The following is a 226,039-nucleotide window of genomic DNA, read 5'->3' as shown; positions in this document are numbered from 1 at the left end:
CCGCCGCCGCACCGATGCCACATCGACTATGGCCTGTTGGGGAAGTCCCGGTTGGGCATGTCCGGCCTGTTGGGTACATCCGACCTGTGCGGCATGTCTCCGCGGTGGGACATGTCTCCACGGTGGGACATGCCGGGCATTCTCTTGCTGCCCACCGCCACCGCTCCCAGTCCGAGCAGGAGGATGACGACGCCGGTGACGACGTTGTTCCAGATGTTCCCCACCGTTGCCGAGCTGGTGGCCCAGGGGGCCACGATGGTCCAGATCCCGATGATCGGCACGATCCAACTGATCCCGTACGTCCGGCCGTAGGCGGACGCGAATCCCACGGCCAGAGCGGCGAGCGCGAGGCCGGTGATGAGGTTGCTCACGGTGAGCCTGGACAGGCCGTTGAAGCCGACCACCCATGGGGAGATCGCCAGATACAGTCCCGCCAGGAGCACCAGTCCGTCGATGACCTGCGCCACCGAGCTGGATCCCGCCCGTTCGTACCTCGCCCGCATCTCCATGAGATCGGGGTGTTGCTCCAGGCTTGCGGGTCTCATCATGACCCAGCCCCCTTCCGATTCCACGCGAAATTCGTTTTCCTGCGAAAGCGAATTTATACCGGTATACCCGACATAAGCTCCAAACAGCCCAAAGAATGACAAACCTAGACAATGAAATCCTTTGGACACGGCACCCGAAGGCGGCCCTGTTTCGCCGCGGCATCGCGGCATGGCCCCCGTCCGCATCCGCCGCTCACCCGTCGGGCGCCGACCCCGCCTTCCTCAGCCCGACCCGTGTGCCGAATCGGTCGGGTTGCCGGTCAAGACCTCACGCAGGCGGGCTGCGAAGGCGGTAAGGAGCGCCGCCGTCTCCTCATCCGGCAGGCGCCCGAGGTCTCTGAGCGGACCGCCGTCGTTCGCGCAACGACGATCAACGCCGCCCTCGCCGCCGATGATCCGCGGGAGGTCGAGGAGGTCGCCGCAGCCCTGGAGGCGCTCGCTCGGCGGCTCGGTCCGGACATGCTCACCCGCATGCGCTCCCGTCGAACAACCTTCCCCCGGCCTCCGTCGACGCCCTGCCGAACGAGCTCGCGCAGGCCCGTCAGGGCTGACACCTCCGCACGTTCATCGAAATGCTTCGGAGTTTCCGGACGGACTCTTCGTAGCGGCGATGCGGACCTGCCCCAGGTCCGATCCGCTCATGGGGCCGCCCGGCCGATTCGCCCCGGCGGTGAGGAACTCCGGTTCCGGGGGTCAGGCACCCGAGGCGGCGATCACCTCGGAGACCAGGCGCGAGGAGGTGACCAGGCGGCTGTACTCGGGCTGGCGCAGCTCCCCGCCCATGAACGGGTGGGGGTTGCGGTGGACGGCGGGGCTGGGCGCGTCGACCAGGGCGGCGAAGTGGATCTCGGTGGCTCCCGTCGCCTCGACCACGCGGTGCACGTTGCGGGGCGTGATGCCGCCGCCGGGCATGACGATCAGGTCGTCGCCCGCCCGCTCGACCAGGGACGCGATCAGCGGCGCGCCCTCCAGAGCGGTGACGTCCTGGCCGGAGGTGAGAATCCGGTCGATGCCCAGGGAAGCGAGGGTGTCCAGGGCGGCGAACGGGTCGGCGGTCATGTCGAAGGCCCGGTGGAAGGTGATCGAGAGGCCTCCGGCCGCACCGATGAGGCGCTTGGCCACCTCGACGTTCACTTCGCCCGACGGCGTCAGCGCCCCGATCACCACGCCCTGCGCGCCCGCGTCCCTGATCGCGGCCACGTCGCGCTCCATGGCCGCGACCTCGTGCTCGTCGTAGATGAAGTCGCCGCCCCGGGGGCGGATGATCACGTGGACCCGGATCGTCGAGACCGCCGCGAGGGTCGCCTCGACGGTGCCGAGGGTCGGGGTCAGGCCCCCTTCGAAGAGGGCCGAGCACAGCTCGACGCGGTGCGCCCCGGCCTGCTCGGCCGCGAGCGCGCCGGCGGTGCTGTCAATGCAGATTTCATAGCTAAGACTCATTTTTCCTCCAAAGCATGGATTTCACCGACTGGTAGGCCCCCGCCCAGCACCGGAACGCTCGCGAAGCCGGCCGCCGGCGCGACGTCCCCACCGGCCGCCCCGAGCGTGGCCAGCGCGATCGCGCTCGTGGCCCGCGGGCTCCCGTCGATGGCCTTCACGGCCGCCACGTGCCCGGTGGCGAGCGCGACGACGAGAACTCCCTCGGCCCCGCCCTTGGCCACCGCCCCCGGCAGCGCCCGCATCAGCGAGGTGTTCACATGCCCGGTCCCGCCGACGTACTCGGGGTGCTCGCGCATCGCGTCGGCGACCGCCCGCGGCGCGGTCCCCGGCTCGGCGACGACCAGAGCCCGTACGGCCCGGGCCAGTCCGGTCAGCGACAGCCCGAACAGCGGGGCGCCGCACCCGTCGACGGCGACGTGGGCCGCCTTCTCCCCGGACAGTTCCTCGGTCACGGCACGTACCCGCCGCTGTAAGGGGTGGTCGGTGTCGAGGTAGGAGGCGGTCTCCCAGCCGGACGCGACGGACGCGGCGAGCATCGCGGCGTGCTTGCCCGAGCAGTTCATCCGCTCGCGCGAGGCCGTCAGGCCCGCCCGGATCAGCGTGTGCCGGGTGGCCTCGTCCTCCGGCCAGTCCGCGGGACAGCCGAGGGCCTCGAAGCCGAGCCCGGCCCCGGCGAGCATCTCGGCGACCAGCCGTACGTGGAAGTCCTGGCCGGTGTGGCTGCCCGCGGCGATGGCCAGGCCGGGACCGCGCAGGTCCGCCCCGGACAGCAGGCAGGCCAGCGCCTGGAACGGCTTGGCCGAGGAGCGCGGCAGCACCGGCGCGCCGACCGCTCCCCTGGAGACGGCCACGGTGCCGTCGGGCGCGAGGGCGACGGCGCTGCCGAAGTGCACGCTCTCCACGAATCCGGAGCGCACCACCTCCGCGAGCGGGACGAGTTCAGGCACGGGCGGGTCTCTCTCTGAGTCGGCGGACCCCCGGGGTGTCACGGGCGTCGAGGGTACGGGCGAGCTTGGACAGCGAGGCGTTGACCACCAGGTAGATCAGCGCGACGACGATGTAGGTCTGGATGAGCAGGCCGTTGTAGGTCGCCAGGATCTTGCCGCTGTAGAGCAGTTCGGCATAGCTGACCACGAAGCCCAGCGAGGTGTCCTTCAGCAGGCCGACCGACTGGCTGACGATCGAGGGCAGCACCCGCCGGGCGGCCTGCGGCAGGATGATCAGGCGCATGGTCTGGCCCTGGGTGAGCCCGACCGCGAGCCCGGCCTCGCCCTGGCCGCGTTCCACGGACAGCACCCCGGCGCGGAAGATCTCCGCGAACGCCGCGGCGTTCGAGACCGCCAGCGGCACCACGAGCTTCCAGAACAGCGGCAGGTCCAGCCCGTAGCGGGGCAGCGCGAACAGCACGACGTAGACCAGCAGCAGCGCCGGGACGGTCCGCACGACCTCCACGTACGCCCCGGCGGACATGCGTACCCACCTGCGTCGCGACAGCCGCCCGAGGGCCAGCGCCAGTCCGGCGGCCATCGCCAGCGCGGCCGAGACGACGGCGGCGAGCGCGGTGGCCCACAGCCCGTTCAGCAGATAGCGCCACATCGGCCAGGTCGCGTACGGTGACCAGCGGTCGGCGTCGAGCTGGCCGCCTACGGCGAACTGGCGCACCGCCAGCGCCAGCAGGGCCAGCACCGCGACCGCCCCCACCGCGGTCGCGATCCGTATCCTGCGGCGGGCGCGCGGCCCCGGCTGGTCGAAGAGCAGGTTGCTCACCGGGCCACCGCCGGTTCGCCCGAGCCCGCGGCCTGAGCGGAGACCGGCCCGCCAGGGGCCCGGACACTCACCGCCCCGTCGGGAGAAGGCGCGCTCACCGGACCACCACCAGCCGTCGTTCGAGCCGTCCGGTGACGAACCCGGCGCAGGCGGCGATCAGCGCATAGGCCAGGCCTGCCCCGACGAAGATCGGGATGGGCTGCGCCTCCATGAGGTTCACCCGGTTGGCCGCGGCGGTCAGGTCGACCACGCCGACCGCGGCGGCGAGCGAGGTGTTCATCGTCAGCGCGATGAAGATGTTGCCGACCGGCTGGATCACCGTGCGCAGCGCCTGCGGCAGGACCACGTGGCGCAGGGACTGGCCGAAGGTCAGCCCGAGCGCGCGGGCCGCCTCGCCCTGCCCCGCGGAGACCGCGTTGACGCCGGAGCGCAGGGCCTCGGCGATGTAGGCGGCCTCGTAGAGCGCGATGACGATCATGGCCGTCACCAGCAGGTCGGCCTTGAGGCCGATCTCGGGCAGACCGAAGACGGCGAGCACCAGCAGCACCAGCAGCGGCAGGTTCTGGAAGGTCTCCACATAGGCCGTGCCGATCCCGCGCAGGACGCCGACCGGGCTGACCCGCATGGCGGTGATCACGAACCCCACGAGCGCGGCGCCGGCGAAGGACGCCGCGGTCAGCTGGAGGGTCACGACCAGCCCCTGCCAGAGTTCGGGCAGGTGATCCAGGAGGGCGGACATCAGGACCCCGGCACCGATCCGATCTGCGGCGGGGTGGGAGCCTCGCCCTGCACGACCGTGCCGAGAGACTGCTTCCAGGTCTTCTGCCAGAGGCCGTCGGCCTGGATCTTCTTCAGCCAGTCGTTGACGAACTTCTTGAACTGGTCGTCACCGTGCTTGAGGCCGATGCCGTACGGGTCGGTGGTGAACGGGCTGCCGACGACCTGGACCGAGGGGTCCTTCTGCGCGTTGGCGACCAGGAGCGTCTCATCCTGGACGTAGGCGTCGCCGCGTTCCTGCTTGAGGGCCTGCATACACTCGGGGTCGCTGCCGAACGTCACGATCTTGGCCTGCGGGGCGAGCTTCTTGATCGCCGGGATGGCCGGGGTGTTGGCTCCGGCGATGACGGTCTTGCCGTTCAGGTCCTCGGGCCTGGTGATGCCCGTGGTGCCCTTCCTGACCGCGAGGCTCAGTCCGGAGGAGTAGTACGGCCCGGCGAAGGAGACCTGCTCGGCCCGCTCCGGGGTGATCGTGTAGGTCTGGAAGACGACGTCCACGGTGCCGTTGCCGAGCAGCGCCTCGCGGGTCTCCGAGGCGGAGTTGACGATCTTCACCTTGGGCTCGCCGATGATGTACTTGGCGAGCGCCTTGCCCATGTCCGCGTCGAACCCCTCGACCTCGCCGGTCGTCGGGTTCTGCTGCGACAGCAGCGGCGCGTCGAGCGACCCGCCGACGATCAGCTCGCCGCGCTGCTTGATCTTCTCCATCGTGGAGCCGGGCAGGATGTCCGCGGCGGCCGCGACCGGCATCGAGGCGATCAGGTCGCCGCCCTTGACCTCACCCGGTACGGCCGGGCTTCCCGAGTCCGTACCGGCGCAGGCCGAGAGGCCGAGCACGGACACAGCGGCGACAGCGGCCAGCCGCTTCATGGACACCATCGGGCCCACCATCCTTTTCGATCAGTGCGTGAGAACTTTGGCCAGGAAGTCCCTGGCCCTGTCTGTCCGAGGAGCCTCGAAGAAGGCGCCGGGCTCGCCCGTCTCGACGATCTGGCCGGCGTCCATGAAGACCACGCGGTCGGCGGCCCTGCGGGCGAAGCCCATCTCGTGGGTGACGACGACCATGGTCATGCCGTCGGCGGCGAGACGGACCATCACGTCCAGCACCTCACCGACCATCTCCGGGTCGAGTGCGGAGGTGGGCTCGTCGAAGAGCATCACCTTGGGCCGCATGGCCAGCGCGCGGGCGATGGCGGCCCGCTGCTGCTGCCCACCGGACAGTTGTGCGGGCAGCTTTCCCGCCTGCTCGGCGATGCCGACGCGCGCCAGCAGCTCCCGCGCCGACGCCTCGGCCTCGGCGCGGGATTCGCCCCGGACCTTCATCGGCGCGAGCACGATGTTCTCCAGCACGGTCTTGTGCTGGAAGAGGTTGAACGACTGGAACACCATGCCGACGTCGGCCCGGAGCCTGGCCAGTTCCCGGCCCTCCACGGGGGCGGGTACGCCGTCGACGAGGATGTCTCCGGACCCGGCGGGCTCCAGCCTGTTGAGGCAGCGGCACAGCGTGGACTTGCCCGACCCCGAGGGGCCGACCACCACGACGACCTCGCCCCGCGCCACATCAAGGTCGATGTCGCGCAGCACGTGATGTTCACCGAACCACTTGTTCAACCCTTTGACCTGAATCATTGCCATCTTCCTTCGAAATCGAAGACAAAGCGGAAGGTAATAGATGATTCTTGTGGAAGTCAACACGTTGCCGTAGTAAGTACAGACGTGGTATTCCTCTAGTCCATGTCAGGCAAAGAGCGGCTGCCGGTGCGGGGAGCGCAGGGCGATCTTCTGCGTCTCGTCGCCACCGGCCATGCCGAGTCGCGCGCCCAGCTGGCCCGCATCTCCGGCCTGGCGGCGTCGAGCGTCTCCCTGCGGGTCGAGGAGTTGATCGACGCCGGGCTTCTCGTCGAGGAGGGCTCGGGCACCTCCAGGGGTGGGCGCCGGCCCCGGCGGCTGCGGGTCAGCCCGACCGCCGGCCTGCTCGCGGTGGCCGACCTCGGGGCGCACCACGCCCGCCTCGGCCTGCTCGACCTCAGCGGCGCCCCCCTCGTCGTCGAGGAGCGCGCCTGCGACATAGCGCTCGGCCCCGAGGCGACCCTCGACTGGATGGCCGCCTCGTTCGACGAGCTACTGCTGACCCACGGCCCGCCCGGCGTCCCGCTGCGCGGCGTCGGCACCGGCATGCCCGGCCCCGTCGATCCCGCCAGTGGTCGGGTGGTGTCCCCCTCGCGCATGCCCGGCTGGCACAACTTCCCCGTCGCCGAGCATCTCGGCGCGCACTATGACCTGCCGGTGCTCGTCGAGAACGACGCCAACCTGCTGGCCGTCGGCGAGGCCCGCTCGTGGCCCGGGTGCGACAACCTCATGGTGCTGAAGGCCGGCAGCGGCATAGGGTGCGGCGTGATCGTCGACGGCCGCCTGCACCGGGGCAGGGGGGCGGCCGGCGACATCAGCCACGTCCGGGTCAGGGCCGACTCCTCCACCATGTGCTCGTGCGGCCACTCCGACTGCCTGGAGGCCTACGCGAGCGGTGCCGCGCTCATGGGCGCTCTGTCCGAGTTCGGCATCGCGACGCGACGCCCGGGCGACGTCGTCGCCCTGGTCGAGGACGGCGTGCCCGAGGCCACCGCCCTGGTCAGGAACGCGGGCCGCCTCATCGGCGAGGTGCTCACCGTCCTGGTCAACTTCCTCAATCCCGACGCCATCGTCGTCGGCGGCAGCCTATCCACCGCCGAGCCGCTGATCTCCTCCATCCGCGCCGCCGTCTACGAGCGCTGCCTCCCGCTGGCCACCCGCGACCTGGAGATCGCCGTCACCCGCGGCGGCCCCGATACCGCCCTCCTCGGCGCGGGCTCCCTCCTGCTGGACGCCGTCCTCGGTTGAGGGGCGGTACCGGCGAGGTGCGGCAGACGTACGACCGGCCCTCTCGGCCGGGTCCGCGAACTCGGCTCCAGCCCTCGAACGCATCTCGCCGTGCCGTGCCGGCTCCAGGCGAACCGATCCGCGTTCGCGCGGATGAGCGTGGCGGGCAGGTGATCGGCGAGCACGGCGGGACCGTGCGCGTAGCGGCCGCCTCCCGGCGCGGTCGGCCCGTCACTCGTGTCCGAGGAGGGGCCTCGGCGACCGGCCCGGTGAACGCCCTGCCCGAAGGCTTCGGCACGCTCACCTCGGGGACCGGCCACCTCGGGTGAACCGGGCGCTCCGAAAGGTCAACCGGGCGCTCCGAAAGAAGCCGGTGCTATTGACCCCTGACTTCTCTTTTCATAGTGTCTGTCGTCACATCATCAGTTCCATGCCAAGAGGAGACCCGATGACCCCTCGAAGGCTCCATCCGCCGAGCCGTGTCGACCACTACACGCGGTCCGGGCTCTGGACCGACGACACCGTCGACGCGCTGCTGCGTGGTCAGGTGGCGGCGCGTCCGGACGCGCTCGCCGTCGTCGACGCGCCCAACAAAGCCGAGCTGACCGGTGGGAGACCACGCAGGCTCACCTGGCGCGAGCTCGACGCCGAGGTCGACCGGGTGGCGGCGGTGTTGCTGGAGCGGGGCCTTCGCCACGGCGATGTGCTGGCCGTCCAGATACCCAACACGGTCGAGTTGTGCGTCACCTTCTTCGCGGCCTTCCGGATCGGCGTCGTCGTCACGCCCTTCCCCGTCCAGTACCGCGAGTACGAGCTGTCCCAGCTGCTGCGGCTGGCCGGCGCCCGCGCCTTCGTCACCGCCACCCGCGTCGGCGACAGACCCAACGCCGAGATCGTCCGCGACATGGCCGCCGACCTCGACGGGCTGCACACGGTGGCCGCCTGGGGCGACGGCGTCGCCGACGGCCTGGTCCCGCTGGAGGAGGCGCGCGGCGACGCGGACGCGCTGGCGGCGTACCTCGCGGAGCTGACCGTCGACCCTGGCGAATGCCTGACGATCTGCTGGACCTCCGGTACCGAGGCCACCCCGAAGGGGGTGCCTCGCTGCCACCACGACTGGCTGGCCACCGCCCGGGTCTGCGCCGCCGCGCCGAAGCTCACCGACGACGACATCGTGCTCAACCCCTTCCCGATGGTGAACATGGCGGGCATCGCCGGGGTCCTCCTGCCCTGGCTGATCTCCGGTTGCACCCTGGTGCAGCACCAGCCGTTCGACCTGCCGGTCTTCCTCGGCCAGATCGCCGCGGAGAAGGTCACCTACACCCTGGTGCCGCCGGCGCTGCTGACCATGCTGCTGCAGCGCAAGGAGGTGCTGGCGGCCACCGACATCTCGTCGCTGACCCGCGTCGGCTCCGGCTCCGCGCCGCTCCCGCCGTCGATGGTGCAGGGCTGGCAGGAGCAGTACGGCATCGCCGTCATCAACTTCTTCGGCTCCAACGAGGGCGTCGCGATGCTGTCGGACCCGGTGTCGATCCCCGACCCGGTCGAGCGCGCCCGCTTCTTCCCGCGCCCCGGGCTGCCCGGCGTGGACTACCCCAGCCCGGTGCTCGCCGGGACCCGGACCCGGCTGGTCGACGTCGCCACCAGGGAGGAGATCACCGAGCTCGGCCGGCCCGGGGAACTGCTGATGCGCGGTCCGACGGTGTTCTCCGCCTACCTGGCCGGCACGGCCACCCGCGAGTCGGTCGACGAGGACGGCTGGCTGCACACCGGTGACGTGTTCGAACTGGCCGGGGACGCCGGGCAGTACCTGCGCTACGTGGACCGTGCCAAGGACGTGATCATCCGGGGCGGCATGAACATCGCGCCGGCCGAGATCGAGTCGCTGCTGGCCGGGCACCCCAAGGTGGCCGACGTCGCCTGTGTGGGCTACCCCGACGCGGTGCTCGGCGAGAAGGCCTGCGTGTTCGTCGTCCCCCGTCCGGGCAAGCAGGTCACCCTGGAGGAACTGGTGGACTACCTCAAGGAGCGCCGCATCGCCTCCTACAAGCTGCCCGAGCGGCTGGAGGTGGCCGAATCGCTGCCCCGCAACCCGGTCGGTAAGTTGCTCAAGCGCGACCTGCGCTCGGTCTGGGAGACGGCCTGATGACCGTCCACGTGCTCGGCGGACACCAGACCGACTTCGCCCGCAACTGGACGAAGGAGGGGCTCGGCGTCTACGACCTGCTGCGGGAGAGCGCGCTCGGCGCGCTGGCGGACACCGGGATCGACCCGGCGGAGGTCGAGGTGGCGCACGTCGGCAACCTCGCGGCCGAACTGTTCTGCGGTCAGGCGCAGCTCGGCGGCATGGTCGCCGCCATCGACCCGGCCTGGGCGATGCTGCCCACCTCCCGGCACGAGGCCGCGTGCGCCTCGGGCAGCGTGGCGGCCCTGGCCGCGATGGCCGACATCGAGGCGGGGCGCTACGACCTGGCCCTGGTGACCGGCGTGGAGCTGATGCGCGGTGTCGGCGCCCAGGAGGCGGCCCAGCACCTGGGCTCGGCCGCCTGGGTCGGGCGTGAGGCGGTCGGCGCCGCCTTCCCCTGGCCCAGCCTGTTCGCCGAGCTCGCCGACGTGGTCGCCGAACGGGACGGCCTCGACGACGAGCGCCTCGGCGCGAACCTCGCCCGCATCGCCGAGATCAACCACGGCAACGGCCTGCGCAACCCGCTGGCCCAGACCCGCGGCTGGTCCTTCCCCGACGGGTGCTTCGGCCCGGACGACGTGCTCAACCCCCCGGTGGAGGGCCGGCTGCGCAAGTACGACTGCGGCCGCATCACCGACGGCGCGGCGAGCGTGCTGCTCGCCTCGCCCCGGTACGCCAAGGAGTACGCGCGCCGCCATGGCCGGTCGGCGGACGACCTGCCGAAGATCACCGGTTGGGGGCACCGCAGCGCGCCCATGCTGCTGGCCGACAAGCTCGCACTCGCCGAAGGGCGGCCCTACCTCTTCCCGCACCTGCGGCAGGCGGCCCTCGACGCCTACCGGCGCGCGGGCGTCGCCGGCCCGGACGACCTCGACGTGATCGAGACGCACGACTGCTTCACGATCACCGAGTACGCGGCGCTGGACCATCTCGGGCTGACCCCGCCGGGCCAGGCACACCGGGCGATCGAGGAGGGCGTGATCGAGCGCGACGGGCCGCTGCCGGTCAACCCCTCCGGCGGGCTCATCGGCCTCGGACACCCCGTCGGCGCGACGGGCGCCCGCATGCTCCTGGACGCCGCCCACCAGGTCACCGGAGAGGCGGGGGAGTGCCAGGTGGAGGGGGCGCGCACCGCTCTCACCCTCAACATCGGCGGAAGCTGCACCACCGTCGCGATCTTCGTCGTCTCCCGCTGAGCCGCTGGGGCGCGGGCCGGCGGAACCCGGTACGGACCGGGCCCTCGCCGGAGGCGACCCGTGGGTCGCCTCCGGCGAGGGCCCGGTGTCTCACCGCTTCGCCGGCCGAGCGGATCAGCCTTCGGCCACCGGTGGCCGAAGGACCGCGAGGGTCTTCTCCCCGCCTGGATCGGCCTCGACACAGGCCGGCACCAGGGCCACCTCGTCCACGCCGGCGCGGCCGTAATCGGCGAGCCGGTCACGGACCGTCGCCTCGTCGCCCACCAGACCGACCGACTGGATCAGCTCGACGGGGACGGCGGCCAGCAGCTCCCTCGGGTGCGGCCTGGTGCGGGCGAACTCGACGACGTCGCCGAACCCGGCCTCGGTGAACATCTCGCCGTAGCCGGGGGCGGCCAGGTAGCCGACCACGGCGCGGCGCAGCTGCTCGACCGCGGCCTCGGTGGGGTTCACCGCGGCGCAGACCCAGGCGGCCACCCGGGGGGTCTCGCGCCCGGCCACGGCGGCGGCGTCACGCAGCCGCCGGACCAGGGCCGCCGCCGAGGCCGGGGTGATCAGGTTCAGCACCATCCGGTCGGCGAGGGCGGCGGCGACGCCGACGGCCGCCGGGCCGAACGCCGCCACGGTCAGCTCCGAGCGGGGGGCGTCCAGCCGCAGGTGGTAGCCGCGGGCATGGACGGTCTCCCCGTCGAAGGAGGGCTTGCGCCCGTCGAGCAGCTCCCGCAGCACCGTGGCCGACTCCCGCAGCCTGGTCGCCGGGCGGCTCCGGTCGCGGCCGTGCCATTCGGCCACGACCAGGGGGCTGGAGGTGCCGACCGCGACGCCGACCCGGCGCCCGGTCAGGTCGGCGACCGACGCCACGCCGCGGGCGATCGTCATCGGGTCTCGTACGGCCACCGCCAGCGGGCCCACGGTCAGCCCGATCCGCTCGGTCCGCAGGCCGATCGCCGAGGCGAGCGCGAAGGCGTCGTAGGTGGCCATCTCGCCCACCCACAGCTCCTCGTAGCCGAGCCGGTCGGCGGCGCGGGCGGTCAGCAGGGCCTCGCCGGGCGGCCGGTCCTGCCAGAACCCCAGTGACACCGCCGGCCGGGGGGTCCGCGGGAGCACGTCGCTTGATCGGGTCATGGCACGCGCTCCAGCACGGTGGCGCTCCCGGTTCCGGCGGCGCCGCTGACCGCGATCACGCCGTAGCGCCCACCGGTCCGCTCCAGCTCGTCCACGCAGGACGCCAGCAGGATCGGGCCGGTGGCGCCGAAGGCGTGCCCCATCGCGATCGTCCCCCCGTTGAGGTTGAGCTGCTCGTCGGTGACACCGAGGTCCCGCTGGAACTTCAGGCAGGTCGCCGCGAACGCCTCGGCGATCTCGAACACGTCGACGTCGCCGGGCGCCAGCCCCGCGCGCTTCAGGGCCTTCTCCGCGGCGGCCTGCCCGGCGGTGAGCATGATGACCGGGTCCACCGCGGCCGTGGCGGCGGCGACCACCCTGGCCCTCGGGCGGAGTCCGGACGCCGCCGCCGCGGCGGCGTCACCGAGCACGGCGATCCCGGCGCCGTCCGCGAGCGCGGGTGAGGACCCGGCGGTGTGCAGGTGCCGGATCTCGCCGACCTCGGGGCGCCTGCGCCGGACGAGGTCGTCCTGTCCCTTGGCGCCGAGCGCGGCGAAGGCGGGCTCCAGCGCGGCGAGGCTCTCGGCGGTGGTGCCCGGCCGGACGGTCTCGTCATGGTCGAGCACGACCTGGTCGCCGTGCCGTACGGGCAGCAGCGAGCCGGCGAACCTGCCCTGCTCCCAGGCGGCGGCGGCGCGGCGCTGGCTGCGCAGCGCGTAACCGTCGAGCTGCTCGCGCTCCAGCCCTTCGAGGGTGGCGATGAGGTCGGCGGCGATGCCCATCTGCACCGAGCCGACCCGCTCCACGACCTCCCGGTCGGACCAGATCGGCGCCTGGTCGGCGAACATCGGCACCCGGGACACCGACTCCACGCCGCCGGCGGCGATCAGACCCGCCGAGCCGAAGGCGATGTGCGCGGCGGCGGTGTTGATCGCGTCGACGCCGGAGGCGCAGAACCGGTTGAGGGTCATCCCGGAGGCGGACTCGCCCCAGCCGGCCAGCACGGCCGCGGTGCGGGCCAGGTCGCCGCCCTGCTCCCCGGTCTGGGTGGCCGATCCGACGATCAGGTCCTCGACCAGGCCGGGCAGCGCCGCGGCCCGGTCGCCGACGCCCGCCAGCAGCCGGGTCAGCAGCTCCAGCGGGGTGATCCCGGAAAGGCCGCCGCCCGGACGTCCCTTCCCGCGCGGGGTGCGCAGGGTGGCGAGCACGTAGACGTCGGTCATCGGGCGCCTCCCGCGGCGCGCAGCTGGTCGGCGCGGACCCAGGTGGCGTGGAACCCGATGGGAACGCGCCGGGGCAGCAGCACCCTGCCGACCGGCCCTGCCGTGACGTCGGCGGCGTCGAAGATCGCGACCTCGGCGCGCCCTGCTCGCTCGTCGTTGACGAAGCTGACCAGGTAGCCGTCGGTCTCGCCGGTGGAGCCGTCACGGGGGGCGAACGGTGCCTCCGAGCCCCACCGTCCGGGCCCGAACCTGTGCTCCTGCTTCTCACCGGTCGCCGAGTCGAACCGGACGAGCCCGTCGAACAGCAGGGTCTCCGCGGTGGCGAGGTGCATGTTGTAGGAGTAGCGGTGCGGCCGGCCCATGACGCGCGAGTCGACGCTGGGGAATTCAATGTTGTCGTCGTCCAGCGGGCCCTCGGACGTCCGCCCGGTGCGCAGGTTGAACCGGTAGCGGTAGATGTGCGCGTTGAGCCGCAGGTAGGCCAGCATCTGGGCGATCTTCGAGGTGTAGGTCGCCTGGTGCTGCGGGTTCTTCACCCGGCAGACGTCGAGGACGATCTCGTCGCCGTCCTCCCAGGAGTTGATGACGTGGTAGATGTAGCAGGGCTGGGCGTCGAACCATCGGATCGTGTCGCCGGCGCCGTACCGGGGGAGCACGCCGAACCTGGCGGGCAGCGAGCGCTCGAAGGAGATGCGGTACTTCCCGGCGGCGCGGGCCCGCTGGTCCTGGATCAGCGGCAGGTCCATCAGGATCGTGTGGTTCGGGGTGATGGCCATGTCGTGCGGCAGCCGGGGCCCCGGCAGGTCGATGTCGGTCACGTGGGTGACCGCGCCCTCCGGGCCGACGATGCCGTAGCGCATGTACGGCGGGCCGTCCGGGCCGTAGTCGAACCACAGCAGCTCACCGGTGGCCTCGTCGACCTTGGGGTGGGCCATCATGTCGCCGTTCAGGGTGCCGAGGAAGTTCTCCGCGCCCAGGGTCTCCAGCGACAGCGGGTCGATCGCGTAGGGGGTCCCGCACAGGTACCAGGTGGCCAGCACCTTTCCCCGGTGGTAGGTCACGTCGGTGTTGGCGGAGTCCTTGATGCCCAGGCCGTGCCCGTTGCCGAACGGGTTGCCCTTCGGATTCTCCATCACGCCGGTCCACAGCGCCTCGCCGGCCGCGGACTCCTGGTGGTAGGCGGCGGTGCGTACGTAGCGGTTGCGGTAGCGCGCCCGGCCGTTCTCGAAGTGCATCGCGTGGATCATGCCGTCGCCGTCGAACATGTGGTAGCGGCCGGGCGCCTCGAAGCGGCGGTTGGGCCCGTTGCGCAGGAAGACCCCGTTGAGGTCCGCGGGGATCTCGCCGACCACCTCCAGGTCCTCGGCGGTCAGTTCGTCCTGAACGGCGGCGAACACTCCCATCAGGTACGGGTTCGGCTCGTCGCCGTTCTCGGCGACCGCCCGGGCCACGGCGATCGGCTGCGGCTGCTGTGTCATCTCGACGCCCCTTTCGTGCGACGACCAAACACTTCTATAAGAGAAGTCAGAGGCCAAAGTAGCATGACCGTCTGACGACGGAAAGCACGGAAAGGCGGAACGGGTGGCGGAAGACCGACGGCCCAGCGCGATCGGGCAGGCGTTGCTGGCGATCAGCGACCAGTGGACGCTGCTGATCCTGCAGCGGGCCTTCCTGATGCGCACCCGCCGGTTCGCGGACTGGCGTGACGAGCTGGGCATGTCGGAGTCGGTACTGGCCAACCGGCTCAAGGAGCTCGTCGCCGGGGACCTGCTGCGCCCGGCCCCCTACCGCGAGCAGGGCCGCACCCGCACCGAGTACCTGCTGACCGAGCGCGCGCTGGAACTGTGGCCGCTGCTGGTGGAGATCTGGTCCTGGGAGCGCAGCTGGGTGCCCCGGCGCCGCGGGCTGCCGGAGCTGATCCACGACGCCTGCGGCAGGCACACCGACGTCGAACTCGGTTGCGCGGCCTGTGACCGGGCCCCGGTCACCGCCCGCGACACCGAGACCCTGCGGGGCTCGGCCACCTTCGCCCAGGTGGCGGTGCCGCGCCACCACCGCAGGACGGTCCGCGACGACGTCGAGCGCGACCCGCTGTCGTACTTCCCGGAGACGTTCGAGCTGCTCGGCGACCGATGGAGCACCGTGATGCTCGCGGCCACCTTCCTCGGGGTGCGCCGGTTCGCCGACTTCCAGTCCGAGCTCGGCATGGCCCCGTCCGTGCTGTCCGACCGGCTGCGGCGGTTCACCGAGCTCGGGGTGCTCAGCGCCGGGGAGGGCGACGGCGGGCGTCCCCGCTACCTGCTGACCGACAAGGGCCTGGCCTTCTTCGGGGTGTTCGCCTTCATCGTCGACTGGGCCCAGCGGTGGTACGCCGGCCCGCCGGGCACCGACCTGCTGATCACCCACCGCGCCTGCGGCCGGCCCTTCCGGCCGTACCTGCGCTGCCTGTCGTGCGGCACTCCGCTGAACCGTACCGAGGTGCGCTTCGCGCTCGGCGACGGGCAGGCCGCGACGACCGCCGCCTCCCACCCCCTGGCGAGTGGCGACGGCCGCCCCTGACGCGTCGACGACCGGCGGCTCGCTGCCCGCTAGTGACCGGTGACGGCCGGCCGTCGCGACTGGGTGACGCGGAACCGTCCGGTGACGAAGGAGTCGTCGGTGAGCGAGGCGTTGCCTGCCGGATTGAGACCGGTGACGTGGTAGTCGCTGTAGGCGGCGGAGAAGTTCAGCGGCATCGGTCCGGTGAGGTTGCAGGTCACCGCGGCGCCGGCGGTCGCGTAGCCGGCCTCCACCCGGTCCAGGTACGCCTCGTCCGTGGCGTAGGCGAACGCGGTGATCGCCCCCCGTTCCCGCGCGTCCCGGGTGGCCCGCTCCAGCGCCTGGTCGGCGTCGTCACAGTCGATCACGAACGCGACCGGTCCGAACCGCTCCTCCCCGTACAGGTCGTGGTCGGCGATGTCCACCTGCGCCAGCAGCGGTCCGCTGGTGCGCGCCTTCGGGTGGTCGGGATGCCGGTAGGGGCGCGGCTCGAGGACGATTCGGCCGCGCGCGGCCGCCCGGTCGTGCACCTCCTCCAGCAGCCGCAGGGTGTTCGGCGACTGGACGGTGGCGAGCACCGCGGCGGCCCGCCGGGGCACCGTGCTGATGGCCTGTACGGCCTCGGCGAGCCCGGCCGCGAAGTCCGCGGCACTCACCGTGCCTCCGGCGGTGGGCACGCCGCCGCGCGGCACGTAGATGTTCTGCGGGCTGGTGCACATCTGCGCGGAGAACAGGCACAGCGAGCCGGCCAGCGCGCGCAGCACCGGCTGCAGCTCCCCGACCGAGTGCACCAGCACCGAGTTCGCCCCCGAGGTCTCGGTGTAGGCGACGGCGGGGAAGGCGTTGGCCTCCACCCAGGAGCCGAAGGCGGCCGAGCCGGTGAAGTCCACGATCCGGGTCGCCGGATGCCGCACCAGGAGCTTGGTGACCGGCTCGGCCGCCGTGTCCACGGCCAGCCCCACCAGCTCGGGGGAGAAACCCGCCTCGGCGAGGACCTCACGGCAGACGCGCACCGCCAGCGCCATCTGCAGCACCGAGCCGGGATGCGGTTTGACGATCACCGGGTTTCCGGTGACCAGGCTCGCGAACAGCGCGGGGTAGACGTTCCAGGCGGGGAAGCTCGCACAGGCGATCACCACGGCGACCCCCTTGGGCATCAGCCGGTACCGCTTCGTCATCTCCACGGTGGTGCTGCCGAACGCGCGCGACCACCGCGCCGTGCCGGGCACCCGGGACATCGCCGCGTACGCCTGCGCGATCGCCTCGATGCCGCGGTCGAGCGCGTTGGTCCCGCTGCCGGCGTAGCTCATCCCGAAGCTCTGCCCGGCGGTGTGCATCGCCGCGTGCGAGAACTCGAAGGAGCGGAGGTAGATCCGCTCGCAGATCTCCAGGCACACCCCGGCCCTGGTCCGCTGGTCGGCCTCCCGCCAGCGCGGCCACGCCCGGGTGGCGGCGGCGAACAGCTCCTCGACGTCCGCCCGCGGGTAGCACACGCCCAGCGGCTCACCGGTGTAGGGGGAGACCTCGTCGGGCTGCGCCACCGGGGCGCCGGGCCCGCCGAGGTCGAAGGGGCGGCCCAGCAGCGCCTCGAACGCGGTCCTCCCCTCCGCCCGGGCCCGCTCCCCGCCGGGATGGTCGGCCGGCGACTCGCCGAACGCCGTCCAGCTCTCGCGGGAGCGGCACGCCTCGATCGCGCGGTCGAGGGTCGCCCGGTGCTTGTCGAACAGATCCGTTGTCATGTCGTCATTCCGTCCGGCTCGTGCGGGGGTCACCCCGGTCCCATCCATCTGGCTTCGTTTATAGTACTAATATTCCGCCGGCGAAACCCCGGAGGTGGTCGTGGTCATCGGCCTGCTCCCGCACCGGCCGGCCGCCCGATTCGGTGATCGGCCCGCACCGCCGAGCCCGGACGGGGCGTGCGGCTTTCCCCGAACGCCGAGAACCGTGACGACCTGGGCAAGGCGTTCGCCGGAGGCCGGCCGCGCACCGGGGACATCGGCCACCTCGGCGACGGCGGCCATGCCGACCGCACCTCTGCCCGGTGTGGCCGACCGGGCGATTCAGGGATGACTCGCCCCAGATCAGGTGTGAGGTGTGCTCTCGTCGGAGGTACCCGTACGGGAGAAGGTGCGGGAAACGAACTACAGGTACCTGGCGGTCGTCATATCAGGAGCATCTGGACTTCGGCGGTGGGGAGAAAGCATGCTCGTCGATCGTCACCTTGACTGGGACGGCTGTTACAACGTCCGGGACCTCGGCGGTTTCCGGACCGGGGAGGGGCGGGTGACCCGCCGGGGCGCCGTCGTCCGTTCGGACAGCCCTGACCGGCTCACCCCGGCGGGCTGGTCGGCGCTCGCCGCGTACGGCGTCCGCACGGTCGTCGATCTGCGCAACGACGAGGAACGCCAGGCGGTCGCCGAGGCTCGCCCGATCGGGGTCGACGTCGTACACGCCCCGCTGGACGACCTGGCCGACACCGAGTTCTGGGAGGTCTGGGGGCAGGGGCTGCAGGGTACGCCGCTCTACTACCGGCCCTTTCTCGACCGTTTCCCGGAGCGGTGCGCCGCGGCCGTCGCGGCCGTCGCCCATGCCAGGCCCGGCGGCGTTCTCATCCACTGCGCCGTGGGCCGTGACCGCACCGGGCTGATCACCCTGCTGCTGCTCGCCCTGGCGGGCGTCGCGCACGAGGAGATCGCCTCCGACTACGAGCTGAGCGCCGACCGCCTGAGGCCGCTTTTCGCGACGCTGGGCGTGGCCGACCAGGGGCCGATCGTCCGGGAAGTCCTGCTGCGGGAGAACACCTCCGTCCGCGCGGTCGTTCTCGCCACCTTGGAGTCGCTGGACGCCGACGCCTACCTGCGCGCGGCGGGCCTGGGCTCCGGTGATCTCGCGGCCGTCCGGGCCAGGCTCCTCACCGGATAGGAGCGCGGGTCCGGTGGGGGCCGGCGCCGTTTTCTGGGCGGACGCGGCCTCAAGGGTCGAGACGATGGAGAAGAGAGTGCCAGATATCGCCCGTAAGGTGGAACGAGGGCTTCAATCAGGCTTTTCCAGGTGAGAAGTGCCGGTGGCCTGAGCACGGATCAGGGGCGGCCGATCCCGGCCAGCAGGTTCCTGACGAGGGCCTCGGCGAACTCGTCGGTGAGGGGCTGGTCGGGGATGAGGAGGCGGTGGTAGCAGGCGCCCCAGAGCTGGTCGACGACCACCTCGGGATCGACGTCCTCGCGTAGCCGCCCGCGCTCCTTGGCGCGCTCCAGCGCCTCGACGGCGAGTGCTCTGCGCGGTGCCGAATAGCGTTCGCGAAGGAGCGCCGACAGCTCGGGATCGGTCTGGGCGTGGCCGATGAGCTCCGGCATCACGCGCCCGGCCCGGGTGTCGCGCATCAGGTGGACGAAGGCGCGCAGCTGCGCGGTGAGGTCGGCGGCGATGTCGCCGGTGTCGGGAAAGGCCAGGGTGGGGCCGACGGCGTCGAAGTAACCGTCGAGTGCCAGCGCCCCCTTGGACGGCCACCACTTGTAGAGCGTCACCCTGCTCGCGCCCGACAGGGCCGCGACCTTCTCGATGGTGAAGGCGGCCATTCCCTCGGTGAGCAGGAGCTCACCGGCCGCGCGCAGGACCTCGCGGCGCACCTCGGCGGCCGGGCGGCGTCCGCGTCCGCGACGGGCGGGTTCGGGGGCCTGCTGCGTCACCATCTACCTCCTGAAATATATGGACATTGTGTTTACATTCATATATATACTTAGTGTACACAAATTCCTGAGGGAGTCGTCGATCATGAGCAGCACAGCAGCCCGCGTCGCCATCGTCACCGGAGGCTCACGCGGCATCGGACGCCAGGTCGTGGCCCGGCTCGCCGCCGACGGATACGCGATCGTGGTCAACTACGCGAGCAACGACGCCGAGGGGCGGGCCGCCGTCGCGGAGGCCGTCGGCAGGGGTGGCCAGGCGATCGCCGTCCGGGCCGACGTCGGCGACCCCGAGGCGGTCGCCGCGCTCTTCGACGCCGCCGAACAGACCTTCGGCGGCGTCGACGTGGTGGTCCACGCCGCCGGGATCATGAACCCGCCGACCCCGCTCGCCGAGCTCGACCTGAACGTGCTGGACCGCGTGCTGCGCGTCAACGTACGTGGCACCTTCGCCGTCGCCCAGCAGGCCGCACGGCGGCTGCGCCGAGGGGGAGCCCTGATCACCTTCTCCACCTCGGCCATCGGGCTGGCCCTTCCCGGATACGGCGCCTACGCCGCGTCCAAGGGGGCCGTCGAGGGCCTGACCCTCATCCTGGCCCGCGAGCTGCGCGGCAGGGACGTCACCGTCAACACCGTCGCCCCCGGGCCCACCGCCACCGACCTCTTCCTGAAGGGCAAGGACGAGGAGACCGTCGCCAGGCTTGCCGCCCAGCCGCCACTGGAGCGGCTGGGCCTGCCCGCCGACATCGCCGAGGCGGTGGCCTTCCTGGCGGGCCCCGCCCGCTGGGTCAACGGCCAGGTGCTCCGGGTCAACGGCGGAATCGTCTGAACCCGGAACGGCTTACCCGAGGAAGACCGTCCTTCTCACCGGGGCGTTCGGCCAGGTCCGCCGCCGAGCGGTTCGACCGGCCCACGGGGCCCGAGCGGGTGGGCGACACTCTGTCACGGGGGCGCGCAGACGAGGCCGATGACGTTCTCACGCCTGGCCCCCCGCTCGAAGGCCGCGGTGTAGGCGCGCGTACCGAGTGCATGCCGCACCAGGTGGCCGGCCTCGGCGTGGGCGTCGTGAAACGGTCGCAGTCCGATGAGCGCCACCCCGGTCGTGCGCCGCAACCGGTGCGCGGCGCCGAGCAGTTCGGCGGCGTGGTCGTGCCGACCGGTGGCGGCGATGGCCCAGGCGAGCGCCTCAAGACCCCATACGGGCCCCCAGCGGTCGTCGATGTCGTACTGGCGGCGCAGCGAGTCGCGGAAAAGCGCGGCGGCCCGTACCGGGTCGCCGTGGCGCAGCTCCGCGAGACCGAGGCCCCACAGCGCCCAGGAGTAGGCCCAGGCCCCGCCGAGCGCCTCGGCGTCGGCCAGGTAGGCGTCACCGGCGGCGACGGCGGTGTCCCGGTCACCGAGGAAGGCGCAGGCCATGGCCCAGAGCATCGTCGCCATGTGGGCGTCACCGGTCGCGCCGTCCGCCAGGAACCGGTCCCTCGCCCGCGCCAGCAGCGGGATGGACCGCGGATCCCCGTGGATGAGCAGCACGTGGGCGCCCTCGACATAGGTGACGGTGGCGGGGGCGTCACCATCGGGGAACCGCGAGGTCAGACGGCGGCAGCGGGTCAGGAACTCCTCGGCGCCCCGCCTGTCGCCCTGGCAGAGGGCGATCCAGGCGGCCAGGGCCACCGCGCCGATCTGGAGCGGGTCCGGCGGGCGCGGAGAGAGCGCGAGCCCGCGCTCCAGCCAGTGGCGGCCCTCGCCGATGGTGCTGCTGAAGAACCAGAACCGGGTCCGGGTGAGGTTGGCGGTGATCTCCAGTCCACTACGGGCCTCGCCGGGTTCGGTGACGCAGAAGTCCAGTGCCGTCCGGAGGTTCGGCAGTTCCTGCCGCAGCCGCGACAGCCACTCGACCTCGCGGGGACCGCACCAGTCGGCCGCGGCCCGTGCGACGGTGCTCCGGTAGTGGTCACGGTGGCGTCGCCGCACCGCGGTCTCCTGACCGAGGTCGACCAGACGCTGCCTGCCGTACTGGCGGATGGTCTCCAGCAGGCTGTAACGCGTCCTGCCGCCCCGGGTGCTCACGACCAGGATCGACTTGTGCGCCAGGGACGCCAGAACGTCGATGACGTCGTGGCGGTCGATGCCCGCGCCGGAGCACACCGACTCGGCCGCCTCCAGGTCGAACCCGCCGGAGAAGACCGACAGCCGTGCCCAGAGCAGCCGCTCGTGCTCGGTGCACAGGTCGTGGCTCCAGCCGACGACGCCTCCCAGAGTCCGGTGATGGCGGGGCGTGTTCTGGGCGTCGTTGTCGGCCAGCAGCCGGAACCGGTCGTCGAGCCGGTCGAGGATCTCCTCCGCCGAGAGCGTCCCCAGCCGGACCGCCGCCAGCTCGATCGCCAGCGGGACACCGTCCAGCCGTCCGCACAGCTGTGCGACGACACCGCGGTTGTGTCGCGTGATCCGGAAGTCCGGGGCGGAGGCCGCGGCGCGGTCGGCCAGCAGGGTCACCGCCTCGTAGCGGGTCAGCGGCGGCTCGGTCTCCTCGCTCGGAGGGGTTACGGGCGGTACGGCGAGGGGTGGCACCGCCAGGACGTGCTCGCCCTGGACGCCGAGCCGCTGCCGGCTGGTGGCCAGCACCCGCAGGCCGGGCACCGCGCGCAGCAGCACGGTCACCAAGGTCGCGGCCGCCCTCACCATGTGCTCGCAGTTGTCCAGCACCAGCAACGTCCTGCTGTCACGCAGACGCTCGATCAGGATGTCCACGCAGGGGCGCGCGGACTGGTCGCGGATTCCGAGAGCCTGCGCCACCGTCCGGTCGAGCAGTCCGGGCTCGGTCAGCGGGGCGAGGTCGGCGATCCACACCCCGTCAGGGAAGGCGGGCGACACCTGCGCGGCCAGCCGCAGCGCCAGCCGGGTCTTGCCCACTCCGCCCACCCCGGTCAGCGTGACCAGGCGGCTGGTCTCCAGCCGCCGCCCGGCGTCGGCGAGCTGCCGTTCCCTGCCCACGAACGTCGTCATCTCACTGGGGAGATTGCCGGAGGGCCCCTTGGCGGTGAGTGCGGGATCGTTGTTGAGAATCCGCTGGTGCAGCTCCCGCAGTTCCGCGCCGGGATCGACGCCGAGTTCCTCGGCGAGGATCTCCCGGACGGAGTGGTGGCAGCGCAGGGCCTCGGCCTGGCGCCCCGACCGGTAAAGCGCCAGCATTCGCTGTGCCCAGAACCGCTCCCGGAGCGGATGCGCGGCGGTCAGCCTCCGCAGTTCGGGGAGCACCTCCTCGTGGCGGTCCAGCGCCAGGTCGGCCTCGATGCGGGACTGGAGCGCGTCCAGCCTGCGCTCGGCCAGCACCGGCGCGACCTCGCGTCGCAGCGTCTCCGACGGGATGTCCTGCAGCGGTTCCCCGCGCCACGATCGCAGCGCCTCTGCCAGCAGCGCCGACGCCGCCTTCATGGAGCCCGCCGCGGCCGCGGTCCTGGCGCGGCCGGTCAGGGTGTCGAAGCGGTGCAGGTCGAGTCGGTCGCCGTCCACCCTGAGCAGGTAGCCGCGCGGGCAGGTCAGCAGGGGACCGTCATCCCCGGCGCACCCCAGCAGGTGCCGGCAGCGCAGCACGTAGTTCTGCAGGGTGTTCCGGGCACCGCGGGGCGGGACCTCTCCCCACAGGTGGTCCATCAGCGTCTCGACGGGGACCGTCCTGTTGGCGTCGAGCAGCAGTGACACGAGCAACGTCCGCAGCTTGGCCGCCCGGATCGGCACGGGAACACCGTCTCGCAGCACCTCGAACGGCCCCAGAACCCTGAACTCGAAACCCGAGCCTGCCGTTTCCACCACCCAATGTAATCACAATGTTTCTCTCCGCGATCGGGTGTGTACGTCAAGTGCGCCCCGGATGCGCGGCGAGCGACCGGTGACGGGCGCCGAGGGGTGAGCGCGAGGTGACCGGCGAGTGAGTGGCCGGCGGCACGGTGTGCGGTGACGGCGGGGCGACGCGCCCGGCTGGTCTTCACCCGACAGGAAGGGCACCTCATGTTCAAGTGTGTAACCGGGATCGTGGCGGCGGTGATCGCGGCGGCGGTGATGCTCACCGCCGCCCCCGCTCCCGCCGGCGCGGCCTCGTTCTCCCGGGAGCTCGCGGCCGTGGCACAGGCCGCGGGCGTCTCGGAGGAGACCGCCTACTCCATGGCGGTGTCGCTGGTGAGCAGCGACCCGGAGGACGAGTACCGCTTCCCCGACGAGGAGTTCCAGGACGCCCCCCGCTCCTGGAGCGCGGTCCTGGCGTTCGTCAAGAGGTTCTGGCGTCAGATCGTCGACGCGGCCAAGGCCGCCGGTGAGTGGGCGTGGTGGAAGGCGGGCAAGTGCGCCACCGGCGCCGTGACCGAGGTCTGGAACAAGTTCGGCGGAGACCTGACCGATCCGGAGGCGGTACTGGCCGTGGCCGTCTACGGCTGCCTGAAGGGCCTGCGCGGCTGATCGTCTCGTCTGGCGGGTGGCGCCCCCGATCGACGGATCGGGGGCGCCACCCGTTGGTCTGCGCCCGGGGCGTTGGTGACGACGGGGAGCCGGTAGAAGGGAGTTCCGCGCCCACCGGGTGGCCGGGCCGGATGGGCTCGCCGCATACTCTGCGGCGTTCGAGCCGCCGAGATCTAGCTCGATATGTGTCGAAATTGTAGTGATCGAGACAGGGGACCCATCCATAGACATTTCGTACTTCCTGCCCATAACATCAAGCCTTCTTGGGGCAGTTTTTACTGTCCCTTGACCTTTGGTCGGGGCCTTTCCCGCCCCGCGCTGATCGTTCGGGAAGGTTTGTCGATGTCTGTAACACGCCTGGTGACGGGTTCTGGGGCGCCAACCGCCCTCCGCAGCCCGAGGTCGGCACGCCGCGGCGCCGCGGCGCTGGGTCTCGCCGCCACCATGACCTTCGCCGGGGTAGCGGCGACCTCGGCCCCCGTCAGCGCGGCCGCCGATCCCGCCGTCGGACCGGTCTTCACGGACGGCATGGCCCAGCCGGTGTTCTCGACGAACCGCAACGACTGGCTTCGCGAGGAAGTGTGGGTCGAGACCCCGATCGACAGTGACGGCGACGGACGGAACGACCGGGTGCACGCCGAGGTCACCCGCCTCCGGGAGACGGAGACGGCCGGTTTGAAGTCGCCCGTCGTGTACGAGGTCAGCCCCTACTACGCCGGCGGCAACTCGGTCGCGAACCACAACGTCGATCACGAGCTCCACGAGGCACTCCGTCCGGGCAAGGGCTGGATGAACCGCGGTGGTTCGACGAAGGACCCGGCGACCGACGAGCGGCTGGCCGCCGCCGGCGTGGCAGGCGTGGCCGAGGGGGACGAGGCCGTCACGGGCACCGGCCCGCAGCCCGCGATCAGCACCAGCCACGAGTCCAACTGGCTGCCTCGCGGTTTCGCGGTGGTCCACGCCGAGTCGCTGGGCAGCGGTAAGTCCGACGGCTGTCCCACCACCGGTGGACGCAACGAGACCATCGGCGCGAAAGCGGTCGTCGACTGGCTGAACGGTCGCGCGAAGGCCTACGACGCCACCGGTAGGGAGGTCAGCGCCACCTGGACGACCGGCAAGGTCGGCATGATCGGCACCTCGTACAACGGCACCCTGCCCAACGCGGTCGCGAGCACCGGCGTCGAGGGACTCGAGGCCATCGTGCCGATCTCGGCGATCTCCAGCTGGTACGACTACTACCGCGCGAACGGTGCCGTCGTCGCCCCGGGCGGCTACCAGGGCGAGGACGCCGACGTGCTCGCGGAGTACGTCTACACCCGCGCGGACAGGCAGATCTGCCGAAGCGTCATCGAAGATCTCGCCAAGGAGCAGGACCGGGTCACCGGCGACTACAGCGCCTTCTGGGACGAGCGCAACTACCTGAACGACGTCGACAAGGTCCGCGCCGCGACGCTGGTCGCGCACGGGCTCAACGACTGGAACGTCAAGACCAAGCACGCCGCGCAGTGGTACGAGGCGCTCAAGGCGCGGGGAGTGCCGCACAAGATCTATCTGCACCAGGGCGGGCACGGCGGTTCCCCGAGCGTCAACGTGCTCAACCGCTGGTTCACCCGCTACCTGTGGGACCAGCAGAACGGCGTGGAGAACGACCAGCGGGCGCTGATCCAGCGCGAGAACAGGACGCTGGTGGAATACCCCGAGTGGCCGGAACCGACCGCGGCGGACACCGAGCTCAACCTGGCGCCCGGCACGGACGGTGCCGCCGGTGTCCTCACCGGCGACAAGACCCGCCTGGGCAAGCCGGTGACCGAGACGATCGTCGACGACGCGTCGAAGCGGGCGCTGACCCTCGCCGACGCCGTGACGTCCCCCAACCGCCTGGCCTACAAGTCAGGGGCGCTGACCGACGCGGTCCGGCTCAGCGGCACGCCGCAGATATCACTGCGGATGTCCTTCGACCAGCCGGCCGCCAACGTCACGGCGCTGCTCGTCGACTACGACCAGAACGGCAAGGCGAAGATCATCACCCGGGGCTGGACGGACCCGCAGAACCGCACGTCGATCTCGAAGACCGAGCCGGTCAAGCCGGGCAGCCCCTACCGCCTCGACTTCGACATGCAGCCGCACGACTACGTGTTCGCGGCGGGACACCGCATCGGCATCGTGCTGCTGTCGAGCGACTACGAGTACACCATCCGGCCCACCCCCGGCGCGACGCTGCACCTCGACACGACGAAGAGCACGGTCACGCTGCCGCTCGTCGGCGGGGCGGCCGCGTTCACCGCGGCGAACGGCTGACCCGAATACCCGCGGAGCTGAGCGGGCCGCCAGGCGGCGGCCCGCTCAGCTCCGCGGGTACCGGAAACCCGGCCGGATCCTGACGTGAAGGTCGCTGGGATCACCTCACCGCCGGATCTCCGGCCTCATGAGACGGTGGGCGCCGACTGCTCGGGGGCGGGGCGGCGAATCGGGGTGAAGAGCGCGGTCGTCGCGATCAGCAGGCAGGCGGTGCCGGCCAGGAGGCAGATCACGGTGACGCCGTAGCCGCCCGCGCCCCAGGTCAGGACGGCCGCGCCCACCGGGCCGAGGGAGAAGTGGATCGTCCAGAACGCCGAGGTGACGCGGCCGAGCAGATGATCCGGGGTCACCTGCTGGCGCAGGGACATCGAGCAGATCCCGGCCACGCTGACGCCGCAGAGGTAGACGGCCATCAGGGCGGCGATCACCGGGACGCGCCCGGAGAGGCCGACGCCCGCCATGGCGAGCCCGCTGGTCGCGAGGGCGCCGATCCAGGTGACGCCGAAACCGAGCCTGCGGCGGACGGGCGCGACGAGCACGGCGCCGGCGATCGTGCCGGCCGCGGCGACCGCGAGGACCGTGCCGACGGTGCCGTCGGAGTGACCCAGGTCGTGTTTCAGGTGGTAGATCAGAACGTCGGTCATGCCGAGCGTGAAGAAGATGAAGAAGGAGAGCAGGATCGTCAGGGAGCGCAGCACCGGGTGCCGCCAGAGGAACCGGGCACCGGCCAGCAGTTCCTGCCAGGGCTTCTGGCGCGCCGGCGCGGGCGCGCCGGCCTCGGGCCGGTTGAACCGGACGAAGTACAGGCCCGCCGCCGACACCGCGAAGCTCGCCGCGTTGATGGCGATCGCCGCGGTCGGGCCGAACTGTCCGGAGACCACCCCGGCGAGCAACGGGCCGCCGACACCGGCCGCCGCCGCGGTCGCGTAGAGCCGCCCGTTCGCCTCGGTGATGCGGTCGCCCTCGACCAGGTTGCGCACCGCGGTCACGTAGGTGACCTGGAAGACCATCCCGATCGCCTCGCTGAGCGGCAGCACCACGTACAGCAGCCAGACCTGGGGGCCGAACGCCCAGACGAGCGGGATGAGCCCGTACAGCACCAGGCGGGCGAGGTCGCAGCAGATCAGCAGGGTCCGCCGGTCGAGCCGGTCGGCCAGGATCCCGGCGAAGATCCCGGCGCAGATCGACGCGGCACCGGCCACGCCCGTCAGCAGGCCCATCTGCGCGACCGACCCGGTCACGTTCAGCACCAGCAGCGGAATGGCGATGTAGGCGAACGAGTCCCCGGCGACGGAGAGCGTCTGGGAGACCCAGAAGACGTTGAAGTTCCGGTCCCGCCACAGCGGGCGCGCGCTTTCTGCTTCCTCTGGTTGCGGCATCAGGGGACTATCCCTCACCGTGGGGGATCTTTTCCAGCGGTTAACCCCGTTCTCCGCGTCGTCGCAGGTCGGGGACCATTGGTGATCATCCCAGGTCGATCGGGGGCACGTGCGGCGTACGGAGTCAATCGTCCAGGGCGAAGGACAGGTAGCGGTCGGCGGAGCGGCGGACGGCCTCGGCGCCGTCGGTGTGCACGATCCGCTTCCACCAGCCGCCGTAGACGCGGTCGAAGGCGTACGGCTCCAGCAGCGACAGGGCGCGGCGGATCGTGGCGGGGCGTTCGGGGATCAGGTTGGGGTAGCTGTACATGAAGCTGACCCAGCGGCGGTCGGCCACCACCTGGAGGATGTCGCCGGAGAACAGCGCGCCCCGGCCGTCCTCGGCGTCACGCCAGTGCATGACCTGGCCGCCGTCGAAGTGCACGCCCGCGTTGACCAGCGTCACTCCTTCGAGGATCTCGCAGGTGCCGCCCTCCCAGAAGACCACCGACTCGTCGGGGCGGGCCACCCAGTCGCGGTCGGCCGCGTGCAGGTGGATCGGCGCGTCGAAGGCGTGCGCCCACTCGACCATCGAGCCGTAGAAGTGCGGGTGGCTGATCGCGATGGCGTCGATCCCGCCGAGCTCGCCGACCTGCCTGATCAGCTCGTCGTCGAGGTGGGTGACCATGTCCCACAGCACGTTGCCGGCCGGGGTACGGACCAGCAGGGCACGCTGCCCGATGGCGGTGGCGGGGTCGGTGCCGATGCCGACCACCCCGGTGCCCTCCTCGGCGAGGTGCGCCCGGTGCCCGCTCTCGCGCAGCTGGTCGAGAGAGGTCCAACGCTGGCCCTCCCAGCCGACGTACTGCCGCTCGTCCTCACAGATCGGGCAGTCATCCCGCGCCGCGGCGTACTGGACCCCGCAGGTGACGCAGATGGGCAGATCGTTCACGACGTCCTCCGCTGATCGGCTGTTCGGGAATGCTACGGCGGCGGTGGGGCCGGACGGCCCGGGACCCGCGGGACCCGGGCCTCACTCTCGATCATCGACGCGAAGTCGCCTTCCCCCGGTTCGCACGCTCGCCGGCCTCGCCGTGGCTCAACCGGCGTCGCGCCCTGCGGCGGCTTGCGGCACAGACCGGGGGCGGCGTACGAACAGCGCCGTGACGAACACCAGCACACCGAGCACACCCGCGACGACAAAGGCCGTGTGCAGGCCTGCGGCGTCGGGGGCGCCGGACGCGTGGGTGGTGCCCAGGGACGCCACGGTGACGAACATGGCGGTACCGAACGCGCCCGCGACCTGCTGGAGCGTGGACAGGATCGCGCTGCCGTGCGAGTAGAGGTGTTCGGGCAGCGCGCCGAGCGACTCGGTCATCAGGGGGGTCATCATCGCCCCGAGCCCGGCCATGAGCAGCACATGGATGCCGATCACCAGGGCCAGCGGCGAATCCGGTCCGAGGGCGGTGAACAGCCACAGCGCCACCGCTGTGGCCAGTGCGCCGGGAATCACCAGCGGGCGGGCGCCGAAGCGGTCGAACAGTTGCCCCACCGGCCGTCCCAGCAGGCCGAGGACCAGCCCGCCGGGGAGCACGGCCAGCCCGCTGACAAACGTACTCGTGCGCAGGACGGTCTGGAGATACAGCGGCAGCAGGATCGCCGAGACCGCCAGCAGGCACATGAACAGCAGGGCGCTCAGGGTCAGCGCGACGACGAAGGCGCGGTGGGTCAGCGGGCGCAGGTCCAGCAGCGCCCGGTCCTGGCGCTGCAGCCGGAGTTGGCGTACCACGAACCCGGCGAGGGCGACGGCACCGACCGCGATGGGGATCCACGGCGCCACCAGGTGGCCGCCGCCGGACTCGCCGACGGAGGAGAGGCCGTACAGGATGCCGCCGAAACCGACGGCGGACAGCGGCACGGACAACACGTCCAGCGGCACCGTGCGCGTCTCGCCGCCCAGCCGCATCCGGACGGCGCCGAAGGCCAGTGCCAGCAGGGACAGCGGTAGTACGAGCCAGAACATCCAGCGCCAGCCCAGGGAGGACAGCACCGCGCCGCCGACCGTCGGCCCGATCGCGGGAGCCACGGCGATGACGATGGTGATCGTGCCCATGGTCGCGCCGCGTTTGGACACGGGGACCAGACGCATCACCGTGGTCATCAGCATCGGTAGCATGACCGCGGTGCCGCAGGCCTGCACGACGCGCCCGGCCAGCAGTACGGCGAACCCCGGGGCGAGCGCGCTGATCAGGGTGCCCGCGCTGAACAACGTCAGCGAGACCAGGAAGATCTGCCGAGGGGTGAATCGCTCGAGCAGGAAACCGGTGGTGGGGATGACCACGGCCATGGTCAGCAGGAAACCACTGGTCAGCCACTGCGCGGTCGTGGTGGCGACGCCGAGGTCGACGCTGAGGTCGCGCAGCGCGACGCTCAGGACCGTCTCGTTGAGGATCATCACGAAGGCCGATGCGACCAGCGTGGCGATCATCATCATGGCCCCCTTGGGAACCGCGGCGTCGCCGGTGCCCCGGGACTCGTCGACCGCAGTGTCGTTCACCGACTGGGGAAACGCGGAAATGATGTACCTCGCAAGCAGAAGGGGCCACCGACGGGAACTTGGGGGAGAGCCGGGCGTGGCGGAGCGGAACGGTCGGACAGCGGGCTGGGGGAATCTCCGCGCGGTCAGCGGAGGCGGGAGACAACGGGAATCTCACACAGACGACACCGTCATGAGGCGGACATCGCGTTGAACCGTCCCAGCAGCGCTCCCAGGGCGTTGGCGTCACCCGGGTCCCAGGAAGCGAAGAGCAACCATGACATTTTAGGTTATCGCCCGCAAATCATTTTTCCGGGCCGGGCTGCTCCGGGCCGTCAGCCCGGAGCAGCCTGGAGCAGCCCGCTGTCCTCGCTCGATGGAACCCCGCACGCCGAGACCGGTCGCGGGTCTCGTGAAGCCGCTCCCTCAGGGGAGCGGAGGAGCCACCGCCGTTGCCGTCGAGGGGGACGACCGCCGCGCTCCGTGTCGTTTCCGGGTCAGCGCCGGTAGACCTGCTCGCCGCCGACGAAGGTCATCGCGACCTTCGTCCGCCAGATGTCGGCCTGCGGCTCGGTGAACGGGTCGCGGTCCAGGACGACCAGGTCGGCGCGGTTGCCGGGGACGACGGTGCCGGCGTCGTCGTCGTGGTTGATCCGGGCCGAGCCGGCGGTGTAGGCGGTCAGCGCGGTGGCCAGGTCCAGACGCTGGCCGGGCAGGAACGGGGTCTGCGCCGTCGGGTAGTCCGCGTGCAGTGAGCCGCCGGGCTCGGTGCGGTTGACGGCCACGTGCATGCCCTGGAACGGGTCGGCGACCGAGACCGGCCAGTCGCTGCCCGCGCAGAAGCGGGTGCCCGAGCGCAGCAGGTCGGCGAACGGGTACTGCCACGAGGAGCGCTCCTCGCCCAGGAAGGGCAGGGTCAGCTCGTCCATCTGGGCGTGGTGGGTGGCCCAGAGCGGCTGCAGGTTGGCGGTCACGCCGAGCTCGGCGAAGCGCGGCACGTCCGACGGCTCGACGATCTGCAGGTGCGCGATGTGGTGCCGGTTGGCCGGGTCGGTCCCCTCGAAGCTGTCCAGCGCCTCGCGGACCGCCCGCTCACCGATGGCGTGGAAGTGGACCTGGAAGCCGTGCCGGTCCAGCTCGGCGACGTACTCCTTCAGCAGCGTGGGATCCACGTAGGACAGGCCGGTGCCGCCGCAGCGGCAGTAGGGCTCGATCACCGCGGCGGTGAAGTTCTCCGCGATGCCGTCCTGCATGATCTTCACCGAGGTGGCGCGGAACCGCTCCAGGCCCGTGGCCGACTCGCGCCGCTCCAGCAGTTCGGGGATCTGCTCGGCGCCGCGGGTCCGGTCCCACCACAGCGCGCCCACGACGCGGGCCCGCAGCGCGCCGGAGGCCGCCGCCGAGACGTACGTGGACAGCTGGTCGTCGTAGCCCGCGTAGGAGCCGACGATGGCGTCCTGCCAGCCGGTGATGCCGAGGGAGAACAGGTGGTCCTGGGCCGCCAGCAGCGCCTCGTGCAGGTCCGCGGCGCTGGGACGCGGGGTGAGCAGGCCGACCAGGTCCATCGCGCCCTCGTGCAGCACGCCGCTCGGCGTGCCGTCGGCGTCGCGCTCGATCCTGCCGTCGGCGGGGTCGGGGGTGTCGCGGGTGATCCCGGCCAGTTCCAGGGCCCGGCTGTTGACCCAGGCGGCATGGTGGTCGCGCTGGATCAGATAGACCGGGCGGGTGACGACGTCAAGATGGGAGCGGTGTGGGAGGCCGCCGGGAAAGGCCGACATGTCCCAGCCGCCGCCGTCGATCCACTCGTGGCCGGGGTGGGAGTCCGCGTAGGCGACGATTCTCTCCATGTACTCCGGCAGGCCGTAGACCTCGGACAGGTCGCACCTGGCCCGCTCCAGGCCCGCCTGCACCGGGTGGATGTGCGCGTCGGTGAACCCGGGGGTCAGCAGGCGGCCGTCCAGGTCGACGACCTCGTGGCCGGGGGCGGCCAGTCGTACGACGTCGGACTCCGCGCCGACGGCGGCGATCCGGCCGTCACGGACCAGCACCGCCTCGGCGAACGCGTCGGCGGCGAGGAAGACCCGGCCGCCCCGGAAGAGCAGGTCGCGCACTGTTGCACCATCCTTCTGTCGGTGGCCCGGAGGCCGCTGACGCTCCGGGGTGCCGCTTGATCACCTACACTGCACGCTGGACCGGCCGAGGTCCAGCGTGAGTTTCGCCGGGCGTCCGGCGCTCAGCGTCCGGTGATGGAGTCGGCGACGCGGGCCAGCACCGAGGTACGGCCGAGTCCCGCCTTCTCCCTGGCGTCGGCCCGCCGGTAGAGGTCGTACATGGTGTGCACGCCGATCCATCGCAGCGGTTCCACCTCCCAGCCCCGTACCTTGCGGTCCACCCAGGGCAGGGAGGCGAGCTCGGTGTCCTCGCGCAGGATCAGGTCGCGCAGGGTGCGGCCGGCGAGGTTGGTCGTGGTCACCCCGTGGCCGGTGTAGCCGCCCGCCCAGCCGATGCCGGTGGCGTGGTCGACGTGCACGGTGGCGCACCAGTCGCGCGGCACGCCGAGCACCCCGGACCAGGCGTGCGCCACCTTCGAGGCCCTGACCGCGGGGAACATCCCGGTCAGCAACTCCCAGAGCGCCTCGATCGTCCATTCGTGGGTGCGGCCCCGCTCGTCCACCCGGGAGCCGTAGAGGTAGGGCTTGCCACGCCCGCCGAACGCGATCCGGCCGTCGGCGGTGCGCTGGGCGTACATGTAGTAGTGCGCCATGTCGCCGAGCAGCTCGTGGCCCTCCCAGCCGATCTCGTCCCACAGCCCGCCCAGCGGCTCGGTGACGATCATCGAGCTGTTCATCGGCAGCCAGGCGCGGTGGTACTGCTTCAGTTCGGCGGTGAAACCCTCGGTGGCGCGGATGACGTAGTCGGCGCGGACCGTGCCGTGCGGCGTGCGGGCCTCGCGCGGGGCGATCTCGGTGACCGGGGTGTGCTCGAAGATCTTCACCCCGAGGTCCCGCACGGTCTGGGCCAGGCCGCGAGCCAGCTTGGCAGGCTGGATCCTGGCGCAGTGCGGGCTCCAGATCGCGCTGACCGCGCCGGCTACCCGCAGGCGCTCCTCCCGCTCCGCCGGATCGAGCAGCCGCACGTCGTCCTCGGTCCAGCCCCAGTGGCGCTCGTGGGCGAGCAACTGGTGCAGCCGCCGGTCCTGGGCGGCGTTGGTGGCGACCGTGGTGACGCCGCCCTTGACGATGTCCGCGTCGATGTTCTCGTCCTCGGCGATCGTGATGACCTCGTCGATCGCCTCGAACATCACCCGCTGCAGCCGCTTGGCCGCGTCCGCGCCGTGCGTCCTGGCGTAGCGCTCGGGGGTACCGGCCAGCTCGCCGACCAGCCAGCCGCCGTTGCGCCCTGAGGCGCCGTAGCCGGCGAACTCCTTCTCCAGCACCACGACCCGCAGGGCGGGGCTGGCCTTCTTCAGGTAGTAGGCGGTCCACAGGCCGGTGTAGCCGGCGCCGACGATGGCCACGTCGGCGTCGAGGTCGCCGCCGAGGGGAGTGCCGGCCGTGGGGATGCCCAGGGAGCGGTACCAGAAGGAGACGTCTCCGTTGACGAAATCCCCAGCCAGGGGAACACGCGTGCTCATGGCCTCATATCCTGCTATATCCGTCTATTGTGATGCGCCTGCCAACGGAAACCGTTGCAGAAAAGCAGTCCTGCCACGTAATGAGTGATCCGCCAGATGTAACGGCAGGCTCACTCATGTGTAGCAGTCCCGTAACAGGGTCAGGTAAGGCTATCCCTCAACAGAGGGAGCATTCTGATGGGGTTTCTGAGGATTCGTACTACCGTTGACGAGCGGCCGGGGCGTCTCGCCTCGCTGGCCGCCGCGCTCGCCGCCAAGGGCGGCAACATCCTGGGCCTGAGCGTCCAGACCGACGCGGACGGCACGGTCGACGAGTTCGTCACGGACATCCCCGCCGGTGCCGAGGCGGTGCGCGAGGCTCTGGAGGCGGCCGGCGGACGCGAGGTCCTGGTCGTCCCCGCCACCGCGCACGAGTTGACGGACGAGCCCACCCGCGTGCTCCTGCTCGCCTCCCGGCTGCGCACCACCCCCTGGCGGCTGCCCGAGCTGCTCGGGGAGTTGCTGCGCGCCGACGACTCCCGCTGGGTCTATGGTGCCGAGATGAGCGACCTCCCGGACCCCACGCTGCTCACCGTGCCCGTGGCCCCGCGCCGCGCGATCAGGGTGCGCCGGGCCGAGCTGCCCTTCACCCTGACCGAGGCCGCCCGCGCGGCCTCCTTCGTGCGGCTGGCGCAGCCCCCCGCCGAGCAGTCCGGCACCGACCGCGACATCACGCTCTCCGACGGCGTCGAGGTCCAGGTCCGCCCGCTCACCCGGCTCTACCGCGAGGCCGTACGCGACCTGCACGACCGCTGCTCACCCGAGGCCCGCAGGTTCCGCTACTTCACCGCGATGCCCGTGCTGCCGCCGAAGGTCTTCGACCGGCTCTGCGACCGCACGAAGGGCTACTCCATCGTCGCCGGGTACGACGGCCAGGTCGTCGGCCTCGCCAACCTGATGTTCACCCCCGATCCGGGCATCGCCGAGATGGCCTTCCTGGTCGAGGACCGCTGGCAGGGCAGGGGATTGGGCGCCGCACTGGCCCAGATGCTCGTCGGCCAGGCCCGGGACCTGGGCTTCGCCGAGGTCAGGGCCACCCTGCTCGCCGACAACGTGCGGATGCGCAGGCTCCTGGTCTCGCTTGGCGCGACCCTGAGCCAGACCGAGGACCCCGGCGTGGTGGAAGCCAGGCTGGCCGTGGGAGTGATGGCGACGGCATCCCCGAGTTGAACCCATCATTCGGCCTCCCCGTTTCGGGATCGCTCAGGGGTCCCGAAACGGGGAGGGCCCACTCCTGTGCTGATCCGGGTGTTCCCCCGGGTCCTCAGGGAGCCTGCTCCTTCGGGGGGCCCGACTCTCCGGGTGCGTCGGCGCCTTCGATGGCGTCCAGCCTGCGCTCGATCCGGTCCAGGCTCTCCTGGATGCGCTCCAGTCTGGCCGAGAGCGACGCGCCCATCACCGGAAAGCCCTCCTCGGCGGTCACCGCGAGGTCGGGGCCGCGCCGCCCGAGCAACGTGATCACCTGGGCGCGTACGGCGTCCAGGCGCGCCCCCCGCCCGGCCAGCACCCGGGCGGCCACGCCCTCGCTCTCGCGGATCAGACCGAGCAGGATGTGCTCGGTGCCGATGTAGGTGTGGTGCAGGCCGAGCGCCTCCCGCAGCGACAGTTCGAGCACCTTCTTGGCGTGCGGAGTGAAGGGGATGTGGCTGCCGGGGGTCTCGTCACCCCTGCCGATGATCTCCTCCACGTCGTTCCTGACCTGCTCGCCGTCGATGTCCAGGGCCCGCAGGGCGCGGCCGGCGACGCCGTCCCGCTCAAGGACCAGGCCGAGCAGGATGTGCTCGGTGCCGATGTGGTCGTGGCCGAGCCTGCGGGCCTCCTCCTGGGCCAAGACCACGACGCGGCGGGCACGGTCGGTGAAGCGCTCGAACACTGTGAGCCTCCGTGAGGGGTGTCGAGGTGCTTGCCCCCACTATGCGCCAGACGTCCGGTGCACGGGAGGAAAAGCTCCGGCGAAATTCTCGCGCTGTCCGACATTCGCCGTTTTAATCGTACATTTTAGTGTTAGATTTGCTGGAAATGGCTTTCGTGCCGGGGGAGGGGATGCGTAGGGTCCTCCGCATGACGATCGACGCGTTCATCGACGCCCTCCCCAAGGTCGAACTCCACGTCCACCTGATCGGCTCCGCCTCGCCCGCCACCGTGCTGGAACTCGCCCGCCGCCACCCCGGCGGGGGCGTTCCCACCGGCGAGGAGGAACTGCGCGCGTTCTACCGGTTCCGCGACTTCCCGCACTTCGCCGAGATCTACCAGGCGATCAACGCCCTGGTCCGCGAGCCCGAGGACGTGGCGACCCTGGTGCTCGGCCTGGCCGCGGACCTGGCCCGGCAGAACGGGCGCTACGTCGAGCTGACCGTCACCCCGTACGCGCACCACATCATGGGCATGCCGATGCGGGAGGTCACCGAGGCACTCGACCTGGCCTCCCGGCGCGCCCACGAGGAGCACGGCGTGCGGATGGCATACATCTTCGACATTCCCGGCGAGTACGGCGTCGAGGCGGCCCGGGTCACCCTGGACCACGCGCTCGAAGAACCTCCCCGGGCGCTGGTAGGTTTCGGGCTGGCCGGGATCGAGCAGGAGCGTCCGAAATATCGCGACGCCTTCCGGGACGCCTTTCGCGCGGCCACCGCCGCCGGGCTGCGCAGCCTGCCGCACGCGGGCGAGATGAGCGGCCCGGAGACCATCTGGGAGGTCCTCGACCACCTGGGCGCCGAGCGGATCGGCCACGGCATCGCCTGCGTGCAGGACCCCCGCCTGATCGCCCACCTGCGCGAGACGCAGATCCCGCTGGAGGTCTGCCCCACCTCCAACGTCTGCACCGGCCAGATCGCCCGCATCGAGGAGCACCCGCTGCCCCGCATGATCAAGGAGGGCCTGTTCGTCACCCTCAACAGCGACGACCCGCCCATGTTCGCCACCACCCTGAGCGACGAGTACCGCGTCGCCGCCGAACATCTGGGCCTGGACCGTGCCACCCTCACCACCCTGGCCCGCAACGCCGTCGAGGCCTCCTCCATGGACCCGGCGGGCAAGAAGGAGATCCTCGACGAGATCGACGCCCTCACCACCCAGCCCTCCGGGACGGCGCCCTGACAGCTCATGACGACCGTCTCGACTCGCGATAGGCGCGCCGTCGCAGCGCGGCCTCACGGAGCACGGGTGCCTCGTCCGGCCCGTCGAGCGAGGCGACCACGGCGGTCGACACGGGCCGGACCGAGGTGAAAGCGGGGACCGGGATCAGGGGGAGGAGATCCGGCCCAGGGAGGAGGGGATCTTGGAGGCGGCGGCCCGGTCCAAAAGGAAGAGGGTCCGCCGGCTACCCCGGGCACCGGCCGCGGGGACCTGCATCGTTCCCGAGTCCGACAGTGCCAGCCGTACCGCTCTCGCCTTCTCCTCACCGGCGGCGATCACCCACACCTCGCGGGAGCCCTGGATGACCGGCATCGTCAGCGAGACGCGGGTGGGCGGCGGCTTGGGCGAGCCGTGCACCGCCACCACCGGACGGGTGTCGTACAGGGCGGGCAGGCCGGGAAAGAGCGAGGCCACATGGCCGTCCGGGCCCATGCCGAGCATCATGAGGTCGAACGACGGCGCCGGGCCGTGGTCCTCGGGGCGCGAGGCCCGGCGGAGCTCCTCCGCGTAGGCGTCGGCCGACTCCTCGGCGGTCATGCCCGAGTCGGGGCCGCGCATCACGTGCACCCGCTCGGGGTCGAGGTCTATGTGGTCCAGCAGGGCCTTGCGGGCGCCGGTCTCGTTGCGCTCGGGGTCACCGGCCGGCAGGAAACGCTCGTCGCCCCACCAGATGTCCACCTTGCGCCAGTCGACGGCGTCCCTGGCCGGGGAGGCGGCGATCTCGGCGAGGGTGGCCAGGCCGACGGTGCCGCCGGTCAGGACCAGCTGGGCCGATCCCTTGGCCGCCTGGGCGTCGAGGGCACGGATGATCACCCGGGCGGCGACGGCCTTGGCGAGCACGTCGGCGTCGCGATGGATGATCACAGTGGGAACGCTCACGAACTTCTCTTTCGAAGAAAGGCACCCCGCGGCAGGCCGCGGGGCGCTTACGGCTCAGGACTTGCGGGCCCGGGCGAGCCGCTGGATCGCGGCCGCGTAGATCTCGTCGGGATCCAGCCGCCGCAGCTCCTCGGCGAGCAGGTCCGACGTCGGACGCCGGGCCAGCGCGACCCGGCGGTCCGGCTGGCCGGGACGAGAGAGCATGGCCAGGCGACCGTCGCCCCGGGTGATGGTGATGTCGCCGTCGCCCGAGACCAGCTTGACGGAGGTCAGGCCGGGACCGGGGGAGTCGGAGACCTTCACCGGCGCGCCGAGGCGCTCACCGAGCCAGGCCGCCAGCAGCAGGGCGCTGGCATGGCCGGGCACGGCCTCCACGGTGCCCCGCTTGATCTTGGCCACCGGCTGGTCGAACGCGGCGGCCAGCAGGCTCCGCCACGTCGTCAGCCGGGTCCAGGCCAGGTCGGTGTCGCCGGGCACGTACCCGCGGGCCCGGCCGGCGATCGCCTTGACCGAGTCGGGTGCGGAACGCGCGTCGACGATGCGGCGCTGGGCCAGCATGCCGATCGGATCCGCGGCCGGGACCTCGGGGCAGTCGCTGGGCCACCAGGCGACCACCGGGGTGTCGGTGAGCAGCAGCGGGCTGACCACCGAGTCGGCGTGCCTGGTCAGCTCTCCGTACAGACGGAGCAGTATCACCTCGCCCGGGGTCGACTCGCCGAACCGGATCTCGGCGTCGAGCCGGTTGGGCTCGTTCGGGTCGCGAGGGATGACGACCAGTATCCGGGAGGGGTGCTCCCTGGCCGCCTCGGTCGCCGCCCGGACCGCGTCGTACTGGTCGCTCTCGCCGCAGACCACCACCAGGGTCAGCACCATGCCGACCGCCGGCGTGCCCATCTGGTGGCGCAGGTGGGTGAGCTGAGAGGAGATCTTCGAGGCGGTCGTGCCGCTGAGCATGAAGCTGGTCATCTACAGCCGCCTCCAGACGCGTCCGTCGCGGGCCATCATCTCGTCGGCCGAGGCCGGTCCCCAGGTACCCGAGGGATACTCCTCCGGCGGGCCCTGGGTGCTCCAGAAGTCCTCGATCGGGTCGAGGATCTTCCAGGACAGCTCGACCTCGCGCTGGTGCGGGAAGAGCGGAGGGTCGCCGATCAGCACGTCGAGCAGCAGCCGCTCGTAGGCCTCGGGGGAGGACTCCATGAACGACTCGCCGTAGGCGAAGTCCATCGAGACGTCCCTGACCTCCATGGCGGTGCCCGGTACCTTGGAACCGAACCGCACCGTGATGCCCTCGTCCGGCTGCACCCGGATGACCAGGGCGTTCTGCCCGAGAATCTCGGTGTCGTCCTTGCTGAACGGAAGGTGCGGCGCGCGCTGGAACACCACGGCCACCTCGGTGACCCGGCGGCTGAGCCTCTTGCCGGTGCGCAGGTAGAACGGCACCCCCGCCCAACGCCGGTTGGCGATCTCCAGTTTGATGGCGGCGTAGGTCTCGGTGATCGAGTCGGGTGGGATGCCCTCCTCCTGCGTGTAGCCGATGACCGGCTCGCCGCCCTGCCAACCGGCCCCGTAACGGCCGCGCGCGGTGGTCAGCGACAGGTCCGACGGCAGCCGCACCGCCTTGAGGACCTTCTCCTTCTCCCTGCGCAGCGAGTCGGCTCCGAACGACGTCGGATCCTCCATGCCGACCAGGGCCAGCAGCTGCAGCAGGTGGTTCTGGATCACGTCGCGCGCCGCGCCGATGCCGTCGTAGTAGCCGGCCCGGCCGCCGATGCCGATGTCCTCGGCCATCGTGATCTGCACGTGGTCGACATAACCCCGGTTCCAGATCGGCTCGAACAGGTTGTTGGCGAACCGCAGCGCCAGGATGTTCTGGACGGTCTCCTTGCCCAGGTAGTGGTCTATGCGGAACACCGAGCTCTCCGGGAAGACCGCGCTGGTGATCGCGTTGAGCTCCTGGGCGCTCCGCAGGTCGTGCCCGAACGGCTTCTCGATCACCACCCGGCGCCAGGAGTCCCCGGGACCGTCCGCCAGGTCGGTCCGCTTCAGCTGCTGGACCACCACGGGGAAGAACTTCGGCGGCACCGACAGGTAGAAGCCGTAGTTGCCGCCGGTGCCCCGGGTCTCGTCGATCTCCTTGAGCATCATCGCCAGCGCGTCGAAGGCGCCGTCGTCGGTGAACTCGCCGCGGCAGAAGAAGATGCCCTCCGACAGCTGCTTCCAGACCTCCTCGCGGAACGGCGTGCGCGCGTGTTCCTTGACGGCGTCGTGGGTCAGCTGCGCGAAGTCCTGGTCCTCCCAGTCCCGGCGGGCGAAGCCGACCAGGGAGAAGCCCGGGGGCAGCAGCCCCCGGTTCGCCAGGTCGTAGATCGCCGGGAGCAGCTTCTTGCGTGCCAGGTCGCCGGTCACGCCGAACAGCACCAGCACGCACGGCCCCGCCACGCGCGGCAGGCGCTTGTCGCGCGGGTCGCGCAGCGGGTTGGACTCGATCAGGGCCTCGGTGATGCCGGCGGTCGAGGCGGCGGTGGCCGTGGTGACCGCTCCCTCGTGCGCGGTGCCCGTGGTGGTGAGCTCCTCGGCCCGAGGCCGGTCGGCCTGGGGCTGGGAGTTCTCCTTGCTCATTCGAACCTCCGGCGACCCATCAGACCTCCCGTGAGGCGGCGAGCAGGTGCGCGACACCGGCGGCGCGGTCGGTCAGGTGCAGTCGCACGGCGGGGCGGCCCCGGCTGGCCAGGGCGCCCAGGTCGCCCAGCGCCTGGGCGAGCTGGAGGCGGCCCAGGGTGTAAGGCTTGCCGGGAACCTCCAGGTCGTTCTCGACGGCCCCGGTGATCTGCAGGAACACCCCGTTCTGCGGGCCGCCCTTGTGGTACTGGCCGGTGGAGTGCAGGAAGCGGGGTCCCCACCCGAAGGTGACCGGCCGCTCGGTGCGGACCGCGAGCATCCCGCGGAGCGTGGCCGGGTCGGCCGCGCTCCACACGTCCGTCATCTCCTCGAACGAGGCGCCCTCGGGGTACGGGGCGTCGAAGGCCGCCTCCCTGTCGAGGTAGGCCATCACCGCGAGGTAGCCGTCGGAGGGGATCGCCTCCAGCAGCCCGGTGAGCACGTCGGACAGGTTCTTGGGGGCCTCCATGCCCGGCGGCAGCTCGCCGTGGACCTCCACCGGGCCGTCGACGAGGATCGGGGTGCCGACCGGCAGCTCGCTCCGGTCGAGCAGCTTGGCGGTGTTCTCCTTGGACTCGGCCACGTTCGGCTGGTTGAACGGGTCGATGCCCAGGACGCGCCCGGCGACGGCCGTGGCGTACTCCCAGACGAGGAACTGCGCGCCCAGCGGGCCGGCGACGGTCACCACACCGTCGGTGTCGATCCCGGCGAGCAGCTCGTCGTCGGCGTCGCCGGGGTCGGCGCCCACGACGGGCAGGATGCCCCTGCCGGACTTGCCGGTGGACTCGGCGATCAGCTGCTCGATCCAGTCGGGCAGGCCGCTGATCTCCGAAAGGCCGTCCTCGATCACGAGCTTGTCGCGCCCGGCCACCGCGGCGGCTCCCAGGGCGGCGCCCAGGTCGAGGCCGGGGTTGCCCTCCGAGCGCGACAGCAGCGGCAGCACCTCGGCGGCGTCGTCGAGCAGCCGCTCGACGTCGGCGCCCGCCAGCGCGCTGGGCACCAGCCCGAACGCCGTCAGGGCGCTGTAGCGGCCGCCCACGTTGGGGTCGGCCAGAACCACCCGGTAGCCCGCCTCGCGGGCGCTGAGCTCCAGCGGCGAGCCCGGGTCGGTGATGACGACGATCCTTCTCGCCGGGTCGATCCCGGCGTCTCGGAAGGCCTTCTCGTAGATCCGCCGGTGGCTGTCGGTCTCGACGGTGCCGCCGCTCTTGCTGGCGACGACCAGCAGCGTGCTCTCCAGCCGGTCCTCCAGCGCGCGGCGCACCTGGCCGGGGTCGGTGGTGTCGAGCACGGTCAGCGGTACGTCGGCGGAGCCGGTGATGACCTCGGGAGCGAGGGAGGAGCCGCCCATGCCCGCCAGGACCACGTGGTCCAGGCCCTCGGCACGGGCCCACTCCACCAGCTCGCCGATCTCACCGAGCAGCGGCCTGCTCGTCAGCGGGAGGTTGAGCCAGCCGAGCCGGACGGCCGCCTCGGGCGCGGCCTCCGGGCCCCACAGCGTGGGGTCGCCGGCGGCCAGGGACTGGGGGACCCCCTCGGAGACGAGCCGGCCGGCCGTCTCCGAGGCCTGTTCGGTGAGGTCGTCCTCACCGAACGTCACGGACACTGACATGTGTTCCCTCATGCCTTCTTCAGCTCGGCGGCGACGGTCGCCAGCAGCTCGGTCCAGGAGGCCTCGAACTTGTCCACGCCGTCCTCTTCCAGGAACCTCACGACGTCGTCGTAGTCGATGCCGATCTCCTTGAGCGCGGCCATGGTGTTCCAGGCCTCCTCGTAGGAGGGACGGACCGTGTCACCGGTGATCCTGCCATGGTCGGCCGTCGCCTCGAGGGTCTTCTCCGGCATCGTGTTGACGATGCCGGAGGTGACCAGCCCGTCGACGTAGAGGGTGTCCGGGTAGTCGGGGTTCTTGGTGCCGGTGGAGGCCCACAGGGGGCGCTGCGGCCGGGCTCCGGCCAGGGCCAGCGCCTGCCAGCGCGGGGAGTCGACGACCTCCTCGAAGGCGGCGAAGGCCAGCCGGGCGTTGGCGAGCGCGGCCTTGCCCTTCAGCGCCAGGGCCTCGGGGGTGCCGATCTTGTCCAGGCGCTTGTCGATCTCGCCGTCCAGCCGGCTGACGAAGAACGAGGCCACCGACTCGATGCCCGACAGGTCGAGGCCCTTGGCCTTGGCCTGCTCAAGGCCGCTCAGCCAGGCGTTCATCACGGCGCGGTAGCGCTCCAGGGAGAAGATCAGCGTGACGTTGACGCTGATGCCCTCGGAGATCGCCCGGGTGATCGCGGGCAGGCCCTCGACGGTGGCCGGGATCTTGATGAACAGGTTGGGCCGGTCGACCAGCCACCACAGCGCGCGCGCCTCGGCGACGGTCTTCTCCGTCTCCCGGGCCAGGCGCGGGTCGACCTCGATCGACACCCGGCCGTCCACGGTGCCGGTGGCGTCGTAGACGGGGCGCAGCACGTCGGCGGCCCAGCGGATGTCGTAGGTGGTGATGGAGCGCACCGCCTCCTCGACGTCGACGCCGCGGATCTTCAGGTCGTGCAGCTGGGTGTCGTAGGCGTCGCCCTTGCTCAGCGCGGAGGCGAAGATCGTCGGGTTGGAGGTGACGCCGACCACCTGCCGGTCGCGGATCAGCGACTGGAGATTGCCGGTGCGCAGGCGCTCGCGGCTGATGTCGTCCAGCCAGATGGAGACGCCCTGCGCGGAGAGTTTCCTCAGGATCTCACTCATGATCAGTTTCCCGTCGTCTCGCCCTTGTCGGCTCCGGTCTTGGCGAGGCTCGCCTTGGCTGCGGCGACCACGCGCTCGGCGGTCAGGCCGAACTGCTCGTAGAGGGTCTTGTAGGGGGCCGAGGCACCGAAGTGCTCCAGGCTGACCACTTCCCCCTCATCTCCCACGAACTCCCGCCAGCCCAGCGAGATTCCCGCCTCCACCGCCACGCGCGCGCGGACCGAGGAGGGCAGCACCGTCTGCCGGTAGGCCGTGTCCTGGGCGTGGAACCACTCCACACACGGCATCGACACGACCCGGGTGGCGATGCCCTCCGCCTCCAGGATCTCGCGGGCCTCGACGGCCAGCTCGACCTCGGAGCCGGTGCCGATCAGGACCACCGCGGGCTGCCCGTTGGAGGCCTCCCGCAGGATGTAGCCGCCGCGGGCGACCTTCGTCGCGTCGCGGGTGCCCTCGTAGACCGGCAGGTTCTGGCGGGTCAGCGCCAGCGCGGCCGGGCGGTCGTTGTGCTCGAGCACGACCTGCCAGGCGGCGGCGGTCTCGTTGGCGTCGGCGGGGCGGACCACGTCGAGGCCGGGGATGGCGCGCAGCGCCCACAGGTGCTCGACGGGCTGGTGCGTCGGGCCGTCCTCGCCCAGGCCGATGGAGTCGTGCGTCCACACGTAGGTGACCGGTAGCTTCATCAGCGCCGCCAGCCGCACGGCCGGGCGCATGTAGTCGCTGAAGACCAGGAACGTGCCGCCGTAGGGGCGGGTGCCGTTGTGCAGCGCGATGCCGTTGAGGATCGCCCCCATGCCGTGCTCGCGGATGCCGAAGTGCAGCGTGCGGCCGTAGGGGTTGCCGGGGAAGTCCCTGGTCTGGAACTCCTCGGGGATGAAGGACGGCTCGCCCTTCATCGTGGTGTTGTTGGACTCGGCCAGGTCGGCCGAGCCGCCCCACAGCTCGGGCAGCACCGGCGCGAGGCTGTTGAGCACCTCGCCGGAGGCCTTGCGGGTGGCGACGGAGGAGCCGACCTCGAAGACCGGCAGTGCCTCGCTCCAGCCGGCGGGGAGCTGCCGCACGGAGATGCGGTCGAACTCGGCGGCGCGCTCGGGGTTGGCCTCGCGCCAGCTCTGGTAGAGCTTGTCCCACTCGGTCCGCGCGGCGCGGCCGCGCTCGACGACCCCGCGGGCGTGCTCCAGGACCTCGGCGGGAACGTCGAAGCTCTTGGCCTCGTCAAGGCCCAGGACCTTCTTGGTGGCGGCGACCTCGTCGGCGCCCAGCGCCGAGCCGTGGATCTTGCCGGTGTTCTTCTTGTTGGGGGCGGGCCAGCCGATGATCGTGCGCAGCCGGATGAACGACGGCCTGCCGGTCTCGGCGCGGGCGGCCTCCAGCGCCTGGTGCAGCGCCTCGACGTCCTCGACGTAGTCGCCGGTCTGCGTCCAGTCGACGGTCTGGGTGTGCCAGCCGTACGCCTCGTAGCGCTTGACCACGTCCTCGCTCAGCGCGATCTGGGTGTCGTCCTCGATCGAGATGTGGTTGCTGTCGAAGACGACGGTCAGGTTGCCCAGCCTCTGGTGGCCCGCGAGGGCGCTGACCTCGTGGCTGACGCCCTCCTCGATGTCCCCCTCGGAGGCGATGCACCAGATGTGGTGGTCGAACGGGCTCGCGCCCCGCGCCGCGTCCGGGTCGAACAGGCCGCGCTCGCGGCGGGCGGCCATGGCCATGCCGACCGCGTTGCCCAGCCCCTGACCCAGCGGCCCCGTGGTGGTCTCGACGCCGACGGTGTGGCCGTGCTCGGGGTGGCCGGGGGTCAGGCTCTCCCACTGGCGCAGAGCCTTGAGGTCGTCCAGGCTCAGGCCGTAGCCCGACAGGTAGAGCTGGATGTAGAGGGTCAGGCTGGTGTGGCCGGCCGAAAGGACGAACCGGTCACGGCCCACCCAGGAGGGGTCTGACGGATCATGCCGCATCACCTGCTGGAACAGCAGGTACGCGGCGGGCGCCAGGCTCATCGCGGTGCCCGGGTGGCCCGAGCCCGCCTTCTCTACCGCATCCATGGCCAGGGCCCGCACGACATCGACCGCGCGGCGGTCCAGGTCGCTCCATTCAAGGGCTGGCACGAGTTCGCTGCTCAACTGCTCGGTCTCCGGATCTAATAGTGTGATGGTGGCGCCGGTCTGGTATTTCCCGCCCACATTGGACCCTAACGGTTTCGGCCGCGTTAGCTGAGTACGGGCCAGCGCTTCGAGCTTCGCGGTGGGGAAGGTTTGCGAGAAAGTGCCTGCCAGGGCGCAAGCGTGCCTTGCCCTTCCGTGTTTCGCTGTCGATCAGGGCGAAATCCAGTACAGTGCTCGGGTCGCCGCCGGGCGGGCGGAGACGTTGAACGCCTGCGGAGCTGAGAGAAGACCTGAACTCATCCAGGCGCTCGGCTGTGAAACAGGAACCCACCGAGATGTCGCGCAGGCGGTATGGCAGGGATCTTCGGCGTTCCTGCCGGAGAGGACGTCAACGTGGCGTAGGTCGGTCCGGGGCGGTTCCGTCGGATCGGCGATCGGCGCGTTTTCCCGGCACGGCGGGTGTCGCCTCGCGCCGCTTCCGCACCCCGTGCCGGGACCGGCCTCCCCTGCAACTACAGTGAGTCCTCAAGGCTGGCTGGTGCCCGCATTCACGGATCCGCTCTAATCAGAGGTTACGCGTTGACCCCGCACGTGCTGGAAGCGCCTTAGATGGTGCTCACCGACAAGCAATCGACGGTCCTGCCCGAGGCGGACACGACCGCAGGCGTCGTGCCTCGCTCCTTCGGCGACGTCGTGAAGGCCTATGTCGCCCTCACGAAGCCGCGGATCATCGAGCTGCTGCTGATCACGACGCTGCCGGTGATGTTCCTGGCGGCCAAGGGCCTGCCACCGCTGTGGATCGCCGTCAACACCCTGGTGTTCGGCACCCTGTCGGCGGGCAGTGCGAACGCCCTGAACTGCTACATCGACCGTGACATCGACGCGGCCATGCGCCGCACCCGGCGTCGCCCGCTCGCCCGCGACATGGTGCCGCCGACCAACGCGCTGATCTTCGGGGTCATTCTCGGGGCGCTGTCGACCCTCGGCCTCGGGCTGACCGTGAACTGGCTCGCCGCCGGACTGTCGCTGGCCGCGAACCTTTTCTACGTGCTCGTCTACTCGATGATCCTCAAGCGGCGGACCCCGCAGAACGTGGTGTGGGGGGGTATCGCGGGCTGCATGCCGGTGCTGATCGGCTGGGCCGGCGTCACCGGCAGCCTCGACTGGGCCCCCGTGGTGCTCTTCGGCGTGGTGTTCTTCTGGACGCCTCCGCACACCTGGACCCTCGCCATGCGCTACAAGGAGGACTACGCCGCGGCGAAGGTCCCCATGCTCCCGGTGGTCGCCACCGAGCGCCGGGTGGTGCTGGAGAGCATCGTCTACACCTGGGCGACGGTGCTCTGCTCGCTGCTGCTGTGGCCGGTGGCCGGGACCACCCTGCTCTACCCCGTCGTGGCCGCCGTCCTCGGTGCCGCCTGCCTGTGGGAGGTCCACCGCCTCCTCGGCCGGGTCAACGCGGGCAAGACCGGGGTCGATCTGCGCCCGATGCGCTTCTTCCACTGGTCCAACGCCTACCTGGCGCTGCTCTTCCTCGCCGTCGCCATCGACTCGATGTTCGTCTGAGCCCTCTCACAGGTACGCTCTCCTGCCACATGCCCGTTTCCGCGTCTCGTTCGAGGGGGAGACGTCTCCCGGGTGGGGAACACGTTTTCTTGGCCGGCCCGGGTCGGGCCTGGTCGTGGGGAGGGCAGCTCATGGTCGTCGGAAAACCTCGGGAGCCGGATCAGCGCTCCGGCCCCGGGATCGTTCCAGCGTTCGGTCTGGTCTCCGTATCCGGGGGGCGGGGCGCCGGCCGTCAGGCGCCGGCCGTGGACCTTCGCGCTGGGATATGCCGGTTTGATTCGTGGGGTGGAAGTCAACGGTTACGGTTACCTCATGGCCAGCCGTGACCCCCGGTGGGTGCTCAGGGACCGCCCGTCGCTCGCGCTGATCACCGGACTCGTCCTGACGGGACTGTGCGGCCTGGTGTCGCTCTCCTTCGACGTGCTGAACGGCGACCCCGTCTACTTCTTCATCGCCCTGATCCTCGCGCTGGCGCCCGTTCCCGTGCTGCTGGCCGCGGTGCTGGCGCTCGACCGGATCGAGCCCGAGCCGCGAGGCAACCTGATCTTCGCGTTCGCCTGGGGGGCGGGCGTGGCGGTCCTGGTCGCCGGGATCGTCAACTCCCTCGGCCTGGTCTACATCGAGAACGCCGCCGGGCTCGGCTACGACTACGCGCGCAACATCGCCGCCACGTTCGGCGCCCCGGTGGTCGAGGAGACGATGAAGGGCCTGGTGCTGCTGGGCCTGCTCAGGTTCAGGCGCGCGGAGCTCGACGGGCCGACCGACGGCATCATCTACGCCAGCATGGTCGGCCTCGGCTTCGCCATGAGCGAGAACGTCAGCTACTACGTGGCCGCGCTCGACGACATGGGCGCGCAGGGCCTGGCGGTGACCGTCGTGCTGCGCGGCGTCCTCTCGCCGTTCGCCCACCCGCTGTTCACCTCCATGATCGGTGTCGCGGTAGCCTACGCGGCGCAGCGCCGGGGGCCCGGCCGGATCTTCGTCATCGCCGCCGGGTGGATCGGCGCGATGCTGCTGCACGGCATCTGGAATGGCTTCGCCTCCTACGTCGGCTTCGCCGGCCTGGCCATCGCCTACCTGTTGCTGATGATCGTGCTGTTCGTGCTGATCTGGATCATCTTCCGCGACCGCAAGCGGATCATCGGGCTCATCCAGACCTACCTGCCCGCCTACTGGGCGACGGGGCTGGTCTCCTCGTACGACGTCGCGATGCTCTCCTCCCTGCCGGGGCGCCGCCACGCCAGGCAGTGGGCCAGGGACAACGGCGGCAGGACGGGCCTGCGGGCGATGAGCGACTACCAGCTCGCGGCCACCGAGCTGGGCCTGCTCCACGAGCGGGCCAGGGGGCACGTGATCGACGAGCGTACGTTCAACGAGGAGCAGCGGGCGCTGCTGGAGTGCATGGCCGCCTCCCGCGCCCAGTTTCCCCCGCAGCCGCCGCCACCGCCGCAGCCCCCCGGCGGCGGCAACGTCCCGCCGGGGTACGGGCCCGGGGCCCGGCCGTCTGGCGGCTCGCCGTATCCGTGGGGCGGTGCCCCCGGAACCCCGGGGCACCCCGGGGCCGCCCAGGGGCGTCCGTCCCCCGGGCGTGGCGCTCACCCCGACTGAAGCGCGGCCTCCAGGGAGGTCTCGCGCGGCCCGGGGAAGACGGGAGCGGAGTCGAGGACCACGGCGTCGAGGAGGCCCTTGGCGGCGGCGGCGAACTCGCGGGCCGCGTAGGCGTAGGTGGAGGCCCACCGCCGGGAGGAGTCGTCGCCCACGCCGAAGGTCTCCAGACCCGCCGTACGGCACAGGGTGACGGCCCTGGGCAGGTGGAAGAGCTGGGTGACCACGGTGAGGCGGGTGGCGCCGAACACGGCGCGGGCGCGCACGCACGAGTCCCAGGTGTCGAAACCGGCGTAGTCGAGGACGAGCGCCCTGGCCGGTATCCCACGGGCGAGCAGGTAGTCGCGCATCACGGTCGGCTCGTCGTACTCGATCCGCCCGTTGTCGCCCGACAGCAGGATCGCCCTGACCTTGCCGGCCCGGTACAGCTCGGCGGAGATGTCCAGCCGTCTGGCCAGCATCGGGGAAGGGGTGCCCCCGAAGGCGGCCGCCCCCAGCACCAGCGCCACCGGCGCCTCGGGAACCCCGGCCATCCAGCCGGGTGAGGAGTCCGCGACCACCCGGTGTCCGGAGCTGGCCAGCCAGGCCCAGGTCAGCGGTGCGACGGCCAGGACGCTCAGCAGCACCGCGCCCTGGTAGGAGAGCCGGAAGAACCTTCGCGACAGCGGCATCCGGCCATTGTCGCGGTCAGGTGCCGGCCGAGTCGAACGCGGCCGTCGCGGGCTTTTCCGGCGGGAGCGGGGCCGGCGGTCAGGCCGGGACCCGGTCGAGTTCGTCCGCGCTCTCGGCGGCCGTCGCGCCCGCCGGGCCGCACGAGCGCATCGTGAACACCACCCGCAGCGCGCAGACCCAGACCAGGGCCGAGCCGAGCACGTGGAGGTTGACCAGGGCCGCGGGCACGCCCAGGAAGTACTGGACGTATCCGATTCCGCCCTGGGCCGCCTCCACGCCGAGCAGCGTCCAGGCGGCCCGCCGGGCGTGCCCGGGCGCGTCGGTGATGTGCAGTGCGAACGCCAGCGCGAAGGTGAGGCCGACCACCACGTAGGCGACGTCGGCGTGGATCCTCGCCACGGTCTCGATGTCGAAGTCGAACCGGGAGGCCATCGCGTCCCCGGAGTGCGGCCCGGTGCCGGTCACCACCACGCCCACGACGAGCAGGACGAACACGGCGGCGACGAGCGCGAAACCGAGTGTGCGGATGTGCCGGTTGACCAGGAGGCGCGGCGGGCCCGCGCCCTCGCCGGCCCGGGCGTACAGCGCGTACGCCGCGGCGATCATGCCGATGGAGACCAGGAAGTGCACGCTCACGGTGACCGGGTTGAGCGCGCTGCGCACGACCAGGCCGCCCCAGAGTCCCTGCACGGCCACGCCGATCGGCTGCAGCCAGGCCAGCCTGACCAGATCGGGGCGGCGGGGCAGCAGCCGCAGGGCGGCGAGCAGGCAGGCCAGGCCGACGGCCAGCACCAGGAAGGTCAGCAGCCGGTTGCCGAACTCGATCGCCATGTTGATCGGCGAGATGTCGTCGTGGGCCACCGGGATGAAGCTGTCCGGCGTACACCTGGGCCAGGTGGGACAGCCCAGGCCGGAGCCGGTGACCCGCACCGCGGCACCCGTCACCGTGATCCCGACGTTGACCGCCACCGACGCCAGCGCCCAGCGGCGCAGGGTGCGGAAGGTCGGCGGCCCCACGATCCAGGTCAGTTTCGCGGTCTGCAGACGGGTCTGGTCAAGGAGGTGCTTCACGGCTCACATGCTAGGCGGCGAGGGGGGCGGTCCCGCCGCGGACCCCTGGCGCCGGGGCCGGTGCGGAGGCTTTCGCCCCGGTCGTTTCGCGTCTCCCCGGCGTCTCGGGCAGGGGGCCGCCGCCGGCTGCCGGTGTGGGACATCTCACCTCGGACGGCGTGCCCCACGGGTCTACGGGTAGGGGGGCTGAGCCGGTTGCCGGCCCGGGACGTCCGGTCCGATGCATTGATCCATAAAAAGGTATGTGACATATTACTGACGAGCCCGGGAGCGAGGTGAGTCATGCCGGACGTCGTGGTCGTCGGCGCCGGGGTCGTCGGCGCCGCCTGCGCCTACTACGCCGCCCGCGCGGGACTGGACGTGGTGGTCGTCGACCGGGGGGCGGTGGCGGGCGGTACGACGGGCGCGGGCGAGGGCAACGTGCTGGTCTCCGACAAGGGACCGGGCCCCGAACTCGACCTGGCGCTGCTCTCCAACCGGCTCTGGCGTGACCTGGCCGCCGACGGGCCCGCCGACGGGCCCGACGGTGGGCCCGACGGTGGGTTCGAGTTCGAGGCCAAGGGCGGCCTGGTGGTCGCCGAGACGGACGAGGTGCTTGAGGCGCTCACCGGCCTGGCGGGCGAGCAGGGCGTCGAGTGCGTCGCCGTCGCCGCCGGGGAGCTCGGTGACTACGAGCCCCACCTGGCGAAAGGGCTCGCCGGCGGCGTGTTCTACCCGCACGACGCCCAGGTGCAGCCGATGCTGGCGGCGGCCAGGCTCATCCGGCGGGGCGCGGAACGGTTCGGGCACGGCGCCCTGATGCTGCGCACCGGGGTCACGGTGACCGGCTTCCTGCGCGACGGCGACCGGGTCACCGGTGTCACCACCTCCTGCGGCGACATTCTCGCCGGAGCCGTCGTCAACGCTGCGGGCACCTGGGGCGGCGAGATCGCCGCGCTGGCCGGGGTGCGCGTGCCCATCCTGCCCAGGCGCGGTTTCATCCTGGTCACCGAGCCGCTCGCCGGGCCGCTCATCAGGCACAAGGTCTACACCGCCGGCTACGTCACCGCGGTGGCCAGCGACTCGGAGGGGCTGGAGACGTCCGCCGTCGTGGAGAGCACCCCGTCGGGGCCGGTGCTCATCGGCGCCAGCCGCGAGCGGGTCGGCTTCGACCGCACGATCTCCGTTCCGGTGCTCGAACGCCTCGCCCGCCAGGCCGTCGAGCTGTTCCCCGCCCTGGCGGCGTACCGGGTGATCCGGGCCTACTGCGGTTTCCGTCCCTACTGCCCCGACCACCTGCCGGTGATCGGCGAGGATCCCCGGGTCCCAGGGCTCTACCACGCCTGCGGCCACGAGGGTGCGGGCATCGGCCTGGCCCCGGCCACCGGCCACCTGATCGCCCGGCTGCTGGCCGGCCTCGACCCCGACCTGGACCTCGCCCCCTTCAGACCGGACCGTTTCCCGCAGGAGGCGCCATGACGCCAGGTGTCCGATGAGCGGGCCGTACCGCCTGGTGCGGGCACGGCCCGAGCCGGAGTTCGAGATCAGTGTGGACGGCGCTCCCGTCGCGGTGGTCCCCGGCCAGAGTGTCGGCGCCGCCATGCACGGTGCGGGCATCCGATCGTGGCGCACCACCAGGTTCGGCGGGCGCCCACGAGGGTTGTTCTGCGGCATCGGGGTCTGCTTCGACTGTCTGGTCACGGTGAACGGGGTCTCCTCCCTGCGGGCCTGCCTGACCGAGGCCCGCCCGGGAGACCTGGTCACCACCGGAGACGCTCCGGCGCGGGACGTTCCCGGTTCCGGAGGGGAGCGGTGAGCGGCCGATGACACGGATCCACGACCTGGCCGTCGTCGGCGCGGGTCCCGCCGGGGTCGCGGGCGCGCTCACCGCCGCCCTGGCCGGGCTGGACGTCGTGCTGGTCGACGGGTCCGGGCGACCGGGCGGCCAGTACTTCCGGCATCCCGCCGAGGGGTTCCACGCCGCCAGGCCCGGCGCGCTCCACCACGGCCTCGACCGGTTCACCCGCCAGTGGGAGACGCTCCGCGAGCGCGCCGAGGTGCTGCTGAGCACGCGGGTCTGGGCCGTCGAGCGCGCGGACGGGGTGATCACCGTGCGCTGCCTGGAGGGAGACCGCGAGGAACGGCCCCGTACGGTGACCGCGCGCGGGCTGCTGGTCGCCACCGGCGCCCACGACAGGCCGCTGCCGTTCCCCGGCTGGGACCTGCCGGGCGTGCTCACCGCGGGTGGTGCGCAGGCACTGCTCAAGGGTGATCTGGTCCTCGCGGGCCGCAGGGTCGTGGTCGCGGGCACCGGGCCCTTCCTGCTTCCGGTCGCCGCGGGCCTGGCGGACGCGGGGGCCCGGGTGCTCGGCGTGCACGAGGCCAACCGCAGGTTCGGGCTCGCCAGGCATCCGCTGCTCGCCGCCGGTCGGGCGGCGGAGGCCCTCGGGTACGTGGCGCGTCTGGCCCGCCACCGGGTGCCCTACCGCGGCCGCGAGGCGGTGATCGCCGCGCACGGTGAGACCGCGCTGACCCACGTCACCGTGGCGAGCCTGGACCCCGCCTGGCGGCCGCTCTCGACGAGAACCGTCGAGTGCGACACCCTCGCCTGCGGCTACGGTTTCGTCCCCCAGCTCGACCTGCCCCTCCAACTGGACTGCGCCACCCGCCGCGACCCCGACGGTGGTCCCGACGGTGGCCCGGTCGTCGCGGTGGACGCGGGCATGCGCACCAGCGTGCCCGGCGTCTACGCGGCGGGGGAGGCCACCGGTGTCGGCGGGGCCGCGCTCGCCGAGGTGGAGGGCCGGATCGCGGGCCGGGCCGCGGCCGCCGACCTGGGCCGCCCCACGCCGCCCGACCCCGCCCTGTCCCGGCGCAGGGACCGGCTCGCCGCCTTCGCGCGAGCGCTGCAGGGCGCCTACCCGCTACGGCCGGGCTGGCAGGACTGGCTCCGCGACGACACGCTGGTGTGCCGCTGCGAGGAGGTGCCCCTGTCGGCGATACGCGAGGCCCAGGCGATGGGCGCCGTCGACGCGCGCTCGGTCAAGCTGCTGGCGCGCCCGGGGATGGGGTGGTGCCAGGGCCGGATGTGCGGCCACGCGGTCGCCTGCCTCGTCGGTGAGGATCCGGCGCCGCCCCGGCGCCCGATCGCCCAGCCCGTCAGGCTCGGCGACCTCGCCGCGCGGACCCCGACCTTCCCGGACGGGCCGAAGCCCTCCGGCTCCGTACCCCCTCGAAAGGATGAAGCATGGCGACCCGGGTGAAACCCTGGCACGGCGTGACGGTGGCCACCGCGCTGCCCCTGCGCGCGGATCTCTCGGTCGATCTGGACGGCTACGCCGAGCACTGCCGGTGGCTGGTCGCCTCCGGCTGTGACGGCGTGGTGCCGAACGGGTCGCTGGGGGAGTACCAGACGCTGGACTCCCGGGAGCGGGCCTCGGTGGTGGAGACCGCGGTCGCGGCCGTCGGCGGCGACCGCGTCATGCCGGGCGTCGCGGCCTACGGCGCCCTGGAGGCCCGCCGCTGGGCCGAGCAGGCCGGTGAGGCCGGGTGCCGCGCGGTGATGCTGCTCCCGCCGAACGCCTACCGCGCCGACGACAGGACGGTGCTGGAGCACTACCGCGAGGTGGCCAGGGCCGGTCTGCCGGTGGTGGCCTACAACAACCCCTTCGACACCCGGGTCGACCTCACCCCACGCCTGCTGGCCGCCCTGCACTCCGAGGGCCTGATCGCGGGCGTCAAGGAGTTCAGCGGCGACGTCCGCCGGATCTACGAGATCGCCGAGCTGGCCCCGGGGCTGGACGTGCTGGCCGGAGCCGACGACGTGCTGCTCGAACTGGTCACCGCCGGAGCGGTCGGCTGGGTGGCCGGTTTCCCCAACGCGCTGCCCGCCTCGACGGTCGCCCTCTACCGGGCGGCCGCCGCCGGGGACACGGCCACCGCGCTGCCGCTCTACCGCGCGCTGCACCCGCTGCTCCGCTGGGACTCCAAACCGGTGTTCGTACAGGCCATCAAGCTCTCCATGGACCTGGCCGGACGCCACGGCGGCCCGTGCCGCCCGCCCAGGCTCGGGCTCCCCGGCGAGCAGGAGGCCGCGGTCCGCGCGGCCACCGAGAAGGCCCTGGCCGAGGGCCTGCGGTAGGCCGGTCCTGTTTTCCCTTTCTCGCGAGGAGAGTCGATGAGGACGAAGAGGGTCTTCCACGCGGTGGACTCCCACACCGAGGGCATGCCCACCCGGGTGATCACCGGGGGTGTGGGGGTGATCCCCGGCGCGACCATGGCCGAGCGGCGCGAGCACTTCCTGGCCGAGATGGACCACCTGCGGACCCTGCTCATGTACGAGCCCCGCGGCCACTCGGCGATGAGCGGGGCCATCCTGCAGCCGCCCACCCGGCCCGACGCCGACTACGGCGTGCTCTACATCGAGGTGTCGGGCTGCCTGCCCATGTGCGGGCACGGCACCATCGGCGTCGCCACGGTCCTCGTCGAGACCGGGATGGTGGAGGTCACCGAGCCGGTCACCACCATCAGGCTGGACACCCCGGCCGGGCTGGTCGTCGCCGAGGTCAGGGTCGAGGACGGGGCCGCCACCGAGGTGACCGTCACCAACGTGCCCTCCTTCAGCGCGGGGCTGGACCGTGTCGTCAAGGTGCCCGGCATCGGCGAGGTCGCCTACGACCTCGCCTACGGCGGTAACTACTACGCGATCCTGCCGATCGAGTCCGTGGGCCTGCCGTTCGAGCGCTCGCACGGCCAGCGGATCCTCGACGCGGGGCTGGCCGTCATGGGGGCGATCAACGAGCAGGACGAGCCGGTGCATCCGCTGGCCCCCGGTATCAGGGGCTGCCATCACGTGCAGTTCACGGCGCCGGGCTCCGACGCCAGGCACTCCCGGCACGCGATGGCGATCCATCCCGGCTGGTTCGACCGCTCGCCCTGCGGCACCGGCACCAGTGCCAGGATGGCCCAGCTGCACGCCAGGGGCGAGCTCCGGATGGACACCGATTTCGTGAACGAGTCGTTCATCGGCACCCGGTTCGTCGGGCGGCTCGTCGGGGAGACGGAGGTGGCGGGCCTGCCCGCGGTGGTCCCCGCCATCACCGGGCGGGCGTGGGTCACCGGCACCGCCCAGTACTTCCTCGACCCTCGTGACCCGTTCCCCGCCGGGTTCCTCATCTGACCCGCCACCCCGCCGGCCTGCTGACATCCGGGTCGACCGGGCCTGACCCGCCGCTCTCCGGCCGGTCGGCCCGCGGTCGACCCACAGTCGGCCGCACCCGGCCTGAACAGCGGAGACGTCGCCGTCCCCGGGTCCGGCGGCGATCCGTGCCCCGGCGGGTCGCAGCTTGCGGAAGAAGCGATGTCCTAACGCTAACGATCTTGTTTCGGGCCTTGACGCGTCCTTCGAAGTACACGTGCGATGTCACACATCGCCAGATGTGAGGAGCAGCACATGCGTGCCATCCCCCTGAAATCCTTCACGTCGCTGGCCGTTCTCGGCCTCCTGGTCACCGGGTGTGGCCAGGGACTGCTCGGCGGTGGTGACGGCGCCGGGCAGACCGCGGCCGGGAAGGACGGGCCGATCGTCCTCGGCATGCTGATCCCGCAGTCGGGCAGCGAGGCCGCCATCGGTCCCTACATGAGCAACGCGGCGCAGCTCGCGATCGACGAGATCAACGCCAAGGGCGGCGTGCTCGGCCGCCAGCTGGAACTGAAGACCGCCGACGACGCCTGTGACGCCCAGTCGGCCGCCGCCGGCGCCAACAAGCTGGTCACCGAGGGAGTCGACGTCTCCGTGGGCGGCTACTGCTCCGGTGCGACGCTCCCCACCCTGCCGATCTTCGGCAAGGCCGGCATTCCCATGATCATTCCGGCGGCCAACTCCCAGGAGCTGGTCGACCAGAAGCTCGAACACGTCTTCCTGATCAACGGCACCGGTTCCCAGCAGGCCGCGGCCGCGGAGAAGTGGATCACCAAGCAGGGTTCCAAGAGCGTCGCGCTGATGCACGACAACACCAGCTACTCCAAGGACATCGCGCTGCGCACCCAGAGCCTGCTGGAGGCCCCCGGCGGAGCCGAGGCCACGATCACCGAGGCGGTCACCCCGAAGGAGAGCGACTACAGCGCCAACATCACCAACGTGCTGGCCAAGAAGCCCGACTTCGTCTACTGGACCGGTTACTTCCAGGAGGGCGGCCTGATCGCGCGCCAGCTCCGGCAGGCCGGGTACAAGGGCTCCATCATGGTCGGCGACGGCTCGGTCTCTCCCAAGCTGGTCGAGATCGCCGGAGCCGAGGCCGCCGAGGGCCTCTACGCCACGATGACCCAGACCCCCGACACCCTGGAGGGCGCCGAGGGCTGGATCGACGCCTACCGGAAGAAGTACGGCGCCGAGCCGGGCCCGTACTCCAACCAGGCCTACGACGCGGTCCGGCTGGCCGCGGAGGCGGTCACCAAGGCGGGCGGCACCGACGGAACCAAGGTCATCGCGGCGCTTGAGGCGATCGACGGCTTCCCGATGTTCTCCGGGCCGCTGAAGTTCACCCCCGAACACACCCTGGCCAACGGAGGCTTCCAGATCCTCGTCGTCAAGAGCGACAAATTCGCCCTGCAGGACTCCCTGAAGTGACGCAACTCATCTGGAACGGGCTGTTCGTCGGCTCGTTCTACGCCCTGGTGGCCCTGGGTTACAGCATGGTCTACGGGATCATCAAGCTGCTCAACTTCGCCCACGGCGACCTGTACATGCTCGGTGCGTTCGCCGGCTTCGCCATCCTCGGCGCGGTCGGCGGCGTGTCCTCCGCCATGGCCCTGCCGCTGCTGCTCGCGGTGCTCCTGGCGACCATGGTCGTCACCGGCCTGGCGGGGGTGACGCTGGAGCGGATCGCCTACCGTCCGCTACGCCGCGCCCCGCGGCTGTCCCTGCTGATCACCGCCGTGGGCGCCTCCTTCGCCCTGGAGTACGGGATGCGCGCGGTGGCCGGGGCCGACCCCCGGGTCTACCCGGTGCGGCTGGGCGGCACCTCGTTCGAGGTCCTCGGCGCCAGGATCACCCCGCAGCAACTCGTCCTGATCGGCGTGGCGGTGCTGCTGATGGCCGGGCTCAACCTGCTGGTCACCCGGACCCGCGAGGGCAGGGCCATGCGGGCCATCGCGCTGGATCCGCGCACCAGCGCGCTGATGGGCATCGACGTCAACGCGGTGATCTCCCGCGCCTTCTTCGTCGGCTCGGCCCTGGCGGGGGCCGCGGGCGTGATGGCGGGGGCCTACTACGGGAAGATCGACTTCATGATGGGCTTCCTGATCGGCCTCAAGGCGTTCACGGCGGCGGTCATCGGCGGCATCGGCAACATCCCCGGCACCATGCTCGGCGGCCTGCTCCTCGGGCTGCTGGAGTCGTTCGGCACGTTCTGGCTGGGCGGCGAGTGGCGGGACGTGTTCGCCTTCGGGGTGCTGATCCTGTTCCTGACGGTACGGCCCACCGGCCTGCTCGGCGAGCGTGTGACGGAGCGGGTGTGAGCGCGACCAGGGTCCGCCGTCTCGGTACGGACTCACCGCCCAGCAGGGCCTCGAAGCTGCTGCAGAACCGCTGGGCCGGGCTCGCGGGGCTGCTGGTCGCGCTGCTGGCCCCCTTCGTCGACGCCACGCCGTACGCGCTGTCGGTCATGACCAGCGCGGCCATCGCGGTGATGCTCGCCGCCGGGCTGAACATCGTGGTCGGCTACTGCGGCCTGCTCGACCTGGGCTACGTCGCCTTCTTCGCGGTCGGCGCCTACACCAGCGGGGTGCTGGCCACCCGCCTGGAGTTGCCGCTGCTCGCCACGGTGCCCGCCGTGATCGTGGTCACGGTCGTCGCCGGGATCGTCATCGGCGCGCCGACGCTGCGGCTGCGCAGTGACTACCTCGCCATCGTGACGCTCGGCTTCGGGGAGATCATCCGGATCACCGCCAACAACCTGGACGTCACCGGCGGCCCCTCGGGCATCTACGGCATCCCGCACCTGGTCGAAGGTCCGGTGGCCTTCTACTACCTCACCGTGGTCGTCGTCTCGCTGGCCGTCCTCGGCGCGGCCAGGCTGGGCCGCTCCCGCCTGGGCCGGGCCTGGCGCTTCGTCCGCGAGGACGAGGACGCGGCCGAGGCGATGGGCGTGCACACCTACCGGGTCAAGCTCGCCGCCTACGTGGCCGGGGCGGTCTGGGGCGGCCTGGCCGGGGTGCTGTTCGCCGCGCACCTGTCGGCCATCTCGCCGGGCAGCTTCACCTTCCTGTCGTCGGCGCTGGTGCTGATGGCCGTGGTCCTCGGCGGCATGGGCTCGACGCCCGGCGTCGTCGTCGGGGCCGTCGTGATCAGCATCCTGCCGGAGATCCTGCGCGACCTCGCCGACTACCGGTTCTTCCTCTTCGGCGTCCTGCTCATCGCCTTCATGCTGCTGCGCCCCCAGGGGCTCTGGCCGGCCCGTTCCAAGGAGGTCCCTTGAGCCTGCTGAGCGTGGCCGACCTGCGCCTGTCCTTCGGCGGGCTGGTGGCCATCGACGGCCTGTCGTTCTCGGTGGGCGAGGCGGAGATCGTCTCCGTGATCGGGCCCAACGGGGCGGGCAAGACGTCGGCCTTCAACTGCGTCACCGGCTTCTACCGGCCCGCCTCCGGCCGGATCACCCTGCGCGGAAGGGACCTGTCCGGACTGCGGCCCTCGGCCATCGCGGGCCTGGGCGTCGCGCGGACCTTCCAGAACCTGCGCCTGTTCGGCGAGCTGTCGGTCCTGGACAACGTGCGCGCCGGATCGCACCTGTGGTTGCGCCAGAGCGTCCTGGACGCCCTGCTGCACACCCCGCGCTACCGGCGCTCCGAGCGCGAGTGCACCGAGCAGGCACACCACTGGCTGGACTTCGTCGGCCTGCGCGGCGACCGGTACGGGCAGGCCAGAGCCCTGCCCTACGGCGAGCAGCGCCGCACCGAGATCGCCCGTGCGCTGGCCCGCCGGCCCGACCTGCTGCTGCTCGACGAGCCCGCGGCCGGGCTCAACCACGGCGAGAAGGCCGAGATGCTCGACCTGATCCGGCGCATCCAGGCACTCGGCGTGGCCATCGTGCTCATCGAGCACGACATGGGGCTGGTCATGGAGGTCTCCGAGCGCGTGGTCGTGCTCAACTTCGGCAGGGAGATCGCCGACGGCCGCCCCGAGGACGTCCGGCGCGACCCGGCGGTCATCGAGGCATATCTCGGCGGCGATCCCGCCGTCCTGGAGGAGACCGCACCGGGGGAGACAGTGCCGGAGGAGAAGATCGCGGGGCAGGACAGCACGGGGCAGGGTGACCCGGGGAAAGCGGACTCGGCCGGGAGCGACGCGCATGCTTGACATCGACGGGCTGGACGTCCACTACGGCGGCGTGCACGCCCTGCGCGGCCTGTCCCTCGGCGTCGCCGAGGGTGAGATCGTCGCCCTGCTGGGCAACAACGGCGCGGGCAAGACCACCACGCTGGCCGCGGTCTCGGGGCTGCTGCGCCCCAGCGGCGGCAGGGTGCTCTTCGACGGCCACGAGATCACCGGCCGGAAGCCGCACAGGATCACCGCCCGCGGCCTGGTGCACGTCCCCGAGGGCCGCCGGATCTTCAGCACGCTCAGCGTCCATGAGAATCTCCAGCTGGGCGGCTACCTGGTCCGCGACCAGGCGGAGATCCGCAGGCGGATCGAGCACGTGTACGAGCTGCTGCCCCGCCTGGCCGAGCGGCGCGCCCAGCAGGGGGGCACGCTGTCGGGCGGCGAGCAGCAGATGCTCGCCATCGGCAGGGCGCTGGTCACCGGGCCCCGGCTGCTGCTGCTGGACGAGCCGTCCATGGGCCTGGCGCCGCTGGTCGTCGCCTCGGTCATGAAACTCATCGCGGGCATCAACGCCGAGGGCACCTCGGTGCTGCTCGTCGAGCAGAACGCGGTCGCCGCCCTCGGGATCGCCCACCGTGGTTACGTGATCGAGAACGGCGAGCGCGTCCTCGACGGGCCCGCCGCCGAGCTCCGCCGGGACCCCCGGGTGGTCGAGGCCTACCTCGGCGGGGCCGAGGAAGGCGGGTCCGCCGCTGGTGCCGTGCCTTCCTGATGAGGGCACCGGGTGTTCGGGAGTACGCGCACGGCCTGGGAGGATGTGAAGGTAACGGGCTCGGCCCACCAGGTGTGGACACGAGCGACACGAGAGGTTTGGGGATGGCTCCTAGGGCGGACGGCCGGCCCGACCTGCCGGCTGTGCGTGAGCGGCAGAGCCTGCGGGAGCAGGTGGCACACGCGCTCAGGGCGGCACTGATCACCGGTGAGATGAGACCCGGCATGGTCTACTCCGCCCCGGCCCTCGCCGCCCAGTTCGGCGTCTCGGCGACCCCGGTGCGCGAGGCGATGCTCGACCTGGCCAAGGAGGGCCTGGTGGAGGCGGTGCGCAACAAGGGCTTCCGGGTCACCGAGCTGTCCGAGCGCGACCTGGACGAGCTGACCGAGCTCCGCAGGCTGATCGAGGTGCCCACGGTGTCACAACTGGCCGGCAGACCGGCCGGCGCCGGGGACGCGCCGAGCTTCGAGGCGCTCCGCCCGCAGGCCAGGGCGATCGTCGACGCGGCCGAGCGCGGCGACCTGCTCGGTTACGTCGACGCCGACATCCGCTTTCACCTGGACCTGCTCGCTCTGGCGGGCAACTCCCACCTCGTGGAGGTGGTCCGCGACCTGCGCAACCGGGCCCGTCTGTACGGCCTGTCCGCCCTGCACCAAAGGGGGGGCCTGGTCGACTCCGCCCGCGAGCATCTCACGCTGCTCGACCTGCTCTCGGCGGGAGACGTGAGCGGTGCCGAGCGGCTGATGCGCGAGCACATCCGGCACGTACGCGGCATCTGGGCCAGCCGCCCCGAATAGCGGCGCGGGTCAGCGCGAGCCGCGGGTGGCGCCGACGCTGGCGATGACCACGCAGCCGATGGCGGCCCACTCGCGTACCTGGAGCACCTCGCCCAGTACCAGCAGGCCGACCAGCGCGGCCGCCGCGGGCTCCAGGCTCATCAGGATGCCGAAGACCCGCTTGGGCATCCTGCGCAGCGCCTCCAGCTCTATCGAGTAGGGGATGACCGACGACAGCAGGCCCACCCCGACACCGATCAGCAGCAGCTCGGGGCGGAGCAGGTCGGCGCCGCCCGAGGCGATCCCGAAGGGGGCGATCAGCACGAAGGAGACGATCATCGCCAGGGAGAGGCCGGTGGCCCCGGGGAAACGCCGGCCGACCGAGGCCGCCAGCAGGATGTAGCCGGCCCAGCAGGCCGCCGCGACCAGGGCGAAGGCGATTCCGGCCCAGCTGATCCTGGAGGCCGAGGTGCCCCACGGGGCCAGCAGCACCACGCCGGAGGCGGCGAGCACGACCCAGAGCAGGTCGAGGCGGCGGCGCGAGGCCGCCACCGCGACACCGAGCGGCCCGAGGAACTCGATCGCCACCGCGATGCCCATGGGCAGCCGGGCCAGCGCCTCGTAGAACGACAGGTTCATCAGGCCAAGCGTCAGGCCGAAGGCCGCGCCCGCCGCGAGGTCCGTCCGGGTCAGTCCCCTCAGCCTGGGCCTGGCGATCACTCCCATGATCAGCGCACCCGTCGCGATCCGCAGGAACACCACCGCGCTCGGTGGCAGCTGGGAGAACAGGTCCTTGGCGAAACCCGCGCCCACCTGTACCGACAGGATGGCCAGCAGCACCAGACCGGATGGCGGGATGGCGTCGGAGGCGGCCCTCAGCAGCGCTCCCGGTCTGCGGGGCTCGGCGGGCCCGGGCAGGGCTTCGGCGGTCACGACACTCCTTGTGCCAGGTGCGAATTAGTTAATGGCACCTTACTTGTCGGGAGGTCCTGTTCTCAGTGACGTCCGCGATGCGAGACGGGCTCAGGAAAGAGGCCGGCCGCCAGGGGACGGGCCACCACGACGTCATTCCCAGCGGAAGGTTCGCGAGGTCAGGAAGAGCGACACCGCGGCCCACGCCGCGAGGACCGCCAGCGCGGCGAGAGGCGGTCCCGCCCCCTCGCTCAGGACCGCGCGGAGCCCTCCGCTCAGCGCGGAGATCGGCAGTGACTCCAGCACCGGCCGCACCGACTCGGGGAACCTGGTCAGCGGGAAGGCGATCCCGCCGCAGGCGAGCAGGACCAGGTAGACGAGGTTCGCCGCGGCGAGCGTCGCCTCGGCGCGCAGCGTGCCGGCCATCAGCAGGCCGAGCCCGCTGAACGCGGCGGTGCCCAGCACGACCAGCAGCAGCACCGCGAGCGGCGAGCCCGCCGGGCGCCAGCCCAGGGCGAGCGCCACCCCGCAGATGACCGTGACCTGGATGACCTCCACGGCGATCACCGCGAGCGTCTTGGCCAGCATCAGCCCGGTCCGCGACAGCGGGGTCGCGCCCAGCCGCTTCAGCACGCCGTAGCGGCGCTCGAAGCCGGTCGCGATGGCCTGCCCGGTGAAGGCGGTGGACATCACGGCCAGCGCGAGCACTCCGGGGGCCATGAAGTCGATGCGGGAACCGCCGCCCACGTCGATGATCGGGGCGACCGAGAGGCCGACGAGCAGCAGCACCGGGATGATCATCGTGAGCAGCAGCTGCTCGCCGTTGCGGAGCATCGCCTGGATCTCCGCGCCCGTCTGGGCCGTCACCATCCGGCGCAGCGGCGCGGCTCCGGGGGCCGGGGTGAGATCCAGGGTGGTCAAGCGGCTCTCCTGTGGTCTGGCTCGGGCCGCGCCCGGATCCATGCGTGGTGAAGGTGTGGGGGCCGGGCGCGTCACCGGAGCTCGCGCCCGGTCAGCTCCAGGAAGACGTCTTCCAGGGTACGCCGCTCGATGCTGAGGTCTTCGGTGCTCACGCCCTCGGCGGCGCACCAGGTCGTCACGGTGGCCAGCAGGCCGGGCGCGACCTGACCCTCGATGATGTAGTGCCCCGCCGGTGACTCCTTGGCCGAGCTGCCGGCGGGCAGCGCGGCGAGCAACTCGTCCAGGCAGAGCCCGGGGCGGGCGCGGAAGCGCAGCTGACGCTCGGCGCCGGTGAGTGAGGAGGGGGTGCCCTCGGCGACCACCCGGCCGCGGTCGATGATCACGATCTGGTCGGAGAGCTTCTCCGCCTCGTCCATGTGGTGGGTGGTGAGCACCACCGAGACCCCGTTCGCGCGCAGATCGCGCACCAGCTCCCAGCAGGCGTGCCTGGCCTGTGGGTCCAGGCCCGCGGTCGGCTCGTCGAGGAAGACCAGCTCGGGACGGCCGATGACCGCTCCGGCCAGCGACACGCGCTGCTGCTGGCCGCCGGAGAGCCTCCGGTACGGGGTGCGGGCGTGCTCGGTCAGCCCCAGCCGTTCCAGCAGCGCCGCGGGATCGAGCGGGTGGGCGTGGAAGCGGGCCATCAGCCGCAGCCACTGCCCACAGCGGGTCGCCGGGGGAACGCCGCCCGCCTGGAGCATCACCCCGACCCTGGCCCGCAGCTCCGGCCTGGACGGGTCGAGCCCGAGCACCTTCACCTCGCCGCCGTCGGCACGGCGGAATCCCTCGCAGATCTCCAGCGTGGAGGTCTTGCCGGCCCCGTTGGGGCCCAGCACGGCGGTGACCGCGCCTCGGGCGGCGTTGAAGGTCAGGCCGTCGATAGCGGTTGTTCCGCCGTATCTCTTGACCAGGTCGACGATCTCGACGGCTGGGGATTCCATGGCCACGAGTTTAGGGACCGCGGCCGCCGGTCACGTTCCCGGACCACGCGTCCGGGCCGTTCCGTGCCGGCCGGGAGTTCCGGCCCTGAGGCGCCGGGCGCTCCCGAACGGCTTTTGCTGGTCAGTGCTTTGCCGCTCTTTCTAATAAATTTCCTAAATCTAGGAATTCGGATGACCTGTTGATGGTTGGGACGCTTCGGCCCCTGTGGGCCCATCGTGGCCTGCGATCAAAAGGGGAGTACGGGTATGACCGCGGTCGTCGGCGAGTCGGACGTGATGCCGGGCACGCGGCGCAGACTGTTGCTGATCATCCTGGGCGCGCTCTCCGCGATCGGCCCCCTGTCGATCGACATGTACCTGCCGGCCTTCCCCGCCATCGCCGCCGACCTGGGCGCCGGGCAGGCGCAGGTGCAGCTCACCCTCACCGCCTGTCTCATCGGGGTCTCCGTCGGACAGGTCGTCGCCGGCCCGCTCAGCGACGTACGCGGTCGGCGGGGGCCGCTGCTGTTCGGCATCTTCGCCTACGCCGTCGCCTCACTGCTGTGCGCCTTCTCGCCCTCGGTGTACGGGCTGGTCGGGTTCCGCCTGCTCCAGGGCATCGCGGGCGGCGCCGCGCTGGTGATCGTCCGCGCGGTCGTCCGGGACCTGTACGAGGGGGCGGCCATCGCCCGCATCTTCGCCACCCTCATGCTGGTGACCGGTCTCGCGCCGATCCTGGCCCCGCTCGCGGGCGCGCAGCTGCTCAACCACACCTCCTGGCGGGGCGTCTTCGTCGCGCTGAGCGTCGCCGGCCTGCTGTTGCTGGCCGCCGCGCTGTCCGGGGTGCGCGAGACGCTCCCCGCGGACCAGCGTGAGGGCGGGGGGCTGCGGCACACCCTCGTCACCTTCCGGCACCTGCTCGGCGATCGGTCCTTCATGGCCCCCGCCCTGGCCGGAGGGCTGGGCTTCGCGGGCATGTTCGCCTACATCTCCGGATCGCCCTTCGTGCTCCAGGAGGTCTACGACACCTCGGCGCAGACCTTCTCCCTGGTGTTCGGGCTGAACGCCCTGGGGCTGACCGTTACCGCGCAGATCGGCGGGCGCCTCGCGGGGCACCGGGTCGACCCGGCCCGGTTGATCCTGATCGGGCTGTTCACGAGCGTGGCCGGAGCCGTGACGTTGCTCGTCACGGCACTGCTCCAGCTGCCCCTGCCGCTGCTGGTCGCCGCACTGTTCGTGATCATGTGCGGTGCGGGTTTCGTCATGCCCGGCAGCGCCGCGCTCGCCCTGGCCGGCCAGCCCCCGCAGATCGCCGGGAGCGCCGCCGCCCTGACCGGTGTGCTGCAGTTCGCGCTCGGCGCGCTCGCCGCGCCGCTGGTGGGCCTGGGAGGTGAGGACTCCGCGCTGCCGATGGCCGTCGTGCTGGCCGGTTTCACCCTCGTCTCGCTCCTGGCCTTCACCGGGCTGCGAAGGGGCGTGCGGCGCGTTTCCGCAGGTTAGGTAAGCCTTACCTGCGTGACAAATCGCATTTGAGGCGACTGAACATTGGTTTGTAACTCGGGAAGCAATTACGGCACACTGATGTTGTGAAATACGTGACCGGGATGCAGGGCACCGAGGGAGCCGCCGTCGTGCGGCCTTCCGCCGTGTCCGCCGAGCGCAGCACGCGAGCGCGTGTCGCCCGGCTCATCCTGGAGCACGGGCCCGTCACCGCCGCCGCTCTCGGCGAGCGGCTGGGCCTCACCCCCGCCGCGGTCCGCAGACACCTGGACGCACTGCTGGCCGAGGGAATGGCCGAGACGCGCACCGCCAGGCCACGGGGCCAGCGCGGCCGCGGCCGGCCCGCCAAGCTGTTCGCCATAACGGACGCCGGCCGGAGCGCCTTCGAGCACGCCTACGACGGTCTCGCCGGGAGCGCGCTGCGTTTCCTGGCCGAGCGCATGGGCGAGGAGGCCGTGGCGGAGTTCGCCCGATCGCAGGTGGCCGGCCTGGTCGCCCGCCTGCGGCCGGAGATGCGCGAGGTCCCCGCGGACCAGCGGGTGCGCGTCCTGGCCGAGGCGCTGTCGGCCGACGGCTACGCCGCCTCGGCGAGCAGGGCCAGCCTCGGCGGTGAACAGCTGTGTCAGCACCATTGCCCGGTGGCGCACGTGGCCGCGGAGTTCCCGCAGCTGTGCGAGGCCGAGACGGAGGCGTTCGCGCGCATCCTCGACACTCCTGTGCAGCGGCTCGCGACCATCGCCCACGGCGACGGCGTGTGCACCACGCACGTGAGTCCCCACCGGGATTCCGGGCCGGGCGTGCAGGATCGCGTGACGAAGGCCCCGGCGTCCATGCCGGTGCAATCACCAGCAGCCCACGAAACGATCGACATATCGAGCAAGGAGACCGGAAGGTGACTGTCACCGACCGCCCGGAGCTGGAAGGCCTCGGGAATTACAAGTTCGGCTGGGCCGACTCGGACGCCGCGGGAGCGACGGCCCGGCGCGGCCTGTCCGAAGAGGTCGTCCGCAATATCTCCGCGCTGAAGAACGAGCCGGAGTGGATGCTGGACCTTCGTCTGAAGGGGCTGCGCCTGTTCGGCAAGAAGCCCATGCCGAACTGGGGCTCCGACCTCAGCGGGATCGACTTCGACAACATCAAGTACTTCGTACGCTCGACCGAGAAGCAGGCCGCCTCATGGGAGGACCTGCCCGACGACATCAAGAGCACCTACGACAAGCTCGGCATCCCCGAGGCGGAGAAGCAGCGCCTGGTCGCCGGCGTCGCCGCCCAGTACGAGTCCGAGGTGGTCTACCACAAGATCCGTGAGGACCTTGAGGAGAAGGGCGTCATCTTCGTCGACACCGACACCGCCCTCAAGGAGCACGAGGAGATCTTCAAGGAGTACTTCGGGACCGTGATCCCTGTCGGCGACAACAAGTTCGCCGCGCTGAACACGGCGACCTGGAGCGGCGGCAGCTTCATCTACGTGCCGCCGAACGTCAACGTGGAGATCCCGCTCCAGGCCTACTTCCGGATCAACACCGAGAACATGGGCCAGTTCGAGCGGACCCTGATCATCGTGGACGAGAACTCCTACGTCCACTACGTCGAGGGCTGCACCGCGCCGATCTACTCCTCGGACTCGCTGCACAGCGCGGTCGTGGAGATCGTCGTGAAGAAGGGCGCGCGCTGCCGCTACACGACCATCCAGAACTGGTCGAACAACGTCTACAACCTGGTCACCAAGCGCGCCGTGGCGTACGAGGGCGCGACCATGGAGTGGATCGACGGCAACATCGGCTCCAAGGTCACCATGAAGTACCCGGCCGTCTACCTCATGGGCGAGCACGCCAAGGGCGAGACCCTCAGCGTCGCCTTCGCCGGTGAGGGCCAGCACCAGGACGCCGGTTCCAAGATGGTGCACCTCGCACCGAACACCAGCTCCTCGGTGATCTCCAAGTCCGTCGCCAGGGGCGGCGGCCGCACCTCCTACCGCGGTCTGGTCCAGATCGAGGAGGGCGCGTACGGCAGCGCCAGCACCGTCAAGTGCGACGCGCTGCTCGTCGACCAGATCAGCCGCTCCGACACCTACCCCTACGTGGACGTGCGCGAGGACGACGTCTCCATGGGGCACGAGGCCACCGTCTCCAAGGTCTCCGACGACCAGCTCTTCTACCTGATGAGCCGCGGCATGGGCGAGGACGAGGCCATGGCGATGATCGTCCGGGGCTTCGTCGAGCCGATCGCCCGCGAGCTCCCGATGGAGTACGCCCTGGAGCTGAACCGCCTGATCGAACTGCAGATGGAAGGAGCCGTCGGCTGATGGGCCTCGACACCGCCAAACCCCTGTCGACGCTTCACGAGAAGGCCTCGTACGACGTGGCGGACTTCGCGGTCCCGACCGGCCGGGAGGAGGAGTGGCGCTTCACCCCGCTCTCCCGGCTCAAGGGCCTGCACGAGGGCGTCGCGGCCTCCGCGAACGTGGTCGTGCACGTCGACGCCGCCCCCGAGGTCACCGTGGAGACCGTCGGCCGTGACGACGCGCGGCTCGGCCGGGCCTACGTGCCCGCCGACCGGGTCAGCGCCCAGGCCTACGCCTCCTTCGAGAAGGCCACCGTGATCACGGTGGCGCGCGAGGCCGTCACCTCCACCCCGACCGTGGTCACCCTCACCGGGGCCGGCCGGGGCGCCGCCTACGGCCACACGGTCGTGAAGCTGGAGCCGATGGCCGAGGCCGTGGTCGTCCTCGACCACCAGGGCAGCGCGCTCTACGCCGACAACGTCGAGTTCGTCGTGGGCGAGGGCGCCACACTCAAGGTCATCAGCCTGCAGGACTGGGCGGACGACGCCGTGCACGTCTCCCACCACCACGCCCTGCTCGCCAAGGACGCGACCTTCCGCAGCTTCGTGGTCACCCTCGGAGGCGACCTGGTCCGGCTCTCCCCGTCGGTCTCCTACGAAGGGCCCGGCGGCGACGCCGAGTTGAACGGCCTCTACTTCGTCGACGCCGGCCAGCACCTGGAGCACCGCCTGCTCGTCGACCACTCCCGGCCCGGCTGCCGGAGCAACGTCGACTACCGCGGCGCGCTGCAGGGCACCGACGCCCACGCGGTCTGGATCGGCGACGTCATCATCCGGGTCGAGGCCGAGGGCACCGACACCTACGAGCTCAACCGCAACCTGCTGCTCACCGACGGCGCCCGCGCCGACTCGGTGCCCAACCTGGAGATCCTCACCGGAGAGGTCACCGGTGCCGGCCACGCCAGCACCTCCGGCCGCCTCGACGACGAGCACCTCTTCTACCTGCAGGCCCGCGGGATCCCCTACGAGGACGCGCGTCGCCTCGTCATCAGGGGCTTCTTCGCGCAACTGGTGGAGAAGATCGAGGTCTCCGAGCTTCGCGAGCGGGTGCTCGCCCGGGTCGAGGCGGAGCTTGAGAAGTGACGTTCGAGAAGGTCTGCAAGCTCGCCGACATCCCCGACGAGGGCGTGATCGGCGTTGAGGTGGGCGAGACCCCCGTCGCCCTGGTCCGCCGGGGCGAGGAGGTCTACGCGCTGCACGACGTGTGCTCCCACGCGGAGGTGAAACTCAGCGAGGGTGAGGTCTACGACGGCACCCTGGAGTGCTGGCTGCACGGTTCGTGCTTCGACCTGCGTTCGGGCAAGCCCACCGGTCCGCCCGCCATCAAGCCCGTCCCCGTCTACCGAGTCAAGATCGACGGCGATGACGTCCTCGTCTCGCTCTCGAAGGAGTCATAAAAGTGTCTGACACGAGCCGAGTTCCCTCGGGTTCCACCCTGGAGATCCGCGACCTGCACGTCAGTGTCGCCGACAAGGAGATCCTGCGCGGCGTCAACCTGACCGTGCGGGCCGGCGAGACCCACGCCATCATGGGCCCCAACGGCTCGGGCAAGTCCACGCTCGCGTACGCGATCGCGGGTCACCCCAAGTACACGGTCACCGGTGGCCAGGTCCTGCTCGACGGGGTCGACCTGCTGGAGCTGACCGTCGACGAGCGCGCCCGCGCCGGGCTGTTCCTCGCCATGCAGTACCCGGTCGAGGTCCCCGGTGTCAGCGTCTCCAACTTCCTGCGCACCGCGGTCACCTCCGTCCGCGGCGAGGCCCCCAAGCTCCGCCAGTTCGCCAAGGATCTCAAGTCCGGCATGGACGCCCTGTCCATCGACGCGGCCTTCGCCCAGCGCAACGTCAACGAGGGCTTCTCCGGCGGTGAGAAGAAGCGCCACGAGATCCTCCAGCTGGAGCTGCTCAAGCCGAAGATCGCGGTTCTCGACGAGACCGACTCCGGCCTCGACGTCGACGCGCTGCGCGTGGTCTCCGAGGGGATCAACCGCTTCCGTTCGAACGGCGAGACCGGTGTGCTGCTCATCACCCACTACACCCGCATCCTGCGTTATGTGAAGCCGGACTTCGTCCACGTCTTCTCCGCGGGACGGATCGTGGAGCAGGGCGGCCCCGAGCTCGCCGAGCGGCTTGAGAACGAGGGTTACGAGGCCTACACGAAGGCGTCGGCCTGATGGTGGACACCGGCCTTGACGTGGAGAGGATCAGGAAGGACTTCCCGGTCCTCTCCCGAGAGCTTCCCGGTGGCAGGCCGCTGATCTATCTCGACTCGGGCAACTCCGCGCAGAAACCGACCCAGGTGGTCGAGGCGATGCGCGAGCACATGGCGATGCACTACGCCAACGTCGGCCGCGCCATGCACGCGCTGGGCGCCGAGTCCACCGAGGCGTACGAGAACGCCAGGGACAAGGTCGCCGCCTTCGTCGGCGCGCCCGACCGCGACGAGATCGTCTTCACCAAGAACGCCTCCGAGGCGCTCAACCTGGTGGCGTACGCGTTCGGTAACCCCATCGGCGAGGACCCGCGCTTCCGGCTCGGCCCCGGAGACGAGATCGTCATCTCCGAGATGGAGCACCACTCCAACATCGTGCCGTGGCAGATGCTCGCGCAGCGCACGGGTGCGACGCTGCGCTGGTTCTCCGTCACCGACTCCGGTCGCCTGGACCTGTCGAACCTCGACGAACTCGTCACCGAGCGCACGAAGATCGTCTCGATCGTGCACCAGTCGAACGTGCTGGGCACGGTCAACCCGGTCGCCCCGGTGCTCGCCAGGGTCCGCGAGGTCGGCGCGCTGATGATGCTCGACGCCTCGCAGTCGGTGCCTCACCAGCAGGTGGACGTGGCCGCGCTGGGTGTCGACTTCCTGGCCTTCACCGGTCACAAGGTCGCCGGCCCCTCGGGGATCGGCGTGCTGTGGGCCCGCGGTGAGCTGCTTTCGGCCATGCCCCCGTTCCTGGGCGGCGGCGAGATGATCGAGGCGGTCTGGATGGACCGCTCGACCTACGCGCCCGCGCCGCACAAGTTCGAGGCGGGGACGCCGCCGATCGTCGAGGCGATCGGCCTCGGCGCCGCGGTCGACTACCTGTCCGAGGTCGGGATGGACGCCATCGTCCGGCACGAGCACGAGCTCACCGCCTACGCGCTCGGTGCGCTGGGAGAGATCCCGGGCCTGAAGGTGATCGGCCCGCTGGACCTCGCCGACCGTGGCGGCACCGTCTCGTTCACGCTGGAGGGGATTCACCCGCACGACGTCGGGCAGATCCTGGATGACAACTTCGGCGTGGCAGTGCGCGTGGGGCACCACTGCGCCCGTCCGCTCCATCTGCGATTCGGAATTCCCGCGACCACGCGGGCGTCCTTCTACCTGTACAACACAACGGCCGAGATCGACGCCCTGGTCCGCGGCCTCCACCACGTGCGGAAGGTGTTCGCCTAGTCATGCCCGAGCGGTCGAGCCGATGGGCGAGCGAACGGCGGGCGCCACACGCCCACGGCACGGCGCCCGGCGACGCGCGAGCGTACGGCGCAGCGAACGAGAAGGTGAGCACGACCCTATGATCGCCGAGTCCATGTACCAGGAGCTGATCCTGGAGCACTACAAACACCCGCAGGGGAGGGGTCTTCGCGACCCGTACGACGCCGAGGTCCACCATGTGAACCCGACGTGCGGCGACGAGATCACCATGCGGGTGAAACTGGGCGACGGCGGCAAGGTCGACGACGTCTCCTACGACGGGCAGGGCTGTTCCATCAGCCAGGCCGCGGCCTCGGTGCTGCACGAGCTGGCCACCGGCTCGACCGTCGACGACTCGCTCGGCGTCGTGGAGGAGTTCACCCGGCTCATGCAGGGCAGGGGAAAGATCGAGGCGGACGAGGACCTGCTGGGCGATGCCGTGGCCTTCGCCGGGGTCGCGAAGTTCCCCGCCCGGGTGAAGTGCGCGCTACTGGCCTGGATGGCCTACAAGGACGCGGTCGTGAGGAGCACGAAATGAGCAAGGCTGTTGAGACGCCGACCACGGCGTACGACGGGGACACCACCCATGACGAGGTCATGGAGGCCCTCAAGGACGTCGTGGACCCCGAGCTGGGCATCAACGTCGTCGACCTGGGCCTGATCTACGGGTTGCACCTCGACCCCGCGGAGGGGGGCGAGGGGGACGCCCGGCCGGTCGCCACCATCGACATGACGCTGACCAGTGCGGCCTGCCCGCTGACCGACGTCATCGAGGACCAGGCGCACTCGGCCCTGGACGGCATGGTCTCCGACGTGAAGATCAACTGGGTCTGGCTCCCGCCGTGGGGTCCGGACAAGATCACGGACGAGGGTCGCGAGCAGCTCCGGATGCTCGGCTTCAACGTCTGAGACGCGGTCGCCGGTACGGCCCGCACCCCCCGGGTTCGGGCCGTACCCGATTGTGTGAGAGGATCACGGAGGCCGGGAAGAAAAGCCCGGCCGGGAGTGTTGGCTCCAATCGACGGACAAGCGACCGGCTCACGCCGGACGCCCCGACCGAACTCGGCACTGCGAACACCGGGTATGCTTGATCGTGGTTTGACTGCGTGCGGGTAAGCTAGACCCGCCCCGTGCGGTGCGCCTCGACTTGCACCGCACCACCGCCCCCACGTGGGTGTTGATCGAGCGCGGCTTCAGGCCGCGCGTTCCAGGCTCGTCCTTTCGCAGAAGTGGCGTGCCCCGTTCTTCTATCGAAAGGCACGAGTCTTCGTGACCATGCTTGACGCTGTTCTGCCCGAAATCGCCGAAATCACCGAAATCTCCCAGGCCCCCGCAGGCACCTCCGAGTTCACCCTCCTCGGTCTGCCGAAGCCGCTGGTGACCGGCCTCTCCCGTGCGGGCATCGACAGTCCCTTCCCCATCCAGCGGGCCACGATCCCCGACATCCTGGCCGGCCACGACGTCCTCGGCCGCGGCCAGACCGGCTCGGGCAAGACGCTCGCCTTCGGCCTGCCCATGATGACCCGCATCGCCGGGGCCAAGGCGCGCCCCGGCCACCCGCTGGCCGTCGTGCTGGTGCCGACCCGCGAGCTCGCCATGCAGGTGACCGACGCGCTGGAGCCCCTCGGCCGCGGCCTGTCGCTGCGGATGAAGACCGTCGTCGGCGGCATGTCCATGGGCCGCCAGATCGAGGCGCTGCGCCGCGGTGTCGAGGTCGTCGTGGCCACCCCCGGCCGTCTGACCGACCTCATGCAGCAGGGTGAGTGCATGCTGGACGAGGTCCAGGTGACGATCCTCGACGAGGCCGACCACATGTGCGACCTCGGCTTCTTCCCGGTCGTCAGCGCGATCCTGCAGCAGACCCCGGCCGACAGCCAGCGTCTGCTCTTCTCCGCGACCCTCGACGGCGACGTGGACAAGCTCGTCCGCCGCTTCCTCACCAACCCGGTGACCCACTCCATGGCCCCGGCCGCCTCCTCGGTGGACACCATGGAGCACCACCTGCTGGAGGTGCACCGCGACGACAAGTTCCCGGTGACCGCCGAGATCGCCAACCGTGAGGGCCGGACCATCATCTTCGTGCGCACCCAGCACGGTGTGGACCGGCTGTGCAAGCAGCTCGCCCAGGTCGGCATCAAGGCCGGCGGCCTGCACGGCGGCAAGCGCCAGAACCAGCGCACCCGCATCCTGGCCGAGTTCAAGGAAGGCACGATCAACGTCCTGGTCTGCACGGACGTCGCGGCCCGCGGCATCCACGTCGACAACATCAGCCTCGTGCTGCACGTCGACCCGCCGCAGGACCACAAGAGCTACCTGCACCGCGGCGGCCGTACCGCCCGCGCCGGGGAGAAGGGCACCGTCATGACGCTGGTGCTCCCCAACGAGCGCCGCTCCACCGACGCGATGACCCGTCGTGCGGGCATCAAGCCGTTCCGCGCCAGGGTCACCCCGGGCCACCCGCGCCTGGAGGAGGTCGCCGGTGCGCGTACCCCCAGCGGCGAGCCGATCCCGGTCTGGGAGCCCTCGGCTCCGGCCAGCAGGCAGCGCCAGGGGCGTGGCGGCTTCGGCGGCAACGGCGGCGGGCGTGGCCCGCGCCGTTTCCGCTCCGAGCGTCCCGCCCACGGCGAGGGTCAGCAGCCCCGCGAGCGTTCCTTCGGTGACGACTCCCGTGGCGGCGGCCAGTACCGCTCCGAGCGCCCGGCCGGCGGCTTCCGTTCCGAGCGTCCCGCGGGCGGCGGCTACCGCTCCGACCGCGGTGAGCGCCCGGCCGGTGGCGGCTTCCGCTCCGAGCGCCCCGCGGGCGGCTACCGCGGTGGCGAGCGGCGCGAGCCGTTCCGCGCCGACCGTCCGGCCTCGGCCGGCGGTGGCTTCCGTTCCGAGCGTCCCGCGGGGGAGCGTGAGTCCTTCCGCGGTGACCGCCAGGGCGGCGGTTTCCGCGGCGGCGAGTTCCGCGCCGACGGCCGCGGCTCCGCCCCGCGCGGCGGTGGCCGCTACGGTCGCTGATCACCTGGTGGCACCCTGAAGGGCCGGTACGGCATCCGCCGTGCCGGCCCTTCGGCTGGAGCGGCCCGGTCCCATGGAAGGGCCGCCGTCACCGGACCTGCCCGGGTGGGGGAGCGGTGCTGCCTCTGGGGGTGAGGCGGGCGGCCTCCTCCTCGTGGGGGCCGGGGCTCGCACCGGAGACGAGGGCGAGGAGATGGCGGGCGGCGTGGGCCCCGTAGGCGGAGATGTCGCGGCTCAGGGCGGTGAGCGGGGGGCGGACGACCCGGGAGAGGGGTGAGTCGTCCCAGGCGACGATGGACAGGTCGCGGGGCACGTCCAGGCGCAGGTCCTGGGCGGCGGACAGCCCGGCGACGGCCATGATGTCGTTGTCGTAGACGATCGCGGTGGGCCGGGAGGGCGAGCTCAGCAGGCGCCGGGTGGCGCGGGCGCCCTCCTCGCCGGTGTAGTCGGTGTGCACGGTCACCTGCTCGGCGACGCCGTCGCAGGCCTCGGCGAAGGCGCGGTCGCGCAGCACGGTGTGAGCCAGACGCGGCAGCCCGGCGACCCTGGCGATCCTGCGGTGGCCGAGCGCGACGAGATACTCCACGGTCTCGTGGACGGCGCCGCCGTCGTCGGACCAGATGGGCAGCAGCGACCCGGTCTCCGACGGGTGGCCGATCACCACGGCCGGCAGGCCGAGTGACTCGAACTCGGGGATGCGGGGGTCGCCCACATGCAGGTCGACCAGGATGGCACCGTCGACGCGGCCCTCACCCCACCAGCGGCGGTAGACCGCGACCTCCTGCCCGTGGTCGGAGACCACCTGCAACATGAGCGCGTACGAGCGGGCCGAGAGCTCGCCCTCGATGCCGCTGATGAGCTCCATGAAGAACGGTTCCACGCCGAGCGTGCGCGCCGGGCGGCACATGGCCAGGCCCACGGTGTGGGACCGCGCGCCGTTCAGGGCGCGGGCCGCGCTGTTGGGGCGCCAGCCGATCTCCTCGGCGATCGCCAGGATCCTGGCCCGGGTGCTCTCCGACACGCCGGGTTGCCCGTTGAGCGCGTACGAGACGGCACCCTTGGACACCCCGGCCCGTCTGGCGACGTCCGCGATCGTCGGTCGTTTCATGATCCCCTCCGCGATTTCAGCTGAACCGGTCTAGTCGCCTATTGACAGTGCCGACATATGGACTTTACGGTCACGATACTTATCCGGCTCAGCAAACGCATGCGGTCGCGTTTAGTTATTTGGGAGCGCTCCCATGTTGGAGAGGAGAACATAGATGCGAATTCGAAGAAGGTTCGCGATCCTCGGGGCGGCGGCCTGCATGGTCGCGGCCGGGTGCACGGGAGGGTCGACGACACCGTCCGCTCCGAGCCAGGCGCCGCAGGGTTCGGGCGCCGCGGCCCCCTCGGCGGGAGCGGGGGCGGCGAACGCCGCGTTCCCCCGCAACGAGACCCTGTACACCAGCGGCACCCAGTGGGGCCCGCCGGCCAACTGGAATCCGCTGCGGACCTGGGACTCGGCCACCGGTACCAAGGGGCTCGTCTACGAGACGCTCTTCCTGTACGACCCCCAGACCGACAAGTTCACGCCCTGGCTGGCCGAGAGCGGCACCTGGACGGACGACAAGACCTACGACCTCAAGCTCAGGCAGGGGGTCACCTGGGCCGACGGCAAGCCCTTCACCGCCGACGACGTGGTCTTCACCGTCGAGCTCGGCAAGATGAAGACCATCCCCTACGCCAACCTGTGGGACTGGCTGGAGAAGGTCGAGGCGGTCGACCCGGGCACGGTCAGGTTCACCTTCTCCAAGGCCAACTACCAGCAGTGGGCCAACTGGGTCTACAGCAACGCGATCGTCCCCAAGCACATCTGGGAAGGTCGCTCTGAGGACGAGGTGCTGAACGGCGTCAACGAGAAGCCGGTCGGCACCGGGCCGTACACCTACCACAGCCACGACCAGGACCGCATGGCCTGGGTCAAGCGCGACGGCTGGTGGGCCACCGCGGCGCTGGGCAAGGAGGTCAAGCCCAAGTACGTCGTCGACATCGTCAACTCCAGCAACGAGGTGGCGATGGGCCTGCTGCTGCAGAAGGGCCTGGACCTCAGCAACAACTTCCTGCCCGGCGTGGCCAATCTGGTCCAGGGCGACTTCGGTATCAAGACCTACTACCCGGAGCCGCCGTACATGCTCTCGGCCAACACGGCCTTCCTGGTGCCCAACACCGCGAAGAAGCCGCTGGACGATCCCGCCTTCCGCAAGGCGATCGCCAACTCCATCGACACCAAGAAGATCGTCGAGGGGGTCTACGGCAACCTGGTCAAGGCGGCCGGCCCCACCGGGCTGCTGCCCCAGTGGGACAAGTACGTCGACCAGGCCGTGGTGAGCGAGAAGGGCTTCTCCTTCGACACCAAGAAGGCGAAGAAGCTGCTGGCCGACGCCGGATACAAGGACGGCGACGGCGACGGGTTCGTGGAGAACAAGGACGGCTCCAAGGCCTCGCTGAAGATCATCGTTCCGGCCGGGTGGACCGACTGGATGGAGGCGAGCCGGGTCATCGCCGAGGGGGCCAAGGCGGCCGGGATCGACCTCACCCCCGAGTTCCCCGACTACAACGCGCTGGTCGACCAGCGCGGGTCCGGCAAGTTCGACCTGCTGCTCAACAATGAACGGCAGCTGTCCAACACCCCCTGGATGTACTACGACTACATGTTCCGGCTGCCGATCAACAAGCAGCAGAACACCGTCAACTTCGGCCGCTACGAGAACAAGAAGGTCTGGGACCTGGTCCAGGATCTCGACGGCAAGAAGGCCGACGACGTCGAGGGCATGAAGCAGGTCGCCTCGGAGATCCAGAAGATCCAGCTCGACGATCTGCCGGTGATCCCGCTCTGGTACAACGGCCTGTGGGCGCAGACCAGCAACGCGGTCTGGACCAACTGGCCCACCTCCGACCCCGCGACGCCCAAGAGTCCGCCGACCATGTGGCGTAACTGGCTGGAGCTGGGCGGAGTGCTGACCCTGACCGAGCTGAAGCCCGTCGGCGGCTGATCCCCCGCGATTCTCGCCCCCTCCCCGCGCGCGGCGCGGGGAGGGGCTCATCTCGCCGATTCGGGAGGATCGCGTGCGACGCTATTTCGGCCGGAAGCTGCTCGTGTACGGGCTCACCTTCCTCGTGGCCGTCACGATCAACTGGATGATCCCGCGCTTCATGCCGGGAGACCCGGTCCAGAGCATGCTGGCCAGGGCCAACGTGTCACAGCCCGCCGCCGTCGAGGCGATGCGCGCCCACTACACGAGCCTGTTCGGGCTCGACCTGCCGCTCTGGGAGCAGTACGGCAACTTCTGGGCCGCGCTGTTCCGGGGTGATCTGGGGACCAGCATCTGGTTGTTCCCCACCCCGGTGACCGACGTCATCATCCGGGCGGTGCCGTACACGCTGGCACTGCTCATCCCGTCCATCCTGCTCAGCTGGTGGGCGGGCAACAGGTTCGGCGCCTTCGCCGCCAGGCGCAGGTGGCTGGACAACACCGCGCTGCCGATCGGGTACGTGCTCACCGCGACGCCCTACATGTGGCTGGCGATCCTGCTGGCCTGGGGGCTGGGCATCGTGGCGGGGATCTTCCCCGTCTCCGGCGGCTACAGCTTCGCCATGCGGCCCAACTGGTCGTGGGAGTTCGTCGGCAACCTGGCGCTGCACTGGTTCCTGCCGTTCGTCTCGCTCTTCCTCGTCGCGTTCGGGGGCTGGGCGATCGGCATGCGCAACATGATCATCTATGAGCTGGAGGCCGACTACTCCACCTACCTGTCCTCGCTGGGGGCCTCGCGGCGGCTCATCCGGCGCTACGCCTTCAGGAACGCGGTACTGCCGCAGATCACCGGCCTGGCCCTGCAACTCGGCGTGCTCGTGGCCGGAGCCCTGGTCACCGAGATCGTCTTCTCCTATCCGGGGCTCGGCCACCTGATCCTCCAGGCGATCCAGAACCAGGACTTCTTCCTGCTGCAGGGGACCTTCCTGTTCATCGTGGTGGGCGTGCTGGTCGCCAACTTCATCATCGACATCGTCTACGTCCTGGTCGACCCGCGCACCAGGACCGGGATAGGAGGGGAGGCCGCATGACCGGCATCTCCGCGAACCGGCCCGCGGCCGAAGGAGGCGGGGCGTCATGACGGTCGTGCCCACCGGGCGCAACGAGGCCCTGTACTTCGCGCTGCGCAACGGGAAGCTGCTGGCCGGACTGGTCGTGCTGGTCCCGCTGCTCGCCCTGGCCGTCGCCGCCCCGCTGATCGCGGGGGGCGACCCGAACGCCTACGTCGCCACCCCGGCCTCGCCCCCCTCGGCCGAGCACTGGTTCGGCACCACCATGTTCGGCCAGGACGTCTTCGCCCAGTTCGTCTACGGCCTGCGCGTCACCTTCACCGTGGGGGTGCTCGGCGGCGGGCTGGCCGCGATCATCGGGATGGCGATCGGCTTCACCGCCGGATACCGGGGCGGCCTGGTCGACGAGGTGCTGAACATGCTCACCAACATCGTCCTGGTCCTGCCCGCACTGGCGGTGCTGCTGATCGTCAACGCCTACCTAGGGGTCCGCAGCGTCGGCGTGCAGGCGCTCTTCATCGGGCTCACCTCCTGGCCGTGGGCGGCCAGGGCGATCAGGGCCCAGACGTTCTCGCTGCGCTCGCGCGACTTCGTGGACCTGGCCAAGCTCAGCGGCGTGCGCACCTGGAAGATCATCACCAGGGAGATCGCGCCCAACATGAGCTCGTATCTCTTCATGACCTTCATCCTGCTGTTCGGCGGGTCGATCCTGATCGCCGCCTCGCTGGACTTCATCGGGCTCGGCCCCAGCGAGGGCGTCTCGCTCGGCCTGATGCTCAACAACGCGGCCCGCTGGAGCGCCCTGCACCTGGGCATGTGGTGGTGGTTCATCCCGCCGGGAGCCGGGATCACCGCCATCGTCGGCGCCCTGTACGTGATGAACGTCGGCCTGGACGAGGTCTTCAACCCGAAACTGCGGGAGCTGTAGATGACTCTGCGTGTGGACGACCTGAGGGTCCACTACCGGACTCTGCGCGGCGAGGTGAAGGCGCTGGACGGCGTCAGCTTCGGCGTCGGCGACGGCGAGATCCTCGGCCTGGCCGGCGAGTCCGGCTGCGGCAAGACCACCCTCGGCAAGAGCCTGATCAGGATGGACGGCCGGATGCGGCTGGCCGGAGGCACCGTCTCGCTGGACGGCGCGGAGCTGCCCATCGGCGACGACCGGCGGATGAACCCCTTCCGCTTCAAGCGGGTGTCGCTCATCCCGCAGTACTCCATGAGCGCGATGAACCCCACCCGCAGGATCGGCAGGATGATCACCGAGCTGCTCGCATCCAGGGGCGAGAGCGTGGACACGGCCGAGCTGGAACGCCGGCTGGACCTGGTGGAGCTGCCCAGGGACATCCTGGGGCGCTACCCCATCGAACTGTCCGGCGGGATGAAGCAGCGGATGGTGATGGTCATCTCCACGCTGCTCGACCCCTCCCTGCTCATCGCCGACGAGATCACCTCCGCGCTGGACGTGTCGACCCAGAAGGCCGTGGCCAGGACCCTGGTGGAGTTCCGGGACCGGGGTTTCGTGCGCAGCATGATCTTCATCACCCACGACATCTCGCTGACCTACCAGATCGCCGACACGATCATGGTCATGTACGCGGGGAGGCTGGCCGAGAAGGCCCCCGCGAGCGTGATCGTCAGCGAGCCGCGTCACCCGTACACCCGAATGCTGATCTCCTCGCTGCCCGAGGTCGGGGTCCGCCACGCGGAGCGCAGGCTCTCCGGCATCCCCGGGCGGCCGCCCTCGCTGCTCGATCCGCCGCAGGGCTGCCGGTTCAGGGACCGCTGCCCGCTGGCCTTCGACAGGTGCGCCGAGGACCCCCCGCCCATCGAGGTCGCTCCCGGCCACCACGTCGCCTGTTGGAAGGCATGATGCTGAGTCTCGAAGGGGTCACCAAGACCTACCGGGTGGGTGCCTTCGGCGCCGCGACCCTCACCGCCGTCGACGACGTGAGCCTTGACCTCGCGCCGGGGGAGGTGGTCTCCCTCATCGGCGAGAGCGGCAGCGGCAAGACGACCCTCGGCAAGACGGTCCTCGGGCTGCTCGCCCCGACGCGGGGCAGGATCACCCTCGACGGGGCCCCCGCGCGGCCGGGAAAGGCGTACTACCGGCACGTGCAGGGCGTCTTCCAGGACCCGTTCAGCTGCTACAACCCGGTCTTCAAGGCCGACCGGGTGGTCAAGATGATCAAGGACGAGTACTTTCCCGGCGTCGCGGCCTCCGAGTGGGAGGGCAGGATCGAGAAGTCGCTCAAGGACGTCGGCCTCGACCCCGGGCAGGTCCTGGGCCGGTATCCGCACCAGCTCAGCGGTGGCCAGCTGCAGCGCCTGCTGATCGCCAGGGCGCTCCTGCTCGACCTCAGATACCTCGTCGCCGACGAGATCACCAGCATGCTCGACGCCTCCACCAGGATCGACGTGCTCAACCTGCTCGCCGACCTGAAGTCGCGCGGCCTCGGGGTGCTGTTCGTCACCCACGACCTGTCGCTGGGCAACTACATCAGCGAGCGGGCCGTGGTCCTGTACCGGGGGCAGGTGGTGGAGTCCGGTCCCACCGCCGCGGTGTTCGGCAACCCCCTCCACCCGTACACGATCAAGCTGCTGTCGTCGGTGCCGAGGCTCACCGCCCGGTGGGACGGCGGCGATCCCGCCGTCCCCGCCGAGGAGGTCTCAGCGGGACCCTCCACACTGCTGGAGGAGGAACCGGGGCACTTCGTCCGGCGAGGCGACACCACACCGACAAGGAGCGTGAGTTGACGACGGTTAGGGCGGTAAGGGCGCTACACGAGGGCTGGACCCTGCACCAGGTGGGGGGCGGGATCTCCCGCGTCCCCGCCACGGTGCCGGGGTGCGTGCACACCGATCTGCTGGCCGCCGGGCTGATCGAGGACCCGTACCTGGACGACAACGAGAACCGGCTGACCTGGATCGGCCGCTCCGAGTGGGACTACGAGACGGTCTTCACCTGGAGCGCGGACGGGTACGAGCGCGCCGACCTGGTCTGCGAGGGCCTCGACACGGTCGCCACGGTCGTCCTGAACGGTGTGCGGGTCGCGGCCACGGCCAACCAGCACCGTTCCTACCGCTTCGCGGTGCGGGAGCTGTTGCGCGAGGGCGAGAACACGCTGCGGGTCCGTTTCGCCTCCCCGCAGGCCTACGCCGAGGCGCGCCGGGCCGAGCTGGGGGAGCGGCCCGGCGCCTATGCGGCGCCCTACCAGTTCATCCGCAAGATGGCCTGCAACTTCGGCTGGGACTGGGGTCCGGCCGTGGTCACCTCCGGCATCTGGCGGCCGATCGGGCTGCACGCCTGGAGCGGGGCCAGGCTGGCCTCGGTACGGCCGCTGGTGAGCGGGGACGGGCGCGTCGAGGTGCACGTCGCGGTCGAGCGCGCCACCGACGCACCCCTCACGTTGACCGCGCAGGTGGCCGGAATCTCCGTGCAAACGGTGCTGGCCCCCGATGAGCACGAGGCCGTCCTCACCCTCGCCGTGCCCGAGCCCCGGCTGTGGTGGCCGCGTGGCTACGGCGCGCAGGACCGCTACGAGCTGGTGGTAGGCCTCGGGGAGGAGACCTGGAGGGGCCGGATCGGGTTTCGCGACGTGCGCCTGGACCGCACCGGCGAGGGATTCACCATCGTGGTCAACGACGTGCCGGTTTTCGCGCGCGGCGTCAACTGGATCCCCGACGACTGCTTCCCGGCCCGCATCACCCGCGAACGCCTGGCCGAACGCCTCGGCCAGGCCGTCGAGGCGAACGTCAACCTGCTGCGGGTCTGGGGCGGCGGCCTGTACGAGAGCGAGGACTTCTACGACCTGGCCGACGAGCTGGGCCTGCTCATCTGGCAGGACTTCCCGTTCGCCTGCGCCGCCTACCCCGAGGAGGAGCCGTTCGCGAGCGAGGTGGAGGCCGAGGCGCGCCAGAACGTCACCCGGCTGTCCTGGCGCCCTTCACTGGTGCTGTGGTGCGGCAACAACGAGAACCTCGAGGGCCACGCCGACTGGGGCTGGCGCGAGGAACTGGGGGAGAAAAGCTGGGGGGCGGGCTTCTACCACGACCTGCTGCCCTCGGTGGTGGCCGAGCTCGATCCCACCCGCCCCTACTGGCCGGGCAGCCCCTACTCCGGCGCCCCCGGCCTGGCGCCCAACGACCCCGCGCGCGGCACCGTGCACATCTGGGATGTGTGGAACCGCGAGGACTACACCCGCTACGGCGACTACCGCCCCCGCTTCGTCGCCGAGTTCGGCTTCCAGGGGCCGCCCGCCCACGCCACACTGCGCGGCTCGGTCTCCGACGATCCGCTCACTCCCACCTCACCCGGCGTACTGCACCACCAAAAAGCGCACGAGGGCGACGCCAAGCTGCTGCGCGGCCTGGGCGAGCACCTGCCCCGGCCGGAGGGCTTCGACGACTGGCACTACTGGACCCAGCTCAACCAGGCCAGGGCGATGGCCTTCGGTATCGAGCGTTTCCGGGCGCTGGCACCTTACTGCGCGGGCACGATCGTCTGGCAGCTCAACGACTGCTGGCCGGTCACCTCCTGGTCGGCCGTCGACGGCGCCGGCCGGCGCAAGCCGCTGTGGTACGCGCTGCGCCGCGCCTACGCCGACCGCCTGCTCACCGTCTGCGACGGCGCCGTGGCCGTGGTCAACGACGGCCCGCAGCCCTGGGCGGGCGAGCTGGAGCTGCTACGGCTCGGCCTGGCAGGAGAGCCGCTGGCCAAGGAGACGATCGTGGTCGAGGTGGCGGCGCGCTCGGTGGCCAGGGTCGGGCTCCCGGACTCGGTGGCCGTCCCCGGGGACCCGTCCGCCGAGCTGCTCTCGGTGCGGCTGGGCGAGCACCGGGTGCTGCGCTTCTTCGCCGAGGACCCGCGAGTGGCCTTCCCGGTGGCCGCCTACGACACCGAGGTCGTCCCCGTGGCCGGTGGCCTGGACGTCACCGTCACCGCCCGGACGCTGCTGCGTGAGCTGGCCCTGTTCCCCGACCGCCTCGATCCGGCCTCCTCGGTGGACGACATGCTGCTGACCCTGCTTCCCGGTGAGAGCGTCACCCTGCACGTGACGGGCTCGCCCGATCCGGCCGCCCTTGTCACCCGCCCGGTGCTGCGCTGCGTCAACGACCGAACGTACCCCGGGCCGCCCGGATGGGCGGCCCGGTCACGAGACGGTCAAACGGAGCGGTGACCTCCGGAGATCACCCGGCGGCTCGCGTCCGGTGAGGACGGGCCCGCACACGCCGCGGTCGGTGAGCCCGTTAGGCTTGACGCGCACATCCGACGACGCCGAGAGAGATCATGAAGACCTTCGAAGAGCTGTACGCCGAGCTGTCCGACAAGGCGCGCACCCGGCCCGCGGGCTCGGGCACCGTGGCCGCGCTGGACGCCGGAGTCCATGCCATCGGCAAGAAGGTCGTGGAGGAGGCCGCCGAGAGCTGGATGGCGGCCGAGCACGAGTCGAAGGAGCGGGCGGCCGAGGAGATCTCCCAGCTCCTCTACCACGTGCAGGTCCTCATGATCGCCAGGGGGATCGGACTGGACGAGGTCTACAAGCATCTGTGAGCCGGTGCGCCCGGCTCCCGGTTCGTAGGCAGATCCCGTCCACACGTAAGGAACCCAGCCATGCTCCGTATCGCCGTACCCAACAAGGGCGCCCTCACCGAGGCCGCCCAGACGATCCTCAAGGAAGCCGGATACCGCGCCCGCAAGGACAGCAAGGAGCTCGTGGTCGTCGACCCGGAGAACTCCTGTGAGCTGTTCTTCCTGCGGCCCAAGGACATCGCCGTCTACGTCGGCGAGGGCACCCTGGATGCGGGGATCACCGGCCGCGACATGCTCCACGACTCCGGGGCGCAGGTCGAGGAGATCATCCCGCTCGGCTTCGGCCGCTCCACCTTCCGCTTCGCCGCGAACCCGGGAGACTTCGTCTCCGTCGCCGATCTCAAGGGCAGGCGCATCGCCACCTCCTACGCGGGCCTGCTGGAGTCCTACCTGGCCGAACAGGGCGTCGACGCCCGGGTGATCAAGCTGGACGGTGCCGTCGAGACCGCCATCCGGCTGGGCGTGGCCGACGCCGTGGCCGACGTGGTGGAGACCGGCACCACGCTGCGCAACATCGGCCTGGAGGTGTTCGGCGAGCCGATCGCCCGCTCCGAGGGCGTGCTGATCAAGCGGATCGGCGCCGTGGAGACCCCGGGCCTGCAGCAGCTCGTCCGCCGTCTGCAGGGCGTGCTGATGGCACGTGACTACGTGATGATGGACTACGACATCCGCGCCGAGCGGATCGAGGAGGCCATCGCCCTCACCCCCGGAATGGAGGGCCCCACGGTCTCTCCGCTGCACCGGGAGGGCTGGGTCGCGGTCCGGGCCATGGTCCCGCGCAGGGGGCACCAGCAGGTCATGGACCAGCTCTGGGAGATCGGCGCCAAGGCCATCCTGGTGACCGCCATCTTCGCGTGCCGGATCTGACCCGCTTCCGCGCCAGGCTGTGTCCGCATATCTGACAAATGTCATCTCCAAACCCGGAGAAGCGGCACTAAGGATTCCCGCCGGGCACTCCTAGCGTTGGGGCATGGACGCCATCGCCCTCACAGACGTGAGCAAGAGCTACGGCAACGTGCTCGCCGTCGACGGCCTGAACCTCGCCGTCGAGGCGGGCCGGACCGTCGCCCTGCTCGGCCCCAACGGGGCCGGCAAGTCGACCTCGATCAACATGATGCTCGGCCTGATCCGCCCGGGTGGGGGCCGTGTCGAGATCCTGGGAGGCTCCCCCGAGGCGGCCGTCGCCCGGGGTGAGGTCGGGGCCATGCTGCAGAGCGGTGAGCTCATCGGTGAGCTCACGGTCAGGGAACTGGTCGACTTCGTCCGGCGGCTCTACCCGGAGCCGCTCGGTCTCGACGAGATCCTGCGGGTGGCCGACCTCACGGAACTGGCGCGGCGGCGTGCCGACAAGCTGTCCGGCGGGCAGGCGCAGCGGGTCAGGTTCGCCCTGGCCATCGCGGGCGCGCCCAAACTGCTGGTGCTGGACGAGCCCACCGCGGCCATGGACGTGGAGTCGCGGCTGCGGTTCTGGAAGAGCATTCGCGAGTACGCCGCCGAGGGCCGGACGGTCCTGTTCGCCACCCACTACCTGGAGGAGGCCGACGAGAACTCCGACAGGGTCATCGTGATCACCCGGGGGCGGGTCGTGGCCGACGGCACCGCCGCCCAGATCAAGGCGGGGATCGGCGACCACGTCGTCCGCTTCACCCTGGGCGGGCAGCCGGTCGCGGGGCTGGACGGCCTGCCGGGCGTCTCCGCCGCGGAGATCTCCCAGGACGTCGCCACGCTGCGCACCGCCGACCCCGACGCCACCGTGGCGGCCCTGTACCGGGGCACCTCGCTGGAGATCCGCGACCTCAGGATCATCGGCGCCGACCTCGAAGACGCCTTTCTCGCCCTCACCCGGGAGCCCTGATGCCGAACTACGTCAAGATCGAGATCCTGAGGATGCTGCGCAACAGGCGCTACATCATCTTCGTGGTGGGCTTTCCCGTGGTGTTCTACCTGATCTTCTCCGGCATCTGGGGCGCCCAGACGGATTCCGGCGGGGTACGGGCCGCCGTCGTCCTCATGGTCTCCATGGCCGCGTACGGGGCGATCGCGGCCTGTCTGATGAGCACCGCCGTGCCGTGGGCGCAGGAGCGGCAGTCCGGCTGGCTCCGCCAGCTTCAGGTCACCCCGCTGCCCGGCTGGGCGATCATCGTCACCAAGCTGATCGCCTCGCTGCTGCTGGTGCTGCCGTCCATGGTGCTGGTCTGCCTGGCCGCGGTCCTCACCCAGGGCGTCCGGCTGCCGGTGGGGGAGTGGCTCGTGCTGATTCCGGCCCTGTGGATCGGCGCCGTGCCGTTCGCCGCGCTCGGCCTGCTGCTCGGTTCGCTGCTGCCCGCGGACGCCGCCCAGTCGGCCGCGATGATCAGCACGTTCGGGCTGGCGATCCTGGGCGGGCTGTGGTTCCCTGTGGAGATCATGCCCGAGGCCATGCAGAGCGTCGTGCACGCGATGCCCTCCTTCTCCTACGCCGACATCGGCCAGCACCTCGTCGCCGGCGGCGCGGCGCCGCCGTCCGCCGTGCTGACCGTCGTGGCCTGGGCCGCGGTACTCGGCACCGCCGCGGTGTTCGCCTACCGCAGGGCACTCGCGCGCGCATGATGCGCGTCTCCGCGCTCACCTTCGGCGGGGCGGGTGAGCGCCCGTCCCGCCTCCGGCGGCTGTCGGGGATCTCCATCGGCCTGGTCTATCTGTGCTTCCCGGTCCTGGAGATCATCACCGGCGAGGTGTCCGGGGTCAGGGCCGTCTGGGGAGGCGCCGGCCTGGCCGCCTTCGTCGCCTGCTACATCGCCACGGTGCTGAGCCCGAGGAACTTCGGTGACCCGACCCGCCTGACGTACTGGCTGCTGGGGGTGACCACGCTCCTGGGGATCGGTCTGGCGGTGGCCTTCGGCGGAGGCTGGCTGACCCTGCCGATCTACCTGGCCGTGGTCTACGGCATGGCGCTGCGTCCCCGGCTCTCGGTGGCCGGTGTTCTCGCGATGGGCCTCGCCGTCGCGCTGATCGGCCTGCTGAAGGAGCACGACCCCGGCACCACCCTGGTGCTGGTCTTCCAGGTCATCACGCTCGGTGTCCTGTTCATGGGGGTGCGCAACACCCGGATGCTGGTGGCGAGGCTCCGCCAGGCGCAGGAGGAGGTGGCGCGGCTGGCCGCGAGCGAGGAGCGGCTGCGCATCGCCAGGGACCTGCACGACCTGCTCGGCCACAGCCTGTCACTGATCGTGCTGAAGAGCGAGCTGGCCGGGCGGTTGGCGGAGAGCGGCTCGGAGCGGACCGTGGCCGAGATCCGCGACATCGAGTCGGTGGCCAGGCAGGCGCTGGTCGAGGTGCGCGACGCCGTCACCGGCTACCGCCAGCGTGGCCTCTCCGGCGAGCTGGACGGTGCCCGCGCCGCCCTGGAGGCCGCCGGGACGAGGCTGACGATCCGGCTCGCGGGCACCCCGCTGCCGGACGCGCTGGACGAACTGCTGGGCTGGGCGGTGCGGGAGGGCGTTACCAACGTCGTCCGGCACGCGCGGGCGACCCGGTGCGAGATCGAGGTGACCATGGACGAGGAGGCCGCGGCCCTGAAGATCGTGGACGACGGACGCGGCGCGGCCTCGTACGGGCCGGGCAGCGGGCTGACCGGGCTCACCGAGCGGGTGCGGGCGGCCGGCGGCACGATGTCCGCCGGGCCGCAGCCGACCGGCTTCGCCCTCAGGGTCACGGTGCCGCACGCCGAGACCTCCCGCCCGCCGACGAGAGGGGTTCGATGATCCGGGTGCTGCTGGTGGAGGACCAGGCGATGGTGCGGGGCGCCCTGGCCTCGCTCCTCGGCCTGGAGCCCGACATCGAGGTGGTGGGAGAGGCCGCCGACGCCGGGGAGGCGCTCGCGGTGGCCCTGCGGACCCGGCCGGACGTCGCGCTGCTCGACGTCGAGATGCCCGGCGACGACGGCATCACCGCCGCCTCGCGGATCCGCGAGGCGCTGCCCGGCTGCCGGATCATGATCCTGACCACCTTCGGCCGCCCCGGCTATCTGCGCAGGGCGATGGAGGCGGGCGCGATGGCCTTCCTGGTCAAGGACAGCCCGGCCCGGGAACTGGCCGCCGCCGTCCGGCGGGTCCGCGGCGGCGAGCGCGTCATCGACCCCGGCCTGGCCGCCGCCGCGCTCAGTGCCGGCCCCAACCCGCTGTCGCCCCGCGAGCGTGACGTCCTGGTCGCCGCCTCGGGCGGTGCCAGCATCGCCGACATCGCCGCGCACCTGCACCTGTCGGAGGGTACGGTCCGCAACTACCTCTCCTCGGCCATCCGCAAGACGCACGCCCGCAACCGCATCGAGGCCGTCGAGCGCGCCCGCACCCAGGGCTGGCTCTGAGCCGGGTTCACGAGGAGAGCGCCGCGGCCTCCTCGGCCTCGATCTGCTCGTTCCACTCGCGCTTGGTGGAGCGCCAGGCCTCGTCGTCGCGGCCCAGGCGCCAGTAGCCCGAGATGGACAGCCGAGCCAGCGGGACGCCGCGCTCGGTGCGCAGGTGGCGCCTGAGCTCGCGGACGAAGCCCGCCTCGCCGTGCACGAAGGCGTGTACGGTGCCGTCGGGGAAGTCCAGCTCGCGGACCGCCCGGACGAGCCGCTCACCGACCGGGCCCCCCTTGCGGTGCAGCCAGACGATCTTCACGTCGCCCGGCGAGTCGAGGAGCTGCTCCTCCCGGGCGTCCTCGACCTCGATGAAGGCCCAGGCCCGCGCCCCGGCGGGGAGGCGTTCCAGGGAGGCGGCGATGGCCGGCAGCGCGCTCTCGTCCCCCGCGAACAGGTGCCAGTCGGCCTCCGGGTCGGGGGCGTAGGCCCCGCCGGGGCCGAAGAAACAGATCTCCTCACCCGGCTGGACCCGGTCGGCCCACGGTCCGGCGAGGCCGCTGTCACCGTGGTGGACGAAGTCGATCGTCAGCTCGCCCGCGTCGGCGTCCCAGCGGCGGACGGTGTAGGTGCGGGTGGTGGGCCACTGCTCGCGGGGCAGGTCGCGGCGGATCGCCTCCATGTCGAACGGCTGCGGGTAGCTCACTCCCGCCGGGGCGAACAGCAGCTTCAGGTAGTGGTCCGTGTACTCGTCCGCGCGGAAACCGGCGAGCCCCGGGCCGCCGAGCACCACCCGGATCATGTGGGGGGTGAGCCGCTCGACCCGCTGGACCCGGCCGCTCGTCACCTTGCGCGCGGTTCTCTCGTCTGCCATATGTCACTCCGGGGAAGTCGAAGTTAGGTGAACCTAACTCGTACCATACGTCACCAAAGGGGAGTGATGGGGGCCGCCACCCGATCTGCCCCTTCCGGGGCGGCGATGATCTCACGGTCCGCCGTCGCGGAGCCGGCGGCCGCTGTTATGAATCTACATCGTAAAGGCGCTGGCGCCGGTGCGGAGACCCCTGCTCCGGGTGCCCGTGCCTCAGTGCCGCATGGACGCGACCTGGCGGATCAGGTCGGAGACCCGCACGATGCCCATGCAGCGGCCGACCTCGTCGGTGACCACCAGGTCGTCGTAGACGCGCTCGGCGTCGCGGCCCGCGACCTGCATGGCCGCGATGGCGGTGGTCGTCCTGGGGACCGCGCGGGCGGGGTCGGCCAGCCGCCCGGCGGGTTTCCTGCCGTGCAGGGCGTGGCCGAACCGGCCTGAGATCGACAGCAGGAAACGGCTGCGGTCGAGGCTGCCCCTGGGGCGCTGGTACTCGTCGACGAGGACCACGCTGGTGATGGACGGCTCGCCGCCGAAGGCGTCGATCGCGGCTTCGGCGGTGGCCTCGTAGGGGAGGGTCACCGCGGGCAGCAGGAACTCCTGGACGCGCGGACCGGGGGTGAAGCGGGACGGCTCCTGTTCGACGAGCGGGAGTGGTACGTGCACCCGGCCGGACGGGCCGGGGGCCAGCAGCGGACCCTGTGCGAGCCGGACCCCCCAGCCGCGGAGCGCGGAGAGCTGTGCCTCGTCGCGCACGCCGGGGGCCAGCACGTGCGCGCCCGCTTCCCTGGCGAGCCGGGCCAGCCCCTCGCCGATGGCGGTGCGGCGCGGGTCGCGGGGCACCTGGGCGATCAGGTCCGGGGAGATCACCGCGAGGTACGGCGCCGCGTCGGCGAGAAGGTCCAGCGGGATGTGCCCGGTGCCCAGGTCGCCCACCGCGAGGAGGTAGCCGATGGCGCGCAGGCCGTCCAGGCCGACGATCAGGGAGCGGCGCTCGAACTGGGCGAAGTCACCCCGTACGGTGAGGATCACCTCGCGGGGACGCCGCCCGGACGCGCGGAGGGCCTCGTGGAGCGGCGCGAGCGCGGCCGTGCCGCCGATCACCGCGGCCGTCGGCAGGGTCAGCACCAGCGGGAGCAGGGTCTCGCCGGCGGCGGCGGCGTCGTGCACGGTCTGGATCGTGGTGGAGATGTTCCCCCGCCCCGCGCCTCCCGCCTGGAGCGCGATGACGCCTCCGGTGTCGAGGTCGACGACAGGCGTGAGGCTCGTGGGGGCCGCTGTGGAGTCCTGCGGGTTGACGTGCGCTCTGGTCGTCACGTTCAAAGGATGGGGGTTCCTTTGGCGCTGCAGAAGCAACGCGCAGCGATGTTCACTGATATTTCGCCATCCGTTGGACTTGTCCAGCGCGATCGTGTGTTCCGTGAGGTCAGCCGGTAGTGTCGCGTTTCATGACGTCGCGACCGGCCAAGGGGGGAGGCCGCTGGGTCTCGGTGGCACCCGACCGCCTGAACCGCTGGATCGACGGTTTCGTCGACAGGCACGGGCCGCCGCGGGTGACCGCCTCGGCCTCCGAGGTACGCCTTGAGGGTGCGGACGGCGCGGTCGCCGAGTGCCGGGTGCCGTTTCCGCCGCTCGTCCAGGCCGGGGGCGGCCCGCTGGCGCGTCTGGTCACCCACGTGCGCACCGAGCGCAGGGTCGGGGTGCTGCTGGTGCGGCTGGGTGGACACGCGGCGGGGATCTTCCAGGGAGCGGAGCTGCTCTCCTCCAAGGTCGGCTCGCGGCCGGTGCACGGGCGCAGCGCGGCGGGCGGCTGGTCACAGCGGCGCTTCGCCCGGCGCAGGGAGAAGCAGGTGGACCAGGCGCACGAGGCGGCGGCCGAGGTGGCGCTGCGCGTCCTGGGGCCGCGGGTGGAGGAGTTGGAGGCGGTCGTGCTCGGCGGTGACCGGCGCGCGGTCGACGCGCTGCGCTCGGACCGCAGGCTCGCCCCGGTCTTCGCGCTGGAGGCCGAGCCCTTCCTGACGGTTCCCGATCCGAGGCTGGTGGTCCTGCGGGACACCCCCGCGCAGTTCCGCGCGGTCCGTATCAGGGTGAGCGATCCCACGTAATCCAGGAGAGCCGGGTCGTCGCCGCGCCGTACACTGATCGGTATGCGCACTCCCGATTGACCGTCGTCCCGATGAAGGCGAGACGGCCGAGCCGAGAGCCGGGAGACACAGGGCGCGGCGGGTTCGGCCACAGTGAAGTGAGCCTGTGTATTTCCTGCTGGGAGTGTTCTCCAACCATGATCGTAGCTTCTGACATCGAACTGCGGGCCGGGGCCCGCCTGCTCATCGAGGGCGCGTCGTTCCGGGTGAACCCCGGCGACAAGATCGGGCTCGTCGGCCGCAACGGGGCCGGGAAGACCACGCTGACCCGGGTGCTCGCGGGAGAGGGGGCGGCGGCCTCGGGCACGGTCTCCATCAGCGGGGAGGTCGGTTACCTGCCGCAGGACCCGCGCACCGGTGATCTGCACGTGCTCGCCCGCGACCGCATCCTGTCGGCCCGCGGGCTGGACGAGGTGCTGCGTGAGCTGCGCGAGGCCGAGTTGGGCATGTCCTCGGCGGACGATCGCACCAGAGACCGTGCCGTGCGCGCCTACGGGCGCCTGGAGGACCGGCTGCACGTGCTGGGCGGGTACGCCGCCGAGTCGGAGGCCGCCTCCATCGCCTCCAGTCTGGGGTTGCCGGACCGGGTGCTCGGCCAGCCGTTGGAGACGCTCTCCGGGGGGCAGCGCAGGCGGGTGGAGCTGGCTCGAATTCTCTTCAGCGGGGCTGAGACTCTCCTTCTTGACGAGCCGACAAACCACCTAGATGCTGACTCAATCGGGTGGCTTCGTGATTTTTTACGATCTCACCAGGGCGGCTTGATCATTATTAGCCACGACGTGGGGCTTCTTGAAGCGACGGTAAACCGCGTCCTGCACCTCGACGCCAACCGCGCGGTGATCGACACCTACAACGTCGGCTGGAAGGCCTATCTGGCCCAGCGGGAGACCGACGAGAAGCGCAGGAGGCGCGAGCGCGCCAACGCCGAGAAGCAGGCCTCCGCCCTGATGTCGCAGGCCGACAAGATGCGGGCCAAGGCGACCAAGGCCAAGGCCGCGCAGGACATGCAGCGCCGTGCCGAGCGCCTGCTCTCCGGCCTGGAGGTGGAGCGGCGCGGCGACAAGGTCGCCAAGCTGCGCTTCCCCCAGCCGGCTCCGTGCGGGCGTACCCCGATCATGGCGGAGGGGCTGTCGAAGTCGTACGGCTCCCTGGAGGTCTTCACGGACGTCGACGCCGCCGTGGACAGGGGGAGCAGGGTCGTGATCCTGGGGCTGAACGGCGCGGGGAAGACCACCCTGCTGCGCATTCTGGGGGGTGTCGAGGAGCCCGACACCGGGGCGGTCAAGGCCGGCCACGGGCTCAAGCTGGGCTACTACGCGCAGGAGCACGAGACGATCGACCCCGGCCGCAGCGTGCTGGAGAACATGCGCTCTGCCGGGGGAGAACTCCCCGATGTGGAGTTGCGCAAGGTTCTGGGCTCGTTCCTGTTCACCGGCGACGACGTGGACAAGCCCGCGGGGGTGCTGTCGGGCGGCGAGAAGACGCGGCTGGCGCTGGCCACGCTGGTGCTGTCGGCGGCCAATGTCCTCCTCCTCGACGAGCCCACGAACAACCTCGATCCGGCCAGCCGGGAACAGGTTCTTTCGGCACTGAAGTCCTATTCTGGGGCGATTGTGCTCGTCACGCATGATGAGGGTGCTGTAGAGGCTCTACGACCCGATAGGGTGATCTTGCTACCTGACGGAGTTGAAGACGCATGGAGCGACGAATTTTCCGATCTTGTGGCACTTGCCTGATCTTAATTTGAGCGGGTACGGATCTTTTCCCGTGGAGTAGGTAGCCGATCTCGCTGAAATGACTGATCATGGCGTGTGTAACGCTGCGGAAGTCTGGCACTACAGGAGGTACTCGTGGCCGAGACTCTCAAGAAGGGCACCCGGGTTACCGGGGCCGACCGTGAAAAACTGGCCTCCGATCTCAAGAAGCGCTACAGCGCGGGTGAAAGCATCCGTGCTCTGGCCGCTTCGACCGGCAGGTCGTACGGGTTCATCCACCGCATCCTGAGCGAGTCCGGTGTGACTCTGCGCGGGCGCGGTGGCGCCACCCGGGGTAAGTCCAAGCGCTGACTCCGCCTCGGAACGCGCGACCGCAGCCGCTCGTCCCCCACACGCCGAAGCCGTTCCCGCCCGGGCCTATAGAACCTCATTCTGGAGAGTCGATAGGCTCGGGCGAGGCGGAGACGGAAGGTGGGAGAACGGGCGATGGTGGAAGTGGCGTTCGGGGGGAGTGCGGAGGAGATCTCTCTGAAGGAGGTCGGTCTGCGCTACGAGGTGGACGGCGAGATCGCGACGATCACGCTGGACCGTCCGGAGAAGCGGAACGCTCAGACGTTCGCTACCTGGTCGGCTCTGGCTCATATCGGTGACAACCTGCCGCAGCAGGTGAGGGTCGTCGTGATCAGAGGTGAGGGGCCGTCCTTCTCGGCGGGGATCGATCTGAGGATGTTCACCCCGGAGGGGGTGCCAGGGCAAGGGGCGTTCACGTCCCTGGCGACACTCGACGAGACGACTTTCGTCGATCGGGTGGCGGCTGCCCAGCGGGGTTTTCTCTGGCTGAGACGTCCCGACATCGTCTCCGTGGCGGCCGTGCAGGGCCACGCGGTCGGTGCGGGGTTCCAGCTGGCGCTCGCCTGTGACCTGCGGGTCCTGGCGGACGACGCCAAACTGTGCATGAAGGAGCCGGCCCTCGGGCTGGTTCCCGACCTGACCGGCACCAAGCCGCTGGTCGAGCTGGTGGGCCTGTCCCGGGCCATCGAGATCTGTCTGACCGCCCGCGTCGTGGGGGCGCAGGAGGCGGCCAGGATCGGCCTGGCCGAACTGGTCGTCGCACCGGGGGAGCTGACGGAGGCCGTGCGCGACCTGACCGCCGCGCTGCTGGCGACCAACCGTGACGCCGCGACGGCGACCAAGCGGCTGCTCCAGGGGGCTTCGGGGCGCACGCTGGAGGAGCAGGCCGCGGCCGAGGCGCGCGAACAGGAGGCGCGCATCAAGGCGCTTTTCGGGTAGGTCATCGAGCTTCCAGGCGGCCCGTCATGTTCGGCGAGGAGACCGCCGGGCGGGTGAGTCGCCGCCCCGTCGCGGCTCCCGGCTGCGAAACGGCCGGGGCCCGGCCGCCGCCTGTGTCGGCGGGGAGAGGCGGGAAGCCGCCCTTGTCTCGGGCGGGCCGGCGATGTTCGCCTCAAGCTGACGAGGGAATGGGCGCGCCTCTCCCGGTGCTCGCATCGGGAGAGGAGGCCAGATGGCGATGATGGGTGGGGGCTTCGGTCCCCAGATGATGCGTTCGCTCCGGCGGGACAGCTCGGTGACCAAGGAGCGTCTGACACCGGGCACGATCCGGCGCATCGCCCGCTACGCCAGACCCTTCTCGCGGCATATCGCCGCCTTCCTCGCGCTGGTCGTGGTCGGCTCGGTCATCGTGATCGCCAACCCGCTGCTGATGAAGGCGATCATCGACGACGGCATCGCCGCCAGGCGTCAGGGGGTGGTGATCGCCCTCGCGCTGGTCATCGCGGGCCTGGCGGTCGCGGACGCGGTGCTCACCCTGGCCCAGCGCTGGTTCTCCGCGCGGATCGGCGAGGGTCTCATCTACAACCTGCGCACCGAGGTCTTCGACCACGTCCAGCGGATGCCGGTGGCCTTCTTCACCCGCACCCAGACCGGTGCCCTGGTCTCCCGGCTCAACACCGACGTCATCGGCGCCCAGCGCGCCCTGACCAGCACGCTGTCGTCGGTCGTGGCCAACGTGGTCATGCTGGTGCTGGTTCTCGGCGCCATGCTGGTGCTCTCCTGGCAGATCACCCTCGTCGCCCTCGTGCTGTTGCCGATCTTCGTCTTCCCCGCCAAGTGGGTCGGCAGGAAGATGTCCGGGCTCACCCGTGAGCAGATGCAGCTCGACGCCGAGATGAGCTCCATGATGACCGAGCGGTTCAACGTCGCCGGTGCGATGGTCGCCAAGCTGTACGGCCGCCCGGCCGACGAGGCCGCCTCCTTCGGTGGCAAGGCGGGGCGGGTGCGCGACGTCGGCGTCACCGTGGGCATGTACGGGACGGTCTTTCGGGTCGCGCTCGGCCTGGTGGCGGCGCTGGCCACCGCCCTGGTGTACGGCCTGGGCGGCCTGCTGGCCGTCTCCGGCGTCTTCGAACTCGGCACCCTGGTGGCCCTCGCCGCCCTCCTGATGCGCCTGTACGGCCCGCTGACGAGCCTGTCGAACGTGCACGTGGACGTGATGACCGCGCTGGTCAGCTTCGACCGGGTCTTCGAGGTGCTCGACCTGCGGCCCATGGTCGCCGAGCGGCCCGACGCCGAGCCCCTTCCCGAGGGGCCGGTCTCGGTGGAGTTCGACGACGTCCGGTTCAGGTACCCCACGGCCTCGGAGGTGTCGCTGGCCTCGCTGGAGGCGGTGGCCCGCCCCGACACCGGGCCGGGCCACGAGGTGCTGCGCGGCGTCACCTTCACCGCCCGCCCCGGCCAGATGGTCGCCCTGGTCGGCCCCTCGGGAGCGGGAAAGACCACCATCACGGGCCTGGTCTCGCGCCTCTACGACGTCAGCGAGGGCGCGGTGCGGATCAACGGCCTGGACGTGCGCGAGGCCACCCTGGCCTCGCTGCGCGACACCGTGGGGGTCGTCATGCAGGACGCCCACCTGTTCCACGACACCATCGGGGCCAACCTCCGCTACGCCAGGCCCGGGGCGAGCGAGGAGGAGATCTGGGAGGCGCTGCGGGCCGCCCAGATCGCCGAGTTGGTGCTGGACCTGCCCGAGGGGCTGGAGACCGTGGTGGGCGACCGGGGCCACCGGCTGTCCGGTGGTGAGAAGCAGCGGCTGGCCCTGGCGAGGTTGCTGCTCAAGGCGCCCCGGGTGGTCGTCCTCGACGAGGCCACCGCGCATCTGGACTCCGAGTCCGAGGCCGCCGTCCAGCAGGCGCTGAAGATCGCGCTGGCCGGGCGCACCTCGCTGGTCATCGCCCACCGGTTGTCCACGATCCGCGAGGCCGACCAGATCCTGGTGGTCCAGGACGGCCAGATCGTCGAGCGGGGCCGGCACGAGGAACTGCTGAGCAGGGGGGCGGTCTACGCCGAGCTCTACCGGACTCAGTTCAGTCAGGCGTCCTGACTTCGTCCGCGGCGCCGGCGGCGCGCCTTCGAGTGGCTCTTCCAGCGTGAATGGTGTAGATCATGGGGGCGTGGAAGACCGGCTTAGACGTGATGACCTGACCGACGACGAGTGGACACGGCTGGCGCCGTTACTGCCCGCTCACGCCAGGCAGGGGAACCGGTGGGCCGATCACCGCACGATCATCGACGGAGTGTTCTTCCGGACCAGGACCGGCTGCCCCTGGCGGAAGCTGCCCGAGGCCTACGGCAAGTGGAAGACGGTCTACAACCGGCACCGCCGCTGGTGCCAGGACGGCACCTGGGAGACGATCCTGGAGGCGCTGCCGGGCGCCCCCGTCCGGCGGCCGGCCCCGCCCGGGGACATCCGTCCGGGTGCGAGGTTCGAGGTCGCCAACTGGTGAGCGGTTGACGGAGGAGAACGCGGGCCGGCGTCAGGACGAGGGGAGGTAGCCCAGGCGGGTGAGCTCCTCGCGGGCCACCTTGGCCACCAGTTCGGCGTCCTGGCCGCGCAGGCGGGTACGCCAGACGCCGACCTTCGGCATGTTCCGGCCCAGCAGGGCGATCCTGGGGACCCGCGTCTCCAGGAAGCGGGAGAGCTCGCCGGTGGCCTCGGCCGGGGAGGAGACCAGGTCCTCGTAGCGCAGGGTCAGCAACTGCTCGCGGGGCAGCTCCTGGCGGAGCGAGGCGGCGAGCCGGACCGCGCTGCGCCAGCGCAACGCGCACTTTCCCGCGGTGGGCATCGCCTTCCAGCGTTCGCGGTGCTCGCCGGAGCTGACGCCGAGGAAGGGGTTGGGAAACTCCGTCTCGTCGCTCAGCATGGCCGGTTTGAACCAGGTCAGGGAGGCGGGGTCGGCCAGCATGTCGGCGGCCACATCCCGGCCGTCCCTGATCAACTGGACGAAACGGGCGTCCGGAAAGGCCTGCAACAGCACCGAGGCGCTGTAGAGCAGGTCGGGGCTGGCATCGCCGAAGCGGGCCACCGAACCCGGGGTCGCGCAGGGGCCCGCTCCGGTCACGCCGCCCGCTTCCCGGCACGGGGCCGGGCACTCCTCGCAGGCGCCGGGGACGATCTGCCAGGACTCGGCCAGGGCGTCGCGAAGCACGCGGGTCGCGCCCATGCCCCGCCCCGCGATCGAGGGGCGCCGGGCGAAGGCGTAGACCACGTGCGCCACCGCCGCCCGTCCCATGGTGACGTGGAACCCGGGGGAGCGTTTCAGGGCACGGGCCAGCAGGTCCGCGCCAGAGTGCGGGGCGGCGAGCACGAACACCGGGTGGCGGACCTTGATGCCGTTGACCACCAGGATGTGAGGTGGAGGTCGCATATGAAAGCCCAGTGTGGCACCGTTTGGGGAGTGAACGAACCTGCTGCCGCCATCCCGGTTCCGCCCTCGCCGCGCCCGGGTGACACCGTGGCGGTGGTCGCCCCGTCAGGGCCTCCCGATCTCGGAAGGCTGGCGCGCGGCGTCCGCGTCCTGGAGGGGCTCGGCCTGAAGGTCGTCATCGGGGCCCATGTCCTCGACCGGGACCGTTACCTGGCGGGCTCCGACGCCGATCGCGCCCGTGACCTGCAGGACGCCTGGTGCGACCCCGCGGTGAGCGCGGTGTTCTGCGCCCGCGGCGGCTACGGTGCCACCCGGACCCTCGGCCTGCTGGACTGGGACGCGATGCGGGCCGCCGACCCCAAGGCGCTCGTCGGCTCCAGCGACGTCACCGCGCTGCACCGCGCGTTCGCCGTGGAGCTGGGCGTCGCCTCCTGGTTCGGGCCGATGCCGGCCTGTTCCACGATCAGCGACCCGGAAGGGCCCGAGCCGCGCACCTTCGAGAACTTCACGGCCGCCCTCGCCGGGACGCCGCCGCCGGTCACCGGTGACCGGGTGATCGTTCCCGGCGAGGTCACGGCGCCGGTCACCGGCGGTAACCTCAGTCTGCTGGCCGCGCTCTGCGGCACGCCGTACGCGCTGTCGGCCCGGGGGCGGATCGTCCTGCTGGAGGACGTCGACGAGGCGCCGTACCGGATCGACAGGATGCTCACCCAGCTGCTGCAGGCGGGGGCGCTCGACGGAGCGGCCGGGTTCGTCCTGGGCTCCTGGGTCGACTGCGGCGCCCCCTACCCGGTGCTGGAGGAGCTGCTCGCGCCGTTCGGGGTACCCGTCATCGCGGGGCTGCCGATAGGGCATGGAGCGCCACAATTTTCGGTATTGCTTGGGGCACTTGGTGCTATTGATGCAAAATCGTGCTCTCTGACCTACTCAACAGGGGGCGTCGACAAGGCACTCTAGGTGCGAACCTAGGAGGAAACCGGCAGAGGGGGCGCACGCGTGAGACTGTTCCGGCGGCACCGTGACCGGCGAACCGAGGCGCTGCCGCGCCCGATCGAAGAGGTCGATCTCGACTCCTTGCTCGCCCTGGTCGCGGACAGTCTCGGCTACGCCTGCGCCTTCGACCCCGGTGGCGGCGCGCTGACGCTCACCGGCCCGCGCCGGGTCGTGGTGCGACTGGCGGGGCTGCGCGCCGAGGCGCTGAGGCGCTCCCGCGAGGACTGGCCGGTGCTCGTCTCCGAGCACCTGGCCCACGTCCTGGCCACCGCCGACGAACCGCTCGACGCCTGCGACCTGGACCAGGTGCGCCCGATGCTGCGGACCCGCATCCAGCTCGACGACGACCTCGACCCGGCCCGCGTGGTCGGCCGCCACCTCACCGCCGACCTGGTCGAGGTGCTCACCATCGGCTACGGCCCCGCCGGTCGCCCGGTCCGCCCCGAGGAGGTCGGCTGCTGGCCGATCACCGCGGCCCAGGCGCTCGATGTGGCCCTGGAGAACGCCCGCCAGGACGAGCGGCTCTCGGTGACGGAGGGCGACCTCGGCGGCGTGGCGGTGCGCAGGCTGACCGGACCCACCGCCGGCGCGGCCGCCCACCTGCGCAGGCTGGGTGACTACCTGCCCGTCCCCTCCGACGGGGTCCTCGTCGCGCTGCCCGACCCGGCGACGCTGATCGTCCATCCGGTCGAGGGCATCGGCGTGGTCCGCGCGATCGAGCGGCTCCGGCTGTTCGCCCAGCGGGAGTTCGATCTGCGTGCCGAGGCGCTCAGCCCGCAGGTCTACTGGTGGCACGGTGGCCGCCTCTCCCTGATCAGGGCCGACCTGGTCAGCCAGGACGGACAGACCCGGCTGGTGGTCGCGCCCCCGCCGGACTTCGCGCGCGTCCTGGCGGCCATGGCGGCCCGTCCGGAGAGCCGTCCCGACGGTGAGTCCGGCGACGGCTGATACGCCGCCCACCCGAGGCCGAGGCGGCGTGAGCGCGCCTCGGCACCGTTTGCGGTGCGGGGACGATGTCGGCCGCCGGCCGTTCGCCAGGGCGACCGCGAACGCGAGAGGATGTGTCCCGCCCCTCCACGCCCACCTCGGTGGCCGCCGCTCCCTTCCCGGATCGGCCCGTGCCCCCGCCCGCGCCCTGACCGTGGTCGCGAGATGGGGCATGATGAGGTCTGGATCTACGAGGAGTGGGACATGGCGCAGTGGTGCCTCGGTGTCGATCTGGGGACGAGTTTCTCCGCCGGGGTGATAGCGGCCGAAGGGCGCTTCGACGTCCTGGAGGTCGAGGGAGAGCGGCGTATCCCCTCCGCCGTCATGCTGGACGAGCGGGGGACGCTCGTGGCGGGCAGGATCGCCCAGCGGGGCATCGCGATCAGCCCCGAGCGGGTCGAGCGTAACCCCAAGCGCTACGTCGGCCGGGGCCGGATGCTGCTCGGCGGTGTCCCGGTGGACGTCGCCGACACCATGGCGGCGCTGCTGGAGCTGTTCGTCAGCGAGGGACGGCGGCGCTTCGACGGCGCCGATCCCGACTGCATCGCGCTGACCCATCCGGTGGCCTGGGACGCCGACCGTAAGGCGGTGCTGCTGGCGGCGGCCAGGAAGGTCGTCAGCGGCGTGCGGATCGTGCTCATCGACGAGCCCGTCGCCTCGGCCCGCTACTTCGCCTCCGCCGGGCGGGCGGACGGCGGATCGCGGCTGGCCGTCTACGACCTCGGCGGCGGCACGTTCGACGCCGCGGTGCTCACCGTGGACGGCGGTGACTTCGCGGTCGTCGGCGAGCCGGGCGGCAGCGACGAGATCGGCGGCGAGGGGTTCGACGAACAGGTCTTCGCGTTCCTCGGAGCCCAGATCGAGCGGCTCGACGCCGACTGGTGGCAGCAGGTGACCACCAACCCCGAGCGCCGCTACGTCAGCTACGCCGCGGACCTGCTCAAGATGGCCAGGGAGGCCAAGGAGACGCTGTCGAAGTTCGACACCTCCTCGCACTACGTGGTCGGCATCAACGAGGACGTGCACATCACCAGGGCCGACCTGGAGGACCTCATCGGTGAGGAGATCGTCAGGACGGTCGACATCCTGGACGAGACGATCCGCGGCGCGGGGGTCGAGGCCGGCGAACTGGCCGCGGTGTTCATGACCGGCGGCCCCAGCCGGATGCCGCTGGTGCAGAAGGCGGTACGCGAGCGCTTCGGCGACCGGGTGCGGACCTACGACGACCCGAAGATCGTGGTCGCCTACGGCGCCGCGCAGCTGGCCTGGAAGCTCAAGGTCGAGCACCACGAGCCCGGCGCGGCGGGCCTTTCCGGCCCGGGACAGGCGTCCGGTGCTCCCGGTGCTCCCGGCGTCGCCGGCACGGGGCAGCGGGCCTTCACCGGCCCGGTGGCGGGCCCGGTGGCGGCCGCAGCGGCCGTGGGTCACCACACGCCCGGTGCGCCGGCGGTCGTTCCGACCGGTGGACACCGGGCCTTCACCGGTCCCGAGGGCGGTGCCACCGGAGGCCACCGGGTGCTCACCGGTCCCGAGGGCGGTGCCACCGGAGGGCACCGGGGGCCCGGCGGCCGGTCCGCGGGCCGCGGGGGCGCGGCGGGCGGCGACGGGCCCAGCGTCCAGGGGATCGAGAAGGTGATGGACGGCGTGCTGGAGGCGCGCGTCGAGACGGGTCAGGTCTTCGTCCACCAGGCCTTCGAGCAGGGCCACCTGCTGCGCAGGCTGGACGGGATCGAGGGCCGCTACGACCGGGAGCTCGGCTTCGGCAGGCTTGTGGAGTGGGCCGCCTCCAGTGAGGGGGTCGTGGCGGTGGAGCAGGTCGGGCCCGCGCAGGTGCTGGTCCGCGCGCTCACCCGCGACCTCGCCATCCGCGCCACCCACCCGCTGCAGATGTGGGGAAACCCCACGGTGATCGCCCACGGCCGTACGGCGTGGGTCTTCTTCCACTCCCGCCAGGTCGTCGGTGTCGACGCCTCGATGGGCCTGCCCTGGGGGGAGACCGGCCAGCTGGCCATGATCGAGCTCGACCTGGGCGGCGGTTTCGCCTTCCAGGCCCCCCAGCCGCGCGAGCTGGGCCCCTACGCCCAGTGGTTCCTGAACGAGGACAACAGGCTGCGCCGGCTGCTCGATCAGGAGGCGCCCAGCGGCACCGAGCCGTCCTCCTCGGTGGGCGCGCCGGGCTGCACCGTGGTGCTCGGGCAGTTCAGCAGCAACAAGCCGATGTTCCAGAATCGGCACCAGGACTTTCGGCCGTGGCAGGTGCTGTGCCTGGTCGACCCCGGCGGCGTGGTGCGCCCGACGGTGCGCGAGCCGGGGCGCGGCTGGCTGCACCAGGTGGTCCTGCACCGGGGCAGGTGGTTCACCTCCGGCTCGGCGGGGCTGGAGGCCGACACGGCGGACGGCAGGACCAGGCTGGTCATGCCGCGTCCCCGGGGCGGCGCGCTGCGCTGGTTCTCCGCGGGCAACGAGATCTACGCGGTCGGCACCGACCAGGTGAGTCCCGCCAGGGGCTGGTCGGTCGGGATCTTCGACCAGCGTTCCCAGACGCTGGAGTTCCTGATGGGCAAGCAGTCGGCGACCCTGGCGGGCCACCTCACCTCCCGCCACCGCTGGGAGCGGCCGAGGCTGGTCGCCGACGGCGACTCGATGTGGATGACCATGCAGGACGCGGGCCGCAGCAGGCTGCTGCACATCACCCCGGGCGGAGCGCGGGAGGTGCATCGCACGCCGGGGATGTTCGAACCGGTCGCCCGGGTCGCCACGGGCCTGCTCTGCCTGCACCGCCCCGACGACGCCACCGGCGCCGCCCGCGACCGGCCCGCGACCCTGGTGCACCTGCCGCTCTGACCCGTTCTCGCCCCTGGCCTCGGCCAGGGGCGAGAACGGACATGAGAGTGCCGGCTCGGAGTGACCGGCGCCGCCGTCCGGTCAGGTTCCCGCCGGGACCGGCTGCTCGGTGCCCAGGGCGGCCACCGCACCGGCCAGTTCCTTGCGGAGTTCGTGGCCGCGCGTGGTGAGGGTGCCGATCGCGGCGATCCGCTCCTGGCCCGACTTGCGGGCCTTGAGGCGGTCGGCGGCCGAGCGGGCGGAGGCGGACTTCAGCTCGGCGCGCCTGGTCTCCAGCTCCCTGCGCCGCCGGGCCAGGGTGTCGTCGGCGGCCTGCTCGACGCTCACCCGCCAGGTGGCCACCATCCGCTCCAGGTCGAGTGTCATCTCCCTGGTGACCACGGCGAACTGGTCGCGCAGCGCCCCTCTGATCGCCGCCTGGCTGCGCTGCACCTTCTCCATCGAGCGCCGCCCCATGAAGATGGCCGCGCCGATGGCCGGGGCGACCAGGATGAAGCCCACCGGGCCGAGCAGGGCCGTGGCGAAGCCGCCCAGGGACAGCCCGATCGAGGCCGAGGGCAGCACGTCCCGGATGATGTCCACGCTTTCCGGGGCCTCGGCGGCCATGTCGCCTTTGACCTGGACCTGCGACAGGTTGGGCATGGCCTGCCTGTCGGCGGTCAGCTCGACCGGGTCGAGGCCGAGATCGCGGGCGAAGGCGTCCAGCGTGGTCCTGGCCAGCCTCTCCACGTCGTAGACGATCTGCGACCAGGCGGCCTCCAGGGAACGCTGGACGCTCACCGGCAGCTCCGCCATGTACTGGTCGATCTGGGCCTGCTTCTTCAGCGTGGCGATCGTGTTCTCGTACGGCTGGCGGATCTCGGCCACCCGCGCGCCCACGATGCCCCCCACCTCGCGTCCGATGAAGGTGTTGGCCACCATGCCCGCTCTGCGCCGCGCGGACAGTTCGGCCAGGGCCGCCAGGTCGGCGTCCACCTCGGCGAGCCGGGCGGCGACGTCGCCGTCGTCGTCGGAGCCCGCGGCGACGTCGTCCTTGGCGCTGGTCGTCAGCGAGCCCAGCACCGACAGGGCGGCGGCGACCACCGTGGCGCCCCGCGCCGACTCCCTGCCCTCGGCGAAGGCGCGCAGGTGCCGCTCCAGCGCGTCCATGCCGCTGCGCGCCCGCAGCGTGTTCGCCCGCTCCTCGCGTCCCTCGCGCCTTTTGGCCTCGGCGGCCTCGGCGAGCTTGGCGCTCACCGGGATCCACGGTGCCTCCAGGAGCGGGGCCAGTGTCGCGGCCCTGGCGGGGTCGGCGGCGATCGCCTCGGTGACGAACGTCCTCAGGCGGCTCTTGTTCTCCTCCTGGAGGTTTCGCCAGTTGGTCGAATCCTCCACCTTGGTCAGCACGAACACGATCGCCTGGACCCGCTCGGCGGCCTCCGCGAGGAACTCCAGCTCGTGCCTGAGCACCGGCTGGTCCTGCGCGCTGAGCGCGAACAGCAGCGCGTCGGCCCGCTGGAGCATGGCCACGGTCACCTGCCGGTGCCCCACCGTCAGGCTGTCCACGCCGGGGGTGTCGAGCAGCCGCAACCCGTCGAGCAGGGGATTGTCGAGGGTGATGTCCACACTCACCACGTCGCGGCGCTTGCCCGCGTCACCGCGCATCGAGGCGTAGTCGGGGATCGACTCGATGGTGATCGGTGTCTGCAGCGGCCCCGAGTCGGTGCTGCGGTGGACGACGGCGGCCAGCCGGGGGCCGCGCCGCAGCGACAGAAAGCAGTTGGTGGCGACGTCGGCGTCGACCGGGAGCAGGTCGGGGTGGCCCACCAGTGTGTTGAGCAGACGGCTTTTGCCGCGTTTCTGCGCCCCGGCGACGACGATGTCGGTGCACTCGTCCTTCCAGCGGCCCGCGCACGCGGCCAGCACCTCCGCGAGGTCCTGCCTGCCGCACTGCCCGGCCAGCGCGTGGACCTCGTTGGCGTAGCGCAGCAGCCTGGCCACGGGGCCGGTCGGGTCGGGGGTCGTCATGTTCCTTTTCTCCTGTCGGGGATGGATGGGGATGGGCCGGTGCCGCTCTGCCGGCGGTATCCCGCCTCAGGAACCGTCCGCGTGGTGCGACCAGATGGTCTCGTAGGCCTCGCAGAGGGTCTCGGCCGCCCGTCGCTGCCGCAGGGGGAGCGGCCGGTGGGTGAGGGTGCGGAACCGGGCGCTCAGGGCGGCGGCGTAGCCGGCGATCTCGGCGCGCGGGGTCCCGGGGGGCGCCCCGAGCTGGGTGGCCAGCTCGGCTCCGGAGAGCAGCAGCTCCAGCGCCCGCCGGTCGTCGGCCGGGACCATGGGGGAGGCCCGCAGCGTCTCGATCGCGGCGGGGTCCACGCGGACCGGCGGGAGCTTCTCGCCGCCCCCGTCGCCGCCGGGGGGCGCCTGTTCCTCCAGCGCCGCCGAGACGAGGTCCTCCAGGACGGTCAGCACGTCCCTGGCCCGGTGCCCGCCGGCGCGTCCCTCGCTCATCATGGCGAGCGTGCGCCAGCGCATCGACGCCGCGGTGGCGGCGGCGGCGATCTGCTCCGGGGAGGCCGTCGCGGGCAGGCCGAGCTGCTCGGCGGGCCCGTCGTGGCGGGCCAGGCGCAGCAGCTCGGCGGTCATCTCCTCGTTCAGGACCAGTGTTCCGCGGCCGAGCGCCTCGGCGGCGGTGAAGATCCGCAGGCCGCCCAGGGAGGTCGCGATCGGCCGGTTCTCGTCGAGCTGGGCCGCCAGCGCGTCCAGGGTGGCGCGGTCGGCCCCCATCGTCGGCGTCCTGGCGAGCGCGCGGAGCCGGGTCAGCGCGTCGAGTGCCTTCAGCTGGTCGGCGCGGCGGGCGAAGTGGGCGATGCCCGCGGCCACGGAGCCGGTGGCGGCCCGCCCCGCCGAGGAGTAGCCGGAGCGTTCCAGCAGGTGGGAGGTGAGCGCCTCGGGGGAGAGGGGGCCGGCCGCGCGCACCGCCTCGACCGCGCTGGTGATGCCGTAGCGGTGCAGCCGCTCCACCAGCCGGTGGCGCACCTCGGCCGGCACGGGTATCTCGGGCGCGGAGCGGAAGTCGTCCAGGTCCAGGAGGTAGTCCTCCAGGTCGTCCTCGTCGAGTCCGGCCAGCGTCTCCAGGGCCGCCACCTCCTCGCCGCCCAGCGGGAGGGCACGCGCGGTCTCGGCCAGCAGGCCGATCACCGGGACCACGTCGAAGACGGAGGTGCGCAGGTCCTCGTACCCCTTGGCGGCCAGCCGCCTGGCGGTCGGCCACGGGTCGCCCTCGTCGCCGCGCCGGTCGACCTGGCCGAGCACGGCGAGGGTGTTGACGCAGCTCATGCCGCAGGCATCGGTCAGCCCGCGAAACTCCGCGAGGGTGGTGTCGTCGAATTTCTGGACGTAGCGCAGCACGTAGATCATCGCTTGCGCGCGGTCGTCCTCGTCGCCGGAACCGAACAGCATGCTCCTGGCCGCCCGCTCGTTGGCGGCCGTCACCGTGTTCATGCCGGGGGTGTCGATGATGGTGATGGTGCGCAGCGACGGCAGGTCCAGAGAGACCCGCAGGCGCCGGATCCGGGCCACGTCGACGCCGAGCTCCGAGGGGAGCCGGTGGCCGGGCAACAGCCGGGAGTGGGCCACGCCGCCGTCAAGGAGCTCGATCGTGATGCGGCCGTCGTCCTCGCCGTACTCGTACTGGGTGACGACGAAGGTGCACTCACCGGCGTCCACCGGGGCGACGGGCAGGCCGAGCAGCGCGTTCACCAGCGTCGACTTGCCGCTGCTGACCGCGCCCGCCACGGCGACCCGCAGTGGTGCGTCGAGGCCGGCGCGCACCTGCGCCACCCGTTCGCGCAGCTCCGCGCCGGAAAGCCTGGCCGAGGTGGTGTCGCACAGGTGGCGCAGCAGGTCCGCGGGTCCGGTGCTCACGCGTCACCGCCCTGGACGTCCGGTACGTTCTCGCGACCCGCCGCGCTGCTTCCGCCGGGTGCCGAGCCGCTCACCGCTCCGCCCCGGAGTCCGGTGAGGCGTGGCGGTAGACGACGACCTGCGGTACGCGGATCACCTGTCCGCCGTCGGCGTACCCTCGCCTGACGGTCTCGGCGACGACGTCGTGCAGTTCGGGGTTGTCGGCCGGCGCGGTGCCGAACGCCTCGTGCAGGCGCGGGTCGAAGCGCTGCCCGTCCGCGACGATCTCCTGGACGCCGGCCCGGTTCAGCGCCTCCAGCAGTGTCCCGGCCAGCCGGGGGTGGCGTTCCGCGAGCTGGTCCCGGTAGCCCACGCAGGCCCCGACCAGGGCCTCACGCCCGGGATGGCCCTCGGCGAAGAGCCTTTCCACCTGCTGGGTGAGCGCCGGGCTGATCCCGCTCCCGGAGACCTGGGCCAGTGCCTCGGACAGCGGGTCGTCCGAGGGGCCGGCGGGTGGATCCGCCGGTGGGACGGCATGGTCGGCGGCGGGTCGCTCCGGCACCGGGCCCTCCTGGCCCGCGGGGAACGGAGGCTGTGTCACCGGTGGCCGCGTTCCCTGCCACGGTGTCCCGTACGAGGCCGTCTGCCAGGTGCCCGGCACGGGCGCCCGGGCGGGGCGGCGGTTGCGGTGCCACAGGTAAAGGCCCGTGGCCGCCGCGGCCAGGGTGACCGCCGCCGCCGCGAGCACCAGGGGCAGCGGGAGGAACCCGATCGGTGTTCCCACCGTGATGGATCCCGTCTCCTCAGGGCGCAGGGAGCCGACACGGTCGCCTCGCAGGGATGCCGAGGGCGTGCCGACGGTCTCCCCTCGGAGTCCCGCCACCGCGCCGCAGCCGGTCAGTGCCGGCCAGGCCAGCAACAGCAGGTGAAGGAACACGCGTCGGTCCCTCATCGATCGCCTTTCTCGTCGGCGGCCCTTGTGACCTGGATCCGGGTCCCCCTCCCGGTGAGGTCACGCGGGCTCACGCCGGCTCTTTCCGTCAGACGGTCGGGAAGGGACCCGAGTACTCGGTGTAGTCGGCGACCCCGTCGCCGTTCAGGTCGACCCGGGTCTCGTCGATGTAGCCGTCACCGTCGTGGTCGAGGTAGACGACGTCGGTGACGCCGTCGCCGTCGGTGTCGTAGCGCTCCTCGTCGGCGAGGCCGTCACCGTCGGTGTCGATCAGCTGGGCGTCGGTCCCTCCGTCGCCGTCGTAGTCGACCAGGTCCGTGGTGGTCACGTCGAAATCGCTCATTGGTTCGTTCCTTTCCGGTGGTGTTACAGCGGATGAGAGTCACGCTCGCACCGGATTGTTGCAGCCGAATCCCAGATTTCTTGATGTTTTTTAAGAAATTTGTCGGCTTGGCCGCTCTATAGGGACTAAAGGGCACAAAACGGACGGTTTGGTGCCGTTGTCTCAGCTGAGCGCGCGGGCGGTGTGGATCAGCGGCACGTGACTGAAGGCCTGTGGGAAGTTGCCGACCATCCGGCCGTAGCGGGGGTCGTACTCCTCGGCGAGCAGGCCGACGTCGTTGCGGAGCGACAGCAGGTGCTCGAACAGCTCGACCGCCTCGTCCTTGCGGCCGATCATCGCCAGGACCTCGGCCAGCCAGAAGCTGCACGCCAGGAACGCCCCTTCGCCGCCGGGCAGGCCGTCCACCTCGTTGTCGGCCGAGACCGGATAGCGCAGCACGAAGCCGTCGGCCATCAGTTCGCGCTGGATCGCCTCCACCGTCCCGATCACGCGCGGGTCCTCCGGCGGCAGGAAGCCGACGATCGGGATCAGCAGCAGGGCCGCGTCCAGTTCGGGCGAGCCGTAGGACTGGGTGAAGGTGCCGCGCACCGGGTCGAAGCCCTTGTCGCAGACCTCGGCGTGGACGCGGTCGCGCAGTTCCCTCCAGCGTGCCAGCGGGCCGGGCTTGCCGAAGGTCTCCATGTGCTTGATGGCCCGGTCGAGGGCGACCCAGCACATGACCTTGGAGTGCACGAAGTGCCGGCGTGGGCCACGGACCTCCCACAGTCCCTCGTCCGGCTCGTCCCAGTGCTCCTCGACGTAGGAGATCAGCTCGAACTGGATGGTCCAGGCCCGATGGTCGGACTCCAGGCCCGAGACGCGAGACAGGTACAGGGAGTTCAGGACCTCGCCGTAGACGTCCAGCTGGAGCTGGTCGACGGCGCCGTTGCCGATCCTGACCGGGCGGGAGTCCTCGTAGCCGGGCAGCCAGTCGAGCTCGAGCTCGGTGAGCCGGCGCTCCCCGGCGACGCCGTACATGATCTGCAGGTCCTGACCGCGGCCCGCGATGGCCCGCAGCAGCCAGGACCGCCACGCGCGGGCCTCGTCCAGGTAGCCGGAGCCGATGAGGGCGTCCAGGGTCATGGTGGCGTCGCGCAGCCAGCAGTAGCGGTAGTCCCAGTTGCGCACGCCACCGAGGTCCTCGGGCAGTGAGGTGGTGGGGGCGGCGACGATGCCGCCGGTGGGGGCGTAGGTGAGCGCCTTGAGCGTGATGAGCGAGCGGACCACGGCCTCGCGCCACGGTCCCTGGTAGCCGCACCGCTCGACCCACTCGGCCCACAGCTCCTCGGTCGCGGCCAGCTGCTCGTACGGGTCGATCTCCTCGGGCCGGGGCTCGTGTGAGGGGTGCCAGGTGAAGATGAACGCCATGCTGTCTCCCGCGGAGACCTCGAACGTCGCCTTGTGGGCGTAGTCGCCGCCCTGGAGCGGGACGGGGGAGTGCAGCCACACGGAGTCGGGTCCGCCGACCGCCTGCAGGAGGCCGTCGCTGCGGCGTACCCAGGGCACGATCCGGCCGTAGTCGAAGCGGATGCGGATCTCGGTGGCCATCTCCACCGTCCCCGACACGCCCTCCACGATCCTCACCAGGTCGGGGTTGGTGTGTCGGGTGGGCATGTAGTCGGTCACCCGGACCGTGCCGCCGGGGGTGTCCCACTCGCTCTCCAGGATGAGGGTCTCGCCCCGGTAGCGGCGCCGGGTGGCGTGGGGCCGCCCGGCGTCCGCGGGGCCGATCCACCAGTGGCCGTTCCCGGGAGTGCCGAGCAGTGCCGCGAAGCACGAGGGCGAGTCGAAGCGCGGCAGGCAGAGCCAGTCGATGGAGCCGTCCCTGCCGATCAGGGCCGCTGACTGCATGTCGCCGATGAGAGCGTAGTCCTCGATCCACATGCCTTGAAGCTAACGCTTCGGCGCGCTCTCCGGGGGCTGAGAGCGCAACCGCGCTCCCGGACGGGTCCGCGGCATGAAGAACTGGGTCAGCGGACCGATGGCGAGGGCGAACACCAGCGTTCCCACTCCCACGGTCCCGCCGAGCAGCCAGCCCGCGGCCAGCACGGTGACCTCGATGACGGTGCGGGCCGAGCGGATGGACAGGCCCAGCCGGTTCAGGCCGGTCATCAGGCCGTCGCGCGGTCCGGGGCCGAGACCGGCGCCGATGTAGAGGCCGGTGGCCGCCGCGGTGGCGACGACGCCGAGCAGCAGGTACGCCCAGCGCGCGGTGAGCGCGTCCGGGGTCGGGGCCAGCCATATGGCCGCGTCGGCGAACAGCCCGAGCAGGACGACGTTGCTGAGGGTGCCCAGCCCCGGCTTCTGCCGCAGCGGAATCCACAGCAGCATGACCAGGGCGCCCACGATGATGATCCAGCTGCCGACCGACAGGCCCAGGTGGAGGGAGAGTCCCTGGTGGAACACGTCCCAGGGGCTGCCGCCCAGCTGGGATTCGATCTGCAGGCCGACGCCGACGCCGTAGAGAGCCAGGCCCGCGTACAGACGGGTGAGCCGGTTGGGAAGGGAGCCGAGAGTGGGCAGGGAGAGTTCGCTCATGATGGTCCCAATCGTCGGGGCCACCACTTCCGGACAAAAGGGCCAATCGTGGAAAGTGGCCTTATGGTGGTTGGGGTGGATCGATATCTCAGTGGCCCCCAGCTCGCCCGTCTCCTGGCGATCGGCCCCGGCGCCAGGCCGTACTACCGGGTGCTGGCCCAGAGCGTGCGGTCGCTGGTCCTCGACGGGCGGCTGCCGGTGCGGGTACGGATGCCCGCCGAGCGCCACCTGGCCGAGGCGCTGGGCGTCAGCCGCACCACCGTGACCGCGGCCTACGACCTCCTTCGCGAGCAGGGGTACCTGGAGAGCAGGCAGGGGGCGGGGAGCTGGACGGCGCTGCCCGACGCGGGCTCGCTGGGCGCGGACAACCCGTGGATCGCCGCCGAGGACGACGGGCTGCTGCCGATGCACACCGCGGCCCCGAGCGCGATCTCGACACTGCCCGAGGCGATCACCGCCGTCACCGGCCAGTACCCTCGCTACACGCTCGGGACGGGCTACGACCCGCTCGGGATCGCCCCGCTGCGCCAGGCGATCGCCGCCCGCTACAGCGCGCGGGGGGTGGCCACCCGGCCGGAGCAGATCCTGGTGACCACCGGAGCCCAGCAGGCCATCCACCTGGTGACCACGATGCTGCTCTCGCGCGGGGACCCGGTGCTGCTGGAGTCGCCCACCTACCCGCACGCCATCGACCTGGCCAGGATGCGCGGGGCCAGGATCGTCGGAGTCGGCATTCCCGACGAGGGCTGGCGCCACCTGGACCTGCTGACCTCTGCGATGCGCCAGTCGGCCGCCCGCCTCGCGTACGTGATCCCCGACTTCCAGAACCCGACGGGGCACCTGATGGACGACGCGGCGCGAGCGGCCCTGGCCGGTGCGGCGCGGCGCCACGGCACGGTTCTGGTGGTCGACGAGAGCTGGTGTGAGCTGGCGCTCGACGAGGAGGCCCGGGCCACGCCGCTGGCGGCCTTCGACATCGACGGGAGGGTGATCACCATCGGCTCGGCGTCCAAGTTGTGGTGGGGCGGGCTGCGCATCGGCTGGATCCGTACCACCGCCGCCAGGGTCCGCCGCCTTGCCGTGCTCCGCGCCTCCATCGACATCGCCAGCCCGCTCTTCGAACAGCTGGTGGTGGCCAGGTTGTTCGAGGACATCGAGGGGGCCAGGGCCGAGCGCGCCCGTCTCCTCGGCGCCTCCAGGGACGCCCTGGTGGCCGAGCTGGCGGCGCGGATGCCCGACTGGAGCTTCGTTCCGCCCAGGGGCGGCGGCTCGCTCTGGGTGCGGCTGCCGGACCCCTCGGCCACCTCGCTGGCCGACGCGGCGGCCTGCCAGGGGGTCCGGCTGGCCCCCGGACAGTGGTTCGGCGTGGACGGCACGCTGGAGGGGCGGCTGCGCCTGCCCTTCACCCAGCCGCCCCGGGTCCTCGCCGAGGCGGTGCGGCGCATCGCCGAGGCCAGGCTCAGGGGGGTGTACGGCACCCGGCCCGCCGAGCCTCTCACCCCCGCCCTCTGAGTCCGCTCCGGGAGGGCTTACTCGGAGGTGACGCCCCTGGCCAGCGGGGCCCGCAGTTTCAGCCGCATGGCCACGATGCGCAGCCCGAAGGCCAGCAGGGCGGCGGCCAGCGTGGCCGGCCAGCCGTGCAGGTTCAGGGTGTAGAGCAGCGCCATGACCGCCGAGCCGAGCATGGCGGGCACCGCGTACAGCTGGCGGTCGTACAGCAGGGTGGGGATCTGCCCGGCGAGGACGTCGCGCAGGATGCCGCCGCCGACCGCGGTGATGATCCCGAGCAGGGCCGCGTGCAGGGGGGTGAGGCCGAAGTACATCGCCTTCTCGGTGCCGACCGCGCAGAACAGGCCGAGGCCCGCGGCGTCCAGCACGTTCACCGCGGGCATCACCCGCTCCACCTGCGGGTGCCAGAAGAACACGATCACCGTGGCCAGTACCGGCACGACCACGTAGCCGATGCTGGAGAAGGCGGCGGGCCGCACGTTCAGGATCAGGTCGCGTGCGATTCCGCCGCCCAGCGCGGTCATCTCGGCCAGCACGGCCATGCCCACCACGTCGAGTCGCCTGCGCACGCCCACCAGGGCACCGGAGAGAGCGAAGACGAAGATCCCGATGAGATCGAGGACATTATTCACAGATAAATCATCCCATGACCGGATATATAGGATTTCCGTTAGGGGGGCGGGGCGGTGTTCGGCGGCCGGTGCTCGCGCATCATCGTATGGAGCCTGCCGGCGAACGCGAGCAGCACCAGCGACGCCACGACGGCGATCAGCGCGAGGGTCAGGAAGTACGCGGGCTCCGACATGTGGTTCCTCAGCCGCCCCGTCTGCCCGCCCACGGCATCGCCCACCGAGATGGAGATGAACCACAGTCCCAGCATCTGGCTCTTGAACGCCTCGGGGGCGAGCTTGGTGGTGACCGAGAGGCCGACCGGGCTCAGCGACAGCTCGCCGAAGACCTGGACGAGGTAGACCAGCACCAGCCACCAGACCGTGATCCTCCCGCTCTCGGCCAGCTTGGCGGCCAGGGCCATGATCATGAAGCTCAGGCCGTTGATGAACAGTCCCACCGAGAACTTGTGCGGAGCGGTCACCCGGTTGCCCAGCCTGACCCAGAGCGCCGCGAAGAGCGGCACGAAGATCATGATGAACAGCGGGTTGAACGACTGCGTGGTGGCCGGGGTGATCCGGATGCCGAACAGTGACAAATCCGTCTTGTTCTGGGCGAAGAACAGCAGCACGGTCGGCGCCAGGTCGTAGATCATCCAGAAGATGGCGGCGGCGATGAACAGCCAGATGTAGGCCTTCATCCGGGAGTGCTCGTCATCGGTCAGGTTGTGGCTGCCCAGCAGGATGTAGCCGAAGTAGAACACCGGCACGGCCACGATGAACAGCGTCATCACGAGTGCGAAGGTGTCGAGGTCGAAGGTGCCCGACGCCGTCCAGACGGCCAGGCCGCCACAGGTCACGAGGGCGGCGACGGCCGCCGCGAGGCCGAAGTGCCTGCGCTCGCGCGGGGTCAGCCGGTGTCCCGGCCGCTCGCCCACCCCCTTCAGGTGCCGCCTGCCCAGCACGTACTGGGCGAGGCCCAGGGCCATGCCGACCGCCGCCGCGCCGAAGCCCAGGTGCCAGCGGTTGCCCGAGGCGAGCCAGCCGACGACGAGGGGGGCGATGAAGGCGCCTATGTTGATGCTCATGTAGAAGATCGAGAACCCGGCGTCCCTGCGCGCGTCGTCGTCCTGCGGGTAGAGCTTGCCGACCATCGTGGAGATGTTCGGCTTCATCAGCCCGGTCCCGGCGATGATGAGGAGCAGTCCGAGCGCGACGAAGGCGCCGGTCTCGACGGGGACGGCCATGCTGATGTGGCCGCACATGATGACGGAGGCGCCCCACAACACCGCCCTGCGGGCGCCGAGCACCCGGTCGGCGATCCAGCCGCCGGGCAGGGCGACGAGATAGATGAGCGCGCCGTAGATGCCGACGACCGCCTGGGCGGTCTGCTGGCTCAGGCCCAGGCCGCCGATGGCGGGGGAGGCGGCCATGAAGGTGGCGAGGATGGCCCGCAGGCCGTACCAGCTGAAGCGCTCCCATATCTCGGTGCCGAACAGTGTCGCCAGGCCGCGCGGGTGCCCGAAGAAGGTCTTCTCGCGGGCACGTCTCCCCGATGGCATGCGCCCCCCAGAATGTCACAGTGTGATCAAGTGACAACTCTACGTGTGCTCTCCGTGGGGATGCCGAAGGCAACTGCGCATTGTGATGTTTCTTCTCCCTTTCAGGGTCTTGTCCGGGAGGAACGGCGTGTGGTGCGATGCATGCCACTCGTGCAAGTAAGCACTTTCAGGAGGCTCTGTATGACCGGTGTGCTTGAGGAGCGGGCGGCCATCGAGAGGGAGATCGCGGGCCGTACGGTCTGTGGTCAGCTGAAGGAGGCGGCCGAGGGCGACCCCGACGCCCCGGCGTACTCCGACCCGGTCGAGGGGGGCTGGTCCACCCTGACCTACTCCGAGGCCCGGCAGCGAGTTCTGGAGATCGCCGCCGGGTTCGCCGCCTTCGGGCTGGAACCCGGCGAGGCGGTCGCGCTCATGATGGTGAACCGCAGTGAGCACGTGCTGGCGGACCTGGGCGCGGTGCACGCCGGCGCGGTGTCGTGCTCGGTCTACTCGACCTTCACCCCCGAGCAGGTGGCCTTCGTCGCCGGCGACGTCAAGGCGAAGATCGCGGTGCTCGGCGGACCTGCGGAGCTGGCCAGGTGGGAGCCGGTCCTTGACGACCTTCCCGAGTTGCGCAAGGTGATCGTGCTGGAGGGGGCCCCGGCCGGTGACCGGTTCGTCTCCTGGGACGACTTCCTGGCCCTCGGCCGCGACCGGCTCGCGGCCGACCCCGCCGCCGTCGACGCCCGCTGGCAGGCGGTGACCGCCGACGACGTCCTCACGGTCTTGTACACCTCGGGCACCACCGGCAACCCCAAGGGTGTGCCGCTGACCCACTCCAACGTGTTCTTCGAGGTCGTGGCCACCAACCGGATGGCCGACCTGCCCAGCAAGGGCACCCAGATCTCCTACCTCACCTACGCGCACATCGCCGAGCGGGTGCTCAGCCTCTACCTGCCGCTCTTCAAGCTCTCCCACACCCACTTCTGCACCGACCTCGCCCAGCTCGGCGCGACCCTCGGCCAGGTCAAGCCGGTGCTGTTCTTCGGCGTCCCGCGCGTGTGGGAGAAGATGATGGCCCGCCTGCAGGCGCTGCTGGCCACCCAGCCCGAGGAGCAGCAGGAGGGCGTGCGCAACGCGATGGCCGCCGGGCTCGCCTACATCGAGGCCAACCAGTACGGGCGTACCCCCTCGCCCGAGGTCCTGGCCGCCTACGAGCAGGCCGACGCGGCGCTGCTGTCGATCATCCGGTCGATGATCGGCTTCGACAACGCGGGCTGGCTCGCCACCGCTGCCGCGCCCATGCCGCTGGAGGTCCAGCGCTTCTTCGCCGGTCTCGGCCTGCGGGTCCTGGACGTGTACGGGATGACCGAGACGACCGGCGCCTTCACCGCCAACGCCCCCGACAGCTTCAAGCTCGGCACCGTCGGCCAGGCGGGTCCCGGCGTCGAGGTCCGCATCGCCGAGGACGGCGAGATCATCACCCGCAGCCCGGCCAACACCCACGGCTACCTGGGGCGGCCGGAGGCCACCGCCGAGCTGATCGACGCCGACGGCTGGCTGCACACCGGCGACGTGGGCTCCATCGACGCCGACGGCTTCGTCAGCATCCTCGACCGCAAGAAGGAGCTCATCATCACCGCGGGAGGCGAGAACATCTCCCCGGCCAACATCGAGAACTACCTCAAGGAGCACCCGCTCATCGGCCAGGCCCTCGCCTACGGCGACCGCAGGCCCTACCCGGTGGCGATCCTCACCCTCGACGGCGAGGTGGCCCCCGGCTGGGCGCAGGCCAACGGCATCACATTCACCACCCTGGCGGACCTCGCCGAGCACCCCGACGTCCTCAAGGCCGTCGAGGGCGCCATCGCCGCCGCCAACGAGAAACTGGCCCGTGTCCAGCAGGTCAAGCGCTGGCGTCTGCTGCCGGTGGAGTGGACCGCCGAGACCGCGGAGCTCACCCCGAGCCTGAAGCTCAAGCGCCGCATCATCCACGCCAAGTACGCCGAGATCATCGACGGCATGTACGAGGACTGACCGCCCGCCGGCGCCGGATCCGGACCTCGGTCTCCGGCGCCGGCGGGTGGGCGCCGCTTTGCCCAACGGGGCGTGTGTCCTCTACCTGCCTGTTACCGGTGGACTCCTAGCCTCCTGGTCATGACGTTGAGAGTCCTTCTCGCATCCCTGGCGGCGGGGACCGTGGCCCTGCCGGTACCGGCAGGAGCTCCGGCGGCCGCCGCCGAGGACCTGACGATCCGCTCGGTGACCCTGCGTCCCGCGAATCCCGTGGTCGGGCCCGCGGACACGGTACGCATGGTGATAGAGGTGGTGGCCCGAGGCGTCACCGGCCCCGCGGGGGTGACGATCAAGGTCGAGCCGGGGGCGATCCCCGCTTCGAAGGGAACGTCCTTCCCCGTCACCGCGTCCCGCCCGGGCGGCGGTCCCGGCAGGGGCCCCGCCCTCGCGCCCGGCCCCGTCCCCGGCCCGACCGTGTCCGCCCGTCTCGCCCCGGGCACGGCGGGGATGACCTGGTTCCGTCCGGGGGAGGGGTGGGAGACCTGGCGGTTCGCGCCGGAGAGGAGCCTGAGCCGCTGGTATCCGGCCGGCCCCTGGACCGTCTCGGTGACCGCGAGGGGCGCCGACGGCGCCGAGGTCACCGGACATACGGGTTTCCTGCTGAAGCGGCTGACCAGGTTCGGCGGAGTCCAGGTGGCACCGGGAGGCTCGGGGGTGCGCGTGACGGGCGCGCTGAACCGGGTCGACCCTCAGGGGCACCTCGACTACGCCCCCTTCCCCGGCCAGCCCGTCGCGATCATGCACCGGGCCGGTAAGGGTGCCGACTGGACGAAGGCGGCCGGTGCCACGACCGACTCCCACGGACGCTTCACCAGGGTGGTGGAGGGGCGCACCGGCGGTGAGTGGCGGCTCAGGTTCGAGGGCACCACGCACTACGCCCCCAGGCTGGGGGTCGTTCACAAGGTCTCGCCACGCTGATGTGAGGTCACCTGCCGCCCCGACGGCCGCGCGTCCGCGGCGTCCGTCCATGGCCTCCGCCCGGGAACGGAGCGGTGTGGAGCCCGCCGGCCGGGTCAGGCCAGGGCATGCACCGCCGCGCCGAACAGGGCGGGCAGCCGCCGGGCGGCCGGGACGATCAACCGCCCCGCCGCCCGGTAACGGCGGCTGCCCACCAGCGCCCCGGTGAGCAGCCGGTGCCGTCGCGACAGCCGCAGCCAGGCGGCCTCGTACGCCCCGGGGACGCCGGCCCTCAGGCAGTCGACCAGCAACCGCGCGGACGTCAGCGCGAGCGACACCCCCTCCCCGGTGAGCGCGTCGACGTAGCCGGCCGCGTCGCCGACCAGCAGCACCCGCCCCGCCACCCGGGCGCGGACCCGCTGGCGCAGTGGCCCCGCCCCGCGCACCGGGGTCGCGGCGGGCCCCTCCAGCCGCTCCAGGAGCGAGGGGAAGTCCGCCAGGTGCTCCGGATAGCCGCGCCGCCGAGAGCTCAGCACGGCGACGCCCACCAGGTTCTCGCCCACCGGCGTCACGTACGCCTCGCCGTCCGCCGCCCAGTGGACCTCGACGAAGTCCGTCCACGGCGCGACCGGGTAGTGCCGCCGAAGCCCGTACCTGCGCGGCCCGCGGCAGGGCAGTTCCAGTCCGAGCAGGGCGCGCAGCGGGGAGTGCAGGCCGTCCGCGGCCACCAGCCAGCGGGCTCGCAACCCCGCCGCCTCGACGAGACGGCAGTCCTGCCGCACGCCGTCCACCTTGCCGGGAACGATCCGCACGCCCAGTTCCCGCGCCCGCAGGGACAGCGCGGTGTGCAGCGCGGTCCGCCGCACGCCCAGGCCCGATCCGTCGCGGAACGCCGCCTCCGCCTCGTGACGGCCGTCCAGGTAGCGGATGCCGCGCAGCGGCCTGCCCTCGGCCCGTACCCCCAGCGACCGCAGGGCCGCGACCCCGGTGGGCATCAGCCCCTCGCCGCACGCCTTGTCCACCGGTACGGCCCTGGGCTCGACGACGACGGCCTCCATCCCGGCCAGGGCGGCGTGGATGGCGGTGGCCAGCCCGGCGGGCCCCCCGCCCGCGATCAGGATGTCGATCATGTCGGCGCCCGCCCGGTGGCGGGCGGCGCGCCGGCCGGTGCCGTCGCGGAGAGCGAGGCCAGAGCGTCCTCCTCACAGCGGATCCGCACCCTCATCAGCGCGGCGTTGAGCACCGTGAACGTCAGCGCGGTGACCCACCCGCCGTACACCAGCGGCAACGCCGCCCCCTCGACGGCCACCGCCACGTAGTTGGGGTGGCGGAGCGGCCGCAGCCGGTAGGGCCCCCGCTCCACCAGCGGCAGGCCCGGCACCACGATCACCTGGGTGTTCCACTGAGGGCCCAGCGAGACCACGCACCACCAGCGCAGACCCTGCGCGGCGACCACCAGGGCGAGCATCGGCCAGCCGAGCGCGGGCACGAAGGGCCGGCCGGCCAGACCCGCCTCCAGCAGGCACCCGGCCAGCAGAGCGGTGTGCAGGGCGACCATCCACGGGTAGTGGCCCCGCCCGTACGTCACCCCGCCGCGCGCCGTGCTCCAGCGCGCGTTACGGCGGGCGACGATCAGTTCGGCGACCCGCTCAAGGCCGACGAGCAGCACCAGCAGCAGGTACCAGGACGACAGATGCCAGGACATCGGGCTCCTACCAGCGCAGCAGTACGAGTTCGGAGCAGAAGCCCGGCCCCATCGCCAGGAGCACCCCCGGAGTGCCGGGCGGCGGCGGCCGCAGGGCGAGCGTGTCCCGCAGGACGTGCAGGACCGAGGAGGAGGAGAGGTTTCCGATCGCGGCGAGCGAGCGCCAGGTGAGGTCCAGCGCGTCCTCGGGAAGCCGCAGCGTCTCGGCCACCGCCTCCAGGACCTTGGGACCGCCCGGGTGGCAGACCCACGCCGTCACCTCCTCGCTGCTCAGGTCGTGGTCGGCGAGGAAGTCGCGCACGTCGTCGGCCAGGTAGGTGCGCACCACCTCGGGAACACTCGCGTCGAGCACCACGCGGAAACCGGTGTCGCCGACCTGCCAGCCCATCACGTGCTCGGAGCCGGGATACAGATGGCTGCGCGAGGCCACCACCGCCGGAGCCGCCCGTCCGCAGGGCCGGTGGGAGGCCGGCTCGCCGCCGGAGGGGGAGGAGCCGGCGGGACCCGCGGGCCAGGCGGCCGCGGGAGCGCTCGCCGCAGGGGAGGACCCCGCGGGTCCCACGGGCCGTGTCGTCGCGGCGGCGCCGCTCACCGCGCCGGCCCTGGAGGTCACGGGCGAGCCGGTACACCGGGGCCGCCACTCGTCACCGCAGGCCACCACGGCCGTCGCCCCGTCACCGAACAGGGCGCTCGCCACCATGTTGGCGACGGAGGCGTCGCCGCGCTGCAGGGTGAGGGAGCACAGTTCGACCGAGAGCAGCACCGCCAGCTGCTCGGGCCAGCCGTGCAGGTAGTCGTGGAGCCGGGCGATGCCGGCCGCCCCCGCGACACAGCCCAGTCCGAAGACGGGGATCCGCTTGACGTCCGGGCGTAGCCCCAGCCGCCCGGCCACCCTGGCGTCCACCGAGGGGGCCGCGACGCCGGTCACCGAGGTGAAGAGGATCATGTCCACCTCCTCGGGGAGGACCCCGGCCTCCTCCAGCGCGCCGCCCAGCGCCTCGGTGCCCAGTTCCACGGCCGTCTCCACGAAGATGTCGTTGGCCGCCCCGAAGCCGTCCAGTTTGGCGTACTGCTCGAGCGGTAGCGTCAGGTGCCGTGACTCCACCCGCGCGGAGGTGTGCAGCCGGTCGAGCAGCCGGCGGTTGGCCCCCTCGGGCAGGCACACCCGCGCGAACGCCTCGGTGATCTCTGCCTGGGGGTGCCGGTTCGGCGGGAGCGCGCCGCGGACAGCGACGATTCGCGTCATAAAACAGACCCCCGGCTCGCGAACAGCGGACATCTGCCTTTTGCCCAGCTGGATCTGTGACATGCGTCGCGACAGCCTCGGTGTCCGTTTCCCGGAGCATCCCGCCTCGTAAAGTTGTCTGCTTCCTGGAGTGATGTCCGCTTTTTTGGGATGTTCGCTACCCGTTTCCCCGGACCTCTCGGCCTACGATCGATCCGTGACGACGAGCCGGCCGATGTGCCCGGGGACAGGGGCGGCGCCGGCCGTGCGGGGGCTGCTGCTGGCCTGCCACCCCGGGCCGAGCATGGCGGTCACCGTCCTGGTGACCGTGCTGGCCGCGCTGAGCGGGCGTGGCGCGGCCGGGTGCGTCCTGGTGGCCGCGGCGGTGCTGACCGGACAGCTCTCGATCGGCTGGTGCAACGACGCGGTGGACGCGGCGCGGGACGCCGCCGCGGGTCGTACCGGCAAGCCCGTCGCCGGCGGCGCGGTGAACGTCCGCACGGTGTGGGTCGCCGCGATCGCGGCCCTGGCGCTCTGCGTGCCGCTCTCCCTGGCCTCGGGGCCGGCGGCAGGCGCGGTCCACCTCGTCGGTGTCGCCGCGGCCTGGGCCTACGACCTCGGACTCAAGGCGACCGTGCTCTCCTGGCTGCCGTACCTGGTGGGCTTCGGCGCGCTTCCCGGGTTCGTGACCCTGGGCCTGCCGGGACATCCGTGGCCCGCCTGGTGGGCGGTCCTGGCCGCGGCGCTGCTCGGCTGCGGAGCGCACCTGGCCAACGTGATCCCCGACATCCCCGCGGACCTCGCCGGTGGGGTCCGGGGCTGGCCGCAGCGGCTCGGTGTCGCCCGCGTCCGCGTCCTGATCCCGCTGCCGCTGCTGGCCGCGACCGCCCTGCTCGTCTTCGGCCCCACCGGGTCGCCGGGCACGGGGGGTTGGACGGCGCTGGCGGTGGCCGGAGCCCTCACCGCCTGCGGGGTGGCGCTGGGCCGTAACTCGCCGCGCGCCCCCTTCGCCGTGGCCGTGGCCGTCGCCGCGGTCGCCGTCGTCCTGCTGCTGGCCCGCGGAACCGCCATCACCGCGTCCTGACCCTGCCGGTCGTCTGCCGGTCGTCTGCCGGTCGTCTGCCGGTCGCCCGCCGGTCAGCCGGACGCCGCGGACGCCGGCTCGTTCCAGGAGATCCGGTGGTCGTACATCCAGGCCAGCGCGTTCCTCCTGTCCAGCCGCCGCATGATCACCGGTAGTGCGAGATCGCGGAAGAAGGCGCCGACGGCTCCCTGCGCCTTGCCGCTCCCGTTACGTCTGCCCTGCTCCACGATCCGCTCCACCCGCTTTCGCCGTGCCGCCTCGAAGGCGGCGAACGCGTCGCGGGTGCCGGGGACGTCTCGCAGGCATTTGGCCAGCACCACGGCGTCCTCGATCGCCATGGACGCCCCCTGGCCGGAGGAGGGCGAGGTCGCGTGCGCGGCGTCCCCCAGGATCACCATGCGCTCGTTGAACCACTTCGGCACGGTCGGGAAGTCGTAGGTGTTCCAGCCGGGCATGATGTGGTCGGTCGCGCCGATGATGTCGAGCATCGGTCCGGTGTCGTCGCCGAACAGTTCCATCAGCCTGGCGCGCCACCGCGCCGGGGTGATCGCCGCGAGTTCCTCCGGCGTCGGCTCCCTGGGACTCGGCGGGTTGGCGAACCACCACACCTCGCCGTCCGGATGGATCAGGTAGCCGAAGAAGCATCTCCTGCCGAAGACGAAGTGGCTCGTTCCCGGCTCGCCGGGCACCTCGACGCCGCGCGCGAAACCGCCGGTGTTCAGCAGGCCGACGTGCCGGGCGCGAGGTGCCCCGGCGTCGATGATCGCGCGAGTGCGCGAGTGGAGCCCGTCGGCGCCGATCAGCAGATCGCCTTCAGCCGTGCTGCCGTCGGCGAAGGCCGCGCGCACCCCGGTCTCGGTGATCGAGGCGTCGGTGAGGCGCCTGCCGTAGTGGATCCGCACGCCGCGCCGTACGGCCTCGTCGCGCAGCACCCGATAGAGATCGGCGCGCTTCAGCGTCCGGCTGGGCTGCCGGGTGGCGGCGAGTGGCCTGCCGCGCCCGTTGAGCATCAGCATCCGTGAGGAGTCCATGCCCAGGTCGCCGACGAGATCGTGCAGGTCGAGGGGGCGCAGGGCCTCCAGCCCGTTGACCGCGAGCGTGAGGAAGGCGCCCACGCCATCGGAACCTCGGTCGTACGCCTCGAAAACCTCGCTGTCGATGCCGGCGCGCCGCAGGGCCATCGCCGTCACCGGGCCGGCGATGCCTCCGCCGGCTATCAGAGCTTTTTTAGTCATAAAATGACTATACATAGAATAACTATCGCTGGGTAGGCCGTTACGATGTGCCCATGTCTACGAGGCGATCCCCCCTGGCCATGGCGCTGCTCTCGCTGGTCTGTGAGGCGCCGATGCACGCGTACCAGATGCAACGGATGATCAAGGAGCGGCACAAGGACGACGTCGTCAACGTCGCGCAGCGCAACAGCGTCTACCAGACCATCGACAGGCTGCTCCGCGACGGGCTCATCGCGGTCCGCGAGACCTCGCGAGAGGAGAACCGGCCCGAGCGGACCGTCTACGAGCCCACCGACGCGGGCCGTGACACGCTGCGGCGGTGGATGCGGACGATGCTCTCCGTGCGGGCCCGCGAGTTCCCGGAGTTTCCCGCCGCGCTCGCCTTCATGCCCGTGCTGCCGCCCGACGAGGTCCGTGCGGCGCTCGACGAGCGGCTGGTCTCCCTGGAGGCGCGACTGTCGGAGGTGGACCGCGACCTGACCGAGGGGGCGAAGTTCCTTCCCCGCCTCTTCCTGGTGGAGGCCGAGTACCAGCGGGCCGTGCTCAACACCGAACTCGCCTATGTCCGAGGCCTCGCCGACGACCTGCGCGCGGGCCTGATCGACTGGGACTTCCGCCTCTGACGCCGGCTCGGTGAACGCCGGGGGATGACCGCATGGCCCGAAAAGCCTTTCGGATGAGTGGCGGGTATTGATCCGGCTGTGTGGAAAATGCTGCGACATCATCGCCGTCACTCGAAAAGTTTTTTCCCGAACACAGGTAAGGTATCGGCCGAAACCGGGATGTCGAACGCCGGGCGGGAGCGGAAATGGGAAATGTCTCCGCTTGGCGGTGACATTCATTCCCGGTTTTCGAGTTTTATTATAGGTTTTGTGGGTTTTTCTGTTCCGGGGTCGATTAGTCATTATTGGTCTCATGGCATTCTCCCCCATTGACACCCTCCGGACATTTAGGGAACATTCAAAAGGTTTTCCTTGGCCGACAATGTGATCAATAAGCCCCTCGGACTCACCGGGCTGACCCTCGGGAGAATCGACCTCCCGTAGTTTCCCGGCCCACCAACAGCGCCGTTTCCGGTTCGCTCCAGCCCCGTGGCCGCAGCGGGGAGCGACGGACAAGTTTCACCGCCGACACCTTCGACGCCGCCACCACCGCGCCGGTGGTGGCGATTACGCCTGCCCGGAGAACATCGACGAGAAAAGCAGCCAGCCAGTAACAAGGAGCTCGACGGTGAACAGAAACAAGGAGGGTCCGGTGCCGGTCCGGCCGTTGCCGGAGACCGGACAGACCGAGGACGGGCGGCTCGCCGTGAACGGCGGTGACCCCGTCCGGTGCACCCCCTGGCCGACCTACGACAAGGGGGCCGTCTTCGTCCATTCCGAGGACGAGGAAGCGGCGTTACGCGCCATCCGCAGCCATCTCTACTTCCGCTACGACTACCGATCCCAGCAGGACACCGAATGCGGCAGGTTCGAGGAGGAACTGTGCCGCTATTTCGGCAGCAAGCACGCGCTGGCCGTGTCCAGCGGCACCACCGCGCTCGCGCTCGCCATCATGGCGGCGGGGATCCCGCCGGGCTCGCTGATCGCCTGTCCCGGCTTCACCTTCGTGGCCACCCCCAGCGCCATCGTGCTCGCCGGATGCACGCCCATCCTGGTGGAGGTGGACGAGAACCTGCACATGGATGTCGACGATCTCCGGCGCCGCTGGACACCCGAGATCAAGGGAATCCTGGTGGTCCACATGCGCGGCTTCGCCGCCGACATGGAGGCGGTGACGCGCTTCGCCGCCGACGTGGGCGTGCCGGTGTTCGAGGACGCGGTCCCGGCTCTCGGCGCGGAACTGAAAGGCAGAAAACTCGGTACCTTCGGCCTCGCGGGCGCCTTCAGCACCCAGTCCGACAAGTCGCTCAACTGCGGCGAGGGCGGTTTCCTGGCCACCGACGACAGCGTGCTCTTCGCCCGCGCCGTCGTGCTCTCCGGCGCCTACGAGGGACGCTTCCGGCGGCATTTCCCGGACGGCGAGACACCGATCGCCACCGATCTCGACCTGCCGCTGTTCAGTTTCCGCATGGACGAGATCCGCGCGGCCCTGCTGCGTGCCGAGATGACCCGGCTGCCGATGCGCCTGGAACGCTTCCGTGGCAACTACGCCTACGTGGCCGCCGCCCTTTCCGACCTCCCCCAGATCGCGATCCGCCAGCCCGTGGCCCCCGGCGCCTATCTAGGAGAGGCGTTCATCTTCCGCGTTCCCGGCGTGGACGCGAAATGGTTCGCCCGCGCGCTCTGCTGCGAGGGCGTCGACGCGCGCAACCTCGGCTCCGACGAGGACACCAACGTGCGGGTCTTCTGGAACTGGCGGTTCATGTTCGGCGCCAGGGGCGTCGAGGAGATCAAGGCGTTGCTGCCGAACACCACGCGATACCTGGAGCAGGCGGTGGACATCCCGCTGTCCTCCAACCTCTCGGCACAGGACTGCGATCACCTGATCAGGGCGGTCCGCAAGGTGGCGGCGGCCGTCGCGTCGGCCCGCGACCCGCGGACCCCCCTGGCCGGCGGGTACGCCTCCGCCGACCAGGACTCCGCCCGGCCGGCGGATCCGGTCACCGGGCTGGCCGACACCGCGCCCGTCGGGCAGTAGCGATGGAAGCCTCCACGGAGAAGAGCACGATGCCCCGCCTCGCCCTCGCCGGGGTCTTCGGAGGGCTCTTCTGCGGTTACCTGGGCCTCACCGCGGCGATCCCGGTGCTGCCGGGTTTCGTCAGGGAGAGCTTCGGCGCCGGCGATTTCGCCGTCGGGCTGGTGGTCATGGCGACGGCGCTCACGGCCCTGCTGGTGAGACCCGTCTCCGGCCACCTGGCCGACCGGTACGGCCATCGCCTCGTCATGCGGGCAGGCGCGCTGGTCATCGCCGTCGGCGGCCTGCTCTACTTCCTGCCGCTCGGCCTGAGCGGCCTGGTCGCCGTCCGCCTGCTGGCCGGCGTCGGCGAGGCGTCGCTCTTCACCGCCGGCGCCGTCTGGGTCGTCTCGCTCGCGCCGCACGACCGCCGCGGGCAGTTGATCGGGCTCTACGGCGTCAGCATGTGGGGCGGGATCTCGGTGGGGACCTTCCTGGGCGCGCTGTTGCTGAACTTCGGCTACGGCGCGGTGTGGGGCTTCAGTGCCGCCGCCGCGCTGGTCGCCCTCCTACTGATCAGCGTGGTTCCCGCCCCCGCACGCGCGGGGCAGCCGGGCGAGGTGCGGCAGAGCGGTGGGCACACCCTGCTGCCACGCCCGGTGCTGCTGCCGGGGCTGGCCCTCGGACTCGCCGCCGCGGGGTACGCGGGCCTCGCCGCCTTCGTCGTCCTGCACCTCCAGGCCCGCGGCGTCCAGTCGGGTGTCGTGGTGCTCAGCGGCTTCAGCGCCGTCTACGCCGGCACCAGGTTGTTCATCGGCCATCTACCGGACCGGCTCGGACCGCGCAGGGTCGCCATCTGGTCCGGCATCGGCGAGGCCACCGGTCTTGCGATCATCGCCCTGGCGCCGAACCTGCCCGTCGCCGTGTTCGGCAGCCTGGTCATGGGCGCCGGGTTCTCGCTGCTGCACCCGTCGCTCGCCCTGATGGTGATGAACCGCACCGACCCGTCGAGGCAGGGGGCCGCGATCGGCGCCTACACCTCCTTCTGGGACCTGGGCCTGGCCGTCTGGGGGCCGCTGATCGGAATGGTCGCCGCCGGTTTCGGCTACCCCGCGGTGTTCGTCGTCGGCGCCGTCTGCGCGATGTCGGCCGTGGCCGTGGCGCTCTGTGTCCGCGGGCAGGACGCGCAGCCGGCGGCCGTGAGTTGAGTCAGGAGCACGTCATCAACGGATCGAACCTCTCGAAGACACCTCTCAAGATCCTCTGTATCACCGGATGGTGCCGCAACGGCAGCACCATCATCGGCAACATCCTCAACGAGATCCCGGAGGTCTTCCACGTCGGGGAACTGCACTTCCTGTGGAAGAACGCGGCGGGCAGGGGAGCGAACAGCTCGTGCGGCTGCGGCAGGCCGCTGACCGAATGCCACATCTGGTCGAGGATCCTCCCGCTCGGGCGGCCGGCCGGGGTCTCCGCGCAGGCCCACGCGGACGCCGTCATCCGCCGCCAGCTGGCCTGCGTACGGACGAGGCACACCTGGCGCGTGCTCGACCGCGGGCTGCACTCCGAGGAGATCCGCGAGCACGCCGCCCTGATGACGCGGACCTACCACGCCGTCGCCGAACTGACCGGCGCCCGCGTCCTCGTGGACACCACCAAGATCCCCGGTGAGGCGGCCCTGCTGCCGCACCTCGACGGGGTGACGCCGTACTACGTCCATCTCGTACGCGACCCCAGGGCGGTCGCCCAGTCGTGGAGCCGGGAGAAGCAGTACTGCTACGTCATGTCGTCCAGGAAGAGCACCGCCTACTGGCACGGTTTCAACGTGGCCTCGCAGGCGATCGTCCGCCGCCATCGGGACCGGTCGATGTTCCTGCGCTACGAGGAGTTCATCGCCGACCCGGTGAGAACGATCGGCGCGCTGCTGCGGCTCTGCGGCGAGGACCCGGCCGCCAACCCGATGCGGGGCCAGACGATCGAGCTCCGTACCAACCACACGGTCACCGGCAATCCCGACCGTTTCCACACCGGCACCACCGTCATCAGGGACCGGGACGACTCCTGGCGGACCGATCTGCCGCTGCCCGCCAGGCTGGCCGCGGCGACGCTGTCATGGCCGCTGTTCCGGCGCTATGGCTACCGCTACGGCGGCACGCCTCCCACCGGTTCACGGCGGGCCGGCACCGCGCCGCCGCGGGCGACCGGGGAGCGCTAGGGGCCGGATGCCGAACAGCCCGTACGGCAAGGAGGAGGACGTTTGGAACTGGGGCTTGAGAACAAGGTCGCGCTCGTCGCCGGCGGATCCAGCGGCCTCGGCCTCGCCACCGCCATGGAGCTGGCCAGGGAAGGCGCGCACGTCGCGATCGGCGCACGCGACCGCGACCGGCTCGCGGAGGCCGAACGCGGCCTCAAGGAGGTGGCGCGCGGCCGGGTCCACGCCACGAGCGTCGACATCACGGACGGGGAGGCGGCGCGCCGCTGGGTCGACGAGGTCGCCGCCGACTTCGGCGTCCTTCACATCGTGCTCGTCGGCGGTGGCAGCCCGCCGATCGGCACCGCCTCGCAGTTCGAGCAGGCCGAATACCAGGCGGCCATCGACAAGGTGCTCTCCCCGGCGCTGACCCTGGCCCTCGCGGCGCTGCCGCACCTGAGGGCCGCCCGGTGGGGCCGGTTGCTCTTCGTGGCCTCGGAGACGGCGAGCGTCCCGATAGCCCAGCTGGCGCTCTCCGGGGTGACCCGCGCCGCCATCGTGCGCTTCGCCCAGTCCCTCGCCTCCGAGGTCGGCCGCGACGGCATCACCGTCAACGTGCTGGCACCCGGCACGACCCGTACCCCGCCGGTGGAGCGGGCGGCGGCGAAGCTGGCCGAGGACGGCGACGTCGAAGCCCGGCTGCGTGCCATGGGCCGGCACAACGCCCTGGGCCGCGTCGGGGACCCGGCCGAGTTCGCCGCCGTCGCGGCCTTCCTCGCCGGAGAGCGGGCCTCGTTCGTCACCGGCGCGCTCCACCTGATCGACGGCGGCGCCAGCGTGGTGGGGCCGGAGCCGGAGCACCTCACGTCCGCGCGCAAGGACACCTACACATGACGACCCAGGCCATCTCAGCCGAAGGAAGGACCCCGTGATGTCAACGACCGGCCACGTCTACACCGAGAGGGACGTCAGTGACTTCTTCGACCAAACCCTTCAGACCTACCTGAGTTTCTGGGACGGTGACGGAGTCCTGCACACCGGCTACTTCGCGGGCGACGCCGACGACGACTACCGTGCCGCCGCCGAGCGGACGTCCGACATCCTGGCGGCGGACGCCGGAATCGACGGCTCGTCGTTCGTGCTCGACGTCGGCTGCGGCTGCGGCAACTTCCCGATCCACCTCGCCAGGAGGTTCGGCTGCCGCTGCGGGGGACTCGACCTGAGCGCCGAGCGCATCAGGTTCGCGCGGGAGGCCCTGACCGCCGAGAACGGGCTCGACATCGAGTTCCGCCAGGGATCGGTCACCCGGATGCCGTACGAGACCGGCACCTTCAGCCACGTCGTCAGCCAGGACGCGCTCTGCCTCGTACCGGATAAGCCGCGCAGTCACCTCGAAATCCACCGCGTCCTGCGCCCCGGGGGCGTCTTCGCCTTCTCCGACTTCCTCCAGCCCAAGAAGGAGATCGGCGAGCGCGCCCGCAAACACGTCTACGACCGGGTGAGATGGAACGGCGGCTACTCCTTCGTCGGCTACCAGGCCGCTCTGGAAGAGGCCGGATTCGAGATCCTCCTCGCCCGCAACCTGGAGAGCCACATCCGGCAGACCTACCGCGTGCTGGGCAGGATCGCCCGCGAGCGCGCCGAGGCGACGCCGGACGCCTCGGCGCGCGACTGGATGCTGGCCTTCTCCGAGTCCTGCGCGGAGATCCAGATCGCCATCGACGACGGCGAGTTCGGCTGGGGGATGTTCGTCACCCGCAAGCCCGGCAACGCCACGCCCTAGCGCCGGACCACCAGTAGCGAGGAAGCCATGCAACGCACAGAAGGCATGAAGTCGACGATGGCGGAAGTCGTCGCCGAGCGGAGGAAGCAGATGTCGCCGGGCCGGCTGTTCGTCGAGGCCTGCGCCGCCAAGGGACTCGAAGCCTCCGTGGAGTACGACGTGACGATCACCGACTCGCTGACGAGTTCGCGGCGCAAACCGCGCTACCCGGCGCGCAACATGCTCAAGGTCGTCGACCTCTCCAGGGATCCCCGGCGGTTCTACTGGCATGAGAGCCCGCCCCTTCCCGGCGACCCTCAGGTCACCGAGGCCGACCTGAGGCGCGAGGCGGCCAACCGCTTCCACCGGTCGCCGATCCCCGAGCTCTATCCCACCACCGCGTGGGTACAGGTCCCACCGGACCTGTGGGAGGACCCCGAGACCTTCGAGTCGTTCATCAACTACCGGCTGATCGTCCGTCTCGGCACGGCCGAGAACCACACGATCATCCGAGGCAGGGGCGGGTTGCTGAACATCCCGGGGGTCATCCGCATGACCTCGAAGGGGCCGTTCGGCTCGACGATCCTCGCGGCGTGCAACGAGGCGGAGCAGATGGGAGGCACCGCCGACGGCCTCATCATCAATCCCGTCGACTACTACAGGTTCATGGGGCAGGGCCGCCTGATGGACGATCTGGAGCAGAACGGCGTCTTCATCGTGCGGACGCGCCTGGTCGATCCGGGAACCGCCATCGTCGGCGACTTCGGGCACGGCGCCCAGCTGTTCGACGCGGGGCGCTCGGTGATCCGCTTCGCCGAGCCGCCCCCGGGAACCTTCGCCGAGCCCGGCATCGCGCTCATGGCCGAGATCTACGAGCGGGTCGTGATCAACCTGCTGACCAACTTCTTCATCGTGACCCTGTAGTCGCGCCCCGTGATCGCGCCGCCGTAAAGGACAGCAGATGCCGACGATGCCCTCCCCGAACCCGGCCCCCCTCCGGTACGACCCTGACGTCCTCGTCATCGGCGGCGGCGTCGTCGGCCTGTTCTGCGCCTACTACCTGCGTCGCGCGGGCAACAGCGTGACCGTCGTGGAACGCGGGCCGGTCGGCGGCCTCCAGTCCTGTTCGTATGGAAACACCGGCTTCGTCGGCACGCAGGGCGCGCTTCCCCTCGCCGAGCCCGGCGTGATGGCCCAGGGACTGCGCTGGCTGCTGAACCCGGAAAGTCCCTTCTACATCAGACCGCGCCCGGACCCCGAGCTGATGTCGTGGCTCTGGCACTTTCGCCGCGCCTGCAACGAGCGCGACGCGAAGGCCGGTTTCCGGGTGCTGGTCGACATGAAGAAGCGGAGCCTCGGGATCCTCCGCGAGCTCTGCGCGTCGGATGGCCTGGCCTCCACCTTCACGGCCCAGGGCATGCTGCTCGCGTACCGGACACGGCAGGGATTCGAGAAGGCCTGCCGGGCGGTGCCGGGAACGGTCGCGAGCGGCGTGCCGCTGCGCGTCCTCGGCCCGGGGGAGCTGCGCGCGCTCGAACCGGACGCCGAGTTCGACATCCACGGCGCCCTGTACAACGAGGAGGGCGCCTACCTGCGTGTCCCCGACTTCGTCACCGGTCTCGCCCGGAGGCTCGGCGACATGGGCGTGGAGATACACGAGCACACCGGGGTCGTCGGTTTCGAGGTCGCGGGAGCCGAGGTCAGGCGGGTCAGGACGGTCCACGGGGACTTCAGCCCTCGCGAGACGGTCATCGCCGCCGGGACCTGGTCGGCGGAATGCGCCCGCGGGCTGGACATCGGGCTCAAGCTCCAGCCCGCCAAGGGCTACTCCGTCACGGTCAGGGCACCGGGCAACGCGCCCCGGCTGCCGGTCCTGCTGGGCGAGGGCAAGGTCGCGCTCGTACCGCTCGGTGACCGCCTCCGCTTCGGCGGAACCCTGGAGCTGTCAGGCATGGACACCGCGATCTCCCGCAGCCGGGTGGACGGCATCCTGCGAACCGTCCAGGTGTACCTCCCGAAGATGGAGAGCACCGAGACTCTCGAGACCTGGAGTGGGTTTCGTCCCTGCAGCCCGGACGGTCTCCCCTTCCTGGGGCGTGCCGCCCCCTACCGCAACCTCTCCGTCGCGTGCGGTCACGGCCACATCGGCATGGGCCTCGCACCGGTCAGCGGAAGGCTGATCGCCCAGCTCGTCGCCGGGGAGCGACCCGAGATGGACCTCACCCCGCTGCGCCCCGGCCGCTATGGTGGCGGGCCCTCGCGCCGCCGCCCGCGCCCCGGGCGATGAGAGGTGTCCCCGCCCTTCACGCCGGGGCGCGTCCCGCCCCCCGTTCGCGGCGACGGGACACCGGACCTCGCGCCGTGACCGGCCCGGGCCCCGCCGCCAGACGACACGACCGCGACATACGACGGGAGAGAACCGCCATGGCCACCGGAGCGGAAACGGAGCATGACGTCGCGATCGGCGTCCTGTGCTGCGACACCAACTTCACCAAGGTCCCGGGGCACATCCGCAACCGGGCCACCTTCGACTTCCCCGTCATCTACCGGGTCGTGGACGGCGCGACCGCCGAACGCGTGGTGACCCAGGCCGACCCGCGCCTGCTCGACCCGTTCATCCAGGCCGCTCAGGAGCTCGAAGCGCGGGGCGCGGCCGCCATCACCGGTGCCTGCGGCTTTCTCGTCATCTTCCAGAGGCAGCTGGCCGACGCGGTCAACGTCCCGCTGCACGCCTCAAGCCTGATCCAACTGCCCATGGTGCACCGCATGATCCGCTCGGATCAGAAGGTCGGGCTGCTGGTCGCCAAGAAGCCCTCTCTCACCCGGCGTCACCTGGCGGCCGTCGGCGCCGAGCACGTCCCGGTCTGCGTCGCCGGCCTGGAGGACCAGCCGGAGTTCCGCGAGGTCATGCTCGAAGCCCGGCGCCCGGACCTCGACGCAGACCGCCTGGGCCGCGAGGTGCTGGGCCAGGTCGAACAGCTGGCGAAGGAGAACCCCGACATGGGGGCGCTCGTCATCGAATGCACCGACGTGGTGCCCTATGCCCACCAGATCCAGGAACACCTCGGCATACCGGTCTTCGACATCGTGACCCTCACCGAAATGGTCCACCGGAGCCTGACCCGCCGCCCCTTCGGCGCCTCCGGCACGGTCTAGTGCCCCGTCCCCCTCGGCCACGGCGAGGGCGCCGGCACGGGGGCTCGCCTACCGCGCCTTGTCGGCTGCGAGGTTGTCGGGCTTCTTGCGGGGCCGTCCCGGACCTGGCTGCGGGACGCGGATCTTCTCCAGTACGGGTTCGAGCTGGGTACGGTCCGCCCGTTGTCCCGGCGTGACAACCAGGGACAGCGGGCGACAGCGTCCGTCCGCGCTCAGGTGGAGCTTGGTGGTGAACCCGCCCCGTGAGCGGCCCGCTGGAGCGGACGCTCCCACGTCCCGTCCACGGCCAGCCCGAGCATGACCGCCAGCATGGGGGCTGCGATCGCGACCCTGATCGGAGCAAGGGGCGCCCCCGACCGCGCGCGGCGTCCTGGCCCTACCGTCCGCTCCGGGCCTTCTTTAGTAGAACATGTTCTATTATGCTCCTCGCATGCGGTTCACCTATGCCGAGGCCATGACCGACCCGTCGTACTATCTCCCGCTGGCCCGGGCCGCCGAGGCGGCGGGCTACGCGAGCTTCAGCGTCGCGGACTCCCTCGTGTATCCGAAGGAGTCCGACGCGAGCTACCCGTACACCGCGGACGGCGACCGCGCCTTCCTCGAGGACAAGAGCTTCATCGAGACGTTCGTCCTGGTCGCGGCCATGGGGGCGGTGACGTCGGCGATCCGGTTCACGCCGTTCGTGCTCAAGCTGCCGGTCCGCCCGCCGGTGCTGGTCGCCAAGCAGGCGAGCTCGATCGCCTACCTCACCGGCAACCGGCTCGGCCTCGGCGTCGGGCTCAGCCCGTGGCCCGAGGACTTCGCGGTCATGGGGGTGCCGTGGGCGCAGCGCGGAAAGCGGATGGACGAGGCCATCGAGGTGTTCCGCGGCCTGACGGGCGGTGGCTACTTCGAGTATCACGGCGAGTTCTACGACCTGCCGCCGGTGAAGATGTCACCGGCCCCCACCGAGCCGATCCCCGTCCTGGTGGGCGGGCACAGCGACGCGGCGCTGCGCCGGGCCGCCCACCTCGGTGACGGCTGGATGCACGGCGGGGGCGACGCCGGCGAGCTGGACATGCTGCTCGCCAGGCTGGCCGCCCTGCGCGCCGAGGAGGGCACGGCCGACCGGCCCTTCGAGGTGCACGTGATCTCCCACGACGCCTACACCGTGGACGGGGTGCGGCGACTGGCCGACAAGGGCGTCACCGACCTGATCGTCGGATTCCGGATGCCGTACATCAAGGGGCCGGACACGGAGCCGCTCAGCGAGAAGATCGAGCACCTGGAGCGGTTCGCCGAGTCGGTGATCTCCAAAGTCACCCCTTAACCAGCGAACAAGAACGGGTTACAGTTCCGGTGTGACCGATTCCATCGCCGTCACCTGGGACGCGCCGGACGGCGACCACGCCGCGCGGCCCAGGCGTCCATGGCCGCGGTCGTCGCCGGGCGCAGATCCGACTGGCTGAGCCTGTTCGGCCCGGACGCCCTCCTGAGGATCCCGTCGGCCCCTCGATGCTCGACCCCGAGGGCAAGGGGCACCGTGGCCGCCACGAGATCGGCACGTTCTGGGACTCCTACATCGGCTCGGTGCGCGCGTTCCGCTTCCAGGTCAGTGACTCCTTCGCCAACGGGCCGTGCTGCGCCAACGTCGCCGTCATCACCATGACCATGGACGGCGGTACGACCATGACGGTCGACTGTGTGATCGTCTACACGGTCGGCGACGCCGGTCTGATCACGTCCATCCGCGCCCGCTGGGAGCCCGGTCGCGCGATGGCCACCCTGACCGGCCCGGACCCCGGATAGGCCACGCCGCAGGGACACCCCCGCCTCGGCCCGGTCAGGAGCCAGGCCACATGCCGCGCGACGCCGCTCAGGGGCGCCCGCCGTCCGTGCCGAGGGCGGCACCGGCGCGGAGGGCCGCCCGGAAGCCGGACGCGGCGGCGAGTTCCATGTTGCCGAGGTCGCCGAAGTAGTCACCGCAGAAGTGGACGCCGACGTCGGTGCGACGGCTGTGGCGGAGCATCGGCTCGAAGGAGAAACCGGGCCGGTGGTAGGGGATGCCGTGTTCCCAGCGCTGGATCCTGATCTCGCCGATGTTGCCGCGCAGCTGTGGGTACACACCGACGAGGTCGTCGGCGTAGCGCGACTCCACGCCGCTGTCCTCCAGGTCCAGCATCCTGCGGGCTCCGTCGCCTCCGGCGTACACCATGAGGCTGCCGCCGGGACGCCGGGTGCGGCCGGTGCGCAGCGGGTTGGCGTGGTTGAACATCATGTCGAAGGACTGCTCCGTGGCGGTGAGCGCGTAGATGTGGTCCCACGGCATGCGGCCACGCTCGGTGGTGATGACGCCGGCGCTGACGAAGGGGCCGTACTTGACGTCGGCCAGCACGTCGGCGACGTCGCCGGGCAGGCCCTCGACCACGCGGTGCGAGACGTACGCCGGCGTGGCCATGATCACCTGGCGGGCGCGCAGCGTCTTCTCCTCGCCGTGCTCGCGCAGGGTGACCGTGACGTGGCCGTTCTCCTCACGGACCCTGGTCACGGCGGCGCCGTAGCGCACCAGGTGCCCGAGCTCGGCGTCCATCGCCTCACCGAGCCGGCCGGAGCCGCCGTTGAGGTTGTACGACAGCAGGCTCTTGCGCCCTGCCCACACCCCGCCGAACAGGGCGCCGCCGGTGCTGACGCTCTGGTCCTCCAGCTCGGAGGCGGCGCGGTGCCCGGCCGCGCGGAAGATGCCGTCGACCCGGGCCGGCGGGCGGCCGATCAGGTCACGGAACGACCGGTTGGCCAGGTAGCCGCCGAAGCGGGCGGCCGCCCAGCCGGGCTGCTCCCGCTGGGTGTCCTGCCACACCTTGACCGTGCCCACCGCGCGCAGGCCGATGTTGGCCAGGGCGACCCGCTCGCGCAGGGACATGGGAAGGGTGAACGGGTAGGTCTCGATGCGCTTGTTGGCGTACACCTTGCCGGCGAAGGTCAGCGCGAACTTGGCGCCCGGGATGCCGATGGTCTCCAGCCCGAGGGCCGACGTCATCCGCTCGACGTGCGAGCCCGCGCCCGGGAACAGGTGCGCGCCGAGGTTCATCCAGTAGTCGCCGCGCGGCAGCGACATCAGCCGGCCGCCCAGCCGCTCATCGGCCTCCAGCAGCACCACGTCGCGGTGCCGCAGCTGCCAGAGCGCCGAAAGCCCGGCGACTCCCCCGCCGACGATGACGACGTCGTGGTTCTCGGCATTCATGATGTTTCCGCACTCCTTGGAGGTCAGGCGGTACTGCCTTCGAATTTCGTGTGTTCGGCCAGGAACTTCCTGGTCAGCTGCTCCTGTGGGTTCTTGGCGATCTGCGCCGGGGAGCCCCGCTCGATGACCTTGCCGTCGGCGATCATCAGGATGGTGTCGGCCACGTCGAGGGCGAACTTCACCTCGTGCGTGACGATGATCATCGTCATGCCCTCGGCGCTGAGGTCCTTCATGACGTTGAGCACGTCCATGGTGGACTCGGGGTCGAGCGCCGAGGTCGGCTCGTCGAACAGCAGGGCCAGCGGGTTCATCGCCAGCGCGCGGGCCAGCGCGACCCGCTGCAACTGGCCACCGGACAGCTGGCCGGGCATCGCCAGGGCCTTCTCCATCAGACCGACCTTGCCCAGCAACTGGATCGCGGTGTCCACCGCCTCCTCGTGGCCGGTGCGCAGGCTCCGCACCATGGGCAGGGCGACGTTCTCCACCACCGAGAGGTGCGGGAACACGTTCAGTCCCTGGAACAGCATGCCGACCTTCCGGCGCAGCGCGACCAGGTCACGGCCCTTCGCCGCCTTGCGGTCGGCGAACGCGGCCATCCCGCCCACGGTGATGGTGCCGCTGGTGGGGGTCTCCAGGAGGTTCACGCAGCGCAGCATGGTGCTCTTGCCGCTGCCGCTGCGGCCCAGCACGGCGACGACCTCACCCGGCTGGACGTCGAGGTCGACGCCGCGCAGCACCTCCAGGCCGCCGAACGACTTGTGCAGGTCTCTGATCTGGATCGTCGGTTGGTTCATCAGCCGACCTTCCCCCCTGTGGTCGCGGTGGCGCCCTGCGCGAGCTTCGCCCTGGTGATCCTGCGCAGCTTGCGGTTGGTCGGCGACATCGCCGTGCCTTCACGCAGGTGGGATTCGAGGTAGCCGGCCAGCCGGGCCAGCGGCCAGCTCATCGCCACGTAGATCAGGCCGATCACGATGTAGACCTCCAGCGGCTGGAAGGTCTCCGACGTGATGATCGTCGCCTGGGTCATCAGCTCGCCGCCGCCGATGGTGACCAGCAGCGCGGTCCCCTTCAGCAGGTCCACCAGCATGGTGGCGGTGGCCGGCAGCGCCAGCCGTACGGCCTGTGGCAGCTGCACCGTCAGCAGCACCCGGGCCGGAGCCAGGCCGAGGGCGCGAGCCGCCTCGGTCTGACCCCGCGAGACGCCCTGCAGTCCGCCGCGGAAGATCTCCGCCAGGTAGGCGCCGTAGAACAGCGACAGGGCGAGCCAGCCGGCGGTGAAGGCGTCCAGGACGAGCCCGATGCCGGTCAGGCCGAAGTAGATGATGAAGATGCCGGTGATGATCGGCAGGTTCTTGAACAGCTCGGTGTAGAGGTAGCCGGCCGCCCTGATCACGCGGTTCTGCGACATCCGCAGCACCGCCACGACGAACCCGACCAGGCAGGCGCCGACGAACCCGATCGCGGTGAGCTCTACGGACTTGACCAGCCCGTCGACCAGGACGGGAACGTAACCGCCCCAGTCGACGGAGAGCAAGCTCACTGACCCTCTCCGGCGGTGGGCGCCGTCCACGTGTCGGGCCGGTCGACGCCCTTGCGGATCGTGGTCATCTCCGGGGTGGCGGTCAGGAAGTCGGTGGCGTTGACGCCCCACTTCGTGAGCACGTCACTGGAGGCCTTCGAGGAGAACCAGCCGTTGGTGACCCCGTCCAGCTTGGCGCACAGCTTCTCGGCCTTCTTCGAGCAGTACCAGACCACCTGGTACGGCCGGAAGCCCTGCAGGCCGGGGTTGGCCGCCACCTCCTCGTCGGTGGGTGGCGTCATCGTCTGGACCTCCAGGTTCTTCAGGTCCGGACGGGTGTCGCGCAGGTAGACGGCGGTCAGCGGGTCGATGTTGATCGCGTCCAGCCGGCCCGCGGCCAGGTCGGAGATGGCCTGGGCCCAGGCGGGATAGGTGCGGGCCTTGACGCCCGGGGTGGCGCGGACCGCCTCGTCGTTGATCGACCCGGTGACGGCGCCGACGTTGAGGCCCTTGAGCTCGGCGACCGAGGTCGCCTTGACCCCGGCGCGGGTCAGCATCAGGGCGGGGCTGTAGTAGACGGGATCGCTCATCACGCCCACCTGGGAGCGGTCCTTGGTCCAGGAGATGCCGCCGATGCCGATGTCGTAGCGGCCTGCCTGGACACCGGCGATCATCGCCGAGAACTCCATGCCCTGCGCCTGCACCTCAAGGCCGAGATCCTTGGCGGCGAGCGTGAACAGTTCGCCCTCGACGCCGGTCAGGGCGCCCTTCTCAAGGCCGACGTACGGCATCAGGCCGTTCATGAAACCGACCGACACCTGACCGGCCTTGTTCACTCCGAGGTCCTCGGCAGCGGAGGTGCCCGAGCCTGCGTCGGCGGCTGGGCCGGAGCCGGCGTCGGAGCCGCAGGCGGCGAGTCCCAATGTGGTGGCGAGCGTCAGGCACGCGGCCGCGACGAGTTTGCGGGGTCTCGCGGCGTTCGGGGTGCGCGTCATTTTCGGTACCTCGTGTCCTTTGTCAACGGAACCAGCTGCCTCAGGTGCGGGGCACCGTCCACCACCGTCCGCCGGGCTCGCGGTGGTCGTAGGCATACGTGGGTCGCCGGCTTGTTCCTGGGGGCGGGGCGATCACGATGTTCACGCGCCCGATCAAGGCCCGTTTCAGCCCGATCTTGTTGTGGTAATTCGAGGGATTCTGCCCGCGAACATGTCGGTAACGTAGGAATCCGTGGGAATTTTGTCAAGGTGACCAGCGTCACAATGGACCGCAAACAGCTGGCAAATCGGAAAAAAGACGCGGGTGACCAGGGTGAACATATGAGGCTCAGGGGCTTCAAGTCTGCCCGCATTGACAGCAACACACCGCATAACCCACAATATCGGTCATGATCGGTCAAAGATTCCTCCGTCCAACGCGGAGGTGGTCCGGGTGCTAGCGGCGGAACGCCACGACCGGATCCTCACCCTCCTGGCCCCCACCGGACACGCCCGCACGGAAGAGCTGGCCCGCTCGCTCGGCGTCTCGGACGAGACCATCCGGCGAGACCTGTCCGCGCTGGAGCGGCAGGGTGTGCTGGTGCGTGTGCACGGCGGGGCGACCCTGCGCGCACCGATAGCCGGCGAGGAGGCGTCCTTCCTTGACCGCGCGACCCTGGCCACGGAGGAGAAGGTGGCCATCGGCCGCAGCGCGGCCTCGCTGGTGCGCCCCGGGATGACGGTGATGATCGACGTCGGCACCACCTCGCTGGAGGTCGCCCGATCGCTGCCGAACGACTACCACGGCACCGTCGTCACCTGCTCGCTCCTGGTCGCCTCCGAGCTCGCCGGACGGGCCCGGATCGAGGTGCTGGTCTCGGGTGGCCGGGTCCGTGCCGGTGACCTGGCGCTGTCCAACTCGACGACGCTCGGCTTCTTCCAGGACCTGCGGCCCGACATCGCCTTCCTCGGCTCCGGCGGGGTGAGCACCGACGCCGGCCTGACCGACTTCCACGTGGACGAGGTCGCGACCAAGCGCGCCGTGCTCGCCACCTCGGCCCGCTCCTACGTGCTGGCCGACTCCACCAAACACGGCCGGGTCGCCGCGTTCCGCGTCTGCGACCTCGACGGTTTCACCGGGCTGATCGCCGGCGCGATGACCGACGAGGCGCTGGCCGAGGCGCTGCGGAACGCCGGCTGTCACGTGGTGACCGGCAACGACCTGTCCGCCCGGCCATGACCGCGATTCTGGCCGTCGACCAGGGCACCTCCGGCACGAAGGCCCTGGTGCACGACGGTGAGCGCACGCTGTCGGTGGTGGAGGTCCCGGTGCGGCCCGCCTACCTGGACGGCGGGCGCGTCGAGGTGGACCCGCTGGACCTGCTCGCATCCGTGCGGCAGGCCGGGACCCGCGCGCTGCGCGAAGCCGGAGACCCGCCGCTGGCCGCCGTCTCGCTGGCCAACCAGGGAGAGTCGGTGCTCGCCTGGGATCCCGCGACGGGCCGCCCGCTGTCGACCGTGCTGGTCTGGCAGGACGGCCGCGCCCAGGACATCTGCGCCGACCTCGGCGAGCACGGCGAGCTCGTCCGGCGGCGCACCGGGCTCATGCTCGACCCCTACTTCTCGGCCCCGAAGATGGCCTGGCTGCGCCGGCACGCCACCCGCGAGGGCGTCGTCACCACCACCGACTCGTGGCTGGTCCACCAGCTCACCGGAGCGTTCGTCACCGACGCGACGACCGCCAGCCGGTCGCTGCTGCTGGACCTCGACGAGGTCGCCTGGGATCCCGAACTGCTGGCCCTGTTCGGCCTCGACGACGAGGCGCTGCCCCGCGTGGTGCGCTGCGACGAGGTGGTGGGCGGCACGTCGATGTTCGGCAGGTCCGGCGCGGAGATCCCGGTCGCCGGGCTGGTCGTGGACCAGCAGGCCGCGCTGGTCGCCGAACGGTGCCTCGACCCCGGCATGGTGAAGTGCACGTATGGCACGGGCGCCTTCCTGCTCGGCGCCATGGGCGAGCGGGCGGTGCGGTCCACGCGTGGGCTCACCTCGTCGCTCGCCTGGTCGCTGCGGAAATCCACCGGCTACTGCCTCGACGGCCAGGTCTACACCGCCGGCTCCGCCGTACGGTGGCTGGTCGACCTGGGCCTGCTGTCCGCGCCGGACGCGCTCGACGCCGAGTCGGCCGGCGACTCCGGCGGGGCCTGCTTCGTACCCGGCCTGGCCGGGCTGGCGCAGCCGTGGTGGAACCCGAAGCCGTGCGGCGCGTTCACCGGCCTCGGCCTGGCCACCACGCGGGGCCGGCTGGTCCGCGCTGTGGTCGAGGGCCTGGCGGCGCAGGTCGCCACCCTGGCCCAGGCGATGAGCGCCGACGTCGGCGTGCCACTGACCCGGCTGCGGGTGGACGGCGGGCTGACCCGTTCGCATGCCCTGATGCAGGCCCAGGCCGACCTGCTGCAGGTCCCCGTGGACGTCTACCCGTCGCCCCACGCCACCGCGCTCGGCACCGCGGCTCTCGCCCGGCTGGCGCTCGACGACGAGCTGTCCCTGCCGGCCGCGATCGACGAGTGGTCGCCTGCCATGTCCTTCGAACCGATCTGGACCGAGCAGAGGGCCTCCGAGGCGATGGCGCGCTGGGAGCAGGCCGCTCGTTGCGCGGCGGCCCGAAAGGACAACGCGTGAAGATCCATGATGTCGCGATCATCGGGGCCGGGGTGGTCGGCTGCGCGGTGGCCCGTGAGCTGGCCGCGTTCGAGCTGGACGTGGTGCTGGTCGAGGCCCGTGACGACGTGGGCGACGCCACCAGCAAGGCGAACACCGCGATCCTGCACACCGGCTTCGACGCCACCCCCGGCACGCTGGAGTCCCGGCTGGTGCCGCGTGGCTACGCGCTGCTGTCGCGGTACGCGGACGAGACGGGCATCTCGGTCGAGCCGACTGGAGCCGTCCTGGTCGCCTGGGACGACGATCAACTCGCCGCGCTGCCGGGGCTGCGGGACAAGGCCGTCGCCAACGGCTACCACGCCGCCGAGATCGTCGGCCGGGACACCGTCTACGAGACCGTCCCCGCTCTTGGACCGGGCGCCCTCGGCGGGATGACCGTGCCCGGCGAGTCGATCATCGATCCGTGGTCCACCACGCTCGCCTTCGCCTACGACGCGCTGGCCCGGGGCATCGACCTGCGGCTGGGCACCCGGGTCGAGTCGGTGGAGGCCGGGCCGGAGCTGACCACGCTGCGCACCTCGGGGGCCGATATCGCGGCGCGGTGGGTGGTCAACGCGGCCGGGCTCGGCGCGGACGTCATCGACGCCCTCTTCGGCCACCGGCGGTTCTCCGTGACGGCCCGGCGAGGTGAGCTGATCGTGTTCGACACGGCCGCCCGGCCGCTGGCGCCGAAGATCGTGCTGCCGGTGCCGACCTCGCGCGGCAAGGGGGTGCTGATCAGCCCGACCGTGTTCGGCAACGTGATGCTCGGCCCCACCTCCGAAGACCTGCCGGACCGCACCGACACCTCCACCTCCGAGGCCGGCATCGCATCGCTGCTGGAGAAGGGCCGCCGGATCATGCCGTCACTCCTGGAGGAAGAGATCACCACTTCCTACGCCGGGCTCCGCGCCGCCACCGAGCACGGCGACTACGTCGTCGACGTGGACGCCGGGCAGCGCTACGCGTGCCTCGGCGGGATCCGCTCCACCGGGCTGACCGCGAGCATGAGCATCGCCGAGCACCTGCGTGACCTACTCGACGAGGCCGGGCTGCCGCTCAAGCCGCGCTCCTACCTGCCACCGCCGGTGCGGGTGCCGGTGCTCGGCGAGGCGTTCGCCCGGCCGTACCAGAGCGATGAGCTGATCAGGGCGGACGCCGAGTACGGGCGGATCGTGTGCTTCTGCGAGAAGGTGACGAGGGGCGAAATCCGCGACGCGTTCGCCGCTCCGATCCCGCCACGCGACCTGAACGGACTGCGCCGCCGCACCCGCGCGACGCTGGGCCGCTGCCAGGGGTTCTTCTGCGGCGCCGAAGTCGGCCGGCTGTTCGGCGAGGCCACCGGAACGAGGGACTGAGGAATGGAGACGATGAGGCCCGCGGTGGCCGTCGTCGGCGCGGGGCCCGCCGGGCTGACCGCCGCCGCCGAGCTGGCCGGCCTGGTCGACGGCGAGATCCTGGTGCTGGAGCGCGAACGTGTACCGGGAGGCATCCCCCGGCACAGCGACCACACCGGCTACGGCCTGCGCGACCTGCGCCGGGTGATGAGCGGGCCGGGATACGCCCGGCTGCTGCACCGCCGCGCCGAGCGAGCCGGGGCGCGCATCCTCACCGAGGCCACGGTCACCCAAGTGTCCGGCGACCGCGAGCTGGAGGTGACCACCCCGTCCGGGCTGCTGCGCGTCGAGCCCCGCGCGCTCGTGCTGGCCACCGGCGCCCGCGAACGTCCCAGGCCGGCCCGGCTGATCACCGGTGACCGGGGCGCCGGGGTCTACACCACCGGGCACCTGCAGAACCTGGTCCACCTCCATCACGGGCGGCCCGGCAAGCGGGCGGTCATCGTCGGGGCCGAGCTGGTGAGCTGGTCGGCGGTGCTGACCCTGCGTGAGGCCGGCTGCCGCACGGTGCTGATGACCACGTCGCAGCCGGTCCCCGAGTCCTACGCCGCCTTCCACCTGCCGGGCCGGGCGCTGCTCCGGGTGCCCGTGGCCACCGGCACCCGCCTGGTCTCCGTTGAGGGCGACGCCGGCCGGGTGAGCGCCGTGGTCGTCGAGCACGTCGGCACCGGGCGGCGGCGCCGGGTCGAGTGCGACACCGTGGTGCTGACCGGCGACTGGATTCCCGACCACGAGCTCGCCCGGGGCACCGGGCTCCACCTCGACCCGCGCAGCCGCGGCCCCGTCGTGGACACCGCGCTGCGCACCAGCCGCCCGGGCGTCTTCGCCGCCGGCAACCTGATCCACCCGGTCGACACCGCCGACATCGCCGCCCTGGACGGCCGGCACGTGGCCGCCGCCGTCCACCGCTGGCTGGCCGACGAGCGGCTGGGCGAGGTCGCCTTCGACATCGAGGTGGACGCCCCGCTGCGCTGGGTGGCCCCGTCGGTGGTTCGCCGCGGCGACCCGCCCCCCTCCCGGGGCCGCCTGCTGCTGTGGACCGACACCCTGGTCCGCTCCCCCGTCGTATGGGTCCACCAGGCCGGCCGGCCGCTCGCCCGCCGCCGTCTCCCGTGGCCCGCGTCCCCCGGCCGGGTGTTCCGGGTGCCCTGGTCGCTGCTCGCGCGGGCGGAGCCGGACGCCGGGCCGATACGGCTCTCGCTAGAGGGATGACCCATGCACGACTTGTCGTACACACCTTCATGTATTGGACAGATCAATGAGCAGTAAGGTTGACGCCGAAGTATGAGCGCTCTCTCGTCGGTCACCGTCATCGGCGGTGGCGCGGTCGGCCTGGCCACCGCCTACTACCTGCGGAAAGCCGACCTCGACGTCACGGTCATCGAGTCCGGCCGGCCCGGCCGGTCGACCTCGTGGGGCAACGGCGGCTGGCTCAGCCCGGTGCTGAGCATCCCGACGCCCGGGCCGGGCATGCCGAGGATGGGCATCGTCGAGTCGTTCCAGCGTGACTCCGCCGTGGCGGTCCGGCCGCACGCCGCACCGAGCATGATCCCGTGGCTGCTGCGGTTCGCCCGCCACTGCACCCGATCCGCCTTCGAGAGCGGCTCGGCCCGGCTGGGCGCGCTGTCCCGGGAGATGTTCGACGGCTTCGACGAGCTTGACGACCTCGGTGTGCCGGTCGAGGTGCCGCGCCAGGGCAACCTGCGCGCCTGCCTGACCGAGGCCGAGGCCCGCCACCAGCTCGCCGGGCTTGCCCCGATGCGCGCCGCCGGCTACGCCGTGCCCGACCGGATCATGTACGCCGAGGAGATCCACGAGCTGGAGCCGGAGCTGTCCGACGACGTGCGCTCCGGATTCAACCTGCCCGAGGAGCGGCACGTTGACCCGGGGGCGTTCTGCGACACGCTGGCCGAGTACCTGGTCGAGCAAGGCGTGCGCCTGCTCGCCGACACCCGGGTGACCGGGGTGCGCGCCTCCGGCGGCCGGGTCACCGCCGTCGAGACCACCGTCGGGCAGGTCCGGACCGACGCGCTGGTGGTCGCCGCCGGGCTGGACACCCGTCTGATCGCCGGCTGGCTCGGCGCCCGGCTACCGATCCGGGGCGGCAAGGGATACAGCTTCTTCGTACCGTCCGAGTACTCCCCTTCCCACCCCCTCTACCTGTCGCACACCAAGGTCGGGGTGACCCCGCTCAAGGGTGGTTACCGGGTGCTGGGCGGCATGGAGCTGGCCGACGAGACGCTGCGGATCAATCCGCGGATGATCCGGGGCATGATCCGCGTCGCCCGCCGCTACCTGCGGCACATGCCCGCGACCGAGTCGCTTGCGGAGCTGCCCGACCTCTGGGCGGGCCTGCGCCCGATGACTCCCGACGGCCTCCCGGTCATCGACCGCCTCCCCGACCTGTCCAACGCCTATGTCAACTCCGGCCACGGCATGCTCGGCGTCGGCCTGTGCATGGTCTCCGGCGCCGCGCTGACGGACTTCATGGTGAACGGCCGCCGCCCCGACGTCCTGGCCCCCTTCGGCGCGACCCGCTTCTGACATCCTTCAGCCGCCTGGACGCCTGGGCCGGGACGTGGCGCGTGCCCCATGTGCCCGGGACACCGGGCGGGCGAGGCTTCGGGTGTTCGAAGAGCCGGGATCACCGGCTCGGAAACCCCGAGGAGGGGAAACACTCATGAAGCGCATGCTCGCCGCCGCAGGGTTCGTGATCGCCCTGGCCGGCTTCGCCCAAACCGCCGCCGCGGAGACCGCCGCGGCCCGGCAGCCAGGCACGGTGGCGTCGGCCGCCTCGCCCGCCGACCTGCCCGTGCACCGGGGCAAGTTCTGGTTCCACAGCGACTGCATCACGGCCGGTCAGCAGGCGGTCGATCGCGGGCACTGGTCGCAGTACCAGTGCGCGGAGGGCTGGATGTGGAACCTGTGGACCGATCGCTGACGGCCGGATGACGGGAACTCGGGATCTCCCCCTCCGGTCACCCCGAGCCCAGCCCCGCGTCACGGGCCCTGACGATCGCCGCAGCCCGGTCGGGCACCCGCAGCTTGGCGAAGATCGAGCCGACGTGGTTGCGCACGGTCTTGTCCGCGCCGAAGCCGGTGCCGTCGTCGGTGACGGTGACGGTGAGCGCGCCGGGGCACGCGGTGAAGGTCACCTCGACGCCGCGCGCCCCGGCATGACGTACGGGGTTGGTCACGGTTGGGTGATCTTCTGATCGAGGGCGGCGATGTCGGTGTTGATCGCATCGACTCGGGCCAGCATCGTGGCCAGCAGGAACGCGTGCTGGTCGGAGAAGCGGCCGGTGAAGGCCTCCTCCAACGCGGGGATCTTGCCGCGCAGGCTGGAGCGCGCCAGCTGCGCCAGCGTCTTCGGGCTGCGCTCTCCTCTGATAAGGGCAGCCATCATGGCGCGGCCAGAGACACCGAAGATGTCGGAGGCCACTACGCTCAGCTTGATCTGCGCGTCCTCCAGGAGCTTTTCCACCCGCTGCTTCTCGGCGGTGCGGGCCTCCACCAGGTCCACCCGGTAGCGGGTCAGATCGCGCAGCAGCCGGATCGCCGGCGGCGGCACGAAGCTGGGCCGCAGCATCTGGCGTTCGGCGACCTTGGCCTGCCAGACCGTGTCCAGTTTGTCGGTCTTCGGGCGGCCGGGTAGGTGCTTGACGTCGCGGGCGTTGACCGGCCAGACCTCGAACCCTTGGCCTCAAGCAGGTAGAACACGGGTTTCCAGTAGTCGGAGGTGGCCTCCATCACCACGCGGGTGACGCCCAGGCAGTGCAGCCGATCGCTCATCGACAGCAGCGACCGCGTCATCGTCGCGCCCGCCCGCGCGCATCAGGGCCCGCGGGTCGGGATCGATCGGGGCGTCAACGTCGCCCTGGCCCTGTCGGACGGGACGATGCGTGAGCACGGCTCCTGGCTGACCGGCGGCGAGCGCGAGCACCTGCGCCGGTTGGAGAAGACGTCGGCCCGCCGGCGCGCGTCCCGGCCGACGAAGGCCCGCCCCTCGGGGCGGGAGCGGCGTACCTACGACCAGATCGCCCGGCTGCGCGCGAAAGCCAAGCGCAGGACCGTCGACTGGCAGCACCAGACCACCACCGAACTCGCCGACACCTTCAGCGTGATCAAGGTGGAGAAACTCACGATCCTCAACATGGTCCGCTCGGCCAAAGGCACGATCGAGGCCCCGGGCAGGAACGTCGCTCAAAAGGCGGGCCTGAACCGGTCGATCAGTGGCGAGGCGTGGGGCCGGACCGTCACCCTGCTCGAATACAAGAGCACCGACCGGGGCGGACAGGTCATCAAGGTCCCCGCTCCGGGCACCTTACAGACCTGCCACCGGTGCGGTCACCACGACCCGGCCAACCGTAACGGAACCGTGTTCGCCTGCGTCAATCCCGCGTGTGGATGGGTCGGCCACGCCGACACCAACGCCGCGATCAACATCAACAACGCCGACGGATCAGCGGTGTCAGGACGTGGAGACCTCGGGGTCACCCGGTCTGCGAAGCGTCAACCCCCGCGCGCCGCTTAACCGCGACGCGACGGGAGAATCCCAGGCCTGCCGGGGAGGAGGTCAAACGCCAGTAGTCGACGATCGCGTCTTTGAGTGCGGGTGTGACGTGGAACTGATCGACTCGGACACGGCCCTTTCCCGTTGCCGCGCGCACAGGGCCCCGCCACGTGTGATTGGCGACGGGGCGCAGAAGGTGCAGATTCAGCCCTTGTAATTGAACACCTGACGCAGCGTGTGCTGGATCGCGACCAGGTCCTTTTGGTCTGCCATCACCTGGTCGATCGACTTGTACGCCCGCGGGTGCTCGTCCACCAGAGCGGCGGCGCGGTTCGCGTTCCAGGTGCGGCCGCGCATCGCCTCGGTCAGGGACGCGGCCGTCAGCTCACGCTTTGCCCGGGTGCGCGACATCCTGCGGCCGGCTCCGTGGGAGCAGGAGTTGTACGACATCGGGTTACCGAGCCCGCGCACGATGTACGAGCGCGTCCCCATCGAGCCCGGGATCACACCTTCGTCGCTGGTGTCGGCCTTGATGGCTCCCTTACGGGTGATCCACAGGTCCTTGCCGTCGTACGTCTCCTGCTGCGTGAAGTTGTGATGGCAATTGATCGTCCGAAGCCGCTGACCCTTACCGACGACCTGGAACAGGGCGTTGCTCAGCACCTTGTCCATCTGGGCGCGCGAGGCCATGGCGTAGTGCTGCGACCACAACATGTCCTCGATGTAGGCGGTGAACTCCGGCGTGTCCTGCACCAGGTAGGCCAGGTCCGGGTCCTCCAGGCCGATGGCCTGCTTCTTCATCATCTTCTTGGCGTCAACGATGTGCTTGGTGGCGAGCAGGTTGCCGATGCCGCGCGAGCCTGAGTGCAGCACTGTCCAGACCCGGTCACGCTCGTCGAGGCAGACCTCGACGAAGTGGTTGCCGGACCCGAGGGTGCCGAACTGCAGGGACACCTTCTTCTCCTGATGAGGGGTCAGGTCGGTGTGCGGGCGGCCGAGGTCGCTCATCGCGCGGTCCATGAACGGGTCGTCGTGGCCTTTGCCGACGCCGGCGGGAATTCGCTTCTCCACCAGCGGCATCAGGGCGTCGAGGGTGTCCGGGAGGTCGGCGGCGGTGAGCGTCGTCTCGGTCGCGACCATGCCGCAGCCGATGTCGACGCCGACGGCGGCCGGGATGATCGCTCCTTCGGTGGGGATCACCGAGCCGACCGTCGCGCCGATGCCGATGTGCGCGTCGGGCATGAGAGCGACGTGTCCGGAGACGATGGGCAGGCGTGCGGCGCGTGCGGCCTGCATGATCGTACCCTCGTCGATCTCGCTGGCCCACGACACCAGGTTCGGTGCGGGCTGGTTCGGCATTACGATCTCCTTCGTTGCGAGATCCAGTTTGCCCATGTCCAACGTGATATCCCACTGGTTTTCGGGCGGGCGAAGCGCACCATGGCTGCTTGCCATTCTCCTCCGGCCCGCTGCGCCGTTATTCGTGGCCCCGGGTCGGCACTAATTCCGTCTGTGCGGGTTGCATAGGGAAACGGTGCACGTCGTGGGTAGACGCACACGCGAAGACGAGGGTGACACCTCGGTCAGGCCATACCAGCGACAGCACTCCGTACAGGGCTCTGTCTCTCCTTCGGCAGCCGGGGTCCGACTGTTCCCGTTCCCGGGCCATCCGGCGAGCGGTGGTGATGCGCTGCCGGGCGAGTTCGGCCCAGAAGGGTTCGCCGTGCCGGTGGCCGCTTCCGCCGTAGTGCCACTCCGAGACCGTGAGCGTCTCGCCCTCGATAGGGTCCGGCAGGTTCCCGGCTCGCAGGACGCGGAGCATCTGCTCGAACTCGTCGCGCACCACGCCGTCCTTGGCGGCCGACTTGTCGTTGTCCGTGAACGACCGCACGAACTGCCAGCCGAGTCGCTCGGCGGTTCTCCGGTTCACCTTGCGCTGATCAGCGACGGTGTGTTCATTCTTGGCCTTGTCCGCACTCGCCCGTTCCTAGCCGACCACCGGGACGAGATCCATGCGCGCCTCCCAGAAGCTCATGCCTAGAGCGATGTTGTACCACCACAACTAGGTGGCGCAGGAACGCTGCAACGGTGTGGACGTGCTCGTCACCTGCAAGGGGGCGATCCGCGCCGGATCGGGTGAGTTCGGCATCATCCCCGGTTCGATGGCGACCGGGACCTACATCGTGAAAGGGCTGGGCAACGCCGACGCGTTCAACACGGTCTAGCCAGGAATCCCGGCCTTTCAGGACTCTGTTGCCCGATTCATTTTCGATCTTCGCGACCTGTGTGTCCCGCATCGGGTGACGACATCGGACACCGACCGATGGCAATCAGGCAACAAAGTCCTTCAGGGCCGAGAAGCTGACCTCGGCCTCGCACGGCGCGGGTCGCCGGATGAGCCGGACCAAGGCGAAGAAGACCTTCACCCTGGAGGACTTCAAGGCGCAGACCGCCGGCGTCGAGTGCCGCAAGGACAGCGGGGTGATCGACGAGATCCCCGGCGCCTACAAGGACATCCAGTCGGTCATGGCCGCGCAGACCGACCTGGTCGAGGTGGTCGCGCACCTGCGGCAGCTGGTCTGTATCAAGGGCTGAGCGGTCGGTCCGCGACCAGGATGTGCGCCGTTTCGAAGGACGCGAGGACATGGGGACCTCAGGGACCGGATCGTCCGGACAGACCCGGCAACACCCCAAGGAATCAACCCTCTCGTGGTGATGTTGGAGTGGTCGAGGCCCGTTTAGGGTCGGATGGGGGGCCGGCCATAGGCTGGCCCCCTGTTCGACAAGTGACCGACTGGGAGGTGGCGCCCCGTGTTGCAGGATTCGTTCGGTCGTGTGGCGACCGATCTGCGGGTGTCCCTCACGGACCGCTGCAACCTGCGCTGTTCCTACTGCATGCCGCCCGAGGGCCTGGAATGGTTGCCCAACCCCGAACTGCTGACCGCCGACGAGATCGTCCGGTTGGTCACCATCGGGGTGGAGCGGCTGGGCATCACCGAGGTCCGCTACACCGGGGGCGAGCCCCTGCTCCGTCGCGAACTGGTCGACATCGTGACCCGCACCACCGCGCTCGGCCCCACCCCGCAGGTCTCGCTGACCACCAACGGGATCGGGCTGAGCCGGCTGGCCGCCTCCCTGGCCGCCGCCGGCCTGCACCGGGTCAACGTCTCCCTCGACACCCTCGACCGCGAGACCTTCAAGAAGCTCGCCCACCGTGACCGGCTGGCCGACGTCCTTGCGGGCCTGGAGGCGGCTCACGCCTCCGGCCTGCGCCCCGTCAAGGTCAACGCCGTGCTGATGCGCGGGATCAACGACCACGAGGCCGTGCCGCTGCTGCGCTACTGCCTGGAGCGGGAGTACGAGCTGCGGTTCATCGAGCAGATGCCGCTGGACGCCCAGCACGGCTGGCGCCGGGAGAACATGATCACGGCTGACGAGATCCTCGTCCGGCTCCAGGCCGCCTTCGACCTGACCGACGCCGACCCGGTGGAACGCGGTAGCGCTCCCGCGGAACTGTTCCTCGTCGAGGGGGGCCCGGCCAGGGTCGGCGTCATCGGCTCGGTCACCCGCCCGTTCTGCGGTGCCTGCGACCGGGTGCGGCTCACCGCCGACGGCCAGATCCGCAACTGCCTGTTCGCCACCGACGAGTCCGACCTGAGGAGCGCGATGCGCTCGGGGGCGAGCGACGACGAGATCGTCGAGCGCTGGCGGTCCGCGGTCCGGATCAAGAAGGCCGGTCACGGCATCGACGACCCGACCTTCCTGCAGCCGTCCCGCCCGATGTCCGCCATCGGCGGATGACCGCCCGCCACGACGCCTGCGTCCTGGCGGGCGGTCTCGCGAGACGGCTCGGCGGCCGGGACAAGCCCGCCCTGCACGTCTCGGGCCGCCCGCTGGTCGAGTCGGTGGCGGCCGCCGTACCCGGCGCCGGCAGGCTGGTCGTCGTCGGGCCGCCCCGCCCCGGGTTGCCACACGCGATCTTCCGCCGTGAGGATCCGCCCGGAGGCGGTCCCGTTCCGGCGCTGCGGGCGGGGCTGGCCGAGGTGACCGCGCCGTGGGTGGTGCTGCTGGCCGCCGACCTCCCGTTCCTGACCGCCGAGCACGTGTCCGCGCTGCTGGACGCGGCAGGCGCGGGAACGGGGACGATGGCGTACCTGGAGGGGACGCGGGCGGGAGCGGTGCTCGTCGACGACGGTGGTCGCGAGCAGTGGCTCGCCGGGGCCTGGCATACGGCGAGCCTGGTGCGGGCGCTCGCCCGTTACGAGGGGCGGTCGCTGCACGGGCTGCTGGCCCCGCTCGACCCGGCCACGCTTCGTCTCGCCGGGCAGCCGTGGTTCGATTGCGACACCATGGACGATCTACAGCGGGCGCGGGCGCAGGCCCAGGACGGGCGCTACCGCTGAGAAGGAGTGAGAGTTGAACGTGCTGACGGAGTGGACCGCGCTGGTCTGCCGGGAGTTGGGCATCGATCCCGCGACGGTCGACCGTGACGAGGTGCTCGACCTGACGAAGGAGGTCGCGCACGGAGTGGCCCGGCCGGCCGCGCCGCTGACGGCCTATCTGCTCGGCGTGGCGTTGGGGGCGGGCACGGCGCCGCCGGATGCCGTGGAAAGGCTGACCGCGCTGGCGCGTAACTGGGAGCGGACAACCGATACACAGGGTGAGAAATAATGCCAGGGAAAAGGTGAGAGCAAGTAAAAGTCATAAGAAAAGGGCGACGCCGGGTGGTTACGGGGGCAAACCACCCGGCGTCGCTTCATCGGCGTTCCGACGGGGGCCCGGAACGCCGGCACCAGTGCCCCGACGGGGGACCAGGGCACTTGGCTAAAGCGTACACCTACAACCCTTAGAGTGCGTCAAGACTTAGTCACGACCCGATCTCGCGTCGGTGGCGTGGAATCTCGCTCTGTCCGGAATCTTCCACGTCAGGGGCTCCCGTCGTCCCACGTGGCGGCGCGTTGGCCCCGATCACGGCAATGTATGGTAAAAAGATCGCACCGGCGAAGAGCAGTAGTCGGACGGGTAGCGGAGCGGGCACGGTGAAGGCGAGGATCAGGCAGATCAGCCGGATCCCCATCTTGATGAAGTAGCTCTTCTCGCGCTTGCCGATGTCGGCACTCAGGGAGGGCCGGGCATCCGTCACCTGATGAACCACCGGGCGCTTGTGCCATCCCTTCACGATTCCCAATCTAGGCCCCATATCGGCTGATGGCGAACGGTCATGTAATCATCGCTTTCCGGGAAGAAGCATGAGATGACAGATCGAACGTACCGGGTGACCGAGATAGTCGGCACTTCGGGGGAGAGCATCGAGGCGGCCGTGCGCAACGGAGTCCGCCGTGCCTCCCAGACCCTGCGTCACCTCGACTGGTTCGAGGTGACCGAGATCAGAGGGCACATCGAGGAGGGGGAGGTCGGCCACTTCCAGGTCGGGATGAAGGTCGGATTCCGGCTGGAGGACGACTGAGCCCGCCCGCGGCGGGCCTCCGGCGAAGGCCCCCTCCTCGGCACGGCACGATCAGCCGGGCAGGGCCTAGCTGGCCTGGCTGACCGTCGACATGTTGAAATCGGGCACCCGGATCGCCGGCATGATCGCGCGGTTGAAGTAGTCGCTCCACTCGCGCGGCAGGGTCTGCTCGGAGGCGCCGATCTCGGTGAGGCGGCGGAGCAGGTCCACCGGGCTCTCGTTGAAACGGAAGTTGTTCACCTCGCCCACGACCTCGCCGTTCTCCACCAGGTAGACGCCGTCGCGGGTCAGGCCGGTCAGCAGCAACGTCTGCGGGTCGACCTCGCGGATGTACCACAGGCAGGTGAGCAGCAGGCCGCGCTCGGTGGAGGCGATCATCTCCTCCAGCGACCGGCCGCCTTCGGGGCCTCGCATGATCAGGTTGTCGATGGCCGGGGTCACCGGCAGCCCGGTCAGCTCGGCGGAGTGCCGGGTCTGCAGCAGGTTGGCCAGCCTGCCGTCGGAGATCCAGTCGGTGGCCGCCAGCGGCAGCCCGTTGTCGAACACCGAGCTCTCCCGGCTGGAGGTGTGCGCCACCACGAACGGCGGGCACTCGACGCCCGGCGCGGCGGGGTCGGCGTACAGGCGGATCGGCGACTCGGAGAGGACCTCGCCGACGCGGGTGCCGCCGCCGGGCCTGGAGAAGACGGTGCGCCCCTCCAGGGCGTCGCGGGCTCCGGCCGTCCAGTACAGGTAGATCATCAGATCGGCCACGGCCGTCGGCGGCAGCAGCGTCTCGTACCGGCCCGCGGGCAGGTCGACGCGGTTCTTCGCCCACTCAAGCCGCCGGGCCAGCACGGCGTCCAGGGCCGCCACGTCGACGTCGGAGAAGTCGCGGGTGGACACGCCCGTCCACGCCGAGCGCTTCATGTCCAAGGACTTGGCGTTGAGCTCCAGGCGGCCGGTGGGCTGGGTGTGCCGCAACCTGGTGCCGGTGGAGGTGCCCACGAAGGTCGTCGTGACCGTGTGCTCGGCGAATCCGTACAGCCTGCGCCCGCTCGCCTCGGCCGCGACGAAGGCCTCGCCCAGGGCGGGGGCGAAGGCGCCGAAGACCCCTATCGAGGTCGGTTCGGCCGGGTCGTCCCAGCCGTCGGACCGGGTGCCCTCCAGCAGCGGCCGGGCGTCCTCGGACGGCTGGGCGTCCTCCGCGGCGTGGTCGGCGGCCGCCACGACGTCGTCGAGTTGCTCGGGGCGGACCGCCGCCCGTGACACCACGCCCACCCCCCGGCCCACGATCGAGATCACGGTGAGCTGCGCGGAGCGGGACACGCCGTTGGTGGTGAGGGTGTTGCCCGCGAAACGCAGGTTGGCGCTCGACTCCTCGTCCACGATCACAACGACCTCGTCGGCCGTGGAGAGCTCAAGAGCCTTCTCGATCATCTCCTGGGGGCTCATGCCGCTCCTCTCCTGCCGGCCTGCCCGGCCGCCGCCTTCATCCGCCCGCTCGCCGTACGCGCTCAACTGCCACTCTCCTGGGCGGTGTTGAGGACGCGCACGCCGCGGAAGAGCGCCGACGGGCAGCCGTGGCTGACCGGGGCGACCTGGCCCGGTTGCCCCTTGCCGCAGTTGAACGCCCCGCCGAGCACGTACGTCTGCGGCCCGCCGACCGCCGCCATCGACCGCCAGAAGTCGGTGGTGGTGGCCTGGTAGGCGACGTCGCGCAACTGTCCGGCGAGCCTGCCGTTCTTGATCAGGTAAAACCGCTGACCGGTGAACTGGAAGTTGTAACGCTGCATGTCGATGGACCAGCTCTTGTCGCCCACCACGTAGATGCCCCGATCGACGCCGGAGATCAGCTCCTCGGTGGTGGGGCCGTCGGGCGCCGGTCGCAGCGACACGTTCGCCATGCGCTGGATCGGGGTGTTGCCGGGGGAGTCGGCGAAGGCACAGCCGTTGGAGGCGCCCAGGCCCTTCAGCAGCGCCATCCGCCGGTCGAGCTGGTAGCCGACCAGTACGCCGCCGGAGACGATGTCGAACTCCCTGGTCGCCACGCCCTCGTCGTCGTAGCCGATCGTGGCCAGGCCGTGCTCGACGGTGCGGTCGCCGACCACGTTCATCACCTGCGAGCCGTACACCAGCTTGCCGAGCTGGTCGAAGGTGGCGAAGCTCGTCCCTGCGTACGCCGCCTCGTAGCCGAGGGCGCGGTCGAGTTCGGTGGCGTGCCCGACCGACTCGTGGATCGTCAGCCACAGGTTCGACGGGTCGATCACCAGGTCGTAGGGGCCCGCCTCGACGGAGGGGGCCTTGAGCTTCTCTTCAAGGAGTTCGGGAACGCGCGCCAGCTCACCGGGGAAGTCCCAGCCGGTGCCGGTGAGGTACTCGTACCCCCGGCCCGCGGGTGGGGCGAGCGTCCGCATCGAGTCGAAGCGGCCGTCCAGCACCCGCGTCGCCTCCAGCTGGGGGTGGACGCGCACCCGCTGCTGCGTGGTGGAGGTCCCGGCCGTGTCGGCGTAGAACTTCTGCTCCTTGACCTGCATCAGCGACGCCTGGACGTGGTCCACCCTGGGATCCGCCAGCAGGCCGCGCGACCAGTCGGCGAGCAGCTCCGCCTTGTCGCGCATCGGCACCTCGAACGGGTCGAGTTCGTAGGAGGAGACCCAGGTGGCGTCGGAGTGAACCGGCTCGGGCGCCAGCTCGACGGGCTCACGGTTGATCGCCGCCGAGACGAGCGCGACCTCCACCGCCTGTTCGGCGACGCGGACGGCCGCCTCGGGGGTGAGCTCGACGCCCCCGGCGAAGCCCCAGGTGCCGTTCTTGACGACCCGTACGGCATAGCCGAGGGTGTCGGCGTCGATGGAGCCCTCAAGCGCGGCGTCGGACAGGCGTACGGTCTCTCCGCGGATGCGTTCCAGCCGGAAGTCGGCGTGCTCGGCGCCCAGGTCCCGGGCGCGCCGCAGGGCCGCGTCCGCCAGCCGCCGCAGCGGCAGGGCGAGAAAGTCGGAGTCGATCTGGCGCATGTCAACGATCCTAACCCCGTGATCTTGTCCTTCCCGGACAAGAGGGTTACCCCCAAGTAGCCGATACCGTCTGACCATGGCTCGATCTGTTCTCGTAACCGGCGGCAATCGCGGCATCGGCCTCGCGATCGCCCGCGAACTCGCCCAGGCAGGCGACGCCGTCGCCGTGACCTACCGTTCCGGGCAGCCCCCCGAGGGGTTGTTCGGCGTGCGCTGCGACGTGACCAGCACGGCCGACGTGGACGCCGCGTTCGCGAAGGTCGAGGCCGAGTACGGCCCGGTCGAGGTGCTCGTCGCCAACGCGGGCATCACCAAGGACACGCTGCTGCCGATGATGAAGGAGGAGACCTTCACCGATGTCATCGACGCCAATCTGACCGGCGCCTACCGGGTCGCCAAGCGCGCCACCCGCGGCATGCTGCGGCTCAAGCGCGGGCGTATCGTGCTGATCTCCTCGGTGGTGGCCATGCTCGGCTCCGCGGGGCAGAGCAACTACGCCGCCTCCAAGGCGGGGATGATCGGTTTCGCCCGGTCGGCGGCCAGGGAACTGGGCTCGCGCAACATCACGGTCAACGTGGTCGCCCCCGGTTTCGTGGAGACCGACATGACGGCCGAGCTCGACGAGTCGTACCAAGAGCAGATCAGAAAGAACATCCCCCTGGGCCGCTACGCCAGCCCTGAGGAGATCGCACGCGTGGTCAGATTCCTGGCCGGCGAGGACGCCGCCTACATCACGGGGGCTGTCATCCCCGTTGACGGTGGCCTTGGAATGGGGCACTGACGTGGGAATTCTCGAAGGCAAGCGGCTTCTCGTCACCGGGGTGCTCACCGACTCCTCCATCGCCTTCTCGGTGGCCAAACTGGCCCAGCAGGAGGGCGCCCAGATCGTGCTCACCGGTTTCGGCCGGCTCAGCCTGGTCGAGCGCATCGCCAAGCGCCTGCCGGAGCCGCCGCCGGTGCTGGAGCTCGACGTCACCAGCACCGAGCACCTCGACTCCCTGGCCGACCGGGTCGGCGAACACCTCGGGGGCCTGGACGGGGTGGTGCACGCCATCGGTTTCGCCCCTCAGACCGCCCTGGGCGGCAACTTCCTGAACACCTCGTGGGAGGACGTGGCGACCGCCGTCCAGGTCTCCACCTACTCGTTCAAGTCGCTCGCGGTGGCCGCGCTCCCACTCATGAAGGAGGGCGGCGCGATCGTCGGCCTGGACTTCGACGCCACCAAGGCCTGGCCGGTGTACGACTGGATGGGGGTGGCCAAGGCCGGCCTGGAGTCCTGCTCCCGCTACCTGGCCCGTGATCTGGGCAAGCACGGCATCCGGGTCAACCTTGTCGCGGCGGGTCCGCTCCGGACCATGGCCGCCAAGAGCATCCCCGGCTTCGGGGAGTTCGAGGACAGCTGGCCCGCCAAGGCACCGATCGGCTGGGACATCAACGACCCGATTCCGGCGGCCAAGGCGTGTGTCGCCCTGCTGTCTGACTGGTTCCCCGCCACGACCGGTGAGATCGTCCATGTCGACGGCGGCGTGCACGCCATCGGAGCCTAGATCCTGTCCCGCGGGCCAGGTGGCGCCGGTGACCGAGGTGGGCGGAAGATCCGGGGAGCAGGGGTCTGGGCCCTGTCCTGCGATCTTTTGCCTACTGCGGTCGGTCAGGTGGCGCCTCGCCGCGTTGTCGTCGGTCACCGCAACACGCTGCGGCTCCCTCCTCCGCCTTGCGAGACACCACCTGACCGATCCTCGCCACGGCAAGATCCACAGGGCAGGGCCTAGGCCACCCGGTGATGGCCCGGCGGCACCGGCTCGAAGGGGATCGACTCCTTGACCTTCCGCCTGCTGTACAGCAGGCGGACCGCGAGGATGGCCAGAATGAGCAGCGCGGTGGTGAGCACGGTGCCCGCCTTGTCGGATGGCCGGCTGGGCGTCACCGGCCGTTCGTTCGACATCTGCCGCTGTAACTCCTGCATCAGCGGGGCCGGCCAGAGCAGTTCCACCCGGGGCGCCTCGGCGTCGACCACGGGTGACGGTTCGGAGGTCACCGGTGCGTCCACGTCGGTCGCGGGCGTGTCGGCCTCCGGATACAGCGACCGCGAGGGCTGTCGCGTCCGGCCGGTCGGCACCGGCACCGGTTCCTTCCGCGCGGGCCGGTGGCCGTGGTCGCGCGAAGGGCTCGGCGACGGTTCGGGCCGGGCCGCCTCCTGAGAGGGGGAACTCTCCGACGGGTCCGAGCACTCGGGGGAGGCCGGCGTGGGCCGGCAGGTACCGGCGGGATCCTCGGGGCGCGGCCCGTCGCCGGAGGAGGCCTCCTCGTCCTCTGTGGGGCGGGCCTTGGCGGACGAGGTGGCCGGGGCCGGTGTCTCCTTCTCCGCGGCGGGGGTCTGGGGCGTGGTGTCGGCGGTGTCGTCGCCGGCGGTCGAGGATGAGAGCGGGGACAGCAGGGGGGAGAGCGGGGAGGTGTCGCCCGTGATGCCGCTCACCACGTTGTCCACGGTCCGGCAGATCCCGCCCGTCACGGTGCCCAGCAGCCCTCCGTGATCGCAGTCGTCCACCCGCGTGACGGTGTCCGTCCAGGCGGTGTCCATCGACGAGACCGCCGGGATCCCGCTGCCCAGCACCAGCGCCAGCGCGCCTGCCGACATCGCGGTTCGCACTCGTCTCCCTTCCCCCGGTCGGATGTCGGCCGTGATGTGCTGCCGACATCCGGGTGCCCCCGCCACCTGCTTGACAGTCTTGTGGGGAGGCCCGGTTTTTTCACGGAAAGTTGCTATTCGGTATCGACTAGTGATACGCGAGGCGAATTCTCGTTCGGTTTCCGTCCTGAGCGTCTCAGTCGGCCGACACGTCGTCGAGCGCTTCCCTTATCTCCACGGGCAACGACAGATCCTCGGCCTGGAGCACCCCGGACAGTTGCGCGTGGGTCCGGGCGCCGACGATGGCGGAGGCCACTCCCGGCTGGTCGCGTACCCACGACAGGGCCACCGACAGCGGCGAGACGCCAAGTCCCTCGGCGGCGGTCGTCACCGACTCCACGACCCGGCGGCACCGCTCGTCGAGGTAGGGCGTGACGAAATCGGCGAAGTGCGGGGTCGCGGCCCGAGAGTCGGCGGGGATGCCCGTGCGGTACTTGCCGGTGAGGACCCCGCGCCCGAGCGGCGACCAGGCGAGCACCCCGGCGCCGACATGCTCGGCGGCGGGGATCAGCTCGCGCTCGGCCTCCCTGGCCAGGAGCGAGTACTCGACCTGGGCCGCGACGATCGGCACCCGCCCCGGAACCGCCCGTTGCCCCACCGCGGCGGTCGCCAGCTGCCAGCCCGAGTAGTCGCACACCCCGGCGTACGCGGCCCGCCCTGAGGACACGATCGCGTCCACGGCGGCCAGGGTCTCCTCCAGCGGGACGTCGGGATCGAAGGCGTGCAGCTGCCACAGGTCGACCTCGTTGACCCCCAGGCGGGTCAGGGAGGCGTCGATCGCGGCGACCAGGTGCTTCCTTGAGGCGTCGCGGGGTCTGCGCCCGGCCGGGGTGAGCACGGCCTTGGTGGACAGCACCAGCTCCGAACGCGGCACCGAGTCGCGTAGCAGCCGCCCGAGCAGCCGTTCGGCGTCGCCCCCCGTGTAGACGTCGGCGGTGTCGATGAGCGTGCCGCCGGCCTCGGCGAACATGCGGAGCTGCGCCGCGGCCTCCTCGGCGCCGGTGTCACGCCCCCACGTCATCGTCCCCAGTCCCAGGCGGGACACCGACAAGCCGCTCCGGCCCACATAGCGCTGCTCCATGATCCGGCCAGATTACCGCTCGGCCACTTAAAAGTAGTGGAGTGAGGGCTGCAAGACTTGCCCGTGTGACGACCTTGTTGCTGGCCAGACACGGCCTTACCCACCTCACCGGTCCGGTCCTCGCGGGATGGACCCCGGATGTTCACCTCAGTGACGCGGGGCAGGCCCAGGCGAAGGCCCTCGCCGCCCGGCTGACCTCGCTGGAGCTCGACGCGATCGTCTCCAGCCCGCTGGAACGCTGTCAGGAGACCGCGCAGGCGGTGGCCGAGGGGCGGCAGGGGGCGGAGGTGCTGACCGATGAGCGCTTCGGCGAGTGCCGTTACGGTGACTGGACGGGCCGCCCGATCGCCGAACTCGTCAAGGATCCCCTCTGGCCGGTGGTGCAGGCCCATCCGAGCGCGGTGACGTTCCCCGGGGGAGAGTCCCTGCCGGCCGTCCAGTATCGCGCCGTGGCGGCGGTCAGGGAATGGAACGAGCGGCTGGGCCCGAAGGCGGTCTACCTCGTCTGCAGCCACGGAGACGTGATCAAGGCCATCGTGGCCGACGCCATGGGCCTGCATCTGGACCAGTTCCAACGGATAACCGCTGATCCGGCCTCGCTCACCGTCATTCGCTACACCCCCTTGCGCCCCTTCGTGCTCAGGCTCAACGACACGGGTGGAGATACGGCCGGATTGCGTCCCGCGGAGGGTTCGGGAGGCGAGGACGGGGGAGAAAATCCCACCGGGAGTGATGCCGCAGTCGGCGGCGGATCCGGGACCACGTAAGGTCGGGCTATGCCGGTCTTCGACTACGATCCACCCGAGAGATTCGTGGCCGGTGCCGTGGGGCAACCGGGATCACGAACCTTCTTCCTGCAAGCGCGGGGACAGGGCAGGCTGACCACCGTGGCGCTGGAGAAGTTCCAGGTGGCCGCGCTGGCCGACCGCCTCGACCAACTGCTCGACGAGGTGTTGCGGCGCGGCGAGGCCGGTGTCCCGGTGCCCGCCGTCGCTCCGGCCACGCTGGCCGACAACGCCCCTCTCGACATGCCGATCAGTGAGGACTTCCGCGTCGGCACCATGGCCCTGGCCTGGGACCCCGAGGCCGACCAGGTGGTCATCGAGGCACAGGAGGCCGAGGTCGAGGAGGAGTTCGAGCCGTCCTCGTCCGCCGATCTCACAGTGCTGCGCGTGCACATCAGCCCAAGCGCCGCCAGGGCCTTCACCAAGCGGGCCATGGCGCTCGTCGCCGCCGGGCGTCCGCCCTGCCCGCTCTGTGCCCAGCCTCTCGATGCCGAAGGGCATATTTGTGTGCGGCTCAACGGTTACCGGGGTAGTAGCGCTTCATCTGGTGGAGGAGGCGAATGAGCGCTGAGAGCGAGCCGACGCTGAGCACGGCGCCGGCCGCGGGGCTGGATGACGAGACCGCGATGCGTCTGCTCCGTGACGGACGGCTGGATGTGGCGGGTCGCCTGGTCGAGGCGACCAACATGACGCTTTACTGCTCGGTCCAACTCGGCGGGCTCGCGGCGGCCTGTGTGTACAAGCCGGTGCGGGGGGAGCGCCCGCTCTGGGACTTCCCCGACGGGACCCTGGCCGCCCGCGAGGTCGCCGCCTACGAGGTCTCCGCGGCGATCGGCTGGCGGATCGTGCCGCCCACCGTCTACCGGGACGGCCCGTTCGGCCCGGGAATGTGCCAGCTCTGGATCGACACCGACCCCGAGATCGACCTGATGGTGCTGATCCGCAGTCGCCAGCCATCGCTGCGGCGGATGGCGGTCTTCGACGCCGTCGTCAACAACGCCGACCGCAAGGGGGGCCACCTCCTGCCGCTCGCCGACGGCCATGTCTACGGGGTCGATCACGGGGTCTCCTTCTCCGCGGAGGACAAGCTCCGCACCGTGCTCTGGCAGTGGCGCGGCAAGCCCCTGTCCCGCGAGGCCATGAACGTCCTGACCCGCCTCGAACGCGACCTGGAGCAGGGGCGGCTCGGCCGCCGCCTCCGGGAACTCCTCACCCTCCCCGAGGTCGAGGCGACCTGGTCGCGGGTCCGCAGGCTTCTCGACACCGGCCTGCACCCCCTCCCCTCCAAGGAGTGGCCGGCGATCCCGTGGCCGCCGATCTGAGTTTCCGGGTGACGGTGCCGTGACCTCGGACCCCTTGCCGGTGAAGGACCCCGCTCCGCGCCCGCTCGCGGCGGAGGCGTAGCCTCCGGGCATGTGCACGGTTGTCATCAGCATCGATCCGAGTGCCGAGATCCCCCTGATCGTGGTCGGGGTGCGTGATGAGTTCACCGGCCGCCCCTGGGTTCCGCCAGCGGAACACTGGCGCAAGGACCGGCCCGGCCTGATCGGCGGTCGAGATCTCCAGGGCGGCGGCACCTGGCTGGCCGTCGACCCCCGGGGCAGGAGGGTCGGGGCCCTTCTCAACGGGCACGGCGTGCTCGCCTCGGAGGGGACGCGCCGCTCACGCGGCGACCTTCCGCTCCTGGCGGCCGCCGGAGGCCGGCCGGTGGAGGGCGACCTTGACCGCTATGACCCCTTCCACCTGCTGCACGCCGACCCCACCGGGGCCTGCCTGTGGCACTGGGACGGGATCGCGCTGAAGCGAGACGTCCTTCCTCCGGGAACCCACATGATCGTCAACAGCGGCTGGGAACGCGGCGTGGAGAACGAGCGCGTCGCGTTCTTCCGCCCTCTGTTCGCCAAGGCCGGCCGTCCCGCGGAGCTCGACGGGCCCTGGGAGGAGTGGCGGGAACTCGCCACCGGGGCGGGGATCCCCCCTGAGGACCCCCGGGCCATGATCATTCATCATGAGCTGCCCGACGGGCGGATCTTCGGCTCTCTCTCCGTCACCCTGCTCGCCCTGGCGCCGGACGGCGTCCGCTACGACTTCACCGCCGCCCCCAGTGATCCGGGTGCCTTCCGCGAAGTTCTCACGGAATGATCTGGGCGCTTCGCGGAGTTGAGACGAATGCCTCTGTATCCGCCACCCCGAGCTGATCGGGGTGGTCTGTCTGCTCGATAGGCTCACTTTATGAGATCGTGGTCTGCGCCGAAGGTTCCTCGGCTTCCCGGTGCCGGTGTCCCGCTGCGGCTTTTCGACACCGCCGTGCGAGATGTCGTCCCCACCAAGCCGGGTCCCATGGCACGGATGTACGTCTGCGGCATCACGCCCTACGACGCCACCCATCTGGGCCACGCCAACACCTACCTCGCCTTCGACCTGGTCAACCGGGCCTGGCGGGATGCCGGGCACGAGGTGCACTTCACCCAGAACGCCACGGATGTCGACGACCCCCTGCTGGAGCGGGCGGAGCAGACCGGCATCGACTGGCGTGACCTCGCCGAGCGCGAGATCGAGCTGTTCCGGTCGGACATGGAGGCGTTGCGCATCCTCCCGCCGCGCGACTACGTCGCCGTGACCGAGGTGATCGACCAGGTCGCGGCCCTGATCGAGTTGCTGCGTGACAAGGGCGCCACCTACGACCTGGAGGGTGACGTCTACTTCGACATGGCCGCGGCCCCCAAGTTCGGCGCCGTCTCCGGTTATCCGGAGGAGCAGATGCTCGCCCTGTTCGGCGAGCGCGGAGGGGATCCGGACCGTCCAGGCAAGAAGCACCCGCTCGACTGGCTGCTCTGGCGTGCGGAGCGCCCGGGGGAGCCGTCCTGGCCCTCGCCCTTCGGCCAGGGAAGGCCCGGCTGGCACATCGAGTGCACCGCGATCGCCCTGGCGAACCTGTCCAGTGGCTTCGACGTCGCCGGTGGCGGCTCCGACCTGATCTTCCCGCACCACGAGTGCGGCGCCCACGAGGGCCACGTGGCGTGTGGCGAGTGGCCTTTCGCCAAGGCCTACGTGCACGCGGGCATGGTCGCCCTGGACGGCGAGAAGATGTCCAAGTCGAAGGGCAACCTGATCTTCGTCTCCCGTCTGCGCCGGGAGACCGATCCGATGGCCATCCGGCTGGCCCTGCTGGCGCACCACTACCGCGCCGACTGGGAGTGGACCTCCGACCAGCTTGCCTCGGCGGAGGTGCGGCTGGCGCGCTGGCGTTCGGCGGCGGGCCTGCAGACCGGCCCCGACGCCGATGTCGTGCTCGACAGGGTCCGCGCCCGGATGGCCGACGACCTGGATGCTCCCGGCGCCCTGGCGGTCATCGACGACTGGGCCGAGCGTGCCCTGTCGGAGGGCGGCAGGGACCCGGACGCGCCGCTCCTTGTCAGGCGGATCGCGGACACGCTGCTCGGAGTCGCGCTCTGAAGGGCCCTTGAGGGCGGGGTGTCTCATAACCCGCTCCGGCGCCGGCCGGGGCTCTCGGCCGCGTTGAGAGCCGCCCTGCCCGCTTCGAGACCGGTGCTCTTCGGGCGGCCGCCCGAAGAGCACTCCCCGGCGGGGGAGCGGGGCCGGAAAACGACTGAGCCCGCACCGCTTGCGCGGTGCGGGCTCAGCCCGAAGCCTTTGAGGTCAAACCAGGTCAGATGAGCTCGACCTTGTCGGCCTGCGGGCCCTTCTGGCCCTGCGTGGTGACGAAGCTGACACGCTGGTTCTCCTCCAGGCTGCGGTAGCCGCTGGAGTTGATAGCCGAGTAGTGCACGAAGACATCGGCGGTGCCGTCATCCGGTGCGATGAATCCGAAGCCCTTTTCGGCGTTGAACCACTTAACGGTGCCCTCAGACAAAACTACTTCTCCTCATTGGGAGCCTCACCGAACCACCAGGTCGGCGGCACGGGGCTGCGTTGCGGACCCTACCATGCACCCGCGGAAACCATCCGGAGAAACTGTAACGTCCGCTGTCGGCGGACTTCTCATAAGCACTTGAGATGATAAGGCTAGGTTGAGAATTACGACTGCAACCACAACACTCTATCGGACATTTGTGAGGTGTGCAAGTCAAGAGATCGAAGCGAGGAAGCGTTCCCGCTCCTCCTCGGGGAGGCGGTCGATGAAGAGGGTGCCGTCGAGGTGGTCGGCCTCGTGCTGGAGGACGCGGGCCAGCATGCCCAGGGCCCGGACGGTGACGGGCTTGCCGAACATGTCGCGGCCGCGGGCCGTGACCATGTAGGAGCGTTCCAGCGGCCACCAGTGGCCGGGGGCGGACAGGCACGCCTCGTCGGCCACGATCCTCCGCTCGGACAGCTCCAGGCGCGGGTTGACCAGGTGGCCGGACTTGCCGTCCAACTCGTAGACGACGACCCTGAGCGGGACGCCGATCTGCGGGGCGGCGAGCCCCGCGCGGCCCGTGCCGGCGCGCATCGTGGCCTGGAGTGACTTCACCAGGACGCGCAACGCGCGGTCGAAGGTGGTCACCGGCTCGGCCACCGTGCGCAGCACGGGATCGTCGAACAGTCGGATCGGCTGGACGGCCACGCGCACTCCCGGAGGCGGATGAATCGGCACCGGTGACGGTTCCCGTTGCCGCACCGGCTCAACCATCGCCGTTGCCGGTGAATGCGCCTCGGTGAGCGCTCCGACCGGCCCGCGCCTCACGGCATGAGCGTTCTCCCGCTTCAGGCCGGTCGCCAGGCCCGGTCCCACCTCGGCTCCACGAGCGCTCGGCGTCTCCCCGCGCCTCTGGGCAGCGCGATCGTCAGTGCGATCAGCACCCCAGGAGCCGGCCGCACCGCTACCCTGATGACGCCGGAGCGTGACGGAACGGTCGCTGGCCCCACACTCCCCGGGTTTCCGGAATGTTGCGAGTGTGCGGCGTGTGCATTGCGTATTTCCAGGGTTAGTCACGCGTAACCGGCGCACCATCACAGACGGTGAATGTGCGTAACGCCGCCCTTCTAGTTTCGGGGATCGAAGCCCCCCGAAACCACAGGAGGACAGACGATGAGGCCCTGGATCAGTGACTGGCGGCCCGACGATCCGGATTTCTGGCAGAAGCACGGCCGGAAGGTGGCCAGGCGGAACCTGCTCTTCTCCATCTTCGCCGAGCACCTCGGGTTCACGCTGTGGACCGTCTGGAGCATCGTGGCCGTGCAACTCGGCTCCTACGACTTCTCCACCGACCAGCTCTTCTGGATCGTCGCCCTGCCCAACCTGGTCGGCTCGGCGCTGCGCATCCCGTACACCTTCGCCCCGGCCAGGTTCGGCGGCCGGAACTTCACGGTGGTCAGCGCTCTGCTCCTGCTCGTGCCCGCGGTGCTGCTGGCCGTCGCGGTCGGCGATCCCGCTACCCCCTACTGGGTGTTCCTGCTCATCGCGGCCACGGCGGGGCTGGGCGGCGGCAACTTCGCCTCCAGCATGGCCAACATCACCCACTTCTACCCTCGGGACAGGCAGGGGGCCGCACTCGGGCTCAACGCGGCCGGCGGCAACATCGGGGTCAGTTCCGTCCAGCTCCTCATGCCGTTGGTGATCGGGGCGTTCGGGCTGGCCGCCGCGGGGCTGTTCTGGATCCCCTTCATCCTGGCCGCGGCGGTGGGCGCCTACTTCTTCATGGACAACCTGACCTCGGCCAAGGCCAGTCCCGCGGACCAGCTGAAGGTCGTCGGCCGGGTCCAGACCTGGATCATGTCGGTCCTGTACATCGGTACGTTCGGCTCCTTCATCGGCTACTCCACCGCGTTTCCGCTGCTCATCAAGAGCCAGTTTCCCGAGCAGGCCTCGCTGGTCTGGCTGGCCTTCCTCGGACCGCTGCTCGGCTCCCTGGTCCGCCCGGCGGGCGGCTGGCTGTCGGACCGGCTCGGCGGGGCGCGGGTGACGTTCGTCAACTTCGCCGCGATGGCGGGCTCGGCGGTGCTGGTCTGGCAGGGGCTGTCCCAGCGCGGCTTCGCGCTGTTCTTCTGCGCCTACATGCTCCTGGTCGCCACCACCGGCATCGGCAACGGCTCCACCTACCGGATGATTCCGGCGATCTTCCGGGCCAAGGCGCTCGCGGGCGTGATCCCGGGCACGGCCGCCTACGACGCCGCCGTGGCCGCCGGGAGGCGGGACGCCTCCGCGGCCATCGGAATCATCTCCGCGATCGGTGCCTTCGGCGGGTTCTTCATCAACCGCGGATTCGGTAGCTCCATCGCCGCGACCGGCGGGGCGGGAGCCGCGCTGGCCTCCTTCGCCTGCTTCTACCTGGTGTGCGCGGCCATCACCTGGGCCTGTTACCTGCGCGCCGCGGGCGGTGCGCCGAGCCTGGCGGCGGCCCGGGTGTGAGCGCCGCGGCCAGGCCCGGCGCCCGCCCTGCTCACACCCGGCACCGGCCTGGCCGACGGATGACTCACACCCACCTCATTGCGAATGTGAACGCGGTTAGTGGCTTGTAGCACATCGGTAACAGGGGAGACCTCGCGGTGAAACCGCCTGAAAGCACCATCGGATCCATGCCGGTCTCACTTTCCCCCCAGACACCTGTGAAGGGTGGGACGGCGACGCACTGCCCCTACTGCGCTCTGCAGTGCGGCATGAACGTCGCGGTGGACGAGACCGTCACGATCACTCCGCGTCATGACGTCCCGGCCAATGCGGGAGGACTGTGTCAGAAGGGCTGGACCGCCGGTGAGCTCCTCACCGGCGAGCGGCTGACCGCCCCGCTGTTGCGCGGCGAGAAGGTCGGCTGGGACGAGGCGCTCGGCTTTGTCGCCGACCGGATACGCGCCGTCCAGGCCGAACACGGCCCCGACGGCGTGGCCGTGTTCGGCGGCGGCGGCCTCACCAACGAGAAGGCGTACCAGCTCGGCAAGTTCGCCCGGGTGGTGTTGCGGACCAGCCAGATCGACTACAACGGCCGGTTCTGCATGTCCTCGGCCGCCGCGGCCACCAACCGGGCCTTCGGGATGGACCGCGGCCTGCCCTTCCCGATCACCGATCTCGCCCGCGCCGACGCGGTCCTGATCGCGGGCGGGAACATGGCCGAGACCATGCCGCCGTTCGTCCGTCACCTCGCCGCGATGCGCGCGGCGGGCGGCCGGCTGATCGTCATCGACCCGCGGGTCACCGCGACCGCCCGGCAGGCCGACCTGCACCTGCAGCCGACCCCCGGCACCGACCTGGCGCTGGCCCTGGGCCTGCTGCACATCGTGGTCGCCGAAGGTGATGTCGACGAGGACTACGTGGCCGCCAGGACGAGCGGGTTCGACGCGGTCCGCACCTCGGTCGCGGCCTGGTGGCCCGAGCGAGTGGAACGGATCACCGGTGTGCCGGTCGCCCGGATGCGCGCCGCGGTCGCGATCCTCGTGGGCGCGAACCGGGCGGTGATCCTCACCGGGCGCGGCGCCGAGCAGCACGCCAAGGGCACCGACACCGTCAGCGCGTTCGTCAACCTCGCGCTCGCCCTCGGGCTGCCAGGGCGCGAGGGGTCGGGTTACGGCTGTGTCACCGGGCAGGGCAACGGACAGGGAGGCCGTGAGCACGGACAGAAGGCCGACCAGCTTCCCGGCTACCGCAGGATCGATGATCCGGCGGCCCGTGCCCACGTCGCCGCCGTGTGGGGCGTCGACCCCGGTGACCTGCCGGGGCCCGGCCGCTCCGGCTACGAACTGCTGGACGCGCTCGGCACCGGCGGCGGCCCCCGGGCACTGCTGCTGTTCGGCTCCAACCCGCTGGTCTCCGCGCCGCGTGCCGGGCACGTCGCCGAGCGGCTCGGCTCACTGGACCTGCTCGTGGTCTCGGACCTGGTCCTGTCGGAGACGGCCGCGATGGCCGACGTCGTGCTGCCCACCACCCAGTGGGCCGAGGAGAGCGGCACCATGACGAATCTGGAAGGCCGGGTACTGCTCCGCCGCCAAGCGGCCGCTCCGCCGTCAGGGGTGCGGAGCGACCTTGAGATTCTCCGGGGGCTCGCCACGAGACTGCGCGGGACAGCCGGAGCCGAGGGTTTCCCCACCGATCCGCGCGAGGTCTTCGACGAGCTCCGCAGGGCCTCGGCGGGCGGGACCGCCGACTACGCCGGCATCACCTATGAGCGGATCGCCGCCGAGACCGGGGTGTTCTGGCCCTGCCCGGCCGAGGATCACCCGGGTACTCCCCGGCCTTTCCTGGACGGCTTCGCCACGCCCGACGGGCGCGCCCGGTTCGTACCGGTCGAGCACCGTCCGCCCGAGGAGGAGGTCGACCCGGAATATCCGCTCCACCTCACGACGGGACGGGTGCTCGCGCACTACCAGAGCGGTGCGCAGACCCGGCGGATCGCCACACTGAACATGGCGGCACCCGAGGCGTTCGTGGAACTCCATCCCGACCTCGCCGAGCACCTGGGTGTGGCCCCGGGGGAGACGCTGCGGGTGGTCAGCCGGCGTGGCGCGACCGAGGCGCCGGCCAGGGTCAACCCGGCGATCCGGCAGGACACCGTGTTCATGCCGTTCCACTGGCCGGGCGTCAACCTGCTCACCAACCCCGCGCTGGACCCGGTGTCGAGGATGCCGGAGTTCAAGGTCTGCGCGGTCAGAGTGGAGCGTGCCGGATGACCCGGATCGTGGTCGTGGGCAACGGGATGGCGGGCGCCCGTCTGGTGAGCGAGATCCGGGCCCGTGACCGGTACGTCGGGCTGACCGTGTTCGGGGCCGAGGAGTCGCAGCCCTACAACCGCGTGCTGCTGTCGAACGTCGTGGCCGGGACGATGCCGCCCGACCAGGTGCGACTACTCGACCCGGCCTGGTACGCCGACCATTCGGTGACGGCGCTGCCCGGGGTCGAGGTGACCGCCGTGGACCGGGAGAACCGGGCCGTGCTCACCGCCACGGGCAGGCGCGAGCCGTACGACGTCCTCGTGCTGGCGACGGGCAGCGAGGCGGTCGTGCCGCCGGTACCGGGCGCGGACAGGGCCGTCGCGTTCCGCACGATGGACGACTGCAGGAGGATCCTGCGGGCCGCCGGCGCGGCGCGGCACGCCGTGGTGATCGGAGGTGGTCTGCTCGGAGTCGAGGCGGCGCGCGGCCTGGCCGGGCGCGGGCTGCCGGTGACGCTGCTGCACCTGGCCGGGCACCTGATGGACCGTCAGCTGGACGCCGAGGCCGGGCTGGTGCTCGGCCAGACCCTGGGCGGGCTGGGGGTGAGGACCAGGACCGGCGTCGTGGTCGAGGAGATCCTCGACGGCGGTGTGCGGCTCGCGGGAGACGAGACGGTCGAGGCCGATCTGGTGGTGCTCGCCTGCGGGGTCCGCCCGGTGACCGGGTTGGCTCGCGAGGCCGGGCTGGAGGTGGCGCGCGGGATCGTCGTCGACGACGAGATGCGCACCGACGATCCGTCGATCTTCGCGATCGGCGAGTGCGCCGAGCACCGGGGCAGGGTCTACGGGCTGGTCGCGCCGGCCTGGGAGCAGGCCGCGGTGGTCGCCGACATCGTCACGGGGGCCGACAAGGCCGCCCGATACCGGGGATCGCGGCTGGTGACCCGGTTGAAGGCCAGGAGCGTGGAGCTGGCCGCGATGGGCGAGACGCATCTGACCGAGGACGACGCAGAGGTCGTGCGGTTCAGCCACCGGGCGGCGGGCACCTACCGCAAGCTCGTCATCCGAGACGGCCGCCTGGTCGGCGTGATCCTCCTCGGTGAGACGTCGGCGGTGGGCAACCTCACCCAGTTGTTCGACCGGGGAGGGCCGCTGCCGGGAGACCGGGCCGGCCTGCTCTTCCCCGGTCTGCAGGGCAACGTGGTCGCCGAGAGCCCGGTCAGGATGCCGGACGCGGCGAAGGTCTGCCAGTGCAACGACGTGACCAAGGGACAGATCAGGGCCTGCTGGGAGTCGGGCGCCAGGGACGTCACGGCCGTGGCCGCCGCCACCCGCGCCACCACCGGCTGCGGTGGCTGCCGCGACGCGGTCGAGGGCATCGTCGGCTGGCTCTGCGAGCAGGAAGGGGTCTCGGCGTGACCGGCGCTGGAGGCGGGGGAACGGCCGGGCGCCGGGCGGACACGGAGCCGCCCCGCCCGGTGAGCGGAGCGATCCATCGGGGACGGGCAGACGGAGCGGACGGAAGGACGAGCGCGATCATGTCACGACTTGTCGTGGTGGGAAACGGACCGACATCGCACCGGCTGGTCGAGGCCCTGGTCGCCAAGGGGTTCGCGGGCCGGATCACGGTGCTGGGGGAGGAGCCCCGAGCGGCCTACGACCGGGTGGCGCTGACCTCCTACCTGGCGGGCAGAAGCGTCGAGGATCTCACCTACCCGGTACCGGAGGAGGTCGTGCTGCGCCTGTCGTCCAGGGTCGTCGACATCGACAGGCGGAAGAGGGAGGTCACCACCGCGGACGGCCGTCGCGAGCCGTACGACGTGCTGGTGCTGGCCACCGGGTCCAGCCCGTTCGTACCGCCGGTACCGGGCAGGGAACTGGACGGCTGCTTCACCTACCGCACGATCGACGATCTCGACGCGATCAGGGAGGCCGCCTCGGCCGCCACGAGCGGCGTCGTGGTCGGCGGCGGGTTGCTGGGGCTGGAGGCCGCCGACGCCCTGCGTGGTCTGGGCCTGTCGACGCACGTGGTGGAGATGGGCGGCTGGCTCATGCCCCGGCAGGTCGACGAGGGCGGCGGCGCGGTCCTGCGCGGTCACGTGGAGGCGCTCGGTCTGAGGGTGCACACCGAGGCGGGGGTGCAGGAGATCGTCGCGGGCCCGGACGGGCGGGTGGCGGGCCTGGTCAAGCCGGACGGGGAGACCGTCGAGGCGCAGATCGTGGTCTTCTCCGCCGGGGTCAGGCCCCGTGACGAGCTGGCCAGGCAGGCCGGCCTTGAGGTCGGCGGGCGCGGCGGGATCGTTGTGGACGACCGGATGCGCACCGCCGACCCGGCGATCTACGCGATCGGCGAGTGCGCGTCGCACGAGGGCATGGTCTACGGGCTGGTCGGCCCGTGCTTCACGATGGCGGAGGTCGCCGCCGACCGCATCCTCGGCGGCGGGGCGGCCTTCACCCGGGCGGATCTCTCCACCAAGCTCAAACTGCTCGGTGTGGAGGTCGCCCAGTTCGGCGCCATGGACGGCGCGCTGGACGTGACCTTCATGGATCCGGTGGGCGGGGTCTACCAGAAGCTGTTCGTCAGCGACGACGCGCGTACCCTGCTCGGCGGGATCTGCGTCGGCGACGCCACCCCGTACAACACCCTGAAGCCCTTCGTCGGCCGTGATCTGCCGGGATCGCCGAGCGAGCTGTTGTTCAGCGGCGGCCCGGCGAGCGTGGAGCTTCCCGACGACGCGCAGGTCTGCTCCTGCAACAACGTCACCAAGGGCCAGGTGCGCGCCGCCATAGCCGACCACGGCCTCACCGACGTGGCCGGGATCAAGGGGTGCACCCGCGCGGGCACCACCTGCGGCAGCTGCGTCCCGATGCTCAACCAGATCCTCGTCAAATCGGGTGTCGAACCCTCCAAGGCTCTGTGCGAGCACTTCGCGTACAGCAGGGCGGAGCTGTTCGACATCGTCCGGGTGCGCGCCATCACGACCTTCTCCCGGCTGATCGCCGAGCACGGCACCGGGCGCGGTTGTGACGTGTGCAAGCCGGTGGTCGCCTCGATCCTCGCCTCGCTCGGCGGCGGCCACATCCTCGACGGAGAGCAGGCCGCCCTGCAGGACACCAACGATCACTTCCTGGCCAACATCCAGCGCAACGGCACCTACTCGGTGGTGCCGCGCGTCCCTGGTGGGGAGATCACCCCGGACGGGCTCATCGTGATCGGCGAGGTGGCCCGCGACTTCGGCCTGTACACCAAGATCACTGGCGGGCAGCGGATCGACCTGTTCGGTGCCCGGGTCGAGCAACTTCCGCTGATCTGGAAGCGCCTGGTGGACGCGGGCTTCGAGTCCGGGCACGCCTACGGCAAGGCGCTGCGCACCGTGAAGTCCTGCGTGGGGTCGACCTGGTGCCGGTACGGCGTGCAGGACGCCGTCGGCCTGGCCATCGCGCTGGAGCTGCGCTATCGGGGGCTGCGCTCGCCGCACAAGCTGAAGTCGGCGGTCTCCGGCTGCGCCCGCGAGTGCGCCGAGGCCAGGGGCAAGGACTTCGGCGTCATCGCCACCGAGCGTGGCTGGAACCTCTACGTGGGCGGCAACGGCGGCTTCAGCCCGCGCCACGCCGACCTGTTCGCCTCCGATCTGGGCACCGAGGAACTGGTCCGGGTCATCGACCGGTTCCTGATGTTCTACATCCGTACCGCCGACCGCCTGCAGCGCACCTCCGCCTGGCTGGAGGCACAGGGGACGGCCTACGTCAGGGAGGTCGTCCTGGAGGACTCCCTCGGGATATGTGCCGACCTGGAGGCGCAGATGGAGCGGCACGTGGCCGGCTACACCGACGAGTGGCGCGCCACGATCGAGGACCCGGAGAAGCTACGGCGGTTCGTCTCCTTCATCAACGCCCCCGGGACGCCGGACCCCTCGATCGCCTTCGAACCCCAGCGTGACCAGGTGAAACCGGTCCTCATCCCACTGGAGGCGGTCCGTTCCTGACCGGCCGCCCCATGTCCCACATCCCCCGCGGCGCGTTGGGAGGCCCGTTCCGGCCCGCCACCGCCGACACCCCGAGGAGAGGCACTCACCGATGACCGTCCTGAGCGAAGAGCTGGAGCAGGCCGGCTGGACGCCGGTCTGCTCCTACACCGATCTGCTGCCCGAGCGCGGCGTGTGCGCGCTCGTCGGCGGTCGCCAGATCGCGCTGTTCCGTGCCTTCGACGGCACCCTGTTCGCGATCGGCAACCGCGACCCGTTCAGCGGCGCCCACGTCCTGTCCCGCGGGATCATGGGCACCAGGGCCGGCGAGCCCGTGGTGGCCTCCCCCATGCACAAGCAGGCTTTCTCCCTTGTGACGGGGGTGTGCCTGGACGACCCCGCGACGGCCGTGCCCACCTACCCGGTCCGCCTCACCGGCGAAACGGTGGAGGTGGGCACGGGGTGAGCCCGCAGGCGGCCGGACACCTGAAGAAGATCAAGCGAGGAGTGGTGAACGACAGATGAGCATCGCCGTTCTGGACAGCCCCGCCGACTCTCCCGAGACCGCGCCCGACGCGCTGGCCGGGTTCACGATCGGGGTCACCGCCACCCGGCGGCGCGAGGAGTTCTGCGCGCTGCTGGAACGCAGGGGCGCCAGGGTGGTGCGCGCTCCCGCGATCCGCCTGGTACCCCTGGCCGAGGACGCCGACCTGCTGGCCGCGACGCGCGCCGGCCTTTCCGCCCCGATCGACGACGTGGTGGTCACCACCGGGGTCGGCTTCCGGGGATGGATGGCCGCCGCCGAGGGCTGGGGGCTGGCGGGCGACCTCGCCGAGCACCTGGCCTCCGCGCGGCTGCTGACCCGCGGGCCCAAGGCCCGCGGCGCGGTCAGGGCCGCCGGGCTGAACGACCACTGGACCCCGTCCACGGAGTCGTGCGAGGAGGTCAAGCAGCACCTCCTGGCCCAGGACCTGCGCGGTCGCCGCATCGCCGTGCAGTTGCACGGGGAGCCGCTGACCGACTTCGTGGTCGCACTGCGCGAAGCCGGCGCGGAGGTCATCGAGGTGCCGGTCTACCGGTGGCTGCCCTACCGGGACGTGTCGCCGCTGCGCCGCCTGGTCAGCCAGGCGATCTCCGGCGGGGTGGACGCGGTGGCCTTCACCAGTGCCCCGGCCGTGCTGGCCATGCTCAACTCGGCCCGCGCGGACGGCCTGGAGGACGCACTGATCGCGGCCTTCGCGGGGCCGGTCGTCGCCGCCTGCGTGGGCTCGGTCACCGCCGGGCCCCTGGAGGCGCGCGGGGTGCCCACCGTGCAACCCGAGCGCTCCCGCCTGGGCACGCTGGCCCGTACCCTCGCCAGGCACCTGCCCGAACACAGCGTCACCCGCCTGGTCGCGGGCGGCCACCGGCTGGAGATCCGCGGCCACGCCGTCGTGGTGGACGGCGAACTGAAGCCGCTGCCGCCGGCGCCGATGGCGGTGCTCAAGCGCCTGGCCGACAAACCTGGGCACGTGGTGGCCCGCTCCGACCTGCGGACAGTGCTTCCCGGCGGCCCGTCGCGCGACTCGGCCGAGCACGCGGTCGAGATGGCCATCACCCGCCTGCGCCGGGCGCTCGGCCCCTCGGGAATCGTCGAGACGGTCGTCAAACGCGGTTACCGCCTGGCCTGCGACCGGGGCGAAGGTCTGTGACGACGCTGATCCTCGCCGGGCACGGGACGCGCAGCGCGCGGGGGGAGGAGACCCTGGCCGGACTGCGCGACCTGGTACGCGAGGGCCGCCGGGGAACGCGCGTCGAGCAGGCGTTCCTGGAGATCAGCTCACCCCCGCTGGCCGACGTGCTTGTCGAGGTGCCCGGCCCCCTCGTGGTGGTCCCGCTGCTGCTGGCGGGCGGCTACCACGTTCACATCGACCTGCCCGCGGTGGTGGCCGCGGCCAGGCCGGACGCCACGGTGACGGCCCCGCTGGGGCCGCATCCGCTGCTCGCGGCCGTGCTCGCCAGACGGCTGGCCGCCGCGGGGCTGAGGGCGGCGGACTCGGTGATCCTGGGAGCCGCGGGGTCGTCCGACCCCGCGGCGCTGGCCGACGTGCGGGCGGCGGCCCGGCTGCTTTCGGTCCGGATCTCCCGCCCGGTCACCGCGGCCTTCGCCGCCACGGGCGCCCCATCGATCGCCGAGGCCCTGGAGCGGCTGCGTTCAGGACCCGCGCCGCGGATCGCGCTCGCCTCCTACCTCCTGGCCCCGGGCTTCTTCCAGGACCGCCTGGAGGCGTCCGGTGCCGACCTGGTCGCCGCCCCCCTGGGGGTGGACGCCGACCTGGCCGCGCTGGTGTGGGCCCGGTTCGACCAGGCGTGCCAGGCGCCGGTGACCTCGGACTCGGACCGGAGGCGCCTGGTCTCCGCGCACCCGGTCCTGAAGGAGCGGAACGGCCGGCGGTGACCGCCGGCCGCGGGCTCAGCCGTCGGAGTCGCGGTCGCGCCGGCGCAGGTAGCGCTCGAACTCGGCGGCGATGGCGTCACCGCTGGCCTCGGGCAGCTCGGCGGCGTCCTTGCGCTCCTCCAGCTCCTTGACGTACTCGGCGACCTCGCTGTCCTGAGAGGCCAGCTCGTCGACGCCGTGCTCCCAGGCCCGGGCCTCCTCGGCCAGCTCGCCCAGCGGCATCGGGATGTCGAGCAGATCCTCCATCCGGCTGAGCAGTGCCATGGTGGCCTTCGGGTTGGGGGGCTGGGCCACGTAGTGCGGCACCGAGGCCCACAGCGACACGGCGTGCAGCCCGGCCGCGCCCAGGGACTGCTGGAGCACGCCGACGATGCCGGTCGGTCCCTCGTAGCGGCTCAGCTCCAGGTTGATCGCCCTGGCCAGCCCCTCGTCGGTCGCCGAGCCCACGATCGGCACCGGACGGGTGTGCGGCGAGTCGTTGAGCAGCGCGCCGAGTAGAACCGCCAGCTCGACCCCCAGCTCCCGGCAGACCAGGACGATCTCCTCGCAGAAAGCGCGCCAGCGCATGTTGGGCTCGATGCCGCGGAGCAGCACCACGTCGCGGTCGACGCCCGGTGGTCTGGCCACCGACAGCTTCGTGGTCGGCCAGGTGATGGAGCGTGTCAGCCCCTCGCCCATCTCGACGATCGGGCGGGTCACCTGGAAGTCGTAGTACTCCTCGGGGTCCAGGGAGACCAGCGGGGTCGCCTTCCACTCGCCCTCGAGGTGCGCGATCACTCCGCTCGAGGCCTCGCCCGCGTCGTTCCACCCCTCGAACGCGGCGATCATCACCGGGTCGACGAGCTCGGGCAGACCTTCGATCTCGATCACGCGCCCCCTCCTTCTCACCGCACCGTCCTATCCGGCTAAGCCTATGCCGTGAGGGGGCCTTCACGTCACCTTCCGGATGTGGTGTGGACGATCAGGACGTCGCAGCCCGCGCGCTGGGACACGCCGGACGGCACCGAGCCGAGCAGCCGCCCCGCCAGGCTGTTGAGTCCCCGGTTGCCGACGACCACGAGATCGGCCCCGCGCCTGCCTGCGAGCGAGACCAGCACGTCCACCGCGTCGCCCTCCTCGGCGGCCAGTTCGATCGCCCGGGCGCCCGCGGCGACCGCGCGCTCCCGGGCGGCGCGCAGGGCGTCGTCCGCCGGGGTGGAGCCGGTCACCTTGTAGGAGAGGTCGCCGAGGACGTCGGCGGCGGCGTTGCGGTCGCGTTCGCGCATGGGGGAGTAGGCGCAGGCCAGGATCAGGTCGGCGCCGGTGGCCGCGGCGAGGGAGGCGGCCGAGGAGACCGCGCCGAGGGAGGAGGCGGAGCCGTCGGTGCCGACAAGGATGGTGCGGTAGGTCGCCATCGGTACCTCACAGGGGTGACCGTATTAATTGGACAAGAAGTTCAATTGCTGTCGACAACAATAACGGCCATGTGGATCCCAGTACTCTTGTCTCATGACAAGCACCCCGTCTTTCCGTGAAGTCCTGGCCGAGCGCGTAATGGTCGCCGACGGGGCCATGGGGACGATGCTGCAGGCCCACGACGTCACCATGGACGACTTCCAGGGTCACGAGGGCTGCAACGAGGTGCTCAATGTCACCCGCCCCGACATCGTCCGTGCCGTGCACGAGGCCTACTTCGAGGTGGGGGTCGACTGTGTCGAGACCAACACCTTCGGGGCCAACCTTTCGGCTCTCGGTGAATACGACATCTCCGAGCGGGTCTTCGAGTACTCGGAGGCCGGTGCCCGCGTCGCCCGGCAGGCGGCCGACGCCTGGTCCACCCCCGAGCGGCCGCGTTTCGTGCTCGGCTCCATCGGCCCCGGCACCAAGCTCCCGACTCTCGGGCACAAGCCGTACGCCGTGCTGCGCGACGCCTACTACGACAACGCCGCGGGGCTGGTCGGCGGTGGCGCCGACGCCCTGATCATCGAGACCTCCCAGGACCTGCTCCAGGTCAAGGCGGCGGTGATCGGCGCACGCCGGGCCATCGCCGACGCCGGCCGGGACGTGCCGATCATCGCCCAGGTGACCATCGAGACCAACGGCGCGATGCTGCTGGGCTCGGAGATCGGCGCGGCACTGACCGCGATCGAGCCGCTCGGCGTCGACGTGATCGGCCTGAACTGCGCGACCGGTCCGGCCGAGATGAGCGAGCACCTCCGCTACCTGGCCCGCCACGCCCGGGTCCGCCTCTCGTGTATGCCCAACGCCGGACTGCCCGTGCTGACCTCCGATGGCGCCTACTACCCGCTGACCCCCGAGGAGCTGGCCTCGGCGCACGAGAACTTCACCCGCGACTACGGCCTCTCCCTCGTCGGCGGCTGCTGCGGCACCACGCCCGAGCACTTGCGCCGGGTCGTCGAGAGGGTACGCGGGCTCCAGACGGCCTCGCGCCGGCCCCGCCCCGAGGCCGGCGCCGCCTCCCTCTACCAGAGCGTCCCCTTCCGCCAGGACATCTCGTACATGGCCATCGGCGAGCGCACCAACGCCGTCGGTTCCAAGGCCTTCCGGGAGGCGATGCTCGCCCAGGACTGGGAGGAGTGCGTGGAGATCGCGCGGGCGCAGGCCCGCGACGGCGCGCACATGCTCGACCTCTGCGTCGACTACGTGGGGCGCGACGGCGTGGCCGACATGAAGGAGCTGGCCTTCCGCTTCGCCACCGCCTCCACGCTGCCGATCGTCCTCGACTCCACCGAGCCCGCCGTGCTGGAGGCCGGGCTGCAGATGCTCGGCGGGCGCGCGGTCGTCAACTCGGTCAACTACGAGGAGGGCGACGGCGTCGAGTCGCGCTTCCACCGGAACATGAAGCTGGTCCGCGAGTACGGCGCGGCCGTGGTGGCCCTGACCATCGACGAGGAGGGCCAGGCGCGCACCGCCGACTGGAAGGTCCGGATCGCGCTGCGCCTCATCGAGGACCTGACCACGAAGTGGGGCATGAACGTCGAGGACATCCTCGTCGACGTGCTCACCTTCCCCATCGCCACCGGCCAGGAGGAGACCAGGCGCGACGCGCTGGAGTCGATCGAGGCGATCAAGGAGATCAAGCGACACCACCCCGGGGTGCAGACGGTCCTGGGCTTGTCGAACGTGTCGTTCGGTCTCAACCCCGCTGCCCGCATCGTGCTCAACTCGGTCTTCCTCAACGAGTGCGTCAACGCCGGCCTCGACGCGGCGATCGTGCACGCCTCCAAGATCCTGCCGATGGCGCGCATCCCCGAGGAGCAGCGCCAGGTCGCCCTGGACATGGTCTACGACCGGCGCAGGGAGGGGTACGACCCGCTGCAGCGGTTCATGGAGCTGTTCGAGGGCGTCGACGCCGCGGCTCTCAAAGCGAGCAAGGCCGAGGAACTCGCCGCGCTGCCGCTGTGGGAGCGGCTCAAGCGCCGGATCGTCGACGGCGAGCGCAAGGGCCTGGAGGCCGACCTCGACGAGGCCCTCGCCCAGCGCCCCGCCCTGGAGATCGTCAACGACGTGCTGCTCGACGGCATGAAGACCGTCGGCGAGCTGTTCGGCTCCGGCCAGATGCAGCTGCCGTTCGTGCTCCAGTCGGCCGAGGTGATGAAGACCTCGGTCGCCTACCTGGAGCCGCACATGGACCGGGTCGAGGGTGAGACCAAGGGCCGCATCGTGCTCGCCACGGTCAAGGGCGACGTGCACGACATCGGTAAGAACCTGGTCGACATCATCCTCTCCAACAACGGCTACGAGGTCGTCAACCTCGGCATCAAGCAGCCGGTGTCGGTCATCCTGGAGGCCGCGGAGGAGAAGAGGGCCGACGTCATCGGCATGTCCGGGCTGCTGGTGAAGTCCACGGTCGTCATGAAGGAGAACCTGGAGGAGATGAACTCCAGGGGCATCTCCGACAGGTTCCCCGTGTTGCTCGGCGGGGCCGCGCTGACCCGTGCCTACGTCGAGCAGGACCTCGCGGAACTGTTCCAGGGTGAGGTCCGCTATGCCCGCGACGCCTTCGAGGGACTGCGCCTGATGGACGCCTTCATGGCGGTCAAGCGCGGGGAGAAGGGCGCGAGCCTGCCACCGCTGCGCGAGCGCCGGGTCAAGACCGGGGCCACGCTGGTCAGAACGCCGACGGAGGAGCTGCCGGCCCGCTCCGACGTGGCCGTCGGCAACGCGGTGCCGACGGCGCCCTTCCTCGGCGAGCGCGTCATCAAGGGCGTACCGCTCGCGGAGTACGCCGCGTTCCTTGACGAGCGGGCGACGTTCATGGGGCAGTGGGGTCTCAAGGCCGCCCGAGGCGGTGACGGGCCCTCCTACGAGGAGCTGGTCGAGACCGAGGGCAGGCCGCGCCTGCGGATGTGGCTGGAGCGGATGCAGACCGAGGGCCTGCTGGAGGCGGCGGTCGTCTACGGCTACTTCCCGTGCGTCAGCGACGGCGACTCGCTGATCATCCTGGACGAGGGGGGCAACGAGCGCACCCGGTTCACCTTCCCGCGCCAGCGCCGCGACCGGCACCTGTGCCTGTCCGACTTCTTCCGCTCCAAGGACTCCGGCGAGGTCGACGTCGTCGCCTTCCAGGTCGCGACGATGGGCAACCGGGTCTCCGAGGCGGCGGCCGAGCTGTTCGCCAAGGACGCCTACCGCGACTACCTGGAGCTGCACGGCCTGTCGGTGCAGCTGACCGAGGCCCTGGCCGAGTACTGGCACGCGCGGGTGCGCACCGAACTGGGCATCGGCGGTGACGAGTCCCTGGAGGACATGCTCAAGGTCAACGTCATGGGCTGCCGCTACTCCTTCGGCTACCCGGCCTGTCCCAACCTGGAGGATCAGGTCCAGCTGATGGGTTTGCTCGACCCCTCCAGGATCGGTGTCGAACTGTCCGAGGAGTTCCAGCTCCACCCCGAGCAGTCGACGTCCGCGCTGATCGTCCATCACCCTGAGGCCAACTACTTCAACGTGTGACCGTCTGCCGGAAGGGCTACAAGGGTATGGAAGCGGTTCTCTTCGACATGGACGGGCTTCTCGTCGACAGCGAGAAGATCTGGTTTCAGGTCGAGACCGAGGTGATGGAGCGGCTCGGCGGCGAGTGGGGGGTCGCCCACCAGGAGAACATGGTGGGCGGCTCGATGTCGGTGGCCGCGGCGTACATGCTCCAGGTCTCCGGCGGCAGCGCCGCCCCCGAGGAGGTGGAGAACTGGATGATGGAAGGCATGATCTCCAGGCTCGCCGGTGGTGTGGAGATGATGCCGGGCGCCGCCGAACTACTGGCGGGGGTGCACGGGGAGGGCTTGGCCGCCGCCCTGGTCACCTCCTCGGCGCGGCCGATCGCCGAGGCGTGCCTGCGGAGCATCGGCAGGCACCACTTCGACCACGTGGTCACCGGTGACGACGTCGCGAGGACCAAGCCCGATCCCGAGCCCTACCTGACGGCGGCCCGCCTGCTGGGCGTGGACCCGGCCCGCTGTGTCGCGCTGGAGGATTCCCCGAACGGGGTGACATCGGCTACCTCGGCGGGCTGCCGGGTGGTGGCGGTGCCGAGCGTGCTGCCGATTCCCGGCGCGCCCGGCCGTCTTGTCGTCGGGTCGCTGCACGAGATCGATGTGGAGATCCTGCGCTCACTGTCCGCAGCTTCTCTCTGAGCGGCCCTGTCATCCGGCGGACGGCATGACAGATGCCGGTACGTTCCTTTCGTGAGAGTACGTGGTGGGGGATCCTCCCTGATCTTTCATACGATCCTGACCGTATCCCCCTAGGGGGTGATCCCTCCTTGAGAAGGAGGGCCCGTCCCGATCCGACGTGCCAGGATGGATGTCGGATAGGTCAACATGAGGGGCGGTCCACTGTGTCGTTCAATCAGATCGCGTGGTTGCCGCTCTGCGCCGGGGTCACCGGCGTGGGGCTGGTGCTGAGTTTCCTGCTGATGCGGCGCCGTGGCGTCGCGGCGGGACTGCGTGCCGCGGCCTGGTCACTGCTACCCGTCGCCGCCTTCCTGACCGGTGCGCTTCCCACCCTGTGGCAGATCGGCACGGCGATCATCGGTTTCCTCACAGGTCTGGTGTTCAACCCCGTGGTGTGGTCCGGGGTGGCGGTGACCGGACTCGCCGTGCTGCTCTTCCTGGTCTCCGGGTTCATGCGTGGCCGCCGCCTCAGGGCCGCCGCATCCTCGGCACCCCCGGTGTCCGCTGCGCCCACCGCGCCCGCTGTGGCAGCCGCTGGCCCTGGCGGGCGGGACGGGGCCGCGACGGCCGCCACGCAGCCGTTGCCCAAGCGCAAGGCCGCGCCCGCGCCCGCCTCCGGGGCAGCCGCGGCCAGGCCCGCCGCGAAGCCGGCCGCCGACGACGACTTCTCCGATATCGAGGACATCCTCAAGCGTCGCGGGATCGGGTGACGCTGGGTAATCGACTCATTCCCGTGTCACGAATCCAAGACAGAAGCGGAACGGCTTCCGGACATTAGCTCCAAGATCAGAACGAATGAATTTCACGTGAATCACAGTTAAGCCACATAGCGCCCCAGAGGGCTGGTCAGCGCAGTTCAGCCCATAGATTCTGCGCACGGGGCCACGAACTACTGGCCCGTAGACTTACGGCGCGCTACCCGACCCGGGAAACGCGTTGACGGACAACGTCGTCTGGGATCCAGGGGGCCAACTGTATGACCGCACCGCTCGACGCCCCCGGTAAGACCACCGAGGTCTCACCGGAGGCAGTGCTCGCGGGAGCGGGCGTGAAGGCGATCCAGGGCCGCTCGCTCGGGCAGATCGCGTGGATGCACCTGAAGCGCGACAAGGTCGCGCTCGTCGGTGCCGGCGTGGTCGTTCTGCTGATCGTCGTTGCGATCTTCGCTCCGCTGATCGTGGGTCTGCTCGGCCATCCGCCGAACGAGTTCCACCAGGAGATGATCGACACCTCCACCATGACGCCCAAGGGCGGCACGGGCATCAGCGGGGAGTTCCTGTTCGGGGTGGAGCCGGTCAACGGTCGTGACCTTTTCAGCAGGGTCATCTACGGAGCGCGGATCTCGCTGCTGATCGCGGTTCTCGCCACCCTGCTCTCGGTGGTCATCGGCACCGTCATGGGGGTCATGGCCGGTTACTTCGGCGGCTGGGTCGACACGCTGATCAGCCGCACGATGGACGTCTTCCTCGCCTTCCCCCTCCTTGTCTTCGCGATGGCCCTGGTCGGTGTCCTCGGCCAGTTCGAGCAGAGCCTCGGGGTGAAGGGCGACGCGCTGCGCATCGGCCTGCTGATCTTCGTGATCGGTTTCTTCAACTGGCCGTACATCGGCAGGATCATTCGCGGTCAGACGCTGTCACTGCGGGAACGTGAATTCGTCGACGCGGCCCGCAGCCTGGGTGCCCGCGGACCGTACATCCTGTTCCGTGAGATCCTGCCGAATCTGATCGCGCCGATCCTCATCTACGCGACGTTGCTCATTCCGACGAATGTCCTGTTCGAGGCGGCGCTCTCGTTCCTGGGAGTCGGTATCCAGGCGCCCACGGCGACCTGGGGGGGCATGCTCTCGCAGGCGGTGAAGTTCTACAACGTGCCGCATTTCATGTTCTTCCCCGGTATGGCGATTTTCATCACGGTGCTGGCCTTCAATCTCTTCGGCGACGGGCTGCGCGATGCCCTCGACCCGAAATCGTCCCGCTGACCCTCAACCTCCCGTTCTCCTGGAATTAACAAGGGGTGCAAGTAAATGAACAAGAGATCCGCACTGGCCTTCGCGGCCGCGGGTGCCGCTCTCTCTCTGGGGCTCTCCGCCTGTGGCGGCGGCGGCAGCGAGACGAAGCCGGCCGATGGTTCGTCGGCCGCGCCGGCGGCCGCGGACGCGTTCAACGCCGGACTCGAGGCGGTGTTCAACCCTTCTGACAAGAAGGGGGGCGTCCTGAAGATGGCGATCTCCGAGGACTGGGACTCGATCGACCCCGGTGACACCTACTACGCCCTCTCCTGGAACCTTGTCAGGATCTACGGTCGTTCGCTGGTGACCTACACCCCGGCCCCCGGCGCCGAGGGCCGCAAGCTCTCTCCCGACCTGGCCGAGAGCCTGGGCGAGTCCAGCGACGGCGGCAAGACCTGGACCTACAAGCTCCGCGCCGGCCTGAAGTTCGAGGACGGCACCCCGATCACGTCCAAGGACGTCAAGTACGCGGTCCTGCGCTCCATGGACAAGACGACGCTGGTCAACGGCCCGACGTACTTCAACGACTGGCTGGACCTGCCGAAGGACTTCAAGAGCGTCTACAAGACCCCGGACGTCAACACCGACTCCGCGATCGAGACGCCGGACGACCAGACGATCATCTTCCACCTGAAGAAGGCCTACGGCGGCTTCGACAACTTCGCGGCCCTGCCCGGCACGATCCCGGTCCCCAAGGACAAGGACACCGGCGTCAAGTACCGCGAGCACCCGGTCGCCTCCGGTCCCTACAAGTTCGACAAGGTCGAGGCCGGCAAGCAGTACACCCTGGTCCGCAACGAGCACTGGGACCCGGCGACCGACCCGATCCGCAAGGCGCTGCCGGAGAGCTACGAGATCTCCCTCGGCGTCAACGCCGACGACCTGGACAACCGGATCCTCTCCGGCGACCTGCACATCGACCTCGCCGGCTCGGGCGTCCAGCCCGCCGCGCTCGGTCGCGTGCTGGGCGACCCGGCGCTGAAGGCCCGGGCGGACAACCCCACCGGTGCCCGCACCTGGTACACCTCGATCGTCTCCGACGTGGCCCCGCTGGACAACGTGGAGTGCCGCAAGGCGGTCATCTACGGCGCCGACCGGGTGGGTCTGCAGAACGCCTACGGCGGCGAGTTCGCCGGCGGTGACATCGCGACCGGCCTGATGCCGCCGTCGATCGGCGGCTGGAAGAAGCTGGACCTCTACCCGACCGGCACCGGCGACGTGGAGAAGGCCAAGGCCGCACTCGCCGCCTGTGGCAAGCCTGACGGCTTCGAGACCATCATGGCCTACCGCGCCGACCGTCCCAAGGAGAAGGCGACCGCCGAGTCGCTCCAGCAGGCGCTGGCCAAGGTCGGCATCAAGCTGGAGCTCAAGGGTTACCCCACCGGTGACTACTTCGCGCTCTACGCCGGCAAGCCGGACTTCGTGAAGAAGAACGGCATCGGCCTGGCCACCAACGGCTGGGGCGCCGACTGGAACGACGGTTTCGGCTTCATGTCGCAGATCGTCGACAGCCGCACCATCCGTGAGTCGGGTGGTAACTACAACATCAGCATCAAGGACAAGGAAATCGACGCGAAGATCGACCAGATCTTCGCGGAGACCGATGTCGCCAAGCGTGACGCGCTCTGGGGCGAGATCGACCAGAGGGTCATGGAGCAGGCCTACGTGCTGCCCTCGGTCTGGTCCAAGGGCGTCCTCGTCCGTCCCCTGGGTGCGACGAACGTCTTCGTCACCGGTGCGTTCGACATGTACGACTACCTGAACCTGGGCGTCCAGTAACCGTCGGAAATCCTGTTCAGCTAGTCGAGGCTTGAAGGGGCCGGCCCACAAGGCCGGCCCCTGGAGCCGGGGGGACTGTGGTCACTTACATCATCCGGCGCCTGATCGGCGCGGTGCTCATGCTCGTCATCGTGAGCATGGTCACGTTCTCGATCTTCTTCGTGGTTCCCCGTATCGCGGGCGCCACGGCTGAGGACTTCGCCAGCCGTTACATGGGCAGATCCGCCAATGCGGAGATGATCGCGGTCACGGCGGAAAAACTCGGGTTCAACGACCCGATTCCCGTGCAGTACGGCCGCTGGATCTCAGGCGTCTTCGTCGGCTCGGAGTTCGACACCGGCGCCGCCATCGAGAAGTGCCCCGCTCCCTGTTTCGGCTACTCCTTCATCAAGAGGCAGCCGGTCTGGCCCGACCTGGTGGATCGCATCCCGGTGACCCTCTCGCTCGCCTTGGGCGCGTCGGTCATCTGGCTACTCGGCGGTGTCGCGACAGGTGTGCTGTCCGCACTGCGAAAAGGCACGATCTTCGACCGGGCGGCGATGAGCATCGCGCTCGCCGGGGTCTCCCTGCCTATCTTCTTCACCGGTATCGTCTCCCTTGTCATCTTCAGCTACGGGTTGGGCATCACCGCGCCGGGCGGCAGTTTCACGCCGTTCCTGGAGAATCCGGTGGAATGGGCCTACAATCTCCTGCTGCCATGGATCACTCTCGCATTCCTCTATGCCGCCTCCTACGCACGTCTGACCAGGGCGGGAATGCTGGAGACCATGAGCGAGGACTACATTCGCACGGCCAGGGCCAAGGGCATGCAGGAGTCCAGGGTGGTCCTCAAACACGGCCTGCGCGCCGCACTGACCCCCATCCTGACGATCTTCGGCCTGGACCTCGGCCTGCTGCTCGGTGGCGCGGTGCTCACCGAGAGCACGTTCTCGCTGAAGGGCATCGGCGACTACGCCGTTCAGGCCATCGTGACGAACGACCTTCCGAAGATCATGGGTGTCACCATGGTCGCGGCGCTCTTCGTCGTGCTGGCCAGTCTGATCGTCGACCTGCTGTACGCGGTGGTCGACCCGAGGGTGAGGCTGGGATGAGCGCTCCGTCGAGCTTTCTCGAACTGAGGGACCTGCGGATCCACTTTCCGACGGACGACGGTCTGGTCAAGTCCGTCGACGGGCTCTCCTTCCAGTTGGAGCGCGGCAAGACGCTCGGGATCGTGGGCGAGTCCGGATCCGGCAAGAGCGTCACCTCGCTGGGCATCCTCGGCCTGCACAAGGGCGGCCGGGCGAAGATCTCCGGTGAGATCTGGCTGGACGGCGAGGAACTCGTCACCGCCTCCGCGGATCACGTCCGGACATTGCGCGGCAAGAAGATGGCGATGATCTTCCAGGATCCGCTCTCGGCGATGCACCCCTTCTACACGGTGGGCGCGCAGATCGTGGAGGCCTACCGGATCCACAACCAGGTCAGCAAGAAGGTCGCGCGCAAGCACGCCATCGACATGCTGGGCCGGGTGGGCATCCCGCAGCCGGAAAAGCGCGTCGACAGCTATCCGCACGAGTTCTCCGGCGGCATGCGCCAGCGTGCGATGATCGCCATGGCGCTCTCCTGCGACCCGGAACTGCTGATCGCGGACGAGCCGACCACGGCTCTCGACGTGACGGTCCAGGCGCAGATCCTGGACCTGATGCGCGACCTGCAGCGTGACTTCAACGCCGCGCTGATCGTCATCACCCATGACCTGGGTGTCGTCGCGGAGCTGTCGGACGACATCCTGGTGATGTACGGCGGAAAGGGCATCGAGTACGGCACCGCGGAGGACATCTTCGAGCGGCCCGAACATCCCTACACGTGGGGCCTGCTGGGATCGATGCCCCGCCTGGACCGGGAACGGACCGAACGGCTGCTGCCGATCAAGGGCAGTCCTCCCTCGCTGATCAACGTGCCCACCGGGTGTGCCTTCCACCCGCGCTGCGCCTATGCCGACCGCACCGACGGAAGGTCGAGCACCGAGGTGCCCGAGCTGCTCGAGAGCGACGGCGGCCATCTGGTCCGGTGCCACCTGTCCCACGAGGTCAAACGGGACATCTGGGAGAACGAGATCAAAGTGAACCTGGAGCCCTCGTGAGCGAGCGAGCCGACAAGCCTGTTGCTCCGGACGCGCGTTCGACGAACGGAAAGTCTGTGACCGAGCCAATTCTGTCAGTGCAAGGGCTGGAGAAGCACTTCCCCGTCACCAAGGGCCTGCTCAAACGCCAGGTCGGTGCGGTCAAAGCGGTCGACGGGATCAGCTTCGACGTCCTCAAGGGGGAGACCCTCGGCCTGGTGGGCGAGTCCGGCTGTGGCAAGACCACGACGGGTCGCATGATCACCAGGCTCATCGAGCCGACCGGCGGGAAGGTGGTCTTCGAGGGCCACGACATCACTCACATGTCGCAGTCCAAGATCCGGCCACTCCGGCGCGACGTGCAGATCATCTTCCAGGACCCCTACTCCTCGCTCAACCCCCGACACACGGTCGGTGCCATCGTCGGCGCGCCGTTCCGTATCCAGGGGATCAAGACCGAACAGGGGATCAAGAAGGAAGTCCAGGACATCCTCGCCCTGGTCGGTCTCAACCCCGAGCACTACAACCGTTACCCGCACGAGTTCTCCGGTGGCCAGCGCCAGCGCATCGGCATCGCCCGTACGCTCGCGCTCAAGCCCAAGCTCATCGTCGCCGACGAGCCGGTGTCCGCGCTGGACGTGTCGATCCAGGCCCAGGTCGTCAACCTGCTGGAGGACCTGCAGAACGAGCTCGACCTGACCTACGTGGTCATCGCGCACGACCTGTCGGTGGTCCGGCACATCAGCGACCGGGTCGCGGTCATGTATCTCGGCAAGATCGTCGAGCTGGCGGATCGTAAGAACCTGTACGAGTCGCCCATGCACCCCTACACCACCGCGCTGATGTCCGCGGTCCCCATCCCGGACGTCAAGCGGCGTGAGGGGCGCGAGCGCATCCGCCTCCAGGGCGACGTGCCCAGCCCGCTCAACCCGCCGCCCGCCTGCCGCTTCCACACCCGGTGCTGGAAGGCCCAGGAGATCTGCAAGACCGTGGAACCGCCGCTGACAGAGCTGGCGGCGGGCCACCAGGTGGCCTGTCACTTCCCGGAGAACGCCCCCAAGGAGCAGCCGCCTCTGCAGGCCGTCTCGGACTGATCGATCCCCGGCCCGGGCCCGCGCACTCGCCGTGGTGACCGGCCGGTGCGCGGACGGGCCCGTTCGCGCCGGGTATCGGGTCAGGGAGGCGAGCCGGGGGTGATCAGGCCGGTCTCGTAGGCGAGGACGACGGCCTGGACGCGGTCGCGCAGGCTCAGCTTGGTGAGCACGTTGCCGACGTGGGTCTTGACCGTCGTCTCGCTCACCACCAGTTCGGCGGCGATCTCCGCGTTGGACATGCCCTTGGCGATCAGCTTGAGCACCTCCAGCTCACGCTCGGTCAGCCGCTCCAGGCGAGTGGGGGTGGACTGCCGGTGGGCCGGCAGATGTGCGCCGAACCTGTCCAGCAGCCGCCTGGTGATGCTCGGTGCGACGATGGCGTCGCCGGCCGCCACCACCCGGATGGCCTGCACCAGTTCCTCCGGCGGGACGTCCTTCAGCAGGAAGCCGCTGGCTCCGGCACGCAGCGCCTCCACGATGTACTCGTCCAGGTCGAAGGTCGTCAGCACCAGCACCCGGGGTACGTGCGCACCTCCGGCGGCCTCCCGTACGATCCGGCGGGTCGCCTCGATGCCGTCCACGCCCGGCATCCGGATGTCCATCAGCACCACGTCGGGCAGCAGTGCCCGCGACTGGTCCTGCGCGGTCTTGCCGTCCCCCGCCTCGCCGACCACGGTGAGGTCGGGTTCGGCCTCGAGGATCAGGCGGAAACCGGTGCGCAGGAGTGGCTGGTCGTCCACCAGCAGCACTCTGATCGTCATCATGTGTCCTTGAGGGGGAACCGGGCATCAACCTCGAATCCGCCCTCGGGACGTGGGCCGATCCTCAGAAGTCCACCATAGAGGGCAACGCGCTCGCGGATGCCCACCAGGCCGTGACCGGTCACCCTCTCGCTCGGTTCACCCGCTTCCTGGCCGAGGCCGTCGTCGGTGACCCGCACGGCCAGCTCACCTGACTCGTGCCGCACCGTCACCCAGGCTCGTGCCCGCGGCCCCGCGTGCCGCAGGCTGTTGGTCAGGGCCTCCTGCACCAGCCGGTACGCGGCCAGGTCGACCCCGGGCGGCAGCGCCCCCGTGGTCCCGCGCTCGTCCTCGATCCACAGCTGTGTCGGCAGCCCCGCCTCGCGCATCTGGTCGACCAGGGCGGGAATCTCCCGCATCCCCGGCTGCGGACTGCGCTCGGCGGGCGCCGCGTCGGTCCTGAGCACGCCCACGAGGCTGCGCATCTCCGACATCGCGGTCCGGCCCAGCTCCTCGATCGCGGACAGGGCCTCCCGGGCCCCCTCGGGGTTCCCGGCCAGCACCCGGCGTGCCGCGGCTGCCTGGACGGTCATCACGCTCACGTGATGGGCCACCACGTCGTGCAGCTCACGGGCGATGCGGGAGCGCTCCTCGGCCCTGGCCGCCCGGGTGTCGACCTCCCGGATATGCTCCATGCGCCGTGCCCGGTCGTGCAGCTCCGCCTGGTAGGCCCGGCGTAGTCGCACGTTCCGGCCGGCGATCCACAGGGAGACGGCGAAGACGACCATCAGCAGGTGGGTACTCCACTCGCCAAGCCCGCCACCGACCGCCGCGGACAGGAAGTGGCCGGTCAGGGCCAGCGCGGGAGCGCAGAGGCTGACCGCCAGGCCGCGCCGGACGGCGATCGTGTAGACCAGCACCAGGGCGGCGAGCCAGAGCAGGGAGGGGTTCCGTTCCGCCGCGGCCAGCGTGATCTCGATCAGGCAGACCAGACAGAGCAGCAGGAAAGGCCAGTGGCGGCGCAGCGCCACCGACAGGCAACCGGTCACGATCAGTCCGAGGCTCATCGCGTCCGGCCCCCCGAGCCGGGCCGGGTCGCCGAAAACCTGGGAGACGTGGGCGAAGGGAACTGCGGCGGCCGCCAGCGCCCCCCCGAGGAACAGATCAGGGATCAGCGGATGCTCGCGGAACCAGGCCCGCAGGCTACCGATGGTGTTGCGCACACAACCAACTTAGGTGCCCTTCCTGCCCGGCCACCCTGCCACAGGCGGATATCCTCCTCATCCCCACGTAGGACAGTGTTCAATTGCGACGCTGGCGCGTCGCGGTTCGGCCGCTCTTGTCCGGGTCCTTCCCTCGTCGGTCGGGGCCGTTCGTTCCTCACGACCCCGCCCTCCTCGGTCCAGTCCCCGGCGCGGCCTCACGGGTGTCCCTCGGGAGGGAGCAGCGCCGGCGCGTCCCGGCGGGGTCTTCCTGGGGCGGGCCTAGACGTCCTCGCCGTGACGCGCGGTGGCGCGATCGACACAGCCGCTACAGCTCGTCGGTGGCGGCCCTTGAGGTCTTGGCGGGGCGGCGGTTGCTGCGGACGGTGTCGCCGGGCTGGCGCTCGGGCACCGGCGGGGGAGTGCCGCCGAACTCCGGGCACAGGTCCTTGTAGCTGCACCAGCCGCACAGTCTGCTGGGCCTGGCACGCCACTCACCCGTCTCCAGCGCCCGCTCGATGGCCTGCCACAGGGCCTGGACCTTCCTCTCGGTGGCCAGCAGGTCGGCCTCGTCGGGTGCGTAGCGCAGGACCTCGCCGCCACCTCCCAGATACATCAGCTGGAGCAGGCGGGGCACCGAGCCGCGCAGCCGCCACAGCACCAGCGCGTAGAACTTCATCTGGAACAGCGCCTTGGCCTCGAAGGCGGGCCCCGGGGCGCTGCCGGTCTTGTAGTCGACGACGCGGACCTCGCCGCCGGGTGCCACGTCCAGCCTGTCGATGTAGCCCCGCAGCATCAGGCCGCTGCCGAGCACCGCCTCCACGTAGAGTTCCCGTTCGGCGGGCTCCAGGCAGGTGGGGTCCTCAAGGGCGAAGTAACTTTCCAGCATGACGCGGGCCTGGGCCAGCCACTCGGCGCGGTCGTCGTCACCGGTGAACATGTCGGCATACGAAGGATCCTCCTGTTGCAGCCGGTGCCACTGTGGCTCCAGCAGGTCCTGGGCCGCGGCGACCGTACGACCGGGGGCGGGCAGGTCGTACAGCCGTTCCAGCACGGAATGGACCATCGTGCCGCGCACGGCGGCCGGCGACGGAGGTTCGGGGAGCCTGTCGACCACCCGGAAACGGTAGAGCAGCGGGCACGTCATGAAGTCACCCGCCCGCGACGGCGACAGGGCTCCGATGATCGTGGGCTCGGTCAGCGACATGACCGCACTGTAGGTCACAGTGACGACAGTTTGTGCCCGAGGTGCCCTCGTGGCGTCTGCCAGTGGGCCGGCGGCGCGTACCATCGAGGCTTGAGGGTGGATTGAACACGGGTTGAACGAGGAGTGGTGAGCCAGCGGTGAGCAGCGACAGCCCACGCCGGGACAGTTCAGGGCTGCGGATGGGCCGGCCGTTCGGCATTCCGGTCTACGTCTCGCCGACCTGGCTCATCGTGGCGGCGTTCATCACCTACTCGTTCCAGGGTGTGGTGGCCTTCTGGCTGCCCGAGTTGAGCGTCCCGATCACGTACGTCGTCGCGTTCGTCTTCGCGGTGCTGCTCTACGTCTCGGTGCTCCTGCACGAGCTGGCGCACTGCGTGGTCGCCAGGATGTACGGCCTGCCGGTCCGGCGCATCACGCTCTACCTGCTCGGCGGCGTCTCGGAGATCGAACGCGAGCCGGAGACGCCCGGCAGGGAGTTCATGGTGGCCTTCGCGGGCCCCCTGCTCTCGCTCGGCCTGGCCGCGCTCGGTTTCGCCGCCTCCCGGATCATCGACCCCGGCACGATCCCCGGCGTCCTGGTCTTCCAGCTCTGGTTCGCCAACCTGATCGTCGGTGTCTTCAACATGCTGCCGGGGTTGCCGCTCGACGGGGGGCGTATGCTCCGCGCGGGCGTCTGGAAAATCACCCGCAAGCCCGGTACGGGCACGGTCGCCGCGGCCTGGGCGGGCCGGGGGCTGGCCGTGGCCCTGGTCGCGATCCCCATCGGGCTGGCGCTGGCGACCGGGTCGGCGCCGGACATGACGTTCGCCTGGTCGGTGCTGCTGGCCGCCTTCATCTGGTTCGGTGCCACCCAGGCGCTGCGCGGCGCCCGGGTGCGCGCCCGCATCCCCAATGTCAACGCCCGTGCCCTGGCCAGGAGGGCCATCGCGGTCACCGGTGACGTGCCGCTGGCCGAGGCCCTGCGCCGGGCGGCGGAGGCACAGGCGGGGGCGATGGTGGTCGTCGACCACGAGGGTCACCCCACGGGCATCGTCAACGAGGTCGCGGTGGAGGCCACCCCGGAGAGCCGCCGCCCCTGGGTGACGACGGGCTCGCTCTCGCGCAGCCTCGAACCGTCGCTGGTACTGGCCGCAGACCTGGAGGGGGAGCCGTTGATCGACGCCATGCGCGAGTCCCCGGCGGGTGAGTATCTCCTGGTGGAGCGCGGTGGCGAGATCTTCGGCGTGCTCGCGACGTCTGACGTGAATCGAGTGTTCAGCGGAGTTTAAGCGAACCACATGTCACTTGCAGGCGTCTCACTGAATACTCGCCGAAGACGGGACGGCCAGGGAGAATCATCCCTGTTTGTCCTACTCGTTTTCGGCTCGTACCAGGACTAGGGTTTTGGCTAGTGAACTGGCTGGCCATGTAGCTTAAGGGACGTCAATTGGCACCCCCCCACACGCCGGCTCCGGCCGGCGATCTGACGCCGGATCTTCTCGGCGCGTCCGAGTGGACCGACCAGATGGTCGCCGCCGCGGGCATACCCATGTACGACATCCCGTTCCTCACGGTCGGTGGCGGCATGGGCTCCTTCGTGACGCTCGACTATCTGAGGATTTACGGCGTCCCCACCTCGCAGATGCGGGTGGTCTCCAATATCGACCACCCATGGCAGACCTACGAGTTCCTCACCAGGTGCTCGCAGATCCCCCGTGGGGAGCGGATCCGCTCCGACTCCTCCTCCCGCCCGGACAATCTGTGGGGGTTCCCCTCCTACGCCCTGGAAGAGGCGTGGAAGGAGAAGAAACCGTCGTACCTGTGGCAGATCCTCACCGAGCCGCTCCTGAACGACTACTGGACCCCGCGCGCGGGCACGGTCTTCGAGAACCTGGAGCGTGAGGCCAAACGCATCAACTACTGGGACATGCTGGTCAAGGGGCAGGTGCGGATGGTCCGCCGCCGGGCCGGGGGCGGCTACTTCACGGTGGTCACCCCGCCGGACGGCGCGGCGGCGACCAAGCGCATCATCTTCCGTTCGCGCTTCGTGCACATCGCGATCGGCTACCCGGGCCTGAAGTTCCTGCCCGACCTGCAGGAGTTCCGGACCAAGCACGGTGACTACCAGCACGTCGTCAACGCCTACGAGCCGCACGAGCAGGTCTACGAGTTCCTGAAGACCAGGCCGGGCACCGTGGTCATTCGCGGCGGCGGCATCGTCGCCTCCCGGGTGCTCCAGCGGCTGTTCGACGACCGGGAGCGGTACGGCCTGCAGACCCAGATCATCCACATCTTCCGCACGTTCGTCAGCGGCTCCCACGGTCCGCACATCTGGTCACGCCGCAAGGGCGGGGACGGCTGGGCCTACCAGGGCTTCAACTACCCCAAGTCGGTGTGGGGCGGTCAGCTCAAGGCGCAGATGCGCAAGCTCGAGGGTGCCGACCGGGCGAAGAAGTACAAGCAGATGGGCGGCACCAACACCCCCTACCGGCGGCGCTGGCAGGAGCAGATGCGTGCGGGGCGCAGTGGCGGCTACTACCACCCCGTGCAGGGCACCGTCGACCGTGTGGAGCACGGCCAGGACGGGCGGCTGGTCAGCTACGTGCGCAGCAGCGACGGCATCGTCCGCGAGCCGGTCTCCGACTACATCATCGACTGCACCGGCCTGGAGGCCGACATCGCCGAGCATCGGATCTTCGCGGACCTGCTCCAGCACGGCGGGGCGTTCCGCAATCCGGTGGGCAGGCTCGAGGTGGAGCGCCACTTCGAGGTGAAGGGGACGGCCAACGGTGACGGCGCCCTCTACGCCTCGGGATCGGCCACGCTCGGAGGTTACTTCCCGGGCGTCGACACCTTCCTCGGCCTGCAGATCGCGGCTCAGGAGATAGCCGACGACCTGGCAAGGCGAGGGTTCGTCAAGAAGATGGGACCGCTGCGCTCGACCTCGCAGTGGTTCAAGTGGGCCTTCAACTCGTCGGTGTAAGGAGTAGTCCCCCGTGGTTCCGACTCTGTGGGGCCGTATTCAGACGCGCCTCTTCATGCTCGCCACCGTTGGCGCGATCATCACCCTGCTGATCGTGCCGGTGCTTCCCGGCTCCTCCGGGCCGCTCTCCGAGCGCTACCTCAACGGTTTTCTGGTCCTCGCGGCGGTAGGCGTGCTGGGGATCGTCTGGGAGCTGATATATCACTTCCTGATGCAGTTCAGATGGGAGAAGGACTGGCCGACCCTCTTCGGGCTGCTGACGCTCGTGCCCGAAGGCCTTGTGCTGTACTTTTTGCTACGGTCCGGTGCAGTCGATGTTATCGATCCGGTCCCGCCGGCCGCCTTCTGGACGCACTTCACCGTCGTCTGGGTATGCATCTGGCTGGTGACGAACGGTCCCATGCGGGTGCCGTTCATCCGGTGGCGTTTCCGGGGAGGGAGAGTTCTGTGACCGACCAGGGCTTCGGAGTGGTGCGTCCGCTTCCGGGCAACGGGCTGGTGGCCTATGTGGGCGGCCTGCTGCTGGTGTGCGACGCGGCCGAGGCCGTCGTTGAGGATCTGCTGGGGGCGCTGCGGGAGACCGCGGCCTCGGGCGGCGACGGCCGGTCGCTGGCCCGCCGTGTCGCCCAGATCCTCGCCGTCGTGATAGGCGAGCCGGTGGCGTGTGCCGTCGCCGGTCCGGTCAACGGGGGAGTGGCCGTCCTGGTCAGCGGTCCGGCATTCGCGGCGGTGACCGGCGCGGCCGGTGAGATCCAGCTCGCCGGGCGCGACGCGCTCACCTGGTCCGACCGCTTGGTTCCCGGCCCGGTGACCCGGGTGGAGCTGAGCCTGCCCGACGCCGGGGCCGCGCACCCGCTGTCCCGGCTGGACGCCGGAGTGATCGTCGCGGGCGGCGTCTGGTGCGACCTGACGGAGGTGGGGGCCGCCCCGCAGGCCATGCCGCGGATGGAGCCCGCCGCGTCACAGGTCCACCAGGCGCCCCGGATGGAGCCCGTGGCTCCCGCGCCCACCCCGATGCCCGCGCCCCCCGAGCGGTCGGCCCCACCGGAGGGCGCCCCGCCGGCGCCCTACCCGCTGGGCCCGGCCGAGCCCTATCCGATGGGACCGGCGGATCCCTATCCGCCGGTCACCGCCCCGCCGCCGATGGAGCCGCAGCCGCAGGCGTGGCACTCCGAGCCGCCTCCCGGGGCCTCACCGCAGGGGCAGATGCCCTCCACCGGACCCGCCCCCGCGATGGTCCACCATGAAGAGGTCCGTCACGAGGACATCGACACGGCCAGGGCCAGCGGGATGGGCGGGGATCCCGTCGACGTCCGCGACCAGCCGTTCGAGTACGAGTTGCTGACGCCCGGCGCGGCCGAGCCGCCGGGGCCCGCGCCGAGCTCCGGGGCCGAACCCGAGGCGCGGCCGCTGGTCTACGGGGTCGACTGCAAGAACGACCACTTCAACGACCCTCGCGTGCCCTACTGTGCGGTCTGCGGTATCGCACTGGTCCAGCGCACCCTCGTTCCCTACAAGGGACCGCGCCCGCCGCTGGGGGTCCTGCTCCTGGACGACGGCCTCACGCTGCGGCTCGACACCGACTATCTGGTGGGCCGCGACCCTGAGCGGGCACCCGAGGTGGCCGACGGCTCTGTGCGTCCGGCCAAGGTCACCAGCCCCGACGGTTCGGTCTCCCGCCGGCATCTGCGGGTGGCGCTGGACGGCTGGGACGTCAACCTGGTCGATCTGGGATCTGTCAACGGCACCCAGATCCAGCCGCCCGGTGACCCCAACTTCTACGACATCCCGCCGAACGAGCCGGTTACCATCATGCCCGGCACCACCGTGCGGATCGGCGTCTCACGCACCATGCGCTACGAGTCACACCGCAACAGCTGAGAACGCCTTCCGGGTGGTTTCCGGGTGGTGCGGCCACGGCCGTACCACCCGGCTCTTTGCCGTGTCGCTCGCGCTCAGAGCCGCGGGGCCGGGGCGCGCAGGGCGGAGACGGCCTCGGCCCAGTCGACCGGGTCGGGATCCTGCTCGGCGCGGACCAGCAGGTGCGCGCCCTCCGGGGCGGTCCCGGTGTCGGCGGCCACGACCAGTGCGTTCCCGGGGATCGCACCCGCGGCGGCCGCGACGCCGAGCTTGGACAGCCGCTGGGCCAGGGCTGAGGCCCGGTTCCCGCCGGTGACGATCAGTGGCCGGTTCCACAGCATCGCGAGGGTGAGCGCCACGTGCGCGGCCGCGTCGTCACCGGAGCCGTAACGTACCGCGACCGGCCCCGGCTCGGAACCGGGCTCGGACTGTTCCGGCACGGGCAAGGACACGGTCACCACGCGGCAGACCGCGCCGTCACGCACGGCGGCATAGCCGGGGACACCGGCGGGCAGCACCAGCAGGTCGGCTCGGGCGCCGGCGGCCAGCTCCGGCGACTCACCTGCCACATCCGCGCTGAACCGGCTCACCACCCTGGTCTCCGAGCCGCGCTCGCGGGCACTGCCGGCCAGCGCCTCCAGATCGTGGAGGGTCTCGGCCAGCTCGGCCAGCTCCGAGGAGAGGCCGCTGCCGACCTCCAGGCGGCCTGCCGGGTAGGGGCGCAGGTGGCCCAGGACCACCTCGGACGGCGATCTGGACAGGGCCAGGGTGGTGGCCAGGCCGACCAACGGGGCCTGCTCGGCGGGTGGATCGGGCACGATCACCAGTATCCGGTGGGCGGCGGTCACGCCGAGGGCGGCACGTTCGGCCTCGGCGATGTCGCGGGCCACCCGCCTGTCGGGGTAGATCCTGCGCACCAGCGGACCGGTCATCGCGGTCGTGACGAGGGCCATGACCACCATCAGCGAGTAGAGCTCGTCGTCGAGCACGCCCTTCTGCAGGCCGACGGTGAGGATGACGATCTCGGTGAGCCCTCGGGTGTTGAGCAGGGAGGCCAGTGCCCAAGACTGCCGGTTGGGCAGCCGCTGGGTCCGCGCGGCGGCGTAGGAGCCGAGCAGCTTGCCGCCGATCGCGACGACCAGGATCGCGGAAAGCGTGCCGAGGCTGGACAGGTCGAGTTCGCGCAGGTTGACGTTGAGTCCCGCCACCACGAAGAACATCGGCAACAGCAGCAGCACGGCGAGCTGTTCCAGCCGCTCCAGGATCTCGTGGTTGAGCCGTTCCGCCCCCTCGCGGGGCATCACCGCGCCGAACACGAACGCGCCGAAGATGAAGTGGACGTGCATCCACTCGGTGGCCCAGGCCGATCCGATCAGGCCGAGGAGCACCAGGGAGAGCAGGCCGGGCGTCAGCCGCCCGGCCTTCTCGTACGCGGGCACCAGCCGAGCCAGCAGGGGCTTGACGACCAGGAACATCACCAGTGCGTACGGCAGGGCGAGCAGGACCTTCCACTGCCCCTCGGACTCTCCGGCCCCCGCGATGCCCACCACCACCGCCAGGACGGTCCAGGCGAGCACGTCGATGACGGCCGCCGAGGCCAGGGCGAGGCCGCCGAGCGTGATCCGCTGCATTCCCCGGTCGGTGAGGACCCGCGCCAGCACCGGGAAGGCGGTGGCGGCCATCGCCGCGCCCATGAACAGCACGAACGGCAGGGTCTTGTCGCCTCCCACGTGCTCACCCGCGATGGCCAGCGCGAGCACGCAGCCCAGGACGAACGGCACCACGGTCGAGCCGAGCGCCACCGTCACCGCGATCCGTCCCTTGCCCCTGACCAGCTTCTGGTCCAGTTCCAGGCCGACGACGAACATGAACAGCACCAGGCCGACGTTGGCCAGGGCCTGTAACGGGGGCCGCATCTCGGAGCCGAACAGTTCGTCGCCGATCAGGGGGCCCAGCAGGGTGGGTCCCAGCAGGATGCCGGCCACGATCTCGCCGATGACCGGAGGTTGGCCGAGCCATCTGGCCAGCGCTCCGAAGAGCCGCGCGGCCGCGAGGACGATGACAAGGTCGAGCAGGAGCAGATCCATGTGCAGCACTTGCGAGCACGCTTTCCGTATGCAAAGAAAAGCCCCGAGAATGGCGAAGGCGACGTTACCGTGTGTGGGATGTCGTCGCGAACGTTGCGCAGGCATGGAGGGAGACCGTTGTGGAAGGCATCGCCGATTACGAGTTCATCCGGTCGCTGGGAGCCGGTAATCACGGTGAGTTCTACTTGGCGAAAAGGCCCGAGCGGTTACCCATCGAGGTGGATCTGGTCGCGGTGAAGGTGGTGGGGGGTACGGGGAAGGACGCCTTCCGCCGGGCCACGAGAGAGTTGAAGGCGTTCGCCGCGGTGCGCTCCCCGTATCTGGTGCGGCTCTACGACGCCGGTCAGCAGGGCGGGGTGTTCTATTACTCGATGGAGTACCTGCCGGACGGCTCGCTGGCGCATCCCGCGGAGCGGCCGTCGCGTGAGCGGGTGCTGCGCTCGATCGCCTGCGTCGCCCACGCGGCGCAGGCACTGCACGAGGAGGGCATCGTCCACCGCGACATCCGCCCCGGCAACGTGCTGCTCGCCGACGACGGGGGCAAGCTCTCCGACCTGGGCCTGTCGCAGGTGCTGACGCCGGGCGTGACGGTGACCGGGATGGGGGACATCGGTTCGGTGGAGTTCACCGACCCCACGCTGCTGCAGGGGGAGACGCCCACCCCCGCGGGCGACGTGTGGTCGCTGGGCGCGACGCTGCACTGGGCGGTGAGCGGCGTCGGGCTTTACGGGGAACTGCCCACCCACGACCCGCTGCTGACCCTGCGAAAGGTGTACAGCACGCCGCCGTCGATCGATCCGGGGTTGGAGCCCGAGCTGTCGGATCTGGTCCAGGCATGCCTCGGTGACGTGGCCAAGCGGCCCACCGCGCGAGGGGTGGCCGACCGGCTTTACACCCTGCTGGCCTGAGCTCCGCCCGCGCCCCGGACCGGGGCCTCGGCTCCCTGAGCGTACCTGCCGGGAGCCGAGCGGGCACGGGGCCGGGCGCTACGCGCCGGTGGGACGCAGGCGGTCCAGTTCGGCGTTGAGCACCCGCTCCAGGCGCGCGGTGCCGAGCCTGTCCGGGTAGAGCAGGCGGTGCACACTCAGCCCGTCGACCAGGGCGAGTAGCCGCTCGGTCACGTCGTCGAGGTCTTCGGTGGTGGAGATCTCCCCACCGGCGACCGCGGCGCCGAGCAGGCTGCGCACCAGGTAGCGCAGTTCCTCGGCCTCGGCGCGTTGCGCCTCCAGCATCGCCGGGCTGGTCATGCTGCGACCCCAGAAGCCGACCTCCAGCCCGCTCTCCCGGGTGCGCTCCTCGTCCAGTGGCAGGTTGTCGAGGAGGAGCTCGCGTAGCGCGGCCAGCCCGGTGAGGCCGGCCAGCTTGCCGCGCAGGCGCTCCACGATGCGCCGGTGCGAGGAGCGCAGCGCCGACAGCATGATGTCGTCCTTGTCGGCGAAGTAGTGGGTCAGCACGCCGTTGGAGTAGCCGGCCTCCTTGGCGATCGCCCTGGTCGTGGCGGCCTCGATGCCCTCGCGCAGGATGATGCGGCGAGCGGCCTCGATGACCTCCTCGCGGCGCTCTCCATGATCGACGATCTTTGGCAACTCGGTTCCCTCCCGAACGGAATCCGTTGACATTGTAGTCGGTCGCCCGTCTATTATCCGCTGAAGACATGAGGAGGACTCGCTATGACCGTCGTAGCCCTCGGGGTGCACATCGTGGACGTGCTCGCCAGGCCGGTGGAGTCGATTCCCGCCGGGCAGGACACCCACCTGCTGGAGCAGATCCGCGTCACGGCCGCGGGTGCCGCGGCCGCGACCGCCGTCGACCTGGCCGCACTCGGTGTCCCGGTGGCCTCGGTGGGGGCGGTCGGCGACGACGAGCTCGGAGACCTGCTCGTCATGATGATGGGGCGGCGCGGCGTCGACGTGACCGGGGTGGTCCGCAGACAGGGAGAGCAGACAGCCGCCTCGATCCTGCCCATCCGCCCGGACGGCGGGCGCCCGTCCTTCCACGTCCCCGGAGCCAACCTGGGCCTAGCGGTCACCGACGTCGGACGCGAGCGGATCCTCGGCGCGCGCGTCGTGCACCTGGGGGGCATGGACGTGACCTGGGGTCTGTACGACCCCGCCTTCTTCGCGCTGCTCGACGAGGCGCGCGCGGCGGGCACGATCATCACAATGGACCTTCTGTCTAATATGCCGGACCTCATGCAGGGGGTTCGGAGCTTTCTCCCGCACGTCGACTACCTTCTGCCCAACGAGGAGCAGGCACTGCTGATGAGCGGTGCGGGCAGTGCGGAGGAGGCCGCGCTGGCCCTGCTGGGGGAGGGGCCCTCGGCGGTCCTGGTCACGCTCGGTGCGGACGGAAGTCTGATCGCCGAGGCGGAGGGCGTCACCCGCGTTCCCGCCCTCGACGTCGAAGTGGTCGACACCACGGGGTGCGGTGACGCCTACTGCGCCGGGTTCATCGCCGGTCTGGTCGACGGCCGCGACGTGGCCGGCGCGGCACGGCTCGGCACCGAGCTGGCCGCCCGCGTCGCGGGAGGCCTGGGGTCGGACGCCGGCCTGGACGGGGCGCGCGCACTACGTGAGGAGAAGTGATCCCGCCGCTCGCGGCCGGGCACGGCAGCGAAGCGCACGAACCGATCCGGATCTGAAAGGACGCCGCATGTCCATCGACGCCAGACTCAGGGAGCGGGCCGCCAAGGTCGTCCCCGGCGGCATGTACGGCCACCTCAACGCGGCCCTGCACGGCCCCGCCTACCCGCAGTTCTTCGTCGGCGGCGAGGGTTGCCGCCAGCGGGACGCCGACGGGCGCGAGTACGTCGACCTCATGTGCTCCTGGGGTCCCGTCGTGCTCGGTCACCGCCACCCCGCGGTCGAGGCCGCCGTCACGGCCCAGCTCGCCGTGGGCGACTGCCTCAACGGCCCCGGCCCCGTCTATGTGGAGCTCGCCGAACTCCTGGTGGACACCGTCCCACAGGCCGACTGGGTGATGTTCTCCAAGAACGGCACCGATGCCACCACCCAGGCCCTGATGGTGGCCCGTGCCGCCACCGGCAGGACCAAGGTCCTCATGGCGCACGGCGCCTACCACGGGGCCGACCCGTGGTGCACGCCCAGTACGGCGGGGACCACCCCCAGCGAGCGCGCGGACCTGGTCGAGTTCACCTACAACGACCTCGCCAGCGTCGAGGCCGCCGCGGCGCAGGCGGAGGGCGACGTCGCCGCGATCATCGTGACGCCGTTCAAGCACGACTCGTTCGAGGACCAGGAACTCGTCGCCGCGGAGTTCGCCCGGGGGGTGCGGGCGCTGGCCGACCGGATCGGCGCCGCCCTGGTGATCGACGACGTGCGCGGTGGCTGGCGGATCGACCTCGGCGGCTCCTGGGAGCCGCTGGGCGTGCGCCCCGACCTGTACGCCTTCAGCAAGGCCATGGCCAACGGCCACCCGATCGCCGCCGTCACCGGTGTGGACGCCCTGCGGGGACCCGCCCAGACGCTCTACTCCACGGGTTCCTTCTGGTTCAACGCCGCTCCGATGGCCGCGGCCAAGGCCACCATCGAGACGCTGCGCGACATCGACGGCATCGCCCTGATGGAGCGCGCGGGCACCCGCCTGCGTGAGGGCCTCGCCGCCCAGGCCGCCTCCCATGGCTTCACGGTCAACCAGACCGGCCCGGTGCAGATCCCCTGGCTCTCCTTCGAGGGGGACGCGACCCTGGACAAGGGCATGTTCTGGGCGGCGGCCTGCCTGCAGGAGGGCGTCTACCTCCACCCGTGGCACAACTGGTTCCTGTCCGCGGCCCACACCGACGCCGACATCGACCGGGTGCTGCAGGGCACCGACGCCGCCTACGCCAGGCTCAGGGCCCACTTCGGCGCCGACTGAACGCGGCCCCTAGCGTGGGGCGTCCCGCAGCCGGTACCACTGCAGGTCGTCCAGGCGGGTGCCGTCGGGGCCGGGCAGCAGCCCGTGCAGCAGTGCCTCGCGGGTGAAGCCCGCGCGCTCCAGCACGCGCTGCGAGGCGATGTTGGCGGGGGAGGTGCCCGCGATGACCCGGCTCAGGGAGGTGTGCTCGAAGGTCCAGTCGACCAGCAGGTTCACCGCCCTGGTGGTGAAACCCCTGCCGCGGAACGCCGGCAGCAGGCTGTAGCCCGTCATGGCCTGTCCCAGTGGCGGGATCACGTTGGAGAGCTGGATCTCCCCGGCGAACGCGCCCGTCGCGGCGTCCGCGATCACCGCCTCGACCCCCCGGCCGGCCAGCTGGTTCGCGCCCGCCGCGCGGCACCGCTCCGCGACGTCCTCGGCGCTGTGGGGCTCGGGCGGGACGCTGTACCTCACGACGTCGGGCAGGTTGCGCAGCGCCAGGTAGTCGGCGGCGTCGGCGGGAGTGAGCGGCCGCAGCCGTACGACCCCGTCGGTCAGTGAGCCGCCGGGGAAGTCCGGCAGGAGCGGTGCCACGCGCTCGCCGGAGTCGCCCCGCAGGCGTGCGAAGGACACCAGGTCGCGGCGGGTGCCGTCACGCTGCTGCTCGGCCCCGCGTCGCACGCCCTCGCGCTGGAAGCCGGCGGCCAGGGCCACCCGCTGGCTGGCCAGGTTCTCCACGTCGGCGAGGAGTTCGACGCGTTCCACCCCGTGGCCGAAGGCCCATCCGGCCAGCGCGGCGGTGGCGGCCGTGGCCACCCCCCGGCCCCGCGTCCATGGGGCGACCAGGTAGCCGATCTCGTTGGTGTTCCGCAGGCGGGAGGGCTTGAGGCCGATGTTGCCCAGCCACTCGCCCGTCTCCGCGTCCGCGATGGCGAACGCGGCTCCCCCGCCCTTCCAGTCCTCCTCGGCCATCTCCAGGTACTGGAGCGCGTCGTCCCGGGTGTAGGGCACGGGCACCAGGGGGAGGAACCGGACGATCTCCGGGTCCGCGCAGGCGCGGACGATCGCTTCGGTGTCGGCGGGGGAGAGCGGCCTCAGCACGACGGGGCCTGCCGGAACCACAACTTGGGGAAACATGCGACAACAGCTACCAGTTCTCCTATAGCGGGGCTAACTATTTTACGGATCGTAGCTCTCCGTCTGTTACGGACAGCAGTGTCCGTTTCCCCCTACTCGGCCGCCGCTCCCGGATCGAGGCGGGATCGGCCGCGGTCGCGCGCCGTTAACCTTGCGGTCATGGGTTTTCGCAGGCATGGGCCGTTTCAGGCCGGGGATCAGGTTCAGCTCACCGACCCCAAGAACAAGCGTCACACGGTGACGCTGAAGGAAGACGGCGTGTTCCACACGCACAAGGGCGGGATCCCGCACAGTGAGCTGATCGGCCGGCCCGAGGGCTCGGTGGTGCGTTCGTCCGGGGGCACCCAGTATCTGGCGTTCAGGCACCTGCTGCAGGACTACACGCTCTCCATGCCGCGCGGCGCGGCGGTCATCTACCCCAAGGACTCGGCGCAGATCGTGGCCATGGCCGACATCTTCCCGGGTGCCCGGGTGGTGGAGGCGGGGGTCGGCTCCGGCGCGCTCACCTGCTTCCTGCTGCGCGCGGTGGGCTCCGAGGGCACCGTCACCTCCTACGAGCGGCGCCAGGACTTCGCCGAGATCGCCACCAAGAACGTGGAGAAGTTCTACGGCGGCCCGATGTCGCAGTGGCGCCTGGTGGTCGGCGACTTCGTCGCCGACCTCGACGAGAGTGACGTCGACCGGATCATCCTCGACATGCTCGCCCCGTGGGAATGTGTGGACGCCGCGGCCAAGGCGCTCACCCCTGGCGGTGTGATCTGCTGTTATGTCGCGACCACGACCCAGCTGTCGCGTACGGTCGAAACTCTCCGGGAGCACGGGAGTTTCACCGAGCCCCATGCGTGGGAGACCCTGGTTCGTGACTGGCATGTCGAGGGGCTGGCTGTGCGGCCCGACCACAGAATGGTCGGCCACACCGGCTTCCTGGTCACGGCCCGTCGCATGGCCGACGGGGTGACGCCGCCACCTCGACGTAGACGTCCGGCGAAGGGTGCACAGGGTGAGGAGTCCACGTCTTCCGCCACATGATGACGATTCGGCCACGACGGTCCGTGAGGGAGTGACACGGGAGCGGACCTTCGTGTTCTTATGCTTCTAGTACTAAAAGCACCAAAAGGGATTAATCATCGCGTACTTAATGTAGTCATACGAACACTGCTCAGCCAGGTAAGGGACAGCCCTTAGATGGGTAGGGTTTCGAGTAGTCGGTCTCGACTGGGAAGGAGGTGACGCCGTGGCAGCTCGCGACGACGCTGAGGCTCGAGCCGCGCAGCGCGAACGGGAGGTCGCTGACCTCACAACACAGGTCTCCTTCCTGCAGGAGGAGATCACCGTGTTGCGTCGGAAGCTGACGGAGTCTCCCCGGCAGGCCAGGATCCTTGAAGAGCGTCTCCATGACTTGCAGGCGAACCTCGCGGCCGTAACCGGCCAGAACGAGCGTCTGGTGGCCACCCTCAAGGAGGCCAGAGACCAGATCGTCGCCTTGAAGGAGGAAGTAGACCGGTTGGCGCAGCCGCCATCCGGGTTCGGCGTGTTCCTCGAAACCAGAGAAGACGGCACGGTGGAGGTTTTCACCGGGGGTCGCAAACTCAGGGTGAACGTCAGTCCGGCGGTGGACGTCGACTCGCTGAAGCGCGGCCAGGAGGTCATGCTCAACGAGGCGCTCAACGTGGTCGAGGCCCTCGGTTTCGAGGAGCTCGGCGAGATCGTGATGCTCAAGGAGCTTCTTGAGGACGGCCAGCGCGCCTTGGTGATCTCGCATGCCGACGAGGAGCGGGTGGTGAAGCTCGCCGAGTCGCTGGTGGGCCAGCCGATCCGGGCAGGCGACTCCCTGTTGCTCGAACCCCGTTCCGGCTACGTCTACGAGCGCATCCCCAAGTCCGAGGTCGAGGAGCTCGTCCTGGAGGAGGTGCCCGACATCTCCTACGAGGAGATCGGCGGGCTGATGCGGCAGATCGAGCAGATCCGGGACGCCATCGAGCTCCCGTACCTGCACGCCGACCTCTTCCGTGAGCACAAGCTCCGCCCGCCCAAGGGCGTCCTGCTCTACGGACCGCCCGGCTGTGGCAAGACGCTCATCGCCAAGGCCGTCGCCAACTCCCTGGCCAAGCAGGTCGCGGAGAAGACCGGCCAGTCCGGAAAGAGCTTCTTCCTCAACATCAAGGGGCCCGAGCTTCTCAACAAGTACGTCGGTGAGACCGAGCGGCACATCCGCCTGGTCTTCCAGCGGGCCCGGGAGAAGGCCTCCGAGGGCACCCCGGTGATCGTGTTCTTCGACGAGATGGACTCGATCTTCCGGACCCGAGGCTCGGGCGTCTCCTCCGACGTCGAGAACACCATCGTTCCCCAGCTCCTGTCGGAGATCGACGGCGTCGAGGGCCTGGAGAACGTCATCGTGATCGGCGCCTCCAACCGCGAGGACATGATCGACCCGGCGATCCTGCGGCCCGGCCGCCTGGACGTCAAGATCAAGATTGAACGGCCGGACGCCGAGGCGGCCAGGGACATCTTCTCGAAGTACCTCATCGCGGAGCTCCCGCTCCACTCCGAGGACCTCTCCGAGCACGGCGGGAACCGCCAGGAGACCATCTTCGGGATGATCCAGCGGGTCGTCGAGCGGATGTACACCGAGAGCGAGGAGAACCGCTTCCTTGAGGTGACCTACGCCAACGGGGACAAGGAGGTCCTGTACTTCAAGGACTTCAACTCCGGCGCGATGATCCAGAACATCGTCGACCGCGGCAAGAAGATGGCGATCAAGCAGTTCCTGGAGACCGGGCAGAAGGGTCTGCGGATCCAGCATCTGCTGGCGGCCTGCGTGGACGAGTTCTCCGAGAACGAGGACCTGCCCAACACCACCAACCCCGACGACTGGGCCCGCATCTCCGGCAAGAAGGGCGAGCGGATCGTCTACATCCGCACCCTCGTGACGGGCAAGCAGGGCACCGAGGCCGGGCGTTCCATCGACACGGTGGCCAACACCGGTCAGTACCTGTAACGGCGGCACGCGTGCCGATCGACGGCGCGGCCTCCCTCGGGAGGCCGCGCCGTCAGCGTCTCGCCAGGTTTTTGTCCAGTTTTGCGATGTTTTGCGGCTTTAAAGAATTTTGTCGCTTTTTTTAACCCTTCGTTATTCATATTCGGCGGTGCGGATCCGTCCCCATCCGTATCTCCGGTCACACCCGCCCCGAAAGCGATCGGAAATCAACGGCCGTCACAGGGAACCCGAATGATCGAAGCGCCGTCCAAGTGGCGTGCGTGAACATTCCGGCCCGGCCGCCAGGTGACCGGCACGGGGTCTCGCGAGGCGCTTCGGGGAAGCGGCCGCCTCGCCGAACTCGACCTCCTGCGCTTCGCCGCCGCCATGGCGGTGCTCGCCTTCCACTACTTCATCGCCTTCGCCTCGGTGTGGGGCGACCGTCCCGCCAAGTTGTTCCCGGCGATCTCCACGATCTCCGGGCTCGGCATCCTCGGTGTCGAGCTGTTCTTCATGATCAGCGGTTTCGTGATCCTGATGAGCATCTGGGGCCGGGGGCTGGGGGCGTTCGCCCTCTCCCGGCTGGTGCGGCTCTTTCCCGCCTACTGGGTCAGCGTGGTGGTAACCGCCGCGCTCTATGGACTGACCGCGGCCACGGCCCTGGACCCCAAACTCAGCCTCGGCGAGTACGGGGTCAATCTCACCATGCTTCAGCGGGCTTTCGGCGTCTATGACGCCAACGGTGTCTACTGGTCGCTCTGGGTGGAGCTCCGCTTCTACGTGCTGATCTCGATCCTGGTGATCACCGGGGTCACGCTCAACCGCTGCCTGGCCTTCATGGGCGTCTGGCTCCTGGCCGCGGGTTTCTTCGCGGGAAGCGATGAGGCGTGGGTCGAACTCGTGATCATGCCCAAGTACGCGGCCTACTTCGTCGGTGGCATGGCGTTCTTCCTGATGACCAGATTCGGTCCCAGGCTGGTCCTGTGGTGTCTGGCCGGGATCAGCGGCGGCCTGGCCGTCAGCGCGGCACTCGATCGGGTGGCCGGGCGGGTGGAGAAGGTCGGCTACGCCGCGATGCCCGTGCCCGACTGGGCCGTCGTCGCCACGGTGGTCGGCTTCTACGTACTCATGGCGATGGTGGCGCTCGGCTGGCTGCGCCGGCTGCGCTGGCGCGGCCTGGTGGTCCTGGGAGCGCTCACCTACCCGCTCTACCTCTTCCACACCGCGGCCGCCGTCCTGATCGTCCCGGCCCTGCGGGACACGCTGCCACCGCCGCTGACCGCCCTGGTCACCGTGCTGGCCGCGATGGCGTTCTCCTACCTGGTGTACCGGGTGGCCGAGCGTCCCCTCCAGGAGTTCGTCAAGTCGAGAAGGCGCGGGAAGGCCGGACAGGCGTCGCCCGCACAGCCTCCCGGGTTCTCCTCGATCCCCCTCGCAACGGGCGAAAAGGCTTCGGTGCCATAACTGTCCGACCACCGGGCATAGTGAAGGGTCTAGGGTCGGGAATAGATACCTCGGAGAGAAACAGTCCCTGATGAACAGAGGGTGCGCATGACGGTACGGCGGGTGATGGGCATCGAGACCGAATACGGCATCTCCGTGCCCGGACAGCCGGGGGCCAACGCGATGGTGACCTCCTCTCAGGTCGTGAACGCCTATCTGGCGGCCTCGGCGGCCAGAGCACGGCGCGCGCGATGGGACTTCGAGGAGGAGAATCCGTTGCGCGACGCACGGGGGTTCGACCTCGCGCGGGAGGTGGCCGACCAGAGCCAGCTGACCGACGAGGACCTCGGCCTGGCGAACGTGATCCTCACCAACGGGGCCCGGTTGTACGTGGACCATGCCCACCCCGAATACTCCACTCCCGAGTGCACCAACCCTCGGGCGGCGGTGATCTGGGACAAGGCAGGCGAGCGGGTGATGCACGACGCGGCGGTTCGCGCCTCGGCGATGCCGGCCAACGCCCCGATCCAGCTTTACAAGAACAACACCGACAACAAGGGCGCCTCCTACGGCTGCCACGAGAACTACCTCATGCGCCGGGCGACCTCGTTCGCCGACATCGTCAGGCACCTGACGCCGTTCTTCGTCTCCCGGCAGGTCGTCACCGGCGCGGGCAAGGTCGGCATCGGCCAGGACTCCCGGGGTGAGGGCTTCCAGATCAGCCAGCGGGCCGACTTCTTCGAGGTCGAGGTGGGCCTGGAGACGACGCTCAAGCGGCCGATCATCAACACCCGGGACGAGCCGCACGCCGACCCGGAGAAGTACCGCCGCCTGCACGTCATCATCGGTGACGCCAACATGTCGGAGATCTCGACCTACCTGAAACTGGGATCCACCGCGCTCGTCCTGGCCATGATCGAGGACGGGTACTTCACCCGCGACCTCACCGTGGACAACCCGGTCCAGGCGCTGCGCGCGGTGTCGCACGACCCGACGCTCAAGTACGAGATCCCCATGCGCGACGGCCGCAGGCTGACGGCGGTGCAGCTCCAGATGGAATACCTGGAACTCGCGCGCAAGTACGCCGAGGAACGCAGCGTCAACGGCATGGACGAGCCCACCAAGGACGTCCTGGAGCGCTGGGAGTCGGTTCTCACCCGCCTGGCGGACGACCCGATGCAGCTGTCCAGGGAGCTCGACTGGGTGGCCAAGCTGGAGCTCCTGGAGGGCTATCGCACCCGCGACGGTCTTTCCTGGTCGCATCCGCGTCTGCAACTCGTCGACCTTCAGTACTCCGACATCCGTCCCGACCGAGGGCTCTACAACCGGCTGGTCGCCCGGGGGCGCATGCAGCGCCTGGTCACCGAGGAAGAGGTGCAGAGGGCTGTCGAGGTGCCGCCCAACGACACCCGCGCCTACTTCCGAGGCCGCTGCCTGAGCCAGTACAGCGAGTCGGTGGCCGCGGCCTCCTGGGATTCGGTCATCTTCGACATCCCCGGCCGCGAGTCGCTACAGCGTGTGCCCACCCTTGAGCCGCTGCGCGGTACCAAGGCCCACGTGGGCGAGCTGTTCGACCGCTGCCGTAGCGCCGCGGAGCTGGTGACGGCGCTGACCGGCGAGTAGTGACGCTTCGCGAGGGAGAGGCTCCCGGCGGCCTCTCCCTCGATCCGAGGACCATGCGGAAGCGGCGGTCCGGCCCGGTGGCGATCCTGGCTGGAACGTGCGTAGGCGCTACGCGTAAGCGTCCGGTGGCAGCCGGGCCGCGGGCAGTCGCGGCCGGGCCAGAGCCACGCCCTCCGCGTGCAGGACCGCCGACAGCATGCGACCCGCTTGGCCCATGCTGATGCGGGCCGCCGGGTCGCGCCGGAGCAGCCCTTCCAGGACGGGACGCAGCGCTCCCGCCCGTACCATCGTCTCCGGGTTCCGGCCGGCGGCCGGGCCATGGGGCGTCGGGCGGTGACCGGAGCGCGGCGGCCGGCCCTCCACCGCGAAGTACAGGCTCGCCCCGAACGACCACAGGTCGCCCGCCGGGGTCGGCAGGCCGCCCCGTAGCCGTTCCGGCGCGATGAAGGCGGGAGCATGGGTGAGCGGCAGGGTCGTGGAGGTGCCCGAGTCGCGGTGCAGCGCCGCGATTCCGAAGTCGGCCAGCACCACCCGATCACCGGTCAGCAGGATGTTGCGCGGGTTGATGGACCGGTGCAGGACGCCGGCCCCGTGCGCGTGGCGCAGCCCGCCCAGCAACTGGAAGCCGATCCACGCCACCCAGTGGATCGGCAGGTGGCCCATGTGGCGCACCGTCTCCTTGAGCGTGAGGGCCTCCAGCAGTTCCATGACGATCCAGAGCCGTCCGTCCTCCTCGAGCAGGTCATGCACGGAGATCACCGCCGGATGGTTGAGCCGCCCGGCCGAGCGGGCCTCGCGCAGGGCCCGGCGCCGCGCGTCACGCATGTCCGCCCCGTATTCGCCGAACCGCGGCTGGATCTCCTTGATCGCCACATTCCGCCTGAGCAGGGAATCATGGGCACGCCACACAATACCCATGCCGTCCTGCCCGATCGGCGAGGTCAGGTGATAACGATCACTCAGTGGACGTGCCTTCTCTGCGCCTGTTCCCATGAATCACCCGTTGCACATAGAAGCCGGGCCCCTCAGCTGATTCATATTTTCACCTGGAACGGTGCACCATATGGTTACTTATGGTAATTAAGTGTAACAATTTAGTTGCGTGGGCATGGTGGAATTTTGTTTCGCGTCCTTAAATCCCTGTTTTGTATTCAGAGAAACTGCCCAGAAGCCGGTGGGCGCGCTGGAAAACGCTGGGAAACGCGTCAGGCCGCGCTGAAGCAGCGCACGTCCTCCAGCATCTTCGACGTCCGCTCGGCACTCAGCCGAGCCCGTGGATCCTTGCGCAGCAACCCTCGCAGCACCGGTTCCAGGGCGCCCGCCCGCTTCGGCGCGCGCGGCGGCTCTCGCAGCGCCGCCACCAGCGATGCCATCGAGTTCACCGTACGGAACGGGGTCCTGCCCTCCACCGCCATGTAGAGCGTCGCGCCGAACGACCACATGTCCGCCTCGCGGGTGCCCCCCCTGCCCTGCAGCGCCTCCGGCGCGATGAAGGCCGGCGTGCCCCGCATCGAGGTCGTCGCCGCGCCCTCCGGCGCCGCGAACCCGAAGTCGGCCAGCACCACCCGATCACCGGTCAGCATGATGTTGGCCGGCTTGATGTCGCGGTGGATCACTCCGCCGTCATGCGCGTGCCGCAGCGCGTCAAGCAGGCGGCACCCCATCGCGGCCACCAGGTCGACCGGGAGTGGGCCCGCCTGCACGAGCGTGTCGTGCAGCGTGAGGGCTTCCAGGAACTCCATGACGATCCAGAGGCGCTCGGCCTCCTCGGTCAGGTTGTGCACCGTCACGATGCCACGGTGGCTCAGCCGTGCCGCCATCCGCGCCTCCCGGACCACCCGCCGCCGCTGCTCGGCCGCGGCGGGTCCAGGTGGCAGGGGTATCTCCTTGAGGGCCACCTCTCGCTCCAGAAGCAGGTCGTATGCGCGCCAGACGACGCCGGTCGCCCCCTGGCCGACGCGGGAGACGAGCTTGTACCTGCGCGCGATGATGGTGCTCACCCCTCAATGATCGCAGTTTTCAATCCGATAGGCCTACTTGGAACGTTCCCCACCTTCCCGTGGGCGCCGGATAAGCCCCGATTCGAGGGTGATGGTGGTCACACAGGGCCGACCAGGGCGGCGGCCTGCCCGAGTCGGGCGGTATCTCGTCCAGGAGAACGGGCCGGAGGGGGTTTGCCGTGGAGCCCCTGGGGAGGTTTCCTGGCGGGAGGTACCCCGGGACGGAGCAGGGGGCTCCCGTAAAGATCGCGGGACGATCCGCGCGCAATGTCGTCCGGTTCGGGGAAGATATGAGTCAGATGCGTCCCCCAGGCGGAGGTGCCACAGATGGCAAGTAAGGACACCGGCGGCCAGAAGCAGACCGGCCGTACCGACAAGGAAGTCGAGGAGACCGCCGCGGCGGAGACCTCCGACGTCCAGGAGCGTCACGAGAAGCTCTCCGACGACGTCGACGCGATCCTCGACGAGATCGACGAGGTTCTTGAGGAGAACGCGGAGGAATTCGTTAGGAGCTACGTGCAAAAGGGCGGAGAGTAGGGGGCCGCGCGGGAAAAGCCGGCGGGGAGCGGCCGGAGGGTTCCACCGGCCGCGAATATCGCCGGAGATGACGGGCGGCCAGGCCGTAGGCCGAATTCAGCCGTGACCGAGCACGACCAGATGGACTGACTTCTCACCGCAGGCCCTGTCGCGACCGGATGAAAAGGGCAGGCGAAGTCAAGAACCACGGCGGCGAGCGCGGCTACCGGCGAAACCGGGCCATGGCATCACCGAGAGACGTCATCGAGGCCGACTTCGGTCGGATGTTCGCCGAGCGAGGTGGCTCCCGCTCGATTCCACCGGGCGGGAGAGCGGAGCAGTGGGAGGAGGGGCCCGGGCATCGGGTGGGTCTCCGGCCCGCCCGCCCGCGTGCCCGGAGGCGGGCCGTGCGGCTCGCGCCCGGCGTCGACACCAAGGCGTCGACACCAAGGTTCGCCCGCCCGTGCGTCCGGAGGCGGGCCGGGGGGCGGGCATGTCGCGAAGACTCGGCCACTACACGGATGTAGTCGCCCGTAAAGATTCAAAAGCCCGGCGGAGGTGGGTTCGCGCTGAGCTGATCCAGGGAAGTGCAAGCAGGACGGCAAGATGAGTAAGGTCGGGCCTTAAAGGACCGCACCTTTGGAGGGAGTCGCGTGGGATCGCACAGGGACCTGCCCGCCGGCATGGTGAACCATATCTTTACCGACACCGGGAGCTCCTCGTTCACCGAGTTCGTCAGGTCCCATTCGCCGGACTTGTTGCCTGGCCGTAACGAGACCCTGGCGACCCCGGTGGGTGACCAGATCCCGCATGCCACCACGATCGTCGCGGCGATATGCGCCGGTGGCGTGGTGATCGCGGGAGACCGCCGGGCGACCTCGGGAAACATCATCTCTCAGCGTGACATGGAGAAGGTGTTCCGCACGGACGACTACTCGGGCATGGGCATCGCGGGGGTGGCGAGCGCCGGGATCGAGATGGCCCGCCTCTACCGGGTGGAACTCGAGCACTACGAGAAGCGGGAGGGCCGCACACTCTCGGTGGCGGGTAAGGCCAACCGGCTCGCCACGATGATCCGCGGCAACCTGCCGATGGCGATGCAGGGACTCGCGGTCGTGCCGCTCTTCGCCGCCTACGACCCCGATGTCGACGGTGGCCGGATCTTCAGCTACGACGTGGGCGGTGGCCCCTACGAACAGCACCAGCACCACGCGATCGGGTCCGGCTCGATCTTCGCACGGGGTGCGCTGAAGAAGCTCTACCGCGAGGGCGCCTCGCCCGAGGACACCGTGCTGACGCTGATTCACGCCCTCTACGACGCGGCCGACGACGACTCGGCGACCGGCGGCCCCGATGTGATCCGCAAGATCTGGCCCGTCGTCGCGGTGATCACCGCCGACGGATACCGCCGACTTCCCGACGAGGAGGTGGGTGAGTTCGTCCGGGCCGTGATCGACACCAGAACGAACTTCCCCGACGGCCCCATCGCCCCGCTGCGTTAACACGAGAGGATCACCCCAGGTGTCCATGCCTTTTGGATATGTCTCGCCCGAGCAGCAGATGCGAGACAAGGCGGACTACGCGCGCAAGGGGATCGCGCGGGGCCGTAGTGTCGTCGTCCTGCAGTACGAGGACGGCATCCTGTTCGTCGCGCCCAACCCGTCCCGCGCCCTGCACAAGATCAGCGAGATCTACGACAAGATCGGCTTCGCCGCGGTGGGCCGTTACAACGAGTTCGAGGCGCTGCGCCTCGGCGGCATCCGCTACGCCGACATCAACGGCTACACCTACGCCCGTGACGACGTCACCGCCCGCGGCCTGGCCAACCTCTACGCGCAGAATCTCGGCCAGATCTTCACCGAGTCGCTGAAGCCGTTCGAGGTGGAGATCGTGGTCGCCGAGGTCGGCGACTCCTCCGAGGAGGACCACATCTACCGGCTGACCTTCGACGGCTCGGTCTTCGACGAGGCGGGCCTGGTGGCCATGGGCGGCCAGGCCGAGGCGGTGGCCGGCCGGCTCAAGGAGCACTACCGCGACGGCCTGTCGCTGTCCGAGGCCCTGGAGGCGGCGCTGTTCGCCCTGACCGAGCCGGGCGGCGAACGCTTCCCCGCGAGCCAGCTGGAGGTCGCGGTCCTGGACCGGAACCGGCCGCATCGCAAGTTCCTGCGGCTCAGCGGCCCGAGACTGGAGCGCCTGCTGTCCGACGGGGCCCCCGCGGCCGAGGCGGCCGCCCAGCCCGCCCAGCAGGAGAGTCCCCTTTCCGCGCCCGAGACGCCCGGTGCCCCGCCGACCGCGCCCGACGGCGACATCGACACCGGGGCGAGCGGCTGACCGGGGCCGACGACCGACCATGGGACACCGAGAGCGCCGCCCCGCCAGGTGCGGCGCTCTCGGTGTGTCCTGGATCACCTCCCCTCCTGACAACCGAACCCGCTCACCGATGGTCACAGTGTGTGTGAGAAACGCCGCCCCCCGGGCCTGGACCAGGCTCGCCCTCCCCTCTGCCGGTCCCGCCGCGCTCGCCCTGCTCGCGGCCGTGGTGCTGACGTCCGGCTGTGGTGAGACGCCCACCCCCACGACCGGAGCGCCCGGCCCCGCCACCTCCTCCAGCCCCGCGGCCACCCCCGAGCTCTTCGGCACCGAGTTCCAGGTCGCCCCCGAGCACGACTGGAGCAAAGGCGGCCCGCCTCCCTTCGAGGGCGTCCTGCGAGGCTGGCTCACCGACGTGGACGAGGGCGGCGTGGCCGAGTACCGGCCGATCCGCTTCACCCAGAGCGGCGGCGAGGACGGCCACTTCGACGGCCCCGAGGAAGGCGACGTGACCCGTTATGCGGCGCCCATCGCCGAGGACGTGCTGTTCCTCGCGGACAGTGGCTGCGATGGCTCGTCGCAGACCTATGACAAGGCCACCAACCTCGGCACCGAGAGATGCACCCGCCAGGCGTTGATCGACAACGTCAAGGAGGCGGCGTCCCTGGCCGGGGTGGAGGACCTCTACCGGCCGGCCCTGATCACCACGGAGAACGGCAGGATCACCAAGGTTGTCGAGATCTTCTGGCAGGGCGGCGGCTGATCCGGCCCGCCGAGCCCGGTGCCCGCGCGCCGCTCGCACCCGGCGGCGATCCGAGTCCGAGACGCGTCCGCGCTTAGCCGCTCACAGCCCGGGGCATAAGCCGTACGACCGAAAACCCCATGATCCCTCCCACGAGAGGGGTTCGGCGAATAGTGTGAGGCAATGGATCGTCGCATCTTCGGGCTTGAGAACGAGTACGGCGTCACCTGCACATTCAGGGGGCAGCGGCGGCTGTCACCCGACGAGGTAGCGCGTTATCTATTCCGCCGTGTCGTCTCCTGGGGCCGATCGAGCAACGTCTTCCTCCGCAACGGGGCACGCCTGTATCTCGACGTGGGCAGCCACCCCGAGTACGCCACCCCCGAGTGTGACAACGTCGTGGAGCTCGTCACCCACGACAAGGCGGGCGAGCGCATCCTGGAGGGCCTCCTCGTCGACGCCGAGAAGCGTCTTCGCGAGGAGGGCATCGCCGGCGACATCTACCTGTTCAAGAACAACACCGACTCCGCGGGAAACTCGTACGGCTGCCACGAGAACTACCTGGTGGGCCGGCACGGCGAGTTCGGCCGCCTGGCCGACGTGCTGATCCCGTTCCTGGTCACCCGGCAGATCATCTGCGGGGCCGGCAAGGTGCTGCAGACCCCGCGCGGGGCGGTCTACTGCGTCTCCCAGCGGGCCGAGCACATCTGGGAGGGCGTCTCCAGCGCCACCACCAGGTCGCGCCCGATCATCAACACCCGTGACGAGCCGCACGCCGACGCCGAGCGGTTCCGCCGCCTGCACGTCATCGTCGGCGACTCCAACATGAGCGAGACGACCATGCTGCTCAAGGTCGGTGCCACCGACCTGGTGCTGCGCATGATCGAGGCGGGCACCGTGATGCGTGACCTGTCCCTGGAGAACCCGATCAGGGCCATCCGGGAGGTCTCCCACGACATGACCGGGCGGCGGCGGGTCCGGCTGGCCAACGGCAGGGAGGCGTCCTCGCTGGAGATACAGGAGGAGTACCTCTCCAAGGCCCGTGACTTCGTCGACCGCCGCGGCGGCGACGAGATCAGCCAGCGGGTGCTGGAACTGTGGGAGCGCACACTCAACGCGGTCGAGACCGGCAATCTCGACAAGGTGGCCCGCGAGATCGACTGGGTGACCAAATACCAGCTGATCGAGCGCTACCGCAAGAAGTACGACCTCCCGCTGTCGAGCCCCCGGGTCGCCCAGCTCGACCTCGCCTACCATGACGTGCACCGCCGCCGTGGCCTGTTCTACCTGCTGCAGAAGCGTGGCGCGGTGGAGCGGGTGGCCTCCGATCTGAAGATCTTCGAGGCCAAGTCGGTGCCGCCGCAGACCACCCGTGCCCGGCTGCGCGGGGAGTTCATCCGCAAGGCGCAGGAGAAGCGCCGTGACTTCACGGTCGACTGGGTGCACTTGAAACTCAACGACCAGGCGCAGCGCACGGTGCTGTGCAAGGACCCCTTCCGCAGTGTCGACGAGAGGGTGGACAAGCTCATCGCCGGAATGTGACGGTCACGCTTCGGCAAGCTCCTTCCATGCTTACCTCCTCCGTATGCCGGTACGGGTAGTGTGGCGCGAACCTGACGTCTGCTTGAGGGATACCTATGCGCCGCCGCAGCATGGCCGTACTGGCCGCAGTGCCTCTGATGTTCGCCGCAGCATGCGGCTCGGGAGGGGACGCGTCCACCGGCGCCTCGACTTCCGCCGGCAGCGGAGTCACCGAGCTACAGGTGACCGGGGAGATCGGCGCCAAGCCGAACGTGTCCTTCCCGGCCAAGGTCGTCGAGACCTCCTCCTACAAGGTGCTCACCCCCGGCACCACGGGGGAGGCCGCCAAGCTCGGCACCAACGTGGTGGCCAACTTCACGGTCTTCGCCTGGGACGGCAAGGAGAACAAGCTCGCCGGCTCGACCTACGACGAGGGCGGCCCGCAGGTCATCACGCTCAACGAGCAGGTTCCGGAGATCCTCAGAAAGGGCTTCGCCGAGACCAAGGGCGGCGGCAGGTTCATGTCCGTCGTCGCCAAGGACGCGCTGCCCAAGGAGCAGCAGGCACAGGCCCCCGCGGGCCAGTCGCAGGTCTTCGTGGTCGACGTGGTCGGCGTTCCCGAGGGGAACGCGGCCCAGGGCACCGCGACCGACCCCGGCGTCGCCGGTGTCAAGGTGGAGAACCCCGGGGGCGAGACCGCGCCGAAGCTCACCACCAAGACCAAGGAGAAGGCGCCCAAGGAACTCGTCGCCAAGACCGTGATCAAGGGCGCCGGGCCCGAGGTCAAGTCCGGTCAGTCGATCCTGGTCCAGTACGCCGGGAAGATTTGGGGTTCGGACGTCGAGTTCGACAGCAGTTGGTCCCGCGGTGGCCAGCCGATCATGTTCCAGATCGGCACCGGCAAGGTCATCAAGGGCTGGGACCAGGGTCTGGTCGGCGTCCCCGTGGGCAGTCGGGTGCTGCTGAGCATCCCGCCGGACCTCGGTTACGGCAAGGCGGGCTCCGGCGACAAGATCAAGGGAACCGACACCCTGGTCTTCCTGGTCGACGTGCTGGCCGCCTACTGACGCTCCCTGAGGAGCGACTCACCCCCGAACCCGGCCGTGCGCGCACGGCCGGGTTCGCGTTCTCCGATCGCGATCTTCAGCTACTGACAATTCTCCCAATAGGGCGTTAGGGTTGGCTCAGCCACCGGCCCCGGGAGTTCGGATGCGTCCCACGGCACTGCTCGCCGCGCTTTCGCTCGTGCTGGTCACCGCCTGCGCCTCCGGCGACGGGCAGGCGGGACCGGAGGTCGAGGTGCTCGGGAGCTTCGGTGACAGGCCCACCGTGCGCTTTCCCGAGGGCGCGCCCTCCGGCGGCTTGAAATTCACCGAGCTGATGACGGGCACCGGCGCGGAGATCGGGGGGAACGACCTGGTCGTCGCCCAGTACACCGCGCACGTGTGGGACGGCAAGGACAACCGCCTGCTGGCCTCCAGCTTCAACCAGGGCGCCCCGGCGTCCTTTCCGCTGAACCAGACGATCACCGGTGTGGGCAAGGCCCTGCGCGGCCACAAGGTCGGCAGCCGGGTGGTCGTCGCGGTTCCGCCGGAGGAGGCGTACGGTCCCAACCCGCCCGGCGGGATGACCGTCGAGGACGAGCTGTTCTACGTGGTCGACGTGCTCGGCGCGTTCCCGCCCGGCGCCGCCGCGAAGGGCGGAAGCGGGGCTCTCGACGGGGTCAGGGTCACCGGAACCTCCGGCGGGCGCCCGGTCATCTCCCTGCCGGACAGCGCGCCTCCCGCCGACCTGAGGAGCAAGATCCTCGTCCGGGGCGCCGGGGCCGAGACCCGTGCGGGACAGCTCATCGTCACCCAGTACGAGAGCAGGGTCTGGGGCAAGGACGTCTCCGACTCCACCTGGGCGGCTGGGCACCCCAAGGCCTTCCAGATCGGCAAGGGCCGCGTCATCGCGGGCTGGGACCGGGCTCTGGTCGGCGTTCCGGTGGGCAGCCGGGTCCTGATGGTCGTCCCGCCCAGGTTCGGCTACGAGAACGGCCTGCCGCCGTCCGTCGAACCCGGCGAGACGCTCGTCTTCGTCGTCGACGTGCTGGCCGCCTACTGATCCGTGCGCCGGACGTGACCTTCGCCGCCCCCGCCTACAATCCGGGCTGTGAGCGGTGATGACCTCGACAAGGTGGCGGTACTGCACGACCCGGTGCGCCGGGCCGTCTACGACTATGTGACCTCCTGTGGCAGGGAGGTGGGGCGCAACGAGACGGCCGGGGCGGTGGGGATCCAGCGGACTCTGGCCGCCTTCCACCTCGACAAACTTGTCGAGGCCGGTCTGCTCGACGCGGGCTTCAGACGGCTGACGGAGCGGACGGGACCCGGCAGCGGCCGGCCGGCGAAGGTCTATCACAGGGCGCGGGGGGAGTGGCAGGTCAGCGTGCCCGCCAGGGACTACCGAACGCTCGCCCTGGTGCTGGCCGAGGCGGTCGAGTCGCTCGGCGGGGAGGAGCGGGCCGAGCAGGTCGCGCGACGGGCCGGGGCCGGGTTGGCGCGACAGGACGATGATCTCGTCGGGGCGCTGCGGCGGGGCGGCTACGAGCCGTACGAGGAGGAGGGCAGGGTGCGGCTGCGCAACTGCCCGTTCCACGTGCCTGCCGAGGAGCATCCGCTGCTGGTCTGCTCGGTGAACCTGGGGCTGTGCCGAGGGCTGCTGGAGGCGCTCGGCCAGGACGGCTCGGCGGCCCGTCTGGATCCGCGCCCGGAGGAGTGCTGCGTCACCTTCTCTAAAAATAATGAGAATTGACATAGAAGGGCCAGGGGTGATCTGCTGTGCTCATGCATCTGGCCCAACTGAACATCGCCCATATGCGCGCTCCCGTCGACTCCCCGGAGCTGGCCGCCTTCGTCGCCGGTCTCGACCCCATCAACCGGCTGGCCGAGGCGACTCCCGGCTTCGTCTGGAGACTCAAGGGCGGTGACGCCCCCGAGGACACGGTCAAGCACGACCACGGTGACCACCTGCTGGTCAACCTCTCGGTCTGGGAGTCGCGCGAGGCGCTGTGGGACTACGTCTATCGCAGCGGCCACCTGGAGTTCCTGCAGCGGCGCAGGGAATGGTTCCTGCGCATGGCGGAGCCGTCCTCGGTGATGTGGTGGATTCCCGAGGGGCACGAGCCGAGGCTGGCCGAGGGGATGGAACGCCTGGAGCGGTTCAGGAGGGAAGGCCCCACGTCTGAGGCCTTCACGTTCAAGGATTTCTACGACAGCAGCGAGGCGGTGTGGCGTCCGGCGGCGGCCGAGGCCAGGAAGTAGGCCAGGTCCTCGTCCAGGCCGCGGCCCATCGTCGACAGCCTGACCGGAGACTCCCGCAACGCCGCGTACAGCCCGTCCACCGGCACCTCGACCAGCTCGTGCCGCGCGGCGAGCGGGCGCGACTGCTCGGTCACCCGCCTGCCGAAGTCGCCGGGCAGCACGGGCACGGCGATCTGGGCGGGGGCCAGCGCCACCCGGCCGTAGGCGGTCAGCGAGTGGTGTGAGACCCCGATGTGGCGCTCGCGCAGGTCGCCCTCGCTGACCCGCAGCGCCGCGACCGGGCGGCCCCCGAGGACGGCGGCGGCGTTGACCGCCTCACCGGCCGAGACGCCGGAGAAGCCCCAGCGGGTGCCGCTGCCCAGATTGCCCGGCCCCTGGGTGACGACCGCGACGTCGGCCCCCAGGACGTGCCGGGCCGCCAGCAGGCCGGTGTGCGGCGTCACCGCCTCCACGTCGCCGCCGAAGGCCTGGCCCACCGTGACCACCCCGCACAGCCAGCCGGCCTCCCGCAGCCGCGCGCACGACATGGAGAACCAGGCGGGCAGCGCGCCCCCGTCGAGCATCACGTAGGCGACCCTGGCGGGCCGGTGCCCGCCGGACTCCCCGGTGCGCGGCGGATTCGAGCCGTACAGGCCGCAGAGAATCGCCGGCAGGGCCGAGTGCAGGTCGGCGACGATCACCGGCATGCCGTCCACGGAGTCGGCGTCCCGCAGGAGGTGGTGGAAGGGCGAGTCCTGCTCGTCCGCGCCTAGTACGGTGGTCTGCAACGGGGTGTAGCGTGCCTTCACCAGGTGTCCGGGACCTTGAGGATCTTGTGGCAATCGGTCGGGAACAGCCACCACCATGGCGTAACCTCCCGTACCGAGACCCATCGCGAGCGCGGTCGTGTTGAGCAGCACCACGTCACCGGGCTCCGGGCGTCCCACCAGGGCCGGGTAGGCGAGCGCGCGCGCCTCACCGTCCTCGGTGGTCACGTCGAGTTCCATTGCCCCGGGCCATTCGCGCCGGATCCGTACGACCTCGCCCCTGCGCCATCTGATCACGGGGGAAGGGTAGCGTCACTTGAACAGGGAGGAGGCCGGATGTCGCGTCGGAAGACCGAGCGGCTGCTCAATCTCGTGATCTGCCTGCTGGCCACGCGGCGGCCGCTCAGCGCCGAGCACATCCGCCAGGCGGTGCCGGGCTACGACGCCGACAACGACGAGGCCTTCCAGCGGATGTTCGAGCGGGACAAGAACGAGCTGCGTGAGATCGGCATCCCGATCGAGGTCCAAAAGGACCCCTGGGAGGAGGATCCCGGCTACCGGATCGTCCGCCAGGCCTACGAGCTGCCGGAGATCACTCTGGAGCCGGACGAGGCCGCGGTGGTGGGTCTGGCGGCCCAGGTGTGGCAACGGGCCAGTCTGGCCGAGGCGGCCAGTGGCGCGCTGCTGAAACTGCGTGCCGGGGGCGTGGAGACCGACGAGGCGTACGGGGTGCTCGGCGGGGCGCTGGAGTTGCGCGTCGACACCCAGGATCCCGCCTTTCCCGCGCTCTGGGAGGCCGTGCGTGACCGGCGGGCGGTTCGCTTCGCCTACCGGGCGGCGGCCAGCCAGAACGTGCTGACCCGCACCGTGGAGCCGTGGGGCGTGGTCAGCCGCCGCGGCCGCTGGTACATGGTCGGTCACGACCGCGACCGGGACGCGCCGCGGGTCTTCAGGCTCAGCCGGATCGGCGGGGCGGTCACCACCGTCGGCCGCCCGGGCTCCGTGGTGGTGCCCGAGGGCGTCGACATCAAGTCCATGGTCGTCTACAGCGACGCCGCGGTCCGGGAGCGTACCGCTCTCGTCCGGGTCAGGCAGGACACCTGCCAGGGGCTGCGCCAGGTGGCGAAGGCGGTGCGGCCCGCCGGCGACGGATGGGACGAGCTGGAGGTCGACTTCACCGATCCCGGCCGGCTGGCCGGGTGGATCGTGGGCTTCGCCGCCGACGCGGAGGTGGTCGGTCCGCCGGACGCCCGCGACGCGGTGATCTGCCGCCTGAAGGGAGCACTCGCGTGAGCACCGCCGATCGCCTGCCCAGGTTGCTGGCGCTGGTGCCCTACCTGATGTCGCACCCCGGGGCACAGGTGCCCGAGGTCGCGAAGATCTTCGGCCTGAGCGAGAAGCAGCTCATCGACGACCTGCAGCTGGTGTGGATGTGCGGGCTGCCCGGTCACACCCCCGGCGACCTGATCGACGTGTCGTGGGACGGCGGAGAGATCGTCATCGACAACGCCGACACCATCGCCCGCCCGCTGCGGCTGGGGGTGGACGAGGCCAGCGCCCTGCTGGTCGCGCTGCGCCTGCTCGCCGAGATGCCGGAGTTCGGGGAGCGCGACGCGCTGGCCCGGGTCATCGCCAAGTTCGAGCAGGCCTCGGGCGAGGGCGCGGCGGCGGTCAGCAGCCAGGTCGCGGTGGAGGTCGACGCCGCGCCCGACGCGCTGCCCAGCGTCAACGAGGCGCTGCGGCGCGGTAGACGGCTGTCGCTGCGCTACTACGTGCCGGGGCGCGACGAGATCACTCCGCGCGAGGTCGATCCGATGCGCCTGGTCGTCGTGGACGGCCGTCCCTACCTGTCGGGCTGGTGCTACCGGGCCGAGGCGGTCCGGCTGTTCCGGCTGGACCGGATGCTCTCCGTGGACGTGCTCGACGTGCCCGCCGACCCGCCCGCCGACGCCGTGCCGGACGAGGTGACGCCCGGGGTGTTCCGGCCCTCGCCGACCGACGAGCTGGTGGAGCTGGAGCTGACCGCCGCGGGCCGCTGGGTCGCCGAGTACTACCCGTGCGAGCGGGTCACCGAGCTCGGCGAGGGCCGCGTGCGGGTGGCGCTGCGGGCCAGGGATCAGGGCTGGGTGATACGCCTGGCGCTGCGCCTGGGCGACACCGGCAGGGTGATCTCGCCCGCCTCGCTGGACGCGAGCGTGCGCGCCGCCGCGACGGCCGCGCTGAATCGTTACGAATCGATCTTCTGACGTGCGGTACTAGGATCTCCCACCATGAGCTGGATCATCGCCGCGCTCTCGCTGGCCCTCGTGGGGCTGGGAATCCTCGGGTTTCTGGCCGTTCGCGTACTGCGCGCGGCCACCGAACTCGGCCGCGAGATCGACCGCGCGCACGGGAGCCTGGAGCCCGTCCGGGTGCTGTTCGGCGAGAGCGGGGGGACGATACGTGTTCCGAAGGGGTGAGTCTGTCCTCGGGGCAGCGTACGATCGGATGCAGAGAATGCACGTCGTTCGGCGTAAGGATGTGTAATGCCAAACCTCGGACCCACTGAGCTGATCATCATCGGCTTGATCCTGGTGCTGCTTTTCGGCGCCAAGAAGTTGCCGGAAGCCGCCCGCGGGCTCGGCCGGTCGCTGCGCATCTTCAAGTCGGAGACCGCCAAGCTCCGCGATGACGACGAGGCCAACGGCACGACCACCACGGTCGTCCAGGCCCATGCCCAGCCCGCCGCCCCGGCACCGCAGCCGATCCCGGCCACGACTTCGACGCCGGCCTCCGCGCTGAGCGTCGAGGAGCAGGCCCGTCAGCTTGAGGAGCAGGCGGCCAGGCTGCGAGCCCAGGCTGGAGCGCCCAAGACGCAGTGATCGACGGTAGCCTGAGGATCTACCCCGATCAACCCCGACTCGTCACCCCAGGATTCGTGAATGGCGCTGCTGAAGTGGCCTAAACCGGGCCGGAACGGGGCGGAACCGCCCGCTGACTCTGGCGACGGTCGCATGCCGCTCATGGAGCACCTGCGTGAGCTGCGCAACCGGCTGATCATCGCCATGCTCGGCCTGATCGCGGGCATCGTGGTTGGTTTCATCTTCTTTGGCCCGATCTGGCAGTTCGTGTCCGCTCCTTACTGCGGGCTTCCCCAGGCGCAGGAGTTGCGGCCCGGACAGTGCACGATGCTGATCCTCGGCGTCTTCGACTCCTTCTTCGTGAACCTCAAGGTCGCGGCGATGTTCGGCCTCGTCGTCTCCTCACCGATCTGGCTCTGGCAGATCTGGGGTTTCGTCACCCCCGGCCTGTACCGCAACGAGAAGCGCTACTCGATCCTGTTCATCATGCTGGCCGTCCCGCTGTTCCTCGCGGGGGCGGCTCTGGCCTACTTCGTGATGGACACGGGGCTGTCGATCCTGCTCGGGTTCGCCCCGCCGGGAACGCTGACCGGCATCACGATCGACGAGTACCTCAGCTACGCGCTGATCATGCTCATCGTGTTCGGCATCTCCTTCGAGCTGCCGTTGCTCATGGTGTTCCTGAACATCATCGGGGTGCTGCCGCACGCGCTGGTGGCCAAGCACCGTCGCATGGTCATCTTTCTCATGTTCGTCTTCGGAGCGGTCGCCACCCCCGGCGGCGACCCGTTCACGATGATCGCGCTCGCCCTGCCGATGGTGCTGCTGTTCGCCCTGGCCGAGGGGTTCATGTACCTGCGGGAGAAGAGGCAGCCGAAGGGCGAGGACTTCTCCCACCTCTCCGACGACGAGGCCTCCTCGCTCGACGACGACGCCTCGCCCGTGGGCGACGTGGCACCCGTCGGCGATCCGGCTCCTATCGATTCGAGAACGACCGACACCGATCCCAGTAAATAGGGGATAAGTTCCGGTCTGTGCCCGCAGAGATCGCAGTCCTCGTCAATCCAGCCGCCCGTGGCGGCCGTTCACGGGGACTGCTCTCCCCGGTGCTCGATCGGTTGCGGCAGGGGGGTCGCGAGGTCTCGGTGATCCTCGGAGACTCCGCCGCCGACGCCCTGGACCGAGCCTGTATGGCCGTGGCCGAGGAACCGGAGGCGCTGGTGGCCTTCGGCGGTGACGGCCTGGTGCACCTGGCGGTCCAGGCGGTCGCGGGCAGCGGCGTGCCGCTGGGCGTCATCCCGGTGGGCACCGGCAACGACATCGCGGGCGCGCTCGGCATCCCGCTGAAGGCGCCCCTGGCCGCCGCCGACACCGTGCTGCGCGGGCGGGTGCGCACCGTCGACGCCGCGAAGGTGGGCGAGGACGAGTGGTTCGCCGGGGTGGTGGCCTGCGGCTTCGACTCCCGGGTCAACGAGCGGGCCAACCAGATGACCTGGCCGCCCGGCATGGCCAAGTACCTGGTCGCCCTCGCCGAGGAACTGCGCTCCTTCCGGCCCATCCCGTTCCGGATCGACCTGGACGGTGAGATCGTCGAGCGGGAGGCCATGCTGGTCGCGGTCGGCAACACCCGCTCGTACGGCGCGGGCATGCGCGTGTGCCCCGATGCCGTGCCCGACGACGGTCTGCTGGACGTGACGATCCTCGGCGCCGTCCCTCGGGGGGAGTTTCTGCGTGCCTTTCCCCGCGTCTACCGGGGCTCGCACGCGAGCCATCCCGCCGTCACCATGCACCGCGCCCGAAGGGTACGGCTGGAGGCCGCCGGAGTGATCGCCTACGCCGACGGCGAGCGGGTCGGCCCCACCCCGTTGACCTGTGAGGTCGTTCCCGGAGCGCTGGCGGTCCTCGTTTAGGGCGGCTCCGCCCGCGCGATCGGCCGGACCGCCGGTAAAAAGGGGGACGGACCGGAATCCCGATATCGGTAGGCTGGGAGGTATGACGACCCCAGCGGAACGATACGCTGCCTTCCGTCAGAGCCAGGCTGAGAGCGGGCCGGCGCTGACCTCGTTCCGTGGCCTGTACGACTTCAAGCTGGACGACTTCCAGATCGACGCCTGCCGGGCGCTGGAGGCGGGCGACGGAGTCCTCGTGGCGGCCCCCACCGGCTCGGGGAAGACGGTCGTCGGCGAGTTCGCCGTGCACCTGGCCCTGGCGGAGGGCCGCAAGTGCTTCTACACCACCCCGATCAAGGCGCTGTCCAACCAGAAGTACAACGACCTGGTCAGGCGGTACGGCGCGACCAAGGTGGGCCTGCTCACCGGTGACAACAGCGTCAACGGTGAGGCTCCCATCGTCGTCATGACGACCGAGGTGCTGCGCAACATGCTCTACGCCGGCTCCGGCACCCTGGCGGGGCTCGGATTCGTCGTCATGGACGAGGTCCACTACCTCGCCGACCGGTTCCGCGGCGCGGTCTGGGAAGAGGTGATCATCCACCTGCCCGAGTCGGTGCGGCTGGTCGCCCTGTCCGCCACGGTCAGCAACGCCGAGGAGTTCGGCGAGTGGATGGGAGAGGTCCGCGGCGACACCAGCGTCATCGTCGACGAGCACCGCCCGGTCCCGCTCTGGCAGCACATGCTCGTCGGCAACCGCATCTACGACCTGTTCGTCACCGGCGACGAGGATCGTCGTCCCCAGATCAATCCCAACCTGCTGCGCATCGCCAGGGACGAGGAGCGCCAGGCGTACGGCAGGGGCCGCCGTGGCTACCCGCGGCCCCGCAGGAGCGGCCCGCCGGACCGGGCCGCGGCCATCGAGCGCCTGGACGCCGACGCCCTGCTGCCCGCGATCACGTTCATCTTCTCCAGGGCCGGTTGCGACGCCGCCGTCATGCAGTGCCTGCACGACGGCATCCGGCTCACCACCGACGCCGAGCGCCACGAGATCCGCCAGATCGTCGACGAGCGCACCGCGCACCTGCCCGACGAGGACCTGGCCGTGCTCGGCTACCTCGAGTGGCGTGACGCCCTGGAGCGGGGTCTGGCCGCCCATCACGCGGGCATGCTCCCGGCCTTCAAGGAGGTCGTCGAGGAGCTGTTCACCCGCGGCCTCGTCAAGGCCGTGTTCGCCACCGAGACCCTCGCGCTGGGCATCAACATGCCCGCCCGCTCCGTGGTGATCGAGAAGCTCGACAAGTGGAACGGCGAGACCCACGCCGACCTCACCCCCGGCGAGTACACCCAGCTCACCGGGCGAGCCGGGCGCCGCGGCATCGACGTGGAGGGCCACGCGGTGGTCCAGTGGCAACCGGGCACCGACCCCCTCCAGGTCGCCGGCCTGGCCAGTACCCGCACCTACCCGCTGCGCTCCAGCTTCCGTCCCTCGTACAACATGGCGGTCAACCTGGTCGGCCAGGTGGGCAGGGAGCGGGCCAGGACGCTGCTGGAGTCCTCGTTCGCGCAGTTCCAGGCCGACCGGGCCGTGGTGGGCATCGCCAAGCAGGTGCGCCGGGCCGAGGAGGCCCTGGAGGGCTACCGCCAGGCGATGACCTGCCATCTGGGCGACTTCGAGGAGTACGCCGCGATGCGCAGGGCACTGTCCGACAGGGAGGCCGAGCTGTCACGCCAGCGCGGCGCGGCCCGCAGGACGCAGGCGCTGCGCTCGCTGGAGGCGCTCAAGCCCGGCGACATCATCAGGATTCCCGGCGGGCGTCGCGCCGGTCTGGCCGTCGTTCTCGACCCCGGCCTCAACTCCCGGGGCGAGGGCCCGTCCCCGCTGGTGCTGACCATCGGCAAGCAGGTCAAGAAGCTGTCGCCGGCCGACTTCCCCGTCCCGGTCGAACCGGTCGAGCATCTGCGCATCCCGAAGAACTTCAACGCCCGCTCGCCGAAGGAACGGGCCAACCTGGTCTCCTCGGTACACGCCAAGATCGGCGACCGGGACTTCGGCAAGCCCGTCAGGGCGCGCGACCATGCCACCGAGGACGAGGAGATCACCCGTCTGCGCCGGGAGATCCGCCGGCACCCCTGCCACGGGTGCGACGAGCGCGAGGACCACGCCCGCTGGGCCGAGCGCTACCACAAGCTGCTCCGCGAGACCGAGGGGTTGCGCCGCCGGGTCGAGGGCCGTTCCCATGTCATCGCCCGCACCTTCGACAAGGTCTGCGGGGTGCTCGACCAGCTCGGCTACCTCGACGGTGAGAGCGTCACGACAGAGGGCCGCCGCCTGGCCCAGCTCTACACCGAGCTGGACCTGCTGACCGCCGAGTGTCTGCGCGCCGGGCTCTGGAACGACCTGGACCCGGCCGAGCTGGCCGCGTGCGTCTCCTCGCTGGTCTTCGAGTCCAGACAGGCCGACGACGCCCGCCAGCCCAGGATTCCCGCGGGCGGCGCGCA

200 protein-coding genes and 4 pseudogenes (1 of these 204 cut by a window edge) are annotated in these 226,039 nt (G+C 70.6%); 131 read left to right on the top strand and 73 right to left on the bottom strand.

Going from position 1 to position 226,039, the window contains the following annotated elements:
* Positions 1-26 precede the first annotated feature (26 nt).
* From ACFQVD_RS14240 to ACFQVD_RS14210, 7 genes are all read right to left on the bottom strand, one after another.
* A complete protein-coding gene (locus ACFQVD_RS14240) occupies positions 27-548 on the bottom strand; it encodes an SPW repeat protein (protein ID WP_343969043.1) in 522 nt (173 codons plus the stop codon).
* A gap of 693 nt (positions 549-1,241) precedes the next feature.
* Positions 1,242-1,988, bottom strand: a complete 747-nt coding sequence (locus tag ACFQVD_RS14235) for a copper homeostasis protein CutC (RefSeq protein ID WP_343969045.1) — start codon at positions 1,986-1,988, stop codon at positions 1,242-1,244.
* Positions 1,985-2,935 carry an asparaginase gene (locus ACFQVD_RS14230; protein WP_343969047.1) on the bottom strand — a complete coding sequence of 317 codons (951 nt, stop codon included), beginning with the start codon at positions 2,933-2,935 and terminating at the stop codon, positions 1,985-1,987. The genes ACFQVD_RS14235 and ACFQVD_RS14230 overlap by 4 nt, the downstream gene beginning before the upstream one ends.
* Positions 2,928-3,755: an amino acid ABC transporter permease gene (locus tag ACFQVD_RS14225; RefSeq protein ID WP_343969049.1), complete on the bottom strand. Its 828-nt coding sequence runs from the start codon at positions 3,753-3,755 to the stop codon at positions 2,928-2,930. Before ACFQVD_RS14225 ends, ACFQVD_RS14230 begins: the two co-directional genes overlap by 8 nt.
* Positions 3,756-3,849: 94 nt before the next feature.
* The gene (locus ACFQVD_RS14220) at positions 3,850-4,494 is read right to left on the bottom strand and encodes an amino acid ABC transporter permease (RefSeq protein WP_343969051.1); all 645 of its coding nucleotides are present in this window, start codon (positions 4,492-4,494) and stop codon (positions 3,850-3,852) included.
* Entirely contained in the window at positions 4,494-5,411 is a 918-nt protein-coding gene (locus ACFQVD_RS14215; RefSeq protein ID WP_343969053.1) for a glutamate ABC transporter substrate-binding protein, read from the bottom strand. The genes ACFQVD_RS14220 and ACFQVD_RS14215 overlap by 1 nt, the downstream gene beginning before the upstream one ends.
* A gap of 21 nt (positions 5,412-5,432) precedes the next feature.
* Positions 5,433-6,161 carry an amino acid ABC transporter ATP-binding protein gene (locus ACFQVD_RS14210; protein WP_343969055.1) on the bottom strand — a complete coding sequence of 243 codons (729 nt, stop codon included), beginning with the start codon at positions 6,159-6,161 and terminating at the stop codon, positions 5,433-5,435.
* A 105-nt stretch (positions 6,162-6,266) separates the two neighbouring features.
* Between ACFQVD_RS14210 and ACFQVD_RS14205 the strand changes: the two genes are divergently transcribed.
* The 3 genes from ACFQVD_RS14205 (at position 6,267) to ACFQVD_RS14195 (ending at position 10,769) form a co-directional block, all read left to right on the top strand.
* Positions 6,267-7,409: an ROK family transcriptional regulator gene (locus tag ACFQVD_RS14205; RefSeq protein ID WP_343969057.1), complete on the top strand. Its 1,143-nt coding sequence runs from the start codon at positions 6,267-6,269 to the stop codon at positions 7,407-7,409.
* A gap of 427 nt (positions 7,410-7,836) precedes the next feature.
* Entirely contained in the window at positions 7,837-9,534 is a 1,698-nt protein-coding gene (locus tag ACFQVD_RS14200; protein ID WP_343969059.1) for a class I adenylate-forming enzyme family protein, read from the top strand.
* Positions 9,534-10,769, top strand: coding sequence for an acetyl-CoA acetyltransferase (locus ACFQVD_RS14195; protein WP_343969061.1), 1,236 nt, complete (start codon positions 9,534-9,536; stop codon positions 10,767-10,769). Before ACFQVD_RS14200 ends, ACFQVD_RS14195 begins: the two co-directional genes overlap by 1 nt.
* Positions 10,770-10,883: 114 nt before the next feature.
* On the opposite strand, the gene ACFQVD_RS14190 is transcribed toward ACFQVD_RS14195, so the two are convergent.
* From ACFQVD_RS14190 to ACFQVD_RS14180, 3 genes are read right to left on the bottom strand one after another with little or no spacing between them, the layout of a single operon-like run.
* On the bottom strand, positions 10,884-11,894 hold the full coding sequence (locus ACFQVD_RS14190; RefSeq protein WP_386271271.1) for an LLM class F420-dependent oxidoreductase: 1,011 nt from the start codon (positions 11,892-11,894) through the stop codon (positions 10,884-10,886).
* Complete coding sequence (locus ACFQVD_RS14185) at positions 11,891-13,096, bottom strand: acetyl-CoA C-acyltransferase (RefSeq protein WP_343978774.1); 1,206 nt, start codon at positions 13,094-13,096, stop codon at positions 11,891-11,893. The genes ACFQVD_RS14190 and ACFQVD_RS14185 overlap by 4 nt, the downstream gene beginning before the upstream one ends.
* Positions 13,093-14,574, bottom strand: a complete 1,482-nt coding sequence (locus tag ACFQVD_RS14180) for a carotenoid oxygenase family protein (protein ID WP_343978776.1) — start codon at positions 14,572-14,574, stop codon at positions 13,093-13,095. Before ACFQVD_RS14180 ends, ACFQVD_RS14185 begins: the two co-directional genes overlap by 4 nt.
* A gap of 103 nt (positions 14,575-14,677) precedes the next feature.
* Here ACFQVD_RS14180 and ACFQVD_RS14175 point away from each other — a divergent pair, with 103 nt between their 5' ends.
* Entirely contained in the window at positions 14,678-15,655 is a 978-nt protein-coding gene (locus ACFQVD_RS14175; protein ID WP_343978779.1) for a winged helix-turn-helix transcriptional regulator, read from the top strand.
* Between the two features lie 29 nt (positions 15,656-15,684).
* On the opposite strand, the gene paaN is transcribed toward ACFQVD_RS14175, so the two are convergent.
* On the bottom strand, positions 15,685-17,373 hold the full coding sequence (paaN, locus tag ACFQVD_RS14170) for a phenylacetic acid degradation protein PaaN (RefSeq protein WP_343978782.1): 1,689 nt from the start codon (positions 17,371-17,373) through the stop codon (positions 15,685-15,687).
* A gap of 463 nt (positions 17,374-17,836) precedes the next feature.
* On the opposite strand from paaN, the gene ACFQVD_RS14165 reads away from it, so the two are divergent.
* The gene (locus ACFQVD_RS14165; RefSeq protein ID WP_343978785.1) at positions 17,837-18,556 is read left to right on the top strand and encodes a tyrosine-protein phosphatase; all 720 of its coding nucleotides are present in this window, start codon (positions 17,837-17,839) and stop codon (positions 18,554-18,556) included.
* Positions 18,557-18,714: 158 nt separating this feature from the next.
* Here the strand turns inward: ACFQVD_RS14165 and ACFQVD_RS14160 are convergent, their stop codons facing one another.
* A complete protein-coding gene (locus ACFQVD_RS14160) occupies positions 18,715-19,323 on the bottom strand; it encodes a TetR/AcrR family transcriptional regulator (RefSeq protein WP_343978788.1) in 609 nt (202 codons plus the stop codon).
* Between the two features lie 82 nt (positions 19,324-19,405).
* On the opposite strand from ACFQVD_RS14160, the gene ACFQVD_RS14155 reads away from it, so the two are divergent.
* Positions 19,406-20,146 (top strand): SDR family oxidoreductase, encoded by a 741-nt coding sequence (locus ACFQVD_RS14155; protein ID WP_364151334.1) that lies wholly within the window; start codon positions 19,406-19,408, stop codon positions 20,144-20,146.
* Between the two features lie 113 nt (positions 20,147-20,259).
* Here ACFQVD_RS14155 and ACFQVD_RS14150 read toward each other — a convergent pair whose 3' ends face one another.
* Positions 20,260-23,124 (bottom strand): AfsR/SARP family transcriptional regulator, encoded by a 2,865-nt coding sequence (locus tag ACFQVD_RS14150; RefSeq protein ID WP_343973689.1) that lies wholly within the window; start codon positions 23,122-23,124, stop codon positions 20,260-20,262.
* A 198-nt stretch (positions 23,125-23,322) separates the two neighbouring features.
* Here ACFQVD_RS14150 and ACFQVD_RS14145 point away from each other — a divergent pair, with 198 nt between their 5' ends.
* Both ACFQVD_RS14145 and ACFQVD_RS14140 read left to right on the top strand, forming a co-directional pair.
* Positions 23,323-23,766: a hypothetical protein gene (locus tag ACFQVD_RS14145; RefSeq protein WP_343973692.1), complete on the top strand. Its 444-nt coding sequence runs from the start codon at positions 23,323-23,325 to the stop codon at positions 23,764-23,766.
* A gap of 342 nt (positions 23,767-24,108) precedes the next feature.
* Positions 24,109-26,064, top strand: a complete 1,956-nt coding sequence (locus ACFQVD_RS14140) for a Xaa-Pro dipeptidyl-peptidase (RefSeq protein WP_343973695.1) — start codon at positions 24,109-24,111, stop codon at positions 26,062-26,064.
* 125 nt (positions 26,065-26,189) lie between these two features.
* On the opposite strand, the gene ACFQVD_RS14135 is transcribed toward ACFQVD_RS14140, so the two are convergent.
* The 5 genes from ACFQVD_RS14135 to ACFQVD_RS14115 form a co-directional block, all read right to left on the bottom strand.
* Positions 26,190-27,443: an MFS transporter gene (locus ACFQVD_RS14135; protein ID WP_343973698.1), complete on the bottom strand. Its 1,254-nt coding sequence runs from the start codon at positions 27,441-27,443 to the stop codon at positions 26,190-26,192.
* A 124-nt stretch (positions 27,444-27,567) separates the two neighbouring features.
* Positions 27,568-28,374, bottom strand: coding sequence for an MBL fold metallo-hydrolase (locus ACFQVD_RS14130; RefSeq protein WP_343973701.1), 807 nt, complete (start codon positions 28,372-28,374; stop codon positions 27,568-27,570).
* Positions 28,375-28,521: 147 nt separating this feature from the next.
* Positions 28,522-29,979, bottom strand: a complete 1,458-nt coding sequence (locus ACFQVD_RS14125) for a DHA2 family efflux MFS transporter permease subunit (protein WP_343973705.1) — start codon at positions 29,977-29,979, stop codon at positions 28,522-28,524.
* A gap of 476 nt (positions 29,980-30,455) precedes the next feature.
* Complete coding sequence (locus tag ACFQVD_RS14120) at positions 30,456-32,069, bottom strand: amidohydrolase (protein WP_343973708.1); 1,614 nt, start codon at positions 32,067-32,069, stop codon at positions 30,456-30,458.
* A gap of 122 nt (positions 32,070-32,191) precedes the next feature.
* Positions 32,192-33,592, bottom strand: coding sequence for an NAD(P)/FAD-dependent oxidoreductase (locus ACFQVD_RS14115; RefSeq protein ID WP_343973711.1), 1,401 nt, complete (start codon positions 33,590-33,592; stop codon positions 32,192-32,194).
* A 177-nt stretch (positions 33,593-33,769) separates the two neighbouring features.
* Here ACFQVD_RS14115 and ACFQVD_RS14110 point away from each other — a divergent pair, with 177 nt between their 5' ends.
* Positions 33,770-34,801, top strand: a complete 1,032-nt coding sequence (locus tag ACFQVD_RS14110) for a GNAT family N-acetyltransferase (protein WP_343973714.1) — start codon at positions 33,770-33,772, stop codon at positions 34,799-34,801.
* 136 nt (positions 34,802-34,937) lie between these two features.
* On the opposite strand, the pseudogene ACFQVD_RS14105 reads toward ACFQVD_RS14110, so the two are convergent.
* Positions 34,938-35,504 (bottom strand): annotated as a pseudogene (locus ACFQVD_RS14105) (Clp protease N-terminal domain-containing protein); the annotation flags it as partial.
* A gap of 188 nt (positions 35,505-35,692) precedes the next feature.
* Here ACFQVD_RS14105 and add point away from each other — a divergent pair.
* Positions 35,693-36,727 carry an adenosine deaminase gene (add, locus tag ACFQVD_RS14100; protein WP_343973717.1) on the top strand — a complete coding sequence of 345 codons (1,035 nt, stop codon included), beginning with the start codon at positions 35,693-35,695 and terminating at the stop codon, positions 36,725-36,727.
* Positions 36,728-36,871: 144 nt separating this feature from the next.
* On the opposite strand, the gene pgl is transcribed toward add, so the two are convergent.
* Genes pgl through tkt form a run of 6 tightly spaced genes read right to left on the bottom strand, consistent with a single transcriptional unit; the run spans position 36,872 to position 45,126 of the window.
* On the bottom strand, positions 36,872-37,645 hold the full coding sequence (gene pgl / locus ACFQVD_RS14095) for a 6-phosphogluconolactonase (RefSeq protein ID WP_343973720.1): 774 nt from the start codon (positions 37,643-37,645) through the stop codon (positions 36,872-36,874).
* A 54-nt stretch (positions 37,646-37,699) separates the two neighbouring features.
* Positions 37,700-38,611 (bottom strand): glucose-6-phosphate dehydrogenase assembly protein OpcA, encoded by a 912-nt coding sequence (locus tag ACFQVD_RS14090; protein ID WP_343973723.1) that lies wholly within the window; start codon positions 38,609-38,611, stop codon positions 37,700-37,702.
* The gene (gene zwf, locus ACFQVD_RS14085) at positions 38,612-40,264 is read right to left on the bottom strand and encodes a glucose-6-phosphate dehydrogenase (RefSeq protein WP_343973726.1); all 1,653 of its coding nucleotides are present in this window, start codon (positions 40,262-40,264) and stop codon (positions 38,612-38,614) included.
* 19 nt (positions 40,265-40,283) lie between these two features.
* Positions 40,284-41,915, bottom strand: a complete 1,632-nt coding sequence (locus tag ACFQVD_RS14080; protein ID WP_364151356.1) for a glucose-6-phosphate isomerase — start codon at positions 41,913-41,915, stop codon at positions 40,284-40,286.
* Positions 41,916-41,923: 8 nt separating this feature from the next.
* A complete protein-coding gene (tal, locus tag ACFQVD_RS14075) occupies positions 41,924-43,027 on the bottom strand; it encodes a transaldolase (protein WP_343973729.1) in 1,104 nt (367 codons plus the stop codon).
* Between the two features lie 2 nt (positions 43,028-43,029).
* On the bottom strand, positions 43,030-45,126 hold the full coding sequence (gene tkt / locus ACFQVD_RS14070) for a transketolase (RefSeq protein ID WP_343973732.1): 2,097 nt from the start codon (positions 45,124-45,126) through the stop codon (positions 43,030-43,032).
* Positions 45,127-45,732: 606 nt separating this feature from the next.
* On the opposite strand from tkt, the gene ACFQVD_RS14065 reads away from it, so the two are divergent.
* Together ACFQVD_RS14065 and ACFQVD_RS14060 are read left to right on the top strand one after the other, a co-directional pair.
* Positions 45,733-46,686, top strand: a complete 954-nt coding sequence (locus tag ACFQVD_RS14065) for a heme o synthase (RefSeq protein WP_343973735.1) — start codon at positions 45,733-45,735, stop codon at positions 46,684-46,686.
* A gap of 312 nt (positions 46,687-46,998) precedes the next feature.
* Complete coding sequence (locus ACFQVD_RS14060; protein WP_343973738.1) at positions 46,999-48,294, top strand: PrsW family intramembrane metalloprotease; 1,296 nt, start codon at positions 46,999-47,001, stop codon at positions 48,292-48,294.
* Here ACFQVD_RS14060 and ACFQVD_RS14055 read toward each other — a convergent pair.
* Together ACFQVD_RS14055 and ACFQVD_RS14050 are read right to left on the bottom strand one after the other, a co-directional pair.
* The gene (locus ACFQVD_RS14055) at positions 48,282-48,962 is read right to left on the bottom strand and encodes a SanA/YdcF family protein (RefSeq protein ID WP_343973741.1); all 681 of its coding nucleotides are present in this window, start codon (positions 48,960-48,962) and stop codon (positions 48,282-48,284) included. The genes ACFQVD_RS14060 and ACFQVD_RS14055 overlap by 13 nt on opposite strands.
* Positions 48,963-49,041: 79 nt before the next feature.
* On the bottom strand, positions 49,042-50,034 hold the full coding sequence (locus ACFQVD_RS14050; protein WP_343973745.1) for a COX15/CtaA family protein: 993 nt from the start codon (positions 50,032-50,034) through the stop codon (positions 49,042-49,044).
* 282 nt (positions 50,035-50,316) lie between these two features.
* Here ACFQVD_RS14050 and ACFQVD_RS14045 point away from each other — a divergent pair, with 282 nt between their 5' ends.
* The 11 genes from ACFQVD_RS14045 (at position 50,317) to ACFQVD_RS13995 (ending at position 60,901) form a co-directional block, all read left to right on the top strand.
* A complete protein-coding gene (locus ACFQVD_RS14045; RefSeq protein ID WP_343973748.1) occupies positions 50,317-51,492 on the top strand; it encodes an NAD(P)/FAD-dependent oxidoreductase in 1,176 nt (391 codons plus the stop codon).
* A gap of 13 nt (positions 51,493-51,505) precedes the next feature.
* A complete protein-coding gene (locus tag ACFQVD_RS14040) occupies positions 51,506-51,829 on the top strand; it encodes a (2Fe-2S)-binding protein (protein ID WP_343973751.1) in 324 nt (107 codons plus the stop codon).
* A 7-nt stretch (positions 51,830-51,836) separates the two neighbouring features.
* Positions 51,837-53,276: an FAD/NAD(P)-binding oxidoreductase gene (locus ACFQVD_RS14035; protein ID WP_364151374.1), complete on the top strand. Its 1,440-nt coding sequence runs from the start codon at positions 51,837-51,839 to the stop codon at positions 53,274-53,276.
* Positions 53,261-54,154: a dihydrodipicolinate synthase family protein gene (locus tag ACFQVD_RS14030; RefSeq protein WP_343981629.1), complete on the top strand. Its 894-nt coding sequence runs from the start codon at positions 53,261-53,263 to the stop codon at positions 54,152-54,154. Before ACFQVD_RS14035 ends, ACFQVD_RS14030 begins: the two co-directional genes overlap by 16 nt.
* Positions 54,155-54,190: 36 nt before the next feature.
* Positions 54,191-55,192, top strand: a complete 1,002-nt coding sequence (locus ACFQVD_RS14025) for a proline racemase family protein (RefSeq protein WP_343981626.1) — start codon at positions 54,191-54,193, stop codon at positions 55,190-55,192.
* Positions 55,193-55,465: 273 nt separating this feature from the next.
* Positions 55,466-56,641, top strand: a complete 1,176-nt coding sequence (locus tag ACFQVD_RS14020; protein ID WP_343981623.1) for a branched-chain amino acid ABC transporter substrate-binding protein — start codon at positions 55,466-55,468, stop codon at positions 56,639-56,641.
* Positions 56,638-57,531: a branched-chain amino acid ABC transporter permease gene (locus tag ACFQVD_RS14015; RefSeq protein ID WP_030904884.1), complete on the top strand. Its 894-nt coding sequence runs from the start codon at positions 56,638-56,640 to the stop codon at positions 57,529-57,531. The genes ACFQVD_RS14020 and ACFQVD_RS14015 overlap by 4 nt, the downstream gene beginning before the upstream one ends.
* The gene (locus ACFQVD_RS14010) at positions 57,528-58,490 is read left to right on the top strand and encodes a branched-chain amino acid ABC transporter permease (RefSeq protein ID WP_343981619.1); all 963 of its coding nucleotides are present in this window, start codon (positions 57,528-57,530) and stop codon (positions 58,488-58,490) included. Before ACFQVD_RS14015 ends, ACFQVD_RS14010 begins: the two co-directional genes overlap by 4 nt.
* Positions 58,487-59,368 (top strand): ABC transporter ATP-binding protein, encoded by an 882-nt coding sequence (locus tag ACFQVD_RS14005; protein WP_343981616.1) that lies wholly within the window; start codon positions 58,487-58,489, stop codon positions 59,366-59,368. The genes ACFQVD_RS14010 and ACFQVD_RS14005 overlap by 4 nt, the downstream gene beginning before the upstream one ends.
* On the top strand, positions 59,361-60,104 hold the full coding sequence (locus tag ACFQVD_RS14000) for an ABC transporter ATP-binding protein (protein ID WP_343981613.1): 744 nt from the start codon (positions 59,361-59,363) through the stop codon (positions 60,102-60,104). The genes ACFQVD_RS14005 and ACFQVD_RS14000 overlap by 8 nt, the downstream gene beginning before the upstream one ends.
* Before the next feature lie 104 nt (positions 60,105-60,208).
* Positions 60,209-60,901 carry a GntR family transcriptional regulator gene (locus ACFQVD_RS13995; protein WP_343981610.1) on the top strand — a complete coding sequence of 231 codons (693 nt, stop codon included), beginning with the start codon at positions 60,209-60,211 and terminating at the stop codon, positions 60,899-60,901.
* Between the two features lie 9 nt (positions 60,902-60,910).
* On the opposite strand, the gene ACFQVD_RS13990 is transcribed toward ACFQVD_RS13995, so the two are convergent.
* The 3 genes from ACFQVD_RS13990 to ACFQVD_RS13980 all read right to left on the bottom strand — a co-directional run bounded on the left by ACFQVD_RS13990 (position 60,911) and on the right by ACFQVD_RS13980 (position 63,693).
* Positions 60,911-61,813 carry an EamA family transporter gene (locus tag ACFQVD_RS13990; RefSeq protein ID WP_343981607.1) on the bottom strand — a complete coding sequence of 301 codons (903 nt, stop codon included), beginning with the start codon at positions 61,811-61,813 and terminating at the stop codon, positions 60,911-60,913.
* Between the two features lie 132 nt (positions 61,814-61,945).
* Positions 61,946-62,755 (bottom strand): ABC transporter permease, encoded by an 810-nt coding sequence (locus ACFQVD_RS13985; protein WP_343981604.1) that lies wholly within the window; start codon positions 62,753-62,755, stop codon positions 61,946-61,948.
* Between the two features lie 29 nt (positions 62,756-62,784).
* On the bottom strand, positions 62,785-63,693 hold the full coding sequence (locus ACFQVD_RS13980) for an ABC transporter ATP-binding protein (RefSeq protein WP_343981601.1): 909 nt from the start codon (positions 63,691-63,693) through the stop codon (positions 62,785-62,787).
* Positions 63,694-63,939: 246 nt separating this feature from the next.
* Between ACFQVD_RS13980 and ACFQVD_RS13975 the strand changes: the two genes are divergently transcribed.
* The 10 genes from ACFQVD_RS13975 to ACFQVD_RS13930 all read left to right on the top strand — a co-directional run bounded on the left by ACFQVD_RS13975 (position 63,940) and on the right by ACFQVD_RS13930 (position 73,971).
* A complete protein-coding gene (locus ACFQVD_RS13975) occupies positions 63,940-65,172 on the top strand; it encodes a multidrug effflux MFS transporter (RefSeq protein ID WP_343981598.1) in 1,233 nt (410 codons plus the stop codon).
* Positions 65,173-65,276: 104 nt separating this feature from the next.
* Positions 65,277-66,068, top strand: coding sequence for a helix-turn-helix transcriptional regulator (locus ACFQVD_RS13970; RefSeq protein WP_343981638.1), 792 nt, complete (start codon positions 65,277-65,279; stop codon positions 66,066-66,068).
* Positions 66,065-67,477, top strand: a complete 1,413-nt coding sequence (sufB, locus tag ACFQVD_RS13965) for a Fe-S cluster assembly protein SufB (protein ID WP_343981594.1) — start codon at positions 66,065-66,067, stop codon at positions 67,475-67,477. The genes ACFQVD_RS13970 and sufB overlap by 4 nt, the downstream gene beginning before the upstream one ends.
* Positions 67,477-68,598 (top strand): Fe-S cluster assembly protein SufD, encoded by a 1,122-nt coding sequence (gene sufD, locus ACFQVD_RS13960; RefSeq protein ID WP_343981591.1) that lies wholly within the window; start codon positions 67,477-67,479, stop codon positions 68,596-68,598. Before sufB ends, sufD begins: the two co-directional genes overlap by 1 nt.
* Positions 68,595-68,912: a Rieske (2Fe-2S) protein gene (locus ACFQVD_RS13955; protein ID WP_343981588.1), complete on the top strand. Its 318-nt coding sequence runs from the start codon at positions 68,595-68,597 to the stop codon at positions 68,910-68,912. Before sufD ends, ACFQVD_RS13955 begins: the two co-directional genes overlap by 4 nt.
* Positions 68,913-68,914: 2 nt before the next feature.
* On the top strand, positions 68,915-69,688 hold the full coding sequence (gene sufC, locus ACFQVD_RS13950; protein ID WP_386271258.1) for a Fe-S cluster assembly ATPase SufC: 774 nt from the start codon (positions 68,915-68,917) through the stop codon (positions 69,686-69,688).
* A complete protein-coding gene (locus ACFQVD_RS13945; RefSeq protein ID WP_343981585.1) occupies positions 69,688-70,950 on the top strand; it encodes a cysteine desulfurase in 1,263 nt (420 codons plus the stop codon). Before sufC ends, ACFQVD_RS13945 begins: the two co-directional genes overlap by 1 nt.
* Before the next feature lie 118 nt (positions 70,951-71,068).
* Complete coding sequence (gene sufU, locus ACFQVD_RS13940; protein WP_343981582.1) at positions 71,069-71,506, top strand: Fe-S cluster assembly sulfur transfer protein SufU; 438 nt, start codon at positions 71,069-71,071, stop codon at positions 71,504-71,506.
* Positions 71,503-71,877, top strand: a complete 375-nt coding sequence (locus tag ACFQVD_RS13935) for a metal-sulfur cluster assembly factor (RefSeq protein ID WP_343981579.1) — start codon at positions 71,503-71,505, stop codon at positions 71,875-71,877. Before sufU ends, ACFQVD_RS13935 begins: the two co-directional genes overlap by 4 nt.
* 366 nt (positions 71,878-72,243) lie before the next feature.
* The gene (locus ACFQVD_RS13930) at positions 72,244-73,971 is read left to right on the top strand and encodes a DEAD/DEAH box helicase (protein WP_364151395.1); all 1,728 of its coding nucleotides are present in this window, start codon (positions 72,244-72,246) and stop codon (positions 73,969-73,971) included.
* Positions 73,972-74,059: 88 nt separating this feature from the next.
* On the opposite strand, the gene ACFQVD_RS13925 is transcribed toward ACFQVD_RS13930, so the two are convergent.
* Positions 74,060-75,079: a LacI family DNA-binding transcriptional regulator gene (locus ACFQVD_RS13925; protein WP_343972251.1), complete on the bottom strand. Its 1,020-nt coding sequence runs from the start codon at positions 75,077-75,079 to the stop codon at positions 74,060-74,062.
* A gap of 154 nt (positions 75,080-75,233) precedes the next feature.
* Here ACFQVD_RS13925 and ACFQVD_RS13920 point away from each other — a divergent pair, with 154 nt between their 5' ends.
* From ACFQVD_RS13920 to ACFQVD_RS13865, 12 genes are all read left to right on the top strand, one after another.
* A complete protein-coding gene (locus ACFQVD_RS13920) occupies positions 75,234-77,006 on the top strand; it encodes an ABC transporter substrate-binding protein (protein WP_343972254.1) in 1,773 nt (590 codons plus the stop codon).
* A gap of 73 nt (positions 77,007-77,079) precedes the next feature.
* The gene (locus tag ACFQVD_RS13915) at positions 77,080-78,075 is read left to right on the top strand and encodes an ABC transporter permease (RefSeq protein WP_343972257.1); all 996 of its coding nucleotides are present in this window, start codon (positions 77,080-77,082) and stop codon (positions 78,073-78,075) included.
* A gap of 46 nt (positions 78,076-78,121) precedes the next feature.
* Positions 78,122-78,982 (top strand): ABC transporter permease, encoded by an 861-nt coding sequence (locus ACFQVD_RS13910; protein ID WP_343972260.1) that lies wholly within the window; start codon positions 78,122-78,124, stop codon positions 78,980-78,982.
* Positions 78,983-79,924: an ABC transporter ATP-binding protein gene (locus ACFQVD_RS13905; protein WP_343972263.1), complete on the top strand. Its 942-nt coding sequence runs from the start codon at positions 78,983-78,985 to the stop codon at positions 79,922-79,924.
* Positions 79,924-80,808: an ABC transporter ATP-binding protein gene (locus ACFQVD_RS13900; RefSeq protein ID WP_343972336.1), complete on the top strand. Its 885-nt coding sequence runs from the start codon at positions 79,924-79,926 to the stop codon at positions 80,806-80,808. The genes ACFQVD_RS13905 and ACFQVD_RS13900 overlap by 1 nt, the downstream gene beginning before the upstream one ends.
* Positions 80,805-83,231: a glycoside hydrolase family 2 protein gene (locus ACFQVD_RS13895; protein ID WP_343972266.1), complete on the top strand. Its 2,427-nt coding sequence runs from the start codon at positions 80,805-80,807 to the stop codon at positions 83,229-83,231. Before ACFQVD_RS13900 ends, ACFQVD_RS13895 begins: the two co-directional genes overlap by 4 nt.
* A 110-nt stretch (positions 83,232-83,341) precedes the next feature.
* Complete coding sequence (locus ACFQVD_RS13890; RefSeq protein WP_030904803.1) at positions 83,342-83,605, top strand: phosphoribosyl-ATP diphosphatase; 264 nt, start codon at positions 83,342-83,344, stop codon at positions 83,603-83,605.
* Positions 83,606-83,665: 60 nt separating this feature from the next.
* Positions 83,666-84,511 carry an ATP phosphoribosyltransferase gene (gene hisG / locus ACFQVD_RS13885; RefSeq protein WP_343972271.1) on the top strand — a complete coding sequence of 282 codons (846 nt, stop codon included), beginning with the start codon at positions 83,666-83,668 and terminating at the stop codon, positions 84,509-84,511.
* A 103-nt stretch (positions 84,512-84,614) separates the two neighbouring features.
* A complete protein-coding gene (locus ACFQVD_RS13880) occupies positions 84,615-85,499 on the top strand; it encodes an ABC transporter ATP-binding protein (RefSeq protein ID WP_343972274.1) in 885 nt (294 codons plus the stop codon).
* On the top strand, positions 85,499-86,233 hold the full coding sequence (locus tag ACFQVD_RS13875) for an ABC transporter permease (protein WP_343972277.1): 735 nt from the start codon (positions 85,499-85,501) through the stop codon (positions 86,231-86,233). The genes ACFQVD_RS13880 and ACFQVD_RS13875 overlap by 1 nt, the downstream gene beginning before the upstream one ends.
* Positions 86,230-87,387 carry a sensor histidine kinase gene (locus ACFQVD_RS13870; protein WP_343972280.1) on the top strand — a complete coding sequence of 386 codons (1,158 nt, stop codon included), beginning with the start codon at positions 86,230-86,232 and terminating at the stop codon, positions 87,385-87,387. The genes ACFQVD_RS13875 and ACFQVD_RS13870 overlap by 4 nt, the downstream gene beginning before the upstream one ends.
* Positions 87,384-87,989, top strand: coding sequence for a response regulator transcription factor (locus tag ACFQVD_RS13865; RefSeq protein WP_364151416.1), 606 nt, complete (start codon positions 87,384-87,386; stop codon positions 87,987-87,989). Before ACFQVD_RS13870 ends, ACFQVD_RS13865 begins: the two co-directional genes overlap by 4 nt.
* Positions 87,990-87,996: 7 nt before the next feature.
* On the opposite strand, the gene ACFQVD_RS13860 is transcribed toward ACFQVD_RS13865, so the two are convergent.
* Together ACFQVD_RS13860 and ACFQVD_RS13855 are read right to left on the bottom strand one after the other, a co-directional pair.
* On the bottom strand, positions 87,997-88,839 hold the full coding sequence (locus ACFQVD_RS13860) for a siderophore-interacting protein (RefSeq protein ID WP_343972286.1): 843 nt from the start codon (positions 88,837-88,839) through the stop codon (positions 87,997-87,999).
* Between the two features lie 210 nt (positions 88,840-89,049).
* Positions 89,050-90,153 (bottom strand): EAL domain-containing protein, encoded by a 1,104-nt coding sequence (locus tag ACFQVD_RS13855; protein ID WP_343972289.1) that lies wholly within the window; start codon positions 90,151-90,153, stop codon positions 89,050-89,052.
* A gap of 131 nt (positions 90,154-90,284) precedes the next feature.
* On the opposite strand from ACFQVD_RS13855, the gene ACFQVD_RS13850 reads away from it, so the two are divergent.
* From ACFQVD_RS13850 to ACFQVD_RS13825, 6 genes are all read left to right on the top strand, one after another.
* On the top strand, positions 90,285-90,941 hold the full coding sequence (locus ACFQVD_RS13850; protein WP_343972293.1) for an acVLRF1 family peptidyl-tRNA hydrolase: 657 nt from the start codon (positions 90,285-90,287) through the stop codon (positions 90,939-90,941).
* A gap of 176 nt (positions 90,942-91,117) precedes the next feature.
* Positions 91,118-92,716, top strand: coding sequence for an ABC-F family ATP-binding cassette domain-containing protein (locus ACFQVD_RS13845; protein WP_343972296.1), 1,599 nt, complete (start codon positions 91,118-91,120; stop codon positions 92,714-92,716).
* 114 nt (positions 92,717-92,830) lie between these two features.
* Positions 92,831-93,046, top strand: coding sequence for a helix-turn-helix domain-containing protein (locus ACFQVD_RS13840; RefSeq protein ID WP_030904785.1), 216 nt, complete (start codon positions 92,831-92,833; stop codon positions 93,044-93,046).
* Positions 93,047-93,181: 135 nt separating this feature from the next.
* On the top strand, positions 93,182-93,985 hold the full coding sequence (locus tag ACFQVD_RS13835; RefSeq protein ID WP_343972312.1) for an enoyl-CoA hydratase/isomerase family protein: 804 nt from the start codon (positions 93,182-93,184) through the stop codon (positions 93,983-93,985).
* Between the two features lie 232 nt (positions 93,986-94,217).
* Positions 94,218-96,092: an ABC transporter ATP-binding protein gene (locus ACFQVD_RS13830; protein ID WP_343972315.1), complete on the top strand. Its 1,875-nt coding sequence runs from the start codon at positions 94,218-94,220 to the stop codon at positions 96,090-96,092.
* Between the two features lie 70 nt (positions 96,093-96,162).
* Complete coding sequence (locus ACFQVD_RS13825) at positions 96,163-96,495, top strand: transposase (protein WP_343972318.1); 333 nt, start codon at positions 96,163-96,165, stop codon at positions 96,493-96,495.
* Between the two features lie 30 nt (positions 96,496-96,525).
* On the opposite strand, the gene ACFQVD_RS13820 is transcribed toward ACFQVD_RS13825, so the two are convergent.
* A complete protein-coding gene (locus ACFQVD_RS13820; RefSeq protein WP_343972320.1) occupies positions 96,526-97,416 on the bottom strand; it encodes a sulfotransferase family protein in 891 nt (296 codons plus the stop codon).
* Between the two features lie 30 nt (positions 97,417-97,446).
* On the opposite strand from ACFQVD_RS13820, the gene ACFQVD_RS13815 reads away from it, so the two are divergent.
* The 3 genes from ACFQVD_RS13815 (at position 97,447) to ACFQVD_RS13805 (ending at position 102,240) form a co-directional block, all read left to right on the top strand.
* The gene (locus ACFQVD_RS13815; protein ID WP_343972322.1) at positions 97,447-98,373 is read left to right on the top strand and encodes a S66 peptidase family protein; all 927 of its coding nucleotides are present in this window, start codon (positions 97,447-97,449) and stop codon (positions 98,371-98,373) included.
* A 39-nt stretch (positions 98,374-98,412) separates the two neighbouring features.
* On the top strand, positions 98,413-99,357 hold the full coding sequence (locus ACFQVD_RS13810; RefSeq protein ID WP_343972324.1) for a hypothetical protein: 945 nt from the start codon (positions 98,413-98,415) through the stop codon (positions 99,355-99,357).
* A gap of 204 nt (positions 99,358-99,561) precedes the next feature.
* A complete protein-coding gene (locus ACFQVD_RS13805; protein WP_343972327.1) occupies positions 99,562-102,240 on the top strand; it encodes an Hsp70 family protein in 2,679 nt (892 codons plus the stop codon).
* 81 nt (positions 102,241-102,321) lie between these two features.
* Here the strand turns inward: ACFQVD_RS13805 and ACFQVD_RS13800 are convergent, their stop codons facing one another.
* From ACFQVD_RS13800 to yczE, 6 genes are all read right to left on the bottom strand, one after another.
* Positions 102,322-104,247 carry a dynamin family protein gene (locus ACFQVD_RS13800; protein ID WP_364151434.1) on the bottom strand — a complete coding sequence of 642 codons (1,926 nt, stop codon included), beginning with the start codon at positions 104,245-104,247 and terminating at the stop codon, positions 102,322-102,324.
* A 66-nt stretch (positions 104,248-104,313) separates the two neighbouring features.
* Positions 104,314-106,143 (bottom strand): dynamin family protein, encoded by a 1,830-nt coding sequence (locus ACFQVD_RS13795; protein WP_364151437.1) that lies wholly within the window; start codon positions 106,141-106,143, stop codon positions 104,314-104,316.
* A 70-nt stretch (positions 106,144-106,213) separates the two neighbouring features.
* Positions 106,214-107,059, bottom strand: coding sequence for a nucleotide exchange factor GrpE (gene grpE, locus ACFQVD_RS13790; RefSeq protein WP_343978288.1), 846 nt, complete (start codon positions 107,057-107,059; stop codon positions 106,214-106,216).
* A 103-nt stretch (positions 107,060-107,162) separates the two neighbouring features.
* Entirely contained in the window at positions 107,163-107,417 is a 255-nt protein-coding gene (locus ACFQVD_RS13785; protein ID WP_343978285.1) for a hypothetical protein, read from the bottom strand.
* Between the two features lie 162 nt (positions 107,418-107,579).
* Positions 107,580-109,340 carry a glycoside hydrolase family 15 protein gene (locus tag ACFQVD_RS13780; protein WP_343978282.1) on the bottom strand — a complete coding sequence of 587 codons (1,761 nt, stop codon included), beginning with the start codon at positions 109,338-109,340 and terminating at the stop codon, positions 107,580-107,582.
* Between the two features lie 9 nt (positions 109,341-109,349).
* Complete coding sequence (yczE, locus tag ACFQVD_RS13775) at positions 109,350-109,994, bottom strand: membrane protein YczE (RefSeq protein ID WP_343978279.1); 645 nt, start codon at positions 109,992-109,994, stop codon at positions 109,350-109,352.
* A gap of 63 nt (positions 109,995-110,057) precedes the next feature.
* On the opposite strand from yczE, the gene yczR reads away from it, so the two are divergent.
* Positions 110,058-111,506 (top strand): MocR-like transcription factor YczR, encoded by a 1,449-nt coding sequence (gene yczR / locus ACFQVD_RS13770; RefSeq protein WP_343978276.1) that lies wholly within the window; start codon positions 110,058-110,060, stop codon positions 111,504-111,506.
* A gap of 17 nt (positions 111,507-111,523) precedes the next feature.
* Here yczR and ACFQVD_RS13765 read toward each other — a convergent pair whose 3' ends face one another.
* Together ACFQVD_RS13765 and ACFQVD_RS13760 are read right to left on the bottom strand one after the other, a co-directional pair.
* A complete protein-coding gene (locus ACFQVD_RS13765; protein ID WP_343978273.1) occupies positions 111,524-112,135 on the bottom strand; it encodes a trimeric intracellular cation channel family protein in 612 nt (203 codons plus the stop codon).
* 38 nt (positions 112,136-112,173) lie between these two features.
* Positions 112,174-113,673, bottom strand: a complete 1,500-nt coding sequence (locus ACFQVD_RS13760; protein WP_343978270.1) for a peptide MFS transporter — start codon at positions 113,671-113,673, stop codon at positions 112,174-112,176.
* A 180-nt stretch (positions 113,674-113,853) separates the two neighbouring features.
* On the opposite strand from ACFQVD_RS13760, the gene ACFQVD_RS13755 reads away from it, so the two are divergent.
* Both ACFQVD_RS13755 and ACFQVD_RS13750 read left to right on the top strand, forming a co-directional pair.
* Positions 113,854-115,689: an AMP-dependent synthetase/ligase gene (locus tag ACFQVD_RS13755; protein WP_343978267.1), complete on the top strand. Its 1,836-nt coding sequence runs from the start codon at positions 113,854-113,856 to the stop codon at positions 115,687-115,689.
* Between the two features lie 120 nt (positions 115,690-115,809).
* The gene (locus tag ACFQVD_RS13750) at positions 115,810-116,646 is read left to right on the top strand and encodes a hypothetical protein (protein ID WP_343978264.1); all 837 of its coding nucleotides are present in this window, start codon (positions 115,810-115,812) and stop codon (positions 116,644-116,646) included.
* Between the two features lie 95 nt (positions 116,647-116,741).
* Here the strand turns inward: ACFQVD_RS13750 and ACFQVD_RS13745 are convergent, their stop codons facing one another.
* Genes ACFQVD_RS13745 through ACFQVD_RS13735 form a run of 3 tightly spaced genes read right to left on the bottom strand, consistent with a single transcriptional unit; the run spans position 116,742 to position 119,576 of the window.
* Positions 116,742-117,755, bottom strand: coding sequence for an NAD(P)/FAD-dependent oxidoreductase (locus ACFQVD_RS13745; protein ID WP_364151446.1), 1,014 nt, complete (start codon positions 117,753-117,755; stop codon positions 116,742-116,744).
* Positions 117,752-118,330 (bottom strand): isoprenylcysteine carboxyl methyltransferase family protein, encoded by a 579-nt coding sequence (locus ACFQVD_RS13740; RefSeq protein WP_386271239.1) that lies wholly within the window; start codon positions 118,328-118,330, stop codon positions 117,752-117,754. Before ACFQVD_RS13740 ends, ACFQVD_RS13745 begins: the two co-directional genes overlap by 4 nt.
* Positions 118,331-118,337: 7 nt before the next feature.
* The gene (locus ACFQVD_RS13735; protein WP_364151452.1) at positions 118,338-119,576 is read right to left on the bottom strand and encodes a type III polyketide synthase; all 1,239 of its coding nucleotides are present in this window, start codon (positions 119,574-119,576) and stop codon (positions 118,338-118,340) included.
* A gap of 196 nt (positions 119,577-119,772) precedes the next feature.
* Between ACFQVD_RS13735 and ACFQVD_RS13730 the strand changes: the two genes are divergently transcribed.
* On the top strand, positions 119,773-120,639 hold the full coding sequence (locus tag ACFQVD_RS13730) for a UbiA family prenyltransferase (protein WP_343978251.1): 867 nt from the start codon (positions 119,773-119,775) through the stop codon (positions 120,637-120,639).
* A gap of 53 nt (positions 120,640-120,692) precedes the next feature.
* On the opposite strand, the gene ACFQVD_RS13725 is transcribed toward ACFQVD_RS13730, so the two are convergent.
* Positions 120,693-121,874, bottom strand: coding sequence for an FAD-dependent oxidoreductase (locus tag ACFQVD_RS13725; protein ID WP_343978248.1), 1,182 nt, complete (start codon positions 121,872-121,874; stop codon positions 120,693-120,695).
* Positions 121,875-121,927: 53 nt separating this feature from the next.
* Between ACFQVD_RS13725 and ACFQVD_RS13720 the strand changes: the two genes are divergently transcribed.
* The 9 genes from ACFQVD_RS13720 to ACFQVD_RS13680 all read left to right on the top strand — a co-directional run bounded on the left by ACFQVD_RS13720 (position 121,928) and on the right by ACFQVD_RS13680 (position 131,599).
* A complete protein-coding gene (locus ACFQVD_RS13720) occupies positions 121,928-122,497 on the top strand; it encodes a PadR family transcriptional regulator (protein WP_343978245.1) in 570 nt (189 codons plus the stop codon).
* A gap of 607 nt (positions 122,498-123,104) precedes the next feature.
* The gene (locus tag ACFQVD_RS13715; protein WP_343978242.1) at positions 123,105-124,514 is read left to right on the top strand and encodes a DegT/DnrJ/EryC1/StrS family aminotransferase; all 1,410 of its coding nucleotides are present in this window, start codon (positions 123,105-123,107) and stop codon (positions 124,512-124,514) included.
* Between the two features lie 2 nt (positions 124,515-124,516).
* On the top strand, positions 124,517-125,698 hold the full coding sequence (locus tag ACFQVD_RS13710; protein WP_343978239.1) for an MFS transporter: 1,182 nt from the start codon (positions 124,517-124,519) through the stop codon (positions 125,696-125,698).
* Positions 125,695-126,705, top strand: coding sequence for a sulfotransferase (locus ACFQVD_RS13705; protein ID WP_343978236.1), 1,011 nt, complete (start codon positions 125,695-125,697; stop codon positions 126,703-126,705). The genes ACFQVD_RS13710 and ACFQVD_RS13705 overlap by 4 nt, the downstream gene beginning before the upstream one ends.
* A gap of 42 nt (positions 126,706-126,747) precedes the next feature.
* On the top strand, positions 126,748-127,575 hold the full coding sequence (locus tag ACFQVD_RS13700) for an SDR family oxidoreductase (RefSeq protein ID WP_343978233.1): 828 nt from the start codon (positions 126,748-126,750) through the stop codon (positions 127,573-127,575).
* A gap of 37 nt (positions 127,576-127,612) precedes the next feature.
* Positions 127,613-128,464: a class I SAM-dependent methyltransferase gene (locus ACFQVD_RS13695; RefSeq protein ID WP_343978230.1), complete on the top strand. Its 852-nt coding sequence runs from the start codon at positions 127,613-127,615 to the stop codon at positions 128,462-128,464.
* 27 nt (positions 128,465-128,491) lie between these two features.
* Positions 128,492-129,367 carry a family 3 encapsulin nanocompartment shell protein gene (locus tag ACFQVD_RS13690; protein WP_343978227.1) on the top strand — a complete coding sequence of 292 codons (876 nt, stop codon included), beginning with the start codon at positions 128,492-128,494 and terminating at the stop codon, positions 129,365-129,367.
* Between the two features lie 37 nt (positions 129,368-129,404).
* Positions 129,405-130,730: an NAD(P)/FAD-dependent oxidoreductase gene (locus ACFQVD_RS13685; RefSeq protein ID WP_343978224.1), complete on the top strand. Its 1,326-nt coding sequence runs from the start codon at positions 129,405-129,407 to the stop codon at positions 130,728-130,730.
* Between the two features lie 137 nt (positions 130,731-130,867).
* Positions 130,868-131,599: an aspartate/glutamate racemase family protein gene (locus ACFQVD_RS13680; protein WP_343978221.1), complete on the top strand. Its 732-nt coding sequence runs from the start codon at positions 130,868-130,870 to the stop codon at positions 131,597-131,599.
* Between the two features lie 48 nt (positions 131,600-131,647).
* On the opposite strand, the gene ACFQVD_RS13675 is transcribed toward ACFQVD_RS13680, so the two are convergent.
* Positions 131,648-131,872, bottom strand: a complete 225-nt coding sequence (locus ACFQVD_RS13675; protein WP_386271234.1) for a transposase — start codon at positions 131,870-131,872, stop codon at positions 131,648-131,650.
* Positions 131,873-132,029: 157 nt separating this feature from the next.
* Here ACFQVD_RS13675 and ACFQVD_RS13670 point away from each other — a divergent pair, with 157 nt between their 5' ends.
* Both ACFQVD_RS13670 and ACFQVD_RS13665 read left to right on the top strand, forming a co-directional pair.
* Positions 132,030-132,908 (top strand): TIGR03619 family F420-dependent LLM class oxidoreductase, encoded by an 879-nt coding sequence (locus ACFQVD_RS13670; RefSeq protein WP_343978218.1) that lies wholly within the window; start codon positions 132,030-132,032, stop codon positions 132,906-132,908.
* A 185-nt stretch (positions 132,909-133,093) separates the two neighbouring features.
* Positions 133,094-133,387, top strand: coding sequence for a nuclear transport factor 2 family protein (locus tag ACFQVD_RS13665; protein WP_343978215.1), 294 nt, complete (start codon positions 133,094-133,096; stop codon positions 133,385-133,387).
* Positions 133,388-133,454: 67 nt separating this feature from the next.
* Here ACFQVD_RS13665 and ACFQVD_RS13660 read toward each other — a convergent pair whose 3' ends face one another.
* The 4 genes from ACFQVD_RS13660 to ACFQVD_RS13645 are packed head-to-tail and all read right to left on the bottom strand — an operon-like array spanning position 133,455 to position 137,333.
* Positions 133,455-134,819 (bottom strand): FAD-dependent oxidoreductase, encoded by a 1,365-nt coding sequence (locus ACFQVD_RS13660; protein WP_343978212.1) that lies wholly within the window; start codon positions 134,817-134,819, stop codon positions 133,455-133,457.
* Between the two features lie 23 nt (positions 134,820-134,842).
* Complete coding sequence (locus ACFQVD_RS13655; RefSeq protein WP_343978209.1) at positions 134,843-135,613, bottom strand: amino acid ABC transporter ATP-binding protein; 771 nt, start codon at positions 135,611-135,613, stop codon at positions 134,843-134,845.
* Entirely contained in the window at positions 135,613-136,359 is a 747-nt protein-coding gene (locus ACFQVD_RS13650) for an amino acid ABC transporter permease (protein ID WP_343978206.1), read from the bottom strand. Before ACFQVD_RS13650 ends, ACFQVD_RS13655 begins: the two co-directional genes overlap by 1 nt.
* Complete coding sequence (locus tag ACFQVD_RS13645) at positions 136,356-137,333, bottom strand: ABC transporter substrate-binding protein (protein ID WP_343978203.1); 978 nt, start codon at positions 137,331-137,333, stop codon at positions 136,356-136,358. The genes ACFQVD_RS13650 and ACFQVD_RS13645 overlap by 4 nt, the downstream gene beginning before the upstream one ends.
* Before the next feature lie 433 nt (positions 137,334-137,766).
* On the opposite strand from ACFQVD_RS13645, the gene ACFQVD_RS13640 reads away from it, so the two are divergent.
* The 6 genes from ACFQVD_RS13640 (at position 137,767) to ACFQVD_RS13615 (ending at position 144,350) form a co-directional block, all read left to right on the top strand.
* Positions 137,767-138,552, top strand: a complete 786-nt coding sequence (locus ACFQVD_RS13640) for a DeoR/GlpR family DNA-binding transcription regulator (RefSeq protein ID WP_343978199.1) — start codon at positions 137,767-137,769, stop codon at positions 138,550-138,552.
* The gene (locus ACFQVD_RS13635; RefSeq protein WP_343978196.1) at positions 138,549-139,991 is read left to right on the top strand and encodes an FGGY family carbohydrate kinase; all 1,443 of its coding nucleotides are present in this window, start codon (positions 138,549-138,551) and stop codon (positions 139,989-139,991) included. The genes ACFQVD_RS13640 and ACFQVD_RS13635 overlap by 4 nt, the downstream gene beginning before the upstream one ends.
* Positions 139,988-141,370, top strand: a complete 1,383-nt coding sequence (locus ACFQVD_RS13630; RefSeq protein ID WP_343978193.1) for an NAD(P)/FAD-dependent oxidoreductase — start codon at positions 139,988-139,990, stop codon at positions 141,368-141,370. Before ACFQVD_RS13635 ends, ACFQVD_RS13630 begins: the two co-directional genes overlap by 4 nt.
* Positions 141,371-141,373: 3 nt before the next feature.
* Positions 141,374-142,621 carry an NAD(P)/FAD-dependent oxidoreductase gene (locus tag ACFQVD_RS13625; protein ID WP_386271231.1) on the top strand — a complete coding sequence of 416 codons (1,248 nt, stop codon included), beginning with the start codon at positions 141,374-141,376 and terminating at the stop codon, positions 142,619-142,621.
* 72 nt (positions 142,622-142,693) lie between these two features.
* Positions 142,694-143,953: an NAD(P)/FAD-dependent oxidoreductase gene (locus ACFQVD_RS13620; protein WP_343961073.1), complete on the top strand. Its 1,260-nt coding sequence runs from the start codon at positions 142,694-142,696 to the stop codon at positions 143,951-143,953.
* Between the two features lie 136 nt (positions 143,954-144,089).
* A complete protein-coding gene (locus ACFQVD_RS13615) occupies positions 144,090-144,350 on the top strand; it encodes a hypothetical protein (protein WP_343961075.1) in 261 nt (86 codons plus the stop codon).
* A gap of 37 nt (positions 144,351-144,387) precedes the next feature.
* On the opposite strand, the gene ACFQVD_RS13610 is transcribed toward ACFQVD_RS13615, so the two are convergent.
* The gene (locus ACFQVD_RS13610) at positions 144,388-144,606 is read right to left on the bottom strand and encodes a hypothetical protein (protein WP_386271229.1); all 219 of its coding nucleotides are present in this window, start codon (positions 144,604-144,606) and stop codon (positions 144,388-144,390) included.
* Positions 144,603-145,097, bottom strand: a pseudogene (locus ACFQVD_RS13605) (IS110 family transposase); the annotation flags it as partial. The gene ACFQVD_RS13610 and the pseudogene ACFQVD_RS13605, both read right to left, overlap by 4 nt.
* A 51-nt stretch (positions 145,098-145,148) precedes the next feature.
* Here ACFQVD_RS13605 and ACFQVD_RS13600 point away from each other — a divergent pair.
* On the top strand, positions 145,149-145,943 hold the full coding sequence (locus ACFQVD_RS13600; RefSeq protein WP_343961077.1) for an RNA-guided endonuclease InsQ/TnpB family protein: 795 nt from the start codon (positions 145,149-145,151) through the stop codon (positions 145,941-145,943).
* A 183-nt stretch (positions 145,944-146,126) separates the two neighbouring features.
* Here ACFQVD_RS13600 and ACFQVD_RS13595 read toward each other — a convergent pair whose 3' ends face one another.
* Positions 146,127-147,281 carry an RtcB family protein gene (locus ACFQVD_RS13595; protein WP_343961079.1) on the bottom strand — a complete coding sequence of 385 codons (1,155 nt, stop codon included), beginning with the start codon at positions 147,279-147,281 and terminating at the stop codon, positions 146,127-146,129.
* A gap of 118 nt (positions 147,282-147,399) precedes the next feature.
* On the bottom strand, positions 147,400-147,852 hold the full coding sequence (locus tag ACFQVD_RS13590; RefSeq protein ID WP_386271228.1) for a hypothetical protein: 453 nt from the start codon (positions 147,850-147,852) through the stop codon (positions 147,400-147,402).
* 136 nt (positions 147,853-147,988) lie between these two features.
* On the opposite strand from ACFQVD_RS13590, the pseudogene ACFQVD_RS13585 reads away from it, so the two are divergent.
* From ACFQVD_RS13585 to ACFQVD_RS13565, 5 genes and pseudogenes are all read left to right on the top strand, one after another.
* Positions 147,989-148,138: pseudogene (locus ACFQVD_RS13585) on the top strand (RtcB family protein); the annotation flags it as partial.
* A gap of 151 nt (positions 148,139-148,289) precedes the next feature.
* Positions 148,290-148,517 (top strand): annotated as a pseudogene (locus ACFQVD_RS13580) (RtcB family protein); the annotation flags it as partial.
* A 216-nt stretch (positions 148,518-148,733) separates the two neighbouring features.
* On the top strand, positions 148,734-149,723 hold the full coding sequence (gene moaA / locus ACFQVD_RS13575) for a GTP 3',8-cyclase MoaA (RefSeq protein ID WP_343961081.1): 990 nt from the start codon (positions 148,734-148,736) through the stop codon (positions 149,721-149,723).
* Positions 149,720-150,325, top strand: a complete 606-nt coding sequence (gene mobA / locus ACFQVD_RS13570) for a molybdenum cofactor guanylyltransferase (protein ID WP_343961083.1) — start codon at positions 149,720-149,722, stop codon at positions 150,323-150,325. The genes moaA and mobA overlap by 4 nt, the downstream gene beginning before the upstream one ends.
* Positions 150,326-150,344: 19 nt before the next feature.
* The gene (locus ACFQVD_RS13565) at positions 150,345-150,593 is read left to right on the top strand and encodes a DUF6457 domain-containing protein (RefSeq protein ID WP_343961219.1); all 249 of its coding nucleotides are present in this window, start codon (positions 150,345-150,347) and stop codon (positions 150,591-150,593) included.
* 196 nt (positions 150,594-150,789) lie between these two features.
* Here the strand turns inward: ACFQVD_RS13565 and ACFQVD_RS13560 are convergent, their stop codons facing one another.
* Entirely contained in the window at positions 150,790-151,101 is a 312-nt protein-coding gene (locus tag ACFQVD_RS13560) for a DUF3099 domain-containing protein (protein WP_343961085.1), read from the bottom strand.
* Positions 151,102-151,176: 75 nt separating this feature from the next.
* On the opposite strand from ACFQVD_RS13560, the gene ACFQVD_RS13555 reads away from it, so the two are divergent.
* Complete coding sequence (locus ACFQVD_RS13555) at positions 151,177-151,389, top strand: dodecin (RefSeq protein WP_343961087.1); 213 nt, start codon at positions 151,177-151,179, stop codon at positions 151,387-151,389.
* A gap of 66 nt (positions 151,390-151,455) precedes the next feature.
* On the opposite strand, the gene ACFQVD_RS13550 is transcribed toward ACFQVD_RS13555, so the two are convergent.
* Both ACFQVD_RS13550 and ACFQVD_RS13545 read right to left on the bottom strand, forming a co-directional pair.
* Positions 151,456-152,823 carry a TldD/PmbA family protein gene (locus tag ACFQVD_RS13550; protein ID WP_343961089.1) on the bottom strand — a complete coding sequence of 456 codons (1,368 nt, stop codon included), beginning with the start codon at positions 152,821-152,823 and terminating at the stop codon, positions 151,456-151,458.
* A 62-nt stretch (positions 152,824-152,885) separates the two neighbouring features.
* Positions 152,886-154,385: a TldD/PmbA family protein gene (locus tag ACFQVD_RS13545; protein WP_343961091.1), complete on the bottom strand. Its 1,500-nt coding sequence runs from the start codon at positions 154,383-154,385 to the stop codon at positions 152,886-152,888.
* A gap of 76 nt (positions 154,386-154,461) precedes the next feature.
* On the opposite strand from ACFQVD_RS13545, the gene ACFQVD_RS13540 reads away from it, so the two are divergent.
* Together ACFQVD_RS13540 and fabI are read left to right on the top strand one after the other, a co-directional pair.
* Positions 154,462-155,166, top strand: coding sequence for a beta-ketoacyl-ACP reductase (locus ACFQVD_RS13540; RefSeq protein ID WP_030904652.1), 705 nt, complete (start codon positions 154,462-154,464; stop codon positions 155,164-155,166).
* A 1-nt stretch (position 155,167) separates the two neighbouring features.
* On the top strand, positions 155,168-155,932 hold the full coding sequence (gene fabI / locus ACFQVD_RS13535; RefSeq protein ID WP_343961094.1) for an enoyl-ACP reductase FabI: 765 nt from the start codon (positions 155,168-155,170) through the stop codon (positions 155,930-155,932).
* A 221-nt stretch (positions 155,933-156,153) separates the two neighbouring features.
* Here fabI and ACFQVD_RS13530 read toward each other — a convergent pair whose 3' ends face one another.
* Together ACFQVD_RS13530 and ACFQVD_RS13525 are read right to left on the bottom strand one after the other, a co-directional pair.
* Positions 156,154-157,035, bottom strand: coding sequence for a hypothetical protein (locus tag ACFQVD_RS13530; protein WP_343961096.1), 882 nt, complete (start codon positions 157,033-157,035; stop codon positions 156,154-156,156).
* A 175-nt stretch (positions 157,036-157,210) separates the two neighbouring features.
* The gene (locus ACFQVD_RS13525) at positions 157,211-158,155 is read right to left on the bottom strand and encodes an aldo/keto reductase (RefSeq protein ID WP_030904644.1); all 945 of its coding nucleotides are present in this window, start codon (positions 158,153-158,155) and stop codon (positions 157,211-157,213) included.
* A 65-nt stretch (positions 158,156-158,220) separates the two neighbouring features.
* On the opposite strand from ACFQVD_RS13525, the gene ACFQVD_RS13520 reads away from it, so the two are divergent.
* From ACFQVD_RS13520 to mshC, 5 genes are all read left to right on the top strand, one after another.
* The gene (locus tag ACFQVD_RS13520; RefSeq protein WP_343961099.1) at positions 158,221-158,922 is read left to right on the top strand and encodes a histidine phosphatase family protein; all 702 of its coding nucleotides are present in this window, start codon (positions 158,221-158,223) and stop codon (positions 158,920-158,922) included.
* Between the two features lie 9 nt (positions 158,923-158,931).
* On the top strand, positions 158,932-159,504 hold the full coding sequence (locus ACFQVD_RS13515) for a DUF3090 domain-containing protein (protein ID WP_343961101.1): 573 nt from the start codon (positions 158,932-158,934) through the stop codon (positions 159,502-159,504).
* Positions 159,501-160,262 carry an SCO1664 family protein gene (locus ACFQVD_RS13510; RefSeq protein WP_343961103.1) on the top strand — a complete coding sequence of 254 codons (762 nt, stop codon included), beginning with the start codon at positions 159,501-159,503 and terminating at the stop codon, positions 160,260-160,262. Before ACFQVD_RS13515 ends, ACFQVD_RS13510 begins: the two co-directional genes overlap by 4 nt.
* A 91-nt stretch (positions 160,263-160,353) precedes the next feature.
* Entirely contained in the window at positions 160,354-161,082 is a 729-nt protein-coding gene (locus ACFQVD_RS13505) for an NRDE family protein (protein ID WP_343961106.1), read from the top strand.
* A gap of 90 nt (positions 161,083-161,172) precedes the next feature.
* Positions 161,173-162,396, top strand: a complete 1,224-nt coding sequence (gene mshC / locus ACFQVD_RS13500; RefSeq protein WP_343961108.1) for a cysteine--1-D-myo-inosityl 2-amino-2-deoxy-alpha-D-glucopyranoside ligase — start codon at positions 161,173-161,175, stop codon at positions 162,394-162,396.
* A gap of 214 nt (positions 162,397-162,610) precedes the next feature.
* Here mshC and ACFQVD_RS13495 read toward each other — a convergent pair whose 3' ends face one another.
* Together ACFQVD_RS13495 and def are read right to left on the bottom strand one after the other, a co-directional pair.
* Positions 162,611-162,814: a cold-shock protein gene (locus tag ACFQVD_RS13495; RefSeq protein WP_030904638.1), complete on the bottom strand. Its 204-nt coding sequence runs from the start codon at positions 162,812-162,814 to the stop codon at positions 162,611-162,613.
* Positions 162,815-163,027: 213 nt separating this feature from the next.
* Positions 163,028-163,504, bottom strand: coding sequence for a peptide deformylase (gene def, locus ACFQVD_RS13490; RefSeq protein ID WP_343961111.1), 477 nt, complete (start codon positions 163,502-163,504; stop codon positions 163,028-163,030).
* Between the two features lie 465 nt (positions 163,505-163,969).
* Here def and ACFQVD_RS13485 point away from each other — a divergent pair, with 465 nt between their 5' ends.
* The 7 genes from ACFQVD_RS13485 (at position 163,970) to ACFQVD_RS13455 (ending at position 173,921) form a co-directional block, all read left to right on the top strand.
* Entirely contained in the window at positions 163,970-165,289 is a 1,320-nt protein-coding gene (locus tag ACFQVD_RS13485; protein WP_343961113.1) for an MFS transporter, read from the top strand.
* A gap of 167 nt (positions 165,290-165,456) precedes the next feature.
* The gene (locus tag ACFQVD_RS13480; RefSeq protein WP_364151498.1) at positions 165,457-167,538 is read left to right on the top strand and encodes a molybdopterin oxidoreductase family protein; all 2,082 of its coding nucleotides are present in this window, start codon (positions 165,457-165,459) and stop codon (positions 167,536-167,538) included.
* The gene (locus ACFQVD_RS13475; RefSeq protein ID WP_343961117.1) at positions 167,535-168,938 is read left to right on the top strand and encodes an FAD-dependent oxidoreductase; all 1,404 of its coding nucleotides are present in this window, start codon (positions 167,535-167,537) and stop codon (positions 168,936-168,938) included. Before ACFQVD_RS13480 ends, ACFQVD_RS13475 begins: the two co-directional genes overlap by 4 nt.
* Before the next feature lie 119 nt (positions 168,939-169,057).
* Positions 169,058-171,505 (top strand): nitrite reductase large subunit NirB, encoded by a 2,448-nt coding sequence (gene nirB, locus ACFQVD_RS13470; RefSeq protein ID WP_343961119.1) that lies wholly within the window; start codon positions 169,058-169,060, stop codon positions 171,503-171,505.
* A gap of 91 nt (positions 171,506-171,596) precedes the next feature.
* On the top strand, positions 171,597-171,950 hold the full coding sequence (gene nirD / locus ACFQVD_RS13465; protein WP_343961121.1) for a nitrite reductase small subunit NirD: 354 nt from the start codon (positions 171,597-171,599) through the stop codon (positions 171,948-171,950).
* Positions 171,951-172,005: 55 nt separating this feature from the next.
* Positions 172,006-173,175, top strand: coding sequence for a uroporphyrinogen-III synthase (locus ACFQVD_RS13460; protein WP_343961124.1), 1,170 nt, complete (start codon positions 172,006-172,008; stop codon positions 173,173-173,175).
* Positions 173,172-173,921, top strand: a complete 750-nt coding sequence (locus ACFQVD_RS13455; protein WP_364151509.1) for a sirohydrochlorin chelatase — start codon at positions 173,172-173,174, stop codon at positions 173,919-173,921. The genes ACFQVD_RS13460 and ACFQVD_RS13455 overlap by 4 nt, the downstream gene beginning before the upstream one ends.
* Positions 173,922-173,936: 15 nt before the next feature.
* Here ACFQVD_RS13455 and ACFQVD_RS13450 read toward each other — a convergent pair whose 3' ends face one another.
* Together ACFQVD_RS13450 and ACFQVD_RS13445 are read right to left on the bottom strand one after the other, a co-directional pair.
* Positions 173,937-174,791: a PAC2 family protein gene (locus tag ACFQVD_RS13450; RefSeq protein WP_030904623.1), complete on the bottom strand. Its 855-nt coding sequence runs from the start codon at positions 174,789-174,791 to the stop codon at positions 173,937-173,939.
* A 65-nt stretch (positions 174,792-174,856) separates the two neighbouring features.
* Positions 174,857-175,315 (bottom strand): universal stress protein, encoded by a 459-nt coding sequence (locus ACFQVD_RS13445; RefSeq protein WP_343961131.1) that lies wholly within the window; start codon positions 175,313-175,315, stop codon positions 174,857-174,859.
* 94 nt (positions 175,316-175,409) lie between these two features.
* Here ACFQVD_RS13445 and metH point away from each other — a divergent pair, with 94 nt between their 5' ends.
* The 8 genes from metH to ACFQVD_RS13405 all read left to right on the top strand — a co-directional run bounded on the left by metH (position 175,410) and on the right by ACFQVD_RS13405 (position 186,575).
* On the top strand, positions 175,410-178,874 hold the full coding sequence (gene metH / locus ACFQVD_RS13440) for a methionine synthase (protein WP_343961133.1): 3,465 nt from the start codon (positions 175,410-175,412) through the stop codon (positions 178,872-178,874).
* Between the two features lie 26 nt (positions 178,875-178,900).
* Positions 178,901-179,551, top strand: coding sequence for an HAD family hydrolase (locus ACFQVD_RS13435; RefSeq protein ID WP_343961135.1), 651 nt, complete (start codon positions 178,901-178,903; stop codon positions 179,549-179,551).
* 203 nt (positions 179,552-179,754) lie between these two features.
* Positions 179,755-180,300 carry a cellulose synthase gene (locus tag ACFQVD_RS13430; RefSeq protein ID WP_343961137.1) on the top strand — a complete coding sequence of 182 codons (546 nt, stop codon included), beginning with the start codon at positions 179,755-179,757 and terminating at the stop codon, positions 180,298-180,300.
* A gap of 266 nt (positions 180,301-180,566) precedes the next feature.
* The gene (locus ACFQVD_RS13425) at positions 180,567-181,568 is read left to right on the top strand and encodes an ABC transporter permease (protein WP_343961139.1); all 1,002 of its coding nucleotides are present in this window, start codon (positions 180,567-180,569) and stop codon (positions 181,566-181,568) included.
* Positions 181,569-181,613: 45 nt separating this feature from the next.
* On the top strand, positions 181,614-183,377 hold the full coding sequence (locus tag ACFQVD_RS13420; protein ID WP_343961141.1) for an ABC transporter substrate-binding protein: 1,764 nt from the start codon (positions 181,614-181,616) through the stop codon (positions 183,375-183,377).
* Positions 183,378-183,454: 77 nt separating this feature from the next.
* A complete protein-coding gene (locus ACFQVD_RS13415; protein WP_343961143.1) occupies positions 183,455-184,468 on the top strand; it encodes an ABC transporter permease in 1,014 nt (337 codons plus the stop codon).
* Positions 184,465-185,502 (top strand): ABC transporter ATP-binding protein, encoded by a 1,038-nt coding sequence (locus ACFQVD_RS13410; protein WP_343961145.1) that lies wholly within the window; start codon positions 184,465-184,467, stop codon positions 185,500-185,502. Before ACFQVD_RS13415 ends, ACFQVD_RS13410 begins: the two co-directional genes overlap by 4 nt.
* A 56-nt stretch (positions 185,503-185,558) precedes the next feature.
* Positions 185,559-186,575, top strand: a complete 1,017-nt coding sequence (locus ACFQVD_RS13405; RefSeq protein WP_343961148.1) for an ABC transporter ATP-binding protein — start codon at positions 185,559-185,561, stop codon at positions 186,573-186,575.
* Positions 186,576-186,655: 80 nt separating this feature from the next.
* On the opposite strand, the gene ACFQVD_RS13400 is transcribed toward ACFQVD_RS13405, so the two are convergent.
* The 3 genes from ACFQVD_RS13400 to ACFQVD_RS13390 form a co-directional block, all read right to left on the bottom strand.
* Positions 186,656-187,336: a response regulator transcription factor gene (locus ACFQVD_RS13400; protein WP_343961151.1), complete on the bottom strand. Its 681-nt coding sequence runs from the start codon at positions 187,334-187,336 to the stop codon at positions 186,656-186,658.
* On the bottom strand, positions 187,336-188,538 hold the full coding sequence (locus ACFQVD_RS13395) for a sensor histidine kinase (protein WP_343961153.1): 1,203 nt from the start codon (positions 188,536-188,538) through the stop codon (positions 187,336-187,338). Before ACFQVD_RS13395 ends, ACFQVD_RS13400 begins: the two co-directional genes overlap by 1 nt.
* Positions 188,539-188,845: 307 nt before the next feature.
* The gene (locus ACFQVD_RS13390) at positions 188,846-189,724 is read right to left on the bottom strand and encodes a RecB family exonuclease (protein ID WP_343961155.1); all 879 of its coding nucleotides are present in this window, start codon (positions 189,722-189,724) and stop codon (positions 188,846-188,848) included.
* Between the two features lie 179 nt (positions 189,725-189,903).
* Between ACFQVD_RS13390 and ACFQVD_RS13385 the strand changes: the two genes are divergently transcribed.
* From ACFQVD_RS13385 to ACFQVD_RS13370, 4 genes are all read left to right on the top strand, one after another.
* Positions 189,904-190,992 (top strand): site-2 protease family protein, encoded by a 1,089-nt coding sequence (locus ACFQVD_RS13385; protein WP_343961221.1) that lies wholly within the window; start codon positions 189,904-189,906, stop codon positions 190,990-190,992.
* A gap of 158 nt (positions 190,993-191,150) precedes the next feature.
* Complete coding sequence (locus tag ACFQVD_RS13380; protein WP_343961157.1) at positions 191,151-192,686, top strand: hypothetical protein; 1,536 nt, start codon at positions 191,151-191,153, stop codon at positions 192,684-192,686.
* 13 nt (positions 192,687-192,699) lie between these two features.
* Positions 192,700-193,137: a hypothetical protein gene (locus tag ACFQVD_RS13375; protein ID WP_343961159.1), complete on the top strand. Its 438-nt coding sequence runs from the start codon at positions 192,700-192,702 to the stop codon at positions 193,135-193,137.
* Positions 193,134-194,567, top strand: a complete 1,434-nt coding sequence (locus ACFQVD_RS13370; protein WP_343961161.1) for an FHA domain-containing protein — start codon at positions 193,134-193,136, stop codon at positions 194,565-194,567. Before ACFQVD_RS13375 ends, ACFQVD_RS13370 begins: the two co-directional genes overlap by 4 nt.
* 74 nt (positions 194,568-194,641) lie before the next feature.
* Here the strand turns inward: ACFQVD_RS13370 and ACFQVD_RS13365 are convergent, their stop codons facing one another.
* A complete protein-coding gene (locus ACFQVD_RS13365; RefSeq protein ID WP_343961163.1) occupies positions 194,642-196,633 on the bottom strand; it encodes a cation:proton antiporter in 1,992 nt (663 codons plus the stop codon).
* Positions 196,634-196,752: 119 nt separating this feature from the next.
* Between ACFQVD_RS13365 and ACFQVD_RS13360 the strand changes: the two genes are divergently transcribed.
* Positions 196,753-197,541, top strand: coding sequence for a serine/threonine-protein kinase (locus ACFQVD_RS13360; RefSeq protein ID WP_343961165.1), 789 nt, complete (start codon positions 196,753-196,755; stop codon positions 197,539-197,541).
* A 78-nt stretch (positions 197,542-197,619) separates the two neighbouring features.
* Here ACFQVD_RS13360 and ACFQVD_RS13355 read toward each other — a convergent pair whose 3' ends face one another.
* Entirely contained in the window at positions 197,620-198,219 is a 600-nt protein-coding gene (locus ACFQVD_RS13355; RefSeq protein ID WP_343961167.1) for a TetR/AcrR family transcriptional regulator, read from the bottom strand.
* Positions 198,220-198,303: 84 nt separating this feature from the next.
* Between ACFQVD_RS13355 and ACFQVD_RS13350 the strand changes: the two genes are divergently transcribed.
* Entirely contained in the window at positions 198,304-199,218 is a 915-nt protein-coding gene (locus tag ACFQVD_RS13350; protein ID WP_343961169.1) for a carbohydrate kinase family protein, read from the top strand.
* 67 nt (positions 199,219-199,285) lie between these two features.
* Complete coding sequence (locus tag ACFQVD_RS13345; RefSeq protein WP_343961171.1) at positions 199,286-200,509, top strand: aminotransferase class III-fold pyridoxal phosphate-dependent enzyme; 1,224 nt, start codon at positions 199,286-199,288, stop codon at positions 200,507-200,509.
* A 9-nt stretch (positions 200,510-200,518) separates the two neighbouring features.
* Here the strand turns inward: ACFQVD_RS13345 and ACFQVD_RS13340 are convergent, their stop codons facing one another.
* Positions 200,519-201,625, bottom strand: coding sequence for a GNAT family N-acetyltransferase (locus ACFQVD_RS13340; protein WP_343961173.1), 1,107 nt, complete (start codon positions 201,623-201,625; stop codon positions 200,519-200,521).
* Positions 201,626-201,784: 159 nt separating this feature from the next.
* On the opposite strand from ACFQVD_RS13340, the gene ACFQVD_RS13335 reads away from it, so the two are divergent.
* From ACFQVD_RS13335 to dop, 4 genes are all read left to right on the top strand, one after another.
* On the top strand, positions 201,785-202,654 hold the full coding sequence (locus ACFQVD_RS13335; protein ID WP_350919231.1) for a tRNA (adenine-N1)-methyltransferase: 870 nt from the start codon (positions 201,785-201,787) through the stop codon (positions 202,652-202,654).
* Between the two features lie 205 nt (positions 202,655-202,859).
* Complete coding sequence (arc, locus tag ACFQVD_RS13330) at positions 202,860-204,623, top strand: proteasome ATPase (RefSeq protein WP_030904572.1); 1,764 nt, start codon at positions 202,860-202,862, stop codon at positions 204,621-204,623.
* Positions 204,624-204,908: 285 nt separating this feature from the next.
* Positions 204,909-206,066 carry an acyltransferase family protein gene (locus tag ACFQVD_RS13325; protein WP_343961178.1) on the top strand — a complete coding sequence of 386 codons (1,158 nt, stop codon included), beginning with the start codon at positions 204,909-204,911 and terminating at the stop codon, positions 206,064-206,066.
* 87 nt (positions 206,067-206,153) lie between these two features.
* Positions 206,154-207,668 carry a depupylase/deamidase Dop gene (dop, locus tag ACFQVD_RS13320; RefSeq protein ID WP_343961180.1) on the top strand — a complete coding sequence of 505 codons (1,515 nt, stop codon included), beginning with the start codon at positions 206,154-206,156 and terminating at the stop codon, positions 207,666-207,668.
* 108 nt (positions 207,669-207,776) lie between these two features.
* Here dop and ACFQVD_RS13315 read toward each other — a convergent pair whose 3' ends face one another.
* Positions 207,777-208,661, bottom strand: coding sequence for a serine/threonine-protein kinase (locus ACFQVD_RS13315; RefSeq protein WP_386271212.1), 885 nt, complete (start codon positions 208,659-208,661; stop codon positions 207,777-207,779).
* 212 nt (positions 208,662-208,873) lie between these two features.
* A complete protein-coding gene (locus ACFQVD_RS13310) occupies positions 208,874-209,668 on the bottom strand; it encodes a serine/threonine-protein kinase (protein WP_030904564.1) in 795 nt (264 codons plus the stop codon).
* 327 nt (positions 209,669-209,995) lie between these two features.
* On the opposite strand from ACFQVD_RS13310, the gene ACFQVD_RS13305 reads away from it, so the two are divergent.
* The 9 genes from ACFQVD_RS13305 to ACFQVD_RS13265 all read left to right on the top strand — a co-directional run bounded on the left by ACFQVD_RS13305 (position 209,996) and on the right by ACFQVD_RS13265 (position 218,062).
* Entirely contained in the window at positions 209,996-210,205 is a 210-nt protein-coding gene (locus ACFQVD_RS13305) for a ubiquitin-like protein Pup (protein WP_030904562.1), read from the top strand.
* 662 nt (positions 210,206-210,867) lie between these two features.
* Entirely contained in the window at positions 210,868-211,686 is an 819-nt protein-coding gene (gene prcB / locus ACFQVD_RS13300; RefSeq protein ID WP_343961223.1) for a proteasome subunit beta, read from the top strand.
* Between the two features lie 25 nt (positions 211,687-211,711).
* A complete protein-coding gene (gene prcA, locus ACFQVD_RS13295; protein ID WP_343961186.1) occupies positions 211,712-212,515 on the top strand; it encodes a proteasome subunit alpha in 804 nt (267 codons plus the stop codon).
* Positions 212,516-212,639: 124 nt separating this feature from the next.
* A complete protein-coding gene (locus tag ACFQVD_RS13290; RefSeq protein ID WP_343961188.1) occupies positions 212,640-213,257 on the top strand; it encodes a hypothetical protein in 618 nt (205 codons plus the stop codon).
* Between the two features lie 162 nt (positions 213,258-213,419).
* The gene (gene pafA, locus ACFQVD_RS13285) at positions 213,420-214,778 is read left to right on the top strand and encodes a Pup--protein ligase (protein ID WP_343961190.1); all 1,359 of its coding nucleotides are present in this window, start codon (positions 213,420-213,422) and stop codon (positions 214,776-214,778) included.
* A gap of 95 nt (positions 214,779-214,873) precedes the next feature.
* Positions 214,874-215,824: an FKBP-type peptidyl-prolyl cis-trans isomerase gene (locus ACFQVD_RS13280; RefSeq protein ID WP_343961192.1), complete on the top strand. Its 951-nt coding sequence runs from the start codon at positions 214,874-214,876 to the stop codon at positions 215,822-215,824.
* A 142-nt stretch (positions 215,825-215,966) separates the two neighbouring features.
* Positions 215,967-216,863: an FKBP-type peptidyl-prolyl cis-trans isomerase gene (locus tag ACFQVD_RS13275; RefSeq protein WP_343961194.1), complete on the top strand. Its 897-nt coding sequence runs from the start codon at positions 215,967-215,969 to the stop codon at positions 216,861-216,863.
* Positions 216,864-216,911: 48 nt separating this feature from the next.
* The gene (locus ACFQVD_RS13270) at positions 216,912-217,553 is read left to right on the top strand and encodes a helix-turn-helix transcriptional regulator (RefSeq protein WP_343961196.1); all 642 of its coding nucleotides are present in this window, start codon (positions 216,912-216,914) and stop codon (positions 217,551-217,553) included.
* A 32-nt stretch (positions 217,554-217,585) separates the two neighbouring features.
* Entirely contained in the window at positions 217,586-218,062 is a 477-nt protein-coding gene (locus tag ACFQVD_RS13265) for a DUF3291 domain-containing protein (protein ID WP_343961199.1), read from the top strand.
* Here ACFQVD_RS13265 and ACFQVD_RS13260 read toward each other — a convergent pair.
* Positions 218,008-219,105: a DUF3866 family protein gene (locus tag ACFQVD_RS13260; RefSeq protein WP_343961201.1), complete on the bottom strand. Its 1,098-nt coding sequence runs from the start codon at positions 219,103-219,105 to the stop codon at positions 218,008-218,010. The genes ACFQVD_RS13265 and ACFQVD_RS13260 overlap by 55 nt on opposite strands.
* A 39-nt stretch (positions 219,106-219,144) precedes the next feature.
* Here ACFQVD_RS13260 and ACFQVD_RS13255 point away from each other — a divergent pair, with 39 nt between their 5' ends.
* The 7 genes from ACFQVD_RS13255 to ACFQVD_RS13225 form a co-directional block, all read left to right on the top strand.
* Positions 219,145-220,101 (top strand): helix-turn-helix transcriptional regulator, encoded by a 957-nt coding sequence (locus tag ACFQVD_RS13255; protein ID WP_343961203.1) that lies wholly within the window; start codon positions 219,145-219,147, stop codon positions 220,099-220,101.
* The gene (locus tag ACFQVD_RS13250) at positions 220,098-221,054 is read left to right on the top strand and encodes a helix-turn-helix transcriptional regulator (RefSeq protein WP_343961205.1); all 957 of its coding nucleotides are present in this window, start codon (positions 220,098-220,100) and stop codon (positions 221,052-221,054) included. Before ACFQVD_RS13255 ends, ACFQVD_RS13250 begins: the two co-directional genes overlap by 4 nt.
* Before the next feature lie 24 nt (positions 221,055-221,078).
* Positions 221,079-221,267: a hypothetical protein gene (locus ACFQVD_RS13245; protein ID WP_343961207.1), complete on the top strand. Its 189-nt coding sequence runs from the start codon at positions 221,079-221,081 to the stop codon at positions 221,265-221,267.
* Between the two features lie 66 nt (positions 221,268-221,333).
* Positions 221,334-221,669, top strand: a complete 336-nt coding sequence (tatA, locus tag ACFQVD_RS13240) for a Sec-independent protein translocase subunit TatA (RefSeq protein WP_343961209.1) — start codon at positions 221,334-221,336, stop codon at positions 221,667-221,669.
* A gap of 141 nt (positions 221,670-221,810) precedes the next feature.
* Positions 221,811-222,665, top strand: a complete 855-nt coding sequence (gene tatC, locus ACFQVD_RS13235) for a twin-arginine translocase subunit TatC (protein ID WP_343961212.1) — start codon at positions 221,811-221,813, stop codon at positions 222,663-222,665.
* Between the two features lie 17 nt (positions 222,666-222,682).
* Entirely contained in the window at positions 222,683-223,558 is an 876-nt protein-coding gene (locus ACFQVD_RS13230; protein WP_343961214.1) for a diacylglycerol/lipid kinase family protein, read from the top strand.
* An 82-nt stretch (positions 223,559-223,640) separates the two neighbouring features.
* A protein-coding gene (locus tag ACFQVD_RS13225) for a DEAD/DEAH box helicase (RefSeq protein ID WP_343961216.1) crosses the window boundary here: on the top strand, positions 223,641-226,039 show its 5' portion. 331 nt of this gene lie beyond the right edge of the window; the window shows 2,399 of its 2,730 coding nt (coding positions 1-2,399); the start codon lies at positions 223,641-223,643; its stop codon lies off the right edge, out of view.

The organism is Streptosporangium amethystogenes subsp. fukuiense (assembly GCF_042665875.1).
GTDB classification, from domain to species: Bacteria; Actinomycetota; Actinomycetes; order Streptosporangiales; family Streptosporangiaceae; genus Streptosporangium; species Streptosporangium fukuiense.
Note: the sequence above shows the minus strand (reverse complement) of the source record. Positions and strands in the feature narration are given on the sequence as shown.

Excerpts from the sequence above, each read along its gene's own strand:
- ACFQVD_RS14145 (WP_343973692.1), top strand. The coding sequence starts at position 23,323 with ATGTTCAAGTGTGTAACCGGGATCGTGGCGGCGGTGATCGCGGCGGCG.
- ACFQVD_RS14135 (WP_343973698.1), bottom strand. The coding sequence starts at position 27,443 with ATGCCGCAACCAGAGGAAGCAGAAAGCGCGCGCCCGCTGTGGCGGGAC.
- ACFQVD_RS14160 (WP_343978788.1), bottom strand. The coding sequence starts at position 19,323 with ATGGTGACGCAGCAGGCCCCCGAACCCGCCCGTCGCGGACGCGGACGC.
- ACFQVD_RS13785 (WP_343978285.1), bottom strand. The coding sequence starts at position 107,417 with ATGAGCGATTTCGACGTGACCACCACGGACCTGGTCGACTACGACGGC.
- ACFQVD_RS13515 (WP_343961101.1), top strand. The coding sequence starts at position 158,932 with ATGCCGGTCTTCGACTACGATCCACCCGAGAGATTCGTGGCCGGTGCC.
- ACFQVD_RS13620 (WP_343961073.1), top strand. The coding sequence starts at position 142,694 with ATGAGCGCTCTCTCGTCGGTCACCGTCATCGGCGGTGGCGCGGTCGGC.
- ACFQVD_RS14040 (WP_343973751.1), top strand. The coding sequence starts at position 51,506 with ATGAGCGGGCCGTACCGCCTGGTGCGGGCACGGCCCGAGCCGGAGTTC.
- ACFQVD_RS13890 (WP_030904803.1), top strand. The coding sequence starts at position 83,342 with ATGAAGACCTTCGAAGAGCTGTACGCCGAGCTGTCCGACAAGGCGCGC.
- ACFQVD_RS13350 (WP_343961169.1), top strand. The coding sequence starts at position 198,304 with ATGACCGTCGTAGCCCTCGGGGTGCACATCGTGGACGTGCTCGCCAGG.
- ACFQVD_RS13460 (WP_343961124.1), top strand. The coding sequence starts at position 172,006 with ATGAGCATCGCCGTTCTGGACAGCCCCGCCGACTCTCCCGAGACCGCG.
- ACFQVD_RS13850 (WP_343972293.1), top strand. The coding sequence starts at position 90,285 with ATGACGTCGCGACCGGCCAAGGGGGGAGGCCGCTGGGTCTCGGTGGCA.
- ACFQVD_RS14220 (WP_343969051.1), bottom strand. The coding sequence starts at position 4,494 with ATGTCCGCCCTCCTGGATCACCTGCCCGAACTCTGGCAGGGGCTGGTC.
- ACFQVD_RS14200 (WP_343969059.1), top strand. The coding sequence starts at position 7,837 with ATGACCCCTCGAAGGCTCCATCCGCCGAGCCGTGTCGACCACTACACG.
- ACFQVD_RS13690 (WP_343978227.1), top strand. The coding sequence starts at position 128,492 with ATGCAACGCACAGAAGGCATGAAGTCGACGATGGCGGAAGTCGTCGCC.
- ACFQVD_RS13685 (WP_343978224.1), top strand. The coding sequence starts at position 129,405 with ATGCCGACGATGCCCTCCCCGAACCCGGCCCCCCTCCGGTACGACCCT.
- mshC (WP_343961108.1), top strand. The coding sequence starts at position 161,173 with ATGAGATCGTGGTCTGCGCCGAAGGTTCCTCGGCTTCCCGGTGCCGGT.
- ACFQVD_RS13595 (WP_343961079.1), bottom strand. The coding sequence starts at position 147,281 with ATGCCGAACCAGCCCGCACCGAACCTGGTGTCGTGGGCCAGCGAGATC.
- ACFQVD_RS14190 (WP_386271271.1), bottom strand. The coding sequence starts at position 11,894 with ATGACCCGATCAAGCGACGTGCTCCCGCGGACCCCCCGGCCGGCGGTG.
- ACFQVD_RS13995 (WP_343981610.1), top strand. The coding sequence starts at position 60,209 with ATGGCTCCTAGGGCGGACGGCCGGCCCGACCTGCCGGCTGTGCGTGAG.
- ACFQVD_RS13870 (WP_343972280.1), top strand. The coding sequence starts at position 86,230 with ATGATGCGCGTCTCCGCGCTCACCTTCGGCGGGGCGGGTGAGCGCCCG.
- ACFQVD_RS13980 (WP_343981601.1), bottom strand. The coding sequence starts at position 63,693 with ATGGAATCCCCAGCCGTCGAGATCGTCGACCTGGTCAAGAGATACGGC.
- ACFQVD_RS13970 (WP_343981638.1), top strand. The coding sequence starts at position 65,277 with ATGCAGGGCACCGAGGGAGCCGCCGTCGTGCGGCCTTCCGCCGTGTCC.
- zwf (WP_343973726.1), bottom strand. The coding sequence starts at position 40,264 with ATGAGCAAGGAGAACTCCCAGCCCCAGGCCGACCGGCCTCGGGCCGAG.
- ACFQVD_RS13740 (WP_386271239.1), bottom strand. The coding sequence starts at position 118,330 with ATGTCCTGGCATCTGTCGTCCTGGTACCTGCTGCTGGTGCTGCTCGTC.
- ACFQVD_RS14210 (WP_343969055.1), bottom strand. The coding sequence starts at position 6,161 with ATGATTCAGGTCAAAGGGTTGAACAAGTGGTTCGGTGAACATCACGTG.
- ACFQVD_RS13280 (WP_343961192.1), top strand. The coding sequence starts at position 214,874 with ATGCGCCGCCGCAGCATGGCCGTACTGGCCGCAGTGCCTCTGATGTTC.
- ACFQVD_RS14140 (WP_343973695.1), top strand. The coding sequence starts at position 24,109 with ATGTCTGTAACACGCCTGGTGACGGGTTCTGGGGCGCCAACCGCCCTC.
- ACFQVD_RS13275 (WP_343961194.1), top strand. The coding sequence starts at position 215,967 with ATGCGTCCCACGGCACTGCTCGCCGCGCTTTCGCTCGTGCTGGTCACC.
- ACFQVD_RS13800 (WP_364151434.1), bottom strand. The coding sequence starts at position 104,247 with ATGACGACCCCCGACCCGACCGGCCCCGTGGCCAGGCTGCTGCGCTAC.
- ACFQVD_RS13945 (WP_343981585.1), top strand. The coding sequence starts at position 69,688 with ATGGTGGACACCGGCCTTGACGTGGAGAGGATCAGGAAGGACTTCCCG.
- add (WP_343973717.1), top strand. The coding sequence starts at position 35,693 with ATGACGATCGACGCGTTCATCGACGCCCTCCCCAAGGTCGAACTCCAC.
- ACFQVD_RS13860 (WP_343972286.1), bottom strand. The coding sequence starts at position 88,839 with ATGGCAGACGAGAGAACCGCGCGCAAGGTGACGAGCGGCCGGGTCCAG.
- ACFQVD_RS13910 (WP_343972260.1), top strand. The coding sequence starts at position 78,122 with ATGACGGTCGTGCCCACCGGGCGCAACGAGGCCCTGTACTTCGCGCTG.
- ACFQVD_RS14165 (WP_343978785.1), top strand. The coding sequence starts at position 17,837 with ATGCTCGTCGATCGTCACCTTGACTGGGACGGCTGTTACAACGTCCGG.
- ACFQVD_RS13555 (WP_343961087.1), top strand. The coding sequence starts at position 151,177 with ATGACAGATCGAACGTACCGGGTGACCGAGATAGTCGGCACTTCGGGG.
- ACFQVD_RS13525 (WP_030904644.1), bottom strand. The coding sequence starts at position 158,155 with ATGGAGCAGCGCTATGTGGGCCGGAGCGGCTTGTCGGTGTCCCGCCTG.
- ACFQVD_RS14000 (WP_343981613.1), top strand. The coding sequence starts at position 59,361 with ATGCTTGACATCGACGGGCTGGACGTCCACTACGGCGGCGTGCACGCC.
- ACFQVD_RS13365 (WP_343961163.1), bottom strand. The coding sequence starts at position 196,633 with ATGGATCTGCTCCTGCTCGACCTTGTCATCGTCCTCGCGGCCGCGCGG.
- yczE (WP_343978279.1), bottom strand. The coding sequence starts at position 109,994 with ATGAGCGAACTCTCCCTGCCCACTCTCGGCTCCCTTCCCAACCGGCTC.
- ACFQVD_RS13755 (WP_343978267.1), top strand. The coding sequence starts at position 113,854 with ATGACCGGTGTGCTTGAGGAGCGGGCGGCCATCGAGAGGGAGATCGCG.
- nirD (WP_343961121.1), top strand. The coding sequence starts at position 171,597 with ATGACCGTCCTGAGCGAAGAGCTGGAGCAGGCCGGCTGGACGCCGGTC.
- ACFQVD_RS13745 (WP_364151446.1), bottom strand. The coding sequence starts at position 117,755 with ATGATCGACATCCTGATCGCGGGCGGGGGGCCCGCCGGGCTGGCCACC.
- ACFQVD_RS13920 (WP_343972254.1), top strand. The coding sequence starts at position 75,234 with ATGCGAATTCGAAGAAGGTTCGCGATCCTCGGGGCGGCGGCCTGCATG.
- ACFQVD_RS14080 (WP_364151356.1), bottom strand. The coding sequence starts at position 41,915 with ATGTCAGTGTCCGTGACGTTCGGTGAGGACGACCTCACCGAACAGGCC.
- ACFQVD_RS13665 (WP_343978215.1), top strand. The coding sequence starts at position 133,094 with ATGCTCGACCCCGAGGGCAAGGGGCACCGTGGCCGCCACGAGATCGGC.
- ACFQVD_RS13480 (WP_364151498.1), top strand. The coding sequence starts at position 165,457 with ATGCCGGTCTCACTTTCCCCCCAGACACCTGTGAAGGGTGGGACGGCG.
- ACFQVD_RS14030 (WP_343981629.1), top strand. The coding sequence starts at position 53,261 with ATGGCGACCCGGGTGAAACCCTGGCACGGCGTGACGGTGGCCACCGCG.
- ACFQVD_RS14235 (WP_343969045.1), bottom strand. The coding sequence starts at position 1,988 with ATGAGTCTTAGCTATGAAATCTGCATTGACAGCACCGCCGGCGCGCTC.
- ACFQVD_RS13930 (WP_364151395.1), top strand. The coding sequence starts at position 72,244 with ATGCTTGACGCTGTTCTGCCCGAAATCGCCGAAATCACCGAAATCTCC.
- ACFQVD_RS13245 (WP_343961207.1), top strand. The coding sequence starts at position 221,079 with ATGAGCTGGATCATCGCCGCGCTCTCGCTGGCCCTCGTGGGGCTGGGA.
- ACFQVD_RS13615 (WP_343961075.1), top strand. The coding sequence starts at position 144,090 with ATGAAGCGCATGCTCGCCGCCGCAGGGTTCGTGATCGCCCTGGCCGGC.
- ACFQVD_RS14205 (WP_343969057.1), top strand. The coding sequence starts at position 6,267 with ATGTCAGGCAAAGAGCGGCTGCCGGTGCGGGGAGCGCAGGGCGATCTT.
- ACFQVD_RS13425 (WP_343961139.1), top strand. The coding sequence starts at position 180,567 with ATGACCGCACCGCTCGACGCCCCCGGTAAGACCACCGAGGTCTCACCG.
- ACFQVD_RS13400 (WP_343961151.1), bottom strand. The coding sequence starts at position 187,336 with ATGACGATCAGAGTGCTGCTGGTGGACGACCAGCCACTCCTGCGCACC.
- ACFQVD_RS14060 (WP_343973738.1), top strand. The coding sequence starts at position 46,999 with ATGGCCAGCCGTGACCCCCGGTGGGTGCTCAGGGACCGCCCGTCGCTC.
- ACFQVD_RS13625 (WP_386271231.1), top strand. The coding sequence starts at position 141,374 with ATGGAGACGATGAGGCCCGCGGTGGCCGTCGTCGGCGCGGGGCCCGCC.
- ACFQVD_RS13410 (WP_343961145.1), top strand. The coding sequence starts at position 184,465 with ATGAGCGCTCCGTCGAGCTTTCTCGAACTGAGGGACCTGCGGATCCAC.
- ACFQVD_RS13540 (WP_030904652.1), top strand. The coding sequence starts at position 154,462 with ATGGCTCGATCTGTTCTCGTAACCGGCGGCAATCGCGGCATCGGCCTC.
- ACFQVD_RS13475 (WP_343961117.1), top strand. The coding sequence starts at position 167,535 with ATGACCCGGATCGTGGTCGTGGGCAACGGGATGGCGGGCGCCCGTCTG.
- ACFQVD_RS14065 (WP_343973735.1), top strand. The coding sequence starts at position 45,733 with ATGGTGCTCACCGACAAGCAATCGACGGTCCTGCCCGAGGCGGACACG.
- ACFQVD_RS13780 (WP_343978282.1), bottom strand. The coding sequence starts at position 109,340 with ATGTGGATCGAGGACTACGCTCTCATCGGCGACATGCAGTCAGCGGCC.
- ACFQVD_RS13760 (WP_343978270.1), bottom strand. The coding sequence starts at position 113,673 with ATGCCATCGGGGAGACGTGCCCGCGAGAAGACCTTCTTCGGGCACCCG.
- ACFQVD_RS13935 (WP_343981579.1), top strand. The coding sequence starts at position 71,503 with ATGAGCAAGGCTGTTGAGACGCCGACCACGGCGTACGACGGGGACACC.
- ACFQVD_RS13485 (WP_343961113.1), top strand. The coding sequence starts at position 163,970 with ATGAGGCCCTGGATCAGTGACTGGCGGCCCGACGATCCGGATTTCTGG.
- ACFQVD_RS13695 (WP_343978230.1), top strand. The coding sequence starts at position 127,613 with ATGTCAACGACCGGCCACGTCTACACCGAGAGGGACGTCAGTGACTTC.
- ACFQVD_RS14055 (WP_343973741.1), bottom strand. The coding sequence starts at position 48,962 with ATGCCGCTGTCGCGAAGGTTCTTCCGGCTCTCCTACCAGGGCGCGGTG.
- ACFQVD_RS13255 (WP_343961203.1), top strand. The coding sequence starts at position 219,145 with ATGTCGCGTCGGAAGACCGAGCGGCTGCTCAATCTCGTGATCTGCCTG.
- yczR (WP_343978276.1), top strand. The coding sequence starts at position 110,058 with ATGGTGGTTGGGGTGGATCGATATCTCAGTGGCCCCCAGCTCGCCCGT.
- ACFQVD_RS13670 (WP_343978218.1), top strand. The coding sequence starts at position 132,030 with ATGCGGTTCACCTATGCCGAGGCCATGACCGACCCGTCGTACTATCTC.
- ACFQVD_RS14215 (WP_343969053.1), bottom strand. The coding sequence starts at position 5,411 with ATGGTGTCCATGAAGCGGCTGGCCGCTGTCGCCGCTGTGTCCGTGCTC.
- ACFQVD_RS13830 (WP_343972315.1), top strand. The coding sequence starts at position 94,218 with ATGGCGATGATGGGTGGGGGCTTCGGTCCCCAGATGATGCGTTCGCTC.
- mobA (WP_343961083.1), top strand. The coding sequence starts at position 149,720 with ATGACCGCCCGCCACGACGCCTGCGTCCTGGCGGGCGGTCTCGCGAGA.
- ACFQVD_RS13835 (WP_343972312.1), top strand. The coding sequence starts at position 93,182 with ATGGTGGAAGTGGCGTTCGGGGGGAGTGCGGAGGAGATCTCTCTGAAG.
- sufU (WP_343981582.1), top strand. The coding sequence starts at position 71,069 with ATGATCGCCGAGTCCATGTACCAGGAGCTGATCCTGGAGCACTACAAA.
- ACFQVD_RS14115 (WP_343973711.1), bottom strand. The coding sequence starts at position 33,592 with ATGAGCACGCGTGTTCCCCTGGCTGGGGATTTCGTCAACGGAGACGTC.
- ACFQVD_RS14180 (WP_343978776.1), bottom strand. The coding sequence starts at position 14,574 with ATGACACAGCAGCCGCAGCCGATCGCCGTGGCCCGGGCGGTCGCCGAG.
- ACFQVD_RS13435 (WP_343961135.1), top strand. The coding sequence starts at position 178,901 with ATGGAAGCGGTTCTCTTCGACATGGACGGGCTTCTCGTCGACAGCGAG.
- ACFQVD_RS13875 (WP_343972277.1), top strand. The coding sequence starts at position 85,499 with ATGCCGAACTACGTCAAGATCGAGATCCTGAGGATGCTGCGCAACAGG.
- pafA (WP_343961190.1), top strand. The coding sequence starts at position 213,420 with ATGGATCGTCGCATCTTCGGGCTTGAGAACGAGTACGGCGTCACCTGC.
- ACFQVD_RS14185 (WP_343978774.1), bottom strand. The coding sequence starts at position 13,096 with ATGACCGACGTCTACGTGCTCGCCACCCTGCGCACCCCGCGCGGGAAG.
- ACFQVD_RS13265 (WP_343961199.1), top strand. The coding sequence starts at position 217,586 with ATGCATCTGGCCCAACTGAACATCGCCCATATGCGCGCTCCCGTCGAC.
- ACFQVD_RS13985 (WP_343981604.1), bottom strand. The coding sequence starts at position 62,755 with ATGGATCCGGGCGCGGCCCGAGCCAGACCACAGGAGAGCCGCTTGACC.
- ACFQVD_RS13545 (WP_343961091.1), bottom strand. The coding sequence starts at position 154,385 with ATGCGCCAGATCGACTCCGACTTTCTCGCCCTGCCGCTGCGGCGGCTG.
- ACFQVD_RS13880 (WP_343972274.1), top strand. The coding sequence starts at position 84,615 with ATGGACGCCATCGCCCTCACAGACGTGAGCAAGAGCTACGGCAACGTG.
- ACFQVD_RS14195 (WP_343969061.1), top strand. The coding sequence starts at position 9,534 with ATGACCGTCCACGTGCTCGGCGGACACCAGACCGACTTCGCCCGCAAC.
- ACFQVD_RS13550 (WP_343961089.1), bottom strand. The coding sequence starts at position 152,823 with ATGAGCCCCCAGGAGATGATCGAGAAGGCTCTTGAGCTCTCCACGGCC.
- ACFQVD_RS13645 (WP_343978203.1), bottom strand. The coding sequence starts at position 137,333 with ATGACGCGCACCCCGAACGCCGCGAGACCCCGCAAACTCGTCGCGGCC.
- ACFQVD_RS13305 (WP_030904562.1), top strand. The coding sequence starts at position 209,996 with ATGGCAAGTAAGGACACCGGCGGCCAGAAGCAGACCGGCCGTACCGAC.
- ACFQVD_RS14025 (WP_343981626.1), top strand. The coding sequence starts at position 54,191 with ATGAGGACGAAGAGGGTCTTCCACGCGGTGGACTCCCACACCGAGGGC.
- ACFQVD_RS13845 (WP_343972296.1), top strand. The coding sequence starts at position 91,118 with ATGATCGTAGCTTCTGACATCGAACTGCGGGCCGGGGCCCGCCTGCTC.
- prcA (WP_343961186.1), top strand. The coding sequence starts at position 211,712 with ATGCCTTTTGGATATGTCTCGCCCGAGCAGCAGATGCGAGACAAGGCG.
- ACFQVD_RS13390 (WP_343961155.1), bottom strand. The coding sequence starts at position 189,724 with ATGTCGCTGACCGAGCCCACGATCATCGGAGCCCTGTCGCCGTCGCGG.
- ACFQVD_RS14090 (WP_343973723.1), bottom strand. The coding sequence starts at position 38,611 with ATGACCAGCTTCATGCTCAGCGGCACGACCGCCTCGAAGATCTCCTCT.
- ACFQVD_RS13725 (WP_343978248.1), bottom strand. The coding sequence starts at position 121,874 with ATGACTAAAAAAGCTCTGATAGCCGGCGGAGGCATCGCCGGCCCGGTG.
- dop (WP_343961180.1), top strand. The coding sequence starts at position 206,154 with ATGACGGTACGGCGGGTGATGGGCATCGAGACCGAATACGGCATCTCC.
- ACFQVD_RS13820 (WP_343972320.1), bottom strand. The coding sequence starts at position 97,416 with ATGCGACCTCCACCTCACATCCTGGTGGTCAACGGCATCAAGGTCCGC.
- ACFQVD_RS13510 (WP_343961103.1), top strand. The coding sequence starts at position 159,501 with ATGAGCGCTGAGAGCGAGCCGACGCTGAGCACGGCGCCGGCCGCGGGG.
- ACFQVD_RS14110 (WP_343973714.1), top strand. The coding sequence starts at position 33,770 with ATGGGGTTTCTGAGGATTCGTACTACCGTTGACGAGCGGCCGGGGCGT.
- ACFQVD_RS14020 (WP_343981623.1), top strand. The coding sequence starts at position 55,466 with ATGCGTGCCATCCCCCTGAAATCCTTCACGTCGCTGGCCGTTCTCGGC.
- ACFQVD_RS13635 (WP_343978196.1), top strand. The coding sequence starts at position 138,549 with ATGACCGCGATTCTGGCCGTCGACCAGGGCACCTCCGGCACGAAGGCC.
- metH (WP_343961133.1), top strand. The coding sequence starts at position 175,410 with ATGACAAGCACCCCGTCTTTCCGTGAAGTCCTGGCCGAGCGCGTAATG.
- ACFQVD_RS13900 (WP_343972336.1), top strand. The coding sequence starts at position 79,924 with ATGCTGAGTCTCGAAGGGGTCACCAAGACCTACCGGGTGGGTGCCTTC.
- tatA (WP_343961209.1), top strand. The coding sequence starts at position 221,334 with ATGCCAAACCTCGGACCCACTGAGCTGATCATCATCGGCTTGATCCTG.
- ACFQVD_RS13660 (WP_343978212.1), bottom strand. The coding sequence starts at position 134,819 with ATGAATGCCGAGAACCACGACGTCGTCATCGTCGGCGGGGGAGTCGCC.
- ACFQVD_RS13335 (WP_350919231.1), top strand. The coding sequence starts at position 201,785 with ATGGGTTTTCGCAGGCATGGGCCGTTTCAGGCCGGGGATCAGGTTCAG.
- ACFQVD_RS14155 (WP_364151334.1), top strand. The coding sequence starts at position 19,406 with ATGAGCAGCACAGCAGCCCGCGTCGCCATCGTCACCGGAGGCTCACGC.
- ACFQVD_RS13420 (WP_343961141.1), top strand. The coding sequence starts at position 181,614 with ATGAACAAGAGATCCGCACTGGCCTTCGCGGCCGCGGGTGCCGCTCTC.
- ACFQVD_RS14045 (WP_343973748.1), top strand. The coding sequence starts at position 50,317 with ATGCCGGACGTCGTGGTCGTCGGCGCCGGGGTCGTCGGCGCCGCCTGC.
- ACFQVD_RS13975 (WP_343981598.1), top strand. The coding sequence starts at position 63,940 with ATGACCGCGGTCGTCGGCGAGTCGGACGTGATGCCGGGCACGCGGCGC.
- nirB (WP_343961119.1), top strand. The coding sequence starts at position 169,058 with ATGTCACGACTTGTCGTGGTGGGAAACGGACCGACATCGCACCGGCTG.
- tatC (WP_343961212.1), top strand. The coding sequence starts at position 221,811 with ATGGAGCACCTGCGTGAGCTGCGCAACCGGCTGATCATCGCCATGCTC.
- ACFQVD_RS13805 (WP_343972327.1), top strand. The coding sequence starts at position 99,562 with ATGGGGCATGATGAGGTCTGGATCTACGAGGAGTGGGACATGGCGCAG.
- ACFQVD_RS13345 (WP_343961171.1), top strand. The coding sequence starts at position 199,286 with ATGTCCATCGACGCCAGACTCAGGGAGCGGGCCGCCAAGGTCGTCCCC.
- ACFQVD_RS14240 (WP_343969043.1), bottom strand. The coding sequence starts at position 548 with ATGATGAGACCCGCAAGCCTGGAGCAACACCCCGATCTCATGGAGATG.
- ACFQVD_RS13925 (WP_343972251.1), bottom strand. The coding sequence starts at position 75,079 with ATGAAACGACCGACGATCGCGGACGTCGCCAGACGGGCCGGGGTGTCC.
- ACFQVD_RS13750 (WP_343978264.1), top strand. The coding sequence starts at position 115,810 with ATGACGTTGAGAGTCCTTCTCGCATCCCTGGCGGCGGGGACCGTGGCC.
- ACFQVD_RS13315 (WP_386271212.1), bottom strand. The coding sequence starts at position 208,661 with ATGGGAACAGGCGCAGAGAAGGCACGTCCACTGAGTGATCGTTATCAC.
- ACFQVD_RS13505 (WP_343961106.1), top strand. The coding sequence starts at position 160,354 with ATGTGCACGGTTGTCATCAGCATCGATCCGAGTGCCGAGATCCCCCTG.
- ACFQVD_RS14035 (WP_364151374.1), top strand. The coding sequence starts at position 51,837 with ATGACACGGATCCACGACCTGGCCGTCGTCGGCGCGGGTCCCGCCGGG.
- ACFQVD_RS13385 (WP_343961221.1), top strand. The coding sequence starts at position 189,904 with ATGGGCCGGCCGTTCGGCATTCCGGTCTACGTCTCGCCGACCTGGCTC.
- ACFQVD_RS13680 (WP_343978221.1), top strand. The coding sequence starts at position 130,868 with ATGGCCACCGGAGCGGAAACGGAGCATGACGTCGCGATCGGCGTCCTG.
- ACFQVD_RS13445 (WP_343961131.1), bottom strand. The coding sequence starts at position 175,315 with ATGGCGACCTACCGCACCATCCTTGTCGGCACCGACGGCTCCGCCTCC.
- ACFQVD_RS13735 (WP_364151452.1), bottom strand. The coding sequence starts at position 119,576 with ATGACGCGAATCGTCGCTGTCCGCGGCGCGCTCCCGCCGAACCGGCAC.
- ACFQVD_RS13905 (WP_343972263.1), top strand. The coding sequence starts at position 78,983 with ATGACTCTGCGTGTGGACGACCTGAGGGTCCACTACCGGACTCTGCGC.
- ACFQVD_RS13655 (WP_343978209.1), bottom strand. The coding sequence starts at position 135,613 with ATGAACCAACCGACGATCCAGATCAGAGACCTGCACAAGTCGTTCGGC.
- ACFQVD_RS13340 (WP_343961173.1), bottom strand. The coding sequence starts at position 201,625 with ATGTTTCCCCAAGTTGTGGTTCCGGCAGGCCCCGTCGTGCTGAGGCCG.
- tal (WP_343973729.1), bottom strand. The coding sequence starts at position 43,027 with ATGAGTGAGATCCTGAGGAAACTCTCCGCGCAGGGCGTCTCCATCTGG.
- ACFQVD_RS13710 (WP_343978239.1), top strand. The coding sequence starts at position 124,517 with ATGGAAGCCTCCACGGAGAAGAGCACGATGCCCCGCCTCGCCCTCGCC.
- ACFQVD_RS13720 (WP_343978245.1), top strand. The coding sequence starts at position 121,928 with ATGTCTACGAGGCGATCCCCCCTGGCCATGGCGCTGCTCTCGCTGGTC.
- ACFQVD_RS13865 (WP_364151416.1), top strand. The coding sequence starts at position 87,384 with ATGATCCGGGTGCTGCTGGTGGAGGACCAGGCGATGGTGCGGGGCGCC.
- paaN (WP_343978782.1), bottom strand. The coding sequence starts at position 17,373 with ATGACAACGGATCTGTTCGACAAGCACCGGGCGACCCTCGACCGCGCG.
- prcB (WP_343961223.1), top strand. The coding sequence starts at position 210,868 with ATGGTGAACCATATCTTTACCGACACCGGGAGCTCCTCGTTCACCGAG.
- hisG (WP_343972271.1), top strand. The coding sequence starts at position 83,666 with ATGCTCCGTATCGCCGTACCCAACAAGGGCGCCCTCACCGAGGCCGCC.
- sufD (WP_343981591.1), top strand. The coding sequence starts at position 67,477 with ATGGGCCTCGACACCGCCAAACCCCTGTCGACGCTTCACGAGAAGGCC.